The 175,429-nt window shown below is 68.3% G+C and carries 163 protein-coding genes, 3 tRNA genes and 2 pseudogenes; 82 read left to right on the forward strand and 86 right to left on the reverse strand.

Annotated features, from left to right (window positions below; all coding sequences use genetic code 11):
- From Q5Y72_RS10925 to Q5Y72_RS10985, 13 genes and pseudogenes are all read right to left on the reverse strand, one after another.
- Positions 1-381, reverse strand: a pseudogene (locus tag Q5Y72_RS10925) (transposase); the annotation flags it as partial.
- Positions 382-1,117: 736 nt separating this feature from the next.
- The gene (ftsH, locus tag Q5Y72_RS10930; protein WP_305963458.1) at positions 1,118-3,007 is read right to left on the reverse strand and encodes an ATP-dependent zinc metalloprotease FtsH; all 1,890 of its coding nucleotides are present in this window, start codon (positions 3,005-3,007) and stop codon (positions 1,118-1,120) included.
- A gap of 56 nt (positions 3,008-3,063) precedes the next feature.
- Positions 3,064-4,299 (reverse strand): tRNA lysidine(34) synthetase TilS, encoded by a 1,236-nt coding sequence (gene tilS / locus Q5Y72_RS10935; RefSeq protein WP_305963459.1) that lies wholly within the window; start codon positions 4,297-4,299, stop codon positions 3,064-3,066.
- A 10-nt stretch (positions 4,300-4,309) separates the two neighbouring features.
- On the reverse strand, positions 4,310-5,254 hold the full coding sequence (locus tag Q5Y72_RS10940; RefSeq protein ID WP_305963460.1) for a tetratricopeptide repeat protein: 945 nt from the start codon (positions 5,252-5,254) through the stop codon (positions 4,310-4,312).
- The gene (pal, locus tag Q5Y72_RS10945; RefSeq protein ID WP_305963461.1) at positions 5,254-5,790 is read right to left on the reverse strand and encodes a peptidoglycan-associated lipoprotein Pal; all 537 of its coding nucleotides are present in this window, start codon (positions 5,788-5,790) and stop codon (positions 5,254-5,256) included. Before pal ends, Q5Y72_RS10940 begins: the two co-directional genes overlap by 1 nt.
- Positions 5,791-5,828: 38 nt before the next feature.
- Entirely contained in the window at positions 5,829-7,148 is a 1,320-nt protein-coding gene (gene tolB, locus Q5Y72_RS10950) for a Tol-Pal system beta propeller repeat protein TolB (RefSeq protein WP_305963462.1), read from the reverse strand.
- A gap of 61 nt (positions 7,149-7,209) precedes the next feature.
- Positions 7,210-8,943, reverse strand: a complete 1,734-nt coding sequence (gene tolA / locus Q5Y72_RS10955; RefSeq protein WP_305963463.1) for a cell envelope integrity protein TolA — start codon at positions 8,941-8,943, stop codon at positions 7,210-7,212.
- Between the two features lie 3 nt (positions 8,944-8,946).
- The gene (locus Q5Y72_RS10960; RefSeq protein ID WP_305963464.1) at positions 8,947-9,399 is read right to left on the reverse strand and encodes an ExbD/TolR family protein; all 453 of its coding nucleotides are present in this window, start codon (positions 9,397-9,399) and stop codon (positions 8,947-8,949) included.
- A 5-nt stretch (positions 9,400-9,404) separates the two neighbouring features.
- Positions 9,405-10,100: a protein TolQ gene (gene tolQ / locus Q5Y72_RS10965; RefSeq protein WP_305963465.1), complete on the reverse strand. Its 696-nt coding sequence runs from the start codon at positions 10,098-10,100 to the stop codon at positions 9,405-9,407.
- Between the two features lie 88 nt (positions 10,101-10,188).
- Positions 10,189-10,635, reverse strand: a complete 447-nt coding sequence (ybgC, locus tag Q5Y72_RS10970) for a tol-pal system-associated acyl-CoA thioesterase (protein ID WP_305963466.1) — start codon at positions 10,633-10,635, stop codon at positions 10,189-10,191.
- Positions 10,636-10,645: 10 nt separating this feature from the next.
- On the reverse strand, positions 10,646-11,266 hold the full coding sequence (locus tag Q5Y72_RS10975) for a hypothetical protein (protein WP_305963467.1): 621 nt from the start codon (positions 11,264-11,266) through the stop codon (positions 10,646-10,648).
- 99 nt (positions 11,267-11,365) lie between these two features.
- Complete coding sequence (locus tag Q5Y72_RS10980) at positions 11,366-11,992, reverse strand: CoA transferase subunit B (RefSeq protein ID WP_305963468.1); 627 nt, start codon at positions 11,990-11,992, stop codon at positions 11,366-11,368.
- Entirely contained in the window at positions 11,992-12,696 is a 705-nt protein-coding gene (locus Q5Y72_RS10985; RefSeq protein WP_305963469.1) for a CoA transferase subunit A, read from the reverse strand. The genes Q5Y72_RS10980 and Q5Y72_RS10985 overlap by 1 nt, the downstream gene beginning before the upstream one ends.
- Positions 12,697-12,888: 192 nt before the next feature.
- Here Q5Y72_RS10985 and Q5Y72_RS10990 point away from each other — a divergent pair, with 192 nt between their 5' ends.
- Both Q5Y72_RS10990 and Q5Y72_RS10995 read left to right on the forward strand, forming a co-directional pair.
- The gene (locus tag Q5Y72_RS10990; protein WP_305963470.1) at positions 12,889-13,230 is read left to right on the forward strand and encodes a hypothetical protein; all 342 of its coding nucleotides are present in this window, start codon (positions 12,889-12,891) and stop codon (positions 13,228-13,230) included.
- Positions 13,231-13,251: 21 nt separating this feature from the next.
- Positions 13,252-13,428, forward strand: coding sequence for a prephenate dehydrogenase dimerization domain-containing protein (locus Q5Y72_RS10995; protein ID WP_305963471.1), 177 nt, complete (start codon positions 13,252-13,254; stop codon positions 13,426-13,428).
- Positions 13,429-13,436: 8 nt separating this feature from the next.
- Here the strand turns inward: Q5Y72_RS10995 and topA are convergent, their stop codons facing one another.
- The 3 genes from topA to tldD form a co-directional block, all read right to left on the reverse strand.
- A complete protein-coding gene (gene topA / locus Q5Y72_RS11000) occupies positions 13,437-16,166 on the reverse strand; it encodes a type I DNA topoisomerase (RefSeq protein WP_305963472.1) in 2,730 nt (909 codons plus the stop codon).
- Positions 16,167-16,352: 186 nt separating this feature from the next.
- A complete protein-coding gene (gene dprA, locus Q5Y72_RS11005) occupies positions 16,353-17,525 on the reverse strand; it encodes a DNA-processing protein DprA (RefSeq protein ID WP_305963473.1) in 1,173 nt (390 codons plus the stop codon).
- Between the two features lie 74 nt (positions 17,526-17,599).
- The gene (gene tldD / locus Q5Y72_RS11010) at positions 17,600-19,021 is read right to left on the reverse strand and encodes a metalloprotease TldD (protein ID WP_305963474.1); all 1,422 of its coding nucleotides are present in this window, start codon (positions 19,019-19,021) and stop codon (positions 17,600-17,602) included.
- A 209-nt stretch (positions 19,022-19,230) separates the two neighbouring features.
- Here tldD and coxB point away from each other — a divergent pair, with 209 nt between their 5' ends.
- The 11 genes from coxB to Q5Y72_RS11065 all read left to right on the forward strand — a co-directional run bounded on the left by coxB (position 19,231) and on the right by Q5Y72_RS11065 (position 29,842).
- Positions 19,231-20,118 (forward strand): cytochrome c oxidase subunit II, encoded by an 888-nt coding sequence (gene coxB, locus Q5Y72_RS11015; RefSeq protein ID WP_371930810.1) that lies wholly within the window; start codon positions 19,231-19,233, stop codon positions 20,116-20,118.
- Between the two features lie 37 nt (positions 20,119-20,155).
- Positions 20,156-21,073 (forward strand): heme o synthase, encoded by a 918-nt coding sequence (gene cyoE / locus Q5Y72_RS11020; RefSeq protein ID WP_305963475.1) that lies wholly within the window; start codon positions 20,156-20,158, stop codon positions 21,071-21,073.
- Positions 21,073-21,312 (forward strand): cytochrome c oxidase system small membrane protein, encoded by a 240-nt coding sequence (locus tag Q5Y72_RS11025; RefSeq protein WP_305963476.1) that lies wholly within the window; start codon positions 21,073-21,075, stop codon positions 21,310-21,312. Before cyoE ends, Q5Y72_RS11025 begins: the two co-directional genes overlap by 1 nt.
- Positions 21,309-21,872, forward strand: a complete 564-nt coding sequence (locus Q5Y72_RS11030) for a cytochrome c oxidase assembly protein (RefSeq protein WP_305963477.1) — start codon at positions 21,309-21,311, stop codon at positions 21,870-21,872. Before Q5Y72_RS11025 ends, Q5Y72_RS11030 begins: the two co-directional genes overlap by 4 nt.
- A 26-nt stretch (positions 21,873-21,898) precedes the next feature.
- Entirely contained in the window at positions 21,899-22,699 is an 801-nt protein-coding gene (locus Q5Y72_RS11035; protein ID WP_305963478.1) for a cytochrome c oxidase subunit 3, read from the forward strand.
- An 85-nt stretch (positions 22,700-22,784) separates the two neighbouring features.
- The gene (locus tag Q5Y72_RS11040) at positions 22,785-23,456 is read left to right on the forward strand and encodes an SURF1 family protein (protein WP_305963479.1); all 672 of its coding nucleotides are present in this window, start codon (positions 22,785-22,787) and stop codon (positions 23,454-23,456) included.
- A gap of 10 nt (positions 23,457-23,466) precedes the next feature.
- On the forward strand, positions 23,467-24,843 hold the full coding sequence (gene thrC / locus Q5Y72_RS11045) for a threonine synthase (RefSeq protein ID WP_305963480.1): 1,377 nt from the start codon (positions 23,467-23,469) through the stop codon (positions 24,841-24,843).
- A complete protein-coding gene (locus tag Q5Y72_RS11050; RefSeq protein ID WP_305963481.1) occupies positions 24,840-26,114 on the forward strand; it encodes a M16 family metallopeptidase in 1,275 nt (424 codons plus the stop codon). Before thrC ends, Q5Y72_RS11050 begins: the two co-directional genes overlap by 4 nt.
- Complete coding sequence (locus Q5Y72_RS11055; protein WP_305963482.1) at positions 26,114-26,695, forward strand: GNAT family N-acetyltransferase; 582 nt, start codon at positions 26,114-26,116, stop codon at positions 26,693-26,695. Before Q5Y72_RS11050 ends, Q5Y72_RS11055 begins: the two co-directional genes overlap by 1 nt.
- A 33-nt stretch (positions 26,696-26,728) precedes the next feature.
- Positions 26,729-28,132: an FAD-binding oxidoreductase gene (locus Q5Y72_RS11060; protein WP_371930814.1), complete on the forward strand. Its 1,404-nt coding sequence runs from the start codon at positions 26,729-26,731 to the stop codon at positions 28,130-28,132.
- A 75-nt stretch (positions 28,133-28,207) separates the two neighbouring features.
- Entirely contained in the window at positions 28,208-29,842 is a 1,635-nt protein-coding gene (locus Q5Y72_RS11065) for an FMN-binding glutamate synthase family protein (protein ID WP_305963484.1), read from the forward strand.
- Between the two features lie 54 nt (positions 29,843-29,896).
- On the opposite strand, the gene Q5Y72_RS11070 is transcribed toward Q5Y72_RS11065, so the two are convergent.
- Both Q5Y72_RS11070 and Q5Y72_RS11075 read right to left on the reverse strand, forming a co-directional pair.
- On the reverse strand, positions 29,897-30,430 hold the full coding sequence (locus tag Q5Y72_RS11070) for an adenine phosphoribosyltransferase (protein WP_305963485.1): 534 nt from the start codon (positions 30,428-30,430) through the stop codon (positions 29,897-29,899).
- Positions 30,427-31,029, reverse strand: a complete 603-nt coding sequence (locus Q5Y72_RS11075) for a flavin reductase family protein (protein WP_305963486.1) — start codon at positions 31,027-31,029, stop codon at positions 30,427-30,429. Before Q5Y72_RS11075 ends, Q5Y72_RS11070 begins: the two co-directional genes overlap by 4 nt.
- A 109-nt stretch (positions 31,030-31,138) precedes the next feature.
- On the opposite strand from Q5Y72_RS11075, the gene Q5Y72_RS11080 reads away from it, so the two are divergent.
- Positions 31,139-31,684 (forward strand): GNAT family N-acetyltransferase, encoded by a 546-nt coding sequence (locus Q5Y72_RS11080; protein ID WP_305963487.1) that lies wholly within the window; start codon positions 31,139-31,141, stop codon positions 31,682-31,684.
- A gap of 31 nt (positions 31,685-31,715) precedes the next feature.
- Positions 31,716-32,513, forward strand: a complete 798-nt coding sequence (locus Q5Y72_RS11085) for an EcsC family protein (RefSeq protein WP_305963488.1) — start codon at positions 31,716-31,718, stop codon at positions 32,511-32,513.
- 28 nt (positions 32,514-32,541) lie between these two features.
- Here the strand turns inward: Q5Y72_RS11085 and Q5Y72_RS11090 are convergent, their stop codons facing one another.
- On the reverse strand, positions 32,542-34,089 hold the full coding sequence (locus Q5Y72_RS11090; RefSeq protein ID WP_305963489.1) for an ATP-dependent DNA helicase: 1,548 nt from the start codon (positions 34,087-34,089) through the stop codon (positions 32,542-32,544).
- A gap of 89 nt (positions 34,090-34,178) precedes the next feature.
- On the opposite strand from Q5Y72_RS11090, the gene Q5Y72_RS11095 reads away from it, so the two are divergent.
- Positions 34,179-34,385 (forward strand): hypothetical protein, encoded by a 207-nt coding sequence (locus Q5Y72_RS11095; protein ID WP_305963490.1) that lies wholly within the window; start codon positions 34,179-34,181, stop codon positions 34,383-34,385.
- Between the two features lie 182 nt (positions 34,386-34,567).
- Positions 34,568-34,774, forward strand: a complete 207-nt coding sequence (locus tag Q5Y72_RS11100) for a hypothetical protein (protein WP_305963491.1) — start codon at positions 34,568-34,570, stop codon at positions 34,772-34,774.
- 73 nt (positions 34,775-34,847) lie between these two features.
- On the opposite strand, the gene ccrA is transcribed toward Q5Y72_RS11100, so the two are convergent.
- Positions 34,848-36,137, reverse strand: a complete 1,290-nt coding sequence (gene ccrA, locus Q5Y72_RS11105; RefSeq protein WP_305963492.1) for a crotonyl-CoA carboxylase/reductase — start codon at positions 36,135-36,137, stop codon at positions 34,848-34,850.
- Positions 36,138-36,350: 213 nt separating this feature from the next.
- Here ccrA and Q5Y72_RS11110 point away from each other — a divergent pair, with 213 nt between their 5' ends.
- A complete protein-coding gene (locus tag Q5Y72_RS11110) occupies positions 36,351-38,309 on the forward strand; it encodes a methylmalonyl-CoA mutase family protein (protein ID WP_504222730.1) in 1,959 nt (652 codons plus the stop codon).
- Positions 38,310-38,380: 71 nt separating this feature from the next.
- On the opposite strand, the gene Q5Y72_RS11115 is transcribed toward Q5Y72_RS11110, so the two are convergent.
- The 11 genes from Q5Y72_RS11115 to Q5Y72_RS11165 form a co-directional block, all read right to left on the reverse strand.
- Positions 38,381-38,902: a fasciclin domain-containing protein gene (locus Q5Y72_RS11115; RefSeq protein WP_305963494.1), complete on the reverse strand. Its 522-nt coding sequence runs from the start codon at positions 38,900-38,902 to the stop codon at positions 38,381-38,383.
- A gap of 164 nt (positions 38,903-39,066) precedes the next feature.
- Positions 39,067-39,288, reverse strand: coding sequence for a 50S ribosomal protein L31 (rpmE, locus tag Q5Y72_RS11120; protein WP_305963495.1), 222 nt, complete (start codon positions 39,286-39,288; stop codon positions 39,067-39,069).
- Between the two features lie 11 nt (positions 39,289-39,299).
- Positions 39,300-39,677: a 50S ribosomal protein L19 gene (gene rplS, locus Q5Y72_RS11125; protein ID WP_305963496.1), complete on the reverse strand. Its 378-nt coding sequence runs from the start codon at positions 39,675-39,677 to the stop codon at positions 39,300-39,302.
- Positions 39,674-40,549, reverse strand: coding sequence for a tRNA (guanosine(37)-N1)-methyltransferase TrmD (gene trmD, locus Q5Y72_RS11130; RefSeq protein ID WP_305963497.1), 876 nt, complete (start codon positions 40,547-40,549; stop codon positions 39,674-39,676). The genes rplS and trmD overlap by 4 nt, the downstream gene beginning before the upstream one ends.
- Positions 40,546-41,046 (reverse strand): ribosome maturation factor RimM, encoded by a 501-nt coding sequence (rimM, locus tag Q5Y72_RS11135; RefSeq protein ID WP_305963498.1) that lies wholly within the window; start codon positions 41,044-41,046, stop codon positions 40,546-40,548. Before rimM ends, trmD begins: the two co-directional genes overlap by 4 nt.
- Before the next feature lie 57 nt (positions 41,047-41,103).
- Positions 41,104-41,460 (reverse strand): 30S ribosomal protein S16, encoded by a 357-nt coding sequence (rpsP, locus tag Q5Y72_RS11140; protein WP_305963499.1) that lies wholly within the window; start codon positions 41,458-41,460, stop codon positions 41,104-41,106.
- A 43-nt stretch (positions 41,461-41,503) separates the two neighbouring features.
- Complete coding sequence (locus Q5Y72_RS11145; RefSeq protein WP_305963500.1) at positions 41,504-41,800, reverse strand: chorismate mutase; 297 nt, start codon at positions 41,798-41,800, stop codon at positions 41,504-41,506.
- On the reverse strand, positions 41,797-42,345 hold the full coding sequence (locus Q5Y72_RS11150) for a GNAT family N-acetyltransferase (protein ID WP_305963501.1): 549 nt from the start codon (positions 42,343-42,345) through the stop codon (positions 41,797-41,799). Before Q5Y72_RS11150 ends, Q5Y72_RS11145 begins: the two co-directional genes overlap by 4 nt.
- On the reverse strand, positions 42,342-42,878 hold the full coding sequence (locus tag Q5Y72_RS11155) for a GNAT family N-acetyltransferase (protein WP_305963502.1): 537 nt from the start codon (positions 42,876-42,878) through the stop codon (positions 42,342-42,344). Before Q5Y72_RS11155 ends, Q5Y72_RS11150 begins: the two co-directional genes overlap by 4 nt.
- A 4-nt stretch (positions 42,879-42,882) precedes the next feature.
- Positions 42,883-44,379, reverse strand: a complete 1,497-nt coding sequence (gene ffh, locus Q5Y72_RS11160) for a signal recognition particle protein (protein WP_305963503.1) — start codon at positions 44,377-44,379, stop codon at positions 42,883-42,885.
- Between the two features lie 198 nt (positions 44,380-44,577).
- A complete protein-coding gene (locus Q5Y72_RS11165) occupies positions 44,578-45,165 on the reverse strand; it encodes an FMN-dependent NADH-azoreductase (RefSeq protein WP_305963504.1) in 588 nt (195 codons plus the stop codon).
- 101 nt (positions 45,166-45,266) lie between these two features.
- Between Q5Y72_RS11165 and Q5Y72_RS11170 the strand changes: the two genes are divergently transcribed.
- From Q5Y72_RS11170 to Q5Y72_RS11200, 7 genes are all read left to right on the forward strand, one after another.
- Entirely contained in the window at positions 45,267-46,112 is an 846-nt protein-coding gene (locus Q5Y72_RS11170; RefSeq protein ID WP_305963505.1) for a LysR family transcriptional regulator, read from the forward strand.
- A gap of 58 nt (positions 46,113-46,170) precedes the next feature.
- Complete coding sequence (locus Q5Y72_RS11175) at positions 46,171-46,746, forward strand: peroxidase-related enzyme (protein ID WP_305963506.1); 576 nt, start codon at positions 46,171-46,173, stop codon at positions 46,744-46,746.
- Positions 46,747-46,780: 34 nt separating this feature from the next.
- Positions 46,781-47,680 (forward strand): DMT family transporter, encoded by a 900-nt coding sequence (locus tag Q5Y72_RS11180; RefSeq protein ID WP_305963507.1) that lies wholly within the window; start codon positions 46,781-46,783, stop codon positions 47,678-47,680.
- A gap of 93 nt (positions 47,681-47,773) precedes the next feature.
- Positions 47,774-48,544, forward strand: coding sequence for a division plane positioning ATPase MipZ (locus Q5Y72_RS11185; RefSeq protein WP_305963508.1), 771 nt, complete (start codon positions 47,774-47,776; stop codon positions 48,542-48,544).
- A 124-nt stretch (positions 48,545-48,668) separates the two neighbouring features.
- Complete coding sequence (locus Q5Y72_RS11190; RefSeq protein ID WP_305963509.1) at positions 48,669-49,940, forward strand: efflux RND transporter periplasmic adaptor subunit; 1,272 nt, start codon at positions 48,669-48,671, stop codon at positions 49,938-49,940.
- Positions 49,937-52,993 (forward strand): efflux RND transporter permease subunit, encoded by a 3,057-nt coding sequence (locus Q5Y72_RS11195; protein WP_305963510.1) that lies wholly within the window; start codon positions 49,937-49,939, stop codon positions 52,991-52,993. The genes Q5Y72_RS11190 and Q5Y72_RS11195 overlap by 4 nt, the downstream gene beginning before the upstream one ends.
- Before the next feature lie 70 nt (positions 52,994-53,063).
- Positions 53,064-53,582, forward strand: a complete 519-nt coding sequence (locus Q5Y72_RS11200; protein ID WP_305963511.1) for a type 1 glutamine amidotransferase domain-containing protein — start codon at positions 53,064-53,066, stop codon at positions 53,580-53,582.
- Positions 53,583-53,730: 148 nt separating this feature from the next.
- Here the strand turns inward: Q5Y72_RS11200 and Q5Y72_RS11205 are convergent, their stop codons facing one another.
- The 6 genes from Q5Y72_RS11205 to Q5Y72_RS11230 form a co-directional block, all read right to left on the reverse strand.
- Entirely contained in the window at positions 53,731-55,062 is a 1,332-nt protein-coding gene (locus Q5Y72_RS11205) for a pyruvate dehydrogenase complex dihydrolipoamide acetyltransferase (protein ID WP_305963512.1), read from the reverse strand.
- A gap of 12 nt (positions 55,063-55,074) precedes the next feature.
- Complete coding sequence (locus Q5Y72_RS11210; protein WP_305963513.1) at positions 55,075-56,445, reverse strand: pyruvate dehydrogenase complex E1 component subunit beta; 1,371 nt, start codon at positions 56,443-56,445, stop codon at positions 55,075-55,077.
- Positions 56,446-56,461: 16 nt separating this feature from the next.
- Complete coding sequence (gene pdhA / locus Q5Y72_RS11215; RefSeq protein WP_305963514.1) at positions 56,462-57,496, reverse strand: pyruvate dehydrogenase (acetyl-transferring) E1 component subunit alpha; 1,035 nt, start codon at positions 57,494-57,496, stop codon at positions 56,462-56,464.
- A gap of 120 nt (positions 57,497-57,616) precedes the next feature.
- Entirely contained in the window at positions 57,617-57,910 is a 294-nt protein-coding gene (locus Q5Y72_RS11220) for an FtsB family cell division protein (protein WP_305963515.1), read from the reverse strand.
- Positions 57,911-57,979: 69 nt separating this feature from the next.
- Positions 57,980-58,759: a 23S rRNA (adenine(2030)-N(6))-methyltransferase RlmJ gene (rlmJ, locus tag Q5Y72_RS11225; protein WP_305963516.1), complete on the reverse strand. Its 780-nt coding sequence runs from the start codon at positions 58,757-58,759 to the stop codon at positions 57,980-57,982.
- Positions 58,760-59,278: 519 nt separating this feature from the next.
- Positions 59,279-59,506 (reverse strand): DUF1127 domain-containing protein, encoded by a 228-nt coding sequence (locus tag Q5Y72_RS11230; protein WP_305963517.1) that lies wholly within the window; start codon positions 59,504-59,506, stop codon positions 59,279-59,281.
- Between the two features lie 336 nt (positions 59,507-59,842).
- Between Q5Y72_RS11230 and Q5Y72_RS11235 the strand changes: the two genes are divergently transcribed.
- The 9 genes from Q5Y72_RS11235 to murD all read left to right on the forward strand — a co-directional run bounded on the left by Q5Y72_RS11235 (position 59,843) and on the right by murD (position 70,693).
- Entirely contained in the window at positions 59,843-60,919 is a 1,077-nt protein-coding gene (locus Q5Y72_RS11235) for an Mrp/NBP35 family ATP-binding protein (RefSeq protein ID WP_305963518.1), read from the forward strand.
- 633 nt (positions 60,920-61,552) lie between these two features.
- Entirely contained in the window at positions 61,553-62,101 is a 549-nt protein-coding gene (locus Q5Y72_RS11240) for an MraZ-related protein (RefSeq protein WP_305963519.1), read from the forward strand.
- 3 nt (positions 62,102-62,104) lie between these two features.
- Positions 62,105-63,088 carry a 16S rRNA (cytosine(1402)-N(4))-methyltransferase RsmH gene (gene rsmH, locus Q5Y72_RS11245; RefSeq protein ID WP_305963520.1) on the forward strand — a complete coding sequence of 328 codons (984 nt, stop codon included), beginning with the start codon at positions 62,105-62,107 and terminating at the stop codon, positions 63,086-63,088.
- Entirely contained in the window at positions 63,088-63,429 is a 342-nt protein-coding gene (gene ftsL / locus Q5Y72_RS11250) for a cell division protein FtsL (RefSeq protein ID WP_305963521.1), read from the forward strand. Before rsmH ends, ftsL begins: the two co-directional genes overlap by 1 nt.
- The gene (locus Q5Y72_RS11255; protein ID WP_305963522.1) at positions 63,426-65,255 is read left to right on the forward strand and encodes a peptidoglycan D,D-transpeptidase FtsI family protein; all 1,830 of its coding nucleotides are present in this window, start codon (positions 63,426-63,428) and stop codon (positions 65,253-65,255) included. Before ftsL ends, Q5Y72_RS11255 begins: the two co-directional genes overlap by 4 nt.
- Positions 65,252-66,751 carry a UDP-N-acetylmuramoyl-L-alanyl-D-glutamate--2,6-diaminopimelate ligase gene (locus Q5Y72_RS11260; protein ID WP_305963523.1) on the forward strand — a complete coding sequence of 500 codons (1,500 nt, stop codon included), beginning with the start codon at positions 65,252-65,254 and terminating at the stop codon, positions 66,749-66,751. The genes Q5Y72_RS11255 and Q5Y72_RS11260 overlap by 4 nt, the downstream gene beginning before the upstream one ends.
- Entirely contained in the window at positions 66,748-68,130 is a 1,383-nt protein-coding gene (locus tag Q5Y72_RS11265; protein ID WP_305963524.1) for a UDP-N-acetylmuramoyl-tripeptide--D-alanyl-D-alanine ligase, read from the forward strand. The genes Q5Y72_RS11260 and Q5Y72_RS11265 overlap by 4 nt, the downstream gene beginning before the upstream one ends.
- 3 nt (positions 68,131-68,133) lie before the next feature.
- On the forward strand, positions 68,134-69,216 hold the full coding sequence (gene mraY, locus Q5Y72_RS11270) for a phospho-N-acetylmuramoyl-pentapeptide-transferase (protein WP_305963525.1): 1,083 nt from the start codon (positions 68,134-68,136) through the stop codon (positions 69,214-69,216).
- Positions 69,217-69,289: 73 nt separating this feature from the next.
- Positions 69,290-70,693 carry a UDP-N-acetylmuramoyl-L-alanine--D-glutamate ligase gene (gene murD / locus Q5Y72_RS11275; protein WP_305963526.1) on the forward strand — a complete coding sequence of 468 codons (1,404 nt, stop codon included), beginning with the start codon at positions 69,290-69,292 and terminating at the stop codon, positions 70,691-70,693.
- Positions 70,694-70,715: 22 nt separating this feature from the next.
- Here murD and Q5Y72_RS11280 read toward each other — a convergent pair whose 3' ends face one another.
- The 3 genes from Q5Y72_RS11280 to Q5Y72_RS11290 all read right to left on the reverse strand — a co-directional run bounded on the left by Q5Y72_RS11280 (position 70,716) and on the right by Q5Y72_RS11290 (position 73,855).
- Entirely contained in the window at positions 70,716-71,807 is a 1,092-nt protein-coding gene (locus Q5Y72_RS11280; protein ID WP_305963527.1) for an FAD-binding oxidoreductase, read from the reverse strand.
- Between the two features lie 7 nt (positions 71,808-71,814).
- Positions 71,815-73,050, reverse strand: coding sequence for an aromatic ring-hydroxylating oxygenase subunit alpha (locus tag Q5Y72_RS11285; protein ID WP_305963528.1), 1,236 nt, complete (start codon positions 73,048-73,050; stop codon positions 71,815-71,817).
- Positions 73,051-73,171: 121 nt separating this feature from the next.
- Positions 73,172-73,855, reverse strand: a complete 684-nt coding sequence (locus Q5Y72_RS11290; protein ID WP_305963529.1) for a DUF1045 domain-containing protein — start codon at positions 73,853-73,855, stop codon at positions 73,172-73,174.
- Positions 73,856-73,892: 37 nt separating this feature from the next.
- Between Q5Y72_RS11290 and Q5Y72_RS11295 the strand changes: the two genes are divergently transcribed.
- Positions 73,893-75,020 (forward strand): alpha-D-ribose 1-methylphosphonate 5-triphosphate diphosphatase, encoded by a 1,128-nt coding sequence (locus Q5Y72_RS11295; protein ID WP_305963530.1) that lies wholly within the window; start codon positions 73,893-73,895, stop codon positions 75,018-75,020.
- Positions 75,021-75,087: 67 nt separating this feature from the next.
- Entirely contained in the window at positions 75,088-76,146 is a 1,059-nt protein-coding gene (locus tag Q5Y72_RS11300; RefSeq protein WP_305963531.1) for a DUF475 domain-containing protein, read from the forward strand.
- A 10-nt stretch (positions 76,147-76,156) separates the two neighbouring features.
- Here Q5Y72_RS11300 and Q5Y72_RS11305 read toward each other — a convergent pair whose 3' ends face one another.
- From Q5Y72_RS11305 to Q5Y72_RS11345, 9 genes are all read right to left on the reverse strand, one after another.
- Complete coding sequence (locus Q5Y72_RS11305; RefSeq protein WP_305963532.1) at positions 76,157-76,441, reverse strand: protealysin inhibitor emfourin; 285 nt, start codon at positions 76,439-76,441, stop codon at positions 76,157-76,159.
- A 45-nt stretch (positions 76,442-76,486) separates the two neighbouring features.
- Positions 76,487-77,587, reverse strand: a complete 1,101-nt coding sequence (locus Q5Y72_RS11310; protein WP_305963533.1) for a M4 family metallopeptidase — start codon at positions 77,585-77,587, stop codon at positions 76,487-76,489.
- A gap of 92 nt (positions 77,588-77,679) precedes the next feature.
- Positions 77,680-78,687, reverse strand: a complete 1,008-nt coding sequence (locus Q5Y72_RS11315; RefSeq protein WP_305963534.1) for a sn-glycerol-3-phosphate import ATP-binding protein UgpC — start codon at positions 78,685-78,687, stop codon at positions 77,680-77,682.
- A gap of 1 nt (position 78,688) precedes the next feature.
- Positions 78,689-79,537, reverse strand: a complete 849-nt coding sequence (gene ugpE / locus Q5Y72_RS11320; RefSeq protein WP_305963535.1) for a sn-glycerol-3-phosphate ABC transporter permease UgpE — start codon at positions 79,535-79,537, stop codon at positions 78,689-78,691.
- Positions 79,537-80,415 carry a sn-glycerol-3-phosphate ABC transporter permease UgpA gene (gene ugpA, locus Q5Y72_RS11325; RefSeq protein WP_305963536.1) on the reverse strand — a complete coding sequence of 293 codons (879 nt, stop codon included), beginning with the start codon at positions 80,413-80,415 and terminating at the stop codon, positions 79,537-79,539. Before ugpA ends, ugpE begins: the two co-directional genes overlap by 1 nt.
- A gap of 57 nt (positions 80,416-80,472) precedes the next feature.
- Positions 80,473-81,786 (reverse strand): sn-glycerol-3-phosphate ABC transporter substrate-binding protein UgpB, encoded by a 1,314-nt coding sequence (gene ugpB / locus Q5Y72_RS11330; RefSeq protein WP_305963537.1) that lies wholly within the window; start codon positions 81,784-81,786, stop codon positions 80,473-80,475.
- A gap of 119 nt (positions 81,787-81,905) precedes the next feature.
- Positions 81,906-82,934, reverse strand: a complete 1,029-nt coding sequence (locus tag Q5Y72_RS11335; protein ID WP_305963538.1) for a DUF808 domain-containing protein — start codon at positions 82,932-82,934, stop codon at positions 81,906-81,908.
- Positions 82,935-83,251: 317 nt separating this feature from the next.
- Positions 83,252-83,971, reverse strand: a complete 720-nt coding sequence (locus Q5Y72_RS11340) for an anti-sigma factor (protein WP_305963539.1) — start codon at positions 83,969-83,971, stop codon at positions 83,252-83,254.
- Entirely contained in the window at positions 83,968-84,522 is a 555-nt protein-coding gene (locus Q5Y72_RS11345) for a sigma-70 family RNA polymerase sigma factor (protein WP_371930811.1), read from the reverse strand. The genes Q5Y72_RS11340 and Q5Y72_RS11345 overlap by 4 nt, the downstream gene beginning before the upstream one ends.
- A gap of 132 nt (positions 84,523-84,654) precedes the next feature.
- Here Q5Y72_RS11345 and cobS point away from each other — a divergent pair, with 132 nt between their 5' ends.
- Positions 84,655-85,626 carry a cobaltochelatase subunit CobS gene (gene cobS / locus Q5Y72_RS11350; RefSeq protein ID WP_305963540.1) on the forward strand — a complete coding sequence of 324 codons (972 nt, stop codon included), beginning with the start codon at positions 84,655-84,657 and terminating at the stop codon, positions 85,624-85,626.
- Positions 85,627-85,629: 3 nt separating this feature from the next.
- Positions 85,630-86,706, forward strand: coding sequence for a hypothetical protein (locus Q5Y72_RS11355; RefSeq protein WP_305963541.1), 1,077 nt, complete (start codon positions 85,630-85,632; stop codon positions 86,704-86,706).
- A gap of 21 nt (positions 86,707-86,727) precedes the next feature.
- On the opposite strand, the gene Q5Y72_RS11360 is transcribed toward Q5Y72_RS11355, so the two are convergent.
- Entirely contained in the window at positions 86,728-87,312 is a 585-nt protein-coding gene (locus Q5Y72_RS11360) for an NADPH-dependent FMN reductase (protein ID WP_305963542.1), read from the reverse strand.
- Positions 87,313-87,468: 156 nt separating this feature from the next.
- On the opposite strand from Q5Y72_RS11360, the gene cobT reads away from it, so the two are divergent.
- Positions 87,469-89,337, forward strand: a complete 1,869-nt coding sequence (cobT, locus tag Q5Y72_RS11365) for a cobaltochelatase subunit CobT (RefSeq protein WP_305963543.1) — start codon at positions 87,469-87,471, stop codon at positions 89,335-89,337.
- A gap of 7 nt (positions 89,338-89,344) precedes the next feature.
- On the opposite strand, the gene Q5Y72_RS11370 is transcribed toward cobT, so the two are convergent.
- The 3 genes from Q5Y72_RS11370 to Q5Y72_RS11380 form a co-directional block, all read right to left on the reverse strand.
- The gene (locus Q5Y72_RS11370; RefSeq protein WP_371930812.1) at positions 89,345-90,976 is read right to left on the reverse strand and encodes a chloride channel protein; all 1,632 of its coding nucleotides are present in this window, start codon (positions 90,974-90,976) and stop codon (positions 89,345-89,347) included.
- A 151-nt stretch (positions 90,977-91,127) separates the two neighbouring features.
- Positions 91,128-91,961, reverse strand: coding sequence for an NAD-dependent epimerase/dehydratase family protein (locus tag Q5Y72_RS11375; protein WP_305963544.1), 834 nt, complete (start codon positions 91,959-91,961; stop codon positions 91,128-91,130).
- Positions 91,961-92,794, reverse strand: coding sequence for a glycosyltransferase (locus Q5Y72_RS11380; RefSeq protein ID WP_305963618.1), 834 nt, complete (start codon positions 92,792-92,794; stop codon positions 91,961-91,963). Before Q5Y72_RS11380 ends, Q5Y72_RS11375 begins: the two co-directional genes overlap by 1 nt.
- Before the next feature lie 222 nt (positions 92,795-93,016).
- Between Q5Y72_RS11380 and Q5Y72_RS11385 the strand changes: the two genes are divergently transcribed.
- From Q5Y72_RS11385 to Q5Y72_RS11415, 7 genes are all read left to right on the forward strand, one after another.
- Positions 93,017-94,390 carry an FAD-binding oxidoreductase gene (locus tag Q5Y72_RS11385; protein WP_371930815.1) on the forward strand — a complete coding sequence of 458 codons (1,374 nt, stop codon included), beginning with the start codon at positions 93,017-93,019 and terminating at the stop codon, positions 94,388-94,390.
- 49 nt (positions 94,391-94,439) lie between these two features.
- Positions 94,440-94,715: a hypothetical protein gene (locus Q5Y72_RS11390; RefSeq protein ID WP_305963546.1), complete on the forward strand. Its 276-nt coding sequence runs from the start codon at positions 94,440-94,442 to the stop codon at positions 94,713-94,715.
- 178 nt (positions 94,716-94,893) lie between these two features.
- Positions 94,894-95,697 carry a glycoside hydrolase family 25 protein gene (locus tag Q5Y72_RS11395; RefSeq protein ID WP_305963547.1) on the forward strand — a complete coding sequence of 268 codons (804 nt, stop codon included), beginning with the start codon at positions 94,894-94,896 and terminating at the stop codon, positions 95,695-95,697.
- Entirely contained in the window at positions 95,670-96,329 is a 660-nt protein-coding gene (locus tag Q5Y72_RS11400; RefSeq protein WP_305963548.1) for a CPBP family glutamic-type intramembrane protease, read from the forward strand. The genes Q5Y72_RS11395 and Q5Y72_RS11400 overlap by 28 nt, the downstream gene beginning before the upstream one ends.
- 59 nt (positions 96,330-96,388) lie before the next feature.
- Entirely contained in the window at positions 96,389-98,164 is a 1,776-nt protein-coding gene (gene aspS, locus Q5Y72_RS11405; RefSeq protein ID WP_305963549.1) for an aspartate--tRNA ligase, read from the forward strand.
- 68 nt (positions 98,165-98,232) lie between these two features.
- Positions 98,233-99,591, forward strand: a complete 1,359-nt coding sequence (locus Q5Y72_RS11410) for a DUF1800 domain-containing protein (protein ID WP_305963550.1) — start codon at positions 98,233-98,235, stop codon at positions 99,589-99,591.
- A 4-nt stretch (positions 99,592-99,595) separates the two neighbouring features.
- Positions 99,596-100,774, forward strand: a complete 1,179-nt coding sequence (locus Q5Y72_RS11415) for a DUF1501 domain-containing protein (RefSeq protein ID WP_305963551.1) — start codon at positions 99,596-99,598, stop codon at positions 100,772-100,774.
- 26 nt (positions 100,775-100,800) lie between these two features.
- Here the strand turns inward: Q5Y72_RS11415 and Q5Y72_RS11420 are convergent, their stop codons facing one another.
- On the reverse strand, positions 100,801-101,535 hold the full coding sequence (locus Q5Y72_RS11420) for a response regulator (RefSeq protein ID WP_371930813.1): 735 nt from the start codon (positions 101,533-101,535) through the stop codon (positions 100,801-100,803).
- Positions 101,536-101,667: 132 nt separating this feature from the next.
- On the opposite strand from Q5Y72_RS11420, the gene mce reads away from it, so the two are divergent.
- Both mce and Q5Y72_RS11430 read left to right on the forward strand, forming a co-directional pair.
- Positions 101,668-102,072 carry a methylmalonyl-CoA epimerase gene (gene mce, locus Q5Y72_RS11425; RefSeq protein WP_305963552.1) on the forward strand — a complete coding sequence of 135 codons (405 nt, stop codon included), beginning with the start codon at positions 101,668-101,670 and terminating at the stop codon, positions 102,070-102,072.
- Positions 102,072-102,341, forward strand: a complete 270-nt coding sequence (locus Q5Y72_RS11430) for a DUF1467 family protein (RefSeq protein ID WP_305963553.1) — start codon at positions 102,072-102,074, stop codon at positions 102,339-102,341. Before mce ends, Q5Y72_RS11430 begins: the two co-directional genes overlap by 1 nt.
- Here Q5Y72_RS11430 and Q5Y72_RS11435 read toward each other — a convergent pair.
- From Q5Y72_RS11435 to Q5Y72_RS11445, 3 genes are all read right to left on the reverse strand, one after another.
- Positions 102,298-103,014, reverse strand: coding sequence for an EI24 domain-containing protein (locus Q5Y72_RS11435; RefSeq protein ID WP_305963554.1), 717 nt, complete (start codon positions 103,012-103,014; stop codon positions 102,298-102,300). The two genes, Q5Y72_RS11430 and Q5Y72_RS11435, sit on opposite strands and share 44 nt — an antisense overlap.
- A complete protein-coding gene (locus Q5Y72_RS11440) occupies positions 103,011-103,583 on the reverse strand; it encodes a nitroreductase family protein (RefSeq protein ID WP_305963555.1) in 573 nt (190 codons plus the stop codon). The genes Q5Y72_RS11435 and Q5Y72_RS11440 overlap by 4 nt, the downstream gene beginning before the upstream one ends.
- A gap of 118 nt (positions 103,584-103,701) precedes the next feature.
- Positions 103,702-103,950, reverse strand: coding sequence for a DUF8831 family protein (locus tag Q5Y72_RS11445; RefSeq protein WP_305963556.1), 249 nt, complete (start codon positions 103,948-103,950; stop codon positions 103,702-103,704).
- Positions 103,951-104,093: 143 nt separating this feature from the next.
- Between Q5Y72_RS11445 and Q5Y72_RS11450 the strand changes: the two genes are divergently transcribed.
- The 3 genes from Q5Y72_RS11450 to Q5Y72_RS11460 are packed head-to-tail and all read left to right on the forward strand — an operon-like array spanning position 104,094 to position 106,674.
- Complete coding sequence (locus Q5Y72_RS11450; protein ID WP_305963557.1) at positions 104,094-104,861, forward strand: M48 family metallopeptidase; 768 nt, start codon at positions 104,094-104,096, stop codon at positions 104,859-104,861.
- A 3-nt stretch (positions 104,862-104,864) separates the two neighbouring features.
- Entirely contained in the window at positions 104,865-106,133 is a 1,269-nt protein-coding gene (locus Q5Y72_RS11455; protein ID WP_305963558.1) for a DUF2254 domain-containing protein, read from the forward strand.
- Positions 106,126-106,674: a hypothetical protein gene (locus tag Q5Y72_RS11460; protein ID WP_305963559.1), complete on the forward strand. Its 549-nt coding sequence runs from the start codon at positions 106,126-106,128 to the stop codon at positions 106,672-106,674. The genes Q5Y72_RS11455 and Q5Y72_RS11460 overlap by 8 nt, the downstream gene beginning before the upstream one ends.
- A 34-nt stretch (positions 106,675-106,708) precedes the next feature.
- Here Q5Y72_RS11460 and ilvN read toward each other — a convergent pair whose 3' ends face one another.
- The 3 genes from ilvN to Q5Y72_RS11475 all read right to left on the reverse strand — a co-directional run bounded on the left by ilvN (position 106,709) and on the right by Q5Y72_RS11475 (position 110,089).
- On the reverse strand, positions 106,709-107,269 hold the full coding sequence (gene ilvN, locus Q5Y72_RS11465) for an acetolactate synthase small subunit (protein WP_305963560.1): 561 nt from the start codon (positions 107,267-107,269) through the stop codon (positions 106,709-106,711).
- Between the two features lie 70 nt (positions 107,270-107,339).
- Positions 107,340-109,094, reverse strand: a complete 1,755-nt coding sequence (locus Q5Y72_RS11470; RefSeq protein ID WP_305963561.1) for an acetolactate synthase 3 large subunit — start codon at positions 109,092-109,094, stop codon at positions 107,340-107,342.
- Between the two features lie 155 nt (positions 109,095-109,249).
- Complete coding sequence (locus tag Q5Y72_RS11475; RefSeq protein ID WP_305963562.1) at positions 109,250-110,089, reverse strand: arginyltransferase; 840 nt, start codon at positions 110,087-110,089, stop codon at positions 109,250-109,252.
- Positions 110,090-110,290: 201 nt separating this feature from the next.
- On the opposite strand from Q5Y72_RS11475, the gene Q5Y72_RS11480 reads away from it, so the two are divergent.
- Positions 110,291-113,095, forward strand: coding sequence for a [protein-PII] uridylyltransferase family protein (locus tag Q5Y72_RS11480; protein ID WP_305963563.1), 2,805 nt, complete (start codon positions 110,291-110,293; stop codon positions 113,093-113,095).
- Between the two features lie 7 nt (positions 113,096-113,102).
- On the opposite strand, the gene Q5Y72_RS11485 is transcribed toward Q5Y72_RS11480, so the two are convergent.
- Together Q5Y72_RS11485 and carA are read right to left on the reverse strand one after the other, a co-directional pair.
- On the reverse strand, positions 113,103-115,262 hold the full coding sequence (locus Q5Y72_RS11485; RefSeq protein ID WP_305963564.1) for a glycosyltransferase: 2,160 nt from the start codon (positions 115,260-115,262) through the stop codon (positions 113,103-113,105).
- Positions 115,263-115,369: 107 nt separating this feature from the next.
- The gene (carA, locus tag Q5Y72_RS11490) at positions 115,370-116,518 is read right to left on the reverse strand and encodes a glutamine-hydrolyzing carbamoyl-phosphate synthase small subunit (protein WP_305963565.1); all 1,149 of its coding nucleotides are present in this window, start codon (positions 116,516-116,518) and stop codon (positions 115,370-115,372) included.
- Positions 116,519-116,694: 176 nt separating this feature from the next.
- Here carA and Q5Y72_RS11495 point away from each other — a divergent pair, with 176 nt between their 5' ends.
- The gene (locus Q5Y72_RS11495; RefSeq protein ID WP_305963566.1) at positions 116,695-117,159 is read left to right on the forward strand and encodes a GatB/YqeY domain-containing protein; all 465 of its coding nucleotides are present in this window, start codon (positions 116,695-116,697) and stop codon (positions 117,157-117,159) included.
- Positions 117,160-117,208: 49 nt separating this feature from the next.
- Complete coding sequence (locus Q5Y72_RS11500) at positions 117,209-117,400, forward strand: DUF3008 family protein (RefSeq protein ID WP_305963567.1); 192 nt, start codon at positions 117,209-117,211, stop codon at positions 117,398-117,400.
- A gap of 14 nt (positions 117,401-117,414) precedes the next feature.
- Here the strand turns inward: Q5Y72_RS11500 and Q5Y72_RS11505 are convergent, their stop codons facing one another.
- The 4 genes from Q5Y72_RS11505 to lipB form a co-directional block, all read right to left on the reverse strand.
- A complete protein-coding gene (locus Q5Y72_RS11505) occupies positions 117,415-117,909 on the reverse strand; it encodes a DUF2244 domain-containing protein (protein ID WP_305963568.1) in 495 nt (164 codons plus the stop codon).
- Between the two features lie 5 nt (positions 117,910-117,914).
- Positions 117,915-119,591 carry a cytochrome c oxidase subunit I gene (locus Q5Y72_RS11510; RefSeq protein WP_305963569.1) on the reverse strand — a complete coding sequence of 559 codons (1,677 nt, stop codon included), beginning with the start codon at positions 119,589-119,591 and terminating at the stop codon, positions 117,915-117,917.
- A gap of 217 nt (positions 119,592-119,808) precedes the next feature.
- Entirely contained in the window at positions 119,809-120,240 is a 432-nt protein-coding gene (locus tag Q5Y72_RS11515) for a c-type cytochrome (protein WP_305963570.1), read from the reverse strand.
- 132 nt (positions 120,241-120,372) lie between these two features.
- Positions 120,373-121,026 carry a lipoyl(octanoyl) transferase LipB gene (gene lipB, locus Q5Y72_RS11520; protein WP_305963571.1) on the reverse strand — a complete coding sequence of 218 codons (654 nt, stop codon included), beginning with the start codon at positions 121,024-121,026 and terminating at the stop codon, positions 120,373-120,375.
- A gap of 203 nt (positions 121,027-121,229) precedes the next feature.
- Here lipB and Q5Y72_RS11525 point away from each other — a divergent pair.
- The 6 genes from Q5Y72_RS11525 to Q5Y72_RS11550 all read left to right on the forward strand — a co-directional run bounded on the left by Q5Y72_RS11525 (position 121,230) and on the right by Q5Y72_RS11550 (position 127,372).
- Positions 121,230-121,316: transfer RNA gene (locus tag Q5Y72_RS11525), tRNA-Leu, on the forward strand.
- 274 nt (positions 121,317-121,590) lie between these two features.
- A complete protein-coding gene (locus tag Q5Y72_RS11530) occupies positions 121,591-122,694 on the forward strand; it encodes an ABC transporter ATP-binding protein (protein ID WP_305963572.1) in 1,104 nt (367 codons plus the stop codon).
- 110 nt (positions 122,695-122,804) lie between these two features.
- Complete coding sequence (locus Q5Y72_RS11535) at positions 122,805-123,875, forward strand: ABC transporter substrate-binding protein (RefSeq protein ID WP_305963573.1); 1,071 nt, start codon at positions 122,805-122,807, stop codon at positions 123,873-123,875.
- A gap of 96 nt (positions 123,876-123,971) precedes the next feature.
- Complete coding sequence (locus tag Q5Y72_RS11540; protein ID WP_305963574.1) at positions 123,972-125,048, forward strand: ABC transporter substrate-binding protein; 1,077 nt, start codon at positions 123,972-123,974, stop codon at positions 125,046-125,048.
- A 65-nt stretch (positions 125,049-125,113) separates the two neighbouring features.
- Positions 125,114-126,415 (forward strand): ABC transporter permease, encoded by a 1,302-nt coding sequence (locus Q5Y72_RS11545; RefSeq protein WP_305963575.1) that lies wholly within the window; start codon positions 125,114-125,116, stop codon positions 126,413-126,415.
- A gap of 6 nt (positions 126,416-126,421) precedes the next feature.
- Positions 126,422-127,372, forward strand: a complete 951-nt coding sequence (locus tag Q5Y72_RS11550) for an ABC transporter permease (RefSeq protein ID WP_305963576.1) — start codon at positions 126,422-126,424, stop codon at positions 127,370-127,372.
- Positions 127,373-127,383: 11 nt separating this feature from the next.
- On the opposite strand, the gene Q5Y72_RS11555 is transcribed toward Q5Y72_RS11550, so the two are convergent.
- The gene (locus Q5Y72_RS11555; RefSeq protein ID WP_305963577.1) at positions 127,384-128,019 is read right to left on the reverse strand and encodes an arylesterase; all 636 of its coding nucleotides are present in this window, start codon (positions 128,017-128,019) and stop codon (positions 127,384-127,386) included.
- Positions 128,020-128,107: 88 nt separating this feature from the next.
- Between Q5Y72_RS11555 and Q5Y72_RS11560 the strand changes: the two genes are divergently transcribed.
- The gene (locus Q5Y72_RS11560) at positions 128,108-128,803 is read left to right on the forward strand and encodes an ABC transporter ATP-binding protein (RefSeq protein ID WP_305963578.1); all 696 of its coding nucleotides are present in this window, start codon (positions 128,108-128,110) and stop codon (positions 128,801-128,803) included.
- Positions 128,804-128,828: 25 nt separating this feature from the next.
- Positions 128,829-131,366 carry an ABC transporter permease gene (locus Q5Y72_RS11565; protein ID WP_305963579.1) on the forward strand — a complete coding sequence of 846 codons (2,538 nt, stop codon included), beginning with the start codon at positions 128,829-128,831 and terminating at the stop codon, positions 131,364-131,366.
- A 20-nt stretch (positions 131,367-131,386) separates the two neighbouring features.
- Here Q5Y72_RS11565 and Q5Y72_RS11570 read toward each other — a convergent pair whose 3' ends face one another.
- Genes Q5Y72_RS11570 through Q5Y72_RS11600 form a run of 7 tightly spaced genes read right to left on the reverse strand, consistent with a single transcriptional unit; the run spans position 131,387 to position 142,207 of the window.
- Positions 131,387-131,899, reverse strand: coding sequence for a DUF2478 domain-containing protein (locus Q5Y72_RS11570; RefSeq protein ID WP_305963580.1), 513 nt, complete (start codon positions 131,897-131,899; stop codon positions 131,387-131,389).
- On the reverse strand, positions 131,896-132,699 hold the full coding sequence (locus Q5Y72_RS11575; protein ID WP_305963581.1) for a peptidylprolyl isomerase: 804 nt from the start codon (positions 132,697-132,699) through the stop codon (positions 131,896-131,898). Before Q5Y72_RS11575 ends, Q5Y72_RS11570 begins: the two co-directional genes overlap by 4 nt.
- Before the next feature lie 5 nt (positions 132,700-132,704).
- Positions 132,705-133,424 carry a respiratory nitrate reductase subunit gamma gene (gene narI, locus Q5Y72_RS11580; RefSeq protein WP_305963582.1) on the reverse strand — a complete coding sequence of 240 codons (720 nt, stop codon included), beginning with the start codon at positions 133,422-133,424 and terminating at the stop codon, positions 132,705-132,707.
- A 13-nt stretch (positions 133,425-133,437) separates the two neighbouring features.
- On the reverse strand, positions 133,438-134,124 hold the full coding sequence (gene narJ, locus Q5Y72_RS11585) for a nitrate reductase molybdenum cofactor assembly chaperone (protein ID WP_305963583.1): 687 nt from the start codon (positions 134,122-134,124) through the stop codon (positions 133,438-133,440).
- Positions 134,121-135,638 carry a nitrate reductase subunit beta gene (gene narH, locus Q5Y72_RS11590; protein WP_305963584.1) on the reverse strand — a complete coding sequence of 506 codons (1,518 nt, stop codon included), beginning with the start codon at positions 135,636-135,638 and terminating at the stop codon, positions 134,121-134,123. The genes narJ and narH overlap by 4 nt, the downstream gene beginning before the upstream one ends.
- Positions 135,635-139,468: a nitrate reductase subunit alpha gene (locus Q5Y72_RS11595; RefSeq protein ID WP_305963585.1), complete on the reverse strand. Its 3,834-nt coding sequence runs from the start codon at positions 139,466-139,468 to the stop codon at positions 135,635-135,637. Before Q5Y72_RS11595 ends, narH begins: the two co-directional genes overlap by 4 nt.
- Before the next feature lie 21 nt (positions 139,469-139,489).
- A complete protein-coding gene (locus Q5Y72_RS11600) occupies positions 139,490-142,207 on the reverse strand; it encodes a nitrate/nitrite transporter (protein ID WP_305963586.1) in 2,718 nt (905 codons plus the stop codon).
- Positions 142,208-142,503: 296 nt separating this feature from the next.
- On the opposite strand from Q5Y72_RS11600, the gene Q5Y72_RS11605 reads away from it, so the two are divergent.
- The 7 genes from Q5Y72_RS11605 (at position 142,504) to Q5Y72_RS19900 (ending at position 148,784) form a co-directional block, all read left to right on the forward strand.
- On the forward strand, positions 142,504-143,190 hold the full coding sequence (locus tag Q5Y72_RS11605) for a helix-turn-helix domain-containing protein (RefSeq protein WP_305963587.1): 687 nt from the start codon (positions 142,504-142,506) through the stop codon (positions 143,188-143,190).
- A gap of 179 nt (positions 143,191-143,369) precedes the next feature.
- Complete coding sequence (locus Q5Y72_RS11610; RefSeq protein WP_305963588.1) at positions 143,370-144,521, forward strand: RsmB/NOP family class I SAM-dependent RNA methyltransferase; 1,152 nt, start codon at positions 143,370-143,372, stop codon at positions 144,519-144,521.
- A gap of 91 nt (positions 144,522-144,612) precedes the next feature.
- A complete protein-coding gene (locus Q5Y72_RS11615) occupies positions 144,613-146,742 on the forward strand; it encodes a hybrid sensor histidine kinase/response regulator (protein ID WP_305963589.1) in 2,130 nt (709 codons plus the stop codon).
- A 230-nt stretch (positions 146,743-146,972) separates the two neighbouring features.
- The gene (locus tag Q5Y72_RS11620; RefSeq protein WP_305963590.1) at positions 146,973-147,284 is read left to right on the forward strand and encodes a formyl transferase; all 312 of its coding nucleotides are present in this window, start codon (positions 146,973-146,975) and stop codon (positions 147,282-147,284) included.
- A 12-nt stretch (positions 147,285-147,296) separates the two neighbouring features.
- Entirely contained in the window at positions 147,297-148,115 is an 819-nt protein-coding gene (locus Q5Y72_RS11625) for a hypothetical protein (protein WP_305963591.1), read from the forward strand.
- A gap of 47 nt (positions 148,116-148,162) precedes the next feature.
- Positions 148,163-148,318 (forward strand): hypothetical protein, encoded by a 156-nt coding sequence (locus Q5Y72_RS11630; RefSeq protein WP_305963592.1) that lies wholly within the window; start codon positions 148,163-148,165, stop codon positions 148,316-148,318.
- Positions 148,281-148,784, forward strand: coding sequence for a helix-turn-helix domain-containing protein (locus tag Q5Y72_RS19900; protein WP_371930816.1), 504 nt, complete (start codon positions 148,281-148,283; stop codon positions 148,782-148,784). Before Q5Y72_RS11630 ends, Q5Y72_RS19900 begins: the two co-directional genes overlap by 38 nt.
- Here the strand turns inward: Q5Y72_RS19900 and Q5Y72_RS11635 are convergent.
- Together Q5Y72_RS11635 and Q5Y72_RS11640 are read right to left on the reverse strand one after the other, a co-directional pair.
- Positions 148,749-149,508: pseudogene (locus tag Q5Y72_RS11635) on the reverse strand (IS5 family transposase); the annotation flags it as partial. The gene Q5Y72_RS19900 and the pseudogene Q5Y72_RS11635 sit on opposite strands and share 36 nt — an antisense overlap.
- A gap of 72 nt (positions 149,509-149,580) precedes the next feature.
- On the reverse strand, positions 149,581-150,441 hold the full coding sequence (locus Q5Y72_RS11640; RefSeq protein WP_305963593.1) for an MBL fold metallo-hydrolase: 861 nt from the start codon (positions 150,439-150,441) through the stop codon (positions 149,581-149,583).
- 34 nt (positions 150,442-150,475) lie between these two features.
- On the opposite strand from Q5Y72_RS11640, the gene Q5Y72_RS11645 reads away from it, so the two are divergent.
- The 9 genes from Q5Y72_RS11645 (at position 150,476) to Q5Y72_RS11685 (ending at position 162,891) form a co-directional block, all read left to right on the forward strand.
- On the forward strand, positions 150,476-151,843 hold the full coding sequence (locus Q5Y72_RS11645) for an ATP-binding protein (RefSeq protein WP_305963594.1): 1,368 nt from the start codon (positions 150,476-150,478) through the stop codon (positions 151,841-151,843).
- A gap of 162 nt (positions 151,844-152,005) precedes the next feature.
- Positions 152,006-154,423, forward strand: coding sequence for an endopeptidase La (gene lon / locus Q5Y72_RS11650; protein WP_305963595.1), 2,418 nt, complete (start codon positions 152,006-152,008; stop codon positions 154,421-154,423).
- 237 nt (positions 154,424-154,660) lie between these two features.
- On the forward strand, positions 154,661-154,900 hold the full coding sequence (locus tag Q5Y72_RS11655; protein ID WP_305963596.1) for an HU family DNA-binding protein: 240 nt from the start codon (positions 154,661-154,663) through the stop codon (positions 154,898-154,900).
- 78 nt (positions 154,901-154,978) lie between these two features.
- A tRNA-Val gene (locus Q5Y72_RS11660) sits at positions 154,979-155,053 on the forward strand.
- Between the two features lie 83 nt (positions 155,054-155,136).
- The gene (locus tag Q5Y72_RS11665; RefSeq protein WP_305963597.1) at positions 155,137-155,694 is read left to right on the forward strand and encodes a histidine phosphatase family protein; all 558 of its coding nucleotides are present in this window, start codon (positions 155,137-155,139) and stop codon (positions 155,692-155,694) included.
- Positions 155,695-155,752: 58 nt separating this feature from the next.
- Positions 155,753-155,828: transfer RNA gene (locus Q5Y72_RS11670), tRNA-Val, on the forward strand.
- 739 nt (positions 155,829-156,567) lie between these two features.
- Positions 156,568-160,524 carry an Ig-like domain-containing protein gene (locus Q5Y72_RS11675; RefSeq protein ID WP_305963598.1) on the forward strand — a complete coding sequence of 1,319 codons (3,957 nt, stop codon included), beginning with the start codon at positions 156,568-156,570 and terminating at the stop codon, positions 160,522-160,524.
- A 296-nt stretch (positions 160,525-160,820) separates the two neighbouring features.
- Positions 160,821-161,207, forward strand: a complete 387-nt coding sequence (locus Q5Y72_RS11680) for a hotdog family protein (protein ID WP_305963599.1) — start codon at positions 160,821-160,823, stop codon at positions 161,205-161,207.
- Between the two features lie 52 nt (positions 161,208-161,259).
- Positions 161,260-162,891 carry a long-chain fatty acid--CoA ligase gene (locus tag Q5Y72_RS11685; protein ID WP_305963600.1) on the forward strand — a complete coding sequence of 544 codons (1,632 nt, stop codon included), beginning with the start codon at positions 161,260-161,262 and terminating at the stop codon, positions 162,889-162,891.
- Here Q5Y72_RS11685 and Q5Y72_RS11690 read toward each other — a convergent pair.
- From Q5Y72_RS11690 to tpiA, 8 genes are all read right to left on the reverse strand, one after another.
- Positions 162,888-163,730 (reverse strand): CHAD domain-containing protein, encoded by an 843-nt coding sequence (locus Q5Y72_RS11690; RefSeq protein ID WP_305963601.1) that lies wholly within the window; start codon positions 163,728-163,730, stop codon positions 162,888-162,890. The genes Q5Y72_RS11685 and Q5Y72_RS11690 overlap by 4 nt on opposite strands.
- A complete protein-coding gene (locus tag Q5Y72_RS11695) occupies positions 163,727-164,203 on the reverse strand; it encodes an acyl-CoA thioesterase (protein ID WP_305963602.1) in 477 nt (158 codons plus the stop codon). Before Q5Y72_RS11695 ends, Q5Y72_RS11690 begins: the two co-directional genes overlap by 4 nt.
- 57 nt (positions 164,204-164,260) lie before the next feature.
- On the reverse strand, positions 164,261-164,524 hold the full coding sequence (locus Q5Y72_RS11700; protein WP_305963603.1) for a ribbon-helix-helix domain-containing protein: 264 nt from the start codon (positions 164,522-164,524) through the stop codon (positions 164,261-164,263).
- A complete protein-coding gene (locus Q5Y72_RS11705; RefSeq protein WP_305963604.1) occupies positions 164,514-164,693 on the reverse strand; it encodes a DUF4169 family protein in 180 nt (59 codons plus the stop codon). The genes Q5Y72_RS11700 and Q5Y72_RS11705 overlap by 11 nt, the downstream gene beginning before the upstream one ends.
- Positions 164,694-164,836: 143 nt before the next feature.
- On the reverse strand, positions 164,837-166,231 hold the full coding sequence (fumC, locus tag Q5Y72_RS11710) for a class II fumarate hydratase (RefSeq protein ID WP_305963605.1): 1,395 nt from the start codon (positions 166,229-166,231) through the stop codon (positions 164,837-164,839).
- 95 nt (positions 166,232-166,326) lie between these two features.
- Positions 166,327-167,220 carry a dihydrodipicolinate synthase family protein gene (locus Q5Y72_RS11715; protein ID WP_305963606.1) on the reverse strand — a complete coding sequence of 298 codons (894 nt, stop codon included), beginning with the start codon at positions 167,218-167,220 and terminating at the stop codon, positions 166,327-166,329.
- A gap of 51 nt (positions 167,221-167,271) precedes the next feature.
- Positions 167,272-167,754, reverse strand: a complete 483-nt coding sequence (locus Q5Y72_RS11720) for an SspB family protein (protein ID WP_305963607.1) — start codon at positions 167,752-167,754, stop codon at positions 167,272-167,274.
- Between the two features lie 424 nt (positions 167,755-168,178).
- Positions 168,179-168,937: a triose-phosphate isomerase gene (tpiA, locus tag Q5Y72_RS11725; RefSeq protein ID WP_305963608.1), complete on the reverse strand. Its 759-nt coding sequence runs from the start codon at positions 168,935-168,937 to the stop codon at positions 168,179-168,181.
- Between the two features lie 159 nt (positions 168,938-169,096).
- On the opposite strand from tpiA, the gene Q5Y72_RS11730 reads away from it, so the two are divergent.
- Positions 169,097-169,804, forward strand: coding sequence for a TspO-related membrane protein (locus Q5Y72_RS11730; RefSeq protein WP_305963609.1), 708 nt, complete (start codon positions 169,097-169,099; stop codon positions 169,802-169,804).
- A gap of 15 nt (positions 169,805-169,819) precedes the next feature.
- On the forward strand, positions 169,820-170,374 hold the full coding sequence (locus Q5Y72_RS11735; protein ID WP_305963610.1) for a glutathione peroxidase: 555 nt from the start codon (positions 169,820-169,822) through the stop codon (positions 170,372-170,374).
- A gap of 4 nt (positions 170,375-170,378) precedes the next feature.
- On the opposite strand, the gene Q5Y72_RS11740 is transcribed toward Q5Y72_RS11735, so the two are convergent.
- The gene (locus Q5Y72_RS11740; protein ID WP_305963611.1) at positions 170,379-171,062 is read right to left on the reverse strand and encodes an SDR family NAD(P)-dependent oxidoreductase; all 684 of its coding nucleotides are present in this window, start codon (positions 171,060-171,062) and stop codon (positions 170,379-170,381) included.
- Positions 171,059-172,450 carry a cryptochrome/photolyase family protein gene (locus tag Q5Y72_RS11745; protein WP_305963612.1) on the reverse strand — a complete coding sequence of 464 codons (1,392 nt, stop codon included), beginning with the start codon at positions 172,448-172,450 and terminating at the stop codon, positions 171,059-171,061. The genes Q5Y72_RS11740 and Q5Y72_RS11745 overlap by 4 nt, the downstream gene beginning before the upstream one ends.
- A 157-nt stretch (positions 172,451-172,607) precedes the next feature.
- Between Q5Y72_RS11745 and cobA the strand changes: the two genes are divergently transcribed.
- The gene (gene cobA, locus Q5Y72_RS11750; protein ID WP_305963613.1) at positions 172,608-173,384 is read left to right on the forward strand and encodes a uroporphyrinogen-III C-methyltransferase; all 777 of its coding nucleotides are present in this window, start codon (positions 172,608-172,610) and stop codon (positions 173,382-173,384) included.
- A 101-nt stretch (positions 173,385-173,485) separates the two neighbouring features.
- Positions 173,486-175,429: calcium-binding protein (locus Q5Y72_RS11755; RefSeq protein WP_305963614.1), on the forward strand; the 1,944-nt coding region annotated here is incomplete at its 3' end.

Below are 175,429 nucleotides of genomic sequence, written 5' to 3' on the forward strand. Positions count from 1 at the left end.
GCGACTGCTCCACCAGCCGGATGATTTCAAGCCTTTCAGCGGCAGGGTATCTCATTCGTGGTCGCCCCCCAGCCCCGGTCGTGTTTTTTTGAGCAGACGGTTTTCAAGGCTCAGATGGGCCAACAGTTCCTTCAGTGCCAAAGCCTCGGCACGCAGATCTTTCACCTCGCCTGTATTCGCCTGGCGGGCCGTATCACCGGCCAGCCGCTTCTTGCCGGCCTCGAGGAATTCCTTCGACCAGCTGTAATACAGGCTTTGGGCGATCCCTTCCTTGCGGCACAGCTCGGCAAAGCTGTCTTCGCCACGAAGGCCAGACAGCACGATTCGGATCTTCTCCTCGGAAGAATGCAATTTGCGCGTCGCGCGCCGGATATTCTTCACGACCTAATCGGCAGGGGCCTTCGTCGTCACGGGTTTCGCTGACGCGGTCCTTCGGTTCTTCATCATCTTCAACTCCAGCCGGCGTAAAGATGAGCCGCAAACCCTCCGCTACGCAATCACGCCAGACTGTTCCATGGGCGCTGATGCCGTAAAGTCGCGCCTCCCGTCCCGCTCCATGGCTCTAGCCTTCTTTCCAAAGAAGAGTTTGCCACAGCCATCTCGCCCAATCCCGGCGTGGAACGCCTTGACCTGCGCATCGGCGATCGCGGGGTTCTTGCGGGACCCGCGCCCCAACATGCCCGACGCGCCGTCGAGCAGGGCCGTTTCCCTGATGAATGATCGTTGGATGCATGCCGAACCGGCTCGCCACCTCGGCGGCGGCTTGCTCGCTCTCCAAGGCGTCCAGCGCGACCTTCGCCTTGAATCCAGAGGCATGATATGTGCGTTTGGAGCTGTCTGATCTTCGTCTCGTCGAGGATCAGCGGACTGCACCTTATCACTTGTGCCAAGGGGCGATCTTGGGGGGGCAGCTTGGTGCTCTCGAACAACCGGACGACAGGATGCAGGACAAGACGGCTTCCGCAAGCTCCATGCCGAAACAGTTGCCGCTCAGCCTGCGACGGGCGCCTGGCCTCTGTCCGTTGCGCCGGCACAACCCGACCGGGGGCATCGCGCCGCCGGCGAATTCTCCGGCAGGGCCCTCGTGTTGGTCGGGCAATTCCGCCGGGCACAGCGATCACGCAGGCGCGGGATCGCCTTCGGGAGTAGGCTTGCCGGATTTCGGGATCGCCGTAACGGACGGGATGGCACTCCCCGGTGTATCGTCGTCGCCGCCGAGCGCCTCGCCGCGGATCACCTTGCCGATTTCCTCGCCGGTCAGGGTCTCGTACTCCAGCAGGCCCTGGGCGAGGCGTTCGAATTCCTCGTTCTTCTCGAGGAGGATGCGGCGGGCGTCCTGGTAGCCCTCTTCGATCAGGTCATAGACCTCCTGCTCGATCAGTTCCTTGGTTGCGGCCGAGATCGAGAAGCCGCCGGTATTGCCGTTATAGCCCTCATGCGCCTCGGCGTAGTCGATGTTGCCGACCTTGTCGGACATGCCCCAGCGCATCACCATCGCGCGGGCCAGCTGGCTGGCCTGCTGGATGTCGCCGGCCGGGCCGTTCGACACGCCTTCCTCGCCATATTTGATGATCTCGGCCGCCTTGCCGGCCATCGTCATCGCCAGTTTCTGCTTGGCCTCGTCCTTGTGGAAGTTCAGGCGGTCCATCTCGGGCAGGCTGACCACCATGCCCAGGGCGCCGCCGCGCGGAATGATCGTCGCCTTGTAGACCGGATCGCATTTCGGCAGCGACAGGCCCACCACGGCATGGCCGGCCTCGTGATAGGCGGTCTTTTCCTTCTGTTCCGGCGTCAGCACCATGCTGCGCCGTTCGACGCCCAGCATCACCTTGTCCTTTGCGTTCTCGAAATCCTCCATCGCGACAAAGCGGCGGCCGATCCGGGCGGCCATCAGCGCGGCCTCGTTCACGAGGTTCATCAGGTCGGCGCCCGAGAAGCCCGGCGTCCCGCGCGCGATGATGCGCAGGTCGACATCGGGGCCGACCGGCACCTTGCGGGCATGGACCGAAAGGATCTTCTCGCGGCCCTTGATGTCGGGGTTCGGCACATGGATCTGGCGGTCGAATCGGCCGGGGCGCAGCAGGGCCGGGTCAAGCACGTCCTTGCGGTTGGTCGCGGCGATGATGATGATGCCTTCGTTCGCCTCGAAGCCGTCCATCTCGACCAGCAGCTGGTTCAGCGTCTGTTCGCGTTCGTCATTGCCGCCGCCGATGCCGACCCCGCGCGAGCGGCCGACGGCATCGATCTCGTCGATGAAGACGATGCAGGGGGCGCTTTTCTTGGCCTGCTCGAACATGTCGCGGACGCGCGATGCGCCGACCCCCACGAACATCTCGACGAAATCGGACCCCGAGATGGTAAAGAACGGCACGCCGGCCTCGCCGGCGATGGCGCGGGCCAGGAGCGTCTTGCCGGTTCCCGGAGGGCCGACCAGCAAAGCGCCCTTCGGGATCTTGCCGCCAAGGCGGCTGAACTTCTGCGGGTTGCGCAGGAATTCGACGATCTCCTCAAGCTCTTCCTTGGCTTCGTCGATGCCGGCCACGTCGTCGAAGGTCACCCGGCCGTGCTTTTCGGTCAGCAGCTTGGCACGCGACTTGCCAAAGCCCATCGCGCCGCCCTTGCCGCCGCCCTGCATGCGGTTCATGAAGAAGATCCAGACGCCGATCAGCAGGATGAAGGGCAGCCAGACGCCCAGCATCGACATGAAGCCGGACTGCTGCTGCTTGACGACCTTCACGTTGATGTCCTTGGCGATCAGCCGTTCGGTGATCTCCTCTCCCATCGGCCTGACCGAGGCGTATTGCTGGTTGTCGGTGCCGGTGATCATCAGATCCTCGCCATCGATGGTGACGGCGCTGACCTGATCGTTCTCGACCCGCTCGATGAAGTCCGAATAGCTGATCTGGCGACTGTTCATCTGCGCGGTGCCATCGCTGAACAGGTTGAACAGCGCAAGGATCATCAGGAACAGGACGACCCAGAAGGCCAGGTTTCGTGCGTTGCCCAAGATGACTCCTCCGGCGGCATGCGGTTGTGCTGAAAATAGGGATTATCGCCGCAGGTTCAATGCGCCATCACCAGCCTGCGGAATTCTGCCGCGCCCCGGACCGGCCACAGCCGATGGCCGGCCGCGGATCGCAGCAGCGGGGCGGCGACCAGCCGCTGCCCCTCGCGGATCGCCGGGCTTGCGGCCGCCTCGTCCCGGGTCAGCCCCGCGCCGCGCCAGGGCTGCTGCGACAGGCCCTGCAGACCAAGCGCCGTGACCTGCTGGCCGGGGCGCAGACCCTCGACCTGCCAGCGGTTGTCCCAGACGGGGCCGGTGCTGGCCGGGGCGCGGGCCGCGGCGGCGGGTTCGCGCATGATCCGCAGCCGGTCGCCACTTGGCTCGATCAGCGCGCCGTCCAGCGTCACCCGGCTGCCGGCGGCCAGGGCCGCCAGCGCGTGCAGCACCGTCGCGCGGCGCGGCGGATAGTCGGCGCCGGTGATCCAGCGGCAGGCCGCGACCAGCAGGCGGCGCCGGATTTCCGAGGGGGCATCGCTGAACGGGCGGCGGGGCAGGATGATGCTGCCCTGCGCGACGATCGCGTCCTCGGCGGCGGCGGCTGCGAAATGCGACAGCGCGTCGCGGGCCTCGCCGATATGCGTCGCGGCACGGGCCAGCGCGGCGCTGTCGAGGCCGCATTCCGCGATGGCGCGGCGGATGCGGATGCGTTCGAAATCGGCGTTCTCGTTGCTGGCGTCGTCGATCCAGCCGATCCCGCGGGCAGACAGCCAGTCGCGCAGTTCGGCCCTGCCGACCCCCAGCATCGGGCGCAGCCACTGAACGCCGAAGGCGTCGCGCCATTCCGCCATCGCGGCCAGCCCGTCGATGCCCGACCCGCGCGCCAGGCGCATCATCAGGGTTTCGGCCTGATCGTCGGCGGTATGGCCAAGCGCCACGGCCCGCAGGTCGTTGCGCTGCGCCCAGCCCGACAGCAGCCGCAGCCGCGCATCGCGGGCCGCGGCCATCAGGTTGCCGGCCTCGGTATCGCGCCGCCACAGCAGCGTGACATGCGGCAACTCCAGCGCCTTCGCGGCGCGGGCAACGCTGCGGGCCTCGTCGCCGCTGCCGGGGCGCAGGCCGTGATCCACGGTGGCCACCAGTACCCGCCGGCCGCGGGCCCAGTCGGCCAGCACATGCATCAGCGCGACCGAATCGCCGCCGCCCGAGACGGCGACCCCAAGCGCGGGCAGGTCGCCCGCCAGCCGGTCCAGCGCGGCGCGGATACGGGCGGCCGGGTCGGGCGCGGGGCGGTTCACGGCAGCGCGGTCACTGATGCTCGGTCAGGTCGGCGGCGGCCTCGGGGTCCAGATCGCCGAAGTCGGCGCCCTCGGGCAGGGCAGCGTTGGGGGCCACGCCCTCCAGCTGCGCGCTGGCGCAGTCCATCACGGTCATGCGCCGCTCGGCCTCGGCGGCAGGTTCGCTGCCTGGAAAGCGCGCGGGAATTTCGGCGAGATAGAGGCAGGAGGCCATCGGATCGCCATCGGCCGCGATCACCCGCGCGATGCCCAGAAGGCTTTCCGCCGCGCGCGGCCCGTCCGGCGCGGCGGCAAATCCCTCAAGCCAGGCCGAAGCCGCGGCCTTGGGGTCACCCGCGCTGTCCAGTGCTGCGCCGCGCAGGAACAGCGCCTCGGCGGTCAGCGGCCCACCGGCATGGGTTTCGGCAACCGCGCCGAACATCTCGGCCGCGGTGCGGAAGTCGCCATTCGCCAGGGCCTCGCTGGCGCGGTCGAAATCCGCCTGTTCTCCGGCCGTGGTCGCCGCCGCGCCCGAGGGCCGCGCCGGCCGCGCCGAGGGTTGCACGGGGGAAAGCTGTGGCACGGTGCCGCCGCCTTGGGCCAGCCCGCCCAGATCGGGCGTGATCAGCGCGCCCAGATCGCAGGTTTCGTCCATCTCGCACAGCCGGAATTCGATGTCGCCGATGCGGCGGGTGCCATCCTCGACGATCCGGCCGACCCTGTTCTGCAACTGCTCGATCCGGTCGGTCAGCTGCATCAGCCGCGCCTCCATCGCGTTCATCCGGTCGATCGCGCCGTCGCCCCCGGCCGCCTGAAACCCGGCCGCGCCCGAGGCCACCAACTCGCCACGCAGCGACTGCAATTCGTCGCGCAGGCTGTAAAGTTCGGCCTTCAGGTCGGCCAGCGTGGGTTCCTGCGCGGCGACGGGCAGGGCCAGGAATCCGGCCAGCAGCAGCGCCGCCAGACGACGTGCCATCACGATCCGGCCCCGCTGTCGCTGACCACGGTAACCACCCGCCGGTTCTGGGCATAGCAGGCCTCGTCCGAGCAGGTCTCGGCCGGGCGTTCCTTCCCGAAGCTGAGCGTGCGGATGCGGCCGGCCGCGACTCCCTGCGCAATCAGGTATTCCTGCACCGCACCGGCGCGGCGGGCGCCAAGAGCCAGATTGTATTCGCGGGTCCCTGTCTCTTCCGCATGGCCCTGCAGGACGGCCGAGAAGTTCTGGTGGCGGTTCAGCCATTCGGCCTGCCGCGCCAGGATGGCCCGCGCGTCCGCGCCCAGCGTGGCTTGTTCGGCGCCGAACAGCACCGTATCGCCGACCTGCGTGCTGAAATACTGCGCGGTCGCCTCGGCGCCCAGGGTGCCCCCCGCAAGATCGCCCTGATACAGCGCCCCGGCCCCGGTGTTGGCGTAGGGATCGACCACCTGCGGCGCGGTCGGCGCAGGCGGTTGGGCGCAGGCGGCCAGGGCCAGCAGGCAGGCGGCGGAAACGGGCTTCATCCAGGCAGTCATCGCGGCATCCTTCGGGCGATTCTCGCTTCGGGCGATCCTTACGGCATCAACGGTCCCCAAGAGGGGTCCGATGCGGCAAAGTCAAGGTCAAGGGGCCGCATGTTGCGGCCGGTGATATCGACGGAGTGCAGCTTGGGCTGACCATTTCCGCCCGGAGCGACGCGGGTGAACATCACCACGCGGCCATTGGGCGCCCAGGTCGGACCCTCGTCAAGGAAAGATTCGGTCAAGTTCTTCTCATCCGATCCGTCGACCCGCATCACCCCGATGTGAAAGCGTTCGCCAAGCTGCCTGGTATAGGCGATCAGGTCGCCCTTGGGCGACCAGGCCGGCGCGCCATAGCGTCCCTCGCCAAAGCTGATGCGCGCCGGCTCGCCACCGTCGAGGCCGACCACATACAGTTGGGGCGTGCCCGAGCGGTCGGATTCGAAGACAATGCGCTGGCCGTCCGGGCTGAAGCTGGGCGACGTCTCGATCGAGGGGCTGTCGGTCAGCGGCCGCTGCGCGCCGGTGGCCGAATCCATCAGCCAGATGTCGGTATCGCCGCCCTTTTCCAGCGAATAGGCAATCCAGCGGCCATCCGGCGAATAGCGCGGCGCAAAGGCCATGCTGTCGCCTCCCTGGGTCAGCGGCCGCGAGGTCACGCTGGCCACGTCCATCACCCGGATCTGCGGAAAGCCGCTGTCAAAGCTGGTATACAGCAGTGACTTGCCGTCCGGCGAGAAATAGGGCGCCAGCACCAGAGACGCGCTGTCGGTCATCCACAGGATGTTGGCGCCGTCGTAATCCATCACGCCGATCCGCTTGATCCGGGCGCTTTTGGGGCCGGTTTCCTGCACGAAGGCGACCCGGCTGTCGAAATAGGGGGTCTCGCCGGTCAGGCGGGCATAGATCTGGTCGGCGATCTTGTGCGCCGCGCGCCGCCAGTCCGCGGCGCGGGCGTCAAACTGCATCCCGTCGCCCTGAGGCTGCCCCGCGAACACGTCGAACAGCCGGAACTTGACGCTGATCTGCTCGCCCGCGCCGGTAACCTCGGCCGCCACCAGTGCCTGCGCGTTGATCGCGCGCCAGTCGTCATAGGCGACCGCGGCGTCGAAGCTGTCGGGCCGCGCGATCATCGCCTCGGACGGGATCTCGCGGAAGAGCCCGGTTCCGGTCAGATCGTCGGCCACGACCTGCCGGATGCGTCCGGCGATCTCGGCGTCCCCGTGGAAGGCGGGAATGGCAATCGACATCGGCTCGACCACCCCGTCGGTGATCTCGATGCGCAGCGGCGCATCCTGCGCCTGTGCGCGCGGCGCGGCCAGCGGCAGGGCGGTCAGGCCAAGGGCAAGGGCGATCGTCAGGTGGCGGAGCATGAGGTCCTCTCTAGCCGGAATGGCGGCAGGTCGAAAGCCGAAGCTGCGGGCGGTGCGGCGCTCATTCGAAGCCGATCCCGTCGGGGCGGAAATCGACGATGACCTGGCGCCACCGGCCATATTTCCCGGCAGGCAGCGGATAGCCGTCGCGACCGCACATGATGATCGCGCGGCGGGCGACCTCGAACGCGTTCTGGGCGGCCGCCTGCGATCCGCCGCGCTGGTCGACCAGTCGCAGGCTGGCCGGGTCGGGCCGGCCGTCGGGCGTCAGGCGGAACTCGATCGACACGTCCATCCGGGCAGCCTCCAGCGACAGCGCGCCGATGTTCCAGCAGTCCCGGATCGCCATGCGGAAGCCCTCGCGCTCGGCCAGCGACAGGGGCTGGCCCAGCGGTGCCTCGCCGTTCGCCTGCGGGTCTGCCGCGCTGCTCTGGTCGGCATCGGGCAAAGGCACGGGGGTGATCGGGCTGGGCGCCAGTTGCAGCGGGTCGGGCGCCGGCTGCGGCTCGGCACTTGCCGCCTCGCCCTCGCTCAGCGCCCCCGCAAGGGCGGCGGCCAGCGGATCCTGCGCCGCCGATGCGCCGTCGCCGCCCTCGATGCGCTGGCGGCTATCGCCGCCCGTCGCGGCGCTGGCGGCGGGCGACGCGCCACCAGCCTGTTCCTGCTGCGCCTCGCGCAGGGCGTCCTCGAGGGCCTGGCGGTCGGCCGCCGCGGCTTCCTCGGCCCGGCGCTGCGCCTCGGCCTCCGCGGCGGCGCGCTCGGCCGCCTGCCGCTGCTGTTCGGCGCGTTCGGCCTCGACCCGCTCGGCCTCGACCCGCTCGGCCTCCATGCGTTCCGCCTCGAGACGCTCGGCTTGGGCACGCGCCGCCTCCGCACGCTCGGCTTCGGCACGGTCTGCCTCTTCGGCGCGGCGCCGGTCCTCGGCCACCCGCTCGGCGGCGGCACGGCGTTCATCCTCGGCTGCGGCTGCGGCTGCCGCCTCGGCGGCGCGGCGTTGCTCTGCCTCGGCGGCTTCGGCCTGACGCTGTTCCTGCTGTCGCCGCGCGGCTGCCTCGGCCTCGGAGCGGGCGGCAGCAGCCTGTGCCTCGGCGGCTGCCGCGGCCTCGGCCTGTGCAGCCTCTGCCGCCGCGCGCGCAGCCTGTTCCGCGGCCTCGCGCTCGGCCTGTTGCGCGGCCTGTCGTGCCGCCAGCCGCGCGGCGCGGGCCGCCACCAGCCCCTCGGGGCGTTCGACCGGCCTGGCCGCGCGTTGCAGAGCTAGGGCCGAGGCCGGAGCGACCGGCTGGGCGGACTGGTCCTGCACCGGGGCCGCCGGCACGTCCGGGCGGGCGGGCACCGAGGGCGCCGCCGTCGCGGCCGGGGCGGCCGGCTCGGCCTCGACCGGCTGGGGTGCGGCGGGGGCGTCTGGCAGGGCGCTGGCCACGCTGACCGGCTCTTGCGGCGCGAAATCGCTGAGATCGGGCTGCGGTTCGGCCTCGGCCGGGGCGGCCAGCTCTTGTGCGGGGTCGGCGGCATCCGGGGCGCTGGCCGCGGCGGGGGCAGCGCCCGCCGCCTCGCCCGTGGCCGGTTCGCGCAGGTCGGGCAGGCTGGTCGCCTCGCCGCCGACCGGGCCGGCGCCGCGCGAGGCAGCGGCATAGGCCTCGAATTCGGCGCCGCTCATCGTGGCGACCTCGGTCATCCGCACGGGGGTCGAGGGCTGGGGGCGAAACAGCACGCCGCCCAACAGCGCCCAGAGGATCAGCGCCAGATGCGCCACCCCCGAGACCCAGTAGCCGATGCGCCCTTCGCGGCCCTGCATGGATCAGCCATCCATGCGCGGTCCACCGGTATCGGTGACCAGCACGATATTGGTGTATCCGGCGGCGTTCAGCGCCCCCATCACCTGAACCACGCGCGCATAGGGAATGGTGCCGTCGGCGCGCAGGAAGATGCGGTCGGTCTGGCGTTCCTGCAGCACGGCGCGCAGCCTGCCCACCACCTCGTCATCGCCGACCGGCTCGTTCATCAGTTGCACGCTGCCCTCGGCCGGGATCGAGATCACCAGCGGCTCCTCGGGCTCGCTGGGGACCGCCGTCGCGGCGGTGCGCGGCAGGTTCAGCGGTACGCCGGCGGTCATCAGCGGCGCCGCGACCATGAAGATCACCAGCAACACCAGCATCACATCGACGAAGGGCGTGACGTTGATCTCGGACATGGGCGCGTTGCGCCGGCGCCCGCGCCCCTTGCGACTGACGCGCTTGACGACATCCGCCATCGGCCTCAGGCCTCGCCGTCAAGCTGGCGCGACAGCAGGGTCGAGAATTCGTCCGCGAAGGCCTCCCAGTTGCCGACCACGCGCTCGGCGTCGCCCGACAGCTTGTTGTAGAACACCACCGCCGGGATCGCCGCAAGAAGCCCGAGGGCGGTGGCCAGGAGCGCCTCGGCGATGCCCGGCGCGACCACGGCGAGGCTGGTGTTCTGCGACATCGCGATGCCCTCGAAGGCGGTCTTGATGCCCCAGACCGTTCCAAACAGCCCGATGAAGGGCGCGGTCGAGCCGACCGTGGCGAGGAAGGACAGGCCGCGGAACAGCCGCGTCTCCTCGCGCTGGATGGCGACGTTCATCGCCCGGTCGATGCGCTGCGTTCCGCCGGGGATCAGCCCGCCATCGTCGCGGTGGCTGCGCCGCCACTCGGTCATCCCGGCCGCAAAGATGCGTTCGGATGCCCCCGAGGGCCGGTCGCCGAGCCGGTCGTAGAGATCGTCCAGCGGTTCGCCGGACCAGAACGAGCCGTCAAACCGCGCCGCCTCGCGCCGGGCGGCCGCAAAGGTCAGGATTTTCTGGACGATGATCGCCCAGCCCCAGAACGAGGCGATCACCAGCAGGATCATCACGATCTTGACGGTCAGCGAGGCGCGGGCGAACAGCGCCACCAGCGAGAAATCGAGGGCCTGGGCGGCCTGAATGGGGTCCATGGTCACTGCCTCATCGTCACGGGCCGTTTCGCGGGCCTTCTAGCCCTTAACTAGCAGGGGTTTCATCCCCCGCCGCAACACAATGCCGTCACATATCCGCGCGCGGCCGGTCCGTCGAGCCTGTCTCCCGCCCGCCGGGGGGCGCGCGGTGCAGCGCAGCCGCCAGATCCGGGGGCAGGCGGGTCGGCCGGCCCTGCGCGTCGAGGCAGGCGATGGTCACCCGCGCGGCGAACAGCGTCTCGGTCCCGCGCAGCACCGACTGGGACAGGATGACCCGCGCCGGGCGTGCCTCGGCCAGGTCGGTCGTCACCGTCAGCAGGTCGTCGAAGCGCGCCGGGCGCAGATAGTCGGCCTCGACGCGGCGCACGGCGAAGACCTGCCCGCCCTCGGCCTTCATCGCCGCCTGATCGACGCCCAGATCGCGCAGCCATTCCGAGCGGGCGCGCTCGATGAATTTCAGATAGTTCGCGTAGTAGACGATGCCGGCAAGGTCGGTATCCTCGTAATAGACGCGCAACGCGAAGCGGTGGGGCATGGCGGGCCTTCTAGCCGTGTTCGGGGGCATTTGCGCCGAAGGATGCCGGAGCGGCGGGCTGCGCCGCAAGCCGGGCGGCCAGGCGCAGCGCATGGGCGGGATCGGTCGCGGCGGCGGGCAGCACCGGATCATAGGCGGCGCGGATCAGGCCGGCCAGCGCCGCCGAGGGCGTCACCTCGCGCGCAAAGCTCAGCGCGCTGCGCATCATCAGTGCCTCGGCCAGTTGCGCCGGATGCGCCGTGGCCAGGGCGCCACCAAGACGCACGAAGATCATGCAGGCGCGGATTGCGCTGTCTGGGTCAAAGCGGAACAGCCTGTAGTGGTCGGCGCGGCCTGCCGCCAGCCGCCCCGCCAGGCCGCGCTGGCCGGTCAGGCGGTCCAGATCGGGGATGTCGGCCAATTCGGACCAGTCGCGCATGAAGAACAGCATCAGGTTGCTGCCCATCTCGGGGTCGGTCCCGGCCAGCGGATGCCCGGCATGGGCGAAGCCCGCCCGGATCGCGGCGCGGAAGATGTCCAGGCTTTCCTCGGCAAGACCAAACACCACCGGTGCCACCGGCCGGCCCCAGCGGGCGCACAGGAAGCTGCCATCCTCGCGGGTGAACAGCGCGGCGATCTGATCGGCGGTCACGGCCGGGATCCATCCTCGAAATGCGGGCGGCCCGTGCCATGTCCGGCCCGGGCCGCCCTCGCGTCCCGCCCGCTGGCCGGGACGCGGCAGCCCTGCGGGTCAGTCGACGATCTTCGCCTCGGTGGCGGCGCGGAGCTCGTCCTCGGTGACGCCATCGGCGGTCTCGACGATCTTCAGCCCGCCCGGCACCACGTCCAGAACGCCCAGATTGGTGATGATCCGGTCCACCACGCCGCGCCCGGTCAGCGGCAGGGTGCATTCGCGCAGGACCTTCGATTCACCGGCCTTGTTGGTGTGGTCCATGACCACGATCACCCGGCCGACGCCGGCCACCAGGTCCATCGCGCCGCCCATGCCCTTGACCAGCTTGCCGGGGATCATCCAGTTCGCCAGATCGCCGTTCTCGGCCACTTCCATCGCGCCCAGGATCGCCGCAGCGATCTTGCCGCCGCGGATCATCCCAAAGCTGGTGGCGCTGTCGAAATACGAGGTCCGTGCCAACTCGGTGATGGTCTGCTTGCCGGCATTGATCAGGTCGGGATCCTCCTCGCCCTCGAAGGGGAAGGGGCCCATGCCCAGCATGCCGTTTTCGGATTGCAGGGTGATGTCCTTGTCGCCGACATAGTTCGCCACCAGAGTGGGGATGCCGATGCCCAGATTGACATACATCCCGTCTTCCAGTTCCTCGGCCGCGCGGGCGGCCATCTGATTGCGGTCCCAGGGCATCACGCGGTCTCCTTCTTGCGGGTGGTGCGCTGCTCGATGCGCTTCTCGTGCTGGCCCTGGATGATCCGGTGCACATAGATGCCGGGCAGGTGGATGTGGTCGGGGTCAAGGCTGCCGCGCGGGACGATCTCCTCGACCTCGACGACGCAGACCTTGCCGCACATCGCGGCGGGCGGGTTGAAGTTGCGCGCGGTCTTGCGGAACACCAGGTTGCCGGTGTCGTCGGCCTTCCATGCCTTCACGATCGACAGGTCGGCGACGATGCCGCGTTCGAGGATATAGTCCTGGCCATCGAAATTCTTGACGTCCTTGCCCTCGGCGATCACCGTTCCGACGCCGGTCTTGGTGAAGAAGCCGGGAATGCCGCAGCCGCCGGCGCGCATCCGTTCGGCCAGCGTGCCCTGCGGGTTGAACTCCAGTTCCAACTCACCCGACAGGTACTGGCGCATGAATTCGGCGTTCTCGCCGACATAGGACGAGATCATCTTGCGGATCTGGCGGGTGTCCAGCAGCTTGCCGAGGCCGAAGCCGTCCACGCCGCAATTGTTGCTGGCGATGGTCAGGTCCTTCACGCCCGACTTCACCAGCGCGTCGATCAACAATTCGGGGATCCCGCACAGGCCGAAGCCGCCGGCGGCGATGAACATCCCGTCCTTCAGAAGGCCGTCAAGGGCCTCGTCCGCATTGTCAAAGACCTTCTTCATCGGTCCCCCCTGCTGATGATAACGTCCGGGCAAGTCATGGCCCGCAGGGCAACCCGTGTCAATCGCGCCACACCCTGTTAGCGCCATGACTTGACATGCGGCCGCCGCTGCGCGCGTCACGCGCGCATGAACCGCATCCATGCCGCCCTTCGTGCCGATTGCCGCCCGCCGCCATGGCGGCGGCGGCATTCTGTGGACCGCGCAGGACCCGGCGGTCGAGGACAGGCAGAACCCCTTCCCGCGCAAGCCCAGGCAGATGCTGCGATTTCCCCTGAATTCGGCGGCATCATCATCGGCTTCGGCGCCTTCTGGCCGCTGATCGCCCGCGCCCTGCGCCTCTGCATCGGCGATCCGGCGGTGTCTGGCAGCGATCTGCCGCCGAGCGATCTGCGCAGCACCGCGTGCTGCCCCTTGGTCATCCTCGCGGTGCCGCTGGCGCAGGTCGGGGCGGCCTTGCGGGGCATCGCGCCGCATCTTGCGCTCGGCGCGCCGGTCGTCACGCGGCATCGGTCAAGATCGCCCCGGCGGCGCTGATGCGGCAGGTGCTGCCTGCGCGTGCTGACGACGACGCCCGACCAGCATGATCGCGACATGGCCGTGGTGCAGGGGCTGACCCATCTGGTCGCGCGGGCGCTGGCCGCGGTCGGCCCGTTGGCCGACCGGCTGACGATCGCCAGCTTTCGCGCGCTGGCCAAGGCCGCGCCGATCGGCGGCGGCGCGGGGCCCGCCTAGTCGGCCTCCTAGCCGGGTGCCTTGCCGGTCGCCTTCGCCGTCGATCGGGCAGCCGCCTTGCCCGCGGCTGCCTTCTTCGCCGCCGGCTTCTTCCCGCCCGCTTTCCCGGCAGCGGGCTTTTTGGCCGCGGCAGATTTCGCCGCAGGCTTGCGCGCGGCCTTGGCCGGCGATTTTGCCGCTTTTGCCGCAATCAGTTCCAGCGCCTGATCCAGCGTGAGATCCTCGGGCGTGACATCGCGCGGCAGCGTCGCATTGACCTTTTGCCATTTGACATAAGGGCCATAGCGGCCGTTCATGACCTGGATTCCGCCCCCGTCGGGATGCTCGCCCAGGTCCTTCAGCGGTGCGGCTGCGGTGGCCCGTCCGCGGCTCTGCTTGGCGGCCAGAACCTCGACCGCGCGGTTCATGCCGATGGTGAACACCTCGTCGGCATCCGGCAGGTTGGCGTATTTCGCGCCATGTTTGACATAGGGACCATAGCGGCCGATCCCCGCCTCGATCAGTTCGCCATCCTCGGGATGCGGCCCGACCGGGCGCGGCAGCGACAGCAGCTGCACCGCGCGGTCCAGATCCAGCGCGGCCGGGTCCCAGCCCTTCGGGATCGAGGCGCGCGGCGGCTTCGGGGTCTCTTCGCTGGCCTCGCCGCGCTGGACATAGGGGCCGAAACGCCCGGTCTTCAGGCTGATCTGGTCGCCCGCGTCGATGCCGAGGATGCGGTCGCCCACCGGCTCGTCGCCATCCGGCGCCGAGAGCGGGCGGGTATAGCGGCATTCGGGATAGTTCGTGCAGCCGATGAAGGCCCCGCCCGAGCGCGCCGTCTTGAGATTCAGCCTTCCGGCACCGCAGACCGGGCACAGCCGCGGATCGCCGCCATCCGCCCGCGGCGGATAGAGATGCGGTGCCAGCGCGTCATCGATCGCCTCCAGCACCTCGGTGATGCGGAGTTCGGACGTGCCTTCCAACGCCTTTGAAAAATCTTTCCAGAAACGGCCCAGAACCTCGCGCCACATCAGGTCGCCAGCGCTGATCTCGTCCAGTTCGTTTTCCAGATCGGCGGTGAAGTCATAGCTGACGTAGCGCGGGAAGTATTTCAGCAGGAAGATGGTCACCAGCCGCCCCTTGTCCTCGGGGATCAGCCGGTTCTTGTCCTTGCGGACATAGTCGCGGTCCTGGATCGTGGTGACGATGCTGGCATAGGTCGAGGGGCGGCCGATGCCCAGTTCTTCCATGCGCTTGACCAGGGTCGCCTCGGTATAGCGGGGCGGGGGCTGGGTGAAATGCTGACGCGCGGCCGTCGATGCGGCGTCGTTCACCAGCAATCCCGGCGCAGCGCGCTGACCGGCCGGCGCGGCCGGTGCGTCATCGCCCTTCTCGGCGGCCTTCGCGAACTCCGTCTCGAAGGCAGTGGCGACCAGCCGAGCCGCCTCGCCCTCGGCGATCGCGGGCAGGCGGGCGCCATCCTCGCCCTCCTCGTCGTCGCGGCCCTGATCGTAGACGCGCAGGAAGCCGTCGAACAGCATCACCTGGCCGGTTGCCCGCAGGCCGACCTGACGGTCCGGGCTTTCGATCTCGACCGTGGTGCGCTCCATCCGGGCGGCTTCCATCTGGCTGGCGATCGTCCGCTTCCAGATCAGGTCGTACAGCTTGCGCTGGTCATCCGCCGCGACCTTCAGCCTGTCGGGCGACAGCATCATGTCGGTCGGCCGGATGCATTCATGCGCCTCTTGCGCGTTCTTGGCCTTGTTCCTGTACATGCGGGGCGATTTCGGCAGGTACTCCTCGCCGAAGCGGGCGCGGATCGCATCGCGCGCGGCCATCACCGCCTCGGGCGCCATGTCGATGCCGTCGGTCCGCATGTAGGTGATCAGCCCGGCCTCATACAGCCGTTGCGCCGCGGACATGCAGGCCTTGGCGCCCATCCCCATCTTGCGGCTGGCCTCCTGCTGCAGGGTCGAGGTCATGAAGGGCGGCCAGGGGTTGCGGCTGGCCGGCTTGGCGGTGACGCTGGCCACCGTCAGGTCGCGGCTTGCCACCGCACTGACGGCCATCGCGGCGGCGTCAGCATCGGCCAGATCGAAACGGTCCAGCTTCCTGCCGGCCAGCGAGACCAGCTGCGCGTCGTATTCCTGCCCGCCCGGCGTCGCCAGGCGCGCGTGGACCGACCAGTATTCGCGCGCCCGGAACGCCTCGATCTCCATCTCGCGATCGACGATCAGTCGCAGGCAGACGGATTGCACCCGGCCAGCCGATTTCGCGCCCGGAAGCTTGCGCCACAGCACCGGCGACAGGTTGAATCCCACCAGATAGTCCAGCGCACGGCGGGCCAGATAGGCGTCGACCAGCGGCTGGTCGATCTGGCGCGGCTGCTTCATCGCATCGGTCACGGCGGCCTTGGTGATGGCGTTGAAGGTGACGCGGTGCACCGCGCTGCCCTTCTTCAGCGCCGGTTGCAGCGCCTCCAGCAGATGCCAGCTGATCGCCTCGCCCTCGCGGTCGGGGTCGGTGGCCAGGATCAGGTTCTGGTCGTCCTTCAGCGCATCCTTGATCGCCTTCAGATGCTTGCGGCTGTCGGCTGCGACCTCCCACTTCATGTCGAAATCCTGGTCGGGATCGACGCTGCCATCCTTCGGGGGCAGGTCCCGCACATGGCCGAAACTGGCCAGCACGCGATAGTCGCCGCCAAGATATTTCTCGATGGTCTTGGCCTTGGCCGGGGACTCGACGACGACGACAGGCATGTGCACCTCGGGGGACCGTTCAATGGGGCGGCAACATGGGTGCGGGGCGGGGCACTGTCAACGGCCCCTGAATCCCCGTCGCCAAGGGCCGGTGCCAGCGGCGGCGCCCGAAAGCGCCGCGCCGGCCGCCCGCATGGGGCGCGCCGGCGCGGCCTGGGTGGTCAGCGGGGCAGGCCCGGTCGCTGCCTATCCCAGCGCCAGCCGGCCGCCTGCCAGGCGGGTCAGCCGGCCCTGAAGCTCCAGCGACAGGATGGCGGCGCAGGCGCTTGCCGCCGGCACGCCAAGGTCGCGGATCAGGTCGTTCTCGTCGGTGGGGCTGGGCGTCAGGCGCGACAGGATGCGCGCCTCGAGCTGCACCGGCCCGCCCGCGTCGCGCAAGGCGGCAGGTGCCGCGCTTGCGGTCGGGCGTGCCGCGCGCCCGGCGGCGGGTTCGGCGCCTGCAGCGGCCTCGGCTTCGCGGTCGTCGTTGCGATCCAGCGCCTCGACCACATCGGCAGAGCTGCGCACCAGCAGGGCACCGTCGCGGATCAGCAGGTTGCAGCCCGCCGCCCGCGCATCCATCGGATGCCCCGGCACCGCCATCACGTCGCGCCCCTGGTCCAGCGCGCTTTTCGCGGTGATCAGCGTGCCCGAGCGGTGCGCGGCCTCGATAACCACGACGGCGCGCGACAGGCCCGAGATGATGCGATTGCGGGTCGGAAAATGCCGCGCCGCAGGTTCGGTGCCGGGCGGCTGCTCCGAGACAAGCGCCCCCTGTTCGGCGATCTGCGCGGCGAGGATCACGTTTTCGGCAGGGTAAATCACATCGACGCCGCCGGCCATCACCGCCACCGTCCCGGTGGGCAGGGCAGCGTTGTGGGCGGCGGTATCGATGCCGCGCGCCAGCCCGGCGATGACCGTGCAGCCGGCCTCGCCCAGACCCGCCGACATGCCCCGCGCCATCCGCAGCCCCAGCGAAGATGCGTTGCGCGCGCCGATCACCGCGACCGGCTGGCGGGTCAGCCAGGCGGGATCGCCGCGCAGCCACAGCACCGGCGGCGCGCCGTCGATCTCGCGCAGCGAGGCGGGGTAGTCGGGCGAATCGCAGCGGATCAGCCGCGCACCGGCCTTGCGGCCCGCCGCAAGTTCGGCCGCCGCGACGCCTTCGGGGCAGACCTCGTAATCGGCGATGCCGGCCGCCGCCGCGATGTCGGGCAGCGCGTCCAGCGCCGCGGCGACGCTGCCATGTTCCTCGACCAGGCGGTGGAAGGTCGCAGGACCGACCCGCCTGGACCGGATGAGACGCAGAAAGCCAAGGTCGTCATCCTTGGCGGTGGGGAGGGTGTTGGTGGTGCCGAAGGGAAGGTAACCGGTGTCCATGGCGTGTCTCCGTCTCATCCGGACTCCGGCATAGCGCAACAGTGGTTAACGCTTGGTTAGCGGGGGCGAAGATTTCACGCCGCCGAGCCGCCGACCGTCAGCCCTCCGATCAGCAGCGTGGGCTGGCCCACGCCGACCGGGACCCATTGGCCCTGCTTGCCGCAATTGCCGATGCCGGGGTCCAGCGCCATGTCGTTGCCCACGGCCCGCACCTGCCGCAGCGCGGTCGCCCCGTCGCCGATCAGCGTGGCGCCGCGGATCGGATCGCCCACCACGCCGTTGCGGACCCGGTATGCCTCGGTACAGGAGAACACGAACTTGCCGTTGGTGATGTCGACCTGGCCGCCGCCGAAGCCCACCGCATAGATGCCGTCGGCCAGGTCCGCGAGGATCGCGGCCGGGTCTGCCTCGCCGCCGGGCATGTAGGTATTGGTCATCCGCGGCATCGGCGCATGGGCAAAGCTTTCGCGCCGGCCGTTGCCGGTGGGCGCCACGCCCATCAGCCGCGCATTCTGGCGATCCTGCATGTAGCCCACGAGGATGCCGTCCTCGATCAGCACGTTGCGGGCCGGGGGGGTGCCCTCGTCGTCCACGCTGATGCTGCCGCGCCGGTCGGGGATGGTGCCGTCGTCGATCACCGTGACGCCCGGCGCCGCGACGCGCTGTCCCATCAGCCCGGCGAAGGCCGAGGCCTTCTTGCGGTTGAAATCGCCCTCGAGCCCGTGGCCGACCGCCTCGTGCAGCAGGATGCCCGGCCAGCCCGGCCCAAGGACCACATCCATCACCCCCGCCGGCGCCGGGACCGAGCGCAGGTTGACCAGCGCGATCCGCAGCGCCTCGTCGACCGCCGCCTGCCAGTGCGCGGGCTGCATCAGCCCGGCCAGCGAGACCCGCCCGCCGCCGCCATGGCCACCGCTCTCGCGGCGGTCGTTGTTCTCGACGATGACCGCGACATTCAGTCGCGCCATGGGCCGGATATCGGTGACCAGGCCGCCCTCGGGGCGCAGGATCGCGACCTCCTGCAGCGACGAGGCGATCGAGGCCGTCACCTGCACCACCCGCGGGTCGCGGCTTCGGGCGTAGTCGTCGATCTCGCGCAGAAGGGCGATGCGCCGGGCCACCGGGATGCCCTCGGCGGGGTCGGCGTCGGCATAGAGCGGGTGCCGGATCAGCGTCGCGGGCGGTGCCATGCTGCCGCCTCCATCGCCCACGGCAAGGCGCGCGGTGCGGGCGGCGCGGCGCAGCGATTCAGCCGTGATTTCCGTGGAATGCGCGTATCCCGTCACCTCGCCGCGCACCGCGCGCAGGCCAAAGCCCTGTTCGGCCGTATAGCCCGAACTGCGCAGCCGCCGGTCGTCGAAGACCAGCGTCTCTGACACCGAGCGTTCCAGGAACAGCTCGCCATCATCGGCGCCGGCCACCGCCTCGCGCAGGATCGCAAGCGCCTGGTCGCGATCCAGAAAATGATCGAAGGGCGCAAAGCGGTCGCGGCTCATCGGGCAGTCTCCTTGCTGGCGGGCTGGGGATGTCGCGCGGCGCGGCGGTCTGCCCGAAAAACGCGCTTCCGTCCCAGGTATCCCTTGCCCGAGAGCACGAGATATGGTCTTAGAACGGACCATGTAAAAGGGAAAGGGGCAGCCTTGCGGCGGCCCTTGCGGCCGTTTCGGCCGGGCCAACGGAACGGGATGGAATGATGGCAAAAGCGATGATTCGCCACGCAGCCGGAACAGCGGCGCTGCTTGCGACCGGGGGAATGCTGGCCGGCGCGGCCTGGGCGCAGGACGTGCTGGGCGACCTGCCCACGATCGGCAAGCCCGTCGCGAAGGGCACGGGCTTCCAGCCCGCCGTGACCGAGATCGCCCGCGACCAGCAATGGCTGGATCACTTCGTGCTCATCATCATCGCCGTCATCACGGTCTTCGTCTGCGCCCTTCTGCTGATCGTGATCTTCCGTTTCAACAGCCGTGCGAACCCGGTTCCGGCCAAGTTCACCCACAACACCCCGATCGAGATCGCCTGGACGCTGATTCCGGTGCTGATCCTCGTGGTGATCGGCGCCTTCTCGCTGCCCGCCCTGTTCCGCAGCCAGGAAATGCCCGAGGACCCCGATGTCGTCATCAAGGCGATCGGCAACCAGTGGTACTGGTCCTACGAATATCCCGACAATGATCTGGGCTTCGATTCGCTGATGCTGGCGAAGGAAGAACTGGCCGATGCGGGCTACGCCGAGGATGAATACCTGCTGGCCACCGACACGGCCGTGGTCGTGCCCGTCGGCAAGACCGTGCTGCTGCAGGTGACCGCCAACGACGTGATCCACAGCTGGACCATTCCGGCCTTCGCCATCAAGCAGGACGCGGTTCCCGGCCGGATCGCGCAGGCCTGGTTCAACGTCGAGCGGGAGGGCGTCTATTTCGGCCAGTGCAGCGAACTGTGCGGCATCAACCACGCCTACATGCCGATCGTCGTGAAGGCCGTCAGCCCCGAGGTCTATGCCCGCTGGGTGACCGAACAGGGCGGCACCCTGTCCGAGGACCAGCTGGCCCGCCTCGGCGTCGAGGGCGCGGCCGTCGAACTGGCCCAGGCAGAGTGACCGGCCCGGGACACAGGGCCGTGGGCAGGACCGCGCGATGACCGAGATTCACGCATACGAAGGTGCCCCCGAGGCCGAGTTCCGCGACTATGTCGCGTTGCTGAAGCCGCGGGTGATGTCGCTGGTGGTGTTCACGGCCTTTGTCGGGCTGTGGGTCGCGCCCGGCGACATGCATCCCTTCGTGGCCTTCTGTGCGGTGCTGTTCATCGCGCTGGGCGGCGGGGCCTCGGGCGCGCTGAACATGTGGTATGATGCCGACATCGACGCGGTGATGCGCCGCACCCGCAGCCGGCCGGTTCCCTCGGGCCGGGTGACGGGCGGCGAGGCCCTGGGCCTTGGCCTCGTGTTGTCGGGCCTGTCGGTGATGATGCTGGGTCTTGCGGCAAACTGGTTCGCGGCCGGCCTCCTGGCCTTCACGATCTTCTTCTACGCGGTGATCTACACGATCTGGCTGAAACGCTGGACACCCCAGAACATCGTCATCGGCGGTGCGGCGGGCGCGTTTCCCCCGATCATCGGCTGGGCCTGCGCCACCGGAGGCGTGGGGATCGAGCCGCTGCTGATGTTCGCGCTGATCTTCTTCTGGACGCCGCCGCATTTCTGGGCGCTGGCGCTGTTCATGAAAGAGGATTACCACAACGCCGGCGTGCCGATGCTGACCGTGACGCATGGCCGCCCCGCCACCCGGCGCCACATCTTCGCCTATACGCTGGTCCTGGCGCCCTTCGCGATCTGGCTGGGCCTGACCTCGGTCGGTGGGCCGATCTACCTGGCGGTGGCGATCGTGGCGAACATCCTGTTCATCCATGGCGGCTGGCGCATCCTGCGGCGCGACGAGCAGGCGGCGGTCGCCGATGGCTACCGGGTCGAGAAGCAGGTGTTCCGGCTGTCGCTGTATTACCTGTTCGTTCATTTCCTTGCCCTGCTGGTGCAGGGCTGGGCGGGGGCTTGGTGATGCCGATGCAGGCCGAACACGAGCTTCATGGCCGCCGCCGCTCGCGCAATGTCGGGCTGGGGCTGGTGCTTGTGGCCTTCGCGGCGCTGGTCTTCGGACTGACCGTGGTGAAGGTGCGCCAGGGCGACATGATGGAGGCCTTTGACCATCAGCCGCGTGTCTCGGCCCTGCCGAAGGAGGCCCTGGCCCCTGCTGGCTCGGCCGCCGGTGTGACCCCGGCGCCGGAGGCGTCGGAATGACCCGCGAGACCCGCACCGTCGCGGCCCTTGTCGGGGTCGTGGTCACGATGGGCGCGCTGGCCTGGGCGGCGGTGCCGTTCTACAACTGGTTCTGCCGGGTGACCGGCTTCGGCGGCACCACGCAGGTGGCGGACTCGGCGTCCGAGGTGGTGCTGGACGAGGTGGTCCGGGTGCGTTTCGACGCCAATGTCGAGCCCGGCCTCGACTGGACCTTCCGGCCGATGCAGACGCGGATGGATCTGAAGATCGGCGAGAACGGCCTGGCCTTTTATGAGGCGATCAACAACAGCGACGAGCCGATCACCGGCACGGCGAGCTACAACGTCGCCCCCGAGGTGTCGGGCTATTACTTCGACAAGATCCAGTGCTTCTGCTTCAACGAGCAGACGCTGCAGCCCGGCGAACGCGTCGAGATGCCGGTCAGCTTCTATGTCGATCCAGAACTGGTGAACGACCGCGACGCAGGCTGGGTCAGGGACATCACGCTGTCCTACACCTTTCACCGGACCGAGCCGAAGCAGGCGGCGCTTGACGCCGCGCCGGCCGATAACGTCAACTGATCAAGGAAGCCGACGGGGACCCGCACATGGCGCACGCAAAGAACCACGACTACCACATCCTGCCGCCCTCGATCTGGCCCTTCATCGGTGCGATTTCGGCCTTCATCATGCTGTTCGGCGCGGTGATGTGGATGCAGGACAGCGGCCCCTGGATGTTCCTGATCGGCTTCGTCGGCGTGCTGTACGTCATGTACAGCTGGTGGGCCGACGTGATCCGCGAGGGCGAGACCGGCGACCACACCCCGGTCGTGCGGCTGGGCCTGCAATACGGCTTCATCCTGTTCATCATCTCCGAGGTGATGTTCTTCGTCGCCTGGTTCTGGAACTGGTTCAAGAACGTCCTTTATCCGATGGGTCCGGAAAGCCCGATCAAGGACGGCGTCTGGCCGCCCGAGGGCATCGTGACCTTCGATCCCTGGCACCTGCCGCTGATCAACACGCTGATCCTGCTGCTGTCGGGCGTCGCCGTCACCTGGGCCCACCACGCCTTCGTCCATGAGGGCGACCGCAAGACGGCGATCAACGGCCTGATCGTCGCGATCGTGCTGGGCGTCGCCTTCTCGGCCCTGCAGGCCTATGAATACAGCCACGCGGCTTTCGGCCTCGCCGATACTGCCTATGCCAGCGCCTTCTATCTGGCGACCGGGTTCCACGGGCTGCACGTCATCATCGGCACCATCTTCCTCGCGGTCTGCCTGTTCCGCTTCAAGAGCGGCCAGATGACCCAGACCCAGCATGTCGGCTTCGAGGCCGCGGCCTGGTACTGGCACTTCGTCGACGTGGTCTGGCTGTTCCTGTTCGGCGCCGTCTATATCTGGGGCAGCTGACCGCGCCCCATCTGCCTGTGACGCGCGGGGCCCGTTCCCCGCGCGTTTTCGTTTTGCCCGCTTGCACAGACCAGGTTCCCGCACCATGCGCCGCTATCTGTTTCCCGCGATCCTCGGTATTGTCGGATGCGCCATCCTCATCAGCCTCGGGCTGTGGCAATTGCGGCGGCTGGACTGGAAAGAGGCGATGCTGGACCAGATCCGCGCGCGGATCGAGGCGCCCGCGGTCGCGCTGCCCGATCGCGTCGATCCGTCGATGAAATACATGCCGGTGACCGTCACCGGCACCACCTCGGGCGCCGAGATCGACGTGCTGTCGGGCAGCAAGGAACAGGGCGGCGGCTATCAGGTCGTGTCGCGCTTCGTCACCGATGACGGCCGCGCGATCCTGCTGGACCGCGGTTTCGTCCCGCAGGAGCTGCGCCGCGCCGAACGGGGCCCGACCCGGCTGCGGGTGCGCGGCAACCTGCACTGGCCCGACGAGGCCGGCAGCGCCACCCCCGCGCCCAATCTTGACGAGAACATCTGGTTCGCCCGCGACGTGCCGGCGATGGCCGCACAGCTGGATACCGAGCCCGTCCTGGTGGTCGCAAGCTTCGTCGAGGGCGACGCGCAGGGCGTTCAGCCGGTCCCCGTCGCCATCGAGGGGATCCCCAACAATCACCTCTCCTACGCCGTGCAGTGGTTCCTGATCGCCGCCACATGGGCAGGGATGACAGTGGCGCTGATCTGGCGTATCAGGCAGCGGAAATACTGAAGGAACGGCGATGCGCTACGTCTCGACGCGGGGAGAGGCCCCGGTTCTCGACTTCGAACAGGCGATGCTGTCGGGGCTGGCGCGGGATGGCGGGCTGTACCTGCCGCAGACGGTTCCGGCGCTGTCCGGCCTTGGCGACCTGGACGGGCTGCCCTACGAGGAGGTCGCCTTGCGGGTGATCCGCCCTTTCACCGGCGACAGCTTCTCTGACGACGAACTGCGCGGGGCGATCGACCGCGCCTATGCCCGCATCGCCCATGCCGCCCGCGCGCCGCTGGTGCAGCTTGCCCCCGGCCATCACCTGCTGGAGCTGTTCCACGGGCCCACGCTGGCCTTCAAGGACTTCGCGATGCAACTGATCGCCCAGCTGTTCCGGATCGCGCTTGCGCGGTCGGGGCAGCGGATCACGATCGTCGGCGCGACCTCGGGCGATACCGGCAGCGCCGCGATCGAGGCGTTCCGCGGCATCGACAATGTGGACGTGTTCATCATGTTCCCGCATGGCCGCGTCAGCGAGGTGCAGCGCCGCCAGATGACGACGCCCGACGCGCCGAACATCCATGCGCTGGCCGTCAGTGGCCATTTCGACGATTGCCAGGCGCGGCTGAAGGACCTGTTCAACGACCATGCCTTCCGCGACCGGGTGGGTCTGGCCGGCGTCAACAGCATCAACTGGGCGCGGGTCGTGGCCCAGGTGGTCTATTACGTCACCGCCGCCGCCAGCCTGGGGATGCGGCAGACGGATTTCTGCGTGCCGACCGGCAATTTCGGCGACATCTTCGCGGGCAGCATCGCCCGGGCGATGGGCGTGCCGATCCGCCGCCTGATCGTGGCGACGAACCAGAACGACATCCTGCACCGCGCGCTGACGACCGGCGACTACCGGACGGGCGAGGTGCATCCCTCGATCAGCCCCTCGATGGACATCCAGGTCAGCTCGAATTTCGAACGCGCGCTCTACTGGGCCTATGGTGGTGACGCGGGCGCGATCGCGCAGTTGATGGCCGAGCTGAAATCGGGCGGCTTCACGATCAGCCAGGGCGCGTTGCAGGCGCTGCGCGAGCAGTATCTGTCGGGCCGCGTCGGCGAGGACGAGACGCTGGCGATGATCCGCACCATCCGCGAGGAAACCGGCGAGGTCCTGTGTCCGCACAGCGCCGTCGGCGTGGCCGTCGCGCGACAGCATCTTGAACCCGGCGTGCCGATGGTGACACTGGCCACCGCGCATCCCGCAAAGTTTCCGGATGCGGTCGAACGGGCGGTCGGCATCCGCCCGGACCTGCCGCCGCATATGGCCGGGCTGTTCGACCGGCCCGAGCGTGTGACGCGGGTTGAAAACGACGTCGAGGCGATTAGATCGCTGATCCTTGAACGGAGAACCAATTGACCAGCGACCCCCATCTGCGCCTGACCACCCTGCCGAACGGACTGCGCATCGCCACGCGCGACATGCCGGGCCTGCATTCGGCCGCGCTTGGCGTCTGGGTGAATGCGGGGGGCCGCAACGAACGGGTCGAACAGAATGGCATCGCGCATTTCCTCGAGCACATGGCGTTCAAGGGCACCGCGACCCGTAGCGCGCTGCAGATCGCCGAGGCGATCGAGGATGTCGGCGGATTCATCAACGCCTACACCTCGCGCGATGCGACCGCCTATTACGTCCGCGTGCTGGAAAACGATGTCGATCTGGCCTTCGACGTGATCTCTGACATCGTGCTGAACCCGATCTTCGACGAGCGCGAGATCGAGGTCGAGCGTGGCGTGATCCTGCAGGAGATCGGGCAGGCGATGGACACGCCCGACGACATCATCTTCGACTGGCTGCAAGAGGCCGCCTATCCCGACCAGCCCATCGGCCGGCCGATCCTTGGCCCGGCCGACCGGGTCAGCGGCTTCGGGCGCGCCGATCTCTCCGGTTTCGTGGCCGAGAATTACGGTCCCGGCCAGATGATCGTGGCGGCCGCGGGCGCCGTCGATCACGACCGCATCGTCCGGCTTGCCGAGGCCGCCTTCGGGCATCTGGCGCCGATCCTTCAGAGGCCGCGCGAAAGCGCCGTCTGGCTGGGGCGCGAGGAGCGCCGCGTCAAGAAGCTGGAACAGGCCCACTTCGCGCTGGCGCTGGAGGGACCGGGCTATCTGGCCCCCGATTTCTATGCCGCGCAGATCTTCTCCGCCGCGCTTGGCGGGGGCATGTCCTCGCGGCTGTTCCAGAAGATCCGCGAGGAACGCGGGCTGTGCTACACGATCTTCGCGCAGTCGGGCTTTCACGACGATACCGGGATGCTGACCATCTATGCCGGCACCGGTGCCGAGGACATTGCCGATCTCGCGAACCTGACCATCGACGAGATGCGCCGCGCCGCGGGCGATCTGACCGAGGCCGAGGTCGCCCGTGCCAAGGCGCAGCTGCGCGCGGGCCTGCTGATGGGGCTGGAGAGCCCGTCCTCGCAGGCCGAGCGCATCGCCCGCGTGCTGGCCATCTGGGGGCGCGTGCTGGACCCGACCGAGGTGGCCGAGCGCATTGCCGCCGTCAGCCTTGCCGATGTGCGCGGCCATGCCGAACGGCTGATCGGCAGCGCCCGTCCCGCCCTGGCGCTGTATGGCCCGGTCAAGGCGGCGCCGAGCCTGGACCGGCTTGCCGAGCGGCTTGCCGCCTGATGTTCTCACGGCGGCGCACCGTCCGGCTGGAAACCGAGCGGATCGTCCTGCGGCTGCCCGTCCATTCAGACTTTGCCGCCTGGACCGCGCTGCGCATCGAAAGCCGCGACTTCCTCACCCCGTGGGAGCCGGTCTGGTCCGCCGATCACCTGTCGCGCAAGAGTTTCACCAACCGCGTCTACTGGGCCGGCCGCGCCAGCCGGGGCGGCACCGCCCTGCCGCTGTTCCTGCTGCGTCGCGACGGTGTGCTGCTGGGCGCCATCACGCTTGACAACATCCGCCGCGGTCCGGCGCAGACCGGCACCATCGGCTACTGGATCGGCCAGCCCTTCGCGCGGCAGGGCTATATGCGCGAGGCGATCGGGGCGCTGGTGCATCACGCCTTCTCGGCGCTGGACCTCAGCCGCGTCGAGGCCGCCTGCCTGCCCGAGAACGCCGCCTCGCGCGGCGTGCTGGAACGGTCGGGCTTCAAGTATGAGGGGGTGGCGCAAAGCTATCTTCAGATCAACGGGCGCTGGCGCAACCATGTGCTTTACGCCAATCTGCGCGGCGACCGGCGCGGCCGCAGCGAGGCGCGCTGACCCGCCCGCGCGGGTGCCGAAGGAGGGCACATGATGGATCTGGCCGCGGCCGACAGGCATCTGGCCGCAAGGCTGCCCCAGGGCGTGCTGCGCCCCGTCGCCCCCGCCTATCTGGAAGAACCGCGCGGCCGCTATCAGGGCCAGGCAGGGCTGATCGCCGCGCCGCGCGATCTTGACGAGGTCGCGGCCGTCATCCGCGCCTGCGCCGAGGCCCGCGTGCCGGTGGTGCCGCGCGGTGGCGGCACCGGGCTGGTGGGCGGGCAGGTCATGCCCCAAGGGCCGCTGCCGCTGATCCTGTCGCTGGAACGGATGCGCCGCATCCGCGGGGTGCATGCCGACGAGGCGGTGATGATCGCCGAGGCCGGCGTCTCCCTGCACGAGGCGCGGGCGGCTGCGGCGGACGCGGGCCGTCAGTTCCCGCTGTCGCTGGCCTCGCAGGGCAGCGCACAGATCGGCGGGGTGCTGTCGACCAATGCCGGCGGGGTGAACGTGCTGCGCCACGGCAATGCCCGCGCGCTGTGCCTGGGGATCGAGGCGGTGCTGCCGTCGGGTGAGATCCTCCACGACCTCAAGCGGCTGCGCAAGGACAATACCGGCTACGACCTGCGCGACCTGCTGATCGGGGCCGAGGGCACCCTGGGCGTAATCACCGGCGCCGCGCTGGTGCTGGCCCCGGTGCCGGCCGAGTCCGGCGTGGCGATGCTGGTCGTCGAAAGCCCCGAGGCGGCCCTGCGGCTTCTGTCGATGGCGCAGACCCGCCTGGCCGGCTGCGTGACCGCGTTCGAACTGATCGCCGGGCAGGGGCTGGAATTCCTGGCCGAACATTTTCCGCAGACGCGGCAGCCCTTTGCCGTCCGGCCCGAATGGGCGGTTCTCGTCGAGGTGGGCCTGCCCGAGGGGCTGCCGGCGCAGGACGCGCTGGAACGCCTGTTCGGGGCGGGTTGCGAGGCCGGCCTCGTCTCGGACGGCGTGATCGCCCAATCGGGTCAGCAGGCCGCCGAGGTCTGGGCCCTGCGCGAGACGATCCCGCTGGCCAATCGCGCCGTCGGCGCCATCGCCAGCCACGACATCAGCCTGCCGCTGTCGGGGGTGGCCGACTTCATCCGAGAGGCCGGCGCGATGCTGGGGGCCGAGGGCGACATGCGGATCAACTGCTTCGGCCATCTGGGCGATGGCAACCTGCATTACAACCTGTTCCCCGCCGCGGGCCGCCAGCGCGGCGATTACGACGCCGTGCGGCACGACCTGTCCCGGCGCATCCACGAGATGGTGGTGGCGCGCGGCGGCTCCTTTTCGGCTGAGCACGGGGTGGGGCGGCTGAAGGTGGCCGATCTCGCCCGCTGGGGCGATCCGGGCCGTCTGGCCGCGATGCGCGCCATCAAGGCCGCGCTGGACCCGGCCGGGATCATGAATCCGGGTGCGGTGCTGAGCTTCTAGGCAGTCCTGCCGCTATGTAATCTTAAGACTTGCGTGCTATCCCTGTCTGGTCATTGCCCGGGACCGGAGGAAGGGATGCGCCTGCGCTTTACCCACGCGACCGAATTTGCGCGGCATTACGAACGCTATCTGCCCTTTGCCGTGGCGGTCCTGCTGATTCCGATGGGGCTGTTGCTGATCGGCCCCGCGCCGGTGCTGGGCGTGTTCGTCGCACTGCTGGGCCTCGCCGGCACGGCGGTCGGCATCCACGACCTGACCCAGACCCAGCACGCGCTGATGCGCAACTACCCGCTGTCGTCGCGGATGCGCTATCTGCTGGAACATTTCCGGCCCGAGATCCGGCAGTATTTCGTCGAGGACGATCACGCCGAGACGCCGTTTTCGCGCGAACAGCGGGCGGTCGTCTATCGCCGCTCGAAGGGGATCGAGGGCGTGCGGCCCTTCGGCACGCTTTGCAATGTCTACAGCGACGGCTATGAATGGCTGAACCACTCGATGGCGACGACGCATCTTCCCGACCAGGATTTCCGCATCCGCGTCGGCGGGCCGGACTGCACCCGACCCTATGACAGTTCGGTGGTCAACATCTCGGGCATGTCCTACGGCGCGCTGTCGCCCAATGCGATCGAGGCGCTGAACCGCGCGGCGAAGGCCGGCGGCTTTGCCCACACCACGGGCGAGGGATCGATCTCGCGCTATCACCGGATGGGGGGCGATCTGGTCTGGCAGATCGGCTCGGGCTATTTCGGCTGTCGCGACGCCGATGGCGGCTTCAGCGCCGAACGCTTCACCGAGGCCGCCGCCGACGAGGCCGTGAAGATGATCGAGATCAAGCTGAGCCAGGGCGCCAAGCCGGGCCATGGCGGCATCCTGCCCGGACCCAAGGTCACGACCGCCATCGCCGAGGCGCGGGGCGTGCCGGTGGGCGTGGACTGCATCAGCCCGTCGTCGCATTCGGCCTTTTCCACGCCGCGGGGTCTGTGCAGCTTCATCGCGCGCCTTCGCGAGATGTCGGGCGGAAAGCCGGTCGGCATCAAGATGTGCGTAGGCCATCCCTGGGAATGGTTCGCGCTGGCCAAGGCGTTCCGCGAGACCGGGATCGCCCCCGATTTCATCACCGTCGATGGCGGCGAGGGCGGCACCGGCGCCGCGCCGGTCGAGTTCGCCGACCACAAGGGCGCGCCGCTGCGCGACGGCCTGATGCTGGTCCACAACACCCTCGTGGGCCTTGGCATCCGCGACCGGATCAAGCTTGTCGCCTCGGCCAAGATCGTGACCGCCTTCGACATCTGCCGCATCTCGGCGCTGGGTGCGGATGGCGTGAACATGGCGCGGGGGTTCATGTTCGCGATCGGCTGCATCCAGGCGCAGGCCTGCCATACCGGCAAATGCCCGACCGGCATCACCACGCAGGACCCCGACCGCTATCGTGCGCTGGTCGTGCCCGACAAGGCCGTGCGCGCCGCCCGCTTTCACGCGGCCACCATGCATGCGCTGAAGGAAGCCTGCGAAAGCTCGGGGCTGCGCCATCCCGACCAGTTCACGCCTCATCACCTGATGATCCGAACAGGCCCGCGCGAGGTGCGGTCCGCCGCAAGCCTCTATGACTGGCTGCAGCCGGGCGAACTGGTATCGGGCGCGGTGGCGCATCCGGCCTTCGCGAAATACTGGCACCGCGCGCAGGTCGACAGCTTCGCGATGACCGCGTGACTCAAGGACGGCGGAACGCCGTTTGCGGCGATCCGTTTCTGCCCCGATGGCGCGTCAATCCCCCTCGAAGGCTGTCAGCACATGCACGGGCATGCCCAGCGCCTCGAGCCGCGCCCGGCCACCAAGGTCGGGCAGGTCGATCACGAAGGCGCAGCCGATAACCTCGGCACCAAGCCTCCGGCACAGGCGGATGCCGGCCTCGGCGGTGCCGCCGGTCGCCAGCAGGTCATCGACGATCAGCACCCGTTCGCCCGGCACGATGGCGTCGTCATGCAGTTCCATCACCGCTTCGCCATATTCCAGCTGATAGGCTTCCGAGATCACCGTGCCGGGCAGCTTGCCCTTCTTGCGCACCGGCACGAAGCCTGTCGACAGCTGATGGGCCACCGCCCCGCCAAGGATGAATCCGCGCGCCTCGAGGCCGGCCACCTTGTCGATGGCGATCCCGGCATAGGGATGCAGCAACTGGTCGATGGCCATGCGGAAGCCGCGCGGGTCGGCAAACAGTGTGGTCACGTCGCGGAACATGATCCCCTCATGGGGGAAATCGGCGATGGTGCGGATATAGTCTCGGACCGTGCGCGTCATGCCGGGCGCTCCATCTCGAACAGCTCGGTCACGGTGGCATAGTCCTTGTAGCCCAGCCGGGCGATCCAGCCCCCCGCGGCGCGCGGGTCGAAGCGGCCCTCGACAATACAGTCGTCGCGCAGATGCACGCCCGTCACCGCGCCCAGCACCATGAAGTTCGCTTCGCCGGCCAGCGGGATGATCCGCGTCATGCGGCATTCCAGCGCCGCCGCCGCGCCCGCCACGCGCGGACAGTCGATGCTGTGGCATTCCGCGGCCTCGATACCCGTGGCCTCGAATTCGCTGCGCCCGGCCGGCAGCGGCGCGGATGAGGCATTGACCTGGTCGCGCAGATCGCCCGTCGCGATGTTCACGCAGAACACCCCCGTCTCGGTGATCTGGGCCACGCTGTCCTTGGTGCCGCGCCGGTCGGGCTTGGTGCTGGTCGAGGCGAACATCACCTGCGGCGGCACATAGGCCACCGCGTTGAAGAAGGAATAGGGGGCGAGGTTGTCGCCCAGCCGGCCCCGCGTCGAGATCCAGCCGATCGGACGCGGCGCGATCAGCGCGTTGAAGGGGTTGTGGGGCAGGCCGTGGCCGGCTTCGGGGCGATAGAACAAGGGCTGCCTCCTGTCATGGTCCGGCCCAACCTGCCACCGCTTTTCGAAAGCCGCAATGTTCCGCCTGCCTGCGCGGCATGTTAAGGGCGCCGCAGGACAGGGATGCGCGATGTACGAGATCTGCACCGAAACGCCTGACGACGAGCCCGAGGTCGAGGCCCTCTATGACCTGTGCTTCGCACCGGGCCGCACGGCGCTGTCGTCCTATCGGCTGCGCGAGGGCGTGCCGCGCGTGGCCGATCTGTGCCTGCTGCTGCGCGGCGAGGGGGGCAGCCTGCAGGCCGCGATCCGCTACTGGCCGGCCCGGATCGGCGCGCATCGAGTGCTGCTGCTGGGTCCGATCGCGGTGCACCCGATCGCCCAGGGCGAAGGGCTGGGTGCGCTGCTGATGCGCGACAGCCTGGCCCGCGCCGCCCGCGCCGGGTGGGAGCGTGTCCTGCTGGTCGGCGATGCGCCCTATTATTCGCGGTTCGGCTTCACCCGCCTCGACCATGTCGAGATGCCGCCGCCGACCAATCCCGACCGCGTCCTGGGGCTGGAACTTTGCGAGGGGGCCTGGGTTGACGTCGCGGGGCCGGTCACCCGCGCCGACACCGCCGCGCCGCCGGCGGGGCTGGCGCAGGGCGGACCGGTCCGCCATATCGACAGGACCTGAAACAACGTCGCGCATCCGAGAGAGCAGACAGATGGTGCCAACAGCCCAGGCGGTCCTGCCGCCGATCCGTGACCCGGGCGTTCACGACCAGATCGACCGTCTCGCCCGCCGCTATCTTGACGCGGGCGGGCTGGGAATGGAGGTCATGGCGATTGTCGGCGACAGCGCCGAAAGCCTGATCGGCCGTCTGCCCGCCTTCGTGCGGGCCCGGCTGGATCGCATCACCCGTACTGCGCTGAACCGCGCCTTCGGGGCCGCCGCTTCCTCGCGGCGTGTGCTGCGGGACCGGGGCGACTGGTTCAACCGGCTCGCCTCGACGGTCAGCGGCGCGGCGGGCGGTGTCGGCGGGCTGCCCGGCGCGATGATCGAACTGCCGGTGACGGTGACGCTGCTGCTGCGCGCCATGCTGGACATCGCCTCCGAACACGGGCTTGATCCCGACAGCGAGGAGGTGCGGATGGAGTGCCTGCGAATCTTTGCCGCCGCCGGGCCGATGTCCGAGGATGACAGCACCGACCTGGGCCTTCTGGCGGCCCGCATGTCGGTCACCGGGCAGACCGTGCAGGGCCTGATCAGCCGCGTCGCGCCCCGCCTGTCGGTGTCGTTGGGCCAGAAGCTGGCCGCGCAGGCGGCGCCGATCTTCGGCGCGGTGGTCGGCGCCTCGATCAACTACACCTTCGCACGCTATTATCAGGAACTGGCGCGGGTCCATTTCGGCATCCTGCGGCTTGGCCGCGAAACCGGCCTGCCGCACGAGGCGCTGGTCGAGGCGCTGCGCCTTGCCATCGACCGTCGTGCGCGGCGCGCGCCCCCGCCCGCGACGGGCTGAGCGCGGGCAGCCGATCCCGCCCCCGCGTTCAGTCCGCGGTCTCGTCCAGCTCCAGCGCGGGGGCCGGCACCGCCAGATCCTCGGTACTCAGCGGGCGGGTCGGGCGGGCCAGCCGCGCCCGCGTCACCCAGATCAGCCGGTGCTGCGCGCGGGTGATCGCCACATAGGCCAGCCGCTTCCACAGCGCGATCCCGGCCTCGCTGCGGTTCGACCATGCGGCGGCCGAGATGTCGGGAGCGAAGACCTGCACATCGGGCCACTGGCTGCCCTGCGACTTGTGGATCGTCACCGCGGCGCCGTGCAGGAAGGCCGCGCCCATGCGCGCGGCATAGGGAATGAAGGGTTCGTCCTGATCGGGCATCTCGATCTTGACGATGCTGGCGGCCGAGAGGCGCGGGTCCTCGGCACGGATGACGTGCAGGCGTGAGAAGCCCGGCTTGCGGCCCGGTCCCAGATAGACGACCTGCGCACCCTTGATCAGCCCGCGCGCCTCGAGGTCGATGCGCTTCTTGCGGTATTTCAGCGGCAGTTCCAGGCCGTCGCAGATCAGCGGCTCGCCCGGCAGCAGCGCGTCTCCGGGGGCGCCATAGGCGGCCCGGAAGGCGTGGATCAGCCGGATCCGCGTGGCGTTGCGCCAGACCAGCACAGGGCTGCGGGACAGAAGGTCGCTGTCCACGCGCTCGGCCCAGATGACGCGATCGTCGCGGCGGGCGGCGTCTCGGACCATGCGCTCGAAATCGTCGAAGCCCAGCGCCTCGTCGGCCAGCGCATGGGCGAGGTCAAGGATCGGGCTGTCATCGGCCTGCCTGTGGATGCGGTTCAGGATCAGCCGCTGCGGGGCGGCAAGGCGGTCGAACACCATCTCGCCCGATTGCCCGACCGGGGCAAGCTGCGCGGGATCGCCGAACAGCACCAGCACCGGGAAGATCTCGCGCAGGTCGTCGAACTGCCTTTCGTCCAGCATCGAGGCCTCGTCGATCAGCCCGACATCCAGCCCCTCCTCGCGCCGCTTCCATCCCTTGATGAAATCCGACCCGCGCAGCCCCGCGGCCGCCAGCGCGCCGGGAACCGAGGCATGGGTGTCATAGAACGCCTTGGCGCGATCCAGTGCCTCGTCGGGCATGGTATCGGTCTTGGGGCGCGCGCCCTCGCCGGCCAGCCATTCGGCGATCCGTTCGTATTCGGGATCGTAGACCGGCGTGTAGAGGATGCGGTGGATGGTCGTTGCGGGCACGCCGCGCATGCGCAGCACGAAGGCCGCCTTGTTGGTCGGCGCCAGCACGGCGAGACTGCGGCGATCCTTGCGGCGCCGGCCCTCGTAATCGGCGCTGACGATCTCGACCCCGGCCTCTCGCAGCGCGCGGGTGATCTGCGCCAGCAGCAGCGTCTTGCCGGACCCGGCCTTGCCGATCACCGCCATCACCCGGCCCTTGCCGGGCTGCGGCGGGTGCAGTTCTTCGGCGGTCAGGTCGATCCCCGCCTGGGCGAAGGTTTCGGCCAGCGCGTCCCAGGCGTCGGCCTGGTCGGGCGACAGGGCAGGAGGCGAGGTCGCGGGGGCGGGGGTCTGGCCGGTCATGGCCCAGCCTTAGCCCGGCGCGCGGCGAAAGCGAAGGCCCCCGCAACCATTCGCCGCCCCGCGCGTGTATCCCGGCGGGAGGAGCGCGCATGATCGAGTTGTTTTTCGTCACCTGCCTCATGGGCGAGCCCGAGGCCTGCGAGGATCACAGCCTTCTGTTCGAGATGCAGAACGGCCTGTTCTCCTGCATGCTGCAGGGCCAGAACGAACTGGCCCGCTGGGTCGCGACGCATCCCCGCGAGGTGGTGCGCGAATGGAAATGCCGTCCCGCCCGGCAGGACGGCCGGAAGATCTGAGGCCGCCCCATGCCTTGGATGGCAAAGATGCAGTCAGCGTCCGCCTGCGGCGGCCGGATTTTCCGGCAGCGGTCGAACTGACCCTTTCGGCAACTGCGTTCTGCGGCCGATTCGGATTATCATCCTTTAGTATGAGGGCTGGGGAGCCATGCGTCAGGGAGGAGCCATGAAAGGACGATCCGATGATCGAACTGTTCTTCGTCACCTGCCTGTCGGCCGATCCGTCGCAGTGCCGTGACCGCAGCCTCGTCTATGCCGATGAGATCGGCGTGATGACCTGCATGATCCGCAGCCAGTCCGAACTGGCCGAATGGATCGAACGCCATCCGGCCGAGCGTGTCCGCGAATGGAAGTGCCGGATCCTGGGCGAGGATGGCCGCACCGCCTGAGCGGATGCGCCGCGCAACGCAAGACACCGCCCTTTCGGGGCGGTGCCTGACGGGTCACCTCGATGCCGGGCGATCAGGACCGGCCCGCCTCCAGCGCATCCTCGAAGGTGCGCAGTCCGGTCGTCGGCGCCTGCACCAGCACCGACATGTTGCCCGGCTTGTGCTGGTTGCGGTACATCTTCATATGCGCCTCGGGGATGTCCGCCCAGGGGAAGACCTCTGACATGCAGGGGTCGAGGCGGCGTTCCAGCATCAGCTTGTTGGCCGCGCTGGCCTGCTTGAGATGCGCGAAATGGCTGCCCTGCACGCGCTTCTGGTGCATCCACAGGTAGCGCACGTCGAAGGTGCAGTTGAAGCCGGTGGTGCCGGCGCAGATCACCACCATGCCGCCCTTCTTGCAGACGAAGGTGCTGACCGGGAAGGTCGCCTCGCCGGGATGCTCGAAGACGATGTCGACATTGTTGCCCTTGCCGGTGATGTCCCAGATCGCCTTGCCGAACTTGCGGACCTCGTTGAACCACTCCTTGTATTCAGGCGTGTTCACCGTGGGCAACTGGCCCCAGCACTTGAATTCCTTGCGGTTGATGACGCCTTTCGCGCCAAGGCCCATCACGAAGTCGCGCTTGTCCTCTTCGCTGATGACGCCGATGGCGTTGCCGCCGGCCGCGTTGATCAGCTGGATCGCATAGGATCCCAGCCCGCCCGAGGCGCCCCAGACCAGCACGTTCATGCCCGGCTTCAGCTCGTGCGGCTCATGCCCGAACAGCATCCGGTAGGCGGTGGCCAGGGTCAGCGTGTAGCAGGCCGATTCCTCCCAGGTCAGGTGGCGCGGGCGCGGCATCAGCTGCTGCGACTGGACGCGGGTGAACTGGGCAAAGCTGCCGTCCGGCGTCTCGTAGCCCCAGATGCGCTGGGTGGGCGAATACATCGGATCGCCGCCGTTGCATTCCTCGTCGTCGCCGTCGTCCTGGTTGCAGTGGATCACGACCTCGTCGCCGACCTTCCAGCGTTTCACCTTGTCGCCGACCGCCCAGACGATCCCCGAGGCGTCCGAGCCGGCGATGTGGTAGGGCTGCTTGTGCACGTCGAACATGCTGATCGGAACACCCAGGCCAGCCCAGATACCGTTGTAGTTGACGCCGGCCGCCATCACCAGGACCAGCACCTCGTTGCTGTCGATGGTCGGAACGTCCACCACCTCAAGCTGCATGGCCTGGGTCGGCTCACCCTGCCGTTCGCGGCGGATCGCCCAGGCATGCATCTGCTTGGGCACATGGCCGAGGGGCGGCATCTCGCCGACGTCATACAGGTCCTTCACGGGTGCGTCGTAGGGCGCGATCGGGGTCGGGGCGTCCAGAGCCATCAGCATCTCCTTGGCGTCGTGCCGCGGCGCAGAATCGCCACAGCGGATCGGCATGGTCCTACGATGCAATAAGAAACATTGCAACCGGATTGGCGCAAAAATTGTAATATTATGTCCGAAAGTCCCATTCGATTGCCGCGCCGCGGCGAATTGACGGCGCAGCAATCTTTCGGTATCCACAGGTCAACCGAAAGATTGTTGCGAGGGACCGCGATGGCCGAGAAGGACAAACCCTGGCTGTTCCGCACCTATGCGGGCCATTCCACCGCCGTCAAATCGAACGCGCTGTATCGCGGCAACCTGGCGAAGGGGCAGACGGGGCTGTCGGTCGCGTTCGACCTGCCGACGCAGACCGGATATGACAGCGACCATGTGCTTGCGCGGGGAGAGGTGGGCAAGGTCGGCGTGCCGGTCTGCCATCTGGGTGACATGCGCGCGCTGTTCGACCAGATCCCTCTGGAACAGATGAACACCTCGATGACGATCAACGCGACGGCGCCCTGGCTGCTGTCGTTGTATATCGCCGTGGCCGAGGAACAGGGCGCCGATGTCGCGCGGCTGCAGGGCACCGTGCAGAACGACCTGATCAAGGAATATCTGTCGCGCGGCACCTATATCTGCCCGCCCAAGCCCAGCCTGGCGATGATCACCGACGTGGCGGCCTACACGCGCGAGCATCTGCCGAAATGGAACCCGATGAATGTCTGTTCCTATCATCTGCAAGAGGCCGGGGCGACGCCGCAGCAGGAACTGGCCTATGCGCTGGCCACGGCCATCGCCGTGCTGGACGACCTGAAGGGCAAGGTTCCCGAGGCCGAGTTTCCGGCGATGGTCGGGCGGATCAGCTTTTTCGTGAATGCCGGCATCCGCTTTGTGACCGAGCTGTGCAAGATGCGCGCCTTTACCGAGTTGTGGGACGAGATCTGCCGCGACCGCTATGGCATCGCGGAGGAGAAGTTTCGCCGCTTTCGCTATGGCGTGCAGGTCAACAGCCTCGGCCTGACCGAGCAGCAGCCCGAAAACAACGTCTATCGCATCCTGCTGGAAATGCTGGCCGTCACGCTGTCAAAGAACGCGCGGGCGCGGGCGGTGCAATTGCCGGCCTGGAACGAGGCCCTGGGCCTGCCGCGTCCCTGGGATCAGCAGTGGTCGTTGCGGATGCAGCAGATCCTGGCCTACGAGACCGACCTGCTGGAATTCGGCGACCTGTTCGACGGCAACCCCGCCATCGCCGCGAAGGTCGAGGAACTGAAGCAGGGCGCCCGCGACGAATTGCGCCTGCTGGACGAGATGGGCGGCGCCATCGCGGCCATCGACTACATGAAATCCCGGCTTGTCGAATCGAACGCCGAGCGGCTGAACCGGGTCGAGGCCGGCGAGACGGTCGTGGTCGGGGTGAACCGCTGGCAGCAGGGCGAGGATTCGCCCCTGACCGCGGGCGATGGCGGCATCATGGTCGTCGATCCCGCAGTCGAGCAGGATCAGATCGGCCGGCTGCGGGACTGGCGCGACAGCCGCGACGAGGCGGCGGTGCAGGCCGCGCTGGCGGCTCTGCGCGAGGCGGCGCGGGCCGGGCGGAACATCATGCCGCCTTCCATCGCCGCGGCGAAGGCGGGTGCCACGACGGGCGAATGGGCCGGGGTGATGCGCGCGGTGCATGGCGAATATCGCGGCCCGACCGGCGTCTCGGCGAGCCCCTCGAACCGCACGGAAGGGTTGGATGACATCCGCGAGGCCGTCGATGCAGTCAGCGCGCGGCTGGGGCGGCGGCTGAAATTCGTGGTCGGCAAACCGGGCCTGGACGGCCATTCCAACGGCGCCGAACAGATCGCGTTCCGCGCCCGCGATTGCGGCATGGACATCACCTATGAGGGGATTCGCCTGACGCCCGAACAGATCGTCGCGCGGGCGGTGGAACAGGACGCGCATGTGATCGGGCTGTCGATCCTGTCGGGCAGCCACCTGCCATTGATCGAGGAGGTGATGGAGCGGGTCCGGGCCGCGGGCATCGGCCACATCCCGGTGATCGTCGGCGGGATCATTCCCGATGACGACGCGCGGCGCCTGCTGGCGATGGGCGTGGCGCGGGTCTATACCCCCAAGGATTTCCAGCTGAACGGCATCATGATGGATATCGTGGCGCTGGTCGAGCCGGGCGCCGCGGCGGCCTGATCCGCGCGATGCATCGGGGTGAAAAAAGGGGGCCGAACGGCCCCCTTCGTCATGCGCGCGACTGGTCGGCCCTACATCGCCGGCATCAGCACGCCGTCGATGACATGGACGACACCATTGCCCGCGGCAAGATCGGCGGCGGTCACGGTGACCACATCGTTGATCTTCACCATGCCATCGGCCACGGTCAGGTTCAGCTTGCAATTGCCGACCGTGGTCACTTCGGCGGTGCCGCCGCCCTGTTCCACCATCGCGATCACATCGGCCGCCATCGCCTTGGCCGCGACCGCATGACAGCCGAGAATGGCCTTCAGCGTGTCCTTGCTTTCCTCGGCCAGCGCGGCGTCAAGCGCACCGGCAGGCAGCGCGGCGAAGGCCGCGTCGGTGGGGGCAAAGATCGTGAACGGTCCCTCGCCCGACAGGGTCTCGGCCATGCCCGCCTCGACCACGGCGGTTTCAAGCGTGGTGTGATCGTCCGAATTCACGACAATGTCGACGACCGTTGCGGGCATGTCCCCGTGCATGTCGGCATAGGCGACCGACCCCATCAGGACGGCGCTGGCGGCGAGGGCGGTGATCTTGGTCAGCTGCATCGTGATCCTCCATCTATCGAAGCATGTGCGCACAGACACGGACCGCCCGTCGCGGGCGGTGCAGGGGATGACGAATTCGTGATGGGCGCGTCGCGCGCCGCGCGATGCACATGAAAAACGCCGCCCGGATCGGGGCGGCGTCCTGCGTCGCGATGGCCGTCGGATCAGAAGCCGAGGCCGGCGTATTTGTTCTTGAACTTGGACACGCGCCCGCCGGTATCCATCAGGCGCGACGAGCCGCCGGTCCAGGCCGGGTGCGAGGTCGGGTCGATGTCCAGCGACATGGAATCGCCCTCGGCGCCCCAGGTCGAACGGGTCTGATACACGGTCCCGTCGGTCATCTTGACTTCGATCAAGTGGTAGTCGGGGTGAATGTCTTTTCTCATCGGGTGACCTCTCAGGCGTCGGCTTTGGGGCGGTAGTTGGTTTTCTCGGCGATGCGGGCCGATTTGCCGCGACGGTCGCGCAGGTAGTACAGCTTGGCCCGGCGGACCTTGCCGCGGCGCACCACCTCGATCGAATCGATGTTGGTCGAATACAGCGGGAACACCCGTTCCACGCCTTCGCCAAAGCTGATCTTGCGCACGGTGAAGCTGGCGCCGATGCCGCTGCCGCCCTTGCGCGAGATGCAGACGCCTTCATAGTTCTGCACGCGCGACCGGGTGCCCTCGGTCACCTTGTAGCCGACGCGGATGGTGTCGCCGGCCTTGAAGTCGGGGATGGTCTTGCCGAGCTGGGCGATCTGCTCGGCTTCGAGTTCTGCAATCAGGTTCATCGCCTGGGTTCCTTGTCATGCTCGCGGCGGTCCCGCGATTGGTCTGATGCGCCCGAGAGCTGTCGGTCCTTTGCCGGGTCCATCTGCGTCTGCGCAAATGCCCGCCACAGGTCGGGGCGGCGTTCCTTGGTCAGCCTTTCGGCCTCACGCGCCCGCCAAGCGGCAATGGCCGCGTGATGTCCCGAAAGCAGAACCTCGGGGATCTCGCGGCCGTCCCATCGGGCGGGCTTCGTGTACTGGGGGGCTTCCAGAAGGCCCCGATTGCCGATGGAAAAGGATTCCTCGGCCAGAGAATCCTGATTCCCCAGCACGCGCGGTATAAGCCGGACCGTCGCATCGATCAAGACCTGAGCCGCGATCTCGCCCCCGGTCAGGACATAGTCGCCAATGCTGATTTCCTCGATCTCGTGGGCGTCCAGAACGCGCTGGTCCACCCCCTCGAAACGGCCGCAGATGAGGGTGACGCCCGGCCCCTCGGCCAGTGTCCGCGCGCGGGCCTGGGTCAGCGGCGTGCCGCGCGGGGACATGTAGATCACCGGGCCGGGCGCTGCCTGGCGCGCCTCGCGCAGGGCCGCGTCCAGCACGTCGGCGCGGATCACCATGCCGGCGCCGCCCCCGGCGGGCGTGTCATCGACATTGCGATGCCGGCCGATCCCGAAGTCCCGCAGCGGGATCATGCGCAGGTTCCACAGCCCCTCGGCCAGCGCCTTGCCGGTCAGCGACAGGCCGAGGAGGCCGGGAAAGGCCTCGGGAAACAGCGTCACAACGCTGGCCGTCCATGCGCCCGCGACCTGCGGCTCGGACATCAGGTCGCGCGGGCGCAGGCTGGGCCGGATCGCCAGTCGCCCATGCGATTTCGGCGCGTCGGTCATTCGTCGCTGTCCGGTGGGTCGGCGATGATGCGCCGCGCCGTCAGGTCGACGGTCGGCACGACGGCGCGGGTGAAGGGCAGCAGCAGGATCTGGCTGCCGCCCACCACCTCCAGAATGTCGCCGGCACCGTGGTCATAGATCGCCCGGACCCGGCCCAGAACCTGCCCGCCGGTATCCACCACCTCCAGCCCGATCAGGTCGGCGTGGTAGAATTCTTCGTCGGGCAGCGAGGGCAGGGCGGCCCGCCGGGCCCACAGCGTGACGCCCTTCAGCGCCTCGGCATCCTCGCGCGTGGCAACTCCCGACAGCCGCGCGCCCAGCCCGCCGGTGACCGGCCGCGTCAGCCTGACAGTGAAGCTGCGCCTGCCATCCTCGGTCGTCAGCGGGCCATAGCCCGCAATGTCGGCGGGTTCGGCGCAGAAGCTTTTCAGCCGCACTTCGCCTTGGACCCCGAAGGCCCCGGCGATCGCGCCGACGCAGATGCGCTCGCTGGTCATGCGGCCCCCTCGGGATCGGGGGCTGGCGAGGGCGGCCCGCCAGCCCGGATTGCCGGATTACTCGGCTTCGGCGGGGGCGGCGGCCTTGGCGGCCTTTTCCTCGGCGCGCTTCTTGGCCTTGGCGCCCGGCTCGGCCTTCTTCATGTTCTTGCGCTCGGCCTTGTCCTTGACGCCGGCGGCTTCCAGGAAGCGGGCGACGCGGTCGGTCGGCTGCGCGCCCTGTCCCAGCCAGTACTGCACGCGCTCGACATTCATCTTGATGCGATCCTCGCTGTCTTTGGCCAGCAGCGGGTTGTAGGTGCCGAGCTTCTCCAGGAAGCGGCCGTCGCGCGGCATGCGCGAATCCGAGGCGACGATGGAATAGTGGGGGCGCTTCTTCGAACCACCACGGGCGAGACGGATCTTCATGGCCATTTGGGTTACTCCTTTGAAATGGCGGTCGGGCGCGGGTAACGCCCTAGGATTGAAAGATTTCGTGATGCCGGATGACTTCCTCGATCACGAAGTTCAGGAATTTGCGCGCGAATTCCGGGTCCAGGTCGGCCTCGCGCGCGAGGCGTTCCAACCGCTCGATCTGCTGCGCCTCGCGGGCAGGATCGGACGGAGGAAGGTCGTGGTCGGCCTTGAGACGGCCGACGGATTGGGTGTGCTTGAACCGTTCGGCAAGCGTATAGACAAGGATCGCATCCAGCCGGTCGATGCTGGCGCGATGCTCCTTCAGCAGCGCGGCGGCGCGGGCAACGGGATCGGTCATGGCAGGCTCCGTTCGCTGCGGGCGGGCGCGGGGTGGCGGAAGACGAGGCAGGATTCGTCGAAGTCCGGTGCCGCCGCATCGCGGTCAAGGGTCGCGCCAAGCCGCCTTGCCAGCGCAATCGACCGGGCATTGTCGGCATTGACATAGCTGACCGCGGTGTCCCAGCCCAGGGTGCCGAACGCAAAGTCACGGGCGGCGGTCGTGGCCTCAAGGGCGTAGCCCTTGCCCTCGGCCTCGGCCGTCCAGATGGTCCAGCCGATCTCGCGTTCGGGCCAGCCCTCGGGAAACCACGGACCCGCCATTCCAAGCGGGCGGTCCTCGCCGCGAAGGGCGATGACGAACATGCCATAGCCGCGCAGGACCCAGTGGCCGACGGCATGGCCGAGCACCCGCCAGGCGAAGGAGGGATCGGTGTTGCCGTCCAGGATGAAGGCGGCGCGGTCGGATTGCGCAAAGGCCAGCCAGTGCGGCCAGTCCGCCGCAACCGGCGCGCGCAGGATCAGCCGCGCGGTGGTCAGCACGGGCGTGGGCTGCAGGCCGGTCATGCCCCGGCCTCCGCAGTCTGGATCGCATGGATGTCCCGGTCGATGCCATCGGGGAACGTCGCGCGTCCCAGCCGCTGCCCGCCAAGCGCCCGTGTCAGCCGCAGCGCGGCACTGTTGTCGTCGTGAAAATGCGTCTCGACATCGGCAAGACCGAGAGCGTCGCGCGCCCAGCCCAGCACCGCGCGCGAGGCTTCTGTGGCAAGGCCGGCGCCGCGCGCCTCGGGCAGCAGCCACCAGGTCAATTCGTGGCGTGGCCAGCCCTCGGGATGCACGATTCCGCAGCCGCCGACGGTCCGGCCGTCGCGGATGACCGCGAACTTGCCGAAGCCGCGCAGGGACCAGTGACCGATGTCGCGGCAGAGGATGGCAAAGGCCTGATCGCGCCGCAGCGGGCCACCATAGAAATGTGACGCCTCGGCATCGGCGAAGAAGGCGGCATAGGCATCGGCATCATCCGCGCAGGGCAAGCGCAGGCGCAGGCGCTGCGTGTGCAGGACCTGCGGCGGCTGGTGACGGGGCGCGGCGATGGACATGCGGCTATTTCTTGCCAAACAGGCCCGACAGGCCGCCGGGCAGTCCGGCCTTGCCCAGATCGCCGCCAAGGCCCTTGGGGTCCTGCAGCATCTTCGTGGCCTCGGCCAGTTTCGCGGGATCCATGTTCTCCATGTCGGGCAGCCCGCCGCCGCGGCCGGTCATCGCGCGCATGGCCTGTTTCAGCATTCCGCCCTTGCCCATCTTGCCCAGCTTCTTCATCGTGTCGGCCATCTGGCGCTGCATCTTCAGCAGCTTGTTCAACTCGGCCACGTCCATGCCGGCGCCCTGCGCGATGCGCTTCTTGCGGCTGGCCTGAAGGATCGCGGGGTTGGCGCGTTCCTTCCTGGTCATCGAGTTGATCAGCGCGATCTGCTGGCGGATCGCGCTGTCGTCCATGCCGGCGGCCTCGGCCTGCTTGGCCATCTTCTGCATGCCGGGCATCATGCCCATGATGGATTGCAGCCCGCCCATCTTCTGCATCTGTTCCAGCTGGCCCTTGAGGTCGTTCATGTTGAACAGCCCCTTCTGGAACCGCTTCATCATGCGTTCGGCCTGCTCGACCTCCAGCACTTCCTGGGCCTTCTCGACCAGCGCGACAATGTCGCCCATGCCGAGGATGCGGCCGGCGATGCGCTGCGCGTCAAAGCCTTCCAGCGCGTCCATCTTTTCGCCAAGGCCGACGAAGCGGATCGGCTTGCCGGTGACGGCGCGCATCGACAGCGCCGCGCCGCCGCGCCCGTCGCCGTCCATCCGGGTCAGCACGACGCCCGAGATGCCCACCTTGCCGTCGAACTCGGTCGCGACATTGACCGCGTCCTGGCCGGTCAGCCCGTCGACGACCAGCAATGTCTCGCGCGGCTGGGCGATGTCGCGGACGGCCTGCACCTCGTCCATCAGCACCTGGTCGATATGCAGCCGCCCGGCGGTGTCCAGCATGTAGACGTCATAGCCGCCAAGGCTGGCCTGCTGTTTCGCGCGGCTGGCGATCTGGGTGGCGGTCTGGCCGGGCACGATCGGCAGGGTGTCCACGCCGATCTGCTGGCCCAGGATCGCCAGCTGTTCCATCGCGGCAGGACGGTTGGTGTCCAGCGATGCCATCAGGACGCGCTTCTTCTCGCGGTCCTTGAGGCGCTTGGCCAGCTTGGCAGTAGTCGTGGTCTTGCCCGAGCCCTGAAGGCCGACCATCAGGATCGGCGCGGGCGGGTTGTCGATGCGCAGCGCCTCGGGCTGGCCGTCGCCCTGCAGGACCTTGATCAGCTCGTCATGGACGATCTTCACGACCTGCTGGCCGGGCGTCACCGACTTCGTGACCGCCGATCCGGTGGCCTTCTGCGTCACCGATTTCACGAAGCTGCGCGCGACTGGCAGCGAGACATCGGCCTCGAGCAGCGCGACCCGCACCTCGCGCATGGCGGCGGCCACGTCATCCTCGGACAGCGCGCCCTGCTTGGTCAGCCGGTCGAAGACGCCGCCAAGCCGGTCGGACAGGTTCTCGAACATCGCGGGCCTCCTGCGGTCCAAAACAGTGACGCCCCCGTGGGCGCAACGCGCTGACGGGGGGCGATCCCCGCAGATGACGGGGACCGGAAGGGCGATCCTTCCGGGAATTGGGGGTCAGATAGGCAGAAGCGGCGGCAGAGTCAACCGGGCGGCGCCGCGGCCGGGCGCCGCCCCGTCCCGGCGCCGCCGCGCCGCCGGTCAGGCGGCCAGCCGGTCCAGAGCCTCCTGCGCGCGGGCAAGGCCCGCCTCGCGATCCATCGCCAGCCGGTCGGCGGCGACGAATTCCACATCGGTGATGCCCAGGAAGCCCAGGATATGGCGCAGATAGCCCGAGGCGTGGTCGATCTCGGACCCGATCGGCGTGCCGGCCGAGGTATAGGCGATGATCGCGCGCTTGCCCTTCAGAAGGCCCTCGGGGCCGGTTTCGGTATAGCGGAACGACACGCCGGCCCGGGCGATCTGGTCCAGCCAGTTCTTGAGCTGCGCGGTCAGCGTGAAGTTGTAGATCGGCAGGCCGATGACCAGCACGTCTGCGTCCTGCACGTCCTTCAGATAGGCGTTGGACACGTCGATCAGCGCCTGCTGTTCGGGGCTCGGGTCCTCCGGCGCCAGCCGGACGGCGTTGAACCAGGCGGTGTCGATGGCCGGCACGCCCTCGTTGAGGTCGCGATAGGTGACGCTGGCCTGCGGGTCGGCCCGCAGCAGCCGGGCGACGATTTCGGCGGTCAGCTTGCGCGAGACCGAAGCCTCGCCGGTGATGGCGCTGTCGAGGTGGAGAATGTTCATCGGGGTTCTCTTGCGGTTTTCCAAGGGGTCGATCCGGATTTAGGACTTTGCAGGATCGAACGGAATGGCGATAACTGCGCAAGCTTTGTGCGGGGATGCACATGAACATCGACAGCTGGGACGACATCCGCGTGGCGCTGGCGGTGGCCCGCCGGGGCATGGTCAGTGCCGCCGCCACCGATCTGGGCGTGCATCACGCGACCGTCATCCGCCGCATCGACGCGCTGGAGGCGCGGCTGAAGGCGCGGCTGTTCCAGCGCCATCCGCGCGGTTATGCGCTGACCGAACCGGGCCGGGCGCTGCTGAAGGCGGCGACCGAGGCCGACGAGCGCTTCGGCCAGATGGCCGCGCAGATCGCCGGCGCGGGCGAGCGGATCGAGGGTGAACTGGTCATCACCTCGCTTCCCGACCTGTGCGACGTGGTGATGCCCCGACTGCTCGAACTGATGCGCCGCCACCCCGGCCTTCGGCTGCGCTATCTGACCGATGTGCGCCTGTTCCGCCTCGACGCGGGCGAGGCGCATGTCGCGATCCGGGCCGGGTCCGAGCCGACCGAGCCCGACTATGTCGTGCGGCCGATGGGGGTGGTGCAGCACCGCCTGTATGCCACGCAGGGCTATCTTGACCGGCATGGCCCCGTGACCGACCTTGCGCGCCACCGCCTTGCGCTGCCCGGTCCCGAGGCGGAGCGCGCCCCGGTGATGCGCTGGCTGGCCGAACGGGTGCCGGCAGGCAGCCCGGCGATGGTCAGCAACGACGCCGATGCGCGCGAGGCGGCGATCCGCGCGGGCCTCGCCATCGGTCTGGTCGCGGGCCACCGGGCCGAGGGGCTGGTCGAGGTGATGTCGCTGCCCGAATGGGATTCGCGTCTGTGGCTCGTCACCCATGTCGACCTGCACCGCACGATGAAGGTGCAGGCCGCGCTGGCCGCGCTGCGGCAGGGCTGATCCGGCCGCCTTCCCTTCGCGCGCGGCCTGTCGCACTCTGCCGCCGAAGGAGGACCCCATGACCCAGACCCCGCCCGTCAGCCGATTTCCGATCCCCGACCTCGCGACCCTGCCCGAGGACATCCGCGCCGCCATCGCCACGGTCGCCGAGAAGTCGGGCTTCGTGCCGAACATCTTCCTTGCGCTGGCGCATCGCCCGGCCGAGTTCCGGGCCTTCTTCGCCTATCACGACGCGCTGATGGACCGCGACGAGGGTCTCGGCAAGGCCGAGCGCGAACTGATCGTGGTGGCCACCAGCGGGCTGAACCGCTGCCAGTATTGCGTGGTCGCGCATGGCGCGATCCTGCGGATCCGCGCCCGGAACGCGCTGATCGCCGATCAGGTGGCGGTCAACTGGCGCAAGGCGGATCTGAGCCCGCGCGAACAGGCCATGCTGGCCTATGCCGAAAAGGTCGCGCTTGCGGCGCAGGATATCGTCGAGGCCGATCACCACGCCCTTCGGCAGGCGGGCTTCACGGAGGACGAGATCTGGGACATCGGCGCGATCGCCGCCTTCTTCGGGATGTCGAACCGGCTGGTGAATGCGGGCGACATCCGGCCGAACGACGAATTCTACATGCTGGGCCGGCAATGAGGCGGCCCGGATCGCGCCCGCGGGACGCGCACCCATGAGCCTGCCTGCCCGACGCGAGGCGCTGCGCGGCCATGCGGCAATGCTGCTGTTCTCGGTGCTGGTCGCGGGCTCCTTCTCGCTGGGCGCACGGGCGGCGAACCTGATCGATCCGGCGGCGATCACGGCGGCCCGCTTCGTTATCGCGGCCGCGGTGATCGGCACCATCGCGCTCGCAGGGCCGGGCGGCGTGCCCTCGGCCGCGTTCCGGGCCCCTTGGCGCTATCTGTTGCTGGGCGGGGTCTTCGCATCCTATTTCGTGCTGATGTTCGAGGGTCTCAAGACCGCCGCGCCGGTCAGCGCGGGCGCCGTGTTCACCCTGACGCCGCTGATGGCCGCGGGCTTCGGCTGGTTGCTGATGCGCCAGCGCATGACCCTGCGGATGGCCGCCGCGCTGCTGCTGGGCGGGCTGGGGGCCCTGTGGGTGATCTTTCGCGGCGACCTGGCGGCGATGGCGCGGCTGCAACTGGGCCGCGGCGAGGCGATCTATCTGGCGGGCTGCGCGGCCCATGCGCTGTACACCCCGCTCGTGCGGCGCCTGAACCGGGGCGAGACGCCGCTGGTCTTCAGCCTTGGCACGCTGCTGGCGGGGGCGGGGCTGCTGATCCTGTGGGGCTGGCAGGCGATCGTCGTCACCGACTGGGCGCATCTGCCCGGCATCGTCTGGATCACCCTGCTTTATGTGGCGATCTTCGCCAGCGCGGCGACCTTCGTGCTGGTGCAGTTCGCCACGCTGCGGCTGCCCGCCGCGAAGGTCATGGCCTATACCTACCTGACGCCGATCTGGGTGATCGCACTCGAGGCGGGGCTGGGCCAGGGGCTGCCCGGTGCGATCGTGCTGCCGGGGCTTGCCGCCACGGTCGTTGCCCTGGCGCTGCTGTTGCAGGCCGACCGCTAAGGGGCCGGCTGGCCGGGCGGATGGCGCGGCTTTCCTTCGCCCGGCGCACTCGCTAGGGTCCGCGCAACCAGAGGGACAAGGGCGAGGCGGGCGGTGGCGCATATCATCGTTGTGGGCAACGAAAAGGGCGGTTCGGGCAAGTCCACGACCTCGATGCATGTGGCGACCGCGCTGGCCCGGATGGGACACCGTGTCGGCGGCCTGGACCTTGACGTGCGACAGCGCAGCTTTGGCCGCTATCTCGAAAACCGGGCCGCCTTCATCGCCCGCAAGGGGCTGGACCTGCCGATGCCGGTGATGGGCCAGCTGGGGCAGGGTGCCGATCCGCTCAGCCCGGCGCTGACCGCGCTTGAGGCCGAATGCGACTTCATCCTGCTGGACTGCCCCGGCTCGCACACCCAGCTGAGCCAGATGGCGCATACCGTGGCCGACACGCTGCTGACACCGATGAACGACAGCTTCGTCGATTTCGACCTGCTGGCCCGGCTGACGCCCGAGGGTAAGGTGCTTGGCCCCTCGATCTATGCCGAGATGGTCTGGGCGGCGCGGCAGATGCGCGCGCAGGCCGGCGCCGGGCCGATCGACTGGCTGGTGCTGCGCAACCGGTTGGGCACGCAGGCCATGCACAACAAGCGCAAGGTCGGCGGGGCGCTGGCCACGCTGTCGCGGCGCATCGGCTTTCGCGTCGCGCCGGGCTTTTCCGAGCGGGTGATCTTCCGCGAGCTTTTTCCTCGCGGACTGACCCTTCTGGACCTGAAGGACATCGGCACCGAACAGTTGTCGATGTCGAACATCGCCGCACGGCAGGAATTGCGCGACCTGATCGCAACGCTGAACCTGCCGGGGGTCGAGGTCAGCTTCTAGCCCCATGCGGCCTCTTTCCGGGTCACGGTCCGGTGAGCCGGTCGGTCCTGCCGTCGGGTTCAAGATTGACGTGGCGCGGGGTGTCTGAAACACCCGTTGAGGTACAAGCCGTCAGGAATTCACGATGTTTCGCATCCTCTCCGGCGTTCTGGCCCTTGCGCTGCTTGCGACCCCGCTGCGTGCCGATGACGGCGCCGCCACCCCGGCCGAGCGGCCGGTGCCCTCGGTGACCACCGCCGCCGTCGAGACGGCCGAGGTGCAGGCCCGCGTGCCGGTGTCGGGCACGCTGGTCGCCCGACAGCAGGTGCAGGTGTTCGCGCAGGTCAGCGGCTTCGAGATTACCGAGATCCTCGCCGAGGCCGGGGATCATGTCGAACAGGGACAGGTGCTGGCCCGGCTGGCGACCGATACGCTGGCCGCGCAGCTTGCGCAGGCCGAGGCCGAGTATCAGCGTGCCGAGGCCGGCGTCGGGCAGGCGCAAAGCAATATCGACAGCGCGGCCGCCACGCTGACGGAGGCGCAGACCTCGCTGGACCGCGCGCAGCGGCTGCGCCAGGGCGGCAATGCCTCGCAGGCCGCGCTGGACCAGGCGGTCGCGGCCGAGGCCGGCGCCCGTGCCAGCGCCGCATCGGCCGCCGACGGGCTGGCGGTCGCCCGCGCCGCGCTGGCCCAGGCCGAAGCCGCGCGACGCATCGCGCGGCTGAACCTGTCGCGCGCCCAGATCGCCGCGCCGGTCGCCGGCGTGGTGGTCGCGCGCACGGCCGAGCGCGGCGCCTTGTCGGGCGCCTCGGCGCAGCCGCTGTTCACGCTGATCGCCGATGGCGCCATCGAGATGGAGGCCGAGGTGATCGAGACCGCACTGCAATCGCTGTCGGCGGGGGATCCGGCCGAGATCACGGTCGCCGGGCTGGGCGAGGTCGCCGGCCGGGTGCGCCTGATCCCGGCCTCGGTCGATCCGGTCACCCGCCTGGGGCTGATGCGGATAGCCCTCGACGAGCAGCCCGGACTGCGCCTTGGTCTTTTTGCCAGCGGCTGGGTTGTCACCGCGCGCCGCGAGGCGCTGACGGTTCCGGCGACGGCGCTGCTGTCCGATGTCTCGGGCGACCGGGTCCAGCTGGTGCGCGACGACCGGGTCGAAACCCGCGAGGTCCGGGCGGGCCTGCTGTGGCAGGGCCGGCGCGAGATCGTCGAGGGGCTGGCCGAGGGCGATCAGGTCATCGCGCGATCCGGCGCCTTCTTTCGCAGCGGCGATGCAGTCCGCGCGGTGGACGCGGAGGCCGAGCCCGAGGCCCCGGCGTGGGGGGGCATGGCCACGCCCATGCCGCCCGCCAGCGAGGGCGGGCGTGCCGTCGCCTCTCCCGCCGGCTCGGCCGAGGCAGGGACACCCGGGCCATGAACATGTCCACCTGGTCGATCCGCCATCCGGTGCCGCCCATCGCGCTGTTCCTGGTGCTTCTGGTCGTCGGCTTGTTCAGCTTTTCGCGGCTGCCGGTCACGGCGATGCCCAATATCGACCTGCCCATCGTCAGCGTCAGCATCGCCCAGCCCGGAGCGGCGCCGTCGGAGCTGACCAGCCAGGTGATCCGCCCCGTCGAGGACAGCATCTCATCGGTCACCGGCGTGCGCCACATCACCTCGTCGGCCACCGACAGCGCCGCCAGCATCACCGTCGAATTCGAACTGGAGACCGACAGCGACCGCGCGGTGAACGACGTGAAGGACGCGGTGTCGAATGTGCGCGCCGAACTGCCCGAAAGCATCAGCGAGCCCATCGTGCAGCGCGTCGACGTGACCGGCTTTCCGATCCTGACCTATGCCGTGAGCGATCCGACCCAGACCATCGAGGGGCTGTCGAAATTCGTCGATGACGTGATCGGGCGCGAGCTGTCGACCGTGGACGGGGTGGCCAAGACCACGCGGATCGGCGGCGCCGAGCGCCAGATCAAGGTCGAACTGGACCCCGACCGGCTGCTGGCGCACGGGCTGACCGCCGCCGATGTGTCCAATCAGTTGCGGGCCAAGAACATCGACATGGGGGGCGGGCGCGGCGATCTGGCCGGCACCGAATATTCGATCCGCACCCTTGGCGCCGCCGACAGCGTTGCGCAGCTTGCCGCGACGCCCATCGCCATCGCCAATGGCCGCACGATCCGGCTGGACCAGCTGGGCGAGGTGATCGACGGCGCCAGCGAGGAACGGACCTTCGCCCTGCTGGACGGCCAGCCCGTCGTCGCCTTCGGCGTCTATCGCGGCTCGGGCGAATCCGATCTGGCGGCGGGGGACGCGACCAAGGCGAAGCTGGCCGAGATCGCGGACCGTTTCCCGAACACCCGCATCATCCTGATCGACGACAGCACGACCTATACCGCCGCCAGCTATCACAGTGCGATGGAGACGCTGTACGAGGGTGCGGCGCTGGCGGTGATCGTGGTGTTCCTGTTCCTGCGCAACTGGCGCGCGACGCTGATCGCGGCCGTCGCGCTGCCGCTGTCGATCATCCCCACCTTCTTCGTGATGCACTGGCTGGGCTTCACGCTGAACGGCATCAGCCTTCTGGGGATCACGCTGGTGACCGGCATCCTTGTCGACGATGCGATCGTCGAGATCGAGAACATCGTCCGCCATATCGGCATGGGGGCGCCGCCCTACGAGGCCAGCGAGGAGGCCGCCAACGAGATCGGCCTGACCGTCATCGCGATCAGCTTTTCCATTGTCGCGGTGTTTGCGCCGGTCAGCTTCATGGGTGGCATACCGGGCCAGTATTTCAAGCAGTTCGGCCTGACGGTTGCGGTCTCGGTGCTGTTCTCGTTGCTGGTGGCGCGGATCATCACGCCGATGATGGCGGCCTATTTCATGCGCGGCACGGCCCATGAGGACACGCCGCGCGACGGGGCCGTCATGCGCGTCCTGATGCGGGTGCTGCGCTGGACGATGCGGCATCGCGGGCTGACGCTGTTGGGCGGGGTCGGCATCTTCGCGGTGTCGATCTGGTCGGCGACGCTGCTGCCGACCGAGTTCATTCCGGCCTCGGATGTCGGGCGCAGCCAGATCGAGGTCGAACTGCCGCCCGGATCGACCATCGCCGAGACCGAGGATGCCGGCCGCCGCCTGACCCGCGCCATCGCCGGGACCCCCGAGGTGCAGTCGGTCTTTGCCTATTCCGATGGGTCGGACGTGACCCGCGCGCGGATGATGATCAATTACGGCAAGAAGGAAACGCGCGACCGGTCGCAATTCGCGCTGGAGGCCGAGTTGAAGCAGCGGCTGGCGCCGACGCCCGACATGCGGATCAATTTCCAGAACGAGAACGGCCAGAACGACCTGACCATCAGCGTGCTGGGCGAGACCGAGGAGGGTGCCGCGCTGGCTGCCGAAAGGCTGGCCGCGGCGATGGCGGGCCTGGCCGAACTGGAGGGCGTGTCGTCCTCGGCCAGCCTCGAGCGGCCCGAGATCCAGATCCGACCGCGCCCCGATGTCGCGGCTCAGCTTGGCGTGACGGCCAGCGCCATGGCAACGACCCTGCGCATCGCCACCCTGGGGGACACCGAGGCAAACCTCGCCAAGTTCAACACCGGCGACGAACAGCTGCCCATCGTGGTGCGGCTGAACCAGGCGGCGCGGGCCGACCTGATGCAGGTCCAGAACCTGCGGGTGCCCAGCTCGTCTGGGCAGGTACCGCTGGCCAGCGTGGCCGAGGTCACCCTGGCCGCCGGCGCGACCGAGATCGGGCGCTATGACCGCCAGTATCAGACGACGGTCAGCGCGAACCTCGCCGACGGCGCCCTGCTGGGTCCGGTGAGCGCGCAGGTGACGGCCCTTCAGGAGCAGGTCGAGATGCCGCCCGGCACGCGCATCCAAGCCGCGGGCGATGCCGAGATCATGGGCGAGGTCTTCGGCGCCTTTGGCACGGCGATGGGCGCCGGGATCATGCTGGTCTATGTCGTGCTGGTGCTGCTGTTCCACAATTTCGTCACGCCGGTGACGATCCTGCTGTCGCTGCCGCTGGCCATCGGCGGCGCGATCCTGGCGCTGTTCGTGACCGGCAACTCGATCAGCATGGCGGTGGTGATCGGCTTCCTGATGCTGATGGGGATCGTCACCAAGAACTCGATCATGCTGGTCGAGTTCGCACTGACCTCTATGGCCGCCGGCACGCCCAAGCGCGAGGCGATTCTGGACGCGGTGCACAAGCGGGCGCGGCCCATCGTGATGACCACCATCGCGATGAGCGCGGGCATGATCCCCTCGGCGCTGGCCACCGGCGAGGGCGGCGAGTTCCGTGCGCCGATGGCGATCGCGGTGATCGGCGGGCTGCTGTTGTCCACGGTGCTGTCGCTGCTGTTCGTGCCCTCGCTGTTCTCGGCGATCCACGGCGCGCAGGGGCGGGTGTTCGGCTGGATCGCGCGTCGGATCGGCCTGAACCGGGCGCGCCAGGCGCCTGCCGAATAGGCCGCGCCCGGAACCCGATGCTGCCGGGGCGCATTGGGCCCCCGACACAACGAAAGGAAAGGAGGCGATCATGGCCAGGGTCCTGATCATGGCATCCGACGGCTTCGAGCAGTCCGAACTGTTCGTGCCGCTGGAGACTCTGAAGGCGGCAGGCCACGAGGTTGCCGTTGCCGCGCCCGAAACCGGCGAGATTCGCGCGTGGGGCAAGGATGGCTGGGGCAAGGCCGTCCAGGCGACCGCGACGATCGGTGCCGCGGAGGCGGGGGCGCATGACGCGCTGGTCCTGCCGGGCGGCGTCATCAACCCCGACACGCTGCGCCAGGACGAGAAGGCGATCGGGCTGATCCGCGGCTTTGCCGAGGCGGGCAAGCCGGTCGCGGCGATCTGTCACGCGCCCTGGCTGCTGGTCGAGGCGGGGCTTGCGCAGGGTCGGCGGATGACCGGCTATGGCTCGATCCGCACGGACCTGCGCAATGCCGGGGCCGAGGTGGTGGACGAGGCGGTCGTCGCCGATCGCGGGGTCATCACCAGCCGCGATCCGGGCGACCTGAAGGCCTTTGTCGGTGCCATCGAGGAGGCGCTGGCCTGATTGCGTCCCGCGACGGACGGGGGGACCGCGTCCCCCCGCCCCCCCCCCCGGGTCGCGCCCGGCATCGCCGTCAATGCGCAAAGGGGGCCTCGCGGCCCCCTTTCTTGTCCGTGCGATCTTGCGCGGCAGCGTGCGGGCCCGCGCCGGCTCAGGCCAGCATGCCCATCGGGTTTTCCAGATGCCCGACGATGGCCTGCAGCAGTTGCGCGCCAAGTGCCCCGTCGATCACGCGGTGATCGACCGACAGCGTCATCGACATGACGTTGCGGATCACCACCTCGCCATTCTCGACCACCGGGGTCTGGATGCCCGCCCCGACCGCGAGGATCGCGCCATGCGGCGGATTGATGACGGCGTCGAAATTCTCGATCCCGAACATGCCCAGATTGCTGATCGCGAAGCTGCCGCCCTGATATTCATGCGGGGCCAGCTTCTTGGTCTTGGCGCGGTTTGCCAGGTCCTTCATCTCGGCCGACAGGGTCGAGAGGGTCTTCTGCTGCGCGTCCTTCAGCACCGGCGTGAACAGCCCGCCCTCGACCGCGACAGCGACGGCCACGTCCGACGGCTTCAGCTTGATGATCCGGTCGCCCGCCCAGACGGCATTGGCGTCGGGCACCTCCTGCAGGGCCAGGGCGCAAGCCTTGATAACGAAGTCATTCACCGACAGCTTGACCCCGCGGCCTTCCAGTTGCTTGTTCAGCGTGGCCCGGAACTTCATCAACTCGTCCAGCTTGGCCGAGCGGCGCAGGTAGAAATGCGGGATGGTCTGCTTGGCTTCGGTCAGGCGCGCTGCGATTGTGCGGCGCATGCCGTCCAGCTGCACCTCCTGCGTTTCGCGGTCGGCATAGATCCTGGCGATGGCGTCGGCCGAAGCGCCTTTCGGCGCGGCGGCGGCAGCGGCGGGCGCGGCGGCGGCAGCGGCAGCGGCGGGCGCGCCTGCGGCCTTGGCCGGCGCGGCGCCGGAGCCGGCACCTTCAACGTCGGCCTTGACGATCCGCCCGCGCGGACCCGATCCGGTGATGCCCGAGAGGTCCAGCCCCCTCTCGGCCGCGATCCGGCGGGCGAGGGGCGAGGCAAAGACCCGCCCGCCCTTGTCCGACGAGGGCGCCGGAGCGGTAGCCGCGCCACCTTCGGCGCGCGTCACCTTCTGGCCGGAATCGTTCGGATGGGCCTGGCTGTCGTCGGCCTTTGCTGGCGCGGCTTTCGGCGCGGCGCTGCCGATGTCATCGGCGCTTTCGCCGTCCTCCAGCAGCACGGCGATGGGCGTGTTCACCTTCACCGCGGCACTGCCTTCGTCGACGAGGATCTTGCCGATCCTGCCTTCGTCCACGGCCTCGAACTCCATCGTCGCCTTGTCGGTCTCGATCTCGGCGAGGATGTCGCCGGACTTGACCTCGTCGCCCTCCTTCACCAGCCATTTGGCCAGCGTGCCTTCCTCCATGGTCGGGGACAGCGCGGGCATCAGGATTTCTGTGGGCATCGCGTCGCTCCCTTACCTGTAGGTGACTTTTTTGACCGCCTCGACCACCTCGGCCGGGGTGATGAGGGCGTGCTTTTCAAGATTGGCGGCATAGGGCATGGGCACGTCCTTGCCGGTGCAGTTGATCACCGGGGCGTCCAGATGATCGAAGGCGTTTTCCATGATGTAGGCCGAGATGTGGTTGCCGATCGAGGCGACGGGGAAGCCCTCCTCGACGGTCACGCAGCGATTGGTCTTCCTGACCGACTCGATGATCGTGCCGTAGTCCAGCGGGCGCAGGGTGCGCAGGTCGATCACCTCGGCCTCGATGCCGTCCTGGGCCAGCTTGTCGGCGGCCTCCAGCGCATGGGCCATGCCGATGCCGAAGCTGACGATGGTCACGTCGCTGCCCGACCGCGCGATGCGGGCCTTGCCGAAGGGGATGGTGAAGTCGTCCATGTCCGGCACCTCGAAGCTGCGGCCATAGAGGATCTCGTTTTCGAGGAAGATCACCGGGTTCGGATCGCGGATCGCCTGCTTCAGCAGGCCCTTGGCGTCGGCTGCGCTGTAGGGGATCACCACCTTGAGACCGGGGATCTGCGCATACCAGGCCGAATAGTCCTGGCTGTGCTGGGCCGCGACGCGCGCGGCCGCGCCGTTCGGGCCGCGGAACACGATGGGGCAGCCCATCTGCCCGCCCGACATGTAAAGCGTCTTGGCGGCCGAGTTGATGATGTGGTCGATGGCCTGCATGGCAAAGTTGAAGGTCATGAACTCGACGATCGGGCGCAGGCCGGCCAGCGCGGCGCCGGTGCCGATGCCCGCAAAGCCGATCTCGCTGATCGGGGTGTCCACCACGCGGCGCGGGCCGAACTTGTCCAGAAGCCCTTGGCTGATCTTGTAGGCGCCCTGGTATTCGCCGACTTCCTCACCCATCAGGAACACGGTCTCGTCGCGCTCCATCTCTTCGGACATGGCCTCGCGAAGGGCTTCGCGCACGGTCATGGTCTTCATCTTCGTGCCTTCGGGCCAGTCGGGGCTGCGGTCGGGCTCGGGGGTTCTGACCTCTTCGACGGCGGATGCGGCAGGGCTTTCGGCCTTCGCCTCGGCGGGCGCGGCGGCGGGTTTGGCGGCGGGCGCCTTGATGTCGTCCGCGCTTTCGCCTTCCTCGACCATCACGGCGATGGGCGTGTTGACGGCCACGCCCTGGGTGCCCTCGGCAATGAGGATCTTGCCGAGGATGCCCTCATCCACGGCCTCGAATTCCATCGTCGCCTTGTCGGTCTCGATCTCGGCGATGATGTCGCCGGACTTGACCGCGTCGCCTTCCTTCTTCAGCCATTTCGCCAGCGTGCCCTCTTCCATCGTCGGCGACAGGGCGGGCATCAGGATTTCGGTTGCCATTCTCGTTCACCCTCCCTCAGGCGTGTTCTTCGGCGCTGCCCTGCGGCAGGTCGTCGGCGTAGATGTCGGTCCACAGTTCGTCCAGCGCGGGTTCGGGGCTTTCCTTGGCGAATTCGGCCGACTCGTTGACGATCTCCTTGATCTCCTTGTCGATCGCCTTGAGGTCGTCCTCGCTGGCATGCTTGCCCTGCAGGATCAGGTCGCGGACATGTTCGATGGCGTCGCGTTCATCGCGCATCTTCTGCACCTCCTCGCGGGTCCGGTACTTCGCCGGGTCCGACATCGAGTGGCCGCGATAGCGATACGTCATCACCTCGAGGATATAGGGTCCCTTGCCGGCGCGGCAGTGCGCCACCGCCTTCTCGCCCGCGGCCTTCACCGCCAGCACGTCCATGCCGTCGACCTGCTCGCCGGGGATACCGAACGCCTCGCCGCGCCCGAACAGCGTCGTGGACTTGGTGGACCGCTTCATCGAGGTGCCCATGGCATACTGGTTGTTCTCGATCACGAAGATCACCGGCAGGTCCCACAACTCGGCCATGTTGTAGGTCTCGTAGACCTGGCCCTGGTTCGAGGCGCCGTCGCCGAAATAGGTGAAGGTGACGTTGTCATTGCCCAGATACTTGTCGGCGAAGGCCAGCCCCGCGCCCAGCGGCACCTGCGCCGCGACGATCCCGTGGCCGCCATAGAAGTGCTTTTCGCGGCTGAACATGTGCATGCTGCCGCCCTTGCCCTTGGAATAGCCGCCCTCGCGCCCGGTCAGCTCGGCCATCACGCCGTTGGGGTCCATGCCGCAGGCCAGCATGTGGCCGTGATCGCGATACGAGGTGATGCGCTTGTCGCCCTCTTTCGCGGCCGCCTCGAGGCCCACGACCACCGCTTCCTGGCCGATGTAGAGATGGCAGAAGCCGCCGATCAGACCCATGCCGTAAAGCTGCCCGGCCTTCTCCTCGAATCGCCGGATCAGCAGCATGTCGCGGTAATATTTGAGCAGCTCGTCCTTGGACGTGTTGGACGGCGCGGCGGTGCCGCCTGCGGGTCTTCTGGCCATGCGGGCATTCCTCCTGGCAGCTGGTTCGGGATAGTTCAGCGTTAAACTATCCCTAGCGCATCGCTTCGGGGGGTGCAATGCGCGAAACCCGGCGCGCCGGCGGGCCGCCGCCAGAGGCCGTCAGCGCAGGATGATTTCGTCGGCGCGCACCAGTCCCAGGACCTCGCGCGCGCGCTCGTCCAGAAGGTCCAGATCGAGGAAGTCGTCGGACAGGCGCCGGGTCAGGTTCTGCATGCGGTCCACCTCGACGCGCAATTCGTCGCGCTCGGCCACGATCTCGGCGGTCTCGGATTCGATCTGGATGCGGCGCAGGATGCCCGACGGGCCCTGCACCGCCGCGAAGGCGAAATAGAGGCCCAGACACAGCGTCAGGACAAAGAAGATGGTGGCGCTGATGGAAAGTCGCTGTGGCATGGGCGGACCGTGGCTGTTGGCAGCGTGGATCATGCCACAGCGGTCGGGCCGAGGGAATCCCCGAACCCGTCAGCCGTGGCGGCGGAACATCTGCTCGAGCCGCGCGGCCTCGTCGGCCAGGCCGAAGGGCGCGTTCAGCACCCACAACCCCGATCCGATCATCGCATGGCCCGGACGCGCGGGCGCGAAGCCGACCTCGGATCGCAGCGCATCGGGGAAGGCTTGCGCCAGCGCCGCCAGCATCGGCGCGTGCCGCCCATCGGCCAGCAGCGGATACCACAACGCGATCACGCCAACATTCCACTTGCGCGCCAGCAGCCCGATCTGGCGCGGGATCGCCGTGTAATCGGTCTTCACCTCGTAGCTGGGGTCGATCAGCAGCAGGCCGCGGCGCGGCGTCGGCGGACAGACCGCCTGCGCCATGTCAAAACCGTCCCTGGCGTGCAGCGTGGCGAACCCTGCGACCTCGGCCAGTGCCGCGTGTTCGGCCGGGTGCAATTCGGCCAGATGCGCAGTGTCGCCCGGGCGCAGGAACTGGCCCGCGATCAGCGGCGAGCCGGGATAGCTTGCCGCGCCGTGCCGTGTCCGCACCGCGCGGACCGTCCGAAGCAGGGGATGGTTCGCGGGCAGCCAGCCCTGCGCATCGGCCCTCAGGATCCCCGCCTGCGCCTCGCCGGTCTTCAGCGCCTCGGGGGCGTCCAGCCTGTACAGCCCGCGCCCGGCATGGGTTTCCAGGTAGCTCAGCGGCTTGGCCTTGCGGGTCAGGTAGTCCAACGCCGACGCCAGCAGCGCGTGCTTGTGCAGATCGGCCGCATTCCCGGCGTGATAGGCGTGTTGATAGCTCAGCATCGCGCCCAGATAGCCTGTCGGGACGGGGCAGGAAAGATTTCATCGTGTCGAGGAGGATTGCGGCGGCACCCAGGGAGGAGGAGGGGGTGCCGCCGCTCAACGCTGGCCCGGGGAGGAGGGAGGGCCGCGTATGGGGTGCGGTGCAGGCCAGGGAGGAGGGGCCGACACCGCCTGCGAGCGCGCCCCGGGAGGGAGGAGGAGGGGGCCCGTCGCATCGATGTGCCGCAAATGAGGCGGCTATGGGGTGCGGCAACGCCCAGGGAGGAGGAGGGGCCTTGCCGCCTGCGCCCGGCCAGGGAGGAGGGAGGGCGGGCGCAATCGGGTGCCGCATGCGGGGCGGCTATGTCTTTTCGCGGCGGCCCCGGGGAGGAGGGAGGCGGGGCCGCCGCAGTCACGAGAAACCCTGGGGAGGAGGTCGGGTTCCGTCGCGGTCTTTGGGCGGCATCCTCCAAGGGAGGAGGAGGGGAGGATGCCGCCGGTCCCGGCCCCGGGAGGAGGTGGGGCGGGAATTCGGTTCGCTTACTTCGTGACGCCCCAGGCCGCCTCGTGGGCGATGCGGGTGATCATCGAGCGGTTGATGCCCAGATCGTCCAGATCGCGGGTCGTCAACGCGTTCAGTTCGCGGACGGTCTGGCGATACACGGCGTTGCGGGCGCGGTTTTCCTGATGGCGCTGAACCGCGGCCAGCAGGCGAGCGCGCAGGCCGGCATTGGCCGGGGCGACATGTGCTTGGGCGATAACGGTCATTGCGGTATTCCTTTCGGTCTTGCCTCTCGCCAGACCCGGATGGTCCGGCGCTTCGTTGGATTAAAGATGGCGCTAATGCTGCAGTTGCACAATAGCCGCCTCGCCAATGCTGCCATGCAGCAATCGCATGGCTGAAAATCTGGAAAGGCAATGGTTAACGCTGATTTAACGCGATATTTTCACGTCATATGACAAACGGGTGAAGCTCGCCCCCTGTCGAAAGCCCAGCATTTGAAGGCGCTTAGCGGCCCGCTTGACAGCTTGTCGCAGGGGGTGGCGGCGGGCGGGCGGCGGATGCATCATGCGGGCCGCACCGCAAACGCACAGGGAAGTCAGATGGCCGTGGATCGCGAAGTTGCCCTTAGGGAAGTCTCGGATATCGTCCTGCCGCAGGGTGGGACGCTTGGCGCGGCCGATCTGCTGCGGGCCGTGACGCTTGAGGCGGGGGTGCTGCGCCTGGTGATCGAGGTGGCTGATTCGGAGGCGGCGCGGGCCATCGCCCCGGTCGAGGCCGAGATCCGGCGGCGTCTCGAGGCGCTGCCGGGGGTGGACAGGGTACAGATCGTGACGACGGCGCCGGCCGGCCGGCCGCAGCCCGCGGGCGGCGCGCCCTCGCTGCAGATCGGCCGCCACCCGACACGGCAGGCGGGGCCGCAGCCGATTCCGGGGGTGCGCAACATCATCGCCATCGGGTCGGGCAAGGGCGGGGTCGGCAAGTCGACGCTGACCTCGAACCTTGCCGTCGCGCTGGCGCGGGCCGGGCGGCGTGTCGGGCTGCTGGACGCCGACATCCACGGCCCCTCGCAGCCGCGCATGATGGGCGTGTCAGGGCGTCCGGCCAGCCCCGACGGCCAGCGCATCGAGCCCCTGCGCGCGCATGGCGTCACCATCATGTCGATCGGCCTGATGCTGACAGAGGGCGAGGCCGTTGTCTGGCGCGGGCCGATGCTGATGGGGGCCTTGCAGCAACTTCTGCAACAGGTGAACTGGGGCGAGCTGGACGTGCTGCTGATCGACCTGCCGCCCGGCACCGGCGATGTCCAGCTGTCGCTGTGCCAGAAGGCGGCCGTCACCGGGGCCATCATCGTCTCGACACCGCAAGATGTCGCCCTGCTGGACGCGCGTCGGGCGATCGACATGTTCAACAAGCTGAAGGCGCCGGTCCTGGGGCTGGTCGAGAACATGTCCAGCTATGTCTGCCCGAACTGCGGACACGAGGCGCATCTGTTCGGTCATGGCGGCGTGGCCGCCGAGGCGCGGGCCCTGGGGCTGCCCTTCCTCGGCGAGATCCCCCTGCAACTCGAGGTCCGGCTGGCCGGCGATTCGGGACGACCGGTCGCCCTGGGCGAGGGCGAGGTGTCGGACGCCTATGGGCGCCTGGCGCAGCGCCTGATCGCGCAGGACTTGGCCTGAGGGCCGGCGGCCTGATGGCCTGTCCGGGAATTCGGGACACTCGAGGCGCGGCCTTGGGATTTCGGGCCACCATGCAGATCTGTGCGCTCTCGTCCGCGTGATTCGGCGTGATTGGCGGGCTGGAACGGGCAAGCTGGCCCTCATCTTGCCGCGCCTCGGCGGAATCCGTCGGCAGTCTGGGAATGCTTGCCACCTGACGCCCTGCCGGTTGCCTTGGCTAGATATGGTGTTCCAAAAAGTCTCTGCTTCCACTGGTGGTATCCATCGACCTGCCTCCACGACATTGCCTTGGGTGCGGCCGTCGCCAAGGTGGCGCGAACTCGCTTTGAGGGCGAAGATTTCCATTGCTTCCCATCAAATCCCATGTCACTACTTGATCACGAAGACGGGCAGTGAAGGGGCAACAAGACCCCGCAAGGCGACGCAGGTTTCATGCAGGCACCCGTTTTCCAACACAGATCCGCCCGCGCGTGCGAGCAGCACCTCCCCCAGGTGGCGCGCGACAGGGTGGACACCCCCGAAAGGGGCCCAGGCAATGGGAACGAGGGCGGCGGATCGGGCAGTGGCAGCGGCCCGATCCGCCCTTTCTCTTTCGGAAGGGCGAAACGGGCGGGACAGTGAGGGCGGGCCGGCGTGGCGCGGAAATTCAGAGGCACGGAGACCGTGAAGGTCGATGGCAAGGGGCGGATGTCGGTCCCGGCCAGGATGCGCAAGCATTTCGAGCTTTGTGACCCCGATTTCGCGACATCGAACACCGGCCGGGCGCAACTGGTCGCCGTCCACGGCCCCGACTGGTGGAACTGGCTTGAACTGTACACCATCGACGCCATCGCAGAGATCGACGAACAGATCGACGGGCTGACTCGCGGCAGCATCGAGCGGCGCTGGCTGGAACAGCTGATGAACGGCCAGTCGATCGAACTCGAGATCGACCGGGAGGGGCGGCTGATGCTGCCGCAGAAGCTGCGCGAGAAGCTGGGCTTTGCCAATGGCGCCGAGGTGACCTTTGCCTCCAGCGGCGACTATCTGAAGGTCTATCTGCCCGAATCGCCGCCCAAGGACGTGGCCGAGGTCGAGGAATTCGCCGCCGCGAAGGGCGACGGCTTCGATCCCCGCGTCTATGTCGGCCAGGCCGCAACCGAGGCCGGAACCCATGGCCCCATCTCGGGCAGCGGAACCTGACCGATGACCGACCCGCACATCCCTGTCCTGCTGACGCCGCTTCTCGGGGCGGTGGCGCCGGTGTCGGGCGTCTGGCTTGACGGCACGTTCGGTGCCGGCGGCTATGCGCGCGGCCTGCTGGAGGCGGGCGCCGAGACCGTCATCGGGGTTGATCGCGATCCCTCGGTCTTCGCGATGGCGCAGGGCTGGGCCGCGGCGCATGGCGATCGGCTGCGGCTGGTCGAGGGCAGGTTCTCGGAGCTGGACCGGCTGGCTGCGGCGGTGTTGCCGGGCGTCTCGCTGGACGGCGTGGTGCTGGATCTGGGCGTCAGCTCGATGCAGCTGGATCAGGCCGAGCGCGGCTTTTCCTTCCTTCGCGACGGCCCGCTGGACATGCGGATGGGCCAGGACGGACCCTCTGCCGCCGAGCTTCTGAACGAGGCCGACGAGGCCGTGATCGCCGACGTCCTCTATCACTATGGCGAAGAACGCGCCGCCCGCCGGATAGCCCGCGCCATCGTCGCGGCCCGTCCGCTGCACCGCACCGACGAACTGGCCGAACTGGTCGCCGGCTGCCTGCCGCGCCCCAAGCCCGGCCAGAGCCATCCGGCGACCCGCAGCTTTCAGGCCATCAGGATCTGGGTGAACGACGAATTCCGCCAGCTGGTCGACGGTCTGGCCGCGGCCGAACGCGCGCTGAAACCGGGTGGCCAGCTTGCGGTCGTCAGCTTTCATTCTCTGGAGGACCGGATCGTCAAGCGGTTCATGCAGGCGCGGTCCAACAGCGCCGGCGCCGGCAGCCGTCACGCGCCGGTGCAGGACAGCGCGCCCGCCGCCTTCACCATGCCGTTCCGCCGCGCCATCGGGCCGGACCCCCACGAGATGGAGGCCAACCCGCGCGCCCGTTCGGCATTGCTGCGCGTGGCCGTTCGCACGGACGCGCCGGCCGGCGGTGTCGGGGCGGATGCCCTGGCCATGCCCCGGCTGCCCCGAAAGGCAGGCGGGTGATGCGGCCATTGACCTACGTGGCGGTGCTGCTTGCGGTGATGGCCCTCGCCTTCTGGGCCTATCGAGAGAATTACCGCACCCAGGCCGCGATCAGCGAGATGTCTCAGCTGCGCCGCGAGATCGCGGGACTGCGCGAGGAGCTGGGCGTGCTGCGTGCCGAATGGGCCTATCTCAACCGCCCCGACCGCCTGCGCGATCTGGTGAACCTGAATTTCGACCGCCTTCGTCTGGTTCCCGTCGATTCGGGCCAGTTTCTCGATCTGGGCCAGATCGACTATGCCAAGCCGCCCGCTGCCCCCGAAACGGATGACAGCGACAGTTCCAAGGAGCAACAGCCATGATCCGCACCCCCCTGCGCCCGCTGGCCCGCATCCTGCGCGCGCGCGAACGCGGCGAGAACCCCGACGAGATCGAGGCCGAGAACCGCCGCCTGCGCCACGAGGCGATCCAGGACCAGGCCCGCCGCCGGGCCGAAGGGCGACTGATCCTGATGGCAAGCTGCTTCGTGCTGGCCTTCGGCACGGTCGGGCTGCGCATGGGCGCCCTTGCCTCCAGCGAGCCAAGCGAGCCGCGCGCGCAGGTCCTGTCGGCCAAGATCATGTCGCAGCGCGCCGACATCACCGACCGCAACGGGCGGGTGCTGGCCACCAACCTGCTGACCCATTCGATCTACGCCCATCCGCACCAGATGGTCGATCCGCAGCGCGCCGCGCGGGAACTGGCCCGGATTTTCCCCGACCTTGACCAACAGAAGCTGCTGCGGGATTTCACCGGCAGCAGGAAGTTCCTGTGGATCAAGCGCAAGATCAGCCCCGAACAGATGCAGGCCGTCCATGACATCGGCGAGCCGGGCCTGCTGTTCGGCCCGCGCGAGATGCGGGTCTATCCCAACGGCCATATCGCCAGCCACATCCTTGGCGGGTCGGGCTTCGGCAACGAGGATGTCAGCAGCGCCGAGGTTCTGGGCGTGGCCGGCGTCGAGAAGGCCTTCGACAACTGGCTGCGCGATCCGGCCCATGACGGGGCGCCGCTGTCGCTGTCGATCGACCTGCCGGTGCAGGCGGCGATGGAGGAGGTGCTGGGCTCGGGCATGACGGTGATGAACGCCAAGGGCGCGGCCGGCATCCTGATGGATGTCTCGACCGGCGAGATCCTGGCAATGTCGAGCCTGCCCGATTTCGACCCCAACGACCGGCCGCGCCCGCTGCTGAAGGGCGATCCCTCGGACAGCCCGCTGTTCAACCGCGCGGTCCAGGGCCAGTACGAGCTTGGCTCGACCTTCAAGATCTTCCCGGTGGCCCAGGCGCTGGACCTGAAGATCATCAACCCGAATTCGGGCATCACCACCACGACGCCTATGAAGATTGGCAAGTATCGCATCAATGATTTCCACAACTACGGCCCGCAGCTGAGCGCGACGGACGTGATCGTGAAGTCCTCGAACGTGGGCACGGTCCGCATCGCGCAGATGCTTGGCCCCGAACGCCAGCGCGATTTCCTTGACGATCTGGGCCTGTTCGATCCCACCCCGATCGAGATGGTCGAGGCGCCGACCGGTCAGCCGCTGGTTCCGAAACGCTGGCCGGCGGTGACGGCGGCGACGGTCTCGTTCGGCCACGGCCTTGCCGCCAGCCCGCTGCATCTGGCAGCCGCCTACGCGACCATTGCCAATGGCGGCAAGCGCGTCAGCCCGACGCTGATCCACGGCCGCACCCGCCCCGAGGGCCAGCAGGTCCTGTCGCCGCGCGCTGCCGAACAGGCGGTGGCGATGCTGCGGCAGGTGGTCACCCGCGGCACCGCGCGCTCGGCCGACGTCGAGGGCTACGAGATCGCCGGCAAGACCGGAACCGCCGACAAGCCGCGCCCGAATGGCGGCTACTACAAGAACAAGGTCGTCTCGACCTTCGCCTCGGTGTTCCCGGCCAGCAAGCCACAATATGTGCTGATCGTCACGCTGGACGAGCCGACCTCGCGCAGTGCCAATGGCGAAAGCCGCACGGCGGGCGCGACCGCCGCCCCGGTGGCGGCGGAACTGGTGCGCCGGCTTGCGCCCTTGATCGGGCTGGAGGCCCGGACCGACGAAAAGCTGCCGCAGATCGCTGCCCGCTTCCAGCCGCATGTTGAACCCGCACCTGCCGATGAGATAAAGCTCGTTTCGAACAAATGACGGGTGAGACGGTGAGGCAGGCCACGAAGACGCTGGCGCAGCTTGGGCTGCGCGCCAGGGACGGGCGCGATCCCGCGATCACCGGGCTGTCGGTCGACAGCCGTACGGTCCGGCCGGGCCATCTGTTCGCCGCGCTGCCCGGATCGGCGATGCACGGGGCCGAATTCATCCCCTATGCGCTGCGGATGGAGGCCGGCGCCGTGCTGACCGACCGCGCCGGTGCCGAACAGGCCGCCGATGCGCTGGCCGGCTGGGACGGCGCGGTGATTGTTGCCGAGGACCCGCGCGCGGCGCTGGCCGGTGCCGCAGCCCTGTGGTTCGAGACGCAACCCGATCACGTCGTGGCGGTGACCGGCACCTCGGGCAAGACCTCGGTGGCCAGCTTCACCCGGCAGATCTGGCAGGCGCTTGGCCATCGCGCGATCAGCCTTGGCACGATGGGGGTCGAGGGCGACCACCATGCCCGGCTGGAACACACCACGCCTGAACCCGTCACGCTGCATCGGGTGCTGTCCGAGGCCGCCGCGGCCGGCGTCACCCATGCCGCGATGGAGGCTTCCAGCCACGGGCTGGATCAGCGCCGCCTTGACGGGGTGCGCGTCGAGGCCGGCGCCTTCACCAATTTCAGCCAGGATCACCTCGACTACCACGCCGGCTTCGACGAATATTTCGCGGCCAAGGCGCTGCTGTTCAACCATATTCTCGAAGAGGGCGAGGCCGCCGTCATCAATGTCGATGGCGAGCGTGGCCGCCAGATGGCCGACATCGCAACCGATCGCGGGCTGGCGCTGACCAGTGTCGGGCGCGGCGAGGACGCGATGCTGCGCATTCTCGGTCAGCGTTACGATGCCACCGGCCAGGACCTGCGCTTCTCGCTGATGGGCCAGGCGCAGATGGTGCGGCTGCCCCTGATCGGCGGCTTCCAGGCGGAAAACGTCCTGATGGCGCTGGGTCTGTGCCTCGCGACCGGTGACCCGGCCGATGCCGCGCTGCGCACGCTGCCGCAACTGCAGACCGTGCGCGGGCGGATGCAGCTGGTCGCGCAGCGCGACAATGGCGCGGCGGTGTTCGTCGACTATGCCCACAAGCCCGGCGCGGTCATCGCGGCGCTGCAATCGCTGCGCCCGCATGTGATGGGCCGGATCGTCGTGGTGCTGGGCGCGGGCGGCGACCGTGACCGTGGCAAGCGTCCGCTGATGGGCGAGGCGGCGCGGGACTTCGCCGATGTGGTGATCGTCACCGACGACAACCCGCGCAGCGAGGATCCGGCGGCGATCCGGGCCGCGGTGATGGCCGGCGCCGGACCCGAGGCCACCGAGGTCGGCGACCGGGCCGAGGCGATCCTGCGCGGGGTCGATGCCCTGCAACCCGGCGACGCGCTGCTGATTGCCGGCAAGGGGCACGAGACCGGGCAGATCGTCGGCCAGGACATCTATCCCTTCGACGATGCCGAACAGGCTTCGGTCGCGGTGGCGGCTCTGGACGGCAAGATATGAGCCTGTGGACCGCGGCCGACGCCGCAGCTGCAACCGGTGGCCGCCTGCGGGGCGACTGGATCGCCTCGGGGGTCTCGATCGACACCCGGACGCTGCGGCCGGGCGATCTGTTCGTCGCCCTGACCGATGCGCGCGACGGCCATGACTTTGTCGCGCAGGCCCTGTCCAAAGGTGCCGCGGCGGCGCTGGTAAGCCGCATCCCCGGCGATGTGCCCGATGATGCGCCGCTGCTGGTCGTGCCCGATGCCCTCACCGCGCTGGAGCAGCTTGGCCGGGCCGGCCGGGCGCGCATGACCGGCAAGGTCATCGCCATCACCGGATCGGTCGGCAAGACCTCGACCAAGGACATGGCCCGCATCGCGCTGGCCGGCCAGGGCGGGGTCCACGCGGCCGAGGCCAGCTACAACAACCACTGGGGCGTGCCGCTGACGCTGGCGCGGATGCCCGCCGATACCGATTTCGCGATCATCGAGATCGGCATGAACCATCCCGGCGAGATCGCACCGCTGTCGCGCCTTGCCCGGCCGCATGTGGCGATGATCACCACCGTCGCGGCCGCCCATCTGGAAGCCTTCGGCGCCATCGAGGGCATCGCCCGCGAGAAGGGCGCGATCTTCCAGGGGCTCGCGGCGGTGGGCACCGCCATCATCCCCGAGGATCTGGCGGTCACGCCGATCCTGCGCGACTGTGCCGATGCGGCCGGCGCGATCGTGCTGGGCTTCGGGCGCGACGGCATGGCGCGTCTGCTCTCCGCGGGCGCCGCCGATGGCGGGCTTGACTGCCGCGCCCGGATCACCGGCGAGACGGTCGGCTTCCGGCTGCAGACCACGGGCGTCCATTTCGCGATGAACGCGGTGGGCGTTCTGGCCGCGCTGGCGGCTGCGGGCGCCGACCTGCCGCTGGCCGCCCGCCACCTTGGCGACTGGCGCCCCCCGGCCGGGCGCGGTGCGGTCGAGAGCCTGGGCGGGATCCGCCTGATCGACGACGCCTTCAACGCCAACCCGGCCTCGCTGTCGGCGGGGCTGGCCACATTGGCGGGGCTGCAGGGCGGGCGCCGTGTGGCGATCCTCGGCGACATGCTGGAACTGGGCGCCGACGAGATCGCCCTGCACCGGGCCGTGGCCGACGACCCATCGATGGCGGCCGTAGACCTGGTCCATCTGGCCGGGCCGCGGATGCGCCATCTTCACGACGCGCTGCCCCCTGCCAAGCGCGGCGAATGGGCGGCCGAGGCCGTCCAGCTGGCCAGCCGGGCCGCGACGCTGGTCCGGCCGGGCGACATCGTTCTGGTCAAGGGCTCGAAATCCTCGAAGATCTCGACGGTCGTCGACGCGCTGCGGATGTCCGCGCGGCCGGCCGAACCTCAAGCAAGAGGATAGAAGATGCTCTATTGGCTGAGCAGTTTTTCCGAAGGTGGCGACCTCTTCAACCTGTTCCGATACATCACGTTCCGGGCGGGCGCGGCCTTCTTCACGGCGCTGATCTTCGGCTTCATCTTCGGGCGTCCGCTGATCAATTACCTGCGCCGTACCCAGAAGAAGGGCCAGCCGATCCGCGACGACGGCCCCGAGGGGCATTTCGTCAAGGCCGGCACGCCCACCATGGGCGGGCTGCTGATCCTGTCGGCGCTGTTCGTCTCGACCCTGCTCTGGGCGCGGCTGGACACGGGCTATGTCTGGATCGTGCTGGTGGTCACCGCGGGCTATGCGGCGATCGGCTTCGCCGATGACTACGCCAAGGTCAGCAAGCACAACACCAAGGGCGTCCCGGGCCGCATCCGAATGGGCCTTGGCCTGGCGCTGGCGCTGATCGCCTCGGCCTGGGCGATGTGGCTGCACCCGCCGGGGCTGACCGGGCAGCTCGCCATGCCGGTGTTCAAGAACGCCCTGATCGATCTGGGCCTCTTCTTCATCCCCTTCGCCATGCTGGTCATCGTCGGCGCGGCCAACGCGGTCAACCTGACCGACGGCCTCGACGGGCTGGCGATCATGCCGGTGATGATCGCGGCCGCCACGCTGGGGGTGATCGCCTACACCGTCGGGCGGGTCGACTTCACCGAATATCTGGGCGTCCACCACGTCCCCGGCTCGGGCGAGATCCTGATCTTCGTCGCCGCGCTGATCGGCGGAGGGCTGGGTTTCCTGTGGTACAATGCCCCCCCGGCCGCGGTCTTCATGGGAGATACCGGCAGCCTCGCGCTTGGCGGTGCCCTGGGCGCCATCGCGGTCGTCACCAAGCACGAGATCGTCCTGGCCATCGTCGGCGGGCTGTTCGTGGTCGAGGCGCTCAGCGTGATCATCCAGGTGCTGTATTTCAAGCGCACCGGCAAGCGGGTGTTCCTGATGGCGCCGATCCACCACCATTTCGAAAAGCTCGGCTGGAAGGAACCGCAGATCGTCATCCGCTTCTGGATCATCGCGCTGATCCTCGCGCTGATCGGGCTGGCCACACTGAAATTGCGCTGAGGTTTGCCTTGGTGCAAATATCCTCGGGGGTCCGGGGGCAGACAGCCCCCGGCGTTGACATCAGGATGACCGCATGATCCCGGTTCAGGGCGTCGAAAACCAGGTGGTGGCCGTGCTCGGCCTCGGTCGCTCGGGCAGGACGGCAGCCGCCGCCCTGGCGGCGGGCGGCGCGCAGGTCATCGCCTGGGATGACGGCACCGATACCCGCGCGGCCGCCGAGGCCGAGGGTCTGCGCATCGTCGATCTGACCCGTGACGAGGGGTGGCAGGGGGTGACGGCGCTGATCACCTCGCCCGGCATCGCCCATCTCTACCCGCGGCCGCATCCGGTCATCGCCCGCGCCTATGCCCTTGGCGTGCCGGTCGACAACGACATCGGGCTGTTCTTCCGCAGCTATGCGACCGCCGGCTGGGACGCCTTCGACCGCCCTCCGCGGGTGATCGCGGTCACCGGCTCGAACGGCAAGTCTACCACCACGGCGCTCATCCACCACATCCTCGCCGAGGCCGGCCGGCCGACTCAGATGGGCGGCAATATCGGCACCGGCGTCCTGTCGCTGGACCCCGCGACCGATGGCGAGGTGGTGGTGCTCGAGCTTTCCAGCTACCAGACCGATCTGGCCCGCGCGCTTACGCCCGATGTGGCGGTGCTGACCAACATCTCGCCCGACCACCTGGATCGCCATGCGGGCCTGGGCGGCTATTTCGCGGCCAAGCGCCGGCTGTTCGCCGAGGGCGGGCCGGATCGCGCCGTGATCGGCGTGGACGAGGCCGAGGGGCTTTATCTCGCCGGCCAGATGGCGATGGGGCCTGCAGATGACCGGGTGATCCGCATTTCCTCGGGGCAGAAGCTGGACCGTGCCGCATGGTCGGTCTTTGCCCGCAAGGGCTTTCTGGCCGAGTACCGCAAGGGGCGGCAGGCCGCCTCGATCGATCTGCGCGCCGTGCCGGGCCTGCCGGGCGCCCACAACCACCAGAACGCCTGCGCGGCCTATGCCGCCTGCCGCGCCGTCGGCCTGGCCCCGCGCGAGATCGAGGCCGCCTTCCACAGCTTTGCGGGCCTGCCCCATCGCAGCCAGTTGGTCGCCGAGATCGGCGGCGTGCGCTTTGTCAACGACAGCAAGGCCACCAATGTCGATGCCGCGGCCAAGGCGCTGCAGGCCTTCAGCCGGATCCGCTGGATCGCCGGCGGGCTGGGCAAGGAGGGCGGAATCGCCGCGCTGGCCCCCCATCTGGGACAGGTCACCAAGGCCTATCTGATCGGCCACTCCGCGCGCGACTTCGCGCTGCAGATCGGCCAGACCCCGCACGACATCGCCGAGACGATGGAGGCCGCCGTCACCCGCGCCGCGGCCGAGGCCGAGCCGGGCGATACCGTCCTGCTGGCACCGGCGGCCGCCAGTTTCGACCAGTATCCCAATTTCGAGAAGCGCGGCGAGCATTTCACCGCGCTGGTCGAGGCCCTGGCGAGGGGCTGACCGCCGCCCCCCCAGCCCGCCCTCAGACGTCGATCTCGACCCGGCCCATCGGGTTGGAACAGCAGGCGAGGATCCAGCCCTCGGCGATGTCCTCGTCGCTGATGCCACCATTGTGGACCATATGCACCTCGCCCGAGAGCTTGCGCACCTTGCAGGTGCCGCACAGCCCGAAGGTGCAGCCCGAGGGGATGTTCAGCCCCGCCCGCTTGGCGACGGCCAGGACGGTGTCGGTTTCGGCGCAGGCTGCCACCACGTCGCTGGCGGCAAAGCGGATCTGCGACCGGGCGTCCTCGTCGGGCACGACATCGTCGATCACCGGGGCGTCGGCCTCGGTCGCGACCGGGGCGCCGAAACTTTCCTGGTGGTAATGATCCATGTCGTAGCCCAGCGCGTTCAGAAGGTCGCGCACCGACTGCATGAACGGCTCGGGGCCGCAGCAGAACACCTCGCGCTCCAGGTAGTCGGGCGCCATCAGGCCCAGCATGATCTGGTTCAGCCGGCCCATATAGCCCGGCCAGGCCCGGAACGGATCGGGTTCCTCGACGGTCAGTCGCAATTGCAGCCCCGGCACCCGGTTGGCGAAATGCTGCAGCCGCTCGCGGAAGATGATGTCCGAGGGACGGCGCGCCGCGTGGACGAACACGATGTCCGGCATCTCGCCCGAATCCCATGCCCAGGTGGTCATCGACATCATCGGCGTGATGCCCGACCCGGCCGAGATGAACAGATATTTCCGGGCCGGATGCCGGTGCGAGCTGAAGATGCCGGCCGGGCCATAGGCCTTGATCCTCATGCCCGGCTTGAGGTTGTCCAGCATCCAGCGCGTGCCGATCGAGGCAGGCTGCGCCTTCACCGTGACCGAGATCGACAGCGGCCGCGAGGGCGACGACGAGATCGTGTAGGTCCGCTGGATATTGCCCTTCGGTCCCCTGGCCGGATCGACCGGCAGGTCAAGGGTGATGAACTGGCCCGGCTGATAGTCGAACCAGGCCCCCGAGGGGGCGCGGAAGGTAAAGGAATAGGTGTCCTCGGTCTCGGGCACCGCCATCGCGCATTCCAGCAATTCGTCGTCCGACCACGGCTCGGCGGCCCAGTTCAGGCGGGGCTTCTTCATGCTGCCGTCACTCCGCTGCGGTCTGCAGGCCAAGGCGGCTGGACATGACGCCGCAATACCAGTCCACCAGATGGATCACCCCGGCTTCCTGGCGCGGCGAATAGGGGCCGGGTTCGTAGGCGGGCGACAGGATGCCGGCCTGGTTTTCCTCGACCACCTGCCGGTCCTCGTCGTTGGTGTTGATCCACACTTCGGTCAGCTTCTGCAGGTCGTAATCCTTGCCCTCGACAGCGTCCTTGTGGACCAGCCACTTGGTCGTCACCTCGGTCTCGGTCGGGCTGATCGGCAGGATGCGGAACACGATGGCGTGGTCGGGCAGGAAGTGGTTCCAGCTGGACGGGAAGTGATAGAACATCAGGCTGCCGGCGTCGTTCCACGGGATGTTGCCCATCCGCTGGGCCACGGCGGCGCGGGTGGACATGGTGAAGCTTTCGGCATTGTCCATCAGCGGAACGCGGGCCATGCGCCATTGCATGTCGGGCGCGTTCACAAAGCGGGCCGGCAGGCTGGCCGCGTCGCAGCGGTCCCAGTGCTGCAGGATCTCGTTGCTGGCGGAATGTGGTCCCTCCATCACCGTCATCAGCGGATCGTCCGAATAGGTCCGGCACAGCGAGGGATGCGAGCCGCCGCAATGATAGCATTCGCGGTTGTTCTCCATCACCAGCTTCCAGTTGCCCTTCTCGACGATGGTCTGGCTGAAGGCGACCCTGGCATCGCCAAGCCCGCTGGGCGCCAGATAGCGCATCAGGTTCGGGGCCAGTTCGTTGATGGCCGGCGGCACCTTCGCCACGCAGACGAAGACCATGCCGCCGATATCGATGCAATGGACGGGCTTCAGCCCGTATTTCGATGCGTCGAAACCATCGCCCATGTCGCGGGCATACAGCAGCTTTCCGTCAAGGTCATAGGTCCACTGGTGGTAGGGGCAGACCAGCTTGGGACTGGAGCCGCCGGGCTTGGCACAGAGGCGCTGGCCGCGATGGCGGCAGACATTGTGGAAGGCGCGGATGCGGCCGTCGGCGCCGCGCACGATGATGACCGGGTATTCGCCCAGTTGCAGCGTCGCGAAATTGCCGGTCTTGGGCAGTTCGCAGGCGGGCACTGCAAAGACCCATTCGCGATACCAGATCTGTTCCAGATCGTCGCGCAGCACCTGTTCGCTGCAATAGAGGTCGCGGGGCAGCGAATGGCCGGGCTGGCGCGAGGCGACAAGCTGGGCGGTGGAAAGCGTTGGTGTGGTCATCGGTTACCTGCCGTGAAAGGCGCTGCGTTCTGTCGAAGCATAACCTATCTGCTGGCGAATTTCGCAACGGACAATTTGCGACATGGCGATTGCGGATTGAGACATGCGCCCGGTGCCGCGATCAGCGTTGCGCGTCGCGCAGCCGCAGCCGGGCGATCTGGTGAAACCGGCCCATGGCATCCTCGCCCGCAAGGGTCAGGCTTGCGATCGGATGCGGGTCGGGCAGCAGGGGCGCCAGATGCGGATGCAGCGCGGCCAGCAGCGCGTCGCTTTGCCGGCCCTCAAGCCGCGCGCCGAGGGTCATGTGGAACCGGAACTGGCCCAGCACGAAGGGATAGCCCCAGCGATCCAGCAGGTTGCGCTGCGCCTCGGACAGCCGGTCGGGGTTGCGGCGGGCGCGATCCTCGGGGGTCAGCGGGGCGCGGTGGGCATCCAGCGCGCGCACCACGCGCGCGGCAAGCTGTTGCAGCGGGGCGCAGGGCTGCGCGGGCACGAGGGCCGGAAAGCCGTGCAGGGCCGCCAGCCGCAGCCCGCCGGGCAGGGAAACGGGCGGCTGGCCTGCCGCAAGGGCCCGCAGATCGGCCAGCAGCGCGGCCTCGCTGCTGTCGGCGGCCAGCCGGAAGGGCGCTTTCAGCGTCGCGTGGAAGCCATAGCGCCGGGCCGCGCGGGTCAGCGCCTCGACCCCCGCCGGCCGGTCGCGGCCCTCCCGGCCCCGCGCGATGTCCCAGCCCAGCCACTCTGCCCCGAAGGCCGCCAGCGGTCCCTCGGGCGTGTGGTAGATCGCATAGCGGCGCCAGTCGCCCACGCTTGACCTCGCAGCCGTTTCGGCCCAGCCATGAGGTATGAGCGAGACGGTCCTTACCAATGCCCGGTTGATCCTGCCCGATCATGTGCAGGATGGCCATATCGTGATCCGCGACGGGATGATCGCCGCGATCGGCAGCGGGCCTGCACGGGGCGACGACATGCAGGGCGATTTCATCGCGCCCGGCCTTGTCGAACTGCACACCGACAATCTGGAACAGCATCTGCATCCGCGCCCGCATGTCGAATGGCCCCATGCGCCGGCGATCCTTGCGCATGACGCCGAACTGGCCGCAACCGGCATCACCACGGTCTTCGACGCGCTGCGGGTCGGCTCGATCCCGTGGCGGGCGAACTACACCTCCTACGCCCGGCCGCTGAGCCGCGAGATCGCGGCGATCCGGCAGGCCGGATTGCTGCGGATCAGCCACCACCTGCACCTGCGCGCCGAGATCTGCAGTGAAACCCTGGTCGAGGAACTCGCCGAATTCGCGCCCGACGACCGGGTTCGGCTGGTCAGCCTGATGGATCACACGCCCGGCCAGCGGCAGTTCCGCGATCTGGGCCTGACGCGCAAGTTCGTCTCGGCCCGTGCGGGCATGACCGAGGCGGGGTTCGACATCTACCGCCAGCGGCTGGTGACGCTGCGGGCCGACAAGGGGCCCGCGAACGAGGCGGCGGCGCTGGATTTCGCCCGCCGCGTCGGCGCGGTGCTGGCCAGCCATGACGACACCACCTCGGCCCATGTGGCGCAATCGGCCGCGCATGGTGTCGCGCTGGCCGAGTTTCCGACCACCGCCGAGGCTGCGCAGTCCTGCCGCGATCATGGCATCGCGATCATCATGGGCGCCCCGAACCTGGTGCGCGGCGGTTCTCATTCGGGCAATGTCGACGCGCGGGAACTGGCGGGGGCGGGGCTTCTGGATATCGTCAGTTCTGACTATATCCCCGCCGCGCTGCTGGCGGCGGCGGCCCGCCTTGCGCGGCTGTGGGACGACCTGCCGCGCGCCATGGCGACGGTGACGGCCAATCCCGCAAGGGCGGCGGGGCTGGACGACCGGGGCAGGCTGGCGCCGGGGCTGCGCGCCGATCTGATCCGCTTCCGCCTGCACGAGGGCATGGCCGTGCTGCGCGAGACGCATGTGGCGGGGAAGCGCGTGGCCTGAGCGCACGGGCTTGCTGCGGCGGGGCGGGCGTCATATCTGTCGCGGAATTCGGACAAGGGAACCGCAGATGCGCTCGACCGCCTCCTACCTTCGCTGGCCGCTGATCGTCACCGCGGCCGGCATCCTGCTGTCGGGCTATCTCGGCTGGGAATTCTCGTCCAGCGGCTCGGGCGCGCTGTCCTTCCTGTTGATCGCGGTCGTGCTGGCGGTGCTGGAAATCTCGCTGTCCTTCGACAATGCGATCGTCAACGCCAACAAGCTGAAGGAGATGACGCCCGAATGGCAGCGCCGCTTCCTGACCTGGGGCATCCTGATCGCTGTCTTCGGGATGCGGGTCGTGTTCCCGCTGCTGATCGTGGTGATCGCCGCCCGGATCGGGCCGTTGCAGGCCATCGAACTGGCCGCTGCCCGACCGGCCGAATATGCCGAACTGATCCGTGACGCGCATCTGCCCATCGCGGCTTTCGGCGGCAGCTTCCTGATGCTGGTCGCGCTCAGCTTCTTTTTCGACCAGTCCAAGGAGGTCCACTGGATCGGCCGGCTGGAACGCGCGCTGCGGTCCTGCGGGTCGGTGCGGGGGATGGAGGTCGGCTTCGTGCTGATGTTCATCCTGCTGTTCGTCTGGCTGCTGCCGGTTCGAGACGAAAAACTGTTCATGTTCAGCGCGATGTGGGGGATCGTGACCTTCCTTGCGGTCGACGCCCTGGGCCATGTTCTGGACCATTGGGGCCAAAGCCAGAGCCGTGCGGCGCAGGGCACCGCGCAGGCCGGGCTGGGCGCGTTCCTCTATCTCGAGGTGCTGGACGCCTCGTTCAGCTTTGACGGCGTGATCGGCGCCTTCGCGCTGACCCAGAACCTGTTCCTGATCGCCATCGGCCTTGGCATCGGCGCGATGTATGTGCGCGCGATGACGGTGATGCTGGTCGAACGCGGTACGCTGGCCGAATTCCGCTATCTGGAACATGGCGCCTTCTGGTCGATCCTGATCCTGTCGATCATCATGTTCGGCCAGACCATGTGGCACCTGCCAGAGGTCGTGACCGGCCTGCTGGGCGCGGGCTTCATCGCCATGGCCTTTGTCAGTTCCGTGCTGTGGAACCGCCGCCACGCCGCCATCGCGGACTGAGGCGCCGCGCCTACATCTGGTCGATCAGGTCCAGCATCTCGGGCGGAAGCTGGTCCTCGCGGATGGTGAAGATCCGGCTTTGCTGCCGGTCGTCGGTCAGGGTGATGCGATAGGTCATCCGGTCGGCGCAGGTGGTGCAGGGTTGACTGGCCAGCCGCGCCAGTTCGTCCGGCTCGAACGCGTCGCAGAATTCCTGCCGCATCCGGGCGCCTTGCTGGTCCAGATCGATGCGCTTGGTCACCGACGCAGCGGCGATCCCGCCAAAGCCGCCCTCGGCCGCGATTTCGATGATCATGGCGAAGCATCCGCCCGTAATTACGCCCATCGGCGGAATGTAGGGCTAGACGCCGATTCCGACAAGCTTCCAGGCGCGGCGCAGCATCACCGTCTCGAGGCTGCCGGCGCCGGCCAGTTCGGCGGCCGCCTGCAGCGTCTGTTCGGCCCAGTCGGCAAATGTCGCCATCGGGTTGTTGAGATTCTGCAGCGCGCGATACCAGATGCGGCCCGGCAATTCCCAGGCCCGGCCGCCCAGATAGGCGCAGAACAGGTAGAAGGCGTGATTCGGGATGCCGGAATTGATGTGGACCCCGCCATTGTCGTCGGTGGTGGCGACGAAATGATCCATATGCCAGGGCTGCGGGTCCTGACCCAGCAGGTCGTCGGAATAGGCGGTGCCCGGCGCCTTCATGCTGCGCAGGGCGACGCCGTTGATGCCGGGGCCAAGGATGCCGCGGCCCACCAGCCAGTCGGCCTCATGGGCCTGCTGGCCAAGGCTGCGCTGCACGGCAAGGCTGCCGAACACGTCGGCGATGCTTTCGTTCAGCGCGCCGGACTGGTTCTCGTAGATCAGCCCGCCCGAATGCTGGATGACGCCATGCGCCATCTCGTGTCCGATGACCGACAGTTCCAGGAAGGTGCGGAACACCTCGCCATCGCCGGTGCCATAAGCCATCTGGGTGCCGTCCCAGAAGGCGTTGTTGTAGTTGCGCCGGTGCCGGACCGTGGCGATCAGCGGCAGGCCGCGCCCGTCCAGCGAATTGCGACCGTATTCCTCGGCAAACAGCGAGAATACCTCGCCCGCCCCGTCATAGGCCAGGTCGGCCTCGGCATCGCCGGTCGAGGGGTCGCCCTCGGCCCGGATCAGGGTGCCGGGCAGGGCGGCGCGGAACCCGCCGTCATGGATGCGCCGGTCGGGGCAGCACAGCGATCCGGCCTCGGCCAGCCCCCTGCTGACGAAGGCGCCGTGATCTCCGGGGCCTGGTGCGGTCGCGGTGATGTGCTCAACCCGCTCTTCGCGGATCTTCTGGCTCTGCTTCAGCAGCGTGCGGGCCATCTGCGCGGTCTTGTCATCGCCTCGCAGCACCATGACCCGCAGCATGTAGGGCGGCACGATGCAGGCGATCGGATCGTGGCGGGACGAACAGGACAGCGACAGGCACATGGGCGACCTCGAACAGGGGGTGTCGCCTCAGGGTAGCACGGCGCCGCCCCGCCCGCAGCACCGATCCCGTGCGCGGATCAGCCGATCCGGGATCAGCCGATCCGGGCGCCCGTCTCGCGGTTGAACAGGTGCAGGTTCGCGCGGTCGAAGCCCAGATGCAGGCGGTCCGTGATCTGCGCGTCCGAGGGCAGGGCGATGGTGATCGCCTCGCCATTGGTGTGGCCATGAACCAGCCGCTGCGCGCCCAGTTCCTCGACCGCCCGGACGTCCATCTGGATCGGGCCGTCGGCCGTCACGCTGAGGTCCTCGGGGCGGATGCCGATGGTGCCGGCATGGCCGGTGCCGGGCAGATGCGGCACCGCGCGGGCGTCCAGCAGGTTCATCGCGGGACTGCCGATGAAGCCCGCGACGAAGGCCGAGGCCGGGCGCCGATAGACCTCCAGAGGGGTGCCGATCTGTTCGACCCGGCCGCCGTTCAGCACCACCAGCCGGTCGGCCAGTGTCATCGCCTCGAGCTGGTCGTGGGTGACATACAGCGAAGTCGTGCGCAGCCGCTTCTGCAGTTCCTTGATCTCGAGCCGCATGGCCACGCGCAGCTTGGCATCCAGGTTCGACAGCGGCTCGTCGAACAGGAAGGCTGCCGGTTCGCGGACGATCGCGCGGCCCATCGCGACGCGCTGGCGCTGGCCGCCCGACAGGGCGCGGGGCTTGCGGTCGAGGAACTGGCCGATCTGCAGGATCTCGGCCGCCTCGTTCACGCGCCGGTCGATCTCGGCGCGGGGGGTGCCGCGGTTCTTCAGCCCGTAGGCGAGGTTCTGGCGCACCGACATGTGCGGATACAGGGCATAGTTCTGGAACACCATGGCGATGTCGCGGTCGGCGGGCTCGACCTTGTTAACGACCCGATCGCCGATGCGCACCTCGCCCTCGGTGATGCTTTCCAGCCCTGCGACCATCCGCAGCAGGGTGGACTTGCCGCAGCCCGAGGGGCCGACCAGCACGATGAATTCGCCATCCGCGATGTCGATGTTCACGCCGCCCACTGCGCGCGCGCCGCCGGGATAGATCTTGCCGAGATCCGCGAGGGTGATTGATGCCAACTTACTTCTCCGTCTCGACAAGACCCTTGACGAACAGCCGCTGCATGCCGATGACCACCGCGACGGGGGGCAGCATCGCCAGCACGGCGGTCGCCATGACCAGATGCCACTGGGGCAGACCGTCCACCGCATCGGCCATCCGCTTGATGCCGGCGACGATGGTGTAATATTGTGCGTCCGTGGTCACCAGCAGCGGCCAGAGATACTGGTTCCAGCCATAGATGAACAGGATCACGAACAGCGCCGCCATGTTGGTGCGCGACAGCGGCAGCAGGATGTCGCGAAAGAATTTCATCGGCCCGGCGCCGTCGATGCGGGCGGCCTCGACCAACTCGTCCGGCATGGTCAGGAACACCTGCCGGAACAGGAAGGTCGCGGTCGCGCTGGCGATCAGCGGCACCGACAGGCCGGCATAGCTGTTCAGCAGGCCCAGCCCGGCGACCACCTGGAAGGTCGGCACGATGCGCACCTCGACGGGCAGCATCAGGGTGATGAAGATGCACCAGAAGGCCAGCCCGCGCAGCGGAAAACGGAAATAGACGATGGCGAAGGCCGAGGTGATCGAGATGGCGATCTTGCCGCAGGCGATCAGCAGCGCCATCACGAGGCTGTTGAACATCATCCGCGCCACCGGAGGGGTGCCGCTGGTGGACACCCCGGCGTCCAGCATCCGGCTGTAGTTCTCGACCAGATGCGGGCCGGGCCACATCGGGACGGTGCCCGACATGAAATCTGTGGCGGTGTGGGTCGAGGCGACGAAGGCCACCCAGACCGGCAGGGCGACGATGACGACGCCGGCGATCAGCACCAGATGGGCCAGCAGATTGAGGCCGGGGCGATTCTCGATCATCAGTATTCGACCTTCTTCTCGACCCAGCGGAACTGGATGATCGTCAGCGTGATGACGATGGCCATCAGGAACACCGACTGCGCCGCCGAACTGCCGATGTTCTGGCCCACGAAGCCGTCGAAATAGACCTTGTAGACCATGATGTTGGTGGCCTGGGCCGGGCCGCCCTCGGTGGTCGCGTCGATGACCGCGAAGGTGTCGAACATCGCATAGACGATGTTGACGACCAGCAGGAAGAAGGTGGTCGGCGACAGCAGCGGAAAGGTGATGTCGAAGAAGCGCCGCACCGGGCCGGCGCCGTCGATGGCGGCCGCCTCGCGCATGCTGGCCGGGATCGCCTGAAGCCCGGCGACGAAGAACAGGAAGTTGTAGCTGATCTGCTTCCACGCGCTGGCGATCACCACCAGCAGCATCGCATCGGTCTTGGAACTGATGTGGTTCCAGTCATAGCCGACCATGTCCAGCACATAGGGCATGACGCCGATGGTGGGGTTGAAGATGAACCACCACAGGATCCCGGCGACGGCCGGCGCGACGGCATAGGGCCAGACCAGCAGCGTCGTGTAGACGCGCGCCGATTTCAGCATCCGGTCGACCGCGATGGCCAGCAGCAGCGCCACCCCCATCGACATCACCGTGACCGAGACCGCGAAGATCGCCGTCACCTGCAGCGAGTTCAGGTATTCGGGGCTGTCCAGCAGCGCCCGGAAATTCGCCAGCCCCACGAAACTGGAATTGATGCCGAAGGCGTCCTCGCGCAGGAAGCTTTGCCGGATCGCCTGCCCGGCCGGCCAGAGGAAGAAGATGAAGGTGATGGCCAGCTGCGGCGCCAGCAACAGCCAGGGCAGCAACTGATTGCTGAAGATCGTGCGCTTCATCGAGGACCTGCGGGCAGAGATGGCCGGGGCCGCGCAAGGCGCGCGACCCCGCAGAGGTTACTGGTTCTGGGCCTGGAATTCCTCGATCAGCTTGTTGCCGCGTTCGACAACGCTGTCCAGGGCGCCCTGCGCATCCTTCGAACCCGACAGAAGCTGTTCGAATTCCTCGTCGATGATGCCGCGGATCTGGACATAATTGCCAAAGCGCAGGCCCTTCGAATTCTCAGTCGGCGCGTTCAGCGTGATCTGTTTGATGCCGGTGTCGGCGCCGGGGTTCTCGTCGAAGAAGCCCTGCATCTGGTCGGCCGCCGCCTGGGTGATCGGCAGATATCCCGAGAACGAGGCCCAGTCGGCCTGAACCTCGGGCGAGGACAGATATTCGAAGAACTTCGCGGCGCCGGCATATTCTTCGTCCGGACGCCCGGACAGGACCCACAGCGTCGCCCCGCCGATGATCGAGTTCTGCGGCGCACCCTCGATATCGTCGTAATAGGGCAGCATCCCGAAGCCCAGATCGAAGTCCTTGGCATTGGCGATCACGCCCGCACGGCTGGCCGAGCTGTTCATGATCATCGCGCATTCCTGCGAATAGAACATCGGCGGGGCGTTGTCGCCGCCGACCGGGCCGCCATATTTGAAGATGCCATCATCGGCCCATTTCTTCAGGTTGCCCCAATGCTTGACCTGCGCCGGCCCGTTCACCGACAGCCGTGCGTCCAGCCCGCCAAAGCCGTTTTCCATCGTGCCGATCGGCTGGTTGTGCCAGGCGCTGAAATTCTCGGTCTGGATCCAGCTGATCCAGCCGGTGGTGAAGCCGCAGGATGCCGCGCCCGAGTCGATGATCTTCTTCGAGAACTCTTCCATCTCGGCCCAGGTCTTGGGCGGCTGTTCGGGATCGAGGCCGGCCTTCTCGAACACCGACTTGTTGTAGTAGAGGATCGGGGTCGAGCTGTTGAACGGCATCGACAGCATGTTGCCGTCGGTGTCGGTATAATAGCCCACCACCTGCGGCAGGAACGCGGCCGGGTCGAAATTCGCACCCTGGTCCTGCATCAGCTGGTAGACCGGGACGATGGCGCCCTTGGCGGCCATCATGGTTCCGGTGCCGACCTCGAAGACCTGCACGATCGCGGGCTGTTCCTTGGCGCGGAAGGCGGCGATGGCGGCGGTCATCGTCTCGGGATAGGTGCCCTTGTAGGAGGGCACTACCTTGAAATCCTCCTGGCTGTCGTTGAAGCCCTTGACGATTTCCTCAAGCTTCACGCCCAGTTCGCCACCCATGGCGTGCCACCACTGGACTTCGGTCTGCGCGTTGGCGGCCGACAGCGACGCGATCAGCGCCACCGCGGATGCGGTGATCATGTGGTTCATCTGGTTTTTCCTCCCAATGGAGTTGCGGTTCCCGTCGGGCCTAGCGGCCTCGGGTGACGGTCGCGCAACAGTATTGTGAAGGAAATGTGGCAGCGTTTGATCAAGCGGTCAATGCGCGATTATTTTCGGCTTTGTTCCCCGATTTTCCCTGTGCTGCCACCGCCGAACATGGTCCTGACCGCGCCGATGACCGGAAGGACCGTCACCGCAAGCAGCGGGTTGATGACCCGGGTGACCAGCGGAATCAGCGCCATCCCCAGCGCCAGGCCGAACAGCCCGTCAAAAAAGGCCGTCGTCGCCCATGCCGCGACGCCGGGTGCCTGCGGCACAAGTGCCGCGGCGTCCTCGGCCCGGTGCTTGATCCAGTCGTAGGGTGCGTGCCAGCCCAGTTCGCCCATCCCGTGCAGCACGATCTGGCCGCCGACCCACAGCATCGCCGCGGTGCCAAGCGTCGTCAGCGCGACCATGAAGCCCGGCATGAACTTCACGATGCCGCGCCCCAACGCGGCCAGAACGCCGCGCCGCCCGGTCGCCATGTGCAGGCCGACGTCATCGGCCTTCACGATCAGCGCCACCGCGCCATAGACCGCCAACGTGATGCCGATGGCGACGACCACGAGGATCAGCGCCTTCATCCACAAGGAATCCTCGACCGGGATGGTGGCGAGGGCGATGGTCATGATCTCGGCCGACAGGATGAAGTCGGTCTTGATCGCGCCCGCCACGCGCTTTTCCTCCAGCGCCGCGCCGTCGCCTTCGGGGTGGATGTGCTGTTCGCTGTCATGGCGTTCGCCGCGGGCAAAGAGATGCGCGACCTTCTCGGCGCCCTCGAAGCACAGATAGGCGCCGCCGATCATCAGCAGCGGGGTAATCAGCCACGGCGCGAAGGCCGACAGCAGCAGCGCCATCGGCAGCAGGATCACCAGCTTGTTGAACAGTGAGCCGCGGGCGATTTTCCAGACGATCGGCAATTCGCGCGTGGCCTGGAAGCCTTGCAGATATTTCGGCGTCACGGCGGCATCGTCGATCACCGCCCCCGCCGCCTTGGCCCCCGCCTTCGCGGCCTGTCCCGCAACATCGTCCAGCGACGCCGCCGCCACCTTCGAGATCGCGGCCACGTCGTCCAGAAGCGCAATCAGACCGCTCATCCCGTCTCCATCCGGTTTGTCGTCACCCGAAGCGACAGTGACGCGGCAACGCACGGGATACAAGTTGGTTGCGCGGGCCGCCGGCCATGGCCGCCGAAAGCCGGGGCCGCCGCAAAAAAAAGGCCCGCGCGGAAGGGGATGCGCGCGGGCCAGTGCGCCCGCCATCTGGGTGGCGGGCGGGTCCGTGCCGGTTGGATCTTCGGCATCGACACGGTCTCGGCGGCACGCCGCGCGCCACAACCGTGCAGGCGCGCCCGTGCCTATCGAGACACGCAGGCGGGAGGAGGAAGTTGCGTCCGCCGCCCGGCGCGGCACGGTCACAAGCGGGTGAGATCGGCGATGGCGACGACCGGACCCGTCGCCTGCCCGGTGGGCGAACCGCCGGCGGGTTCGTCGGACAACGCGATCCTGATGCCCTCCGAGGGGTCCAGACTGGCCGGCAGGGTCATGCGCGCGCTGCCCGAATGCGGCACCAGGCCGATCGAGATGGGCGCGCTGCCATCCGGGCGGATCCACCAGATCTCGTAGTCGCGGCCTTCGGACACGGCACCCTGCTCCAGCGCGATCTCCATCTCGCTGCCCGCCAGCCGGGCGGCGACGCGCACTGCCTGATCCTCGGTGACAAGCTGGGCCTGATAATCGGGCGCGGGCGTGGTGGGCGTCGTGGGCAATTGTCCCGGCAGCCACAGGAAGGCCGCGACCGCGGCCACCGCCACCAGCCCCAGAAGCGCCCCGAACGGGCCACGCCACCAGGCGCGGGCCGGGCCGGAGGCAGGCTGGCTCAGCGGCGCGGTGCCGTGGCCCAGCGTCTCGCGGATCCTCTGGCGGGCACGCGCGGGGGCCATCACCGGCGTCAGGCGGTCGGCCAGCCCGGCCAGCCTTTCCTGCCAGTCGCGGACGGACTGCGCGAAACCCGCATCACTCGACAGCCGGGCCACCGCATCGCGCGCCTCGTCGCCATCCAGCAGGCCAAGCGCCAGTTCGGCGGCCAGTGCCTCGTCCTCTTCCAGGGGGGTCAGCTGCGTCTCGTCGGTCATTGGCTGACACAGTCCTTCAGGCGCAACAGGCTGCGGCGCAGCCAGCTGCGGACGGTGTTGATGGGCTTGCCCTCACGCTCGGCCAGGTCGGCATAGGTAGCGCCTTCAAGATAGACGGCGCGCACCGCCCCGGCCTGCTGTTCGGCCAGCTGGGCCAGACATTCGTCCAGCAGCCGCCGTTCCTGCGCGCGGATCGTCGCGGCCTCGGGACCGGGCTCGCCCGAGGCGACGTGGGCCGCCGCCTCGGCCGGCGCGGTCACCGGTCGCGAACTGCGCGCGCGCAGCCGGTCGATGGCGCGGTTGCGGGCGATGGTGATCAGCCACGTCATCGGCGACAGACCGTTCGAGGCATAGCGTTCGGCGCTTTGCCAGATCTTGATATAGACTTCCTGCAGGGTTTCCTCGGCCTCGGGCCGATCCTTCAGGACCGACAGGCAGACGGCATGCAGCTTGGCCGATGTGGCCTCGTAGAGGGCATCGAATGCCGCCCTGTCGCCAAGCGCCGTCCGGGCGATCATCTCTTCCAGCTGTAACCTGCGGGCGTCCTGCACCGGTGCGCTTGCCTTAATGCCTCGTTCGCCCCCGACATTAGGTAGGCCCGCGGGCGGCGTCAACGCGCGCCCTTCTTGCACGCGCCTGACTTATGCGCGATCAAGGCGGCGTTGCGAGGAAAGGGCCCGACGATGCTGGACATGAACGCCAAACCCACCGAAGACATCGACCTGCGCGAGGTGTTCGGGCTGGACAGCGACATGAAGGTCAAGGGCTTCGCCGACCGCAGCGAGCGCGTCCCCGAGATCGACAGCACCTACAAGTTCGATCCCGACACGACCCTCGCGATTCTGGCGGGCTTTGCCTATAACCGCCGGGTGATGATCCAGGGCTATCACGGCACAGGCAAGTCCACCCATATCGAACAGGTCGCGGCGCGTCTGAACTGGCCCTGCGTGCGGGTGAACCTCGACAGCCATGTGTCGCGCATCGACCTGATCGGCAAGGACGCGATCAAGCTGGTCGATGGCAAGCAGGTGACGGTGTTCCACGAGGGCATCCTGCCCTGGGCGCTGCGCAACCCGACGGCCATTGTCTTCGACGAATACGACGCCGGCCGCGCCGACGTGATGTTCGTGATCCAGCGGGTGCTTGAGGCCGACGGCAAGCTGACCCTGCTGGACCAGAACGAGGTCATCACCCCGAATCCCTGCTTCCGGCTGTTCGCCACCGCGAACACCGTGGGCCTGGGCGACACGACGGGGCTTTACCACGGCACCCAGCAGATCAACCAGGGCCAGATGGACCGCTGGTCGCTGGTCGCCACGCTGAACTACCTGTCCCACGACGCCGAGGCCGCCATCGTGCTGGCCAAGGTGCCGCAATACAACAACGAGAAGGGCCGCCGCGCGATCAGCCAGATGGTGACGCTGGCCGACCTGACCCGCACCGCCTTCATGCAGGGCGACCTGTCCACGGTGATGTCGCCGCGCACGGTGATCAGCTGGGCGCAGAACGCCCGCATCTTCGACAATATCGGCTATGCCTTCCGGCTGACCTTCCTCAACAAATGCGACGAGCTTGAGCGTCAGACCGTGGCCGAGTTCTATCAGCGCCTGTTCGACGAGGAATTGCCCGAAAGCGCGGTCGCCAAGGCCCGCTGAGGCATGGCGCGGTTCGAGCGGCTGGTCCTGCATATCGGGGACACCAAGGCCGGCTCGACCACCTTGCAGCATGTGCTGACCCGGGGGCGGGACGGTGCGATGGGCTTCGACATCGCCTTTCCGGGGCGCGATGCGAACCACAATGCCGTCGCCGATGCGCTGCGCGCCGTGGATGGCGGGCCGGGCCCGGCCGAATGCCGGCGCAGGCTGGCGCGGTTTCGGGCGGATCTGCGTGCCGCGCCGTCTGCCGCCTGCTGCGTGATCTCGGCGGAAAATCTGTCCTTTCTCGCGCCCGCCCGGTTGAGAGAGTTCATCGAGGCCGAGTTGCGGCCCCATGCCGGGCGCATCGAGATCGTCCATTATCTCAGGCCGCATGTCGCCAGGATGCGCTCGGGCTATGCCGAGTCGGTCAAGATCGGCCTGGAATTCCGGCCGTTTCCGGACTTCGTGCAGCAGACCACGCGGCAGGGTCGCTTCTGCCGCAGCGGTGTCGTGCAGGCCTGTCGCGAAACCTTCGGCGATGCCTACATTCCCCGCCCGCTGATCCGTGCCCATCTGGTCGGCGGGGATATCGTGACAGATTTTCTCGCGCTGGCGACCGGCGCGGCGCAACGCCCGCCGCAGGCACCGTCCCTGAACCAGAGCCTCGATTGCGTCGCGCTGGGCGAAATCCAGAGGTTGCAGTCGGGAATCAGGACGCGGTCGCGGGGCCTGCGCCACGCCGTGGGCTACGAATTCGCGCGGCGCTATGCCCGGCAGCCGAGCCCTGTGCCGACCCCGCGGCTGGGCATCTTGCCGCGCGCTGCGGGGCGGCTCGACGGCCGCTACAGGCGGGATGCGATCGCGCTGGATCGCGCATTGGGACTGACCGCGGACGGGTTTTCGGCCGCCCTTGATCGCGACCTTCAGGCCGCGCAAGGCGGTGTCGCGAACCCGCAGGATCTGCCACCCAATCCGGCCGCGCTTGCTGCCTCGCGCGGCCTGCGCCGATGGCTGGCGCTGCCGCTGCCCGACAGGGTTCTGGCGGCGCTGCTGGCCCGGCGCGGCGCGCTGGCCGGGGCCGGGTCCAGCGACCCCTGATCGCGCAGCCGTCCTGGCGGCTCAGGCGTCGCGGGCCGCCCTGGTCGCCCTGGTCCACCAGACCAGTTCGTCCAGCATCCCGTCCAGCGATCCTTGCAGATGCCCCTCGATCGCCGACATCGGCCCGTTCTCGCCAAGCGGCGACACCTTCATGAAATCGCCGCCGCCGATATGGACGGCATTGCGCAGCGGGACCATCTGCAACTCGATCCCGATCAGGCGCAGATGCTCTATCGCGCGGGCCGCGCCGACGCCGCCATAGCCGACCGCGGCCAGCGGCTTGCGGTTCCACTCCTTGTAGGCCTGATCCAGCGCGTTCTTCAGCGCGCCGGTGATCGAATGGTTGTATTCGGCCACGATGAACACATAGCCATCATAGCCGGCCAGCTTCTGCTGCCACGCCACCGCCCGCGGGTCCTCGGACGGCATCCACAGGTTCGAGGCCTTCTCGTCGAAGAAGGGCAGGTCCTGGTCGCGCAGGTCGACGAGGTCGAATTCCAGGTCGGCGTGATCCGCGACCTTGCCCATGAACCATTCGGCGGGCTTGTCGGCAAAGCGGGTCTCGCGGGTCGAACTGATGATGACGGCAATTTTCGGCTTGGTCACGGAATGGCCCCTCTGTTGATACGGCGTCGGTCTTCAACGCGCAGACTGGGGATTTCGTTGCGGAGGCGAAAGGCGCAGCGCCGCACAGCCGGGGTGCATGGGCGCACCATGCCGCAGGATCTTGCCCCGCGCCCCGGCTGGTGGTCTATGGAAGGAATGAAGAAGTCCGACAACCCCGCAGACCCGTTCAAGAAGGCCCTGACCGAGGCCACGCGCGCGCTGTCCGACGCGCGTGAACTGAACGTGACCTTCAGCGCCGATCCCTCGGGGGTGGCCGGCGACACCATGCGCCTGCCGCAGATCAGCCGCCGCATGGGCCGCGACGAGATCCTGCTGGCGCGCGGCACCGCCGATGCGCTGGCGATGCGGCTGCGCCATCACGACGCGGCGACCCACAGCAAATTCGCCCCTTCGGGGCCGATGGCCCGGGAACTTTACGAGGCGTTCGAGACCGCGCGCTGCGAGGCGCTGGGCGCCCGCGACATGCCCGGCGCGCTGTCCAACATCGACGCGCGGATCGGCGCCGAGGCCGACAAGAAGGGTTACGCCCAGATCAAGGCCCCCTCGGACGCGCCGCTGTCGGTGGCGGCGGGCTATCTGCTGCGGCAGGCGGCGACCGGGCGCAGACTGCCTGCCGGGGCGCAGCATGTCGCCGACCTGTGGCGCCCCTTCGTCGAACAGCAGGCCGGCGAGGCGCTGGCCGATGCCAATGCCGTGCTGGCCGATCAGGCGGCCTTCGCGCGGCTGGCCCGCCGGATGATCAGCGATCTGGGCTATGGCGACCAGCTGGGCGACGATCCCGACGAGCCCGAGGACGACGACGCCGAGGACAACGCCGAGCAGGACGAGGAGGCCGGCGACAACCAGTCGCGCGATCAGGACGACAGCGAGGACAGCGACAGCTCGGCCGAACGCAGCCAGGAACAGCAGCAGGACGAACGCCAGGCCCAGGTCAGCATGGATGACCAGTCCGACGAGGAGTTGACCGACGAGGCCGAGATGCCCGAGGCCGAGACGCCGCCGGACATGCCGCCTCCGGTCAGCGAGGCCAGCCCCGACTACGCGGTCTTCGCCCAGCAATGGGATGAGGAGATCCGGGCCGAGGATCTGGCCGACCCGGCCGAGCTGGAGCGGCTGCGAGCCTATCTGGACAAGCAGCTGGAACCCCTGCGCGGCGCCGTCAGCCGGCTGGCCAACAAACTGCAGCGCCGCTTGCAGGCCCAGCAGAACCGCAGCTGGGAATTCGACAAGGAAGAGGGGGTCCTTGATGCCGGCCGGCTGGCCCGCGTGGTGGCCAATCCGACCACGCCGCTGTCCTTCAAGGTCGAGAAGGACACCGAGTTCCGCGATACCGTGGTGACGCTGCTGATCGACAATTCCGGCTCGATGCGCGGCCGGCCGATCAGCATTGCGGCGATCTGCGCCGATGTGCTGGCACGGACGCTGGAACGCTGCTCGGTCAAGGTCGAGATCCTCGGCTTCACCACCCGCGCCTGGAAGGGCGGGCAGGCGCGCGAGGCCTGGCTGCAGGCCGGCAGGCCCGCGCAGCCGGGCCGGCTGAACGACCTGCGCCACATCATCTACAAGCCCGCTGACGCGCCCTGGCGTCGGGTGCGCCCCAATCTGGGGCTGATGATGAAGGAAGGGCTGCTGAAGGAAAACATCGACGGCGAGGCGCTGGAATGGGCCCACAAGCGGCTGGTGCGCCGCGCCGAGGCCCGCAAGATCCTGATGGTGATCTCGGACGGGGCACCGGTCGATGATTCGACCCTGTCGGTGAACCCTGCCAACTATCTGGAAAAGCATCTGCGCGACGTGATCGCGATGGTCCAGAAGAAACGCGCGGTCGAACTTCTGGCCATCGGCATCGGCCATGACGTGACGCGCTATTACGAACGCGCGGTCACGATCACCGATGCCGAACAGCTTGCCGGCGCGATCACCGAACAGCTTGCCGCGCTGTTCGACAGCGACCCGCGCAAGCGCGCCCGCGTGCTGGGCATGGCGGCCATGCGGCGGGGCTGAGCGCGCCTCAGCCGTGTTCCTCGGCCGCCGCAGCCGACAACGCCTCGTTCAGCGCCCGCAGCGCGTCGACGTGATAGACGACACCGACGATCTCGGGGCCCGGCTGGCCGGCAAAAGCCGCGTCGCCGGCCGGCTCGGGCGGGCGCAGCACCGGCAGGAAGGCGGCGCCGGTGCGGCGGAACTCGCGCAGCGCCTGTTCCAGCGTCATCCCCTCGGTCAGCGCCTGGCCGCCTTCGGCCAGATTGCGCACCAGGTCCGGCGAGGGCGCGTCCGCATCCTCGAGGCCGCGCCGGATCGCCGTGATCCGCATCTTCTGGGGCAGCCAGACCTGCGGCCCCTCGGCCACATGCACGCCGCGATTCTCGAGCTGTGTCAGGAAGAAGGACCGGTGGACCAGCCGCGAGGCCAGCGCCGAGCTGAGCGAGACGGCAGTCATCACCGCGATCCCGGTCTGCCAGTCGCCGGTCATCTCGAACACGATCAGCGCGGTCGAGATCGGCGCCCCAAGGACCGCCGCGCCGACCGCGCCCATCCCGGCAAAGGCGTAAAGCGCGACCGAGCCCGACACGCTTGGCAGCATCCAGGTGGCGATGATGCCGAAGGCCAGCCCGGTCAGCGAGCCCATCACCAGTGCCGGCGAGAACACCCCGCCGCCCATCCGCCCGCCAAGCGTGACCGCCACGGCCACCGCCTTGACGACCGCAAAGACCACCGCCTCGACCAGACCGATCCGTCCGTTCAGCGCCGCCGCCGTGGTCTCGTATCCGACGCCGATGATGTGCGGGAACGGAATCGCGATGGCGCCGAGGATCAGCCCCGCCACGGTCGGGCGCAGCCAGCGCGGCCAGCCAAGGCGCCGCATCGCCCAGGTGCCGACCCGCTCGGCCCGGAAGATGGCGGTCATCATCGCCGCCGCAACCAGCGCCGACACCAGCCCCAGCAGCATGAAGGCGGGCAGTTCCACATAGAAGGCAAGATCGGTCATCGGCGGCAGGGTGAATTCGGTCAGCCCGCCGAATTCCAGCCGGTTGATGACCGTCCCTGCGACCGCTGCAATGGCGATGGGCGCAAAGGCGTGCAGCGCGAAGTGGCGCAGCACGACCTCGTGCGCGAACAGCGCCCCCGCGATGGGCGCGTTGAAACTGGCGGCGACGGCCCCCGCGACGGCGCAACCCAGCAGGTCGCGCCCTGTGATCGGGCTGGCCTTGATGCGGTCGGCCACCTGGGTCGAGATCACGCCCGCCAGGTGAACCACCGGGCCTTCGCGCCCCGAACTGCCGCCGGTGCCAAGCGTGATCAGCGAGGCCGCCGCCGAGGCCAGCCCCTCGCGCGTCTCGACCCGGCCGCCCTCCAGCGCGGCGCCTTCGATCACATCGGCCACGGCACGCACGCGCGCATCCGGGGTAAAGCGGTCGAGGATCAGCCCGACGACCAGCCCGCCCAGCACCGGCACGCTCAGAACCCAGAACCACGGCAGTCGCCCGGCCGTGGTCGCAAGCGTGAGGTCGTCTGCGCCATAGATCAGCCGCTGCAGCGCCGCGATGCCCAGCCGGAAGCCCAGCGCCGCAAAGCCCGCGCCGATCCCGATCAGCAGGGCCAGCAGCCAGAATTGCAGCTGGCTCGGCCCGTGATTGCGCATGATCCGGACGGCCCGGCGGCCGCGCCCGCGCAGATACCGCCAGCCGGTCCGCCGATAGCCGAGATTCGGCCGACTTCCGCGCCGGCCGCCGCCCCCTGCCGATTGTTCCCTGGCCATGCCTCTCGTCGCCCCGACTTGCGGGACCAGCGAATCACAAATGCGCCGCCGGGTCCAGCAGCAGGGGCAGGGTGGCGGCCAGCCTTGCGCGCCCGCCGGGTCGCCAGCCCATCCGCGCCAGCGCCGCGCAGGAGGGCAGGCGCAGCGCCGCCCCGCAGGCGCGGTCGGGCGGCGGCGTCATGCAGCCCGTCGATGCGTTCAGCGCCGCCAGCAGATCGTGGCGATCCAGGATCAGGTCGCTCGCGTTGACAAGGCGCGGTGGCGCGGGATGCGCCAGCAGCCGCAGCATCGCATCGGCCAGATCGACGCCATGCAGCTCGGTCGAGACGCGCGGCCCGGCCGGACGGCCGGCCAGATGTTCGGCGAAGAGGGTGCGCCACTTCTGCGCGGGGCCCGGTCCGTAGATGCCGGTCGCCCGGATGGCGGTGGTGGCGATGCCGCGACCGGCCAGGGCGGCGAGATGCGCCTCGGCGCCCGCCTTGACCTCGCCGTAAAGGTCCGCGGGGCAGGCCGGCAGGTCGTCGGTCAGCAGCATCCCCGGCGGCTGACCGTCCTGTACGGCGCGCGAGGACAGGAACAGGATGCGCGTGACCTCCTGCGCCGCTGCGGCCTCGAAAAGGGTGATCGAGCCGTCCAGATTGGCGGCACGGAACCCCGCCGGATCATCGCCCTCGCCGCCCCGATAGCGCCCGGGTCGATGCGCAAAGGCGCAGTGGATCAGCGCCTCATGGCCGCCCAGGTCCGGCGCATCGCCCAGCCGAAAGCCGCTGTCGCGGCTGATCGCGGTGACGCTATGGCCGGCCGCGCGAAGGACCGGCAGGATCAGGCTGCCGACAAGCCCGCCCGCGCCGGTCATCGCGATGCGCATCACGCGGCCGGGCGGACCTGCGCGGCGAGGTCGGGCACCGGATGGCCCGCCGCGATCGCCCGCCACAGGTCGATCAGCGGGCGCAGCGCCAGCGCCTTGTCATGGTCCTGCCAGGGCTTTTCGTACTGGAAATGCAGGATGCGGATGTCGCCCCAGCTCCACAGCTCGGGCATGTTCATCCAGACATATTGCAGCATGTTGTGGTGGATCGACAGGCCGTGCCAATCGGGGAAGTAATCCTGCAGGAAGGTCTGGTCGGTGCGCCGCCAGAAGGCGCCGGGGCGGTCCAGCCGGTCCAGCATGTCGCGATAGCGCAGCGGATCGGGGCGGGCAGTGAATACGCCCGAATTCATCCGGTGAAATCCGTCCAGCCCGTCATAGACATTCGGCGCGGCACAGAATTCCGGCAGCTCGAACAGCTTCTCGACCGGGCGCAGCACCACCGCATCGGCGTCGATGAAGACACAGCGCGCATAGTCCAGCTGCCACAGTCGCAGCTTGATGAAATTGTCCAGCGGGGTGTGGAAATCGGGCTTGCTGCCGCGCGTGAACGCCGCGCGTGCATGCAGAGCGTCGCGGGCATGGGCGCGGTCGAAGGCCTGCGACGTGGGCAGCAGATCCGCCGCCACAAGCCGCGCGCCATGCGCCCGCAGCCGCGCCAGATGCGCGGGATGAAGGCCGCGATGCATCACCACCAGATCGGCCTCGGTGCCCGTCAGCCGCAGCGAGCGGAGCAGCGCCTCGGCCCCGGGCAGATAGTCGGGGTTGGTCACCAGCGTCACATAGGCGCGGTCCGAGGCCGCCGGCGCCTCGGGCTCAAGCCCTTCGGGCATCGCCGTCACGCGGTGTCTGGCAAGCCTGCGCGAGGCCTGAGAAATCCAGCTGGGTTCCATGTCCTGCTGTCCTGCTTGCGATGCGCCCCTGAGGCGTCGGGGTGGTTTCGGGCTGCACGTTATGGCGATTTCGTGAACGGCTGATGACAGAACGTCGCACCATTTGCCAAGTTTCCTCAAGGGCCTATTCTGGCCGCCATAAGCGGAGGATCGCCGATGGAACTGAGGGCAGATGTGGCGGCGCGGTTGAAGGATTTCCTTGGCCCGCGATTGTCGGTGGCTGCGGCGGATCGCGCCCATCACGCGGCCTCGGAAAGCTTTCATCGCGGCCCGCCGCCCGACGCGGTGGCATGGCCCGAGGATGCCGACGAGGTGGCGCGCGTCGTCACGATCTGCGCGGCGGCCGGCATCCCGGTCATCCCCTGGGGGACGGGCACCTCGCTTGAAGGTCACGCCCTCGCGCTACGCGGCGGGGTGACGCTGGATCTGTCGCGCATGGCGCGGGTCGTCGAGGTTCGCGCCGGCGACATGCAGGCCAGCGTCCAGCCGGGCCTGACGCGCGAGGCGTTGAACACCGAATTGCGCGCGACGGGGCTGTTCTTTCCGGTCGATCCGGGCGCCAATGCCAGCCTTGGCGGCATGGCCGCCACCCGCGCCAGCGGCACCACAGCGGTGCGCTATGGCACGATGCGCAGCAACGTGCTGGGTCTTCAGGTGGTGCTGGCCGATGGCCGGATCATCCGCACCGGCACGCGGGCCGCGAAATCCAGCGCGGGATACGACCTGACGGCGCTGTTTCTCGGCTCGGAGGGGACACTGGGGATCATCACCGAACTGACCCTGCGCCTGCACGGCCAGCCCGAGGAGGTCTCGGCCGCAGTCTGCGCCTTTGCGGACCTGCATCGGGCCGTCGAATGCGTCGCGGCGGTGGTCCAGTCGGGCATCCCGATGGCGCGGATCGAATTCGTCGATGCGGCGACCGCGCGGGCCTTCAACCTTCATTCCCTCAGCGCCCTGCCCGAAACCCCGCATCTGATGGTCGAATTTCACGGGTCGGCCGGCCGGGTGCGCGAGGATGCCGCGAGCTTCGGCGAACTGGCGGCAGAGTTTGGCGCGACCGGGTTCGACTGGGCGGTCTCGGCCGAGGATCGGGCGCGGCTGTGGCGGATGCGGCATGGCGCCTACAATGCCTGCCGCGCGTTGCGGCCGGGCGCGACCGGCGTGGTGACCGATGTCTGCGTCCCGATGTCGCATCTGGCGGCGGCGGTGGCGGCGGCCGATGCCGACATCCGCGCCGCCGGCCTGATCGGCCCGATGGTGGGCCATGTCGGCGACGGCAATTTCCACGCGCAGATCCTTGTCGATCCCGATGACGCCGACGAGGTCGCGGCGGCCAGGCGGATCGCGGTCAGGATGGCCGAACGTGCCCTTGCGGTCGGGGGCACCATCACCGGCGAACATGGCATCGGCATCGGCAAGCGCGGGCTGATGGCGGCCGAGCATGGCGAGGCGTGGCAGGTGATGGGCGCGATCAAGGCCGCGCTGGACCCCGGCGACATCCTCAACCCCGGCAAGCTGGTCCCGGACCGGAACTGATCGGGCGCGGGTCGTGTTGGTCTGACAACCGAAGTGGAAAGGAAACCGCATGTCCCACAACGAGCATCGGCCCGAGACCGCGGCCCGCAACCACCGCCCCGCCATCATCGCCATCGCCGTGGCGCTGCTGGTTGCCGTCATCGCCTATTTCGTGTTCCTGCCCGGCATCGACGAGCAGAACGAAGGCATCGCCACCACGCCGCCCCCGGCCGAAAGCACCCTGTCTGATGCCGAGGGCACCGGTGCCGAGGGCAGCGCGCCGATCTCTCCCGAGGGCGCGGCCCCGGTCGGAGAGACCGACGAGACCGCTGCACCCGCGAACTGACGCCGGCCACGACCTTTTAAAACTGCCCCGGTGCCACGCATCGGGGCAGCTTCATGTGAAGACCTGTCCTGACGCGAAGTTGACCGTCACGAGGCGGTGACTTTGGCTCACGGCTTTGCGATAACCCCGATGAACCGCGGGCAACGCGGACCGTCAGTCGGGCAGATTCGAGGGCAGGATGCGGCATTTCACCAAACTGGTTCTAGGGCTGATGCTGATCGTGGCGGTGGCCTGCGCGCGCACGCCGCCGCGCGGTCCCGCGGGCGGCGGCGGCGGCGGGGTCTATGTCGGCGGCACGGTGCCCGAACTGGGCGACCGCAAGCCCCATGCCTGGCGCAACGGCCACCCCTACAACCATCAGGTCCACGGCATCGACATCTCGCGCTGGCAGGGGTCGATCGACTGGGGCAGGGTGCGCGCCGCGGGCGTCAGCTTTGCCTTCATCAAGGCCACCGAGGGCGGCGATCACAGCGATCCCAGCTTCCAGCGCTACTGGCGCGAGGCCGCCGCGGCCCGGATGCCCCGCGGCGCCTATCACTATTACTATTTCTGCCGCAGCGGTGCCGAGCAGGCGCAGTGGTTCATCCGCAACGTCCCGCGCGAGATCGGTTCGCTGCCGCCGGTGCTGGACCTCGAATGGACCAATTCGCGCAACTGCCCCGGCCGCCCCGGCCCGGCCGAGATCAAGCGCGAGGCGAATGTCTTCCTGGACATCGTCGGGCGCCATTACGGCCAGCGTCCGATCATCTACACCACCGTCGATTTCTACCGCGACAACCGGCTGGGCGACATGCGGGCCGAATTCTGGCTGCGGTCGGTCGCCGATCATCCGCGCATGACCTATCCGGGGCAGAACTGGGCTTTCTGGCAGTATTCCGGCACCGGCACCGTGCCGGGCATCCAGGGCGATGTGGATCTGAACGCCTTTGCCGGCACCTCCTCCGACTGGGCCCGATGGCTGTCGACGCGCCTGACGCGATAAGGGCGCGCCCCTGGCTGCTGGCCGAATTCGCGGCGCTGTATGTGGCCGCGCCGCTGGCCATCGCCCTGGTCCTGCCGCCGCAGCAGCTTTTCACGGCGCTGTTCCTGTTCAGCCTCGCGGGGCTGGCCCTGCTGTGGCGGACCGGCGGCTTCGACTGGCGAAACCTGGTCCGCGGCCGGCGAATGCCCTGGTGGGAGGTGCTGGGCATCGCGCTGGCGACGCTGGCCTCGGGGGTGGCGATCCTGTGGCTGGCGCGGCCCGAGGCGCTGTTCGCGATCCTGCGGGCGCGGCCCGAATTCCTGCTGGTGATCTGGGCGCTGTACCCCATCCTGTCCGCGCTGCCGCAGGAGCTGATCTTTCGGCCGCTGTTCTATCACCGCTATGGCAGCCTGTTGCCCGCGGGCCGCGGGGCCATCGCCATCAACGCGGCGGTGTTTTCCTTCGCGCATCTGATGTACTGGTCATGGGTCGTCGCGGCGATGACCTTCGCCGGGGGCTGGATCTTCGCACGCGCCTACCTGCGCCACGGTTTTCCCGCCGCATGGGTGCTGCACGCGGTCGCCGGCAACATCCTCTTTGCCGTGGGAATGGGCTATTATTTCTACAGCGGCAACGTGGTGCGCCCGTTCTGAGCGGTTGACTTCCCGCCCTTCCCACGCTTCATGCGTGGGCTGAACGAACGAGGTCCGCCATGCACGCCTATCGCAGCCACACCTGCGCCGATCTGACCGCCGCCCAAGCCGGCGAAACCGTCCGTCTGTCGGGCTGGGTCCATCGCGTCCGCGATCACGGCGGGGTGCTGTTCGTCGATCTGCGCGACCATTACGGCATGACGCAGGTGCTGGCCGACAGCGACAGCTCGGCCTTTGCCGCGATGGAAAAGCTGCGCGCCGAAACCGTCGTGCGCATCGATGGCCGGGTCAAGCTGCGCGATGCCAGCCTGATCAACGCCAAGCTGCCGACCGGCGAGATCGAGGTCTATGCGACCGGCCTTCAGGTGCTGGGGCCGTCGGAAGACCTGCCGCTGCCGGTCTTCGGCGATCAGGACTATCCCGAGGAAACCCGCCTCGCCTACCGCTTCCTGGACCTGCGGCGCGAGACGCTGCACAACAACATCATGCTGCGGTCGCAGGTGGTGCGGTCGATCCGCAACCGCATGTGGGACCAGAACTTCACCGAATTCCAGACCCCGATCATCACCGCCAGTTCGCCAGAGGGCGCGCGCGACTTCCTGGTGCCGTCGCGGCTGCATCCGGGCAAGTTCTATGCCCTGCCGCAGGCGCCGCAGCAGTTCAAGCAGCTGATCATGGTGGCGGGCTTCGACAAGTATTTCCAGATCGCGCCCTGTTTCCGCGACGAGGACCCGCGCGCCGACCGCAGCCCGACCGATTTCTACCAGCTGGACATGGAGATGTCCTTCGTCGAACAGGAAGACGTGTTCGCCACCGTCCAGCCGGTCATCCAGGGCCTGTTCGAGGAATTCGGCGGCGGTCGCCGCGTCGATGCCGACTGGCCGCGCATCCCCTATGCCGAGGCGATGCTGAAATATGGCAGCGACAAGCCCGACCTGCGCAACCCGATCGAGATGCAGGTCGTCAGCGACTATTTCCGCGGCTCGGGCTTCGGCATCTTCGCCAAGCTGCTGGAACAGGACGGCACCGAGGTTCGCGCCATCCCCGCGCCCACCGGCGGCTCGCGCAAGTTCGCCGACCGGATGAACGCCTTTGCCCAACAGCAGGGCCTGCCGGGCATGGGCTATATCTTCTGGCGCAAGGCCGAGGACGGCACGGCCGAGGCCGCCGGGCCCATCGCCAAGGCGCTTGGCCCCGAAAAGACCGAGGCGATCCGGGTGCAATTGGGTCTGGGCGAGGGTGACGCGGCCTTCTTCCTCGGCGGCAAGCCCGAGAGTTTCGAGGCGGTGGCCGGCCGTGCCCGCAACGAGATCGGCCGCGAACTGGGCCTGACCGACGAGAACCAGTTCAAATTCGCCTGGATCGTCGATTTCCCGATGTATGAGAAAACCGACGACGGCCGTATCGACTTTTCCCACAACCCGTTCTCGATGCCGCAGGGGGGGCTGGACGCGCTGTCGGGCGATCCGCTGGCGGTCAAGGGCTATCAGTATGACCTGGCCTGCAACGGCTACGAGCTGGTGTCGGGCGCGATCCGCAACCACAAGCCCGAGATCATGTTCAAGGCGTTCGAACTGGCCGGCTATCCGGCCTCCGAGGTCGAAAAGCGGTTCGGCGGCATGGTCAAGGCGTTCCGTTATGGCGCCCCGCCGCATGGCGGCTGCGCGGCGGGGATCGACCGCATCGTGATGCTGCTGGCCGACGAGGCGAATATCCGCGAGGTCATCATGTTCCCGATGAACCAGCGCGCCGAGGACCTGATGATGGGCGCGCCGTCCGAACCCACCAACGAACAGCTGCGCGACCTGCGGCTGCGGGTGCTGCCAAAAGAGTGATCTGACGCGCCGGCCGCCCCGTGCCATAGTCCGCGCGAACCGGGCGCAACCGTGGCGACGAGGCAGAGATGGTCCCCTTTCCCGAACTGGCCGCGATCCGGCTGGGCTATGGCCTGTCTGCACACCAGTCCTCCCCGGCCAGCCCGGATCAGGTTCTGGCGTCGGTCACCGAGGCCGGCCCCGATTCCGATGCCCTGACCACCGCCGAGGCCGCCGCGCTGCGCCTGAAGCACGGCGAGCAGGTGCGCCGGGCAGATGCCGGCGAGGGGCAGGGCGACCGCAACAGGTATCGCGACGAGGCGATGCGGCGGGCCGAGCGGGCGCAGCGGACGCGGCTGGCCCGCGCGGCTGGCGCCCCGGCGGGCTTCGGCGAACGGCTGGTGCAGTTCTGGTCCGATCACTTCACGGTGCAGGGCGGCAATCCCTTCCAGACCGTGATGGCCATGGCCCTTGTCGATGACGCCATCCGGCCTCATCTTGGCGGCCGCTTTGCCGACATGATGTTTGCGGCCGAGACGCATCCGCGGATGCTGTCCTACCTCAACCAAGACCGGTCCTTCGGCCCCAATTCGCGCGTGGCCCGCAACAAGACCGAGCGGCATCTGGGCCTGAACGAGAACCTCGCGCGCGAGATGATCGAGCTGCACAGCCTCGGCGTGGGCGCCGATTATTCGCAGACCGATGTGCGCCAGCTTGCCATGCTGCTGACCGGACTGACCTATGACGCCCGCACCGGCGGGCGGTTCCGCCCCGGCATGGCCGAGCCGGGGGCCGAAACCGTGCTGGGCCGTCGCTATGGCGGCGCCGAGGCGGGCATGGGCGACATCCGGGCGGTGATCGAGGATCTGGCCCGGCATCCGGCGACGGCGGCACATCTGGCGCGCAAGATCGCGGTGCATTTCGTGGCTGACGATCCGCCGCAGGCGCTGGTCGACCGGCTAGCCGGCATCTATCTCGAGAGCGACGGCGATCTGTCGGCGCTGTATCGCGACCTGGTCGAGGCGCCCGAACTTGGGACCCATTTCCGCCAGAAGCTGCGCCAGCCCTTCGACTTCGTGGTCGCCGCCCTGCGCGGTCTGGGCCTTGGCCATGACGAGATCATGGCCATGCCCGACCGGGTTGTGCAGGCGCGGCTGATCCGGCCGCTGGCCGGCATGGGCCAGCGATGGGGAATGCCGCGAGGCCCGGATGGCTGGCCCGAGGACGCCACCGCCTGGGCGACGCCGCAGGGGCTGGCGGCGCGCATCGACTGGGCGATGCGGCAGGCGCCGCGACTGCTGGCCGAGACGCCCGACCCCCGCGCCTTCCTCGAGGCAAGCCTGGGCGCCACCGCCTCCGAGCCGCTGCGCTGGGCGGTGCCCAAGGCCGAATCGGCCGGCGAGGGGCTGGCGATCGTGCTGGCCTCGGCCGATTTCAACCGGAGGTGATCCGATGCTGTCACGTCGCCTGTTCCTGAAATCCGGCGCGCTGATCGGCTGTTCGGCCGCCGCGCATCCCTGGCTGACCAGCATCTCGCTGGCGGCGGCGCCGGGCGAGAACCGGCTGGTGGTCATCATCCTGCGCGGCGCGATGGACGGTCTGGACGTGTTCCAGCCCTATGGCGACCCGGCCCTGCCGGGCCTTCGCAAGACCCTTTCGGCCGGGCCGGCGGGCGGTGCGGCGGATCTGGACGGCTTCTTCGCGCTGCACCCGGCGCTGCAGCCGCTGATGCCCTTGTGGACGGCGGGCGAGATGGGCTTCGCGCCGGCCGTCTCGACCCCCTATCGCGACAAGCGCAGCCATTTCGACGGCCAGGACATGCTGGAGGCCGGCACCGGGACCGATCTCGACCTGATCCGGCAGCGCGACGGCTGGCTGAACCGGCTGTTGCAGCAGATGCCGGGCGCGGTGTCGGAAACCGCCTATTCGGTCGGGCTCGAGGACATGCGGATCCTCGACGGTCCCGCGCCCGCGAAAAGCTGGGCGCCCGAGACGCGGTTCCGCGTGACCGCGCAGGGACAACGGCTGCTGGAGCATGTCTGGCACGACGATCCGCTGTTCCGTCAGGCCGGGGGGCAGGCGATGGAAATCGTCGCGGAGGGGCTGGAACGCATCGACGAGGAGAAGGGGCCGACACGCGACATCCGGGCGCTGGCGCGTTTCGCGGCCGGCCGGCTGAACGGCCAGACCCGGATCGCAAGCTTTTCGATTGCGGGCTGGGACAGCCATGCCGGGCAGGTGCAGGTCATCGGCCGGGCGCTGGACCGGCTGGCGGCCGCGATCCTGACCCTGCGCGACGGCCTGGGCGCGAACTGGGGCCGCACGACGGTTCTGGCGATGACCGAATTCGGCCGCACCGCGCGCGAGAACGGAACCGGCGGCACCGACCACGGCACCGGAGGGGCGATGCTGGTCGCGGGTGGCGCGGTGCGCGGCGGCCGGGCGATCGGGGGCTGGCCCGGCCTGGGCGAGGGCGATCTGTATGCCGGACGCGACCTGATGCCGATGCGCGACGTGCGGGCCCATGCCGCATGGGCGCTGCACGGGCTGTTCGGGACCCCGCGCGGCATCCTGGAACGCGACGTTTTTCCGGGCCTCGACATGGGCGAGGATCCGCGCCTGCTGGCCTAGTCCCGCAGAGGACGGTCTGCGCGGCGCTACATCTCGGCCACGCTGGCCAGCCGGTCCTGGACCATGCCGCTGATGCGGGCCAGATCGGCGGCCAGCGCATGGCCGGCCTGATGGTCGCGCGCCAGCGCCGTCGCCGCCGCCTCCAGTGCGGGATCATGTGCCGACCGCGCCACGCCCGCCAGAAACCGCGCCACATAGTCGATGGCGGCGGTGTCATGGGCGTTCGACAGGATCTCGGCGACATGGGCGAGGTCGTCGCGCAGCCCAGAGGCGTCGGGCTGGATCACGTCGTCGGGCAGGATGCGCAACCCGGCGCCCCGCGATTCCGGCGGCAGCGCCGACAGGATCGCCTGCTGGAACACCGCAAGGCTTTCCACCGGCTTCGGCAGGAACCCATCGGCCCCGGCGGCCATCGCCGAGTCGCGTGCCGAGGGATCGCCCGAGATGCCGAGGATCACCGGCACGCGCGGTTCGGCCGTGGCGATCTGGCGGATCAGGCCCGCGCCGTCACCATCGGGCAGGCCCAGATCGACGATCACGATGGCCGGCCGGTAGGTCTGCAGGTGCCGCGCCGCCGAGCGCAGGCAGTCGGCCCGCCGGATGCGCGCCCCCGAGCGCAGGCACAGCAGCCGCACGGCCTCGCTGGCAAAGCGCGAATCCTCGACGACCAGCACGGTCAGGCCCGTCAGCGGACGCCCTGGCAGGGACATGCGCCACATCGGCAAGGGGTCCTTCGGTCCGGCTCCCAGATTGGTCAGCATCTCCGCGGCTCCGTTCAGATTCACTGTCCGCCCAGATAAGCGCCGATTCCCTAAGAAGCGGTTAACGCGGGGCGGTTTCCCTTTCGCTTGGGGCCGGAAGGCCCTAGAACGACCCAGAAACCGGAGGTGTCCATGATCGGTCGTCTGAACCATGTCGCCATTGCCGTGCCGGACCTGGAGGCGGCGGCGGCCCAATACGCCACCACCCTTGGCGCCCGCGTCGGCGCCCCGCAGGAAGAACCCGATCACGGCGTGACGGTGGTCTTCATCGAACTGCCCAACACCAAGATCGAACTGCTTTATCCGCTTGGCGAGGACAGCCCCATCAAGGGGTTTCTGGACAAGAACCCCTCGGGCGGCATCCATCACATGTGCTACGAGGTCGAGGACATCCTCGCGGCGCGCGACCGCCTGAAATCCGAGGGCGCCCGCGTGCTGGGCAGCGGCGAGCCGAAGATCGGGGCGCATGGCAAGCCGGTCCTGTTCCTGCACCCCAAGGACTTCAACGGCTGCCTGATCGAACTGGAACAGGTCTGATGAACCTGACCGGCGGCATCGTCCTTTATGCGGTCCTGTGGTTCCTGACACTGTTCGTGGTGCTGCCGCTTGGCCAGCGCAGCCAGCAGGATGCCGGAGAGGTGGTGCCGGGAACGCCTGCGGGCGCACCGGCCGACCTGCGGCTGCGGCGCAAGCTGATCTGGACCTCGCTGGTGGCCGCGCTGCTGTGGGGGCTGATCGCCTGGCTGATCCTTGGCGGGATCGTCACCCGCGCCGATCTGGAACAGCTTGACCGGATGTTCCGCTGAGGATGTGGAACAGATGCGTGAAGGCCGCGGCCGCCAGCAGGGGCACCGCGATGTTCACGACCGGGATCGTCAGGGCGATGGCGACCATCGCGCCGGCCAGCGTGACCGTTCCGCCATGCCGTCGCCGAAGCTCGCTGGCATGGGGTTCCGCCAGGTGTCGCCGCGCCGCCATCTGGAAGAATTCGCGCCCCAGCAGCCAGCCATTCGCGCCGTAGAACAGCAAGGGCGCAAGCGGTCCCAGCAGCGGCGTCAGCACCAGCGACAAAAGCGCCACCCCGATCACCGCCGCCATGATCGCCAGCGATTCCAGCAGCCCGTCAAGGAAGTCCAGCCCGGCGCCCTTGCGCTGCGGATAGTGGATCGCCTCGACCGCCTCGGCCACGCGCTCGGCGAAGAGGCCCGCGAAGCCTGCCGCGACCGGCGCCATCAGGAAGAAGCCCATCACCGGAAACAGCGCCAGGGAGCCCCATGACAACGCGCTGCCGACATCGATCGTGCCCAGCCACGGCAGGCTGAGGCTTCCCGGCGTGAACAGCCGGATCAACCAGAACACCAGCGCCTGCAGGCCGACGAACAGGGCCAGCGTCAGGCCCATCCCCATCAGGGCCAGCGACAGGATTCGCGGACGCAGCAGGTCGGCCCAGCCAAGCGCCAGCGCGCGAAAGGCCCTCATTCCAGCCAGCCGGTCTTTGCGGCAAGATCGGGGCGCGGCCGTTCGGGCGGAACCGCCCCGCGCGTGCCGACATGGACCAGCCCGGCGACACGTTCGCCATCGCGCAGGCCAAGATGGCGGCGCGCAAAACCCTCATCCGCCGCCGCAAAGCCGGTCAGCCATGCAGCCCCCCATCCCGAGGCCAGGGCCGCGTTGACCAGCCCCAGACAGACCGCTCCCGCCGACAGGATCTGTTCCCAGACGGGGATCTTGTCACTGGGCACAGGCGCCGAGATGACCGCCACGATCACCGGTGACGCAAAAGCCAGCGCCGCCTTGTCGGCCGCCGCGCGATCCTGGCCCGCATCCAGCACGGCCTGGTGCAGCAGCGGCGCCAGCCGGTCCAGCGCCGGCCGTGTCAGCACCAGAAAGCGCCAGGGTTCCAGCTTTCCGTGGTCGGGCGCGCGGGCGGCCAGTCCCAGAAGCCGCAGGATCTCGTCGCGATCGGGCGCGGGCGCCGTCAGGGTCTTGGGGGGATGCGATCGGCGCGTTGCCAGAAACGCCAGCGCCTGTTCGTTGCGATGCTGCATCGGTCTCTCCTGTGCCCGGCCTGGCGCGCGGGTTGCGGCCGCTTGTTGCGGCGATGTTTCCCAAAGCCGGGCGCGAGGTGCAAGCCCGTGGGCGCAGGGCGCGGCGCCCGCGCACCGGTCAGCCTTCGCGGCTTTCGACGCGGTAATTGCCCTCGGGCAGGTTCAGCGCCAGCCGCAGCTCCGCCAGTTGCTGCAGGGTGAAGGTGATCCGGGAGACATCGGTCCCGTCGGGATCCATCTGCTCGACCACCACCCGGTCGTCGAAGGTCAGGATCACGATGTCCTCGTTCAGGGGCCGGGTGTTGGGCTCGGCCTCGTCGATCAGGGTGATCACGGTGGCGTCGAAATCATGCTCGATGGTGAACATTTTTATCTCCTTGCTTCGCCCTGACAATCGCGCGAAGCGGCGGGCGCGGCAAGGCGACGGGGTTTGCGCCTGCTCCGGCCACGCGATAAGCTGCGCCGAAAGCCGACATCAGAACGCGGCACCACCGGATTTGCGAGGCCAGGATGAGCAGGGGCACCACCACGCGGCAGGCCAGGGCGGCCCTCTTGTGCGGCTTTCTGGGCCTTGGCGCCTGCGCCCCCGTGGCTGTCCAGCCGCTGCCGGAACAGCCCTACGGCCCCGCGCCGACGCCGATGCCGGTGATCCGCAACGACGGCTCGCCCGAAAGCACAGCCCGCACCTTCGTTTCGGTCATGGCCCGGATGGAGCCCGCGGTCGAACGAGAATGTCTGCAACGCCGCACCCAGCCGATCAATTGCGACTTCATGTTCGTGGTCGACGACCGCCCCGGGCTCGAGCCGAATGCCTTCCAGACCATCGACGATCGCGGCCGGCCGATCATCGGCCTGACCCTGTCGCTGATCGCCGCGACCCGCAACGCCGACGAGATCGCCTTCGTGGTCGGCCACGAGGCCAGCCACCATGTGCTGAACCATCTCGACCGCAAGGCCGGCGCGGCCGCGGCGGGCGCGGTGATCCTGGGCAGCATCGCCTCGGTCTATGGCGCCGACAGTTCCGCGATCGAGACCGCCCAGCAGATCGGAGCCTCGGTGGGATCGCGCTACTATTCGAGGGACTGGGAGTTGCAGGCCGACTATCTGGGCGCGATCATGACGCTGAACGCGGGCTTCGACCCCGAGAACGGCGCCCGCTTCTTCGAGCGGATCCCCGATCCCGGCGACCACATGCTGGGCACCCACCCGCCTCGCGCCGCGCGCCTCGCGCAGGTCAGCCGTGCGGTGACAGATGTGCGCAACGGCCGGTTCCGCTAGGTCATGGCCGGGTCTGCGACCGATATCAGCCAGTTGCGGTTCCGGCTGAAGGTTCTGTCGCGCAAGGTCTGGGTGCGGGTCGCGGCCTTTGCGGTCCTCGGCGTGATCACCGCGACCGCGGGCGCGGCGCTGAAGGGGCTGATCCCCGACAGCCTGCCAGGCAAGATCGGCGCCGATGCGATCGAATCGATCCTGCAGATCTTGGCCTCCTCGATGCTGGCGGTGACAACCTTCTCGCTGTCGATCCTGACCGCCGCCTATGCGAATGCCGGCTCGTCCGCGACGCCGCGCGCGACGGGGCTCTTGGTGTCGGATTCGGTCAGCCAGACGGTGCTGTCGACCTTCATCGGCGCCTTCCTGTTCAGCCTCGTCAGCATCATCCTGCTGAAGACCGGCATCTATGGCAGTTCCGGGCGGCTGGTGCTGTTTGCGGTGACGCTGCTGGTGGTGCTGGTCGTGGTCGTCTCGCTCCTGCGCTGGATCGACGAACTGGGCCGCATCGGCCTTGTCGGAGACACCCTGGCCCGGGTCGCCGAGGCGGGCGCAGAGGCGATGGCGCAACGCCTGAAATCGCCGTGGATGGGCGCCAACCCGCTGCGCGGCGCACCGCCCGAAGATGCGGTCGTCATCCGCTCCGACCAGGTCGGCTATGTGCAGCATCTCGACATGGCCCGCCTGTCGCGCCTTGCCGACAAGACGGGCGTTCTGGTTTATATGAACGCCATCCCGGGCGATTTCCTGTCCCCGGCTTCGACCGTCATGCGGGTGCAGGGGGTGGTGGCCGACCTCGGATCGCTGTCCAAGGAATTCCTGGCCTGCCTGACGATTCGCGACAGCCGCGATTACGAGCAGGACCCTCGCCACGGCCTGCAGGTCCTGTCCGAGATCGGCCAGCGCGCCCTGTCGCCGGCGGTGAACGACCCCGGAACGGCGATCCTCGCGCTGAACCACATGCTGAAGATCCTGTCGAAATGGTCCGAGGAATCCTTGCCAGAGGTCGAATATCCGCGGATATTTCTGCAATCGATCTCTGCGGCCGAGCTGCTGGAAGAGGCGGTCCTGCCCCTTGCGCGCGACGGCGCCGGCAACTTCCAGCTGCAGCGGCACCTGCAGCAAACCTTGCTGGCGCTGAGCAGGATTTCGCCACAGGTCTATGCCGAGGCGGCCGGAAGAACCTCACGTCACGCCCTTGCTCTCGCTGCGGAGGCTGTTGCGCTGAAGTCTCACCGCGCAGAGCTCGAATCAATTTCTGGACTAATAGTTATTGATTAACAACATTTTACGCGATTTTCCTGATCAATCTTTGATCAAATGCAAAAAAATGCAGATCAGGCACAAGAAAACAGTGGCGCATCGGCGGATTTCTGCTGTATCCAAAAAACACGCACATAACACGATGTCGTGTGGTCATCATCTGCCAGTGGTGAAGCAGTCCGCAAGAGGGGAACCCATGATCGGGGTTGTTGTTTGGAGCAATACGGCAAAGGAAAAGGCCGTCGTCTGGTGCGAGGACCAGGCTTCGCTTGCCTATCTGCAGGGCCGAACCAATTTGATCGATGCAGATTATTGGCCCGATGCCGGCGATCTGGTGGAACTCGACAGCGAGATGGTCGGCAATCTGCGCCACGCCCGGCGGGTGTCGATCCTGACCGAACAGGGCTGCCCGCAACTGCCGCAACTGCTGCGCGCGACCGGCCCCGACGACCGGCGCAGCCAGCATCTTCGGGTGGTCTCGACCTGCGACCAGCCCGCGCCGGCCAAGCGCGTGGCGGGCTTTGACCTGCCGCCTGCAAGGGCCTGCGCCGGTCGCTGAGCCCCGCGGCACGCCCCCCGCACAAGACTGCGCGTCAGGCCCCGCGCGCCAGGGCCGCGACCCCCGTGCGGGCCAGTTCCGTCAGTCCAAGGGGCCGCATCAGATCCGCAAAGGCGTCCAGCTTCGACGGCGTGCCGACCAGTTCGAACACAAAGCTTTCCAGCGTCGAATCGACCACGTTCGCGCGGAAGATGTCGCCGATCCGCAGTGCCTCGACGCGCCGGTCGCCCTGTCCCCGCACCTTGAACAGGCCCAGTTCGCGCTCCACCGCCGGCCCCTCCACGGTCAGGTCGTGAACCTCGTGAACCGGCACGATCCGGCCCAGCTGGGCCTTGATCTGCTCGATCACCGCGGGCGTACCCCGCGTCACGACCGTAATGCGCGACCGGTGTCCGGTATGATCCACCTCGGCCACGGTCAGGCTGTCGATGTTGTAGCCACGCCCTGAAAACAGGCCGATGACGCGGGCCAGGACGCCCGGCTCGTTCTCGACCAGCACCGCCAGCGTATGGCTTTCCTCGACCTGCGCATTCGGATCGCGCAGGTCATAGGCCGAATGGCTCGACGCGCCCTTCTGGATGTTCAAAGCATTCATGTCCTGCCCCTGTCTTCTGTGCAGAAATATCCTGGGGGGTGCGGGGGGCAAGCCCCCCGCTGCCGCCCTCTCAGACCAGAACCGCGCCCTCGGCCTGAATCGCGCCCTGGGTCTCGGCCTCGCCCAGCAGCATCTCGTTATGCGGCTTGCCGGACGGGATCATCGGGAAGCAGTTCTCGTGTTTCTCGACCAGCACATCCAGGATGAACGGGCCATCATAGTCGATCATCTGCTGGATCGCCGCATCCAGATCGGCGGGGTCGCGGACCTGCGCGCCGGCGCAGCCGAAGGCCTCGGCCAGCTTCACGAAATCCGGCAGACTGTCCGACCAGGACTGGCTGTAGCGTTCGCCATGCAGCAATTGTTGCCACTGCCGCACCATGCCCAGGCGCTCGTTGTTGAGGATGAACTGCTTGACCGGCAGGCGGAACTGCACGGCGGTGCCCATTTCCTGCATGTTCATCAGCCAGCTGGCATCGCCCGCCACATTGATGACCAGCGCCTCGGGATGGGCCATCTGCACCCCGATCGAGGCCGGCAGGCCATAGCCCATCGTGCCCAGCCCGCCCGAGGTCATCCAGCGGTTCGGCTCGTCGAAGTTCAGGTATTGCGCCGCCCACATCTGGTGCTGCCCGACCTCGGTGGTCACGTAGCGGTCATGCCCGCGGGTCAGCGCATCCAGACGCTGCATGGCGTGCTGCGGCTTGATGATCTTGTCGCTGTTGCGGAAGAACAGGCAGTTCTTGGACCGCCAGCCCTCGATCTTCTCCCACCACTGGCCAAGCGCCGCGCGGTTCACCTTGCGGCCGCGCGCCTTCCAGATCTTCAGAAGATCCTCCAGCACATGCCCGACATCGCCGACGATCGGGATGTCCACATGGATCACCTTGTTGATCGAGCTGGGGTCGATGTCGACATGCGCCTTGACCGAATGGGGGCTGAAATCGGCCACCCGCCCGGTGATGCGGTCATCGAATCGCGCGCCGATATTGATCATCAGGTCGCAGCCATGCATCGCCAGGTTGGCCTCGTAGAGGCCGTGCATCCCCAGCATCCCCAGCCAGTTGCGCCCCGAGGCCGGATAGGCGCCGAGGCCCATCAGCGTCGAGGTCACCGGAAAGCCCGTCGCCTCGGCCAGTTCGCGCAGCAGCTGGCTGGCCGCGGGGCCGGAATTGATGACGCCGCCACCGGTGTAGAGGATCGGCCGCTCGGCCTGCTCGATCAGCTCGACCAGCCGGGTGATCGCCGCCGTATCGCCCTTGCGCGCCGGCTGATAGCGCGACGGCTCGATCTGCTTGGGGCCGACGTAGGCGTCGGTGGCAAACTGCACATCCTTGGGAATATCGACCAGCACCGGGCCCGGACGGCCCGAGGTGGCGACGTGAAAGGCGCGGTGGATCGTCTCGGCCAGCCTCGCCGTGTCCTTGACCAGCCAGTTGTGCTTCGTACAGGGTCGGGTGATGCCGACAGTATCGGCCTCCTGGAAGCCGTCGGTGCCGATCATGAAGGTCGGAACCTGGCCCGACAGCACGACCAGCGGGATCGAATCCAGAAGCGCGTCGGTCAGCCCGGTGACGGCATTGGTCGCGCCCGGCCCCGAGGTGACCAGCACGACCCCGGGCTTGCCGGTCGAGCGTGCATATCCCTCGGCCATGTGGACCGCGCCCTGCTCGTGGCGGACGAGGACATGGGTGATGTCGTTCTGCTGGAAGATCTCGTCATAGATGGGTAGCACCGCCCCGCCCGGATAGCCGAATACGGTATCGACGCCCTGATCGCGCAGCGCCTCGACAACCATTCTCGCACCCGTCATCATTCGGGACATCGTCTTCACTCCATCAGGTCAAACCGGCGCCGGGCGGCATGCCGCCCCGGCGTCGGCGCAAACTATGGACGTGCCCGCATGTGGTCAATGGGATTCTGTGGATAAAATGACGCAGAGGAACGCGAAATTGAAACTTTCTTTCGCGGGTTCCCGATCTAGCGGTCGAATTGCGGCAGCGCGATCCGTGCCACCTGCTCGACGATCGGATCGACCGACAGCGGATGGGCCTCGTTCGAGTGATCGTCCGGCCGGCCGATCTCCTGCCAGACCCCGCCCTTGTAGATCTCCAGCGCCGAGAACCGGGCCTTGTAATCCATCTTGCGGCTGCCCGGCACCCAGTAGCCCAGATAGACATAGGGCAGCTTGGCGGCGCGCGCGATCTCGATATGGTCGAGGATCAGGTAGGTGCCGAGGCTGGCGGACTGCAGCGCGGGGTCGTAGAAGCTGTAGACGAGGCTGAGTCCGTCATCCAGCACATCGGTCAGACAGACCGCGGCAAGGTGGTCGTCGCCCGCCTCAAGCGACTGCGGATCGCGCCCCGAGCAGCGATACTCGATCACCCGTGTCTTGACCGGGGTCTCCTCGATCATCGCGGCGAATTCGAAGATGTCCATGTCGGCCATGCCGCCATCGGCATGACGGCGATCCAGATAGCGGCGAAACAGCTCGAACTGCTCCTCGGTGGCCCATGCGCTGGTGGCCAGACGCTTCACCCCCGCGTTGCGCCGCAAAAGCCGTCTCTGGGTGCGCGAGGTCCTGAAATCCGCGACCCGGATCCGCGCCGACATGCAGGCCACGCAGCTTTCGCAGCTGGGCCGGTACAGCACGTTCTGCGACCGCCGAAAGCCCTGACGCGACAGCGCATTGTTCATGTCGGCCGAATTTTCGCCATGCAGGGCGGTGAACAGTTTTCGTTCCGCCCGTCCATGCAGGTAGGGGCAGGGCTGCGGCGCCGTCACATAGAATTGCGGCGCATGCGGTACCGTATGCCGCATCAGGCCCACCTCTCGCCACAGTTGAACGGGTCACATCTGATCATGCGTGCGCTTGCGGGTCCGGTTTCGCCTGTGGGTCCATCCGCGCGGAAGCCTAGCAACGAATTCCTGACGCGCCAAGCAGGGAAAGAGTTAACGTCGCAGGCGGTTTCAGACAATGCCCGCGTTGACCATGATCGGGCTTTCACTACTGTGTCCGGCATGGATTTCGACGCCGCCATAACGCGCCTGCCGCTGCCCCATGACCCTGACCGCGCCGCGCGCGTCCGTGCCGACTTCGCCGATCTTCCGTCGCGGCTGACCGACCTGCTGGCCGGGGTGGCGGGATGCAGCCCATACCTGACCGGGCTGATGGGGAAAGAGGCCGGCTGGCTGCGCGGGCGCGCGCTGGACCATGACGACGTGGTTGCGCGCGAGACGCGGGACTTCGAGTCCCTCGATGCCGACGATCTCGGCATCGGCCTGCGCCGCGCAAAGCGCCGGGTCGCGCTGCAGGCGGCGCTGGCCGATCTGGGGGGCGTGTGGTCGCTGGAACAGGTGACCGGCGCGCTGTCCGACCTTGCCGACCGCGCGACCGACCTGGCGCTGCGCCTGCATGTCGCCCATGAGGCGCGGCGCGGCAAGCTGCCGGCGACGACCGCCGATGCGGGCGGGCTTTTCGCGCTGGCGATGGGCAAGGGCGGCGCCCGCGAGCTGAACTACAGCTCGGACATCGACCTGATCGTGTTCTACGACGAGGACGCCTATGCCGAGGCGGACCAGCACGAGGCCCGCGCCGCGTTGATCCGGGCAACGAAGAAGATGGCGGCCACGCTCTCGGACGTGACCGAACATGGCTACGTCTTTCGCACCGACCTGCGGCTGCGGCCCGATGCGGCGGTGACGCCGGTCTGCATCTCGACCGCCGCGGCGCTGGCCTATTACGAGGCCGAGGGCCGGACCTGGGAACGCGCCGCGTTCATCAAGGCTCGGGCGGCGGCCGGCGACATCGTGGCCGGCGAACGTTTCCTGGCGGAACTGCGCCCCTTCGTCTGGCGCAAGCATCTGGACTTCGCCGCGATCCAGGACGCCCACGACATGCGGCTGCGCATCCGCGACCACAAGGGGCTGGGCGGCAGGCTGGAGGTGCCGGGCCACAACATCAAGCTGGGCCGCGGCGGTATCCGCGAGATCGAGTTCTTCACCCAGACCCGGCAGCTGATCGCGGGCGGGCGCGATCCGCAGCTGCGCTGCCGCGACACCGTGGGCGGGCTGGCCGCGCTGGCCCGGCAGGGCTGGCTGCCGCACGAGGTCGCGGACGAACTGGCCGATCATTATCGCAGCCATCGCGACATCGAACACCGCATCCAGATGGTCAATGACGCCCAGACCCATTCCCTGCCGAAAGAGCCCGAGGCGCTGGCGGCGATCGCGGCAATGATGGGCGAGGCGGATGCCGATGCCTGGTCGGCCGCGCTGAAAGCCCGGCTCGAGCGCGTGCACGAGATGACCGAGACCTTTTTCGCGCCGGGCGAGACCGCCGACCGGCCCGAGCTTTCCGACGAGGCCACGGCGATCATCGCCCGCTGGCAAGGTTACGCGGCGCTGCGTTCGGCCCGGTCGCGGCAGATCTTCAAGCGCGTCGAGCCCGAGCTTCTGTCGCGCATGGCGCGCACGGGCCATCCCGACGAGGCGCTGCAACGCTTTGACAGCTTTCTTGCGGGGCTGCCGGCGGGGGTGCAGCTGTTCTCGCTGTTCGAGGCCAATCCGCAACTGATCGAGCTGATCGTCGATATCTGCGGCACCGCGCCGGGGCTGGCGGCCTATCTGGCGCGGCATCCCGCGGTGCTGGACGCGGTTCTGGGCGGCAGCTTCTTCGCGCCCTGGCCCGGGGCGCCGGGGCTGCGCGACAGCCTGTCGGCGGCCCTCGCGACTGCGGGATCTGGACCTGCCGGCAGCTATGAAGGCGCGCTGGACGCCGCGCGGCGCTGGGCGCATGAGTGGCATTTCCGCATCGGCGTGCATCACCTGCGCGGACTGATCGACGCTGACGAGGCCGGCACCCAATATGCCGATCTGGCCGATGCCTGCCTTGCGGCGCTGTTCCCGGTGACCGCCGCCGATTTCGCGCACCGCCACGGGCCGCCGCCGGGCCGCGGGGCGGTGGTGCTGGGCATGGGATCGCTGGGCGCGCGGCTGCTGAATGCGGGATCGGATCTCGACCTGATCGTGATTTACGACGCCGCCGGGGACGAGGCGTCCGAAGGGCCGCGGCCGCTTGCGACCCGGCCCTACTACGCCAGGCTCACCCAGGCGATGATCACCGCCGTGTCGGCCCTGACCGCCGAGGGCAGGCTTTACGAGGTCGACATGCGCCTGCGCCCATCGGGCCGGCAGGGTCCGGTCGCCACCTCGGTGCAAGGCTTCGAGAACTACCAGATGACCGAGGCCTGGACATGGGAGCATCTGGCGCTGAGCCGGGCCCGCATTGTCGCGCGTGCCGGCGCCGATGCCGAGCAGCTTGCCGATCAGGTCGAGGCCCTGCGGTTGTCGGTCATGCGCGGATGCGGCGGCGCGGCGCGGGTCATGCCCGATCTGGCCGAGATGCGGGCGCGGATCTTCGCGGCCAAGGCGCCCGACGGCCAGTGGGAGGCCAAGGTCGGGCCGGGGCGCCTGCAGGACATCGAATTGCTGGCCCAGTCCTGTGCCCTGCGCGGCGGCGATCCCGCCCGCCCGACGCTGGCGCAGCTGCGCGCCGGCGTGCGGTCCGGCCTGCTGGCACGCGAGACGGCCGACCGTCTGGCCTCGATCTGGCGTTTCCTGTGGCGCCTGCACGCCTCGGGCCGGCTGCTGACCGACCGGCCACTGGACATGGCCGAGATCGGGCTGGGCGGGCAGGAGTTCCTGCTGCGGGAGACCGGTGCCGAAACGCTGTCGGGGCTGGCCGAGGCGCTGGAGAGCCGGGTCGCCGAGGCCGCGCGGATCATCGGAGACGAACTGCCCGCGCGCGCTGCGGCCGAAGGCTAGACGCGGATCACCCGGCGGCGGTCGCCGGCAGCGGGTCAAGGTCGTCCTCCTGACGGGGCAGCGCGGAGGCGCCGCTGTCCGTCACGGCCTGCCGCCAGGCCGCCGCCGCGGGCCGCGCGGAGGGTCCGGCCTCGGCAGCGATCTCGGCCAGGGACCGCCCGCCGATCGGGCCGAGGACCGGCACCAGTACCCGGCCCTCCCCCGCCACCGGCTGCGCCGGCGCGGCTTCGGCCTCGGGCGCGTCGAAGATGCCATGCGCCGTCTTGTCCCAGTAGAACGGCTTTGCCACCACCTCGTAGATCGCCTTCCACCCGGCCAGGCAGCCAAGCGGGAAATACAGGTGCAGGCTGGGAACCCAGCCCAGCAGGTGGCGATGCCTGGCGCCGCGCACCGCCCACAGACCGATGCCAATGCTGATCGCTTCGGTCGCGATGAACAGGCCGAACAGCACCGCAAGGGCGTGACCACCCCAGACATCGGCCAGAGGCGCGCGCAGCGGATGGGGCAGGCCAAGGCTCAGCAGCCAGAAGCTCCACAATATCGGGGCCAGCAGGTATTGCGACAGGGTGGCCAGGAACTGCACCTGAAAGCCCAAGAAGCGCCGCGGCCCCAGATCGCGCCACAGCTGCCGCGGGCTGCGCATGTGCACGCCCCAGGTCATCGCATAGCCCTTGAGCCAGCGCGAGCGTTGCTTGACCCAGGGCAGGGCCCGGCAATTCGCCTCTTCGTCGGTGGTGGTGTCGATGATCTCGGTGCGCCAGCCGCGCCGGGCCAGCCGGACGCCGAGATCGGCGTCCTCGGTGACGTTCCAGGCATCCCAGGCGCCCACGGCTTCCAGCGCATTGCGGCGAAAGAAGATCGTGGTGCCGCCCAGGGGCACGACCAGCCCCAGCCGCGCGACCCCCGGCAGCAGCACCCTGAACCAGGCGGCGTATTCGATGGTAAAGCAGCGGGCCAGCCAGTTGGTCGTCGGGTTGTAATAGTCCAGCGCGCCCTGCAGGCAGGCCACATCGGGCGCTGCGAAATGAAAGCCGCGGGCGACCTTGTGCAACTGGTCGGCATCGGGCCGGTCCTCGGCGTCCCAGACGCCCACGATCTCGCCCCGGCAGAAGTTCAGCGCATAGTTCAGCGCGCGAGGCTTGGTCTGCAGCGGGCCTTCCGGCACCTCGACGACGCGCAGCCATGCGGGCAGGTCGACGCCCGCAAGGGCGCGGCGGGTGATCTGGTCGCTGGCCTCGATCACCAGCAGGACATCGGTCAGCTCGCGCGGATAGTCGAGCCGGGCCAGTCTTCTGACAAGCCGCCCGGCCACATCGCTTTCGCGAAACAGCGGCACCATCACCGAGATGACCGGCAGCGCGCCGGTCATCTGCGGTGCGGCGATGCGGCCCTCGCCTGTCTCGCGCAGGGCGCGGGCGCGCGCACGGCCCGCCCGCCATGTCGCCGCGAAGGCCAGCAGCTTCAGCCCGGTCAGCGCCAGAAGCGTCAGCACCGCCCAGCCCGTCAGCACCGACAGCATCACCACCGGCATCAGCCACAGCCCCGCCGCAACGCCCGCCATGAGGGCTAGCGCGACCCGCCCGGTCAGCGCCTCGTTGCGGGTCCGGCAGCTTTCGGCGGCAGGCACGCGCAACTCGGCGGCCCTGATCATCGCGGTGCGGCGCGAGGCAAGGATGGCCGTCTGGATCTGCGCCTCGCTGGACAGCAGCATGCGGATGCGCCCGAAGGCTTCCGGCAGCCGCGGCCGCAGGGCTTCGAATTCGTCGGGGCGGTCGGTGGCGACCCAGGTCGTGCCGCCGATCCGCCGCCAGGGCAGCACGCCATGGGCAAGGCAGAACTCGGCGCCGGCCGCGTCGATCAGCCGGGGATCGCCGGGTGTGGCCGCCGGGTCCACCGCGCTGGTGCGCCATTGCCGCGACAGCGCGCGGGTCAGCGCCTCGGGCGTGACCCAGCCCTGTGCCAGCAGGATCTGGCCCAGCCGCGCCTTCTGGCGCTGGCGCATCACCACGGCCTTCAGCAGGTGGCCCGGATCGACGGCGCCGTCTTCTAGCAGGATCTGGCCCAGAGGCTGCAGGTTGCGAGGCGCTAGGGTCGCCGGCTGCGGCAGATCGGCCGGCGCGGCTTCGGGCGGAAAGGAGGCTGGGGTCTGTCTGCGAGGCTCGGACATGGGCGAATCCCTGAAGGATCGCCCAGTCTTGTCACGCGAAGGGTTAAGAAGATGTTAAGCGCAACAGCCGCGCGGCGGGATGCCGCGGGGCCGCAACACCCGCGCCTTCAGCCGCGCCGCGCGCGCATCGATTCGGCAAAGCGGCGGAACAGGTAGAGGCTGTCCTGCGGGCCCGGTGCGGCCTCGGGGTGATACTGCACCGAAAAGACCGGGCGGTCCTGCATCCGCAGGCCGCAATTGCTGCCGTCGAACAGGCTGACATGGGTCTCGACGACACCCTCGGGCAAGCTCTGGCTGTCCACCGCAAAGCCGTGGTTCATCGAGGTGATCTCGACCTTTCCGGTCTCGCGGTCGCGGACCGGATGGTTGGCGCCGTGATGGCCGTGGCCCATCTTCACGGTCCGCGCACCAAGCGCCAGCGCCAGCATCTGGTGGCCAAGGCAGATGCCGAAGATCGGCAGGTCGCGCGCCAGCAGGGACTGGATCATCGGCACCGCATAGGCGCCAGTTGCGGCCGGATCGCCGGGACCGTTCGACAGGAACACCCCTTCGGGGTCGTGCGCCAGAACCTCTTCGGCGGTGGCGGTGGCCGGCAGGACCGTGACCTCGGCCCCGTGCGCCACCAGCGAGCGCAGGATGTTGCGCTTGGCGCCGTAATCCAGCGCCACGACCCGGAAGGGCCGCGCCTCGGGCGTGGTGCCGAAGCCCTTGCCCCATTCCCACGACCCTTCGTCCCACCGGTAGGCCTGGGTGCAGCTGACCTCGCGCGCCAGATCCAGCCCGACAAGCCCCTGCCAGGCGCGGGCGCGGGCGATCATCGCCTCGATGTCGAAGCGCCCGTCGGGATCGTGGGCCAGCACGACATGCGGGGCGCCCTGCTGGCGGATGGCGCGGGTCAGGCGGCGGGTATCGACGCCGCCGATACCGATGCGCCCGCGCCGGGCCATCCAGCCGGCCAGATCGTCCGCGGCGCGCCAGTTCGACGGCTCGGTCGGGTCCCAGCGGACGACGATGCCGCTGGCCACCGGATCCTGCGCCTCGTCATCCTCGGGGGTGACGCCGGTATTGCCGATATGGGGGAAGGTGAAGGTGACGATCTGGCTGGCATAGGAGGGATCGGTCATGATCTCCTGATAGCCGGTCATCGCGGTGTTGAAGACAAGCTCGGCAACCACCTCTCCGGCGGCGCCGAAGCCGTGGCCGTAGAAGACGGTTCCGTCGGCTAGCGCAAGGCAGGCGGTCGGTTGTGCGGCCATGTCGGCACCTCTGGTCTGAAATCAGCCGGTAATTATGGGGGGCCGCAGGCAAGGTCAACCCGCAGCGACGCAGGGTTGCGGCTTGATTCCGGGGGGCTTGCGGCCTACATGGCGGACTTTCGCGTTCGCGCGCCGCCGCGGTGGCGCGGCGGGCCGTCCCAGCCGGAGACAGAACAATGGATCTGCGTGCCAAACTGCAAACCGCCACAAAAGAGGCGATGAAGGCCAAGAACAGCGCCCGCCTGTCGACGCTGCGCCTCATCGGTGCGGCGGTGAAGGATCGCGAGATCGCGGCCAGGGGCAGCGACGGTGATGGCGGCGAACTGACCGAGGCCGATCTGATCGCGATCCTGTCGAAGATGGTCAAGCAGCGGCAGGAATCGGCGCGGGCCTATGAGGAGGGTGGCCGGCTGGAGCTGGCGCAGAAGGAAGAGGACGAGATCGGCGTCATCCAGGAATTCCTGCCCCGGCAGCTGAGCGAGACCGAGACCGAGGCCGCCATCGACGCGGTGATCGAGGGGCTGGGCGCGACGGGGATCCGCGACATGGGCCGGGTGATGGCCGAACTGCGCGCCCGCCATGCCGGCCAGATGGATTTCGGCACTGTCGGCCCGCTGGTCAAGCGGCGCCTGCTGAACTAGCCGAAACCGGCACCGGCCCCGGCGCGTTCGGCGGGTAGGAGGTGCAGCCATGCCCGCAAGATCGAAAGCACAGCAACGCGCCGCAGGCGCAGCCCTTGCCGCAAGGCGCGGCGAGACCAGCGCCAGCACGCTGCGGGGCGCCTCGCGCGAGATGCATGACAGCATGACCGAGGACGAACTTGAAGAACTGGCCTCGACCCCGCTGGACGATCTGCCCGAACGGGTGGACGGCGAGGGCTGACGGCCGGCGCGGGACTATCTCAGCCCGGCAAGCCGGCGTTGCAGGTCGCTGCACAGATCGCGCCGTTCCTGAGGTGTCAGGAAGGCGCCCAGTTCAAGTTCTCTCTGCCCGTCGGTCAGGGTCAGGTAGTCCTCGACCGGCCCGCTGCGCAAGGCCACCCGCACCCAGTAGATATTCGTCGTCCAGTGCCGTGGCGCGCGGCCCGCATCATGGCGCACCAGCGACAGGGTCTGGCGATCCATCACCAGATCCTCGCGGGTCTCTCCGCTGCGATAGCTGTGCTGCAGCGCCTTCCAGACGCCAAGGACCGCCAGCACCGCAAAGGGCAGCAGCCCCCAGAGGATCGTCGTGCCGACAACCGCCAGCAGCGGCAGCGTCAGGAACGCGGCGGTCAGCGCGATGAACCAGACGAAGCCGCGCCGCGGCAGAGACCGATAGGGCCACAGGCTCAGTTGGACGCAAGCGGCCCCGGAGTCATCCGGGGCCGCATCTTTCCATTCATAGGGCATCGCGATCAGTGCGCGCGGGCGTGATCCCAGTCCTCGCGCTTGGGAAGCTGCTCGAAGGTGTGTTCGGGCGGCGGCGAGGACAGGGTCCATTCCAGGGTGTCGGCATGCTCGTTCCAGTAGTTCGGCACGTTCACGCGCTGACCGCTGCGCAGCGTGTAGAAGACGATGCCGATGAAGAACAGGAACGAGGTGAAGGACAGATAGGCGCCCAGCGAGCTGATGTTGTTCCAGAACGCGAACTCGACCGGATAGTCGATGTAACGGCGCGGCATGCCCTGACGGCCCAGGAAGTGCTGCGGGAAGAAGGTCATGTTCGAGCCGATGAACATCATCCAGAAATGCACCTTGCCGGCCCATTCGGGATATTGCCGGCCCGACATCTTGCCGATCCAGAAATAGACGCCGGCGAAGATCGCGAACACCGCGCCGAGGCTCATCACATAGTGGAAATGCGCCACCACGTAATAGGTGTCGTGATAGACCCGGTCCAGCGGCGCCTGTGACAGCACGACGCCGGTGACGCCGCCGACGGTGAACAGGAACAGGAACCCGAAGGCCCACAGCATCGGCGTCTTGAACTCGACCGAGCCGCCCCACATCGTCGCGATCCAAGAGAACACCTTGATGCCGGTCGGCACCGCGATCGTCATGGTGGCCAGCATGAAGTAGCTTTGCTGGGTCAGCGACATGCCCACCGTGTACATGTGGTGCGCCCAGACCACGAAACCCAGCACGCCGATCGCCGCCATGGCGAGGACCATCGGCAGGTAGCCGAAGATCGGCTTCTTCGAGAATGTCGCGATGACATGGCTGATGACGCCGAAGCCGGGCAGCACGATGATGTAGACTTCCGGGTGACCGAAGAACCACAGGATGTGCTGATACAGGATCGGGTCGCCGCCACCGGCCGGGTTGAAGAAGTTGGTGCCGAAATTGCGGTCCATCAGCAGCATGGTGATCGCGCCGGCCAGAACGGGCAGGGCCAGCAGGATCAGCCAGGCGGTGATGAACACCGACCAGGCGAACAGCGGCACCTTGAACAGCGTCATGCCCGGGGCGCGCATGTTCAGGAAGGTCGTGATGATGTTGATCGCGCCGAGGATCGACGAGGCACCCGAGACGTGGACCGCGAAGATCGCGAGGTCCATCGAATAGCCCGCCTCGGTCGTGGACAGCGGCGGATACAGCACCCAGCCCACGCCCGAGCCCATCTGGTCGGACCCGCCAGGCGCCAGCAGCGAGGCCACGCCCAGCGCGACGCCGACGACATACATCCAGTAGCTGAGGTTGTTCAGCCGCGGAAAGCTCATGTCCGGGGCGCCGATATGCAGCGGCATGAAATAATTGCCGAAACCGCCGAACAGCGCCGGGATGACCACGAAGAACATCATCAGGACGCCGTGATAGGTGATCATTACGTTCCACAGATGGCCGTTCGGGGTGCACTCCGCCGTCGAATCGGCAATGAAGCGCGCGCCTTCGAGGCACATGTACTGCACACCGGGGTGCTGCAGTTCCATCCGCATGTAGACCGTGAAGCTGACCGAGATCAGCCCGACCAGACCGGCGGTGAAAAGGTAAAGAATACCAATGTCCTTGTGATTGGTAGACATGAACCAGCGGGTGAAGAACCCGCGTTGGTCGTGATGGTCGTCGTGGCCGTGAGCGGCTGCGTCTGCCATACCCGAACTCCCTCAGATGTCGTCGAGCCGGTCGGGCAGACCGGCGATGTTCCGCGCTTCTTCTAGACCAGCGATCCGGACCGGGCAATGCATCCCGGGACGGTCAGACCGGCAACCCCCGCAAGAATATCACATTCCGCGGGGGCGACTTGTCTGCACATTGCGACGGATCGTCGCAGAGCGGCGCGGCCGGCAGGCCCGGCCGTCGCCTGTCGCGTCACTGGGCCGGCGCGTCGGGCGAGACGCTGGCCAGATAGGCCACCACGTCCTCCTGGGCCTTGTTCAGCTTGAAGGTCATCTTGGTCTTGGCCTTGTCGTTTCCGGTCTTTTCCTGAACGAACTTGTTAGGGTCGGTGATGTAGGCCGCCAGATCCTCGCGGGTCCAGACCTCGCCGCTGTCCTTTAGCGCCACCAACGCCTCGGAATACTTGAAGTCCTCCTGGCTGGCCGCCGCGCGGCCGACGATGCCGTGCAGGTTGGGGCCGGTCTTGCCGCCCTTCACGATGTCCTCGCCCTCGGGCGTCTGGATCATGTGGCAGGCCTTGCACTTGCGGAATTCCTTCTCGCCATTGGCCACGTCACCCTCCTGCGCCAGGGCCGGCAGGGCAAAGACGGCGCCGAACAGTGCGCCGATGATTGCAATCTTCATACCCGTTTTCCTCACTCGATCCACGACTTAGGATGTCCCTGGGGCAGTTATAGGACAGGCGCCGGCCAAATCCAGCCCCCAGAATGGTCGCATGCGACAGTGTGAAGCGGAAGCAGCCGGCCGGAACGGCACTCAGCGCGGCATGCCGAAAACCGGGCCGAAGCTGTCCCTCAGGGCCAGGTCCAGATCGGCCATGCCGACTGGCAGGCCCAGATCGACGAGGCTGGTCACGCCGTGGCCGCTGATCCCGCAGGGAACGATGCCGCCGTAATGCGACAGGTCCGGCTCGACATTGATGGCGATGCCGTGAAAGCTGATCCAGCGGCGCAGCTTGACGCCGATCGCCGCGATCTTGTCCTCGCGCGGGGTGCCGTCGGGCAGGGGGGGGCGGTCGGGACGGGCGACCCAGACGCCCACCCGGCCCACTCGGATCTCGCCGGTGACGCCGAACTGCGCCAGCGCGGAAATGACCCAGGTCTCGAGCTGCTGCACGAAGCGGCGGACGTCCCGGCCGCGCCGGTTCAGGTCCAGCATCACGTAGACGACGCGCTGCCCGGGCCCGTGATAGGTGTACTGGCCGCCGCGCCCGGTGACATGAACCGGAAAGCGCGCCTCGATCAGGTCGGCCTCGCGCGCGCTGGTGCCAGCGGTATAGAGCGGGGGGTGCTCGACCAGCCAGATCAGTTCGTCGGCCCCGCCCGCGCCAATGGCTGCGACGCGCGCCTCCATGAAGGCGACCGCCTCGTCATGGCCGGTGAGGCCCTCGCTGATGATCCATTCCACCATGGCGCCGATCTGGCGCGGCAAGGCGCCGGCGTCAAGCCGTGGGCTGGGGTCGCAGGGCAGGAAGCCTCGCCGGCCCCATCGAGGGACCGGCGAGGCTCGGGGGGCCGGCCCCCCGGCCCCCGTTTCCGGCGGCGGCCGAAGCGCCGCAGAATCCCCTTTTCAATCCCGGCGGCCTCGGATAAGACCCGCCGCACTGCCCGGATGCGGTCGTGGCGGAATTGGTAGACGCGCAGCGTTGAGGTCGCTGTTCCTTAACCGGAGTGGAAGTTCGAGTCTTCTCGACCGCACCAGACCTTCTTCAGGAAATGCGATGCATGGGGGCGGCAGCGGCCGATCCGTGCGGATGCGCACGCGCCGACACATGAACGTCGAGCCATTGGCCCCCCGCAATTCTGAACCGCATTGGCCGCGCTCGAGCGCCTTTTCGTGACCCTCATCGCGACCGCGCTCGGTCCCTGCCGTGTCCCCGTCATGAATCGTCGTAATCGGTGTTGCAAGCGCAGCAGGCGTGCGCTTAACTTTGCCTCGCGCTGAACAACCATACGATAACAGGGAGAGCGCTTTTTGCTGGACAACCGCAGTGGCGACGCCTTCGTCGCCTTCGAACATGTGCAGAAAAGCTATGATGGCCAGACGCTGGTCGTGAAGGACCTCAACCTTTCGATCGGCAAGGGCGAATTCCTGACCATGCTGGGACCGTCGGGGTCCGGCAAGACCACCTGCCTGATGATGCTGGCCGGCTTCGAGACCGCCACCCATGGCGAGATCCGGCTGGACGGGCAGCCGATCAATCAGGTGCCGCCGCACAAGCGCGGAATCGGCATGGTGTTTCAGAACTACGCGCTGTTTCCGCACATGACGGTGGGTGAGAACCTGTCCTTCCCGCTGGAGGTGCGGGGCATGGACAAGGCCGAGCGCGAGACGCGGATCGCCCGCGCGCTGGACATGGTGCAGATGGGGGCCTTTGCCCATCGCCGCCCCGCCCAGCTGTCGGGCGGCCAGCAGCAGCGGATCGCGCTGGCCCGCGCGCTGGTCTTCGACCCCAAGCTGGTCCTGATGGACGAGCCCCTTGGCGCGCTGGACAAGCAGCTGCGCGAGCACATGCAGTTCGAGATCAAGCATCTGCACGAGCGTCTGGGCATCACCGTCGTCTATGTCACACATGACCAGGGCGAGGCGCTGACCATGTCGGACCGGATCGCGGTCTTCAACGACGGCCGCATCCAGCAGCTGGCCCCGCCCGCCCAGCTTTACGAGCAGCCCGAGAACAGCTTCGTCGCGGGCTTCATCGGAGAGAACAACGCCCTGCCCGGCACCATCGAGAAGCTGGAGGGTGACAAGACGCTGGTGCGGCTGGCCAATGGCGAGCTGATCGACGCGACCGCGGTCAACATCCGCGAGACCGGCCAGCGCACGACCGTCTCGATCCGCCCCGAGCGGGTCGAGTTCAAGCCCGACCTGATGCCACCCGGCGCCCATACCGTCGAGGCGGTCGTGAATGATGTCGTCTACATGGGCGACATCCTGCGGGCGCGGCTCAGCGTGGCGGGCAGCGAGGAGTTCGTGATGAAGTACCGCAACACCATCGGCCAGACCCGGCTGGTGCCGGGCCAGTCGCTGCGCATCGGCTGGCACCCCGAGGATGCGCGGGCTCTGGACCCGGTCTAGGGCGCGATGCCAGGGGGGGCGCCAACAGCCGCGCCGTCCGGACCGCCTTGCCCGCAGGGGCCAAGAATGATGGCCAAAGCGCCACGACCCACACGCAGCTGGAGCAATTCATGAAACGCACTCTTGTCCTGTCCACCGCCCTCGGCCTGCTGGCCTTGCCGGCACTGGCCGATGTCAACCTGCTGTCCTGGGGCGGAGCCTATGGCAACAGTCACCTCGAGGCCTATGCCAAGCCCTTCGAGGCCGAGACCGGGATCAAGGTCGTCATCTCGGATGCCGACAACCCGGCCACGCCGATCAAGGCGATGGTCGAGGCGGGCAACGTGACGACCGATGTGGCCTCGGTCGAATATGCCGATGCGGTGCGGCTGTGCGACGAGGGGCTTCTGGAGACCATCGACGCCTCGATCCTCGCCCCGGTCGATGACGGCACCGCGGCGGCCGACGACTTCATCGAGGGCGCCGTGACGGAGTGCTTCGTGGGCACCGATGTCTATTCGATGGTGCTGGCCTATGACGACAGCAAGTTTCCTGACGCCAAGCCCGCATCGCCGGCGGATTTCTTCGACACGGCAAAGTTTCCGGGCAAGCGCACGATGCGCAAGGGCGCCAAGTTCAACCTGGAACTGGCGCTGATGGCCGACGGCGTGCCGGCCGCCGAGGTCTACGACGTGCTGGGCACCCCCGAGGGCGTCGACCGCGCCTTCGCCAAGCTGGACTCGATCAAGAACGACGTGATCTGGTGGGAGGCCGGCGCGCAGCCGCCGCAACTGCTGGCGGATGGCGAGGTGACGATGGCCTTCGCCTTCAACGGCCGCATCTTCAATGCCGCGCAGGGCGACGGAAAGCCGTTCAAGATCGTCTGGGACGGCCAGATCTACGAGATGGAGGGCTGGGTCGTGCCGAAAGGCGCGCCGAACCTTGAAGAGGCGCTGAAATTCATCACCTTCTCGACCTCGCCCGCGCCGCAGGCCCGTGCTGCCGAATTCATCAGCTATGGCCCGCCGCGCAAATCCGCTGCGGCCCTTGTCGGCAACATCGAGGGCACGGAAGTGCCGATGGGTCCGAACCTGCCCACCACCGAGGCCAACATGACCAACGCGCTGGGGTCGAACCTTGACTTCTGGGTCGATCACGACGCCGAACTGAACGAGCGTTTCAACAGCTGGCTGGCCGGCTGACACGAAAAACGGGCGGTCGTCAGGCCGCCCGTCGCCCCATCGGGGGCATAAAACGGGTGGCCTCGAAGCCGCCTGGAACCAACGGGAGAATGCGAATTGAAAAACACTCTGATCCTCAGTACCGCCCTTGCCGGCATGGCCTTCGGGGCCGCCGCACAAGAGGTTAACGTCGTGTCCTGGGGCGGCGCCTACGAGATGTCGCAGGTCGAGGCCTACAACAAGCCCTTCGCCGAACAGACCGGCATCAAGGTCAACATGATCGCTGCCGACAACCCCGCCACGCCGCTGAAGGCGCAGGTCGAGGCGCGCAACATCACCGGCGACGTCTTCGATGTCGAGGTGTCCGACGCGATCCGCCTGTGCGACGAGGGCGCGCTGGTCGAGATCGACCCCGCGATGCTGCCCGCCGCGCCCGACGGCACGCCCGCGGCCGAGGACTTCCTTGACGGCGCGCTTCTGGATTGTGCCGTGGCCAACATCTTCTGGGGCACGGTCATCGCCTTCGACAAGACCAAGTTCGAGGGCGAGGCCCCGTCGACCGCCGCCGACTTCTTCGACCTCGAGAAGTTCCCCGGCAAGCGCGGCCTGCCCAAGAACCCCAAGCGCACCCTGTATCTGGCGCTGATCGCGGATGGCGTGCCCGCCGACCAGATCTATGACAAGCTGGGCAGCGAGGAGGGCGTCGAGCAGGCCTTCGCCAAGCTGGACACGATCAAGAACGACGTCGTCTGGTGGGAAGCCGGCGCCCAGCCCGTGCAGCTGCTGGCCGATGGCGAGGTGACGATGGCCACCGGCTATAACGGCCGCTTCTTCGATGCCATGGTCGCCGAGGGCAAGCCCTTCGAGATCATCTGGGAGGGGCAGTACATGGATCTCGACATGTTCGTGATCCCCAAGGATTCGCCCAATCCCGAAGAGGCGATCGAATACCTGAAATTCGCCACCGACACCCAGCGGCTGGCCGATCAGGCGAAATACATCGCCTACGGCCCGGCGCGGAAATCCTCGGCGGCGCTGGTCGGGATGTATCAGGACGGCAAGACCGAGATGGCGCCGCACATGCCCACCAACCCGGAATACATGACCACCGCCGTCATGGATGACCCCGAGTTCTGGGCCGATCACGACGCCGAACTGACCGAACGCTTCAACAGCTGGCTTGCCGGTTCGTGACGTGACGAAGCTGCCGCCGGCCCGCGCGACCCGCGGGGCGGCGGCCCTGACCTGCCGGGGACCTCATGGCGAACGCTCTTGATCCGCATGCCGCGATAGCGACCACCGCCTCGGGCGCGCCCGACCGCGGATCGCTGACCGCCGCCGATGGCAAGCCGCTGGCCCGTGCGCTGGCGCGCAGCCAGCAACGGGCGCGCCGACGGGCCTTCCTGCTGGTGCTGCCGCTGCTGGCCTTCATCCTGATCACCTTCGTGATCCCCATCGGCCAGATGCTGCAACGATCCTTCTACAATGACGGGTTCTCGGCCAACATGCCGCAGATCTCGGCATGGTTCGCCGAGAACCCGCGCGGCACCGAGCCCGACGAGGCGGCATGGGCGGCGCTGGCCGCCGACCTCAGCGCCTCGGCCGAGGAACGCAGCATCGGCGTGGTCGGCACGCGCATCAATTACGATGTTCCCGGCACCCGCTCGCTGTTCACCTCGACCGGGCGACAGGTGCGCCGCGGGATCGAGCCGCCCTATCGCGAGGCCCTGGTCGAGATCGACGAGGACTGGGCCTCGCCCCGGCTGTGGAGCGCGATGCGCAATGCCGCGACCCCGCTGACCGGAAACTTCTACCTTGCCGCGGTGGACCGCACCCGCGCCGACGACGGCAGCATCCGGCAGGTCGAGGAACGCCAGCAGGTCTATGTGATGCTGTTCATGCGCACCTTCTGGCTTTCGCTGCTGATCACCGCGCTGACCTTCGTTCTGGGTTTCCCGATCGCGCATCTGCTGGCGACGCTGCCGATGCGCAAGTCGAACCTGCTGATGATCCTCGTGCTGCTGCCATTCTGGACCTCGCTTCTGGTGCGCACGACATCATGGATGGTGCTGCTGCAGCAGCAGGGCGTCATCAACGACATCCTTGTCTGGATGGGGGCAATCGGCAGCGACGGGCGGCTGCAGATGATATACAACCAGACCGGCACGATCATCGCCATGACGCATATCCTGCTGCCCTTCATGATCCTGCCGCTGTATTCGGTGATGCGCACGATCAACCCGTCCTACGTGCGCGCCGCCCGCAGCCTTGGCGCGACCAGCTGGACCGCCTTCCGCCGGATCTATTTTCCGCAGACCCTGCCCGGACTGGGGGCGGGGGCGCTGCTGGTCTTCATCCTTGCCGTCGGCTACTACATCACGCCCGCGCTGGTGGGCGGCAGTTCGGGGCAGCTGATCTCGAACATGATCGCCATGCACATGACCGACACGCTGAACTGGTCGATGGCCGCGGCGCTGGCCGCGCTGCTGCTGGGATCGGTCCTCATCCTCTACTGGCTGTATGACCGGCTGGTGGGCATCGACAACCTGAAGCTGGGGTGAACCGGAATGGCTGTCCCGACCTATGCATCCCCGCTTGAGCGCGTCTGGCACTACGCCTATCTGGTGATCTGCGGGTTGATCTTCTTCTTCCTGATCGCGCCGATCGTGGTCATCATCCCGCTGTCCTTCAACGCCGAGCCGTATTTCACCTTCACCGAGAAGATGCGAAGCTTCGATCCCGAGGGCTATTCGCTGCGCTGGTACCGAAGCCTCCTGACCTTCGGGATGCAGAACCCCGATGCGACCGGCGCGGCCTTCTGGGCCGATGCCTGGGCCAATGCGAAATGGGTGAACGCGGCCAAGAACTCGATCATCATCGGTTTCTTCTCGACAATTCTGGCGACGGTGCTGGGCACCCTTGCCGCCCTGGGCTTGTCGCGCCCCGAGATGCCGTTCCGCAGGATCATCATGGCCACGCTGATCTCGCCGATGATCGTGCCGTTGATCATCACCGCGACCGGGATGTTCTTCTTCTACTCGAACCCGTGCGAATTGCTCGGCCTGTTCGGTCTGCCGACCAGTTGCGGCCGGCTCGCCGGCACCTATCTGGGCGTGATCCTGGCCCATGCGACGCTTGGCATCCCCTTTGTCATCATCACCGTCACCGCGACCCTGGTGGGCTTTGACCAGTCCCTGAACCGCGCCGCGGCGTCGTTGGGGGCGAATCCGCGCACCACCTTCTTCCGGGTCACCATGCCGCTGATCCTGCCCGGCGTGATCTCGGGGGCGCTGTTTGCCTTTGTCACCAGCTTCGACGAGGTGGTGGCGGTGCTGTTCATCGCCGGGCCCGACCAGCAGACCATCCCGCGCCAGATGTGGAACGGCATCCGCGAGCAGATCAGCCCGGCGATCCTTGCCGTCGCCACGCTGCTGGTCGTGTTCTCGATCGCGCTTCTGACCACCGTCGAACTGCTGCGCCGCCGGTCAGAGCGGATCCGCGGCGTGACACCGCATTAGGTCGGGCGGGCCTAGTCTGCGGCGGCGCGGGCCAGCAGGGCCTCGACTTCCGGGCCGATGGCCGCAACGATCTGACGCACGCCCTCGGCATTGGGGTGGATGCGGTCGTCCTGCATCAGGTCCGCCAGCGACTGGCCGCGCGCGGCCTTGTCGCCGATGGGGCCCAGGAAATCGGGATAGAGCAGCGCATCCCACTCCTTGGCCAGATCGCGATACATCGCCTCGAAGTCGCGCTTGAAGTCGGGGCCGTAATTGCCCGGCGCCGGCAGCCCGGCCAGCAGCACCGGCACCCCGGAGTCATGCGCAGCCCGCAGGATCGACTGAAGGTTCGCGCGGCTGTCCGCCGGATCGAGGCCGCGCAGCAGATCGTTGCCGCCAAGCGCCACGATCAGCGCATCCGGTGGCGGGCTGAGCGTCCAGCCGATCCGCGCGGCCCCGCCCGCCGTCGTGTCGCCCGATACCCCGGCGTTCAGCACCTCGACATCATGGCCGCGATTCCTCAGCCAGCCCTGCAGCACCGGCACGAAGCCCTGCTCGGCCGGCAGGCCATAGCCCTGCGTCAGACTGTCGCCCATCGCCGTGAGCCGCAGCGTTTCGGCCATCGCCGGCGCGGTCGCCAGCAGGATCGGCAGCACCAGACCTGCCATGCGCGCGGTGGCCCGGTTGCCATTCCCCGGCCAGCGCCCATATCGTGGGGCAGGCCATGACCGCGCCAGCTTGCCAAGGAGCCTGCCGATGCCACCTGACGTGATCCGCCTGCGCGACGCCTGCCTGACGTTGCAGGGCAATGCGGGTCCGGTCGAGGTGCTACGCGACATCACGCTGTCGGTGGCGGGCGGCGAGACTCTGGGTCTGGTGGGGCCGTCGGGATCGGGCAAGTCATCTCTCCTCATGCTGATGGGCGGGCTGGAACGTGCCACCGGCGGTCAGGTCACGGCGCTTGGCCGGGATCTGACGGCGCTGGACGAGGATGCGCTGGCCCGCTTTCGTCTTGGCAATATGGGCGTGGTGTTCCAGTCCTTCCACCTCATCCCGACGATGACCGCTATCGAGAACGTGGCAACCCCGCTGGAACTGGCCGGCCATGCCGACGCCTTCGCGCAGGCCGAGGCGCAGTTGCGGCGCGTGGGGCTGGGCCAGCGTCTGGAACATTACCCCTCGCAGATGTCGGGCGGCGAACAGCAGCGCGTGGCGCTGGCCCGCGCGGTCGCCCCACGGCCCGCGATCCTGCTGGCGGACGAGCCGACCGGCAATCTGGACGGGGTCAACGGGCAGGCCATCATGGATCTGCTGTTCGGACTGCGCGAGGAACATGGCGCCACCCTGATCCTGGTGACGCATGCGCCCGAACTGGCGGCGCGCTGCGACCGGGTGCTGCGGCTGGCCGATGGCCGCATCGCCGGCGAGGATCTGCGGAGCGCGGCGGAATGACGGCCGGCGCCGCAAGGGCCGCGGCATGAGCCTGCGCAATGCCCTGCGCATCGCCCGGCGCGAACTGCGCGGCGGCCTGCGCGGCTTCTGGATCCTGCTGGGCTGCCTTGCGCTTGGCGTGGCGGCCATCGCGGCCGTCGGCTCGGTCCGCGCCGCCATCGAGGCCGGGCTGGCCCGCGACGGCGCGGTGCTGCTGGGCGGCGATGCCGAGATCAGCCTAACCTATCGGTTCGCCGATCCCGCGGAGCGCGACTGGATGGACCGCAACGCCGAGGCGGTGTCGGAGATCGTCGATTTCCGCTCGATGGCGGTCGTTGGCGGGGGCGATCGGGCGGATCGTGCCCTGACCCAGGTCAAGGCGGTCGATGCCGCATGGCCGCTGGTCGGCCTTGCGGCGCTGGACCCGCCGCAGCCCATCGCGCAGGCCCTTGGCCCCGCCGCTTCGGGCCTGCCCGGCGCGGTCATGGACCCGCTTCTCGCCGATCGTCTGGGCTTGGCCATCGGCGACCGTTTCCGGCTTGGCCTTCAGGACTTCGAACTGACCGCGAGGCTGGTCGCCGAACCCGATTCGGGGGCCGCGGGCTTCGGCTTCGGCCCGCGCACCCTGGTGCTGCGCGAGGCGCTGCGCGACAGCCAGCTGCTGGGCCCGGGCACGCTGTTCGACAGCCGCTACCGGCTGCTGCTGGCCGACGGGACCGACCCCCGCAGCCTGCGGGCCCGATGGCGGGCCGAGTTTCCCGACAGCGGCGCACGCTGGCGTGACAGCCGTCGCGGCGCGCCGGGAATCGGCACCTTCGTGGACCGCATCGGTGCCTTCCTCGTGCTGGTCGGCCTGACCGGGCTGGCCGTGGGCGGGGTCGGCGTGTCGGCCGCGATCCGTGCCTATCTTGAGCGCAAGACCGAGGTGATCGCCGTCCTCAAGACGCTTGGCGCCTCGGGACGGACGATCTTTCTGGCCTATTTCCTGCAGGTCGGCCTGCTGACCCTGCTGGGCGTCTTCGGCGGGCTGCTTCTGGGCGCCGGCCTGCCCTTGCTTCTGGCCCCGCTGATCGAGGCGCGGCTGCCGGTTCCGGCGGTGTTCCGCGCCTATCCGGGGCCCCTGGCCGAGGCCGCGCTGTATGGCGTGCTGACCGCGTTCATCTTCACGCTCTGGCCGCTGGCCCGCACGCGCGAGGTGCGCGCCGCGGCGCTGTTCCGCGATCCTGGCGGCGGTCGGGGCCGCTGGCCGGGGGGCCTTGCGCTGGCCGGGGTCGCGGTCGGCATCCTCGGGCTGGTGGCGGCGGCGGCGTGGTTTTCGGGGTTGCCCCGGCTGACGCTTGGCGCGGCCGGGGGCATCCTCGCGGCCTTTCTGGTCCTCGTCTCGGCCGCGATCCTCGTGCGGCGTGCGGCGCGGCGTGCCGCCCGCTCGCCCCGCCTTCGGGGACGAACGGCCCTGCGGCTGGCGCTGGGCGCCATTGGCGGGCCACGCGAAGAGGCGCTGTCGGTGATTCTGTCGCTGGGGCTGGGGCTCAGCGTGCTGGCGGCGGTGGGCCAGATCGAATCGAACATGCGCCAGGCGATCCAGCGCGAACTGCCCGACCGCGCGCCGACCTATTTCTTCGTCGACATCCAGCCTGACCAGCTCGAGGGTTTTCGCGCGCGTCTGGACGGCGATCCGAGGGTGTCGAAGGTCGAGACCGCGCCGATGCTGCGCGGCATCGTCACCGAGATCAATGGCCGCCCGGCCCGCGAGACGGCGGGCGATCACTGGCTGCTGCGCGGCGATCGCGGCGTGACCTATGCAGCCACGCCGCCAGGCGGCACCAAGATCACAGAAGGCGCGTGGTGGCCCGCAGACCATGACGGCCCGCCGCAGGTCAGCATGTCCGACGAGGTCGCGCGCGAGATCGGGCTGCGCCTCGGTGACAGCATCGCGGTGAACATCCTCGGCCGCGACATCACCGCGACCATCACCAGCTTTCGCGAGGTCGATTTCAGCACGGCGGGCATCGGCTTCGTGATGGCGATGAACCCGGCCGCGCTGCAGGGGGCGCCGCACACCCACATCGCCACGGTCTACGCCGCGCCCGAGGCCGAGGCCGCGATCCTGCGTGATCTGGCCGGGCGGTTTCCCAACATCACCGCCGTGCCGGTGCGCGAGGCCATCGACCGCGCCGCCGGGGCCCTGTCGCGGATTGCCGCTGCGACCTCGTGGGCGGCGGGGGTGACGCTGGTGACGGGCTTCATCGTGCTGATCGGTGCGGCGGCTGCGGGCGAACGCGCGCGGGTGTTCGAGGCGGCGGTGCTGAAGACGCTTGGCGCTGTGCGCAGCCGCATCCTGCTCAGCTTTGCGTTGCGGGCGGCCATCCTCGGGGCCGCGGCGGGGCTGGTGGCGCTGGTGGCGGGCGGTCTGGCCGGCTGGGCGGTGATGCGCTTCGTGATGGAGACGGGCTATCGCTTCGACGAGGTGTCGGCGCTGGCGATCGTGCTGGGCGGCATCCTGGCAACACTGCTGGCCGGGCTGGCCTTTGCGCTGCGCCCGCTGGCGGCGCGTCCTGCGCGCGTGCTGCGCGCACAGGATTGAGGGCGGCGCGGCGCGCCAGATCAGGCCGCGCTGTGGCTCCGGTCGGCAAGGCACCAGTCAGGAACGGCCCCGATCTCGCCCGGCAGCGCCACCGCGATGCCCCCGGCAAAGCCGTGGAAGGCGTGCAGGTTCAGCCCGTTCACGCCCAGCAGCACCGGGATGCCGGCGGCGAGGGCGTCGCCGATCAGCGGGGCGAGGCCGTGCTTCTCGGCCTCCTGCTTGCCGAACTTGTTGACCAGCAGCAGGTCCGCGCCGGGCAGACGGCGGGCGACGCCCTGCACCGCCGTCTCCAGCGCGCCGGCATCCAGCCGGCAGCCGCGCGCCAGATCGCCGCGGTCCTCGCTGATGCGCAGCACCGGCCCGTCGGGCAGCACCATGATGTCCATGTCGCAACGCATCCTGCCGAGACGCGCGACATTGCTTTGCACCGTGCCGGCAAGGCGCAGGCCGCGCTGGCTCAGGTGATCCGCCACCGCCGCCAGAAGAAGGTCATTGGCGCCGCGGCCCGGCAGGCTGACAAATCCCAGCCTCATGTCCGGGCCCCCGCGCCAAGCTCGATGCCCTCGATGTCCGCGACCGCGATCAGCGCCGCGATAAAGGCGTGGCTGGCACGGGTCCAGGCGGCCTTTTCCTGCGCCTCGCGCAGCTGCGGCAGCACCGCGTCGAAGGGCAGCACCTCGCCCCGTCCCCGCGCGTCCAGCCGCACCAGATGCACGCCATATCGCGTCTCGACGATCCGCAACTCGCCCTCTTCCATCGTCGCCAGGGCGGCGTCGAATTCGGGGACGGTGTCGCCCGATGACAGCTGGCCCAGGACCCCGCCCGTGGCCTTCGACGGGCAGGCGCTGTGACGGGCCGCCAGTTCGGCGAAGCCGCGCGGATGGCGCCGGACCTCGTCGGCCAGCGCCCGTATCTGCGCCCGCGCCTCGACACGCGCGGCGCTGTCCTCCGCGGCGACCGCGATCAGGATATGCGCCGCCTCGTACAGCGAGGGCCCACGGAACCGGTCGGGATGCGCGTCATAGAGGCCGCGCAGGGCTGCCTCGGGGGCGGGCAGGGGCCGGATCGCCTCGGCCAGCAGCTGACGGATCAGGGCCTCGTCAGCGGTTTCCCACTGGCCGGGCGCGATCTCGGCGGGTTCGGGCGCGATGTCGCGCGCCCGCGCCTCGTGCAGCAGCAATTCGCGGATCGCCAGGGCGCGGGCGGCGGCCCTCCAGGCATGGCCGGGCTTGCCCCTGGGCGCGGGATGGTTCTGGGCCTCGGCGGCGATCAGGGCGGGGTCCAGCGTGACCCCGTTGACAGTGACGGGGGGCAGTAGTGGCCCGAGTTCCATCGCGCCTACTCCGCCGGGGTCGCGGGACGCGACGGTTTGGCTGCGGCGTCGCGGCGGCGGGATCGCACGATCTGGTAGCCCGGCCGCCACAGGTAGCGCACCGGGGCCGAGATCATGTGGACCAGCCGCGTGAAGGGAAACAGCAGGAAGATGGTGAGGCCCAGGACGATGTGCAGCTTGAAAAGGATACCCACCTCCGCGAGATGGTCGGCGGCGCCCGCGCGCAGATAGGCGATGCTCTGTGCCCAGGTCATCAGCTTCACCATCTCGTGCCCGTCCAGATGCCCCAGCGAGACGAAGATGGTCATCAGCCCCAGCACCAGCTGCGCCAGCAGCAGCGCCAGGATGCCGGTGTCGGCGAAGGTCGAATGGGCGCGGATGCGCGGATCGGTCAGGCGGCGGTGCAGCAGCAGCACCCCGCCCACCAGCGCCATTACCCCGGCGATGCCACCCACGGTGACCGCCATGACCTGCTTGGCGCCGTGGCTGATCCCCACCGTATCGAAGATGATGATGGGCGTCAGCAGGCCGATCAGGTGGCCGAACAGGATCACGAGGATGCCGACATGGAACAGCACCGATCCGATGACGAATTGCCGCCGTCGCAGAAGCTGGCTCGATTTCGACTTCCAGGTGAAGGGGTCGCGGTCATACCGGATGATCGAGCCGAGGATCATCACGGTGATCGCGACATAGGGGTAAATTCCGAAAAGCAGATGGTTCATGGCGATGCCTCGTTCATTCGGCGGCCTCGCGCGGAGCGCGCGGGTCCATGCGGGCAAGGAGGTCGCGGCTGACCGGGCAGCCGGCGTTCGGATCGGGGCCGAAGGTCACCTGCGCTTCCTCCCAGACGGCATCCAGCGCGGCAAGATCCTCGGGATCGTCGTCGGGGATCGCGGCCAGATCCGCCGGCAGTTCGGGTTCTGCCTCGGACAGTGCGATCAGCGCGGTCAGCACGGCGGCATAGGCCGTGTCGCGCCGCATCAGCCGTTCCGCCAGCGCCGCGAGGATGTGGCCGGCATCGGCCAGCATCGCGCGGGCCTCGGGCAGGGGCCGGGTGGACAGGTATTCCAGCAGCACCGGCAGGTGGTCGGGCAGGTCGCTGCCCGCCAGGTCGAACCCGCCGGCGCGGTAGGTTTCCAGCAGGTCGACCATCGCACCGCCACGGTCGCGGCTTTCGCCATGGACATGCTCGAACAGGTTCAGCGACAGCGTGCGCGAGCGATCGAACAGCAGCACATAGCGTTCCTGAAGATCATACAGGTCATCATTGGCCAGTTGGTGCAGCAGCGGGAACAGGTCGTGCTGGCGGGTCGGGCCCAGCAGCCCGTCCTGGTGCAGCGCCGCGTCGATGGCCGGAACCGCCGACACCAGATCCTCGGTCGGATAGCTGAGCAGCGCCGACAGTGCCTTGAAGGTCTTCATGCGATGAACTCCTGCGGGCTGCGGAACGTCTTGCCGCCAAACAGCGATCCGCTGCTGCCCGACGAACAGCCATTGCCGTCGGTGAACCCGCAGCCGCCTTTCAGGTCATAGGCATCCTCGACCAGTTCGCGATGTGTGGTCGGGATCACGAAGCGGTCCTCGTAATTGGCGATGGCCAGCAACTGATACATCTCGTCGATCTGCTGCGGGCTCAGGCCGACGCGCTTGGCCACGCCCAGGTTCACCACCCCGTCGATGGTCTTCGAGCGCATGTAGGACCGCATCGCCAGCATCCGTTCCAGCGCGGCGGCCACCGGCGCCTCGTCGCCCGCCGTCAGCATGTTGGCCAGATAGCGCAGCGGGATGCGCAGGCTGCGGACATCCGGCATGTCGTCCTGGGCGGCGATCTTGCCGGCCTCGGCGGCGTTCTGGATCGGCGACAGCGGCGGCACATACCAGACCATCGGCAGCGTGCGGTATTCGGGATGCAGCGGGAAGGCGATCCTCCATTCCATCGCCATCTTCCAGATCGGGCTGTTCTGCGCCCCCCTTATCCAGTCCTCGGGAATGCCCTCGGCGCGGGCGGCCTCGATCACCGCCGGATCGCTCGGGTCCAGGAACACGCCAAGCTGGGCGTCATAGAGGTCGCGTTCGGCCTCGACACTGGCAGCCTCGGCGATCCGGTCGGCGTCATACAGCATCACCCCCAGATAGCGGATGCGCCCGACGCAGGTTTCCGAACAGACCGTCGGCTGGCCCGACTCCAGACGCGGATAGCAGAGGATGCATTTCTCGGACTTGCCGGTGGACCAGTTGTAATAGATCTTCTTGTAGGGGCAGCCCGACACGCACATCCGCCAGCCCCGACACTTTTCCTGGTCGATCAGCACAACCCCGTCATCCTCGCGCTTGTAGATCGCACCCGAGGGGCACGAGGCGACGCAGGACGGGTTGAGGCAATGCTCGCACAGCCGCGGCAGATACATCATGAAGGTGTTTTCGTATTCGCCGTAGATGTCCTTCTGGATGCCCTCGAAGTTGTAGTCCTGCGACCGCTTGGCGAATTCGCCGCCCAGGATCTCCTCCCAGTTCGGGCCCCATTCGATCTTTTCCATCCGCTCGCCCGAGATCTTCGATCGCGGTCGCGCGGTGGGGAAGGCCTGCATCTCGGGCGCCGATTTCAGGTGGTCGTGGTCGAAATCGAAGGGCTCGTAGAAATCGTCGATCTCGGGCAGGTCGGGATTGGCAAAGATGTTTGCCAGAATCCGCCATTTGCCGCCCTGCCTGGGATGCAGATGCCCGGACCGGGTCCGCGTCCAGCCGCCCTTCCAGCGCCGCTGGTTCTCCCAGTCCTTGGGGTAGCCGATGCCGGGCTTGGTCTCGACATTGTTGAACCACGCATATTCGACGCCCTCGCGCGAGGTCCAGACGTTCTTGCAGGTGACCGAGCAGGTGTGACAGCCGATGCATTTGTCGAGGTTCAGCACCATGCCGATTTGTGCGCGCACTTTCATTCCGCTGCCTCCGTCGATTGGGTTGCGGGCGCCTCGTTCACAGGGGCGTCGAGCCAGTCCACCCTGGCCATCTTGCGCACGATCACGAATTCGTCGCGGTTCGCGCCGACCGTGCCGTAGTAGTTGAAGCCATAGGACAGCTGCGCGTAGCCGCCGATCATGTGGGTGGGTTTCAGCACGATCCTTGTGACCGAGTTGTGGATGCCGCCGCGCTGGCCGGTGATCTGGCTGCCCGGCGTGTTCACGATCTTTTCCTGCGCGTGATACATGAACATCGTGCCCTCCTTCATGCGCTGGCTGACGACGGCGCGGGCGGCGATGACGCCATTGCTGTTGAAGACCTCGACCCAGTCGTTGTCGACCAGCCCGGCTTTGCGGGCGTCGATCTCGGACAGCCAGACGACCGGGCCGCCGCGGTTCAGCGTCAGCATCAGCAGGTTGTCGGTATAGGTCGAATGGATGCCCCATTTCTGGTGCGGCGTCAGGAAGTTCAGCACCACATGCCTTTCCCCGCTGGCCAGCGATTTCGTCGCATCGGCGCCCACCGTCTTCAGGTCGACCGGAGGACGCCAGGTCACGAAGAACTCGCCGAAGGCGCGCATCCATTCGTGGTCCTGATACAACTGCTGCCGCCCCGACAGGGTGCGCCACGGGATCAGTTCATGGACATTCGTCCAGCCGGCGTTGTAGCAGACCGTCTCGCTTTCGATCCCTGACCAGGTCGGGCTGCTGATGATCTTGCGCGGCTGCGCGGCGATGTCGCGAAAGCGGATCTTCTCGTCGTGCTTGACCTCGGCCAGATGCGCGTGGCTGCGCCCCGTCGCCTTGCCAAGCGCCTGCCAGGCCTTCACCGCGACCTCGCCATTGGTCTCGGGCGCCAGCATCAGCACGACCTCGCAGGCGTCGATGGCGGTGTCGATCCGGGCCAGGCCGCGGGTCGGGCCGTCCTCGGTCACCGTGCCGTTCAATGCCTTCAGGTGATGCACCTCGGTCTTGGTGTCCCAGGCGATGCCCTTGCCGCCATTGCCGATCTTTTCCATCAGCGGACCCAGCGCCGTGAACCGGTTGCAGAGATTCGGGTAGTCGCGCTGCACCTCGATATAGGCCGGGGCGGTCTTGCCGGGGATCAGGTCGCATTCGCCGCGCTTCCAGTCGCGCACCAAGTCCTGCGCGATCTCGGCCGCGCTGTCATGTTGCAGCGGCAGCTGCACAACATCGGTTTCCACGCCCAGCACCTCGGGCGCGACTTCGGAGAACTTGCGGGCGATGGACTTGAAGATCTCCCAGTCCGATTTCGCCTGGTAGGCCGGGTCCACCGCCGCCTGCAACGGGTGGATGAACGGATGCATGTCCGAGGTGTTCATGTCGTCCTTTTCATACCAGGACGCGGTCGGCAGAACGATGTCGGCATAGACCGCCGTCGTGGACATGCGGAAGTCGATGGTCACCAGCAGGTCCAGCTTGCCCTCGGGCGCCTTGTCGTGCCAGGCGGCCTCGACCGGCTTCTGGCGTCCCTCGGCGCCGAGGTCCTTGCCCTGCACGCCGTGATCGGTGCCCAGCAGGTGCTTCAGGAAATATTCATGCCCCTTGCCCGAAGATCCCAAAAGGTTCGACCGCCAGACGAACAGGTTGCGGGGCCAGTTTTCCGGCGCATCCGGGTCTTCGCAGGACATCTGCAAATCGCCCGATGCCAGCCGTTCGGCCACATAGTCCCGGACCGGAACCCCTGCGGCCTTGGCGGCGCGGCCCACCTGCAACGGGTTGGTCTTCAGCTGCGGCGCCGAGGGCAGCCAGCCCATGCGTTCGGCCCGGATGTTGTAGTCGATCAGCGACAGGCGGTCCCAGTCGCCCTCGGGTGCCGTCGGCGACAGGATCTCGGCCGCGCTGACCGTCTCGTAGCGCCACTGGTCGGTATGGGCATAGAACGCGCTGGTCGAGTTCATGTGACGCGGCGGACGAGCCCAGTCCAGCGCAAAGGCCAGCGCCGTCCAGCCGGTCTGGGGTCGCAGCTTTTCCTGCCCGACGTAATGCGCCCAGCCGCCCCCCGACTGGCCCACGCAGCCGCACATCACCAGCATGTTGATGACCGCGCGATAGTTCATGTCCATGTGGAACCAGTGGTTCATCGCCGCGCCGATGATGACCATCGACCGGCCATTTGTCTTTTCGGCATTGGCCGCGAATTCGCGCGCCACCTCGATGATCTTGTCGCGGCGCACGCCGGTGATCCGCTCGGCCCAGGCCGGGGTGAAGGGCACGTCCGCGTCATAGTCGCGCGCGACACTCTCGCCGCCGAGGCCCCGGTCAAGGCTGTAATTCGCGCAGAGCAGGTCGAAAACCGTGGCGACGAGTGCCTCGCTGCCATCGGCCAGGGTGATCCGCTTGGCCGGAACGTTGCGCCTCAGGACGTCGCCGCGGTCATCGACCTGGAAACCGTTCGTCGCGACGCCGCCGAAATAGGGGAAATCGACCGCCGCGACTTCGTCGCGGTCCTCGTCAAGGATCAGCGACAGTTTCAGGCGCACATCGCGGCTGGCGGCCTTTTCCTCGAGGTTCCAGCGGCCGGTCTGCATCTCCTCGGCTTGGGTGACGCCGGTCTGGGTGCCGGGTTCCTTGACGGTCGCCTTGGTTCCCTCGCCGGTCCAGCGGAACCCGATCGAGCCGTTCGGCGCGACCAGATCGCCGCTGGCCTCGTCGATGGCAACGGTCTTCCAGTCCGGGTGCGAGGACTGGCCCAGCCCGTCCGCAAGGTCGGCGGCGCGCAGCTGGCGGCCCGGCACCAGCCGGTCGCCCTGCCGGTCCAGCCGGACCAGCATCGGCATGTCGGAATAGCGGCGGCAGTAATCCTCGAAATAGGGCACCTGGCGGTCCAGGTGGAACTCGCGCAGTATCACATGCCCGAAGGCCATGCCCAGCGCCGCGTCGGTGCCCTGCTTGGCGTTCAGCCAGATGTCGCCGAATTTCGCCGCCTCGGAATAGTCTGGGCAGATCACCGCCGACTTGGTGCCCTTGTAGCGCACCTCGGTGTAGAAATGCGCGTCGGGCGTGCGCGTCTGCGGCACGTTCGAGCCCCACAGCAGCAGGTAGCCCGCATTGTACCAGTCGGCCGATTCCGGCACGTCGGTCTGTTCGCCCCAAGTCTGCGGGCTGGCCGGGGGGAGGTCGCAATACCAGTCATAGAAGGACATGCAGGTGCCGCCCAGCAGCGACAGATAGCGCGTCCCGGCAGCATAGGACACCATCGACATCGCCGGGATGGGCGAGAAGCCGAACACCCGGTCGGGGCCGTATCGGTGCGCCGTGTAGGCATTGGCCGCGGCGACGATCTCGGTCGCCTCGTCCCAGGTCGCGCGCACGAAGCCGCCCTTGCCCCGCGCCCTCGTAAAGCTGGCGCGGGCCTCGGGGTCGGACTGGATTGCGGCCCAGGCGGCGACCGGCGACATGCTGCGCCGCTTCTCGCGCCACAGCCGCATCAGCCGGCCGCGGATCAGCGGCGTCTTGACCCGGTTGGCCGAGTACAGATACCAGCTGTAGGACGCGCCGCGCGCGCAGCCACGCGGTTCGTGGTTGGGCAGGTCGGGGCGGGTGCGCGGGTAGTCGGTCTGCTGCGTCTCCCAGGTGACGATGCCCGACTTGACATAGATCTTCCAGCTGCACGACCCCGTGCAGTTCACCCCGTGGGTCGAGCGCACGATCTTGTCGTGCTGCCAGCGCGAGCGATAGGTATCCTCCCAGTCGCGGCTTTCGGTTGTCGTCTGGCCGTGGCCATCCGCGAACACGTCCTTGCGGGTGCTTTTCAGGAAGTTCAGGCGATCCAGAAGATGGCTCATCTTGCTGTCTCCTTTCGGGGGTCAGGCAGTTTGCGGGGCGGCCGGCGCTGCGCGCCCGCCTTCGAGGTCGTGCAGCACGCCGCCCCGCCGGGTATAGATGGCCCAGGTGATGCCGAGGCAGATCACGTAGAAGCCCAGGAACGCCCACAGCGCGCCGGTGGGTGAGCCGGTCATGGCGATTGAGGTGCCGTAGGCCTTCGGGATGAAGAAGGCGCCATAGGCGGCAATGGCCGAGGTGAAGGCGATGATCGCGGCGCTTTCGCGTTCCGACTGCCGCCGGCGGGCGGCGGCGTCCAGCTCGGGCATCAGGCGCGGGATCTCGCGGCCCATGATCGCGGGGATCATCTGGAAGGTCGAGGCATTGCCCACGCCGGTCAGGAAGAACAGCGCCATGAAGGCCGCGAAGAAGGCCAGAAAGCTGCCCGCGCCGAGCGCCGAGATGACCCCGAAGGTCGCCAGGATCATCGCCGCGAAGGTCCAGAAGGTGACGCGGCCGCCGCCGAAGCGGTCGCTGATCCAGCCGGTACCGGCCCGGCTGAGCGCGCCGACCAGCGGGCCGAGGAACACGTATTGCAGGGCGTTCACCTCGGGGAAGGCCAGCTTGGTCAGCAGCGGAAAGCCCGCCGAATACCCGATGAAGCTGCCGAAGGTGCCGGTGTAGAGAATGCACATCAGCCAGTTGTGCTTGCGGGTGAAGATCACCGCCTGCTCGCGGAAACTCGCGCGTGCGTCGGCGATGTCGTTCATGCCCAGCCAGGCGGCGGCGGTGGCGACCAGGATGAAGGGCACCCAGACGAAGCCCGCGTTCTGCATCCACAGCCGCCCGCCATCAGCCAGCGGCTGCGGCGCCCCGCCCATCGCGCCAAAGACGCCCGCCGTGACGACCAGCGGCACCAGGAACTGCATGACCGACACGCCCAGATTGCCAAGGCCCGCATTCAGGGCCAGCGCGTTGCCCTTTTCGGCCTTGGGAAAGAAATAGGCGATATTGGCCATCGACGAGGCGAAGTTGCCGCCGCCGAACCCGCACAGCAGCGCCAGCGCGAGGAAGATCAGGTAGGGCGTCTGCGGGTTCTGCACCGCATAGCCGATGCCCAGGGCCGGCAGCAGCAGCGAGGCGGTGGCCAGCGTCGTCCACAGACGCCCGCCGAAGATCGGCACCATGAAGCTGTAGAAGATCCGCAGCGTTGCCCCCGACAGGCCGGGCAGCGCCGCCAGCCAGAACAGCTGGCCCGTCGAGAACTGGAACCCGATTGCGGGCAGCCGGGCGACGACCATCGACCAGACCATCCAGACCGAGAAGGCCAGCAGCAGCGCCGGGATCGAGATCCACAGGTTGCGCCGGGCTATCCTGCGGCCCGTCGCGGCCCAGAACTGCGGGTCCTCGGGGCGCCAGTCGTCCAGCGTCCGGGGCATGGCGGTGCGTTCGGGATCGTGGACCTCGGCCAGTTCGGGGAAGGTCGGCAGCCGGTCCAGCGCCGCGCCGTGGGCCTTGCGCTCCATCGCGCGCACCGACAGGTGCATCCAGCCTGCCGAGACGACAACGATGACAAACAGCAGCGCGAAGCACGAGGTATAGACGCCGGTCAGGTCGAGAAGCGCGCCAAACACGATCGGCAGGATGAACCCGCCGAGGCCGCCGATCATGCCGACCAGGCCGCCCACCGCGCCGACATGGTCGGGATAATAGACCGGGATGTGCTTGTAGACCGCCGCCTTGCCAAGGCTCATGAAGAAGCCCAGCACGAACAGGGTGATGACGAAACCCGGCAGGCCCATCTCGGTCGAGAAGGTGATCGCGCCGTCCTTGCCGTGGATGACATAGTCGGTCGGGGGATAGGACAGCATGAACAGCAGCACGGCCGAGAAGCCGAAGGTCCAGTACATCACCGTCCGCGCGCCGAAGCGGTCAGACAGCACACCGCCATAGGCCCGGAACACGCTGGCCGCGAGGCTGAAGGCCGCCGCCGCCATGCCTGCAACCCGCACGTCGGTTCGGTAGACGTCGATCAGGTAATGCGGCAGCCAAAGCGCCAGCGCGACGAAGCCTCCGAAGACGAAGAAGTAGTACAGGGCGAAGCGCCACACCTGCAGATTCTTCAGCGGCGCGAATTGCTGGGACAGCGAGGGCGCGGCGATCCCCTGCGCGCGGCGGGCGCGGAAGGCCGGATCGTCGCGTGCGACGATGAAGAACATGACGCCCATCAGCGCGATGCCAACCGCCCAGATCTGCGCGACCGCCTCCCAGCCCCAGGCCACCAGCACGAAGGGGGCGAGGAACTTGGTGACCGCGGCGCCGACATTGCCCATTCCGAAGATGCCAAGCGCAGTGCCCTGACGGCCGGCGGGGAACCATTTCGATACATAGGCGACGCCGATGATGAACGACCCGCCGGCCAGCCCGACGCCCAGCGCGGCCAGCAGGAAGCCGCCATAGCTTTGCGCCCATGTCAGCGCCCAGGTGGCGGCGCCGGTCAGGATCATCTGCAACGGGAACACGATCCGCCCGCCATAGCGCTCGGTCCAGACGCCCAGGATCAGCCGGGTCAGCGAACCGGTCAGGATCGGCGTGGCGATCAGCAGGCCATACTGGAACTCGGTCAGGCCCAGCTCTTGCCTGATGGCGAGGCCGATGATGGAAAAGATCGTCCAGACGGCGAAGCACAGGGTGAAGGCCAGGGTGCTGAGCCACAGCGCCTTCTGCTGGTCCGCTGGCGAGGGAAACTGGGTGTCGGACATGCCGGCTTGCTCCATCGGGCCCCGGTGGGTCGGGGGCGGTCGCGCCTCAGTCAGCATGGGTGGGCAGGACCCGACTTGATCTGCGTCAATCGGGGCGGGCCGCGTCCGGCAAACGGCATCGGCTTGCGAATTGCCGTTTCCGGGTGCCGGAAAACCCGGCGGCGGGCATGTGTCGCGTCACCCCGCCACTTGCCGCATCGCGAGAGGCGACTTGACACATGTCAAGGAACTGCACCGCCCTGTTCGGCAAGAAGGTTGACGAGACCCGCGGCACCCGAGCGATTCGAAGGACAGCCATGCGCGACGCCGATCGACAGGAGATCAGGGCCCTCGGCCTGTTTCGCACCATGGACGGGGCCGTCTTCGCCGACCTCATGCAGGCCGCCTATGCGCAGGAATTCCCGGCCCGGCTGGAACTGGCGCGGCAGGGAGGGCGGGCCGACTTCCTGCATGTGCTGGTCGCGGGCTCGGTCGAGCTGTTCGCCGAATGGAACGGGCGCGAGACGACGCTGGCGATCGTGGCGCCGGTGCGCAGCTTCATCCTGGCCGCCTGCACCCGCGACGCGCCGCAGCTGATGTCGGCGCGCACGCTGGAACGCAGCCGGCTGGTGCTGATCCCGGCCGTCGACCTGCGCGCGGCGATCCGGCGCGACCCGGCTTTTGCCTCGGACGTGATCGACGAACTCGCCTCGGGTTATCGCGGCATGGTGCGCCATGCCAAGGCCACCAAGCTGCGCAGCGCCCGGGAAAGGCTGGCTGCCTTCCTGCTGCAGCAATCGGCGCAGCGTCAGGGCATCGCCGGCTTCGTGCTGCCACAGGAAAAGCGCATCCTGGCCTCGTATCTGGGGATGACGCCCGAAAGCCTGTCGCGCAGCTTTCGCGATCTCGCCGACAAGGGCGTGCATCTGGACGGGATGCGCGTGACGATCACCGATTTCGCCCGCCTCAGCGCCATCGCCATGCCCGATCCGCTGATAGACTGAGGCCGGACGCGCCGGATTGAGCGCGGGCGCCCGCGATGCTAGGGCTGTCGGACCAGACCTGACGGGACACGCCGGTGCGGCGTCGTGCCCGAACCCCTGACGGAGCGGACGGGCCGGATGCGCGATCCTCAGCAGACCTTTCGGCAGGACCGGCGCCGGCAATTCCCAAGGGCGGCGCGATGACGCCCGCTGCGCGGATCGCCGCGGCCATCGGCGTGCTGGATCGCGTGATCGCGGGGCAGCCGGCCGAACAGGCGCTGCTGCAGTGGTCGCGCTCCAGCCGCTTTGCGGGGTCGGGGGACCGCGCAGCGGTGCGCGATCACGTCTTCGAGGCGCTGCGCCGCCGCAACAGCCTTGCCCGTCTGGGTGGCGGCGGTGACGGCCGGGCGCTGATGATCGGGCTGATGCGCGAGGCGGATTGCGATCCTGCCGACCTCTTCACCGGCGATGGCCATGCTCCGCCGCCGCTGTCCGCGGCCGAGCGCGACTGGCAGGCCACCGGCGATCCCGAGACTGATCTTCCCGCCTGGCTGCTGCCCTCATGGCGCGAGTCGCTTGGCGAAGACGCCGATGCCATCGCCGCGGCGATGGGGCATCGCGCGCCGGTCTGGCTGCGGGTCAACCCACTGCGCGGCGATACCCCTCAGGCTGTCGCCATGCTGGCCCAGGAGGGAATCGAGACGAGGCCCGCGCCGCAGCTTGCCACCGCGCTTCGCGTGACCGCGGGGGAACGCCGGATCCAGCAGGCCGCGGCCTATCGCGCGGGCCTTGTCGAAGTGCAGGACCTGTCGCCGCAACTGGCCTGCGCCGACCTTCCGCTGGCCTCGGGCGACCGTGTGCTGGATTTCTGCGCCGGGGGAGGGGGCAAGACCCTGGCCCTCGCCGGGATCGTTCCCGACCTGCAACTGGTTGCGCATGACGCCGACCCCGCCCGGATGCGCGATCTGCCGGCGCGGGCTCTGCGTGCGGGGGTGCAGGTGCAGGTCAGCCGGCAGCCGCAGGGGCCGTTCCGGCTTGTGCTGGCCGATGTCCCCTGCTCGGGCTCGGGAACGTGGCGGCGACAGCCCGATGCCCGGTGGCGGCTGACGCCCGGCTTGCTGGAGGGCCTGCTCGGGGCCCAGGCGCAGATCCTGGACCGCTGCGCCGGGCTGGTGGCGCCGGGCGGGCATCTGGCCTACATGACCTGCTCGCTGCTGCGGGACGAGAACGATCACCAGATCGCCGCGTTTCTCGCGCGCAACCCCCTGTTTTCAGAGGTTTCACGCACGCTGTGGACGCCGCTGCAGGCCGGCGACGGCTTCTTCCGGGCGATCCTGCGTCGGGCATCCTGAGAAGGGCGGCGGCATGGGCAGGCGGATTAACGCTATCTTAAGCAGTCACCGGCTATTCCGACGACAGGAACGGCGCAGGGAGACGATTCGCATGGCGCATTGGGACGACCAGTTGGGCATTCCGCGTTCGGCGCTGTCGGCCCTGCCGCTGCTGCTGCTGCCGACGGCAGTCGGCGCGCTGGTGCTTCTGGTCTTGCCGGGGGCGGGCGCGGGCAAGGCGGCCATCGTCTTCTCGACCGTAGCCGTGGCCTGGTATCTGCTGGGCGGGGCGATGTCGCTGTCGCATGGCCTGCGCCAGATCGCCGGGCGCCGGGCGCTGGCGGCCATCCGGGGCGAGGTGGCGGCCACGCCCGAGCCGGTGTGGATCTGCGACTGCGAAAGCCGGGTGCTGTTCCAGAATACCGCCGCGCGCGAGGATTTCGGCGACATCGCCGGACAAAACATCGTGACGCTGCTGGGCCGGCTGCGCGCCGACGCCGAAGGCGATCTTGCCGATCTGTCGGCGCGCAGCCTGCGCACCGGCTGTGCCGAACTGGCGCTGCCGAACGGCGACAGCCTGGCGTTGAGCCGGGCGGCAGACGCGCCGCTGCAGGTCTGGTCCTATCACCGTCCGGGCGAGGTGGCACAACTCGCCGAGGTCGAGATGGCACTGGCGTTGGATGACGAGGATGGGGTCGATGATTTCGAGGTGATGCCTGTCGCGCTGCTGCGGCTGGGGCCGGACGGAACGATCCGGCGCGCCAATGCCGCGGCGCGTCGCCTGCTGGGCGCGCGGCTGCCGGCCGATGATGCACAGGTTCAGCTGGGCAGCCTGCTGGAAGGCCCCGGGCGGCCTCTGGGCGACTGGATCGCGGATGCCTGCGCCGGCCGCACCGATGGCCGGGCCGAGATGCTGCGGCTGCGCCAGCCGGCCGGCGATGCGCGGCTGGTCGATGCCGGTCGCGATACGCATTTTCAGGTCTCGTTGTCATCCGACCCGCTGCACAAGCCCGGCCTGATCGCCGTCCTCAGCGATGCCAGCGCCCTCAAGACCCTCGAGGCGCAGTTCGTGCAAAGCCAGAAGATGCAGGCCATCGGCCAGCTTGCCGGCGGCGTCGCGCATGATTTCAACAACCTACTGACGGCGATCAGCGGGCATTGCGACCTGTTGATGCTGCGCCATGACAAGGGCCACCCCGACTATGCCGATCTGGACCAGATCAGCCAGAACGCCAACCGCGCCGCCGCCCTGGTCGGTCAGCTGCTGGCCTTCTCGCGCAAGCAGACGCTGCGCCTCGAGACGCTGGACCTGCGCGACACGCTGGCCGATCTGACCCATCTTCTGAACCGGCTGGTCGGCGAGCGCGTCGGCCTGGCCATCACCCACGATCCCGCGCTGCGCCCGATCCGGGCCGACAAGCGCCAGCTGGAGCAGGTCATCATGAACCTCGTCGTCAACGCCCGTGACGCCATGCCGGAGGGCGGCGAGATCCGCATCGACACCGAGACGCTGCATCTGGCGGCGCCGCTGTCGCGCGATCGCGCCGCCTTGCCGCGCGGCGATTATGTGCGGGTCAGCGTCACCGACGAGGGATGCGGCATCCCGGCCGAGATCCGCGACAAGATCTTCGAGCCGTTTTTCACCACCAAGCGCACCGGCGAGGGCACCGGGCTGGGCCTGTCCACGGCCTATGGCATCGTCAAGCAGACCGGCGGCTACATCTTCTGCGACAGCACCCCGGGTCGCGGGACGACCTTCTCGCTGTATTTCCCTGCCCATGCCGGGGCCGCGCGTCCCGTGGCGCCCCCGCTTGCCCCGATTCCCGCGGTCGCGTCCGAGCCGCAGCCCGTCCGGCAGGCCACCGTGCTGCTGGTCGAGGACGAGGCGCCGGTCCGGGCCTTCGCGGCTCGCGCGCTGCGCCTGAAAGGATACGACGTGCGCGAGGCCGACAGTGCCGAACAGGCCCTGGACCTGCTGGGTGACAGCCGCCTGAAGGTGGATGTCTTCGTGACGGACGTGGTGATGCCGGGCATGGACGGCCCAAGCTGGGTGCGGACCGCGCTGAAGGATCGGCCGGGGACACGGGTGGTCTTCATGTCGGGCTATACCGAGGACATCTTCGGAGAGGGCCATGCCCCGGTGCCAAACTCGCTGTTCCTCGCAAAGCCCTTCACGCTGGCGGAACTGACTGGCAGCGTCGAACGTCAGCTGTCGGGCGGCGAGGCCCCGCCGCTGCACTGAGGCGGCAGGGCTTTCTGCGCGTGCAGGGCGGTGGTCGCGGCGACCGGGCCCGCCTAACGGTGATGGTCGTTCCCAGGGAAAGGGGCGGCGCCTGTGGCGTGATTGCCCGGGCGTTGCACCTCGCCCGCGCAGCCGGCTGATGCCCCGGGCGGTGGCGTCGGGCCATCGCTGGCCTACCGGCACTTCCCCCTGATCCAGTCTGCGGCAGGACGGGGGCCTTCACGGCAACCGTGGTCACCTCGATCCTGGCCGAGACCCCCTGTCGTCCTGAACAAGTATCTTGGCATGCCGCCACCTGGTTCGACCGGATCGTCGTTCCGGCGAATGCCAGCACCGATGGCACGCTCGAGATGCCGCTGCGGCTGCACGAGATGGGTGTTATCCGTTGCCACGAGACCAAGGTGCCGCCCGGCCAGAAGCCTCATCCCCAAGCCCTGGAAATCGCCAATGGCTGCGAGGAGGGTCGCAGTTCACACTTCGTGATGGTTCTCGACGCGGACGCATTTCCGGTCGTCAAGCAGGCGCCCCATCATGTCGGTTAACTGCCGCGCCACATGGATGAGATGCGGTCCGACCGCATGGTGATCCCGTGGCGCATCTTCGGGTCGTCGCAGCGGGCGGGGTCTACCGATCAGCCCGTCATCGGCCGCTTCACACGATCGATGGGGGACTCTGCCCTGCCGAAGTCGGGCCTGACGACCCTGTTCCGCAGGGATGATCACAGCCGGCTCGCCATTCACCGCCCGAAACGGCTCATGAAGGGCGGCTGCCCGGCCGTCGAGGAAGCGCGGCAGGCGCGGATCGACACCGGCGGACAGGTGATGGATCCCGCAAGCCTGAAGCGGAATGGTGGCGTCGACCCGATCCGGCGGGACATGGCCGAAGTCGCCCATTTCATGATCAGGAGGCTGGATGAATATCTGCTGAAGATCTTTCGTGGGGACGGGCTGATGACTTCGAACCGCCATGGGATCGGCTGTTGGCGCGGCCCTGGTCGCAATGATGCGGCCGATCTGGTGGCGGCCGACCATGTCGAGGGGTTCGGGGCGGAGTATGGCCGCCTGACGGCGAACCCTGAACCGGCCGCTCTGCATCGACGCACGGTGGAACACCGCCTTGCAAAGCCGAGGCGGCTTCTGTCCAGCGACGAGGTCCGGGATTTGCGATCCATCCTCAAGCGCAGCACGGACGGGACCGTGACAGTCGACGACCTTGCGCAATCCCGCCGCCTGGTGACGCAGATCTCGCCATCGGTGGCACCTCGGAACGCGCTGGACGGCGATATGCCGCGCCCCGGTGCCGGTCGGCATGACGACCGCGGGCGCGGCGGATGCCGGTACGATCGCGGCGCGATTGGCCGATCTCCTCGGTGATGAGCCCTCGCGGCGCCTTCCATCGCCCGCTCGATCTCGACGTCGTCATGGAGGTGGTGATCCGCGGTCAGGTCAGCCGTCCCGGGATTAATGGATTGGATCATGTCGATCTCCAAAGGCTGTGCGGTGGCGAAACCGGACGGGTGGCCAGACCTCTCTGTGGATATGTCGAGATCAAGAACCAATCTCGTTTCACCGGGTGACATTCAGGCCGCAGCGCCGCACCGAAGCTGTCGAACAGGCGCTGTCCATCCTGCTGGCCTTCAGCAGCCAGCGCCGCGCCAGTCGCTGGCAGAACTGGCTGACAGGACCGGTCTGCACAAGAGCACCATCCTGCGGATGGCCCGCTCGATGGCGCTTCACGGCTTTCTGGATCGTGCCCCGGTTGGCCGATTCTCGATTGGGTGCAGCGTCTGGCGACGCGGGCTGGTGTTCCGGCAGGATTTCGACACCAGCGAGACGATCTGCCCGGCCCCGCGCGACCTGGTGCGGCTGACCGGCGAGAAGGCGTCTGTCTTCGTGCGCTCTGGCCGTCAACGGCCGTGCCTCTGGCGCGAGAACGGCCCGGGTCTGCCGCGTTCCGGCGTGGAGGAGGGACCGCGACTGAAACGGGGCGACTTTGCCTCGGGGCTGAGATGCGGCCTCATTATGGCGCATCCAGGGGCGTGAACAAGCGATGAGGACGGCGGCAAGGTAGTTGCGGGTGGACTTCTCGTATCGGGTGGCGATCTTGCGGAAATGCTTGAGCTTGTTGAAGAACCGTTCGATGAGGTTGCGCTGGCGGTAGAGCGCCGGATCGACCGAACGCTGCAGTTTCCGGTCGCGTTGGGTCGGGATGTGGCCGCGCCCGCCACGAGCCGCGATCAGATCGAGGACGGCGCGGGCGTCATCGCCGCGGTCGGCGACCACGTCACCCGGCGTGGGATGGGCGGCCTGCAACTCCGCGACCGCCGCCTTGTCCGACGCCTGCCGCGGCAACAACGTGATCGCCAGGGACAGGCCGCGATGATCGAAGATGGCGTTGATCTTGGTGCTCAATCCCCCACGAGAACGGCCAAGGGTGTGATCCGCCCCCTTTTTTGAGCTGCAGCCAGCTGGTGGGCGCGGATGATCGAGCTGTCAATGAACTGCATGCTGTCGGGTGACTTTTTCACAAGCGTTTCAAATACCTGAACCCGGACCCCTGCCATGGCCCAGCGATTGAACCGGTTGTAGACGGTGGTGTAGGGGCCGTAACGCTCGGGCAGATCGCGCCAGGGAGACCCTGTCCTCAAAACCCAGAGGATCCCGTTCAGAGCCCGCCGGTCATCCACCGCGCCACCCCACGCGACTTGTTGGGAAGAAGCGGTTGGATCAGTTCCCATTCGAGGTCTGTCAGATCAAAGCGTGCCATCTCTGCCTTCTTCATTGGAGACAGTGAACCACCGATCAAAAAACGTCAGAATCCCGGTCATCTGTACGCATCCTAGGCCGAGAAGCGGGTCGTGGCGCTGAGGTCGCCGTCCGCGACGGCTGCGCCGAGGGTCGAAAGGGCGATCAGATGCGCCAGCACGTTGCGGGTGGCGGCGGGCAGCAGATCGGGCGGCACGTCATAGATCCGGCGCGCGAGGCCGGGCGCGTCGTCGGGTCCGTCGCGCAGCGCGGCGAGGATCTGGGCGCTGCGGGCGCGGCGGTGGGCGGCCAGTTCGGCAATCCGGCCTGCCGGGTCATCGACCGGGGCGCCATGGGCCGGCAGCAACCGCCGTGGCGCGAGGCCCGCGAGGCGGTCCAGCGAGCGCATGTAGTCGGCAAGATCGCCATCGGGCGGCGAGATGATCGACGAGGACCAGCCCATGACGACATCTCCGGTGAAGATCTGGTCGCCCCATGCAAGGCACAGATGGCCGCCCGAATGGCCCGGCGTGTGCAGCGCGGTGAGCGCCCAGTCGGGGGTCGAGACCGTCTCGCCGTCGCGCAGAGTGCGGTCGGGGCGGAAATCGTGATCCAGCCCCTCGCCGCCACCGACAAGCCCCTGGCCGGCCAGTCGCTGCATGACCGGCGAGCGGCCGGCCAGCGCATCGCCGAAGGCGAGGATCGGCGCGCCGGTCATGGCAGCCAGCCGCGCCGCACCGCCGCTGTGGTCGCGATGGGCGTGGGTCACGAAGATGTGGCTGATCCGGCCCTGGGCCGCCGCCACGATGGCGGCAAGATGTGCCGGGTCGTCGGGACCGGGGTCGATCACTGCCACATGATCGCGCCCGATCAGGAAGCTGTTGGTGCCCGGACCGGTCAGGGCCGAGGGGTTCGGTGCCAGGATGCGCAGCGGCTCTTTCGCGGGGCGTGTCATGCGGCTAGCCTAGCGGCCGACGGGAAGGGTTTCCATGACCAACAACGGCGAGGCCGGCGTTCTGAAATGGCTGCTGCCGCGCGGGCTTTACCTGCGCGCCGCGCTGATCCTGATGCTGCCGGTGGTGGTTGTCACGCTGGTGGTCAGCGTGATGTTCCTGCAGCGCCACTTCGAGGGCGTGACACGCCAGATGACCGCCAGCATGGCCCGTGAGCTGGGCTTTGTCGCGGCACGGATGGATCGGGCCGAAAACGGCGCACAGGCGCTGTTGGCCGGGCGGGCGGTCGCGATCCCGCTGGCGCTGACCCTGGACCTGCCGGCCGCGTTGCCCGCCGATCTGCCCGATGGCGATCGCAGGGCCGTCTACGACCTGTCCGGACGCATCGTGATCGAGGAGTTGCGGGCCAGCGTTCCCGGCGTGCGTGGCATCGACCTGGCCAGCGACGACAAGCGGGTGACGGTGCTGATGGAGGGACGCTTCGGTCCCTATTCGCTTGGCTTCGACCGCCGGCGGGTCAGCGCCTCGAACCCGCATCAGCTGCTGGTGCTGATGCTGGCGACATCCCTGCTGATGAGCGTGATCGCGACGCTGTTCCTGCGCAACCAGCTGCGCCCGATCCGCCGCCTGGCCCGCGCCGCCGAGGAATACGGCAAGGGCAGGATCGTGCCCTATCGCCCCGGGGGCGCCACCGAGGTGCGCAGCGCCGGCACCGCCTTTCTCGACATGCGCAACCGGCTGGAACGCCAGAACGAGCAGCGCAAGCTGATGATCTCGGGAATCAGCCATGATCTGCGCACGCCGCTGACCCGGCTGCGGCTGGGGCTGTCGATGATCTCGGCCGAGATGCCCCCCGAGGCCGAGGATCTGGCCGCGATGGAAAGCGACATCGCCGAGATGAACCGGATGGTCGATGCGTTCCTGGACTATGCGCGCGACGAGGCGCAGGACAGCCCGGCAGAGGCGGTGGTTGCGCTGGACTTCCTGCGCGGCATCGTCGCCGACGCGCAGCGCGCCGGCCAGCAGGTCACGCTGAGCCGGCTTGAGGGCGACGAGGCGGGCAGGGCGACCTTCCGGCGCGACCTGCTGCGCCGCGCGGTCGAAAACCTGATCGGCAATGCGGTCCGCTATGGCAGCCGCGCGCAGATCGACGCGACGCTTGGCCCGCGCAGCCTGCGCATCGGCATCGAGGATGACGGCCCCGGCATTCCCGAGGACAGCCTTGACGCGGCGATGCGGCCCTTTACCCGACTGGACCCCGCGCGGACGCGCAACAAGGGGCAGGGCGCCGGTCTGGGTCTGGCGATCGCGGCCGATGTGGCGCGCGGCCATGGCGGCCAGCTGCGGCTGGGGCGCGGCAGCGATCTGGGCGGTCTGCGGGCCGAGATCGTCATTCCGCGCTGAGGCCGCCGCGGGCGGTCCGCCGCGCCGCACCCGGGCGGCGATTTATGTGGTATTCTTGGGGTCGTATTGAAGACTGGGTGACGCGCGCCTAGATTGTCGCGATGCAGGGGCCGTGCGTCGCCATGACGGGTCCACGGTGCCGGGCAGGAAAGGAACCCAGACATGACCGACTTCGCATCTCAGACCTATCCGGTGCTGCCGTTGCGCGACATCGTTGTGTTTCCGCACATGATCGTGCCGCTGTTCGTGGGGCGCGACAAGTCCGTTCGTGCGCTCGAGGCGGTGATGGAATCGGACAGCCCGATCCTTCTGGCCGCGCAGAAGGATGCCTCGATCGACGAACCGACCGAGGATGGCATCTACCGGACCGGCGTGCTGGCCAATGTGCTTCAGCTGCTGAAGCTGCCCGATGGCACCGTCAAGGTGCTGGTCGAGGGCCGCGAACGGGTCGAGATCACCGCCTTCGTTCCCAATGACGATCACTTCGAGGCCGAGGCCGCGATCCTGCCGGAAATCGACGGCGACGAGGCGACGCTGACCGCGCTGGTGCGCACAGTCACCGAGGAGTTCGAGCGTTACGTCAAGGTTCGCAAGAACATCCCCGAAGAGGTCGTGACCGCTGTCTCCGAGGCGCGCGAGCCGGGCAAGCTGGCCGACCTTGCGGCCGGTCACATGGGGATCGACCTTGACCGCAAGCAGGACCTGCTGACCACGCTGAACGTCGCCGAGCGGCTGGAGAAGGTCTATTCGCTGATGCAGGGCGAAATGTCGGTCCTGCAGGTCGAGAAGAAGATCAAGTCCCGGGTCAAGACCCAGATGGAGAAGACGCAGCGCGAATACTATCTGAACGAGCAGATGAAGGCCATTCAGAAGGAACTTGGTGACGGCGAGGACGGCCAGAACGAACTTGCCGAACTGGAGGCGAAGATCGCCGCCACCAAGTTCAGCAAGGAGGCGCGCGAAAAGGCCGAGGCCGAACTGAAGAAGCTGAAGGCGATGTCGCCGATGTCCGCCGAGGCGACGGTCAGCCGCAACTATCTGGACTGGCTGCTGGCGCTGCCCTGGGGCGTGAAGTCGCGCACCCGCAAGGATCTTGGCGCGGCCGAGAAGGTTCTGGACGCCGATCACTACGGTCTGGAAAAGGTCAAGGAACGGATCGTCGAATATCTGGCCGTGCAGTCGCGCAGCCAGAAGCTGAAGGGCCCGATCCTGTGCCTCGTCGGACCTCCGGGCGTGGGCAAGACCTCGCTCGGCCGCTCGGTCGCGAAGGCGACGGGGCGCGAGTTCATCCGCATCAGCCTTGGCGGGGTGCGCGACGAATCCGAGATCCGCGGCCACCGGCGCACCTATATCGGCTCGATGCCCGGCAAGATCATCCAGGCGCTGAAAAAGGCCAGGACCACCAACCCGCTGATCCTGCTGGATGAAATCGACAAGATGGGCCAGGATTTCCGCGGCGACCCGGCCAGCGCGATGCTGGAGGTCCTTGATCCCGAACAGAACTCGACCTTCGTCGATCACTATCTCGAGGTCGAATACGACCTGTCGAACGTGATGTTCGTGACCACCGCCAACAGCTACAACATGCCCGGCCCGCTGCTTGACCGGATGGAGATCATCCCGCTGTCGGGCTATACCGAGGATGAAAAGCGCGAGATCGCGCGCCACCACCTGCTGCCCAAGCAGATCAAGGCGAACGGGCTGCGCAAGGGCGAGTTCTCGATCACCGACGAGGCGCTGACCCATGTCATCCGCTATTACACCCGCGAGGCGGGGGTGCGGTCGCTGGAACGCGAGATCGCCAAGCTGGCGCGCAAGGCTGTGACCGAGATTCTCAAGGGCCGCGTTACGTCGGTCGAGGTGACGCCCGCGCGGGCCGAGGCGTATCTGGGCGTGCGACGGCATCGCTACGGTCTGGCCGAGAAAGAGGACCAGGTCGGGGTGGTGACCGGGCTGGCCTGGACCTCGGTGGGCGGCGACCTGCTGCAGATCGAGGCGCTGCGCCTGCCGGGCAAGGGTCGGATGAAGACCACCGGCAAGCTGGGCGAGGTAATGAAGGAATCGATCGACGCGGCCTCGAGCTTCGTGCGCTCGATCGCGCCCGAGATCGGCGTCAGGCCGCCCGAGTTCGACCGCCGCGACATCCATGTTCACGTCCCCGAGGGCGCGACGCCCAAGGACGGTCCCTCGGCGGGTGTGGCGATGGTCACCTCGGTCGTGTCGGTGATGACCGGCATCCCGGTGCGCAAGGATGTGGCCATGACCGGCGAGGTTACCCTGCGCGGCAACGTGCTGGCGATCGGCGGGCTGAAGGAAAAGCTGCTGGCGGCCCTGCGCGGCGGCATCAAGACGGTGCTGATCCCGGCCGACAATGAAAAGGATCTCGCCGAGATTCCGCAGAACGTCAAAAGCGGGCTGACGATCATTCCGGTCGGCAATGTGCGCGAGGTTCTGGCCCATGCGCTGACCCGCAAGCCCGAGCCCGTCGAATGGGACGAGGCCGCCGAGGAAGCCGCCGAAGCCGCCCGCGTGGCAGCCCGTGGCGGATCCGAGGCGGGGGGCAGCGCCGTCGCCCATTGACGGACCGCGGGGCGTCCTGATGCGCAACCTGCACGAGGCCGGACCGGATCGCATCCGGTTCGGCCTTTTATTTCACCGCCTTGCCGGGATTTGATGTTGACCTAAGGTCAATAGAGGGCCAACCTGAACCAAGTGTTCTGGTCAATCGGGGGGGGCTGCGCCATGGGAAGCAATCCGGCTGGACATCTTCGGTCGAGAGGAAAGCGCGACGGATCGGCCGGCGCGCCGCAACCCGCCATGGTTGTCCAGAAGAAGGACTTCGTCGATCGCGTGATTGCGGCGACCGGCGCCAAGAAGTCCGAAGCGCGCCCGATCATCGAGGCGACGCTGGAGCAACTGGGCGAGGCTCTGTCCGCAGGCCAGACCCTTGCCGTGCCGCCGCTGGGGCGGGCGCGGATCAATCTCGAGAAGGACGTGCGGGGCGGTGACGTGATCACCCTGCGCCTGCGCCGCAAGGCCAGCCCGACGGCGCCCTGAGATCGCGTCCGGGCGGCGCGGCCATCGGGCGATTGGCCCTTGCATCGGTGCCGTGGCGCGGCTAAAAGCCCGTCCACCGGGTGATTAGCTCAGCGGTAGAGCGCTTCGTTCACATCGAAGATGTCAGCGGTTCAAATCCGTTATCACCCACCATCATTCCCTTGGCGCGGCCGCCGCAATGTCTCGGCCTGCCGCGCCGGCGGCCCGATCCGGCGCAAGGCCGCCGCGACGTTGAGATGACCGACTGTCCCGATCTTTATCTCATGCGCCACGGCGAGACCGTCTGGAACGCCGAGGGTCGTCTGCAGGGCCTGATGGACTCGCCCCTGACCGAACGCGGCCGCCAGCAGGCCTCAAGACAGGCCGTGCTGGTCGCTGCTGTTGCCGCGCACCGCTACAGCAGCCCCTTGGGGCGGGCGGTGCAGACCGCGGGCATCGTCTTTGCCGGTGCCGCCTGCCATCAGGACGCCCGCCTGGCCGAGATCGACATCGGCCGGTTCGCGGGACAGAGGCTGTTTGAACTGCGCGACCGATTTCCCGATCTGTTCCAGGGCGATCCGCTGGCCTGGTACGACCATGCGCCGGGTGGCGAGGGCTTCACCGGGCTTGCCCGCCGTGCGCGGTCGTTTCTCGACGGGCTGCGCGGACCGTCGCTGATCGTCACCCACGGCATCACGCTGCGAATGCTGCGGTTGCTGGCACTGGGTCTTCCGTTGGAGGCGCTGTCGGATCTGCCGGTCGTCCAGGGCGCCGTGCATGTCGTGCGCGCCGGTCGCCACGAGGTCTGGCGCTGAGCCGGGGGGGGGGGCGGGGGCTGGCGGTTCGCGACCGCAGGCGCTAGAAGCGGGAAGGGGGCGGTTAGCTCAGCTGGTAGAGCGCTTCGTTTACACCGAAGATGTCGGGGGTTCGAGCCCCTCACCGCCCACCATCGCCGGTCATTCCTCGAAATGGGCATTCTTATTGCGCGACGCCGGGGCGCACCGGAATACGGTTGGGCACCGGTAATCAGGTGTCGCGCGGAATATCGGCGACCCGCGCCGCCGAAATGCTGCGCTGCGGAAATGGAGCGGCGAACGGCGACGGATCCGGAGTCGCGCGGGTCCCGGTCTGTCGAGGATGGCCGGGTCGATGCTGATTCGATGCGGGCAGGGCAAGATCTGACGATTCCTGTCGGGCTGTTATTGCAGACATAATAACAGACATAAGTGTTCAGTTGGGCGCTCGGTCCTGCCGGATCATTCCCGGCCATAGCGTCCGCCCGCTGCGCGTGTGATTCGCTGCAGGGCAGCATTCGAGGGCCGCGTTTGGCGGAAACTTCGCCATTGTTCATTTACCCTGCGTCAATCAATTGCGTCTACACGGGGCAATATGCTCCGCGAATTGCGCAGGGTATTTAGTCTTATTCGGCAGTCTCGGCAGTCAGGTGCCACAAAAAACGTCCGGATGGTAAGAAACCGCCGATTACACCCACCTCGTCCTGGCCTCGGGTTGCATGCCGCAGGCTTCGTCTCATAGGCTGGAAAACAACCGTGCGGCGTTTTTGTTCCCGTTAACACAATCTTTAGTTGTTTGCGTCTGGATAGGCGCGTCGTGCGTAACAGCTTCGAGCGATTTGGGGTGGCACGCGCCCTGATCGCAGACATCAGATTGTGGGAAGGTTGTGGGGAATGGCAAAGCTTCCGGTTTCGGCGCCCTCGGGGTCGAGTACGAACGGATATTCGTCGGGTCTGCTGGGTGAGGTCTATCTGGGCGGCTCGCTGCGCAATCTGGGCGATGCGCTGCGGTTGATGCAGGGGAGGCCCACGGCCACCTTCGTGTCGGACGGCATCGATTATCGCGCGACCAACGGGTCGCTGGTCGATCTTCTGGGCGCCGATGCCAGCACGCTCAGCGATCCGCGTGGTCATCTTCTGTCGGATCAGTTCGCGCTGCGCCTGACGGGGCAGGTCTATCTGGAGGCGGGTTCGCACCGTTTCTACAACACGACCGACGACGGTTTCCGGCTGACGGTCAACGGCAGCGTCGTTTCGGAATTTGGCAACGCGCGGTCGTCGGGCACCTCGCAGGGCGTGATCCAGATCGCGGAATCGGGCTGGTATTCGATCAATGTCGATTATTTCGAGGCCTACGGCGCATCCGAGCTTCGCATCCGGCACAGCCACAATGGCGGCACGATCGGCACCCTGGACGAATCTGATCTGCGCCATGCGGTGGCAGGCGGCAATACCGGCGGCGGGTCGGGCGGCAGCACCGGGGGCGGAAGCACGGGCGGCGGCACGGTCGTCACACCGCCACCCCCGGTCGAGCCACCGGCGCCCGTCGCCAACACGGCGCCCGACGCGCGCAATGAATCGCGGACGCTGGCGGAGGATGGCCAGGTTTCCCTCAATCCGCTGGCGAATGATCTTGATGCAGACGGCGATCGGCTCAGCATCACGCAGGTCGGTCGCGCCGCGAACGGCACCGTGCGGCAGAATGCCGACGGGACGCTGACCTATATCCCGAATGCCAATTTCGCCGGGCGCGACAGTTTCACCTATACGATCAGCGATGGTCGTGGCGGGGTCGATACGGCGCGCGTCAACCTGACCGTGAATGCGGTGAATGACGCGCCGGTGGCCAATGACGATGGCGGCTATTCGGTCGATACAGGTCAGATGCTGATGATCGACATCGCGGATCTGCTGGCCAATGACCGCGACGTCGACGGCGACGCGCTGTCGCTGGTGCGGTTGACCAATGTGGCGAACGGCTCTGCCACAATCGTGGGCGATCAGGTGCATTTCGCCGCCTCGGGCGAGGGCGCTGGCGGCTTTAGCTATTCCGTCTCGGACGGCAATGGCGGCACCGACACCGGACGCGTTTCCGTGGATGTGGAGGCCGTGGCGACCGGTGGCGGCAGCACGGGTGGTGGCAGCACAGGCGGCGGCAGCACGGGTGGCGGCAGCACGGGTGGCGGCAGCACGGGCGGCGGCAGCACGGGTGGCGGCCATTCCAGCGGCGATCCCGCCAGTTCGCACGAACTGATCGACCCTCCCCAGACCCCGGCCGAAATCGCTGCCTTCGTCGAGATGGTCCGCAACATGCCCGAGCATGAGATGGGCGGCTCGCCTGCTGGGGCGCAGATGCACATGGCGGCGCTTGACCTCGTGTCGCGAGCCGACGCCACCAGCATCGCGATCAATCACGGCGACTGGAACGATCCCTCGACATGGCACAATGGCCGCGTGCCCGGCGCCGGCGCCAATGTGCTGATCCCCGAGGGAATCGCCGTGGAATACAGCGCGGTCAACAACGCCTCGATCAACACCGTCCGCGTCGACGGCATGCTGAGCTTTGCGACCGATGAAGACAGCCGGCTGCTGGTTGACACGCTGGTCGTCTCGCCGACCGGGCATCTGCAGATCGGCACCGCCGATGACCCTGTCGAGGCCGGCACGAATGTCGATATCGTCTTTGCCGACAACGGCAATATCGACGTGGGCTGGGATCCCGCGTTGCTGTCGCGCGGCATGGTGGCCATGGGGCAGGTCGACATCGCCGGCACCGAGAAGTCCTCGCATCTGAAAGTCGACGTCGACGCCATGGCGGGCGATACGCGGCTGGTGCTCGAAGAGGCGCCCGAGGGCTGGCAGGTGGGCGACAAGCTGGTACTGACGGGCACCTATCAGCAGGGCTTCTACTGGAACAACGCGACCAGCCGGATGGACTTTGCGGAAAGCCAGGACGAAGAGGTGTACATCACCGCGATCAACGGCAACAGGGTCACGCTGAACCGCCCGCTGACCTATGACCACGACACGCCGCGCGACGACCTCAAGGCCTATGTGGCCAACATGAGCCGCAACGTCACCTTCTCGAGCGAGGGTGGCGAGGACATTCCGAACCATCAGCGCGGCCATGTGATGTTCATGCACAACGACGATGTCGATGTGCGCAATGCGGGCTTCGTCGATCTTGGCCGGACGGACAAGTCGATCTATGCCGGCCCGGCCAGCGAGTTTGGCGGCGTCGGAAACCTGTCGGCCACGGACAACGTCGAGGCGCGCTATCCCTTCCACTTCCACGAGGCCGGGGTCGAGGATGTCGAGAACCCCGCGACCGCCATCGGCAACGTCGTGGACGGCTCGCCGGGCTGGGGCTTCGTGCAGCATTCCTCGAACGCCAATCTGACCAGCAACGTCGCCTTCGACGTCTGGGGCGCGGCCTTCGTGGCCGAAGACGGCAACGAGACCGGTACCTGGTATCGCAACATCGCGATCAAGTCGCAGGGCTGGGCCGCGGGCGACGTGGCGGTGAAGCACAGCGAGGTCGACGGCAACGATGCGCGCACCGGAGACGGCTTCTGGTTCGGAGGCCGGCTGGTCGAGGCGGTCGAGAACGTCGCCGCCAACACCACGCACGGCTTCGTCTGGCTGCACCGCGGCGAACGCGACGGCGTCGACCCCGACACCATGCAGAACAGCGATCTCGGCTATGGCCGGGACATGCTTGGCAATGACAAGGCACCGATCCAGGGCTTCCGCGACAACGAGGCCTTCGGGACCAACACCGGCCTGATCGTCGTCAAGGAAAACCCCGATCAGGGCCATGACGTGCGCAGCGTGTTCGACGGCTTCACCAACTGGGAAACCCGCGAGGGCGTCGCCGTCAGCTATACCGGCCACTACACCTTCCGCGACTTCGACCTCGTGGGCCAGCGCCCCGAGCGCGGAGAGGTCTGGGACGACGCCTATCAGGGTGTGAACCTGGGCGGAAATGCCTTTGACATGGTGTTCAACGACATCCGCATCGACGGCTTCAACCACGCCTTCAACCTGACCGACAACAACGACGTGAACACGGGTCGGGCGGGCGACTTCGAGAATACGGTGATCGACGGCGTGTTCACCAACATCCGCGGCGCGACCATCCAGCAGACCGAGGCCGGCCAGCTGCAGATCCTGCGCGCCTCCGATCTGGTCGAGGGTCGACTGAACTTCCGGCTGACCGCCGACCGCAACATCTCGGACAGGGACAACCTGTTCTTCGACGGCATCAAGACCGATTCGATCGGTGCCGTCGAACGCAGCTTCGTCCTGGAACAGCAGGGGCTGTGGGGCTGGGACAAGGAAAACTACCTCGAGACGAACGGCTACTGGCGCACGCCGGACGGCAACGCCGTACTGCTGATCGAGGATTACGTCGCCGACCGCGCGACCGGCGAACTGGCCAAGACGATGCTGGTGTTCCAGCTGGACTACTCGGCCTCGACCCTGCAGAGCCGCTATCCCTACAACGGCGTCATCAACCTTGGCGGGCCGGCCGCGACCGCGCGCAACGACAGCGCCACCACCTCGGCGAATACCGATGTGCGGATCAACCTGGTGGCCAATGATGTCGACCCGGACGGGGGGCGCGTCTATGTGGACGGCCTGACCGATCCCCGCAACGGCAACGTCTATCTGCAGGATGACGGCACGGTGCTGTATCGCCCCAACCAGGGCTTCGTGGGGACGGACAGCTTCTCCTACTGGGCCGCCGATCAGGAGGGCAACTTCACGCGCGCCGATGCGGTGGTGACGGTTCGCGCCGGCGCCGATCACCTGTCGACCGCCATGGGCAGCGACATGTTCGACTTCTGAGCGGATCGCGCGCGGGTGGCGGCCGTGCCGCCGCCTGTTGCGAAGGTCCTGGCACGTCAGCAAAATCAGCCCGGCCGAACCCGTGTCGGCCGGGCTTTCTGATGCGGCCTGGCGCATGGCGCCGCGATGCCGGAAGGGTGATGCCTGTCACGTCCCTTGCGGCGGTGGCAATCCGGGGCCGAAGCGCCTAGGCTGGCGGCCGGGGCAGGTCCCCGCCTTCTGGCCAGCCGGCCGGGCGTCCCTGTCCAGCGCGACCCCGGATGCGATCCTGACGCATCCGCACCACAGGAGCCTCCATGTCCGACCGACGCCTGAACGGCCAGATCGAATTCGACATCGTCGCGGTCAGCGACGCCGAGGCCGAGGGCGAGATGACCGTCACCCCGTCCGGCAGCGGCCTCTATGCGGGCGCGCTGATCTGGTTCGCCGAAGCCGTCGCCACCAGCCTGGTGCTGGGCGGCGAGCCCGTGGCCGGGGATGCCGAGGGCCTGCCCGTCGCCGTCAGCCTCAGCGCGCAGATGCCCGGCCATTGCCGCAACGGCACCCTGGTCGCAAAGGCGCGCTGGGTCAGCCGCGGCCCGCGCGTCGCCATCGTGCGCACCGAGATCCGCGATCCCGAGGGCGGCCTGCTGCTGGACCTGACCTCGACCCATCTGGCCAGCGCCGCCGCCAAACCGGCTTGATCGGGCGGCAGCCTTCCCGCAAGCTGCCCCGGCCAGGGGAGGAGTGATTGGGATGGACGGTCTGATGATGCATCGCCCGCTGCTGCAAGGCGGGCTTCTGGACTATGCGGCCGACAGCTTTCCGGCCGCCGGGATCGTGTCGCGCCGCGTCGAGGGCGATCTGCACCGTCAGGACTATGCCCGGACGCGCCAGCGTGTCGCGCAACTGTCGCTGGCGCTGGAGGAACTGGGCGTCGGTCCGGGCGACCGCATCGCAACACTGGCCTGGAACGGGCACCGGCATTTCGAGATCTATTATGCCGTCCCCAATATCGGCGCGATCTGCCACACCATCAACCCGCGGCTGTCGCCCGAACAGCTGATCTTCATCACGCACCACGCCGGCGACCGGATGATCTTCGCCGACCTGACCTTCCTGCCGCTTCTGGAAAAACTGAAGGATCATCTGCCGCAGATGCAGGTCGTGCTGATGACCGACGCGGCGCACATGCCCCGGAACAGCCTTGATGCTCTGTGCTACGAGGATCTGCTGGCCGGCCGCCCGACGACGCGGGACTGGCCCGAATTCCCGGAAACCACCGCCTCGGGGCTGTGCTATACCTCGGGTACCACCGGCAAGCCCAAGGGGGTGCTTTACAGCCACCGCTCGAACGTGCTGCATGCCTTGTCGATCGCGGCCAGCATCGGCGCGGATCTCGGCAACCAGCCGCGCATCCTGCCGGTGGTGCCGCTGTTCCACGTCAACGCCTGGGGGTTGCCCTTCTACGCACCGATGGTCGGCGCAAGCCTGGTGATGCCGGGGCCGCATCTGGACGGCGCAAGCCTGTGGGACCTGTGCGAGACCGAAGGGGTTCAAAGCGCATGGGGCGTGCCGACGATCTGGCAGGGCCTGCATGCCGAGATCGCGCGTCGTGGGGCCAAGCCGGCGGCGCTGCGGCACATCGTCGTCGGTGGCAGCGCCATGCCGCGCAGCCTGACCGAAGCCTTCGAGAAACTCGACATCGACGTGAACCACGCCTGGGGCATGAGCGAGACCTCGCCGCTGGGCAGCCAGGGCTCGCTGACAAGCGATCAGCGGGACCGGCCGTTCCCGCAGCGGATGGCGCTGAAGGCCACGCAGGGACGGCGCGTCCTCGGCGTTGAGATGAAGATCGTGGGTCCCGACGGTCAGCGCCTGCCGCATGACGGCAAGGCCTCGGGCCTGCTGCATGTGCGCGGCAACACCGTTGCCAGCGGATATTTCCGCGACGACGAGGCAAGCGCCGAAGCGATCGACGCCGAGGGCTGGTTCGGGACCGGCGACATCGCCTCAATCGACGCCAATGGCTGGGTTACCCTGCGCGACCGGGCCAAGGATCTGATCAAGTCGGGCGGCGAGTGGATCAGTTCGATCGATGTCGAGAACCTGGCGGTGGCCCATCCCAAGGTTGCGCAATGCGCGGTAATCGCCATGCCCCATCCGAAATGGGGCGAGCGGCCGCTGATGGTGGTCAAGCCGGCCGATCCGCAGGACCTGCCCGGCATGGACGAGATCCGCGCCCTTTTGGCGCCGCATCTGGCCGAATGGCAGTTTCCCGACGATATCGTGTTCGTGGACGAGATGCCGATGACCGCGACCGGCAAAATCAGCAAGCTGACCCTGCGCGAACGCTATCACGATCATGTCGCGCCCGGGGCCGGCTAGGCGGCGACGTCAAGCCACCAGACCGGCGAGGCGCGCAGCCGTTTCCACAGCTTGCGCGCCTTGTCGCGCGCCTTGGCTTCGCGCGCCGCGGCATCGTCGGGCAGCGCGGCGTCCGCGGCCATCACATGCAGGTCGTTCAGCGTGCCGAGGGCGTCCTGCAGGGCCTTGATCGTCTTCAGCATCGCACGCGGCTGCCGGCCGTCGAACAGCGGTGCGAAGAATTCGGCGATGTAGCGCAAATCCTTCGCGCGCTTGCGGAACTGGTGCCGCTCCTCGGGCGGCAGCGCCTCGGGTTGAGGGCCGAAGGACAGAAGTTCGCTCCAGGCGGTCTGCAAGCCGCGCGCGGCGATCAGCGCGACCGGCGCAGCGGCGAGGCGACGGCGTCGGTTGCCCTTGCAGAGCCGCGCCCTGTCACCCGTCGTCGCGGCGATCAGACCGGGCAGGGGGGGATGGTCCTGCGGATCGGCCAGCATCGCCCGGGCCTCGGCGCGCAGGCGCTGCGCCCGCGCGGCGGCCTCGGCGCGGGATGCGCCGGTTGCGGCCTCGGCCTGCACATCGGCGTCGCGCAACGCGGCCAGCGCACGACAGCGTTCCGCCAGCAGGTCGTCCAGCCGTGCGCCGGTCTTGCTGGCCACCATGTCGCCAAAGCCGCGCAGGATCGACCGCATGCGTCGCAGCGCCACCCGCGCGGCGTGGACATCTTCGGGTTCGTCGCGCGACAGGATCGCCTGGCGGGCCGCCTCATGGGCCGCGCCCCCCTGCCGCAACGCCAGTTCCAGCGCCTCGGCCGCCGCCATGTCGCGCCTGACCCGGTCCGGCCTGCCAGCGCCCGGGCTCATCCCGCGACGGCCCCGACCTGCGCCGGCCGTGCCCCGGCGGGCATCAGCGCGGCCAGCCGCGCGCGGTCATCGGGCGGCGTCGGCAGCGGGCGGCGGGTGGTCGCGTCGACCGTGACCAGCGTGAAATAGGCGCGGGCGGCTTCGTCCTGGTCCTCGTCGCGGAACATGCCCATCTCGACGCGGATCGAGGCGCGGCCCAGGCGGGTGACGGACAGGCCGACGGTCAGGGCGTCCGGATAGGACAATTCGCGAAAGAAGGTGCAGCCATTCTCGACGACCACCAGGATCGGCTTGCCGGGGGCCGGATCGGGTAGCCCGATCGCCGCCAGCGCGCGGGTCATCGCCTCGTCGAACAGCGTGTAATAGGTCGCGTTGTAGATATGGCCATACTGGTCATTGTCGGTCCAGCGGGTCTGCAGCCCTTCGAACGCGGCATAGGCCGCGCGGAGTCGGGGTGGTTCGCGGTCGGTCATGGAGGCCTCCGTCCTGCGCCCAGACTAGGCCGCGCGGCCCGCGGCGCAAGCCCCGCGTCACGCGCCGGGCGGCGGGGAGGGCGCGGCGTCGCGCTGTGCCTCGGCCAGAACGAACAGCCGCAGCGCGGTCGCAAGCCCGACATCCGGCGGGCGAGCATGGTCGATCTGGCCGATCAGCACCGCCCGCGTCAGTCCGCGCCGATCCGCAGCCCGGCCCAGCGCCTGCCAGAACGCATCCTCGAGCGAGACCGAGGTGCGATGCCCGTCGATGGTCACCGACCGCTTGGCCGGCGGGGTCATCGGCGGCAGGTCAGTCCTCATCGCGCTGGTGCGCGTCATGGGCACGCTCGGCACGCTTGGCCTCGGCGGTGCGGGCCTCGCGCAGTGCGCGGGGTTCGCCGAACTTCGCGGCATTGGCATCGCCCGCCGCGCGCCGTTCGCTGCGGTCGCGCTGCTTGCGGGCCTGCCGAAGGTTGGTGATCTTGGTCATGCGCGGGTCTCCGCATCCTGGTCTGCCGGCTGGCGCCGACCGGGTCGGCCGCGCCAGTATAGCGCGGATGGGCGCCACATTCACCCGGTGGCGCGACGACCGGGGCCATCGCGCCCGTGAGGGTGGCCCGCCGAGCCGCCCTGTCAGCCCTTCGGGCCGATCATGTCCTCGGGGCGCACGATCCGGTCGAAGGTCTCGCCATCGACGAAGCCGAGGGCGATCGCCTCTTCGCGCAGCGTGGTCCCGTTCTTGTGGGCGGTCTTGGCGACCTTGGTGGCATTGTCATAGCCGATGGTCGGCGCCAGCGCGGTAACCAGCATCAGCGATTCCTTCATCAGCTTGTCGATGCGGGCGGTGTTGGCCTGGGTGCCGACCACCATGTTGTCGGTGAAGGACGAGGCCGCATCGCCCAGAAGCTGCATCGACTGGATGACATTGTAGGACATCATCGGGTTGTAGACGTTCAGTTCGAAATGCCCTTGCGAGCCGGCAAAGCCCACCGCCGCGTCATTGCCCATGACATGCGCGCAGACCATGGTCAGCGCCTCGGCCTGGGTGGGGTTCACCTTGCCGGGCATGATCGAGCTGCCCGGCTCGTTCTCGGGCAGGATCAGCTCGCCCAGACCCGAGCGCGGACCCGATCCCAGCAGGCGCATGTCGTTGGCGATCTTGAACAGCGAGGCGGCGACGGTCTTCAGCGCGCCGGAAAAGAATACCATCGCGTCATGGGCGGCCAGCGCCTCGAACTTGTTCGGCGCGGTGACGAAGGGCAGGCCGGTGATCGTCGCGATCTCCGCGGCGATGGCGCTGTCCCAGCCCTTGCGGGTGTTCAGACCGGTGCCGACCGCCGTGCCGCCCTGCGCCAGTTCGTAGATCTGCGGCAGGGACATCCGCACCCGTTCGATCCCCATGCGGACCTGGTGGGCATAGCCGCCGAATTCCTGGCCCAGCGTCAGCGGTGTCGCATCCTGCGTATGGGTGCGGCCGATCTTGATGATGTCCCTGAATTCATGGGCCTTGGCCGCCAGCGCGTCATGCAGTTTCTGAAGGCCGGGGATCAGCACGTCGCGCGCCATCATGCCGATGCCGACATGCATCGCGGTGGGGAAGGTGTCGTTGCTGGACTGGCCCATGTTGCAATGGTCGTTCGGATGCACCGGCGTCTTGCTGCCCAGTTTGCCGCCCAGGATCTCGATGGCGCGGTTGCCGATCACCTCGTTGGCGTTCATGTTCGACTGCGTGCCCGACCCGGTCTGCCAGACGACCAGGGGGAAGTTGTCGTCGAACCTGCCCTCGAACACCTCGGTGGCGGCCTGTTCGATCGCCGCGCCGATGCGGGGGTCAAGATCGCCATTCGCCTGGTTGACCCGCGCCGCCGCCAGCTTGATCGCGCCCAGCGCCCGGATGATCGCGACCGGCTGGCGTTCCCATCCGATCGGGAAGTTCAGGATCGAGCGTTGCGTCTGCGCGCCCCAGTATTTGCTGGCGTCAACCTCCAGCGGGCCAAAGCTGTCGGTCTCGGTGCGGGTCGTGGTCATGGCGTTGCTCCCTCGCGGTGTCGCGGCAGCTTTAGCCGCCGCGGGATGGATTCGCAATTGGTATGCAACGGTATGCTGCAATGCGGCCGCGGTGCTCAGGCGGCTTCGGCGGCCCGCATCGCGGCCATCACCCGGTCGCGCTGCGCCTCGGGCAGCGGCAGGATCGGGCGGGGCGGCAGGGCGTCGGTCAGTCCGGCCTCGCGCGCGGCCATGAACATCACCCGCAGGCTGCCGAATTCGCGGAACAGCTCCCACAAGGCGCCGAAGGCCGCGTCGCGGCGCGCCGTTCCGGCCGCATCGCCGGTGATCGCCGCCCGCGCAAGCCTCAGGAAGGAGTCGGGCAACAGCCCCGCGGCGACGCTGAAGAACCCGTCCGCGCCGGCCAGCAGCGATTCCGCCGCGCCCCAGTCGCCGCTGTATCCGATGGCGAAATCGGAGGGCAGGGCGGCGCGCAGGCGGCCGATCTCGGCGGTGAAATCGCCATCGGCGGGCAGGGGCATCTTGACGCCCGCGACGGTCGGCAGCCCGGCCAGCCGCTCGAGAAGCCGTTGCGAGAAGGTGAAATGCGTGGTCGAGGGGTTGTTGTAGATGCACAGGGGCAAGCCCGTCGCGGCGGCGACGGCGGCGAAATGCTGGAACACCTCCTCCTCGGTCAGCGGGGTATAGCTGACCGGGGCCAGCAGCAGCCCCGCCGCCCCGGCGCTGGCCGCGTGGCGGGCAAGGGCGGTCGCGTCATCGCTGCGCAGGGCGCCGATGCCCGCGATCACCGGCACCCTGCCGCCGATCGCGTCCAGCGCGACCTCCAGGACCTCGCGCCGCTGATCCGGCGTCAGATAGGCATAGCCGCCGGTGCTGCCCAGCAGGCCGATGCTGTCGACCCGCGCCCGCGCGACCGGCTCGAGAACCCGGCGCAGCGCGTGGTGATCGCAACGCCCCTCGGCGTCGGTGGGGGTGATGGGAAAGGCCGAGACGCCATGAAACAAGGACATGCGCAATACCCCCTGCGGTGACGGACATCGGGTCGGGTGTTGACCGGCGTCCTATTTGCGCCAGCGATCCAGCTGCACGACCTCGCCGCCGCCATTCGGGCTGCCGTCGGGGTCCTGGTCGTCCTCGCCACCCAGCTGCGCCAGATCCTCGTCGTCCCCGTCATCCTCGTCCTCGGCGTCCTGCGTCTCGAAGCGCAGGCCGAACTCCACCGAGGGGTCGACAAAGGTCCGCAGCGCGTCGAAGGGGATGCGCATCGGCTCGGGCGAATTGCCGAAGTTCAGTGTGATCGTGAAGCCTTCGTCATCGACGGTCAGGTTCTCGAACCAGTGCTGGATGACGATGGTCATCTCCTCGGGATAGCGTTCGCGCAGCCAGTCGGCCATCTCGACGCCATCCTCGCGCGTGTCGAAGGTGATGAAGAAATGATGCTCGCCCGGCAGGCCGGCCCGGGCGACGCCCTCCAGCACATCCGCGATCAGCCCCTGCATCGCGCGATGCATCATACCGCCATAGTCGATTCCCGAGCGCGCCATGCCCATTCCCCTGCTGATTGGCCCCAAGCATAGGCATATGGGTGGGGATGAAAAGGGGCCTGTTGGGTCCTGCATCGGCGATCCGCCCGGCAAGGGGCCATCCGCGGGGCCGCGGGGCGGACAGGAATGCAGACCCTTGAACGAAGCAGCCCGGGGGCGCTGGGCGCCTGTCGAGAGGCGGCAGAATCGCCGGGTGCCGCCGAAGGGCCCGGAGCGGCATCCGGCCGCCGGGACCCGGTCTGCGACGACGAGGAGGTCGCAGCGAGACGGCGGCGCGGCGGCAAGTCCCGGGCCGGAAAAGCCGCCGCTGGTGCATCGCCTGCGGGTGTCGCATCGCGCATGGGTCGTCACGGGCGGCAATCACTCGCGTCGAGGGGTTCTTCGGTCCCGTCCTGCGACAGGGTCGGACCGTCAGGCCCGCGGATCAGGCGGCTCCGACCGCTGCGGCCAGCGCCGCGATGATGCCGCCGAAATCCTCGGCCTTCAGGCTGGCGCCGCCGACCAGTGCGCCATCGACATCGGCGATGGCGAAGATCTCGGCCGCGTTGCCGGGCTTGACGCTGCCGCCATACAACAGCGCCATGTCGGCGGCGTCCTTGACCCGGCCCTGCAGCCCCGCGCGCAGGAAGCGGTGCACCTCGGCGATCTGGTCGATGCCGGGCGTGCGCCCGGTGCCGATCGCCCAGACCGGCTCGTAGGCGATGACGGTGTTGGCGGCGCCGGCACCCGGCGGCAGCGAGCCCGCAAGCTGCGCGCCGATCACCGCCAGCGTCTCGCCGGCGTCGCGCTGCGCCTCGGTCTCGCCAAGGCAGATGATCGCGATGAGGCCCGCGGCATGTGCGGCGGCGGCCTTGGCGGCGACCCCGGCATCGGTCTCGCCATGATCGGCGCGGCGTTCCGAATGGCCAAGGATCACGTGGCTGGCACCCGCCTCGCGCAGCATCGCGGCCGAGATGTCGCCGGTATGGGCACCCGCCGCGCTGGCATGGCAATCCTGCCCGCCGACCGCGATGGACGTGCCTGCGGCGCGGGCCGCCATCGGCTGGATCAGGGTCGCGGGCGGGCAGATCAGCACATCGCAGCCCGGCGCGGGCTGCGCGGCGGCCAGCGCGTCGATCTGCGCCAGCGCGGCCCGATCGCCGTTCATCTTCCAGTTGCCTGCGGCCAGTTTGCGCGGTGCCATGCCTGTTCTCCTTCGCTGTCGCCCCCGGATTAGGCGCAAGACGCCGGCGGTGCAACGCGCTTGTCGCGGCGCGGCCGTGCGCGGCAAGCCGCCGCAGGCGGGCGGCGGACCCGAACCGGTTTCGGCGCGTTCAGCCATCGACCGCTGACCGGAGATGCCATGTCCCGCCCCCTCGCCATCCTCGTCCTGCTTGCCACGCTGGCCTTCGCGCTGTCCACCGTGGTGTCGCAGAACTTCGCGGGCTATCCGCCCGACCTGTTCCCGGTGCCGCAGACCGATCCGCCGGTGCAGCCTGCGGGCTGGGCGTTCTCGATCTGGGGGGTGATCTATCTGTGGCTGCTGGCCAGTGCCGGCTTTGGCCTGTTGCGCCGGGCGCAGGACGCGGACTGGACCCCGGCGCGGCTGCCGCTGCTGGGCAGCCTCGCCATCGGCGCCTTCTGGCTGGAGGTGGCGGGCCGCGCGCCTGTCTGGGCGACCGCGATGATCCTCGCGATGCTGCTGCTGGCGGTGCTGGCCTTCCTGCGCGCGCCGCGCCGCGACCGCGCCTGGCTGGAACTGCCGCTTGGGCTGTACGCGGGTTGGCTGACGGCGGCCTCGGGCGTGTCGGCGGGCATCGTCGCGGCGGGCTTCGGAATCCTGACCGCGCAGGTCGCGGCGATCGCGGCGCTGATGGCGATCCTCGCGGTGGCGCTGGCGGTGCAGCGCCTGCGGCCGGCGGGGGTGACCTATCCGCTTGGCGTGCTGTGGGCGCTGGCGGGGGTGATCGGGGCGAGCCTCTCGCCCGCGAACGGGACGCTGCTGGCGCTCGCGGCATTGGGATGCCTGCTGCTGGCGGCGCGTGTTATCCTGTCCATGACCCGCAGCTGAGAAAGGGCCACGCTCATGCATCGCCGCCTGTTCCTGTCGCTTGCCACCCTTGTTCCCGCCGCCCTTGCCGGTCTTGCGCCCCGGCGCGGCCGGGCCGCGGGGCCGGCGCCCGCCTTCACCTTCCCCTCGATCGACGGTGGCAGCCTGAACACCGCCGACTGGCGCGGCCGTCCGGTGCTGGTCGTGAACACGGCTTCGATGTGCGGCTTTGCCGGGCAGCTGCGCGACATGCAGGCCCTGCACGAGGAGTTCGGCCCGCGCGGTCTGGTCGTGCTGGCGGTGCCTTCGGACGATTTCAACCAGGAACTGGCCGATGCGGCGAAGGTCAAGGAATACTGCACGCTGGAATACGGCATCACCCTGCCGATGACCGATATCCTGCCGGTCGCGCGGGGCCAGGTCCATCCCTTCTATGCCTGGGTGCGCCAGCAGACCGGCTTCGTGCCGAAATGGAACTTCAACAAGGTGCTGCTGGGCCCCGAGGGACAGATCCTCGGCAGCTGGGGCTCGTTCGCCAACCCCGGCGGGCGGGCGATCCGCGCGGCCTTCACGCCCTATCTGACGGCCTGAACGCTCACCACGGCACCCGTTCGCCCTTCCAGTCACGAAAGCTGCCGCTGTCCTCCGGCGTCAGACCTGCGATCACCGACAGCAGGGCCGCCGCGCTGTCCTCGGGGCTGATGGTGGGGTATCGGGCGGCATATTTCGCGGTCAGCGGGGTCCGGACCGTGCCCGGATGCAGCGCCACGAAGATGCTGCGCGGGTTGCGGCGGCGCCATTCGATCGCGGCAGTGCGGATGATCTGGTTCTGCGCGGCCTTCGCGGCGCGGTAGCCGACCCAGCCGCCCAGCCCGTTATCGCCGATCGAGCCGACGCGGGCCGACAGCGAGGCAAAGACCGCCCGCCGGTCGCGGGCCAGACGCGGGGCGAAGGCCCGGATCGCCAGCGCCACCCCCGTCGCGTTCAGCGCGAACTGCGCGGCCATCGCGGCCGGATCGACCGCATCAAGGCTTTTCTCGGGCTCGTGGCCGTCGATCACCAGCGCGCCCGTGGCGTTCACGATCAGATCGAAATCGGTCCCGGCCAGGGTGTCGGCGTGGCGGGCCAGCGAGGCCGGATCGGTCAGGTCCAGCCCGTCGTCGCGCCGCGACAGGCCGATTGCCTCGGCGCCCGCACCGCGCAACCCGGCCAGGAGCGCCGCGCCGATGCCGCCGGATGCACCGAGGACCAGCGCCCGTCGCGGCGCCGCATCGCTCATGGCTTGAACTCCTCATAGGCGGTCAGCGCCCGGGCGCGACCCTGCGCCAGCGAGATCGCGGGCGCCGGCGGTCGCGCCAGGTCGATCTTCCATGACAGCGGCGCGGCGCGGGCAAACTCCTGCGCGCCCGCCGCCGAGGCCTTCAGCCAGTGGTCGCGATAACGCCCGGCCGCGTCGAATTTTTCGGCCTGGGTATCGGGGTTGAACACCCGGAAATAGGGCGCCGCGTCGGGGCCGCAGCCGGCCACCCATTGCCAGTTCATCGCGTTCGAGGCGGGGTCCCAGTCGGTCAGCGTGCGGGCAAACCAGTCCAGCCCGACCCGCCAGTCGGTCAGCAGGTGCTTGGTCAGGTAGCTGGCCGCGATCATCCGCACGCGGTTGTGCATCCGCCCGGTCACGAACAGCTCGCGCAGGCCGGCATCGACCATCGGCACGCCGGTCGCCGCGCGCCGCCAATCCTCGGCGGCGGCGTTGTCGCGCCGCCACGGAAAGTCCTGCCACTCCTCGCGCCAGCAGGTTCGGCCCATCTCCGGCGCGTCGTGAAACAGCTCGCGCGCGAATTCGCGCCAGCCCAGCTCGCGCAGGAAGTCCTCGACGCCGGGGCGGCCGTCGCGCCGCGCATCGCCCGCCACCTGCCAGATGCGCCGCGGGCTGATCTCGCCCACGGCCAGCGCATCCGACAGCCCCGAGGTACCGGCATCGCGCCAGGGCTGATCGCGATGGGTGGCGTAATCGGCCACCGGACCGTCCAGGAAATCGTGCAGCCGTTGCAGCGCGCGATCCTCGCCGGGCTCGACGTGGCCTGCGACCACCGGCCAGCCCCGGCGCATGGCCGCGCGCGCCTCGGGCCAGTCGGGATCCTTGCCATCAGCATCCTCGCTGTCGGGCCAGTCCGCCGGCGATGACAGCCGCGGCACCGGCAGCGGATCGGCGATCTGCGAGGCGCGCAGGGCCCGCCAATAGGGCGTGAAGACCTTGTAGATCCCGCCCTGCTGGGTGGTGAGGGCGCCCCGCCCGGCCAGATCGGCCAGCGGATGCAGGACAAGCCGCGCTCCGCCGCGCTGGGCCGCCGCCGCAAGCCCGTGATCGCTGGCGAAGGGAAAGCCCTCGGTGGCGTGGATCTGCGTGGCGCCGGTCTGCCGCGCGATCTGTTCCAGCACCCCGGCGGGCGCGCCGCGCCGAACGATCAGCCGGCTGTGATGACGATGCAGCGCGGCTTGCAGCCGGGGCAGTGACAGCGCCTGCCGCTGCGCGCTGGCCGGGTGGTCGCGCGCCTCCTCGGGATCGAGGATGACCAGCGGTATCACCTCGCCCTCGGCCGCTGCCGCGCACAGCGCCGGATGGTCGTCCAGCCGCAGGACGCGCCTGAACCAGCAGATGACCGCCATGAACCTCTCCTTGCCTGTTTCCCGAACACACGCGCGGGGCGCGGGAAAGTTTCCCGTCTCAGGGTTAATTCGGCCCGGGCGGGGGGCCAAGCGGCATTGTCAGGGCAGGGCGCGATGGTATAGCTGATCGGCAGTTTCCGCCGCGAAAGCCATGGCCTTGACCGATCCCGCCCCGCCGACTGGTTTCGTCTCGCTTGTCTCGGCGGGGCCGGGCGATCCGGAACTGCTGACCCTGAAGGCCGCGCGCCGGCTGGCCGAGGCGCAGGTCGTGCTGTTCGACGACCTGGCCTCGGGGCCGGTCCTCGACCATGCCGCGCCCGATGCCGAGCTGATCGCGGTGGGCAAGCGCGCGGGCCGGCCATCGGCGCGGCAGGATCATGTGAACGCGCTGATCGTCAGCCATGCGCGCGCCGGGCGGCGGGTGGTTCGGCTGAAATCGGGCGATGCGGGCATCTTTGGCCGGCTCGAGGAAGAGCTGCTGGCCCTGGCCCAGGCCGGCATCCCCTTCGAGATCGTGCCCGGCGTCACCTCGGCCAGCGCGGCGGCGGCGGCGGCGGGGCTGCCGCTGACGCGCCGGCTGACCGCGCGACGGGTCCAGTTCGTGACCGGGGCCGATGTCACCGGCGACCTGCCCGCCGACATCAACTGGGCGGCGATCGCCGATCCGGCGGTGACGACAGTGGTGTTCATGGGCCAGCGCAGCTTTCCCAAGCTGGCCGAGGGGCTGCGTGCGCATGGCCTTCCGGGCAGCACGCCGGCGCTGTTCGCCGAGGCGGTGGGCCATCCCCACCAGCGGCTTCTCCGCTCGAGCGTGGACGGGCTGGCGGCGATGCTGGCGGGCGCCGAGGTCAGCCAGCCGGGGCTGATCCTTTACGGTCCGCTCGCCTTCACCGCCGAGACCGGGTTGGCCGAAACGCCGGGTAAAAGCGCCTAAAATCCCGGCTATCCCGGTGCCAGAAGGGTGCAGATCGTGCATCTTCGGGGCTCCGGCGCACCCGCTTCTGGGGGCGTCGCGGGACCTCGCGCGGACCGGTCATGCTCGCCTATCGTCACGTGGTCACCTTCGGGACCACGGAAACAAGCTGGCTGTCGAATGTCACCGATCTGGCACTGACGCGGATCGGCGGCCAGATGCTGCTGTTCAGCGCAACCCATTTCGGCGGCGGCGTCGCCAGCTTTGCGATCAGCGATCCCGACAGCCCGCTGGCGATGATCGACAGCCAGCCGTTCCTGTCGACCTTCACCCATCAGGGAATGCCCGAACTGACGCTGCTGAGCCTTGGCGGCACCAGCCAGCTGCATGTCGGCCAGTTGGCCGGGGCCGAGGGGCAGGCCGTGGCCATCGGCGCGAGCGGACAGCTGGACGGCTTTGCGCCGCTGCTGCCCGAGGCGCAGATCGGCCCGCGACTGACTGCCCTTGGCCAGTTCACGGGCGCGGCGGGCGACCACCTCTATTCCGGCCATGCCGGCGCGTTGCGGCTGGTCGTGCAGCGCCTGGCGGGCGATGGCCAGCTGGTCACCACCTCGTCGGTGACCCTGCCCGCCAGCGGCGCGATCGAGGGCGCGTCGCTGGACAAGATCCTCGATGTCAGCATCGGCGGCCAGCGCCTGCTGGTCGCGATCTCGTCGGGCGGCAACTTCATCTCGGCCATGCAGGTCTCGGATGACGGCATCCTCGGCCCGGGCCAGATGCATGTCGCCGCACAGGGCAGCGGCTATTACATCCCCAGCGACGCGGCGATCCTGCAGGCCGGGGGCGACACCTTCCTGGTGGTCACCGGCTCGACCTCGTCCTCGCTGACGGTGTTCCGGCTGTCGACGGACGGCACCATGGTCATCGCCGACCACATCATCGACGAGCTGACGACCCGGTTCCAGTCAGCCACGGCGCTGGCCACGGCGGTCGTGGGCGGGCGCGGCTTCTTCTTCGTGGGTGGCGCCGATGACGGCATCAGCGTCTTCACCATCCTGCCCGACGGGCGGCTGCTGCATCTCGACAGCATTGCCGACACCGACGGGATGACGCTGGCCGATGTCGGCGCGATCGAGGCGCAGGTCGTCGACGGCAAGATCCTGCTGGTCGTCGCCAGCACGACCGAGACCGGGCTGACCCAGCTGCTGTTCGATCCCGGCAGCATCGGTCAGACCGCCGCGGCCGGCGCCGGCGTGGTCGTCGGAGGGGCGGGCGACGACATGCTGACCGCGCAGCCCGACACCACCCGGCTCGAGGGCGGCGCGGGCGACGACATCCTGGTATCGGGCAGCGGCGAGATCACCATGATCGGCGGGGCGGGCGCCGATACCTTCGTTCTCAGCCGGGTCGCAGGGCGCATCATCCTGCATGATTACGAGCATGGCGTCGACCGCATCGACATGTCGATGCTGGGCATGATCCGCAGCACCTGGCAGCTCAGCTTCGCGCCGCAGCCCTTCGGCATGCGGATTACCTATGGCGCGACCACGCTGGACATCCGCACCAGCGACGGACAGCCGCTGAGCGCGGCCGATTTCGACAATGCGATGTTCCCCGTCGCCCACTACCTGATGCCCGACCTCGATCCCGTCGCGGTGACGCCCGAGGATACGCCCACGACGGTGGGCCGCTGGATCTTCGGCAATGACAGCGCCGAACAGCTGCTGGGCGCCGCGGGGGCCGACAACATCGCGGCCCGCGGAGGCAACGACACCGTCTCGGCCGGCGCGGGCAACGACACGGTCGCCGGCGAGGGCGGCGACGACCGTCTGCGCGGCGGCGACGGCGACGACCTGATCGGCGGCGGTGATGGCGGGGATGTGCTGTTCGGGGATGCGGGCGACGACAGCCTGCAGGGCGATGCGGGCGACGACACGCTGTTCGGGGATGCCGGCGCCGACCTTCTGCAGGGCGGTGCCGGGCGCGATCTGCTTTATGGCGGCGAGGGCAACGACCGCCTGTATGGCGAGGGCGACAACGACACGCTGTCGGGCGAGGCCGGCGAT

The organism is Paracoccus spongiarum, from assembly GCF_030732095.1.
Classification (GTDB): Bacteria; Pseudomonadota; Alphaproteobacteria; order Rhodobacterales; family Rhodobacteraceae; genus Paracoccus; species Paracoccus spongiarum.

What these genes read in the sequence shown, in the direction of transcription:
- Q5Y72_RS11090 (WP_305963489.1), bottom strand. Translation starts at nt 34,089, where the DNA reads ATGACCGGCCAGACCCCCGCCCCCGCGACCTCGCCTCCTGCCCTGTCG.
- Q5Y72_RS11195 (WP_305963510.1), top strand. Translation starts at nt 49,937, where the DNA reads ATGAACATGTCCACCTGGTCGATCCGCCATCCGGTGCCGCCCATCGCG.
- Q5Y72_RS11415 (WP_305963551.1), top strand. Translation starts at nt 99,596, where the DNA reads ATGCTGTCACGTCGCCTGTTCCTGAAATCCGGCGCGCTGATCGGCTGT.
- rimM (WP_305963498.1), bottom strand. Translation starts at nt 41,046, where the DNA reads ATGACCAGCGAGCGCATCTGCGTCGGCGCGATCGCCGGGGCCTTCGGG.
- Q5Y72_RS11720 (WP_305963607.1), bottom strand. Translation starts at nt 167,754, where the DNA reads ATGGCGCGCTCGGGAATCGACTATGGCGGTATGATGCATCGCGCGATG.
- Q5Y72_RS11380 (WP_305963618.1), bottom strand. Translation starts at nt 92,794, where the DNA reads ATGCCCGAAGGGCTTGAGCCCGAGGCGCCGGCGGCCTCGGACCGCGCC.
- Q5Y72_RS11455 (WP_305963558.1), top strand. Translation starts at nt 104,865, where the DNA reads ATGGCCGGGTCTGCGACCGATATCAGCCAGTTGCGGTTCCGGCTGAAG.
- Q5Y72_RS11190 (WP_305963509.1), top strand. Translation starts at nt 48,669, where the DNA reads ATGTTTCGCATCCTCTCCGGCGTTCTGGCCCTTGCGCTGCTTGCGACC.
- Q5Y72_RS11550 (WP_305963576.1), top strand. Translation starts at nt 126,422, where the DNA reads ATGGCTGTCCCGACCTATGCATCCCCGCTTGAGCGCGTCTGGCACTAC.
- Q5Y72_RS11680 (WP_305963599.1), top strand. Translation starts at nt 160,821, where the DNA reads ATGTCCGACCGACGCCTGAACGGCCAGATCGAATTCGACATCGTCGCG.
- Q5Y72_RS11065 (WP_305963484.1), top strand. Translation starts at nt 28,208, where the DNA reads ATGCGCCTGCGCTTTACCCACGCGACCGAATTTGCGCGGCATTACGAA.
- Q5Y72_RS11450 (WP_305963557.1), top strand. Translation starts at nt 104,094, where the DNA reads ATGAGCAGGGGCACCACCACGCGGCAGGCCAGGGCGGCCCTCTTGTGC.
- Q5Y72_RS11705 (WP_305963604.1), bottom strand. Translation starts at nt 164,693, where the DNA reads ATGACCAAGATCACCAACCTTCGGCAGGCCCGCAAGCAGCGCGACCGC.
- Q5Y72_RS11040 (WP_305963479.1), top strand. Translation starts at nt 22,785, where the DNA reads ATGCGCCGCTATCTGTTTCCCGCGATCCTCGGTATTGTCGGATGCGCC.
- fumC (WP_305963605.1), bottom strand. Translation starts at nt 166,231, where the DNA reads ATGACCACGACCCGCACCGAGACCGACAGCTTTGGCCCGCTGGAGGTT.
- Q5Y72_RS11260 (WP_305963523.1), top strand. Translation starts at nt 65,252, where the DNA reads ATGACGGGTGAGACGGTGAGGCAGGCCACGAAGACGCTGGCGCAGCTT.
- Q5Y72_RS11515 (WP_305963570.1), bottom strand. Translation starts at nt 120,240, where the DNA reads ATGAAGATTGCAATCATCGGCGCACTGTTCGGCGCCGTCTTTGCCCTG.
- Q5Y72_RS11655 (WP_305963596.1), top strand. Translation starts at nt 154,661, where the DNA reads ATGGTTGTCCAGAAGAAGGACTTCGTCGATCGCGTGATTGCGGCGACC.
- Q5Y72_RS11180 (WP_305963507.1), top strand. Translation starts at nt 46,781, where the DNA reads ATGAGCCTGCCTGCCCGACGCGAGGCGCTGCGCGGCCATGCGGCAATG.
- Q5Y72_RS11695 (WP_305963602.1), bottom strand. Translation starts at nt 164,203, where the DNA reads ATGACCGACCGCGAACCACCCCGACTCCGCGCGGCCTATGCCGCGTTC.
- ccrA (WP_305963492.1), bottom strand. Translation starts at nt 36,137, where the DNA reads ATGGCTCTGGACGCCCCGACCCCGATCGCGCCCTACGACGCACCCGTG.
- tldD (WP_305963474.1), bottom strand. Translation starts at nt 19,021, where the DNA reads ATGAGCCGCGACCGCTTTGCGCCCTTCGATCATTTTCTGGATCGCGAC.
- Q5Y72_RS11060 (WP_371930814.1), top strand. Translation starts at nt 26,729, where the DNA reads ATGGATCTGGCCGCGGCCGACAGGCATCTGGCCGCAAGGCTGCCCCAG.
- Q5Y72_RS11740 (WP_305963611.1), bottom strand. Translation starts at nt 171,062, where the DNA reads ATGAGCGATGCGGCGCCGCGACGGGCGCTGGTCCTCGGTGCATCCGGC.
- Q5Y72_RS11510 (WP_305963569.1), bottom strand. Translation starts at nt 119,591, where the DNA reads ATGGCAGACGCAGCCGCTCACGGCCACGACGACCATCACGACCAACGC.
- Q5Y72_RS11070 (WP_305963485.1), bottom strand. Translation starts at nt 30,430, where the DNA reads ATGACGCGCACGGTCCGAGACTATATCCGCACCATCGCCGATTTCCCC.
- aspS (WP_305963549.1), top strand. Translation starts at nt 96,389, where the DNA reads ATGCACGCCTATCGCAGCCACACCTGCGCCGATCTGACCGCCGCCCAA.
- tolQ (WP_305963465.1), bottom strand. Translation starts at nt 10,100, where the DNA reads ATGGACCCCATTCAGGCCGCCCAGGCCCTCGATTTCTCGCTGGTGGCG.
- cobT (WP_305963543.1), top strand. Translation starts at nt 87,469, where the DNA reads ATGAAGAAGTCCGACAACCCCGCAGACCCGTTCAAGAAGGCCCTGACC.
- Q5Y72_RS11445 (WP_305963556.1), bottom strand. Translation starts at nt 103,950, where the DNA reads ATGTTCACCATCGAGCATGATTTCGACGCCACCGTGATCACCCTGATC.
- Q5Y72_RS11395 (WP_305963547.1), top strand. Translation starts at nt 94,894, where the DNA reads ATGCGGCATTTCACCAAACTGGTTCTAGGGCTGATGCTGATCGTGGCG.
- Q5Y72_RS11170 (WP_305963505.1), top strand. Translation starts at nt 45,267, where the DNA reads ATGAACATCGACAGCTGGGACGACATCCGCGTGGCGCTGGCGGTGGCC.
- Q5Y72_RS11390 (WP_305963546.1), top strand. Translation starts at nt 94,440, where the DNA reads ATGTCCCACAACGAGCATCGGCCCGAGACCGCGGCCCGCAACCACCGC.
- Q5Y72_RS11280 (WP_305963527.1), bottom strand. Translation starts at nt 71,807, where the DNA reads ATGAAGAAGCCCCGCCTGAACTGGGCCGCCGAGCCGTGGTCGGACGAC.
- Q5Y72_RS11410 (WP_305963550.1), top strand. Translation starts at nt 98,233, where the DNA reads ATGGTCCCCTTTCCCGAACTGGCCGCGATCCGGCTGGGCTATGGCCTG.
- Q5Y72_RS11175 (WP_305963506.1), top strand. Translation starts at nt 46,171, where the DNA reads ATGACCCAGACCCCGCCCGTCAGCCGATTTCCGATCCCCGACCTCGCG.
- thrC (WP_305963480.1), top strand. Translation starts at nt 23,467, where the DNA reads ATGCGCTACGTCTCGACGCGGGGAGAGGCCCCGGTTCTCGACTTCGAA.
- Q5Y72_RS11110 (WP_504222730.1), top strand. Translation starts at nt 36,351, where the DNA reads ATGGCCGAGAAGGACAAACCCTGGCTGTTCCGCACCTATGCGGGCCAT.
- topA (WP_305963472.1), bottom strand. Translation starts at nt 16,166, where the DNA reads ATGCCTGTCGTCGTCGTCGAGTCCCCGGCCAAGGCCAAGACCATCGAG.
- Q5Y72_RS11100 (WP_305963491.1), top strand. Translation starts at nt 34,568, where the DNA reads ATGATCGAACTGTTCTTCGTCACCTGCCTGTCGGCCGATCCGTCGCAG.
- Q5Y72_RS11560 (WP_305963578.1), top strand. Translation starts at nt 128,108, where the DNA reads ATGCCACCTGACGTGATCCGCCTGCGCGACGCCTGCCTGACGTTGCAG.
- rpsP (WP_305963499.1), bottom strand. Translation starts at nt 41,460, where the DNA reads ATGGCCATGAAGATCCGTCTCGCCCGTGGTGGTTCGAAGAAGCGCCCC.
- Q5Y72_RS11645 (WP_305963594.1), top strand. Translation starts at nt 150,476, where the DNA reads ATGACCAACAACGGCGAGGCCGGCGTTCTGAAATGGCTGCTGCCGCGC.
- rplS (WP_305963496.1), bottom strand. Translation starts at nt 39,677, where the DNA reads ATGAACCTGATTGCAGAACTCGAAGCCGAGCAGATCGCCCAGCTCGGC.
- Q5Y72_RS11430 (WP_305963553.1), top strand. Translation starts at nt 102,072, where the DNA reads ATGAACCTGACCGGCGGCATCGTCCTTTATGCGGTCCTGTGGTTCCTG.
- ugpE (WP_305963535.1), bottom strand. Translation starts at nt 79,537, where the DNA reads ATGATCGAGAATCGCCCCGGCCTCAATCTGCTGGCCCATCTGGTGCTG.
- Q5Y72_RS11435 (WP_305963554.1), bottom strand. Translation starts at nt 103,014, where the DNA reads ATGAGGGCCTTTCGCGCGCTGGCGCTTGGCTGGGCCGACCTGCTGCGT.
- pdhA (WP_305963514.1), bottom strand. Translation starts at nt 57,496, where the DNA reads ATGGCCAGAAGACCCGCAGGCGGCACCGCCGCGCCGTCCAACACGTCC.
- Q5Y72_RS11220 (WP_305963515.1), bottom strand. Translation starts at nt 57,910, where the DNA reads ATGCCACAGCGACTTTCCATCAGCGCCACCATCTTCTTTGTCCTGACG.
- Q5Y72_RS11640 (WP_305963593.1), bottom strand. Translation starts at nt 150,441, where the DNA reads ATGACACGCCCCGCGAAAGAGCCGCTGCGCATCCTGGCACCGAACCCC.
- Q5Y72_RS11500 (WP_305963567.1), top strand. Translation starts at nt 117,209, where the DNA reads ATGCCCGCAAGATCGAAAGCACAGCAACGCGCCGCAGGCGCAGCCCTT.
- narH (WP_305963584.1), bottom strand. Translation starts at nt 135,638, where the DNA reads ATGAAAGTGCGCGCACAAATCGGCATGGTGCTGAACCTCGACAAATGC.
- Q5Y72_RS11735 (WP_305963610.1), top strand. Translation starts at nt 169,820, where the DNA reads ATGCATCGCCGCCTGTTCCTGTCGCTTGCCACCCTTGTTCCCGCCGCC.
- Q5Y72_RS11265 (WP_305963524.1), top strand. Translation starts at nt 66,748, where the DNA reads ATGAGCCTGTGGACCGCGGCCGACGCCGCAGCTGCAACCGGTGGCCGC.
- lipB (WP_305963571.1), bottom strand. Translation starts at nt 121,026, where the DNA reads ATGGTGGAATGGATCATCAGCGAGGGCCTCACCGGCCATGACGAGGCG.
- Q5Y72_RS11675 (WP_305963598.1), top strand. Translation starts at nt 156,568, where the DNA reads ATGGCAAAGCTTCCGGTTTCGGCGCCCTCGGGGTCGAGTACGAACGGA.
- Q5Y72_RS11505 (WP_305963568.1), bottom strand. Translation starts at nt 117,909, where the DNA reads ATGCCCTATGAATGGAAAGATGCGGCCCCGGATGACTCCGGGGCCGCT.
- Q5Y72_RS11200 (WP_305963511.1), top strand. Translation starts at nt 53,064, where the DNA reads ATGGCCAGGGTCCTGATCATGGCATCCGACGGCTTCGAGCAGTCCGAA.
- Q5Y72_RS11555 (WP_305963577.1), bottom strand. Translation starts at nt 128,019, where the DNA reads ATGGCAGGTCTGGTGCTGCCGATCCTGCTGGCGACCGCGCCGGCGATG.
- Q5Y72_RS11685 (WP_305963600.1), top strand. Translation starts at nt 161,260, where the DNA reads ATGGACGGTCTGATGATGCATCGCCCGCTGCTGCAAGGCGGGCTTCTG.
- Q5Y72_RS11370 (WP_371930812.1), bottom strand. Translation starts at nt 90,976, where the DNA reads ATGCGCAATCACGGGCCGAGCCAGCTGCAATTCTGGCTGCTGGCCCTG.
- tolB (WP_305963462.1), bottom strand. Translation starts at nt 7,148, where the DNA reads ATGCTCCGCCACCTGACGATCGCCCTTGCCCTTGGCCTGACCGCCCTG.
- ilvN (WP_305963560.1), bottom strand. Translation starts at nt 107,269, where the DNA reads ATGAATGCTTTGAACATCCAGAAGGGCGCGTCGAGCCATTCGGCCTAT.
- mraY (WP_305963525.1), top strand. Translation starts at nt 68,134, where the DNA reads ATGCTCTATTGGCTGAGCAGTTTTTCCGAAGGTGGCGACCTCTTCAAC.
- Q5Y72_RS11630 (WP_305963592.1), top strand. Translation starts at nt 148,163, where the DNA reads ATGGAGGTGGTGATCCGCGGTCAGGTCAGCCGTCCCGGGATTAATGGA.
- Q5Y72_RS11700 (WP_305963603.1), bottom strand. Translation starts at nt 164,524, where the DNA reads ATGAGGACTGACCTGCCGCCGATGACCCCGCCGGCCAAGCGGTCGGTG.
- Q5Y72_RS11340 (WP_305963539.1), bottom strand. Translation starts at nt 83,971, where the DNA reads ATGACCGACGAGACGCAGCTGACCCCCCTGGAAGAGGACGAGGCACTG.
- rsmH (WP_305963520.1), top strand. Translation starts at nt 62,105, where the DNA reads ATGACCGACCCGCACATCCCTGTCCTGCTGACGCCGCTTCTCGGGGCG.
- Q5Y72_RS10980 (WP_305963468.1), bottom strand. Translation starts at nt 11,992, where the DNA reads ATGCCCTGGGACCGCAATCAGATGGCCGCCCGCGCGGCCGAGGAACTG.
- Q5Y72_RS11055 (WP_305963482.1), top strand. Translation starts at nt 26,114, where the DNA reads ATGTTCTCACGGCGGCGCACCGTCCGGCTGGAAACCGAGCGGATCGTC.
- Q5Y72_RS11690 (WP_305963601.1), bottom strand. Translation starts at nt 163,730, where the DNA reads ATGAGCCCGGGCGCTGGCAGGCCGGACCGGGTCAGGCGCGACATGGCG.
- Q5Y72_RS11730 (WP_305963609.1), top strand. Translation starts at nt 169,097, where the DNA reads ATGTCCCGCCCCCTCGCCATCCTCGTCCTGCTTGCCACGCTGGCCTTC.
- Q5Y72_RS11570 (WP_305963580.1), bottom strand. Translation starts at nt 131,899, where the DNA reads ATGAGGCTGGGATTTGTCAGCCTGCCGGGCCGCGGCGCCAATGACCTT.
- rlmJ (WP_305963516.1), bottom strand. Translation starts at nt 58,759, where the DNA reads ATGCTGAGCTATCAACACGCCTATCACGCCGGGAATGCGGCCGATCTG.
- Q5Y72_RS11485 (WP_305963564.1), bottom strand. Translation starts at nt 115,262, where the DNA reads ATGTCCGAGCCTCGCAGACAGACCCCAGCCTCCTTTCCGCCCGAAGCC.
- narI (WP_305963582.1), bottom strand. Translation starts at nt 133,424, where the DNA reads ATGAACCATCTGCTTTTCGGAATTTACCCCTATGTCGCGATCACCGTG.
- Q5Y72_RS10985 (WP_305963469.1), bottom strand. Translation starts at nt 12,696, where the DNA reads ATGAAGAAGGTCTTTGACAATGCGGACGAGGCCCTTGACGGCCTTCTG.
- Q5Y72_RS11030 (WP_305963477.1), top strand. Translation starts at nt 21,309, where the DNA reads ATGACCCGCGAGACCCGCACCGTCGCGGCCCTTGTCGGGGTCGTGGTC.
- Q5Y72_RS11420 (WP_371930813.1), bottom strand. Translation starts at nt 101,535, where the DNA reads ATGCTGACCAATCTGGGAGCCGGACCGAAGGACCCCTTGCCGATGTGG.
- Q5Y72_RS11440 (WP_305963555.1), bottom strand. Translation starts at nt 103,583, where the DNA reads ATGCAGCATCGCAACGAACAGGCGCTGGCGTTTCTGGCAACGCGCCGA.
- Q5Y72_RS11335 (WP_305963538.1), bottom strand. Translation starts at nt 82,934, where the DNA reads ATGAGCGGTCTGATTGCGCTTCTGGACGACGTGGCCGCGATCTCGAAG.
- Q5Y72_RS11145 (WP_305963500.1), bottom strand. Translation starts at nt 41,800, where the DNA reads ATGACCGATCCCGTTGCCCGCGCCGCCGCGCTGCTGAAGGAGCATCGC.
- Q5Y72_RS11625 (WP_305963591.1), top strand. Translation starts at nt 147,297, where the DNA reads ATGGATGAGATGCGGTCCGACCGCATGGTGATCCCGTGGCGCATCTTC.
- Q5Y72_RS11615 (WP_305963589.1), top strand. Translation starts at nt 144,613, where the DNA reads ATGGCGCATTGGGACGACCAGTTGGGCATTCCGCGTTCGGCGCTGTCG.
- Q5Y72_RS11375 (WP_305963544.1), bottom strand. Translation starts at nt 91,961, where the DNA reads ATGCGCATCGCGATGACCGGCGCGGGCGGGCTTGTCGGCAGCCTGATC.
- Q5Y72_RS11605 (WP_305963587.1), top strand. Translation starts at nt 142,504, where the DNA reads ATGCGCGACGCCGATCGACAGGAGATCAGGGCCCTCGGCCTGTTTCGC.
- Q5Y72_RS10960 (WP_305963464.1), bottom strand. Translation starts at nt 9,399, where the DNA reads ATGGCGGATGTCGTCAAGCGCGTCAGTCGCAAGGGGCGCGGGCGCCGG.
- Q5Y72_RS11205 (WP_305963512.1), bottom strand. Translation starts at nt 55,062, where the DNA reads ATGCCCACAGAAATCCTGATGCCCGCGCTGTCCCCGACCATGGAGGAA.
- Q5Y72_RS11305 (WP_305963532.1), bottom strand. Translation starts at nt 76,441, where the DNA reads ATGATCATCGAAATCGCGGCCGAGGGCGGCTTTGGCGGGATCGCCGCT.
- Q5Y72_RS11610 (WP_305963588.1), top strand. Translation starts at nt 143,370, where the DNA reads ATGACGCCCGCTGCGCGGATCGCCGCGGCCATCGGCGTGCTGGATCGC.
- Q5Y72_RS11595 (WP_305963585.1), bottom strand. Translation starts at nt 139,468, where the DNA reads ATGAGCCATCTTCTGGATCGCCTGAACTTCCTGAAAAGCACCCGCAAG.
- ffh (WP_305963503.1), bottom strand. Translation starts at nt 44,379, where the DNA reads ATGTTCGAGAACCTGTCCGACCGGCTTGGCGGCGTCTTCGACCGGCTG.
- lon (WP_305963595.1), top strand. Translation starts at nt 152,006, where the DNA reads ATGACCGACTTCGCATCTCAGACCTATCCGGTGCTGCCGTTGCGCGAC.
- ftsL (WP_305963521.1), top strand. Translation starts at nt 63,088, where the DNA reads ATGCGGCCATTGACCTACGTGGCGGTGCTGCTTGCGGTGATGGCCCTC.
- Q5Y72_RS11235 (WP_305963518.1), top strand. Translation starts at nt 59,843, where the DNA reads ATGGCCGTGGATCGCGAAGTTGCCCTTAGGGAAGTCTCGGATATCGTC.
- Q5Y72_RS11480 (WP_305963563.1), top strand. Translation starts at nt 110,291, where the DNA reads ATGGATTTCGACGCCGCCATAACGCGCCTGCCGCTGCCCCATGACCCT.
- Q5Y72_RS11035 (WP_305963478.1), top strand. Translation starts at nt 21,899, where the DNA reads ATGGCGCACGCAAAGAACCACGACTACCACATCCTGCCGCCCTCGATC.
- Q5Y72_RS11475 (WP_305963562.1), bottom strand. Translation starts at nt 110,089, where the DNA reads ATGCGGCATACGGTACCGCATGCGCCGCAATTCTATGTGACGGCGCCG.
- Q5Y72_RS11715 (WP_305963606.1), bottom strand. Translation starts at nt 167,220, where the DNA reads ATGTCCTTGTTTCATGGCGTCTCGGCCTTTCCCATCACCCCCACCGAC.
- ybgC (WP_305963466.1), bottom strand. Translation starts at nt 10,635, where the DNA reads ATGCCCCACCGCTTCGCGTTGCGCGTCTATTACGAGGATACCGACCTT.
- Q5Y72_RS11210 (WP_305963513.1), bottom strand. Translation starts at nt 56,445, where the DNA reads ATGGCAACCGAAATCCTGATGCCCGCCCTGTCGCCGACGATGGAAGAG.
- Q5Y72_RS11285 (WP_305963528.1), bottom strand. Translation starts at nt 73,050, where the DNA reads ATGACCACACCAACGCTTTCCACCGCCCAGCTTGTCGCCTCGCGCCAG.
- Q5Y72_RS11300 (WP_305963531.1), top strand. Translation starts at nt 75,088, where the DNA reads ATGCGCTCGACCGCCTCCTACCTTCGCTGGCCGCTGATCGTCACCGCG.
- Q5Y72_RS11665 (WP_305963597.1), top strand. Translation starts at nt 155,137, where the DNA reads ATGACCGACTGTCCCGATCTTTATCTCATGCGCCACGGCGAGACCGTC.
- Q5Y72_RS11155 (WP_305963502.1), bottom strand. Translation starts at nt 42,878, where the DNA reads ATGTCCATCGCCGCGCCCCGTCACCAGCCGCCGCAGGTCCTGCACACG.
- Q5Y72_RS11295 (WP_305963530.1), top strand. Translation starts at nt 73,893, where the DNA reads ATGAGCGAGACGGTCCTTACCAATGCCCGGTTGATCCTGCCCGATCAT.
- trmD (WP_305963497.1), bottom strand. Translation starts at nt 40,549, where the DNA reads ATGACCGACGCGCCGAAATCGCATGGGCGACTGGCGATCCGGCCCAGC.
- Q5Y72_RS11025 (WP_305963476.1), top strand. Translation starts at nt 21,073, where the DNA reads ATGCCGATGCAGGCCGAACACGAGCTTCATGGCCGCCGCCGCTCGCGC.
- Q5Y72_RS19900 (WP_371930816.1), top strand. Translation starts at nt 148,281, where the DNA reads ATGTCGAGATCAAGAACCAATCTCGTTTCACCGGGTGACATTCAGGCC.
- Q5Y72_RS11115 (WP_305963494.1), bottom strand. Translation starts at nt 38,902, where the DNA reads ATGCAGCTGACCAAGATCACCGCCCTCGCCGCCAGCGCCGTCCTGATG.
- Q5Y72_RS11495 (WP_305963566.1), top strand. Translation starts at nt 116,695, where the DNA reads ATGGATCTGCGTGCCAAACTGCAAACCGCCACAAAAGAGGCGATGAAG.
- Q5Y72_RS11355 (WP_305963541.1), top strand. Translation starts at nt 85,630, where the DNA reads ATGGCGCGGTTCGAGCGGCTGGTCCTGCATATCGGGGACACCAAGGCC.
- mce (WP_305963552.1), top strand. Translation starts at nt 101,668, where the DNA reads ATGATCGGTCGTCTGAACCATGTCGCCATTGCCGTGCCGGACCTGGAG.
- Q5Y72_RS11400 (WP_305963548.1), top strand. Translation starts at nt 95,670, where the DNA reads ATGGCTGTCGACGCGCCTGACGCGATAAGGGCGCGCCCCTGGCTGCTG.
- Q5Y72_RS11600 (WP_305963586.1), bottom strand. Translation starts at nt 142,207, where the DNA reads ATGTCCGACACCCAGTTTCCCTCGCCAGCGGACCAGCAGAAGGCGCTG.
- Q5Y72_RS11310 (WP_305963533.1), bottom strand. Translation starts at nt 77,587, where the DNA reads ATGTGCCTGTCGCTGTCCTGTTCGTCCCGCCACGATCCGATCGCCTGC.
- Q5Y72_RS11230 (WP_305963517.1), bottom strand. Translation starts at nt 59,506, where the DNA reads ATGACCGTTATCGCCCAAGCACATGTCGCCCCGGCCAATGCCGGCCTG.
- narJ (WP_305963583.1), bottom strand. Translation starts at nt 134,124, where the DNA reads ATGAAGACCTTCAAGGCACTGTCGGCGCTGCTCAGCTATCCGACCGAG.
- Q5Y72_RS11080 (WP_305963487.1), top strand. Translation starts at nt 31,139, where the DNA reads ATGTACGAGATCTGCACCGAAACGCCTGACGACGAGCCCGAGGTCGAG.
- tolA (WP_305963463.1), bottom strand. Translation starts at nt 8,943, where the DNA reads ATGCAGGGCCGCGAAGGGCGCATCGGCTACTGGGTCTCGGGGGTGGCG.
- Q5Y72_RS10940 (WP_305963460.1), bottom strand. Translation starts at nt 5,254, where the DNA reads ATGGCACGTCGTCTGGCGGCGCTGCTGCTGGCCGGATTCCTGGCCCTG.
- ugpA (WP_305963536.1), bottom strand. Translation starts at nt 80,415, where the DNA reads ATGAAGCGCACGATCTTCAGCAATCAGTTGCTGCCCTGGCTGTTGCTG.
- Q5Y72_RS11470 (WP_305963561.1), bottom strand. Translation starts at nt 109,094, where the DNA reads ATGTCCCGAATGATGACGGGTGCGAGAATGGTTGTCGAGGCGCTGCGC.
- Q5Y72_RS11745 (WP_305963612.1), bottom strand. Translation starts at nt 172,450, where the DNA reads ATGGCGGTCATCTGCTGGTTCAGGCGCGTCCTGCGGCTGGACGACCAT.
- ugpB (WP_305963537.1), bottom strand. Translation starts at nt 81,786, where the DNA reads ATGAACCACATGATCACCGCATCCGCGGTGGCGCTGATCGCGTCGCTG.
- rpmE (WP_305963495.1), bottom strand. Translation starts at nt 39,288, where the DNA reads ATGAGAAAAGACATTCACCCCGACTACCACTTGATCGAAGTCAAGATG.
- cobS (WP_305963540.1), top strand. Translation starts at nt 84,655, where the DNA reads ATGCTGGACATGAACGCCAAACCCACCGAAGACATCGACCTGCGCGAG.
- Q5Y72_RS11150 (WP_305963501.1), bottom strand. Translation starts at nt 42,345, where the DNA reads ATGACCGGCCTGCAGCCCACGCCCGTGCTGACCACCGCGCGGCTGATC.
- cyoE (WP_305963475.1), top strand. Translation starts at nt 20,156, where the DNA reads ATGACCGAGATTCACGCATACGAAGGTGCCCCCGAGGCCGAGTTCCGC.
- tpiA (WP_305963608.1), bottom strand. Translation starts at nt 168,937, where the DNA reads ATGGCACCGCGCAAACTGGCCGCAGGCAACTGGAAGATGAACGGCGAT.
- dprA (WP_305963473.1), bottom strand. Translation starts at nt 17,525, where the DNA reads ATGGACACCGGTTACCTTCCCTTCGGCACCACCAACACCCTCCCCACC.
- pal (WP_305963461.1), bottom strand. Translation starts at nt 5,790, where the DNA reads ATGACTGCCTGGATGAAGCCCGTTTCCGCCGCCTGCCTGCTGGCCCTG.
- Q5Y72_RS11095 (WP_305963490.1), top strand. Translation starts at nt 34,179, where the DNA reads ATGATCGAGTTGTTTTTCGTCACCTGCCTCATGGGCGAGCCCGAGGCC.
- murD (WP_305963526.1), top strand. Translation starts at nt 69,290, where the DNA reads ATGATCCCGGTTCAGGGCGTCGAAAACCAGGTGGTGGCCGTGCTCGGC.
- Q5Y72_RS11575 (WP_305963581.1), bottom strand. Translation starts at nt 132,699, where the DNA reads ATGGAACTCGGGCCACTACTGCCCCCCGTCACTGTCAACGGGGTCACG.
- coxB (WP_371930810.1), top strand. Translation starts at nt 19,231, where the DNA reads ATGATTCGCCACGCAGCCGGAACAGCGGCGCTGCTTGCGACCGGGGGA.
- Q5Y72_RS11565 (WP_305963579.1), top strand. Translation starts at nt 128,829, where the DNA reads ATGAGCCTGCGCAATGCCCTGCGCATCGCCCGGCGCGAACTGCGCGGC.
- Q5Y72_RS11165 (WP_305963504.1), bottom strand. Translation starts at nt 45,165, where the DNA reads ATGAACATTCTCCACCTCGACAGCGCCATCACCGGCGAGGCTTCGGTC.
- Q5Y72_RS11085 (WP_305963488.1), top strand. Translation starts at nt 31,716, where the DNA reads ATGGTGCCAACAGCCCAGGCGGTCCTGCCGCCGATCCGTGACCCGGGC.
- Q5Y72_RS11545 (WP_305963575.1), top strand. Translation starts at nt 125,114, where the DNA reads ATGGCGAACGCTCTTGATCCGCATGCCGCGATAGCGACCACCGCCTCG.
- Q5Y72_RS11535 (WP_305963573.1), top strand. Translation starts at nt 122,805, where the DNA reads ATGAAACGCACTCTTGTCCTGTCCACCGCCCTCGGCCTGCTGGCCTTG.
- carA (WP_305963565.1), bottom strand. Translation starts at nt 116,518, where the DNA reads ATGGCCGCACAACCGACCGCCTGCCTTGCGCTAGCCGACGGAACCGTC.
- Q5Y72_RS11255 (WP_305963522.1), top strand. Translation starts at nt 63,426, where the DNA reads ATGATCCGCACCCCCCTGCGCCCGCTGGCCCGCATCCTGCGCGCGCGC.